A 230,686-nucleotide genomic window follows, 5' to 3' on the forward strand; every position below is an offset into this window, starting at 1 on the left:
GGACCAGCTTCCGCCACCCACCGGCCACGGCCGCGACTACGGCGCGGGATTCCTGGCACAGCAGTGGCTGGGCGTGAAGCGGCTGCTGCGCCTGCGCTGACCGGGAACGCCGTCGGCGTGGGATCTTTTCGGCCTGTGCTAGGCTCTGAAGGTTTTTCCGACCGCTTTCCTCTTTCCTGAATGAACGATATCTTCCGCTCGTTTGGCCGTGCCCTGATCAGCCAGCTGCATCCGCGCATGCTGATGCTGACGCTGGTGCCATTCGTCCTCGCCACCGTGCTCTGGGGCGGCCTGATCTGGTGGGGCTGGGACCCGATCATGGGCGGCGCGCGCGCCATCCTCGAAGGTTCCGTCTTCACGAGCTGGATCTACTCCGCGCTGGACTGGCTCGGCCTGCAGTCGCTGCGCACCGTGGTGGCGCCGCTGTTCGTGCTGACGATGGCCGTGCCGCTGGTCATTGCGTCGATGCTGATCTTCATCAGCCTGTTCTCGGTGCCGGCCGTGGTGAAACACCTGGATCGCAGCTACCCGGGGCTGCTCAAGGCGCGCGGCGGCAGCGTCGCCGGCAGCGTGTTCCAGGCGCTCGGCAACACCGTGGTGTTCCTGCTGCTGGTGCTCGTGACGATGCCGCTATGGCTGATTCCACCGTTCTTCGCGCTGATTCCGCCCGTGCTGTGGGGCTGGCTCACCTACCGTGTGATGACCTACGACGCCCTGGCCGAGCACGCCACGGCCGAGGAGCGCAAGACGCTGATGAAGCGCCATCGCACCTCGCTGCTGATGATCGGCGTGGCCGTGGGCCTGCTCGGCTCCGCGCCGACCTTGCTGTGGGTCTGGTCGGCTGTCATCATCTTCCTGTTTCCGGTGGTGCTGGCCGGCACACTGTGGCTGTACGTGCTGATCTTCATCTTCTCGGCGCTCTGGTTCGGCCATTTCTGCCTGCGGGCATTGGCCGAATTGCGCGCCGAGCGCGACGCCGCGGCACCCCCGCCGCCGCCAGCTACCGACGTGATCGACCTGGCGCCGGGCGACGTGCGCCGCATTGAACAATCCTGAGCGAGGAACACCATGGGTTTCGGTTTGATTGTCATCGGCGATGAGATCCTGTCCGGACGGCGCGAGGACAAGCATATGCGCCGGACCATCGAACTGCTGGGCGCACGCGGCCTGGCGCTGGACTGGGCCGAGTATGTGGGCGACGAGCGCGAGCGCATCACCGCCACGCTGCGCCGCACGCTGGCTGGGCCAGACGTGGTCTTCTGCACGGGCGGCATCGGCGCCACGCCGGATGACCACACGCGCCAGTGTGCGGCGGCCGCGCTGGGCGTGGAACTGGCGCTACACCCCGAGGCGCGTGAGCAGATTGCGCTGCGCATTGCCGAGACCGCCAACGGCGACCCGGTCAAGGCGGACCTGAACCTGCCCGAGAACCAGCATCGCTTCAAGATGGGCGAATTTCCGGTCGGGGCGCGCATCATCCCCAATAGCTATAACCGCATTCCGGGCTTCTCGGTCGCCGACCATCATTTCATGCCCGGCTTCCCGGTCATGGCGTGGCCGATGATGGAATGGGTGCTGGACCACTATTACGCTCACCTGTTCCACCTGGAAGTGGCGCAGTCACGCGCTTTCTATGTGTTCGAGGCGCCCGAGTCCACCCTGACGCCGCTGATGGAGCAGGTGGAGGCCGCATTCGCCGGCATCCGCGTATTCAGCCTGCCATCCGTGGGCGATGTGAGCCGGGGCGACCGCTTCGCGCGGCGCCACATCGACCTCGGGGTGAAGGGGCCGGCAGAACAGATCTCGCCGGCCTATGCGATGCTGCTCGAGGGCGTCCGCGCCATGGGGTACGAGATCGTCGAGCAGTAGAAACCCAGTCTGATGGGTGGCATGCGGGAACTCGTGCGAAGCGCCATTGATCAGCATCGGCGTCTTGTGCGGCTTCCTGGGCTGGCTAGTCAATATGGTAGGCATCGGGTCCATGGCAGTCCTCATTCTGCTGCCGGTGGTCCTGTTGTTCGTCATGTGGGCATACATGGCGATTCTGATCTTTGCCGTACCCTGGTTCGGGCACTACTGTCTCCAGGCGCTGGCTGACCTGCGCGCGGAGCGGGCGACCCCGCTCCCACACGCCATGGACGGGCGCTAGCTGACGGCTCCCCTTACGCCCCGTGCCACGGCAGGTTGCGCTTGCACCAGCCTTCCACGGTCTTGCGGTGGTATTCCTCGTCGCGGGCGCCTTCGAAGCCTTCCAGCACATCCATCGCATACGAATAGCCGGCCTCGGCCGCCAGCCGGGCCGCGTGCTTCGAGCGCGCGGCGCTGCGGCACAGGAACAGCACCGGCGCATCGGTCGGGACGCGAGCCTTGAGTTCCTCGATGAAATTCGGGTTTTGCTTGCCGCCGGGGTAGCTGTTCCATTCCACATGGGCGAATTGCTCGTCCGGCAGGTTCACGCCGCCTACCCAATCCAGTTCAGCCTGCGTGCGTACGTCCACGAGCACAGCCTTCGGGTCGGCCTGCAGCAGTTCATAGGCTTGCTGCGGGTCCAGCGCGCCGAAGTACGCAAGCTGGTTCTGTTGCTGGCGCGCGTGCGCCGCCTGGAGGAGGTCGTCTCGGGTAGTCATCTTCTGTGACGGAGTCAATAAGAGAAGCGGGAGAAAAGCGGGTTCGCTGTGCCGGGGCAACAGCGTTGCCCGGCATCTGGCGCGGCACTGGGATGTCGCCGCGTTCGGCGCTATTCTAGCGCGCAGCCACGGCCATCCCCGGAAAATCAGTGCTCGCGGCGCGCGCCCGTCTTCGGTGCGCATTTTGGTGCGACAGCACTAAAATAGTGCGTTTTCTTGCTTCATGCACCGTAATGGTGTTTGATGAAGTTGCTGCGTGGCGGTGCGCAAGTGGATCGTTAGCCGCGCCGGCACGGCCCGGTCGAGTTGTATGCAATCCGCGACCCCCGCCACGGTGCGGCGTGACCGATCACTGCACATTTTTCGGGATGGCGAGGGCAAATGAGGGCGTCGGTTGGCATGCTTTCTGCTAACATTCCTCGTCCCTTTTGGGGCGGTTCCCGCGAGGGTTTTCCGGGGCCGGACCCAACAATGGCTTTCCCAGACTCAGCCCGAATTTCCAGGAGATAGGCATGGCCCACAGCGTTGCAGATGTGATGAAGCTCGTGAAGGAAAACGACGTCAAGTTCGTCGATTTCCGTTTCACGGATACCAAAGGCAAGGAGCAACACGTGTCTGTGCCCGTGTCGCACTTCGACGAAGACAAGTTCGAGAGCGGCCACGCCTTCGACGGTTCCTCGATCGCCGGCTGGAAGGGTATCGAAGCTTCGGACATGCTGCTGATGCCGGATTCGAACACGGCCCACATCGACCCGTTCTACGAAGAACCGACGCTGGTGCTGACCTGCGACGTGATCGAGCCGTCGGACGGCAAGGGTTACGACCGCGATCCGCGTTCCATCGCGAAGCGCGCCGAAGCCTACCTGAAGAGCACCGGCCTGGGCGACACCGCCTTCTTCGGTCCGGAACCTGAATTCTTCATTTTCGACGGCGTGACCTGGAACGTCGACATGCAGGGTTGCTCGGTGAAGATCCATTCCGAGGAAGCCCCGTGGTCGTCGGGCAAGGAATTCGAGCACGGCAACAGCGGTCACCGTCCGGGCAAGAAGGGCGGCTACTTCCCGGTTGCCCCGATCGACACCTTCCAGGACATCCGTTCGGAAATGTGCCTGATCCTCGAATCGCTCGGCATTCCCGTTGAAGTCCACCACCACGAAGTGGCTGGCCAGGGCCAGAACGAAATCGGCACGCGTTTCAGCACGCTGGTACAGCGCGCCGACTGGACCCAGCTCCAGAAGTACGTGATCCAGAACGTGGCGCACACCTACGGCAAGACGGCGACGTTCATGCCGAAGCCGGTGGTGGGCGACAACGGTTCGGGCATGCACGTGCACCAATCCGTGTGGAAGGACGGCCAGAACCTGTTCGCAGGCAACGGCTACGCCGGCCTGTCGGAATTCGCGCTGTACTACATCGGCGGCATCATCAAGCACGCCCGCGCCCTGAACGCGCTGACCAACCCGGGCACGAACTCGTACAAGCGTTTGGTGCCGGGCTTCGAAGCCCCGGTCAAGCTGGCTTACTCGGCCCGCAACCGTTCGGCCTCGATCCGCATTCCGTACGTGGCGAACCCGAAGGGCCGCCGTATCGAAACGCGCTTCCCGGATCCGCTGATGAACCCGTACCTGGGCTTCTCGGCGCTGCTGATGGCCGGCCTGGACGGCGTGATGAACAAGATCCACCCGGGCGAAGCTGCCGACAAGAACCTGTACGACCTGCCGCCGGAAGAGGATGCAAAGATCCCGACCGTCTGCTCGAGCCTCGACCAGGCCCTGGAATACCTCGACAACGACCGTGAGTTCCTGACCCGCGGCGGTGTGTTCTCCAACTCCATGCTCGATGCCTACATCGAACTGAAGATGGAAGAAGTCACGCGTTTCCGCATGACGACGCACCCGATCGAGTTCGAGATGTACTACTCGCTGTAATCGCGTCCGGTTGCCAGGTTGTCACCGGGCAACAGTTGCACCAGGAAGGGGCGGCTTCGGCTGTCCCTTTTTGTTTTGCGGGCGGGTTGATCGCTAGAATGGGGCTCCTTTCCTAACCTTCATGCCGATGTTCATGAACGCGATGTCAAACAAGGTCATGCGCAGCCGCCAAGGCGGACTGTCGCACCAGGGTTCATACCGGATGACGCACCAGATCCGGGTGGGATTCCCCATTATGGTGATGGCCATGGCGCTGGGGCTTGGCGCCTGGAGCCGGCCCGCGCCGGCGCAGTCATCGGATGTCTATATGTGCAAGGGCCCGAACGGCGTGCCCGAGTACCGCAACGGCAATCCGGGCGGTAGCAAGGACTGCAGGAAGCTGAGCTTGCCTGACGTGATCACGGTGCCGGGCACGCGCACTGCCAGCTCGGGCGGCGGCAAGTCGGCCGCGCCAGCGGCGTCTCCTGCGGCCTTCCCGCGTGTGGACAGCGCTACGCAGAAGAACCGCGACGGCGAGCGCCGCGCGGTGCTGGAGCAGGAACTCCAGAGCGAGGAAGCCAAGCTGGCCGGGCTGCGCGCCGAGTACAACAACGGCGAGCCCGAGCGCCAGGGCAACGAGCGCAATTATCAGAAATATCTCGATCGCACGGCGCGCCTGCGTGACGACGTCGCGCGCAGCGAGGCCAACGCCGCCTCCCTGCGCCGTGAGCTATCGAACCTGAAGGAATAGTGAAATGGCCATGGGTCGCCTGATTCGCGGAGTGTCGCGCAAAGTCACCGGAGCAGACCGCAAGGCGGAAGCCGAGATCCTGCCGTTGGGCGACGCGGCGTTCCACCCCGGCCTGGACGTGGTGGCCAACCCGGTGCTGCTGGTGCGCCAGCCGGGGCTGCAGGTCGTCTACGCGAATCCGGCCGCCGAGGCCAGCTTTGCGCTGTCCCGCCGGGCGATGGTGGAGTTGACGCTGCCAGACCTCTTCGGCCAGATCGATGAGCTGGACAGCATGATCGAGACGGTGATCGCGCGGCAGGTCGACGTGCGGCGCCAGGACCTCGTGCTGCGCCCGCCGCTGCAGGAGCCGCTGCATGCCCACGTCGTGATCGGGGCGATCGAAGGTCATGCCAATACGGTCCTGGTTGAGATTCTTCTGAACGAGCAGAAGGTGCGCAGCGACCGCGAGGAGCGCATCCTCGACCTGACCTCGGCCAACAAGGAACTGATCCGCAACCTGGCCCACGAGATCAAGAATCCGCTCGGGGGCATCCGTGGCGCGGCCCAGTTGCTGGAGTTCGAGTTGCCCGAACGATCCCTGCGCGAGTACACGCAGGTCATCATCAAGGAGTCGGACCGCCTGCAAACGCTGGTGGACCGGCTGCTGGAGCCGCACCGGCACCCGCATATCGTCTCGGACCTCAATATCCACGAGGTCCTGGAGCGGGTGCGCTCGGTGGTGCTGGCCGAATTCCCGAACGGGCTGGAGATCGTGCGCGACTACGACGCGAGCCTGCCCGACCTGCGCGGCGACATGGAGCAACTGATCCAGGCCGTGCTGAACATCGTGCACAACGCTGCCCAGGCGCTGCACGAGCGCATCGCGCGTGGCGATGCCCAGATCGTATTGCGGACGCGGGTGGCGCGGCAGGTGACGATTGCCAAGCGATTGTTCAAGCTGGCATTGGACTTGCATGTCATCGATAACGGCCCGGGCATCCCCGAGGACATCCGCGAACGCATCTTCTATCCATTGGTATCGGGCAGGGACGGCGGCAGCGGACTCGGTCTCACACTCGCTCAAACCTTCGTGCAGCAGCACGAGGGCTTGATCGAATGCGAGAGCCGGCCGGGCTGTACCGACTTCCGTATCCTGCTGCCGCTGCACTGACACCCCACGCCTTCTGACCGGCCAGGATGTGCGAGCGGTGCGGGACCTGCCTGAGTGGGAATATGGCGGGACAACGGGAGACCACATGACACCGAGCAGACAAGCGACGCACATGAAGCCGATCTGGATAGTCGACGACGATCAATCAATCCGCTGGGTCCTCGAGAAGGCCCTTGCCCGTGAAAGCCTGCTCTCTCGCAGTTTTACCAATGTCCGCGACGTGCTCGCGGCGCTGGAGGATGACGAGCCACAGGTCCTGATTTCCGATATCCGCATGCCTGGCGGATCGGGCCTGGACCTGCTGCAGGCCATCAAGGCGCGGCACCCCGGCCTGCCGGTCATCGTGATGACCGCGTATTCCGATCTGGACAGCGCCGTGGCGGCCTTCCAGGGTGGCGCCTTCGAATACCTGGCCAAGCCATTCGATGTTGACAAGGCCGTCGAACTGATCCGGCGCGCGCTCGAAGAGAGCCTGCGCGAGGAGGAAATGGACGATCGGCTAGTCGACGCGCCCGAGATCCTCGGCCAGGCGCCGGCGATGCAGGACGTGTTCCGCGCCATCGGCCGCCTGTCGCAGTCGAACGTGACGGTGATGATTACCGGCGAGTCCGGTACCGGCAAGGAGCTCGTCGCCCGGGCCCTGCACAAGCACAGCCCGCGCGCCAACGGGCCATTTATCGCGCTCAACACGGCGGCGATTCCGAAGGACCTGCTGGAATCCGAGCTGTTCGGCCACGAGCGCGGCGCGTTCACGGGTGCGCAGACGATGCGGCGCGGCCGCTTCGAGCAAGCCGAGGGCGGCACGCTGTTCCTCGACGAAATCGGCGATATGCCATTCGATCTGCAAACGCGGCTGTTGCGCGTGCTGTCGGACGGCAACTTCTATCGCGTGGGTGGCCACAACCCGTTGCGCGCCAATGTGCGCGTGATCGCGGCCACGCACCAGAACCTCGAGACGCGCGTGAAGGAGGGGCTGTTCCGTGAGGACTTGTTCCACCGCCTGAACGTCATTCGTCTGCGGCTGCCGCCGCTGCGCGAGCGGCCCGAGGACATCACGCTGCTGGCGCGCCATTTCCTGCAGAAGAGTGCCAAGGAGCTTGGCGTGGAACCCAAGCGCATGTCCGACGAGGCGCTGGCCTACGTCAGCACGCTACCGTTCCCGGGCAACGTGAGACAGCTTGAGAACCTGTGCAACTGGCTGACCGTGATGGCGCCGGCGCAGACCATCGAAGTCAAGGATATGCCACGCGAGATGATCGGCACGTCCCAGGCGGAAAGTACCGGTTCGTCGATGCGCGCGCCGGGTGGCGAGCCGCGCATGGCGGGTGGCGACTATGACGCGATCGAGACGTCGGACTACGGCATGGGCACGCCGGCAGGCGAGGGCGACACGATGGTCGCCACACGTCCGCCGATGACCGCCACGGCGCCAGGCATGGCGTCCGCACCGGCCTTCGCAGGCAATGCGGTATCCGCGAGCTGGGAATCGCTGCTGGCCGGCGAGGCCAAGTCGATGCTGGAAGCCGGCCAACCCGAGGTCATGGATGTGCTGACGCGGCGCTTCGAGAAAGCTGTGCTCGAAGCCGCGCTGGGCGTCACACGCGGGCGTCGCGTGGAAGCGGCCACCCGGCTTGGGATTGGACGGAATACGATTACCCGCAAGTTGCAGGAGCTGGGATTCGATTGATGTCCCGCAGTTGAGACGTCTCTCTCCTCTCCCGCTGCGGGGAGGAGAGAAGCAAGAACAGTCTCAGCCGTTGCCGCGTACCGCCAACAGGCGCTCCGCCATCTCGGCGAAGCCTTCACCGCCGGCCGCCTCCGTGACGTAGGCCGGCGCCACCGGCAACTGATCCAGAATCTCCCGCACGTTCGCCACGCCCACCGACAACGGGAAGTGGCCGAACATCGCCGCGTCATTGGCCGAATCGCCAATGAACAGCCATTCGTCGCGCGCGGCGTCGACGTCATCCCCCAGCAGCTCCTGCACGCAAAGCCGGCTCATTGATAGCTTGTCATGGTCGCCGAACCAGCCGTTCACATGGATCGAGCTGACCGTGGCCGTCATGCCGGCCTCGCGCATCAGCGCGGCAATCCGGTCCACCGCCGGCTGGGGCAGGGGTGCCACGTCCTCGGCATGGTCGATGGCAAGATCCGCCGCGTGCCATGCCTGATCCGATGCCAGCGCGCAGCCCGGCACGTCCCGCAAGATCCGCTCGCCAAGTGCGTGGATCTTCTTAAGATTGCTGGCGCGTGTCTGCGCATCGTCGAGGAAGCGCGTGATCAGCTTGTTATCGCGCAAATGTGAGAAGAAGGCGCCATTTTCGCCGATGATGGCATCGACCGGCCAGAGCCGGACGAGGATCTCAGCCCACGCAATGCAGCGCCCTGTAACGGGTACGACATGTAGCCCGGCCCGGGCCAGCCGGTCCAGTGCGAGATAGGTGGGGGCGGGCAGTCGTCCATCGGTCGTCAGGGTGCCGTCGATGTCGGTCAGGATGCCGCGTACGCGGCGCAGGGCGGCGTCCGGCAAGGTGGCGAAGGGTTTCATCGTGCTCATGGGCGAGAATTGTACGCAAACGTCCCCCGGCGCGGCACAGCCGATTGTGTGACATCAATGTGTCGTCAAAATGCAGCAATATTCGCACCGCAAGGCGGGTTTGCCCGGTTTGCGGCGAGGTGCGACGGGCGTAACATGCCGCTGTCACAAAAAATGCATACAGTCGGTCGCTTTTTCGCGTTTCTTGCCCATTTGCCCGACTGATAACAGCCTCAGGAGAGAAGTCCATGTCCTTTCCACGCACCGCCTTGAAATTCGCTGCCGTCGCCGCCCTGGCCATGGCCGGCACCGCCCACGCCGCGGTGGAGATCCAGTGGTGGCACGCCATGCAGGGCGCGCTGAACGACAAGGTTAACGAGATCGCCAACAAGTTCAACGCGAGCCAGACCGAATACAAGATCGTGCCTGTTAACAAGGGCAACTACGACGAAACCATGGCGGCCGGCATCGCCGCGTTCCGCGCGGGCGGCGCGCCGGCGATCCTCCAGGTGTTCGAAGTGGGCACCGCCACGATGATGAGCGCCAAGGGCGCCATCAAGCCGGTATCCACGGTGATGAAGGACGCGGGAGAAAAGTTCGACCAGAAGGCCTACATCCCTGCCGTGGCCGGCTACTACACCTCGTCGAAGGGCGAGATGCTGTCGTTCCCGTTCAACAGCTCGACCACTGTCTTCTATTACAACAAGGACGCCTTCAAGAAGGCGGGCCTGTCCGAGCCGCCCAAGACCTGGCCCGAAGTGATGCAATATTCGGCCAAGTTGAAGGCATCGGGCACGAACTGCGCCTATACCACCGACTGGCAGGGCTGGGTACACCTGGAAAGCTTCTCGGCCTGGCATAACACGCTGTTCGCCTCGAAGAACAACGGCTTCGGCGGCACCGACGCCCGTCTGGTCTTCAACAGCCCGCTGCACGTGAAGCACATCAGCAATCTGCAGGAGATGGTGAAGAAGGGCTACTTCAGCTACGGCGGCCGCAAGGCGGAGTCGCAGGCCAAGTTCTTCAACGGCGAATGCGCGATGTTCACAGGCTCGTCGGCATCGCTGGCCAACATTCGCAAGAACGCCAAGTTCCAGTTCGGGGTGTCGCAACTGCCGTACTACCCGGACGTGCAGGGTGCCCCGCAGAACACGATCATCGGCGGCGCGTCGCTGTGGGTGATGGGCGGCAAGAAGGCCGAGGAATACAAGGGCGTGGCCAAGTTCTTCACGTTCCTGTCGCAGCCTGAGATCCAGTCCGACTGGCACCAGGCCACCGGCTACCTGCCGGTGACGATGGCGGCCTACGATCTGACCAAGAAATCGGGTTATTACGACAAGAACCCGGGTGCCGATGTGTCCGTGCAGCAAATGGTCGTGAAGACCACGGACAAGTCGCGCGGCGTGCGCCTGGGTAACCTGGTGCAGATCCGTACCGTGGTGGACGAGGAACTGGAAGCCGTCTGGGCCGGCAAGAAGGAGCCGAAGGCCGCGCTGGACACGGCGGTGGCCCGCGGCAACGACTTGCTTGAGCGCTTCCAGAAGACCGCGAAAGAGTAAGACAGGGGCGCCCGCGCGGCCTGGCCGGTATCACCGGTTCCGGCTGGCGGGCGCCAGACGTGCGGCAGGCGGGCGGCGGCGAAACCGTCGCCCGCTTGCGTTATAAAAAGGCTTGACGATGGAAAAACGCGTCGTTTTCCGGTCGCCGTGGCTGCCGTATCTGCTGGTATTGCCGCAGATCGCCATCACGATGATCTTCTTTTTCTGGCCGGCCGGCCAGGCGCTGTGGCAGTCGATGCTCCAGCAGGATGCCTTCGGCATCAATCTCGAATTCGTGGGGCTCGATAACTTCAGGACGCTGTGGGCAGACCCGCAGTATGTGGAGTCGTTCGAGGTCACGGCCATCTTCGCCATTGGCGTGACGGTGGTCGGCCTCTCGGTGGCGCTGCTGCTGGCCTACTTCGCCGACCGCGTGGTGCGCGTGGCCACCGGGTACAAGACGCTGCTGATCTGGCCGTATGCCGTAGCGCCGGCCGTGGCGGGTGTGCTCTGGATGTTCATGTTCAACCCGACGCTGGGCGTGGTGTCTTACGCGCTGCGCAAGGGCGGTGTGGACTGGAACTTCCTGCTTAATGGCAACCAGGCGCTGACGCTCGTGGTGCTGGCCGCGGCGTGGAAGCAGATCAGCTACAACTTCCTGTTCTTCCTGGCCGGGCTGCAAAGCATTCCGCGCTCGCTGATCGAGGCGGCCGCCATCGACGGGGCCGGGCCGTGGAAGCGCTTCTGGTCCATCATATTTCCGCTACTTTCGCCGACCACGTTCTTCCTGTTGGTCATCAACGTGGTCTACGCATTCTTCGATACCTTCGCCATCATCGATGCCGTGACACATGGCGGCCCGTTCAATTCGACGAACACGCTCGTCTACAAGGTGTTCCACGACGGCTTCCGCGGCATGGACATCGGCGGCTCGGCCGCGCAGTCGGTGGTACTGATGGTGATCGTCATTGCGCTGACCGTGGTGCAGTTCCGGTTCGTGGAACGCAAGGTCCAGTACTGACACGAAAGGCGCCCAAAAATGGTAGAACGTCGTCCAATTCTTGATGTCATCACCCACGTGGTGCTGATCCTCGGTATCGTCGTTGTGGCGTTTCCGGTGTACCTGACCTTCGTGGCGTCCACGCTGACGGCCGAACAGGTGCTCGATTCGCCCATGACGCTGATCCCCGGAAGCCACCTGATTGAGAACTTTCGCACCGTGCTGTTCCAGGGCGTGGGGGAGGCCGCATCGCCGGTCGCCACCATGATGAAGAACAGCCTGATCATGGCGCTGGGTATCGCGCTCGGGAAGATCGCGATCTCGATCATCTCGGCCTTCGCCATCGTTTATTTCCGATTTCCGCTGCGCAAGACCTTCTTCTGGCTGATCTTCATCACGCTGATGCTGCCTGTGGAAGTGCGGATCCTGCCGACCTACAAGGTGGTGTCGGACCTCGGCCTGCTGGACAGCTACTTCGGCCTGACCATTCCGATCATCGCATCGGCCACAGCCACGTTCCTGTTCCGCCAGTTCTTCCTGACGATTCCGGACGAGCTGGCCGAAGCTGCGCGCATCGATGGCGCCGGCCCGCTGCGTTTCTTCTGGGACGTGGTGCTGCCGCTTTCGCGCACCAGCATCGCGGCGCTGTTCGTCATCCAGTTCATCTATGGCTGGAACCAGTACCTGTGGCCGCTGCTGATTACTACGCAAAAATCGATGACCCCGGTGGTGGTTGGCGTGACGCAGATGATTTCGCGCTCGGGCGATGCCGCAACGGACTGGAATCTGGTGATGGCCACGGTGATGCTGGCGATGATCCCGCCCGCCGTGGTGGTGGTGCTGATGCAGAGGTGGTTCGTCAAGGGCCTGGTCGAAACGGAAAAGTAAGCGAAAAAATAAGCGAATTACGAGAAAGCCATGGCAAAACTGTCACTTCGCAACGTTCAGAAAACCTACGCCGGCGGCACGCAGGTCGTGCACGGCATCGACATGGAAATCGCCGATGGCGAGTTCATCGTCATCGTCGGCCCCTCGGGCTGCGGCAAGTCCACGCTGCTGCGCATGGTCGCCGGGCTGGAAACCATCACCGGTGGCGAGGTCCATATTGGCGACAAGGTGGTCAACAACCTCGAGCCGGCCGAGCGGGACATCGCGATGGTGTTCCAGAACTACGCGCTCTACCCGCATATGACCGTGTACGACAACATGGCCTATGGGCTGCGCATCCGCGGCATGTCCAAGGCCGAGATCGACCAGCGCGTGAAGCATGCGGCGGGCATTCTGGAGCTGGGTGCGCTGCTCGAACGCAAGCCGCGCGCGCTCTCGGGTGGCCAGCGCCAGCGCGTGGCGATGGGCCGCGCCATCGTGCGCGAGCCGGCCGTGTTCCTGTTCGACGAGCCGCTGTCCAACCTTGACGCCAAGCTGCGCGTGCAGATGCGGCTCGAGTTGAAGGACCTGCATCGCCGCCTGGGCACCACCAGCCTGTACGTCACCCACGATCAGGTCGAGGCCATGACGCTGGCCGACCGCATGATGGTGCTGAACGGCGGCCGCGTGGAGCAGATCGGCACGCCGCTCGAGGTTTACTCGCGTCCGGCCAGCACCTTCGTGGCCAGCTTTATCGGCTCGCCGCCGATGAACCTGGTGCCGGTGGTGCGCACCAACGCTGCCCAGGGCGAGGCGCAGATGCGTGTGGTGCCGAAGGCGAATGGTGCGGGCGAGGGGCAGGGCGCACCGGCCACGCTTGGCCATCTGCCGATGGGCCTGCACCTGCCCGAGCAGGCGCTGATGGGGCTGCGTCCCGAGCATATCGAGCCCTGCGCGGCCCATGACGCCATCGCCCACGTTGATGTGCGCGTGGTGGAGGCGCTGGGTGCCGACTCATTCGCCTATGGTTCGCTGGGTGGCCAGCCGATTGTGGTCCGGCTGGACAGCCACATGCCGGTGCGCGCCGGCGACCGGCTGCCGGTGACGGCTTCGGCCGATCATCTGCACTTCTTCGATGCGACGTCGGGCAAGCGTATCGAGGCGTTGGCATGAGTGCGCCAAGCGGCACTTTTCCTGTGATCGACGCGGCCAACTGGCCGTATCCGCGCCATATCGCGCACCGGGGCGCCGGCAAGCTCGCGCCCGAGAATACGCTGGCCGCGTTCCGGCACGGCGCGTCGTTCGGCTACCGGATGTTCGAGTTCGATGTGAAGTTGTCGGCCGACGGCAAGCTGGTGTTGATGCACGATGCGACGCTGGACCGCACCACGTCGGGCAAGGGCCGTGTCGATGCGCTGACGCTGGGCGAACTGGCCGCGCTGGACGCCGGCGGCTGGCACAGCCCGGCCTATGCCGGCGAACCGGTGCCGACGCTGGCAGCCATCGCCCGCTATACACGCGCCAATGGTTTCCACGTCAATATCGAGATCAAACCGGTGCCGGGTACCGAATGGCGCACGGGTGCTGCAGTGGCGATTGACGCACTTTCACTTTGGCAGGGCGCCGACGTGCCGCCGCTGCTTTCGTCGTTTTCCGAGGAGGCGCTCGACGCCGCGCGCCAGGTTGCGCCCGGCCTGCCGCGCGCGCTGCTGCTCGACAAGCTGCCCGCCGACTGGCCCGAGCGTCTGCGCCGGCTGGGCTGCGTGGCGCTCGACGCCAACCATCGCGAACTGGATGCAGCCGTCATCGCCCGCGCCCATGCGGAGGGTTTTCAAGTGTTGTGCTACACGGTGAACGACGAGTCCCGGGCCGCCGAGCTATTGTCCTGGGGGCTGGACGGACTGATCACGGACGCGGTCGATCGGATCGAGCCGGCCGGCTGACTGGCGTGGCGCCGATGTCTGCCGACAACGGTCATGATTTTGCATCACGAAAAGTCCCCACTGTCGTTGGGCAAACGTGCTATGCTTTTGCGAGTGAAGACTAAGGTCCTTCCCCGCACAACTTGCCCTTTCGGGCTGTCGGTGAGACCCAAGACAGACGGCACCTTTGCGGTGCCGTTCGTTCAAGGTAGCGCTGTCTGGCTCCCAAGAGTTGTTTGCAATCCGCTAACCGGTCAAGCCGTGTCGCGGAAGGTTGATGAACCCGCTTAACTCCGGCATTCCCGGAGAATAGTGAGCGCCCCATGATGCAGCAGTATCAGAGCAATTCGTACCTCTTCGGCGGCAACGCCCCCTATGTGGAAGAGCTGTACGAGGCCTATCTCCAGAATCCCAGCTCGGTTCCCGACAACTGGCGCGCGTATTTCGACGCGATGCAGAATGTCCCGGCTGTGGATGGTTCCAACTCCCGCGATATTCCCCACGCACCGATCGTCGCCTCGTTCGCCGAGCGCGCCAAGCAGGGCCCCATCAAGACCATCGTTGCCTCGGCCGATTCCGACATGGGCCGCAAGCGCGTTGCTGCGACCCAGCTGATCGCCGCCTACCGCAACATCGGTTCGCACTGGGCCGACCTCGATCCGCTGAAGCGCCAGGAGCGTCCGCCCCTGCCTGACCTGGATCCGGCGTTCTACGGTTTCTCCGAGGCCGACCTCGACATCGTCTTCAATGCCAGCAACACGTATTTCGGCAAGGAGTCGATGAGCTTGCGCGAGCTGCTCAACAACCTCCGCGAGACCTACTGCGGCACCATCGGCGCCGAGTTCATGTACGTGAGCGACCAGGCGCAGAAGCGCTGGTGGCAGGAGCGCCTGGAAACCACGCGTTCCAAGCCCGTGTTCACGCTGGAAAAGAAGAAGCACATCCTGGACCGCCTGACGGCGTCCGAGGGCCTTGAGCGCTTCCTCCACACCAAGTACGTCGGCCAGAAGCGCTTCTCGCTCGAAGGCGGCGAGAGTTTCATCGCCGCGATGGACGAGCTGATCCAGCACGCCGGTTCGAAGGGTGTGCAGGAAATCGTGATCGGCATGGCCCACCGTGGCCGTCTGAACGTGCTGGTCAACACGCTGGGCAAGATGCCGGCGGACCTGTTTGCCGAGTTCGAAGGCAAGCACGTCGATGACCTGCCTGCCGGCGACGTGAAGTACCACAAGGGCTTTTCGAGCGATGTCTCGACCGAAGGCGGCCCGGTTCACCTGTCGCTTGCGTTCAACCCGTCGCACCTGGAAATCGTCAACCCGGTGGTCGAGGGTTCGTCGAAGGCCCGCCAGGAACGCCGTGGCGAAGCCGGTCACAAGGAAGTCCTGCCGGTGCAGGTGCACGGCGACGCCGCCTTCGCTGGCCAGGGCGTGGTCATGGAGACGCTGAACCTGGCGCAGACCCGCGGCTACGGCACGGGCGGCACCATGCACATCGTCATCAACAACCAGATCGGCTTCACGACGTCTGACCCGCGCGACGCGCGTTCCACGCTGTATTGCACGGACGTGGTCAAGATGATCGAGGCCCCGGTGCTGCACGTGAACGGCGACGATCCCGAAGCCGTGGTGTACGCCATGCAGCTGGCCACCGACTTCCGCATGGAATTCAAGAAGGATGTCGTGGTTGACATCATCTGCTTCCGGAAGCTGGGCCACAACGAGCAGGACACGCCGGCTGTGACGCAGCCGCTGATGTACAAGAAGATCTCGCAACACCCGGGCACGCGCAAGCTGTACGCCGACAAGCTGGCCGCGCAGAACCTGGTGCCCGCCGACTTCGGCGACCAGCTGGTCAAGGAATACCGTGCCGCGATGGACGCGGGCAAGCACACGGTGGACCCGGTCCTGTCGAACTTCAAGAACAAGTTCGCCGTGGACTGGATGCCGTTCCTGAACCGCAAGTGGACCGACGCCGCCGACACCGCCGTGCCGGTGACCGAGCTGAAGCGCCTGGCCGAGCGGATCACGACGATCCCCGAGCACCTGAAGCTGCACCCGCTGGTGGAGAAGGTCATCAAGGACCGCGCCAACATGGGCCGTGGCGACCAGCCGCTGGACTGGGGCATGGGCGAGCACCTGGCGTTCGCATCGCTGGTGGCCTCGGGCTATCACGTGCGTATCACCGGCCAGGATGCCGGCCGTGGCACCTTCACGCACCGTCACTCGGTACTGCACGATCAGGCGCGTGAGCGCTGGGATGCCGGCAGCTACGTGCCGCTGCAGAACGTGTCCGAGAACCAGGCCCCGTTCACCGTGATCGACTCGGTGCTGTCCGAAGAAGCCGTGCTCGGCTTCGAATACGGCTACTCGACCGCGGAACCGAACGCGCTGGTGATCTGGGAAGCCCAGTTCGGCGACTTCGTGAACGGCGCCCAGGTGGTGATCGACCAGTTCATCTCGTCGGGTGAAGTGAAGTGGGGCCGCGCCTCGGGCCTGACGATGATGCTGCCGCACGGCTACGAAGGCCAGGGTCCGGAACACAGCTCGGCCCGTATCGAGCGTTTCCTGCAGCTTTGCGCGGACCACAACATGCAGGTTGTGCAGCCGACCACGCCGGCACAGATCTTCCACCTGCTGCGTCGCCAGATGATCCGTCTGTTCCGCAAGCCGCTGGTGATCATGACGCCGAAGTCGCTGCTGCGTAACAAGGATGCGGTGTCGCCGCTGTCCGACCTGGCCAAGGGTCACTTCGAGACGGTTATCCCCGATCACGAAGAACTGAACGCCAGCAAGGTCAAGCGCGTGATCATGTGCTCGGGCAAGGTCTACTACGACCTGGTCAACACCCGCAAGGAGCGCGGTGCCACCGACACGGCGATCATCCGCCTGGAACAGCTGTACCCGTTCCCGCACAAGGCCGTGGCCGCCGAGCTCAAGAAGTACCCGGGCGTGACCGAAATCCTGTGGTGCCAGGACGAGCCGCAGAACCAGGGTGCCTGGTTCTTCGTGCAGCACTACATCATGGAAAACATGACGGAAGGCCAGAAGCTCGGTTATGCCGGTCGTCCCGCCTCGGCTTCGCCGGCGGTGGGCTACTACGCAAAGCACAACGAGCAACAGAAGGCGCTGCTGGACGCTGCGTTCTCCAAGCTCAAGGGCTTTGTGCTGACCAAGTAATAAGACGGCCGGCCCGGTGCGCAGTGGTGCGCGCCGGGCTTCGGCCTGTTTGAACATACACGCATACATCGAGGAAAATTTCTCACCATGGCTATTGTTGACGTCAAGGTTCCGCAACTGTCTGAATCGGTCGCCGAAGCGACCATGCTGAACTGGAAGAAGAAGCCGGGCGAAGCCGTTGCCCAGGACGAGATCCTGATCGAGATCGAGACCGACAAGGTCGTGCTGGAAGTGCCGGCCCCCGCCGCCGGCGTGCTGTCGCAGATCATCAAGAACGACGGCGATACCGTCGTGGCCGATGAACTGATCGCCAAGATTGATACCGAAGCCACCGCTGGCGCCGCCGCTCCGGCAGCCGCCGCCCCGGCTCCGGCCGCTGCACCTGCCGCCGCCGCACCGGCACCGGCTGCCGCTACCGGCGCCAGCGGCATCGCCATGCCGTCGGCTGCCAAGCTGATGGCCGAAGGCGGCCTGTCCGCCGGCCAGGTTGCTGGCACCGGCAAGGATGGCCGCATCACCAAGGGTGACGTGCTGGCCGCCGGCTCGGCACCCGCACCGGCCGCCAAGGCCGCCCCGGCACCGGCTCCGGCCAAGCCGGCCCTGCAGCAGGTGTCCGCCCAGGTGGACTTCGCCGCGCTGGGCGACCGCCCGGAAGAACGCGTGCCGATGAGCCGCCTGCGCGCCCGTATCGCCGAGCGCCTGGTGCAGTCGCAGTCCACCAACGCCATCCTCACCACGTTCAACGAGGTGAACATGAAGCCGGTGATGGACCTGCGCAACAAGTACAAGGACCGCTTCGAGAAGGAACACGGCGTGAAGCTGGGCTTCATGTCGTTCTTCGTCAAGGCTGCCGTACACGCCCTGAAGAAGTACCCGATCATCAACGCCTCGGTGGATGGCAACGACATCGTCTACCACGGCTACTTCGACATCGGTATCGCAGTGGGTTCGCCGCGTGGCCTGGTGGTGCCGATTCTGCGCAACGCCGACCAGATGAGCCTGGCCGACATCGAGAAGAAGATCGCCGAGTTCGGCGCCAAGGCCCGTGACGGCAAGCTGTCGCTGGAAGAGCTGACGGGCGGGACGTTCTCGATCTCGAACGGCGGTACGTTCGGTTCGATGCTGTCGACGCCGATTATCAACCCGCCGCAATCGGCCATCCTGGGCGTGCATGCCACCAAGGACCGTGCCGTGGTGGAAGACGGCCAGATCGTGATTCGCCCGATGAACTACCTGGCCATGTCCTACGACCACCGGATCATCGATGGTCGCGAGGCCGTGCTGGGCCTGGTGGCGATGAAGGAAGCGCTGGAAGATCCGGCCCGCCTGCTGCTGGACCTGTAAGCGTCCGTCTCCTCCCTCTGAATTGAAGGACACCCGCTCCCCGCCGCCCGTTGAATCGGGCGGGTGGGAGCAGGCCGTCCAGAAGGAAACTCCATGAGCAAACAATTCGACGTGCTGGTGATCGGCGCCGGCCCCGGCGGCTACATCGCCGCCATCCGCGCAGCCCAGCTGGGCCTGAATGTGGCCTGCTGCGAAGGCAACGCCTATGACGATCCCAAGGGCGAGCCGCGCCTGGGCGGCACCTGCCTGAACGTGGGCTGCATCCCGTCCAAGGCCCTGCTGGCTTCCTCGGAAGAGTTCGAGAACGCCTCGCACCACCTGGCCGACCACGGCATCACCGTGGGTGATGTCAAGGTGGACGTGCCCAAGATGCTCAAGCGCAAGGACGACATCGTCGGCAAGATGACCAAGGGCATCGAGTTCCTGTTCCGCAAGAACAAGGTGACGCTGCTCAAGGGCTACGGCAAGTTCGCTGGCAAGGCTGCCGAGGGCTTCCAGGTGGAAGTGGCCGGTGAGGTCGTGACCGCGAAGCAGGTCATCATCGCTACCGGCTCGAAGGCCCGTCACCTGCCGGGCATCACCGTGGACAACAACCTCGTGAGCGATAACGAGGGCGCACTGAAGTTCCCGACCGTGCCGAAGAAGCTGGGCGTGATTGGCGCCGGCGTGATCGGCCTGGAACTGGGCTCGGTGTGGCGCCGCCTGGGTGCCGAAGTGACCGTGCTGGAAGCGCTGCCTGCGTTCCTGGGCGCTGCCGACGAAGGCGTGGCCAAGGAAGCGCAGAAGCTGCTGACCAAGCAGGGCCTGCAGTTCAGCCTCGGCGTGAAGGTCAACGAGGTCAAGACCGGCAAGGACAGCGTCACCGTCAGCTATGACGACAAGGACGGCAAGGCCCAGACGCTGGAAGTGGACCGCCTGATCGTGTCCGTCGGCCGCGTGCCGAACACCGACAACCTGAACCTGGAAGCGGTGGGCCTGGGCGTGGACGCGCGCGGCTTCATCGAAGTGGACGACCACTGCCAGACCAAGGTGCCGGGCCTGTGGGCCATCGGCGACGTGGTGCGTGGCCCGATGCTCGCCCACAAGGCGGAAGACGAAGGCGTGGCCGTGGCCGAGCGCATCGTCGGCCAGAAGCCGCACATCGACTTCAACACGGTTCCGTGGGTGATCTACACCTTCCCGGAAATCGCGTGGGTCGGCAAGACCGAGCAGCAGCTGAAGGCCGAAGGCCGCCAGTACAAGTCGGGCCAGTTCCCGTTCATGGCCAACGGTCGTGCGCTGGGCATGGGCGCCTCGGACGGCTTCGTCAAGATGCTGGCCGATGCCAAGACCGACGAGATCCTGGGCGTGCACATTGTGGCTGCCAACGCGTCGGACCTGATCGCCGAAGCCGTGGTGGCCATGGAGTTCAAGGCCGCCAGCGAAGATATCGGTCGCGTCTGCCATCCGCACCCGTCGATGTCCGAAGTCATGCGCGAAGCCGCGCTGGCCGTGGACAAGCGCCAGCTCAACATGTAAGGCTGATGCCTGCCATTGCGTGAGCTCCGGCGCGCCGCAACCAGCGGCGCGCCGTTTTCACTTGCAGCACCCGCGCATCTCGCGTCGGTTGCCCCCAGCGTGAACCCAGCATGAACGTCACCGAGTTTTACGAGAAAGAACTGCAGCAGCGCGGCTACCAGTCGGACGAGGCGCAACTGCGCGCCGTGGCACGGCTGCAGCAGTGCTACGACGAATGGGTGGCCTACAAGAACCGGCGCAACAACGCGCTGAAGAAGCTGCTGGTGCACCCCGAGGTGCCCAAGGGCGTCTATCTGTGGGGCGGGGTGGGGCGCGGCAAGTCATTCCTGATGGACAGCTTCTATTCCTGCGTGCCCGTGGTGCGCAAGACGCGGCTCCATTTCCACGAATTCATGCGCGAAGTGCATCGCCAGTTGGAGGAATTGCGAGGTCGGCCCGACCCCCTCGACGAGCTGGCCAAGCGCATCGCACGCAAATACCGGCTGATCTGCTTCGACGAGTTCCACGTCAGCGACGTGGCGGACGCCATGATGCTGCACCGCCTGCTGGACCAGATGTTCGCAAACGGCGTCCAGTTTGTGATGACGTCGAACTATCGCCCGGATCTGCTCTATCCGGATGGCCTGCACCGCGAACGGGTGCTGCCTGCGATCGACCTCCTCCAGGAGAAGCTCGATGTGCTCAACGTGGACGCAGGCATCGACTACCGCAAGCGCGCCCTGGAGCAGGTGGAGGCGTACCACACGCCGCTGAACCGGGAAGCCAGCGCGGCCCTGCGCGATGCCTTTGTGGGTATTGCCGGCACGGCGGACGAATCGCCGATCCTCCATATCGAGCACCGTGAACTCAAAGCGCTGCGCAAGGCGAATGGCGTGGTCTGGTTTGACTTCGCCACACTCTGCGGCGGCCCGCGCTCGCAAAACGACTATCTGGAACTGGCGTCGGAATTCCATACGGTGATCCTGTCCGATGTGCCGAAGATGACGCCGCGGATGTCGTCGGAGGCTCGCCGATTCACCTGGCTGATCGACGTGTTCTACGACCACAAGGTCAAGCTGCTGATGTCCGCCGAGGTGCCCGCCGACGAGTTGTATACCGAAGGCCAGATGGCCGGCGAGTTTCATCGCACGGTGTCGCGGATCATCGAAATGCAGTCGCGGGAGTACCTGGAGTCCGAGCGACGGACCATGGACACTTCGCTGACCTGACCCAAGCTGAAGCGGGCCGCGCGGGGGGAGCCGCAAGCTGTTGTCGGACAGGTACGAATCCGACCTATTTGATCTGTATCAAGGCGTATGGTGTGCGTGCTACCTACTATCCGTGGGTATTAAAAGCGCACCATGCCGTCCCCGTCCCTACCTACACCCTCACTCGTGCCGGCTGGTGGCCCCCCCGGGGCGCTGCCGGCGACCGCGGCAACGTTATCACCGCCATCCGCCGTCCGGCGCGGGTTTCCCGCGACGCCTCCGGCACCCACGATGGCGGGCGCTTCGCCATCCCGATCGAATTCCACGCACGTAGACGGCCATTGCTTTCACTGCGGCCAACTGCTGACGCCGGCTGAGCCGGCATTCATTGCCGATGTCGAAGGCAGCGCGCGCAGCTTCTGCTGCGGCGGCTGCCAGGCATTGGCGCAGACGCTCCACGCGGCGGGGTTCGGTCATTTGTATGGCGACACCTCGCGTTTCTCGCGGCCCCTTGACGCCACTGCGCGCCGGGAAGCCGAGCCGGTCTGGGCCGCCTACGATACGTCCGAGCTACGCCAGCAGTTCGTCCGCCCGCTTGGCGATGGCAAGGCCGAAGTCACCCTGGCGCCTGAAGGTATCCGCTGCGCGGCCTGCGCGTGGCTGATCGAGCAGCGCCTGGGCCAACTGCCGGGTGTGGAACTGGCGGTGGCCAACGTGGCAACGCGCCGCGTGGTGGTGCGCTGGCGCGAATCGCAACAATCCGTGTCTGCCTTGCTCGGCGCGCTGGCGGACATCGGCTATATGGCGTGGCCGTTCGAGGTGTCCCGCAGCGACCGCCAGGACCGCCGCGAGCGGCGCGGGCTGTTGATGCGGATGGCCGTGGCGATGCTCGGCATGATGCAGGTCATGATGTACGCGTGGCCGATCTACACGCATGAAGCCACGATCGATCCTGGCCAGCTGCAACTGATGCGCTGGGCCAGCTTCGCGCTGACGCTTCCAGTCGTTTTCTATTCCGCTTCCCCGATCTTTGCCGGCGCCTGGCGCAGCCTGCGGCAACGCGCGATGGGCATGGACGTGCCCGTGGCCATCGGCGTGGCCGCCGGCTTCCTGGCCAGCGCAGTTGCCACGGTGCGTGGCGTGGGAGAGGTGTACTTCGACTCCGTGACGATGTTCGTGGCGTTCCTGCTGCTGGCGCGATATCTGGAGCTGCGCGTGCGTCAGGCGTCCCGAAGCGGCGCCGAGATGCTGGCGCGTCAGTTGCCGGCCACGTGCGAGCGCCTGACCGAGGGGGGAACCGTCGAGCGTGTGCCAGTGGCTCGCCTTGGCGCTGGCGACCGCATCCGGGTCAAGGCCGGTGAAATCGTGCCCGTGGACGGTGTGGTGCTGGCAGGCATCAGTGAGCTCGACGAATCAATGCTGACCGGCGAGGCCCGCCCGGTGCGACGGAGTATCGGCGACGCCGTGCTCGCCGGGTGTTTCAACACGGCTAGCCCGCTCGAGGTGCGCGTGGGACGCATCGGCGCCAATACGCGACTGGCCGAGATCGTGGCGGTGCTGGATCGTGCCCTCGTGGAAAAGCCACGGCTGGCGCTACTGGCCGACCGCGTCGCGGGCTGGTTTGTCGGCGCGCTGCTTGCAATGGCGGCGGTAACCGGCGTCGTCTGGGCTGGCTGGATCGATCCATCGCGCGCGCTGTTGGTGACGGTGGCAGTGCTCGTGGTGAGCTGTCCTTGCGCCCTGTCGCTGGCTACCCCTGCAGCGCTGGCGGCGGCCGGAGCGTCGCTGTCGCGGCGCGGCGTGCTGCTGACGCGGTCTCACGCCATCGAAACCCTCGCACGCGTTACCGATATCGTGCTCGACAAGACGGGCACGCTGACCGAGGGACGCTTCGCAGTGGTACTGACAGAGGCCACCGGCCGCCTCGAAGCGGACGCCTGTCTGGCGATTGCCGCGGCGATGGAGCAGGGCGGGGAGCATCCGATAGCCCGGGCGTTCCGCGATGCCTGCGCGTCATCGTCCGGGCTGGTGCAGCCTTCAGTGGACGATTTGCACAACGCGCCGGGGCAGGGTGTCGAAGCCTTTATCGACGGGCGGCGCATGCGGCTTGGCCGGCGCGACTTCGCGGCTGCGCTGGCGCTGGAAGCTGGCGTCTGTGGCGTCTGGGTCGGCGATGACGCGGTCATCGGCGCCTCCGGCAACCCCCATCGCGGCGCCACCGAGGTCTGGTTAGGGGCTTCCGAGGGCCTGCTGGCGCGGTTTTGCCTGTCCGACGTCGCGCGTGCGCAGACCCCGGCGCTGCTCGACGCGCTCGATCTGCTTGGCGTCCGCACCCATCTGATATCTGGCGACAACGTCGAGGCGGTGCGCTGGTGGGCGGACTATTTCGGCATGGAAACTGCGCAGGGCGCCGTGACGCCCGAGGGCAAACGCGCTTATGTGGCCGCGCTGCAACGCGACGGCGCCGTGGTCCTGGCCGTGGGCGACGGCATCAATGATGCCCCAGTGCTGGCACAGGCGCAGGTCTCCATCGCGATCGGGAGCGGCGCGCCGCTGGCCCAGGCCGGCGCCGACGCGGTTCTCACGCATGGGGGCGTGGCCGAGATTGCCAGCGCCATTGCCGCAGCGCGCCGTACGCGCCGCGTGGTGCGCCAGAACCTCGGCTGGGCTTTCCTCTACAACATCGTGGCCATACCGCTGGCCGCCACCGGGCTGGTCACGGCCTGGATGGCAGGCATTGGCATGTCTGCATCGTCGCTGCTTGTCGTCGCCAATGCCTGGCGCCTGCTGCATGTACCTAATAAGACACTTGTGCCGCACCCGACATCACGCGAGGAGCGCTGACCATGGAAACCCTTTACCTGCTCGTGCCGATGAGCCTGGTGCTTGTGGCGCTGATCGCCGGCGCGCTCTGGTGGGCGCTTAACGCGGGGCAGTACGACGACCTTGACCGGCCCGGCGAAGCCATCCTGCTCGATAACGACAAGCCATGAATTGCAAGCTTTTTACGAGCCATGGTGGCGCGCGGCCGCAACAGTTCCTTTCGTTGAATTGCGACTTGACCGGGATCAACACGCGGGTGGCGGCGGCTTTCTAAAGTCACACCAACACTAGGGTTAAACGATCTTTACTTCTGTATTTGGGGGTCTGAATGGATGTCTCTACCGCGTCTCCACGCGTCGACACCTTTAACTACGGCGTCGTGCGGCAATTTGCCGTGATGACCGTGGTCTGGGGGATCGTCGGCATGGCCGTCGGCGTTCTACTGGCGGCGCAATTGATCTGGCCGGATCTTAATTTCAACACCCCGTGGCTGTCCTTCGGGCGCCTGAGGCCGCTGCACACCAACGCGGTGATCTTCGCCTTCGGCGGCAGCGCGCTGTTTGCCACGTCGTACTACGTCGTGCAGCGTACCTGCCAGGCGCGCCTGTTCTGCGGGCCGCTGGCGGCGTTCACGTTCTGGGGCTGGCAGATCGTCATCGTGGCGGCGGCCATCACGCTGCCGCTCGGTATCACGACTTCCAAGGAATATGCGGAACTCGAGTGGCCGATCGACATCCTGATCACCCTGGTCTGGGTCGCCTACGCGGTGGTGTTCTTCGGCACCATCATCAAGCGCAAGACGCGCCATATCTATGTGGCCAACTGGTTCTTCGGCGCGTACATCCTGACTATCGCCATCCTGCATATCGTGAACAACATCGAGATGCCGGCGTCGATGTGGAAGTCGTACTCCGCCTATGCGGGCGTGCAGGACGCGATGATCCAGTGGTGGTACGGCCATAACGCCGTGGGCTTCTTCCTGACCACCAGCTTCCTTGGGATGATGTACTACTTCATCCCGAAGCAGGCCGAGCGGCCGATCTACTCGTACCGGCTCTCCATTGTCCACTTCTGGGCATTGAACTTTACCTATATGTGGGCTGGCCCCCACCATCTGCAGTACACGTCGCTGCCGGACTGGGCGCAGTCGCTCGGCATGGTGTTCTCCCTGATCCTGCTCGCGCCGTCCTGGGGCGGGATGATCAACGGGATCATGACCATGTCCGGTGCCTGGCACAAGCTCCGCACGGACCCGATCCTCAAGTTCATGGTGGTGGCGCTGTCGTTCTACGGCATGGCCACGTTTGAAGGTTCGATGATGTCCATCAAGACCGTGAATTCGCTGTCGCACTACACGGACTGGACGATCGGCCATGTCCACTCGGGTGCGCTGGGCTGGGTCGCGATGATTTCGATCGGCTCGTTGTACTACCTGTTTCCGCGCCTGTTCGGGCAGAAGGAGATGTTCAGCGTCAAGCTGATCGAGTGGCACTTCTGGATTGCGACGATTGGCGTGGTGCTCTACATCGCCTCGATGTGGATCGCCGGCGTGATGGAAGGGCTGATGTGGCGCGCCACGCAGCCGGACGGCACGCTGACCTACGCATTCGTGGAGGCGGTCAAGGCGAAGTACCCGTTCTACCTGATCCGCCTGCTCGGTGGCCTGTGCTTCCTGACCGGCATGCTGGTCATGGCCTACAACGTGGTGCGTACGATTGTCGGCAAGCCCGCCACGGACGCGCCGATTCCGGTCAGCCTGCAGGCTTCCGCACATTGACCGCCGAGGATTGCTGAGATGTCACAAAAACAAGGATTCTTCACCCACGAAACGCTTGAGAAGAACGTCGGCTGGCTGATCATCGCCACGATCATCGTGGTGAGCATTGCGGGCCTGGTGCAGATTGTGCCGCTGTTCTTCCAGCATTCCACGACCAAGCCCGATGCGGGCATCGTGCCGTATTCGCCGCTGCGCCTGATGGGCCGCGACATCTATATCCGCGAGGGTTGCGTCGGCTGCCATTCGCAGCAGGTGCGCACGCTGCAGGCCGAGACCGAGCGCTATGGCCATTTCTCGACGGCCGGCGAGTCGGTGTATGACCATCCGTTCCTCTGGGGCTCCAAGCGTACCGGGCCGGATCTCGCCCGCGTGGGCGGGCGGTATTCGGATGACTGGCAGCGCATCCACCTGCGCAATCCGCGCGATGTGGTGCCGGAATCGGTGATGCCGTCGTACCCGTGGCTCGAGAAGGCTACGCTGCCGACTGATGATATCCAGGCGCGGATGCGCGCGCTGCAGCGACTGGGCGTGCCGTACACCGAGGAGCAAATCGCCCACGCCCCCGAGGAACTCGCCGGCAAGACCGAAGAGGACGCGATGGTGGCGTACCTGCAAGGCCTCGGCCTGAACCGCCGCAATGTGCGCGTGGACGCCACCACGGCGGCCACCGCCCCGAAGGAGTAAACGCCATGGCTATCCTGACTTCCGCTGCCACCGTGCTGTCGATGCTGGCTTTCCTCGCCATCTGCTGGTGGGCCTGGTCGACGCGTCGCCAGGCCGCCAACGAGGAGTCGGCCATGTTGCCTTTCGCGTTGCCTGACGAGACCACGATAACGACAAGCCGGAACCCACAGCCATGAGCGATTTCATTTCCGATTACTGGAGTTACTACATCACGGCCATCTCGCTGGTCGGCATCGCGTGGTGCGTGTGGCTGCTGTTCTCGCAGCGCCGGGTGCCCAAAAGCCAGGTTGTGACCGAGGATACCGGCCATGTCTGGGACGGTGACCTGCGCGAACTGAACAATCCGCTGCCGCGCTGGTGGATGTGGATGTTCCTGCTGGCCTGCATTTTCAGCCTGGGCTATCTGGTTCTGTATCCGGGCCTGGGTTCCTACGCAGGCGTGCTGGGCTTCTCCTCGCAGGGCGAACTGGCTGCGCATCGCCAGGCCGCCGAGAAGATTCAGAACGAGATCTACGGGAAGTACATGGCGATGGACGTCACGAAGGTCGCAGCCGACCCCGAGGCTCGCGAGATCGGCCAGCGCCTGTTCCTGAATTACTGCGCGCAGTGCCATGGCTCCGACGCGCGCGGCAGCCGCGGTTTCCCGAACCTGGCCGATAACGACTGGCTCTATGGCGGCGACCCTGACACGATCCGTCAGACGATCGCCAAGGGCCGCAACGGCATGATGCCGCCGTTCGCCGGTACCATCGACGCCAAACTCGCCGGGGACACGGCCCAGTATGTGCGCTCGCTTTCGGGCCTGGCGTCCGATCCGATCCGTGCGTCGCGGGGAGAAGGCACCTTCAAGACCACGTGCGCAGCCTGCCATGGGGCAAGCGGCAAGGGGAACCAGGCGCTTGGCGCGCCGAACCTGTCGGACAGCGTCTGGCTCTACGGCAGCTCGGAAAATGCCATCGTCGAGGCGATCCTGAAGGGCCACAACGGCCACATGCCCGCGCACGAGGAAATCCTGACGCCCGAGCGTATCCGCATGCTAACGGCCTATGTGTGGGGTCTCTCCAACACAGGAGCGGCCGGACAATGATCAACAGCCCCCGGGCAGGGCGGCAAGCCGCCTGCCGGGGCGCGAGGAACACCAGATGAACGCGCCCCCCAACGCTGCACAGCCCGTGGCGGACGACGCCGCCACGCCGGAGCCCTCACGGCCGGACAACAGCCCGCCATGGCGCCCGGCAGCCGCGCCTCGATCCGGGCAGCCTGCCCAGCCCGCCCAATCGGCTGAATCTTCTGAAGAGACGCTCTACGAGGTCCGGCGCAAGATCTATCCGCGCTCGGTCACGGGCGCCTTCTCGAGCTGGCGCGTCTGGCTCGTCATCCTCACCCAGCTGGTCTACTACGGCACGCCGTGGCTGCAATGGAACAACCGGCAGGCGGTGTTGTTCGACCTCGGCGCCCGCAAGTTCTATATCTTCGGCCTCGTGCTGTGGCCGCAGGACGTGATTTACCTCGCGGTCCTGCTCGTCATCTCGGCCCTGGCGCTGTTCCTGTTCACCGCCATTGCGGGCCGGCTATTCTGCGGCTACGCGTGCCCACAGACCGTCTACACCGAGATCTTCATGTGGATCGAGCGGCGCGTGGAAGGCGACCGCATCGCCCGCATCCGGCTGGACGGCGACCCGTGGAGCCTGCGCAAGCTGCGGCTCAAGGCGACCAAGCACGCGCTCTGGGTGGTGGTCGCCCTGTGGACCGGCTTCACCTTTGTCGGCTACTTTTCGCCGATCCGCGAGCTGGGCGGGCAGGTGGTTGATTTCTCGCTGGGGCCATGGCAGTCGTTCTGGATGCTGTTCTATGCGTTCGCCACCTGGGGCAACGCGGGTTTCATGCGCGAACAGGTGTGCAAGTACATGTGCCCGTACGCGCGCTTTCAGAGCGTGATGGTCGACCGCGATACCTTCGTGGTGACCTATGACGTAGGTCGTGGCGAGCCGCGCGGCAGCCGATCGCGCAAGACAGACCGGCAGGCCGCCGGCATTGGCGATTGTGTCAATTGCAGCATCTGTGTGCAGGTCTGCCCGACCGGGATCGACATCCGCGACGGATTGCAATACGAGTGCATCGGTTGCGGAGCTTGCATCGACGCCTGTAACCAGGTCATGGACAAGATGGCCTATCCGCGCGGCCTGATCCGCTACACCTCCGAGAACGCAATGCGCAAGAGCCTGTCGGCGGTGGCGGCGCGCAGGCGGCTGTTCCGCACGCGGACGATCATCTACGCGGTGATCTGGTCGGTGCTGGTGGGGGGCTTTATCGGGTCGCTGGCGATGCGCGCGCCGCTCAAGGTCGATGTCATTCGCGATCGTGGTGCCCTGGGCCGCGAGGTCGAAGGTCGATGGATCGAGAACGTGTACCGGCTGCAACTGATCAATACCACCGAGGCTCCGATGCGCGTCCGGGTGCAGGCGACGAGCGCGGCGCTGCAAGGGCTGACCATCGAGTACGACAAGTCGGCGGAAACACTGGCGCCCACGTCGAACCGCTTGTTGCCCGTGCGTATCCGTATCCCTATCGACGACGCGCCAGAGGGTACGCACAAGATCCGCATCACGGTCACGGGGGAGGGCGTGGACGATGCGCGGGAACGCGCGCAGATCCAGGAAGCGACCAGCTTCATCGTGCCGCGCGGCCTGTAGTGCGGGTCATCCAGGAAACTATCGACGCAAGGAGTAGGCAATGACAGCGCAACAAATCAAGCCGTGGTGGAAGGAACCGTGGCCGTGGTTGTTGATGAGTGGCCCGCTGCTGGCGATGATCGGCTGTGGCGTGACGATCTGGCTCGCCAATACCCACGCCGACGTGCCGGTGCGCAATGCTGCGCGGCATGGGCTGGTGGTGGAAAAGCTGGATGGGTCCGCCGCACGCGCCGACGCCCATGTCAATGACACGGCGAGGCGGCCATGAGACTGCGCTGGCTGATGTGGGTGATGTGGCCAGCGTTTCTGATCGGCGGCGTGGCCACGGCAACGGTGTTCTCGATTGTGGATCCCAGTGACCTGAACTTCTTCGGTCATCCGGTCGACGCGTCGCGCGAAGCGATCTACACCGTGGGATTCCTGTTGGCGTGGCTGTTCTGCGCCTTGTCGAGCGGCTTGACGCTCTACACCATGCCGACGCCGCTCAGCGATACCGATGAACTCGAGTAGCCCGCGCACCACCGCCGGCAAGGTGGCCTCAGCAGGATCGGTTGTAGATCTGCTTGATGCCGGCCATGTCGATGAGCTTGACGTGGCGCTGGCGGATCTGGATCAGGCCCGCCTCGGCAAAACGGGAGAACAGGCGGCTGACGGTCTCCAGTTTCAGGCCCAGATAGCTGCCGATCTCCTCGCGGCTCATGCGCAGCACGAACTCGCTAGACGAGTAGCCACGCGCCGACAGGCGCTCGGAAAGATTGACGAGGAACGCGGCGAGCCGCTCCTCGGCGCGCATCGAGCCCAGTGTCATCAGCATGACCTGGTCCTGCGAGATTTCCTTGCTCATCAAGCGCAGGAACTGGGTTTGCAGCGAGGGCAGGTCACCCGACAGCGCCTGCAGCTCGCTGAAGCGTACGACGCAGACTTCGGCGTCCTCGAGGGCCGTGGCATCGGAGGCATGCTGCATTTCGCCAAGGCCATCCAGGCCGACGATCTCGCCGGGCAGATGGAAGCCGGTGATCTGCGAGCGGCCATCCTCGAGCGTCACGTGCGTCTTGAGCGTGCCGAAGCGCACGGCATAGACGGCGGTAAGCGGATCGCCCATGCGATACAGCGTTTCGCCCTTGTGCACGCGCACGCGTTCCTGCACGAGCGTGTCCATCTTCAGGAGGTCCTGCTGCGACATGCCTACCGGCAGACAAAGCTGACCCATCCCGCACGTGGAGCAGCGGGGCGAGATCTCGGTGACGGGAATGGAGGTAAGCAATTGAGGGCTCTTGGTGATGCGCATTGCAGCAGGGGCGCGACAAGTCAATTTTACCGCGTGAAGTGACGCGGAAGCGAGGGACCGTTGCCATTTGGTGTGCTTTTCAGTGTTTTTATCGTTGCGTTGTTTGGTGGCGTCCACTGTGCCGCAATGTGCGGCGGCATAGCGATGGCCGCCGAGCAGCGCGCGGCAGTGCGCGTGCCAGTGACGATCCATCGCTCGCCGCGCGGCTGGCTTGTCGAACTACTGGCGATGCACGCCGGGCGCCTGACCACCTACGCATTGTTGGGGGCCGTCATGGGTGCCGTAGGCGCCACCGTATGGAAGCAGGACTATCTGCCCGTGCAGCGATGGCTCTATGGCGCAGGCGGGGCGATGCTGGTGACGTCGGGCTTTTGGCTGTTGCGTGGGCGCAGCATGCGCGCGGCGCGCCTGGAGGCGCTCGCGGTGCGCGTGGCCCAGGGGGTAGTGGGTCGCATGGGCGCGCTCGGTATCAGGCTGCCCGCCGGCCTCGCCCGACATACGCCGCTCATGAGGCGCTTCGGCTTGGGGCTCGCCTGGGGAATCGTGCCGTGCGGGATGGTCTATGGGGCACTCGCGATGGCGCTGCTGGCCGGCAATGCGGTGTCCGGCGCGCTGGTGCTGTTCGCCTTCGGGCTGGGAACGCTGCCAAACCTGCTGGCGATTTCGGGGCTTTCGGGGTATGTGCGCCATTTGTCGCGCCGGCCGGTGGTCCGGGCCGTGGCGGGGGTGCTGATCATCGGCTTCGGCATGGTGGGCGTGGCGCGGGCGGTCTGGCTGCCGGAGACCCTGGCGGCGCATGGGTTTTGCGTGGTGTTCTGAGGCAATTCCGAGCGGGGGGCAGCCCATCCGGGTTCGTGCCATTTGCCACGCCGGGCAGCGGGCGGGTTGCGGACGGGGCCGGGAATGCCATACAATCGCGAGAACCACGGTATCGCGCCATGTAATTCCCTGGCGTCGCCGGGCCGGCATCCCTGATCTGGGATGCGTGTCCATGGGTCCGAGGCAGCATTGGCTTGCCGGATCCGTCCCCACAGTTCATCCGGTTCAAAAGATCTGGTTTAAGAGGCCGGGCGGCCTTGTGGAGTGGTGGCGCAGGCGCAGGACGAAGCTTGTCCGGGCCGATATCCGTTTTTTCTTGCCGCCTTGGCAATCTGATTGTCCTGGCGAATGTCCGCTCCAAGGGGAAGGGTTCCGCCTGCGAGGGTAAAGGCGAGAGCGCGACGCAAGAGGTTCGACTCCCGGCGAAGCCAGCCGGATTCGGACGATCTCCTGCCGGAACGACCCGGCAAATCGATGCAAAAGAACGAAGTGCACCGCTTGGCTGCCTGGGCTGCGACAGGCTGCGAGTTGGCTGCGCAATGAGATGGCGGTGGCATCGGTACCGCTGTATCCGAAATCTCCAGTGCTCCGGGATTCGTCCGGGAGCAGGTGCAAAGACAGGCTGCACACAATCACATGAATACCCAAGAGGCGAAGATCGTCCTCGAGACCGCGCTGATTTGTGCGCAGGAGCCCCTGCGCGTCAACGATCTGCGCCGTCTTTTCGCCGACGATGTCGGCGCCGACACCATCCGCGTCCTGTTGGACGAATTGCGACAGGACTGGCAGCAACGCGGTGTGGAACTCGTGGCCCTGGCCAGCGGCTGGCGTTTCCAGAGCCGACCCGAGATGCGTGAGTTCCTCGACCGGCTCAACCCGGAAAAGCCGCCCAAGTATTCGCGCGCCGTGATGGAGACTCTTGCCATCATCGCCTATCGCCAGCCCGTAACGCGCGGCGATATCGAGGAAATCCGCGGCGTGACGGTCAGCACGGACGTGATCAAGAAGCTCGAGGATCGCAGCTGGATCGAGGTGATCGGCCACCGGGACGTGCCGGGGCGGCCCGCGCTCTACGCCACGACCAAGGCGTTTCTGGACGATCTGGGGCTGCGCACGCTGGATGAGCTGCCGCCGCTCGAGGATGCCCAGGCCCAGGTCCAGGCTGCCCTGCTGGACCAGCAGGCGATAGATTTTGAGGAAGTTGCCACGGCCAACCCGCCGGCTGGCGACGAAGAGGCCTTTGCCGAGCCCCAGTCCGTCGAGACCGCTACCGAGGTGGTGGAAGCGGAGGTCGTGGCCGCGGCGGAGGGCGACCATGGGGAGCCGGTGGAGACGGAAGCCCACGGCGCCAATACCGAACAGAACGACACGCCGCACCCGCAAGACAACAGCGTTGCGCAGTGGCCCGCCGATGGCGGCCAGGACGACGACGCGCCGCTGGCCCACGCCAACGGTTTCCACGTGGACACAGCTGCTTCCTCCCCGGAAGCGGCCGACGATTCGGTCCGGGACGGCAACGCGCCGCATCCTGCTGAGGACGACGAACGCGTGTCCAACTGAATAACACGCAACATCGATAGTGAATACTTTGTCTGATTCCGCTGAGCAAGACGTCCGGCAACCGGACGCGCCGGGCGATACCGGCGCTGCGCCCGACGCGGGCAATGGCACCGACGGCGCGCCGCGCCGCAAGGGCCTGCGCCGTGGCCTGCGCAATCTGGTGGCGTCGCGCCGCCAGTCCGCACAGGACCGCGAGGGTGGCCGTGCCGAGGGCGATGCCGCTACGCCGACGCAGGCCGACGCGCCGCCGCCCGCCGCCGCCGCACCGGCCGGCCGCGAGCCGCGTCCCCGTGGTCGCCGCAAGCCGGCAGCCGATCGCGATACCGGTGACGTCCGCGAACCGCGTGCCGAGGCGGGTGACGCCGACGGCCAGTCCGCGCAGCCGCACGGCGCCGGCGTGCGCAAGCGCCGCCAGCAGCCCCAGCGCAAGGCCGCGCTGGTCGATGGCGACAACAAGCCAGCAGCCCAGCAGCCCGGCCGGCGCGACAAGCGCGGTCAGGGTAGCCAAGGTGGCCAGGGTGGTCAGGGCCAGCGCAAGGGTCAGGCGGGTGCCGCAGGTGGCAAGCCTTCTGAGAAATCCGAGCACCGCCTTGGTGACAAGCCGGGCCGTGGCGCGAAGGGCGGCAAGCCGGCGGGCAAGCCTGCCGGCGGTGCCGAGGACGTCTTCAAGTTCGTGATCTCGGAACAATTCGATCAGGAAGAGATGGCGTTGCCGCGCACCAAGGCCAAGCCGGTGCGTGAACTGTCTGCCGACGATGATGCGCCCAAGCTGCACAAGGTGCTGGCCGAAGGCGGCCTCGGCTCGCGCCGCGAAATGGAACAGCTGATCCTCGAGGGTCGTGTCTCGGTGAACGGCCTGCCGGCCCACATCGGGCAGCGGATCCTGCCGACCGATCAGGTACGTGTGAACGGCAAGCTGATCCATCGCAAGGTGTCGTCCAAGCCGCCGCGCGTGCTGCTGTATCACAAGCCGTCAGGCGAAATCGTGAGCCAGAGCGATCCGGAAGGCCGTCCGACCGTGTTCGACAGCCTGCCGCGCATCAAGGCCGGCAAGTGGGTGGCGGTTGGCCGTCTCGACTTCAATACCGAAGGCCTGCTGATCTTCACGACCTCGGGCGACATCGCCAACCGGTTCATGCACCCGCGCTACGGCGTGGAGCGCGAATACGCGGTGCGCACGCTGGGCGAGCTGGCCGAGGCCGATCGCCAGGCGCTGCTGCACGGTATTCAGCTGGACGATGGCGAGGCGAACTTCCTGCGCATCGCCGATGGCGGTGGCGAAGGGGTGAACCAGTGGTATCACGTGGCGCTGACCGAAGGCCGCAACCGCGAGGTGCGCCGCATGTTCGAGGCCGTCGGCCTGACCGTGTCGCGCCTGATCCGTACGCGTTATGGCCAGTTCCTGCTGCCGCGCGGCCTCAAGCGTGGCCGCTGGCAGGAGCTGGACCCGACCGACGTGCGTGCGCTGATGGCCAATATCGGCCTGAAAGCCCCGGCGAAGGGCGAGCAGGGCGGCAAGGGCGCCACCAAGGTGGGCGGCCGCAAGGCACGCACCGAGGCGGCTATCGCGGGCATGCCGATGCACACCGGCATGGACGGTCTGCCGCGCTATGAGAAGGGTAGCGCGCGCGGTAACGGCGGTGCCGGCCGTGGTCAGCCGGATCCGATGCAGACCTCGATGGGCTACATCCCGACCGGCCCGGCGCCGCTGACGTCACACACCACCAAGTTCAGTGGTGGCGCGGCTGGTGGCCTGCGTGGCGGTGGTGCCGGTGGGCGCGGTGGCAATCGCGGCGGCCTCGGCGGCGGCGGTGGTTTGGGCGGTGGCGGCATGGGTGGCCAGCGCGGCCAGCAGCGTCGCGGCGGTGGCGAGGCCAACGGCAATGTGATGCCGAAGGCAACCAAGGGTGGCGGCAATGCCAGTGGCCCGCGTCGTCCGCGCGGTCGCGGCGGCAACCAGGGGGGCGGTCACCGCTAAGCCAGGCAGGCAGCATCCAGGCCGGGGCTCGCCCTGGCCTGGATGCTGCCCGCGGATCCCGTCAGGCTTTTGCCTTTTGGACATAATCCGCGTATAATCAAAGTCTATTCAAAAGTGTCATCCTTAGCGGGGATGGGCGAATGATGGGCATTGCGCCCATTTTTTTTTGGTTCGCCCGTTTTGTGCTTGTGGCCGCGACTGCGCCACGCCGGCGCCGGGGATGACGGGGCAGGCAAGGCAGCGGTTCGTTTCAGAACCTCGTTTCAGAACCTAGTTTCAGAACGGAAGTCGTTGTCCGGTGTCTGCCATGGTGTTGAAGGCCACTATTTCGGGAATACAGTGCATCTGGCAGATTTGATCGAAACCACCCTTAACGGCATGGGCTACGAGTTGGTTGAGCTTGAGCGTGCCCCGGCCGGACTGCTGCGTGTCTATATCGATCAGCCTGAAACCGGCATCGTCATTGAGGATTGCGAGAAGGTAAGCCGCCAGCTTACCCATGTGCTTACGGTCGAAAATGTCGACTACGAGCGCCTCGAGGTGTCCTCGCCCGGTCTGGACCGGCCGCTGAAGAAGCTGGCCGATTACGTCCGTTTTGCCGGCGTCGAGGCCAGGATCACGCTGCGCCTCCCGGTGAATGGCCAGAAGAATTTCGTCGGCATCATCCAGGCACCCACTGGCGATGCCGGAGCCGAGAAAATCGGCCTGGAATTCGAAGGACGCGACGGCCCGGCACTGCTGGAATTCGCCATATCCGACGTCGACAAGGCACGGCTCGTGCCAGTGATCGACTTCAAGGGAAATCAAAGAAAAGGGAACAAGCAATGAGCCGCGAAGTTCTGTTGCTCGTCGATGCGCTTGCGCGTGAAAAGAACGTCGACAAGGATGTGGTATTCGGTGCGCTCGAAGCAGCACTCGCTTCGGCCACCAAGAAACGCTTCGAGGAGGACGTGGATATCCGCGTCGCCATCGACCGTGAATCCGGTGAGCACGAAACGTTCCGCCGCTGGCTTGTCGTCCCCGACGAGCAGGGCCTGCAGGAGCCGGACAAGCAGATCCTGCTGTTCGAAGCCCGCGACCAGGATCCGGACATCCAGCTCGACGAGTTCGTCGAAGAGCAGATCGAGTCCGTGGAATTTGGCCGGATTGGCGCCCAGGCGGCTAAGCAGGTGATTTTGCAGCGTATCCGCGACGCCGAGCGCGAGCAGATCCTGAACGACTACCTGGATCGTGGCGAAAAGGTCATGACCGGCACGGTCAAGCGCGCCGACAAGAAGGGCCTGATCGTGGAATCGGGGCGCGTGGAAGCGCTGCTGGCCCGTGACCAGATCATTCCGAAGGAAAATCTCCGTACCGGTGACCGTGTGCGGGCGTATATCCTCAATGTGGACCGCGCCGCGCGCGGCCCGCAGATCGAACTGTCGCGTACGGCACCCGAGTTCCTGATCAAGCTGTTCGAGAACGAAGTGCCGGAAATGGAACAGGGCCTGCTCGAGATCAAGGCAGCCGCCCGCGACCCCGGCGTGCGCGCCAAGATCGCCGTGGTGGCCCATGACAAGCGCATCGACCCGATCGGCACCTGTGTCGGCGTGCGCGGTACCCGCGTGACGGCTGTGCGCAACGAGATCGGCGGCGAGGCCGTGGATATCGTGCTGTGGTCGGAAGACCCGGCGCAGTTCGTGATCGGTGCGCTGGCGCCGGCGCAGGTGCAGTCCATCGTGGTGGACGAGGAAAAGCACAGCATGGATGTGGTGGTGGATGAGGAAAACCTCGCCGTCGCCATTGGCCGCAGCGGCCAGAACGTACGCCTGGCGTCCGAGCTGACCGGCTGGCAGATCAACATCATGACGCAGGAAGAATCGGCGCAGAAGCAGGCCGAGGAAAGCGAAGTGGTACGCAAGCTGTTCATGGCCAAGCTGGACGTGGACGAAGAAGTGGCGGACATCCTGATCGAGGAAGGGTTCTCCACGCTGGAAGAAGTTGCCTACGTGCCCATCAGTGAAATGATGGAAATCGAGGCCTTCGATGAGGACACCGTCACCGAGCTGCGCAACCGCGCACGCGATGCGCTGCTGACGATGGAACTGGCCCGGGAAGAAAAGGTGGAAGAGGTGTCGCAGGACCTGCGCTCGCTCGACGGCCTGACCCCCGAGCTGATCGGCAAGCTGGCCGAAGGCAATATCCACACGCGTGACGACCTGGCCGAACTGGCCGTGGACGAACTGGTCGAGCTGGCCGGCGTGGCGGATGAGGAAGCCAAGGCGCTGATCATGAAAGCACGGGAACATTGGTTTAACTGAGGGACACGTACGGGGCCAGGGGCCCCGGCGCTTTCCGCATACGATTGTCCCGACGTAGAAACCGAGCATTGAAAGGGTTTGAATGGCAAGCACAACAGTTGCCCAACTGGCCGCAGAACTGAGCCGCAGCGCAGCTGCCCTGCTGGAACAATTGCAGGCAGCTGGGGTGGGCAAAGCGACGCCGGAAGACATCATCACCGAATCGGACAAGACCCGACTCCTTGATTATCTCAAGCGGTCGCACGGTCAGGCCGACGACAGCGCACGCAAGAAGATCACGCTGACCAAGCGCGAGACGTCCGAAATCCGTCAGGCCGATTCCACCGGCAAGACCCGTACCGTTCAGGTCGAGGTGCGCAAGAAGCGCGTCCTGATCAAGCGTGACGAGGCCGCCGGGGATGTACACGCCGATGGCGTGGACGCCGCCGAAGCGGCTGAAGCCGCCGCTGAACAGGCGCGCCGCGAGGAAGAGGAAAGCCGTCAGCAGGCCGAGGCGCTCGCGCGCCAGGAAGCCGAGCTGAAGGCACGCCAGGAAGCCGCCGAGCGCGAGGAAGCCGAGCGCCGTGCGCGCCAGGAAGCCCTCGAGGCCGAGCAGCGCCGCCAGGCCGAACTCCTAGCCCGCAAGGCCGAGGAAGAGGCTGCGGCTGCCCAGGCGGTGAACAACGCCGTCGAGGACGCCGCCGTGCGCAAGAAGGCCGAGGACGACCAGGCCCGCGTGGCTGCCGAGCGCGTGCAGGTGCAGAAGGATGCGGACGACGCGAAGGCCGCGGCCGACAAGGCCCGTGCCGAGCAGGACGCCGCCCGCCGCCGCCGCGAGGCTGCCGAGGCCGAGGCCCGTGCGATCCAGCAGATGCTGAACGCCCCGGCCCGCGTGCTGAAGGCGCCGTCGGAACGCAAGGCCGAGGAAAAGAAGGCCGAGCAGACCGGCACGCTGCACAAGCCGGTGAAGCCGGCCGGCGCGACGACCGAAGCCAAGAAGGACGAGAAGAAACCGGCCACGACCACCACCACGGCCACGACCACCGTCGACAAGAAGACCGGCAAGCCGGTCAAGACCGGTACGTGGCAGGACGAAGGCTCGCGCAAGAAGGGCAGCGGCCTGAAGACGCGCGGCGATACGTCGGGCGGCGTGGGTGGCTGGCGCGGTGGCCCGCGTGGCCGCGGCGGCAAGCAGCATGCCGACGACCGCAGCAACTTCCAGGCGCCGACCGAGCCGGTGGTGCGTGAAGTACACGTGCCGGAAACCATCTCGGTGGCCGACCTGGCGCACAAGATGTCCGTGAAGGCGTCCGAGGTCATCAAGCAGATGATGAAGCTCGGCCAGATGGTCACGATCAACCAGGTGCTGGACCAGGAAACCGCCATGATCGTGGTGGAAGAAATGGGCCACAAGGCGTTTGCCGCCAAGCTGGACGATCCGGAAGCGCTGCTGGTGGTGGATGGCGAAGACCATACCGACGCCGAACTGCTGCCGCGTCCGCCGGTGGTGACCGTGATGGGTCACGTCGACCACGGCAAGACCTCGCTGCTCGACTACATCCGCCGCACCAAGGTGGCTGCGGGCGAAGCTGGAGGCATTACGCAGCACATTGGTGCATACCACGTGGAAACCGAGCGTGGCGTGATCACCTTCCTGGACACCCCGGGTCACGAGGCCTTCACGGCCATGCGTGCCCGTGGCGCCAAGGCCACCGACATCGTGATCCTGGTGGTCGCGGCGGACGACGGCGTGATGCCGCAGACCAAGGAAGCGATTGCGCACGCCAAGGCTGCCGGCGTGCCCATCGTGGTGGCGATCAACAAGATCGACAAGCCCGAAGCCAACCCGGACCGCGTGAAGCAGGAACTGGTGGCCGAGCAGGTGTTGCCGGAAGAGTACGGCGGCGATTCGCCGTTCGTGCCGGTGTCCGCCAAGACCGGCCTGGGCATCGACGACCTGCTCGAGCAGGTGCTGCTGCAAGCCGAAGTGCTGGAGCTGACGGCCCCGGTGGACGCCCCGGCCAAGGGCCTGGTGGTGGAAGCCCAGCTGGACAAGGGCAAGGGCCCGATCGCGACGATCCTGGTCAGCAGCGGTACGCTCAAGCGTGGCGACGTGGTGCTCGCAGGCAGTGCCTACGGCCGCGTGCGCGCCATGCTTGACGAGAACGGCAAGCCGACGAAGGAAGCGGGTCCGTCGATCCCGGTGGAAATCCAGGGTCTGTCGGAAGTGCCGGCCGCTGGCGAGGAAGTGCTGGTGCTACCGGACGAGCGCAAGGCGCGTGAAATCGCCCTGTTCCGTCAGGGCAAGTTCCGCGACGTGAAGCTCGCCAAGCAGCAGGCCGCCAAGCTGGAAACGATGCTCGAGCAGATGAGCGAAGGCGAAGTGCAATCGCTGCCGCTGATCGTGAAGGCCGACGTGCAGGGTTCGCAGGAAGCACTGGTGCAGTCGCTGCAGAAGCTGTCGACGGAGGAAGTGCGCGTGCAGATCGTGCACGGCGGCGTGGGCGGCATCTCGGAGTCGGACGTCAACCTGGCTGTGGCCTCGAAGGCGGTCATCATCGGCTTCAACGTGCGGGCCGATGCCGGCGCGCGCAAGCTGGCCGAGCACAATGGCATCGACATCCGCTACTACAACATCATTTACGATGCGGTAGACGAGATCAAGGCGGCGATGTCCGGCATGCTGGCGCCGGAGAAGCGCGAGACGACGATCGGCCAGGTGGAAGTCCGCCAGGTCTTCCGTGTACCGAAGATTGGCGCCGTGGCCGGCTGTATGGTCACCGACGGCATGGTCAAGCGCAACTCGCTGGTGCGCGTGCTGCGCAACAACGTGGTGGTGCACACTGGCGAACTGGACTCGCTCAAGCGGTTCAAGGACGACGTCAAGGAAGTCAAGCAAGGCTTCGAGTGCGGTTTGTCGATCAAGAACTTCAACGACGTTCAGGAAGGCGACCAACTCGAGGTGTACGAAATCACCGAAGTGGCGCGTACGCTGTAAGGCGATACGCAAGACGGCAGGCTCCGGCCTGCCGTTTTCACTTTGGGCACAAGACAGGTTTGAATGGCCAAGAAAGGCAATATCTCCTCCCGCAATCTGCGGCTTTCCGACCAGATCCAGAAGGAACTGGCCGAGATGATCCAGCGCGAACTGCGCGACCCGCGCCTGGGCCTGGTCACGCTGCAATCGGTGGCGCTGACGCCGGACTACGCGCACGCCAAGGTCTACTTCACGGTGCTGGGCGCCGAGCCTGAGGTGGCCGCCGGTATCCTGCGCGAGAAGGCCGGTTACCTGCACTCGCTGCTGTTCAAGCGCCTGCACATTCACACCGTGCCGACGCTGCATTTCCATCACGACACGTCGGTGGAACATGCCATCGAGATGTCGAAGCTGATCAACGAAGCCAATTCGACGCGCGCCAAGGACGACGAGTAAGTCCGTCGCGCCGTTCCGCCTCTGTGACGCGCGCCGGACCCGCTCCGGCGCCGCGCTTCTCCCCCCGCCGCAATGACCGATTCCCCCGCAACCCGTCCGCCCCGGCTGCCACGCCGCGACGTGCACGGCGTGCTGCTGCTCGACAAGCCGCTGGGCCTGTCGTCCAACGACGCGCTGGTGCGCGCCAAGCGCCTGCTGCGCGCCAACAAAGCCGGCCACACGGGCACGCTGGACCCGCTGGCCACCGGCCTGCTGCCGCTGTGTTTCGGCGAGGCGACCAAGTTCTCCCAGGACCTGCTCGACGCCGACAAGACCTATGAGGCCGTGGTACGGCTAGGCATGACGACGACCACCGGCGATGCCGAGGGCGAAGTCGTTGCCGAACGCCCGGTCACCTGCGACCGCGCGGCACTGGATTTGGCTGTTTTACGATTTACAGGACCGATCGAACAGGTGCCGCCGATGTACTCGGCACTGAAGAAGGACGGCAAGCCGCTATATGAATACGCGCGCGCCGGGCAGACCATCGAACGCGCGGCGCGGGCGGTGACGATCCATGCAATCGAACTGCTCGACGTGGCCATCGACGCCAATCCGCCGCAATTCACGATGCGCGTACGTTGCAGCAAGGGCACCTACATCCGCACACTGGGCGAGGACATCGGCGAAGCGCTCGGCTGCGGCGGCCACCTGACCGCCTTGCGCCGCACGGCGGTGGGCGACCTCACACTCGACGGCGCGGTGACGCTGGAGCAGATCGACCAGCAATCCGACGATATCCGTCCGACCCTGCTTGCGCCCGTGGACGCCTTGCTGCAGCGCTGCGTGCCCGTGCAACTCGACGACGCCGCGATGGCGCGGTTCCTTCAGGGCCAGCGCATCGCCCTGCGCGACCTGCCCGAAGGCACCGCGCTGGAAGAGGAGACCCTGGCGCGCGTGTACGGCGGCGAGCCGTCCCGCCTGCTGGGTGTGGCCCGGATGCGAGAAGGCGCGCTGCGCCCGGAACGGCTCGTAAAGATCTGAAAACTGGGCGGGGAGCCTTAGACGATACGCCCGTGGACGTGTTGTATATTCACGCCGTGATGCCGTAGGCATCAGCGCGGCGAGCGGTCAGGGCCGCAATAAAAACAACAACTTGCGGGGTAGTCCATGTCATTCCGAACCTTCGGTGCCGCGCTGCGCGCACCGTATGCAGTTCTGTCGTCTGCCCGGTCGTGGCTGGCGATACTCTTTCTGGGTTGTGCGGCCCTGCTGTCGGGGTGTGTCACCGATGAAGACGACGGCAGTGTCCAGGCACCGGCCGGGCTGAGTTACACCATGACATCGGCGATCTACCAAGCCGGCCAGCCGATCGTCCCGAATCGGCCCAGCGTCAGCGGCGGCGCCGTGACGCGCTATACCGTGGTGCCGGCTTTGCCGGCGGGGCTGACGCTCGACGCGGCCAGCGGGGTGATTGCCGGTACGCCCACAGCAGTCAGCGCCGTAACAGTATACGTAGTGACCGCGGAGAACGCCGCCGGCAGCGCTACAGCCCGGGTGCAGATCGAGGTGCGCAACACTGAGGCGGCGCCTTCGGGGCTGGCTTACCGCGAGTCGGCCGTCATCTACACCGTCGGCACAGCCATCACGGCGAATACGGCCACCAGCGCCGGCGGCCCCATTTCCACGTTCCGCATCGCGCCGGCGCTGCCGGCCGGACTGGCATTCAATACCCAGACCGGCGCCATCACCGGCACGCCGACCGCCCTGGCGGCAGAGTCGAGCTATACCGTCACGGGCAGCAACGGGGCAGGCGAGACCACCACCGCATTGCGTATCGCCGTGCAGGCCGCCCCCGTGGCACCGGCCAGCCTCGCGTTCAGCACGCCCTCGGCCCGCTACGTTGTGGCGGAAGCCATCGTGCCCAACACCCCCGTGGTGACTGGCGGTGCGGTCACAGCATATGCAGTCAGCCCCCCTTTGCCGGTGGGCTTGAGCATGAATGCGCAAACCGGCGTGATTGCTGGCACGCCGGCGGTTTTGCAGTCGCAGGCGGTCTACACGGTCACGGCCCGCAATGTCGCAGGTAGCGCGCAGGCGCAGGTACGAATCTCGATCACGGCGCGGGGCAGCTAGGCTTCAGCTACACCCACGGTGTTCTCGGGAAGTGGCGGTAACGACACGCAGTCCGCCACGCAGGCCCCGGGCCCCCATGACCTATCCTTGACCCACCAGCCACGGATCAGCGGTGGGAGCCATGCGTTGCCTGATTTTTTGCGCGGTGCAGTGCCTGCTGGCCGTGACGTGGACGCTCTACGTGGCTTTCCTGCCGCAACTCGCCGCGCAGGTCGGCATCGGCAAGGCGCAGGTCGCGTGGATTCTGCTGATGGATCAGGCGATCTTCGTCATCGCCGACAGCGCCATGGGCATCGCCGCCGACCGCATGGCCAACGCCATGCACCGGCTGGGTGTCTGGATCCTGGCGATTTCGGTCGTCTCCGGCGTGGCCTTCGTGCTGCTGCCGGCGGCGACTTCGCCGGCGCTGCTGGTGGGGCTGACCGCGCTCTGGGCCGCCACCTCGTCCGCGTTGCGCGCGCCGCCGATGGTCATCATCGCGCGTCGCCTCGAACGCTCCGCCACGCCATTGCTGATTTCCTGGTCGATATTGGGCATCGGGCTGGCCGGGGCGCTGGCTCCGATGCTGACGGCTGCGCTGCGCCAGTCCTCGCCCCTGGTGCCGTTCGTGCTGGCGAGTGTCGGCCTGATGGTGGCGGTGGTCGCACTGCGCTGGATCGAGCTGCCGCCGCGCGAGGCTCCTCCGGCCCGCCGCATGCCGCCCGCGCCCATGCCGGCGCTGTGGATGTTCTTCGCCGCCACGTGGCTGCTGGCGTTCGGCTTCCAGATCCACACCGCGATCAATTCCGGCGCCACCTATCTCCGCTTCGCGCCGGCCACGGAACTGGTGCGCTACATGCCGGCCTTCTGGGTGGGCTTTGTCCTTGGCGTGTTGCTGCCGCAGGCGCCATGGCTGAAGCGCGTGCCGGCTGCCGTGCTGCTGCTGGCATCGGCCCTGTTGGGGGCGCTTACGCTGGTTGGCTTCGCCTCGGCCTCCACGCTCCCGGGCGTGTTGCTGGCGCAGGGCCTGGCGGGGGTGTTGTGGGCGATGGTCTTCGGCACGGTGGTCAATGCGGCGACCGATGCCGGCCATGTGGGGCGGGAAGGGCGCTTCGTCGGGCTGGTGTTCTCGCTCGCGGCCCTGGCGGCGTTGGCGCGCATCGCCATGCTGGCTGCCGGCGCCACCGCGCCGCTGGCGGGCTGGTTGCCCTGGCTGCCGGTGTTCGCCTGGGGGGGCGCCGCTGCGTTGCTGGCCGCGTTTGCGTGGCAGGGCGGCACGCGGATGGTGCCGCCCGTCAGCGCCGCATCGCCGCCGGAGCGTCGATAGCGGCGCGCGCTCAGTGGCGGGTCAATGCGCGCCGGCCGCTTCGGCCCCGCCGCCGCCCTGGCTGCGCTTGGTTAGCCAGACAAAGCCGATCAGCACGAAAAACAGCACGCCCGAGATCCAGAAGATGTCGTTGGCGCCCAGCATCGACGCCTGGAGCGAGATGTTCCGCTCCATCAGCCCGATGGCCTGCGCCTGCGTCATGCCCATCTGCATCAGGTGGTGCAGCTGCTCGGTGTAGGTGGCGCTGTAGGGGTTGATCTGCTCCACCAGCTGCGCGTGATGGAGCGCCGAGCGGTTTTCCCAGACCGTGGTCGAGATCGACGCCCCGATCGCCCCGAACGTGATCCGCACGAAGTTCGACAGCCCCGACGCCGCCGGAATCTTCTCGGGCGGCTGGCCGGACAGGATGATCGACGTCAGCGGAATGAAGAACAGCGCCATCGCCGCACCCTGGATCAGCGTGGGAATCATCAGCGTGCGCGTGTCCACCCCGGTGGTGAACCCGGCCCGCATGAAACTGACAATGCCGAAGGTGATGAACGCGCCCGTGGCCACCCAGCGCGCGTCCACCTTGGGCAGGATGCGCCCGATGATCGGCGACAGGATGATCGCAAAAATGCCCACCGGCGCCATGACGATGCCGGCGTCCGTGGCGGTGTAGCCGACGATGGTCTGCAGCCATAGCGGCAGGATCACCAGGTTGCCGAAGAACAGCCCGTACGCCACCGAGATGGCCACCACGCCGGCGGCGAAGTTGCGGCCCTTGAACAGGTGGATGTCCACCACCGGGTGCTTCTCGTAGTTTTCCCAGATCAGGAAGAACAGGAAACCCACCACGGCGATCACGGTCAGCGCCACGATCACGCTGGAGTGGAACCAGTCGAGCTCCTTGCCCTTGTCGAGCATCAGCTGCATCGAGCCGACCCAGATCACCAGCAGCGCCAGCCCGATGCGGTCGATCGGCAGGGTCTTGGTGGGCGTTTCACGCTCGCGGTAGATCGCCCAGGTAGCGTATGCGGCACCCAGGCCGACCGGGATATTGATGTAGAAGATCCACGGCCAGGTCATGTTGTCCGAGATCCAGCCGCCGAGCAGCGGCCCCATGATCGGCGCGACGAGCGTGGTCATGCCCCACAGCGCCAGCGCCATCGAACTCTTGGCCGGTGGATAGCTGGCCAGCAGCAGCGACTGGGAGAGCGGGATCATTGGCCCGGCTACCGCGCCCTGGAGGATCCGGGCGGCCAGCAGCGTCTCGAGGTTCGGCGCCACGCCGCACAGCCACGACGAGACCACGAATAGCAGGATCGACAGCACGAACAGCCGCACCGCGCCGAAGCGCGTGGTCAGCCAGCCGGTCAGCGGCACCGAGATGGCATTGGCCACTGCGAACGAGGTGATGACCCAGGTGCCCTGGTTGGGCGAGACGCCAAGGTCGCCCGAGATGGCCGGGATCGACACATTGGCGATCGACGAGTCGAGCACGTTCATGAACGTGGCCAGCGACAGCGCGATCGTGCCGATCACGAGCTTGCCGCCGGTGAGCGGCGGTGGTGCCGCGGTGGGCGCCTTGGCCGGTGCCGGTGCCGGCGAGGCGCCTGCGCCCGGCGTGGCGGTGGTGGAATTAGCCATGAGCGGTCAGCCGTGCGGAATCAGGGATACAGGGAATCCGGAAATCGGGGAATCAGACAATTACGTATTGGCCGGCTTGGCCACGGCCGCCGCGGCGCCCGCCTTGCCGGTCACGGCCGGGGCTGCCTGCGGCGCGGCCGAGGTGCGGCCACCGTTGTTCAGCGCGATGATCCGGGCGATCAGTTCGTCGGCGTCCTGCGCCACCTTGTCGTAGACATTGGTCTCGAGCGGCTTGGCGGCCGAGGCGCTGAGCATCGCGCCGCCTTCTTCCTTGCGCACGTCGACGGTGACGTTCATCGACAGGCCCACGCGCAGCGGATGGTCCTTCAGCTGCTGGGGATCCAGCGCGATGCGCACCGGCAGGCGCTGCACCACCTTGATCCAGTTGCCCGTGGCGTTCTGCGCCGGCAGCAGCGAGAACGCGGAGCCCGTGCCGGCCGAGAAGCCCGCCACGTGGCCCGTGTACTTGACCTTCGAGCCGTAGACATCGGCTTCCAGTTCCACCGGCTGGCCGATCCGCATATGCGTGATCTGCACTTCCTTGAAGTTGGCATCCACCCACACCTGGTCCAGCGGCACCACGGCCATCAGCGGCGTGCCAGGGCTCACGCGCTGGCCCACCTGCACCGAGCGCTTGGCCACGTAGCCGGTGACCGGCGCGGGCATCGTCGAGCGCGCGAAGGCGAGGTAGGCCGAACGCAGGTTCGCGGCGGCGCGCTGCACATTGGGATGTTTCTCAACCGTGGTCTGGTCGGTCAGCACCTTGTTCGAGGCGAGTTGCTCCTGCGCGGCCAGCAGCGCCGATTCGGCGGCCTTCAGCGCGGTCTGCGCATGAGCAATTTCTTCGTTCGACACCGCGCCCGAGCCGGCAATCGCCTGGCGGCGGCGCAGGTCGTCGCGCGCCTTGGCCACGTCGGCCTGGCGCATCGCCACGTTGGCGGAGAGCGAGCCGTTGTTCACATAGAGCGTGCGTACTTCGCGCACGGCCTGGGCGAGCTGGGCCTCCGCCTGTTCCATGGTCACCTGGGAGTCGGCGCGGTCGAGCTGGATCAGCGGCTGCCCGGCGGTGACGAGCTGCGTGTCGTCGGCGGTGATCGAGATCACCGTACCGCCCACCAGCGGCGTGACCTGCACCACGTTGCCCGCTACGTAGGCATCGTCGGTGTTCTCGAAATGGCGCGCGTAGACGCCCCAGTACAGGCCATAGCCAAGCCCGGCCACGACGACGGCGGCGGTCAGCGCCACCAGCAGGCGGCGGCGCTTGCCATTGTTGTCGGCGGACGGGACCGGGGTTTGTGGCGCGGCAGATTGGGGAGTGTTGCTCATGATGTCTGTCTTTTTGCGTAGTCTTTGACGGATTGTCGGGAGTCGGCGGGTGGGCGCTTGGTCAGCCCTGGGCGGCGCGCGGCGTTTGCGCGGTGTCGGGCGTTTCGCCCTGGTAGCCGCCGCCGAGCGCCTTCATCAGCCCCATCTGCAAATCGAGCCGCCGTGCCTGGAGGTCGGTGGCCAGCCGGCGCTGCTGGAGCACGTTGCTTTCAGCGTTGAGCACGGTCAGCTGCGTGCCGAGGCCGGCCTTGTAGCGCGTGGTGGCCAGCGCGTAGGCGTGCTCGGCCAGGTCCAGTGCCTCGCGCTGGGTCTTGATCTGGGTGTCCACGCTGCGGATGCTGGTCACGGTGTCGGCGGTTTCGCGCAGCGCATCGACCAGCGTCTGGTTGTAGTTCGCCACGGCGATGTCGTACTGCGCGTTCTTGCCCTTGAGGTTGGCGCGCAGCCGGCCGCCTTCGAACACCGGCAGCCGCACCGAGGGACCGATGCCGAAGGTGCGGCTGATGCCCATCAGCAGGTTCGACGGATCGAGCGAGGCCACGCCGGCGAACGCGGTCAGCGTCACGTCGGGCAGGAACTCCTTCTTCGCCACGCTGATGTCCTTGGATGCCGCCTCCACGCGCCAGCGCGCCGCCACCACATCCGGACGACGGCCGATCAGGCCGATGGTCAGGTCATCGGGCAGCAGCGGCGTGGCGTTGGCGAGCAGGGTGGGGCGGGCGATCTGCAGGCCGCGGTCCGGGCCCTTGCCCAGCAGCGCGGCAATCTGGTTGCGGGCGAGGGCGATTTCCTCTTCCACGCGTTGCAGGTCGGTCTGCGCGGCGGCCACGGTGCCGCGCGCCTGCGTGGTCTCGACCTGGGTATCGAGCCCGGCAGCCAGACGCTGGCGCGAGAGGTCGGTCAGGTCGCGGCGCTGGGCGATGGCGCGCTCGGCCACATCGCGCTGCGCATACAGCGCGGCCAGCCGGTTGTAGTTGCGGGCGATGGACGTGGTCAGGATCAGGCGTGCGGCCTGGCTCTCGGCTTCCATGGCGCGGTCGTCGGAGAGGGCGGCTTCCAGCGCATCGCGGTTCTTGCCCCAGAAATCGAGGTCCCACGACAGGCCCATCTGCAGGCGCGACTGGTTCTGCCAGGAGCCCGCCAGCGGCGTGCCTTCGAACAGGTCGGTTTCGGAGAATCGCTGGCGCACGATGCTGCCTTCGAAATCCACACTCGGGTACAGCGCACCGCGCGTGGCCTCGGCCAGCGCGCGCGATGCCGCCACGCGGCCCAGCGCGGCCTGCAGGCTAGGATTGTCCTTGACGGCCTCGTCGGCCAGCGCGCGGAGTTGCGCATCGTGGAACTGATCGACCCAGTCCTGCGACGGCCATTGGCCGTGATCGTTTGTAAAGGTCTGCGGCGACGCCAGCGCCTGCGCCTGCGGCTCGGCCAGATTTTGGGTGCTGCGCGAGTCACCCAGTGCCGCGCAGCCGGCCAGCACGGCCGCGGCCATGACCGTGAGGGCCAGGGCGCCCAGACGGCGGGGTGCGGAGGAGATCGGTGCGGAGGAGGAAACGGGTTGCATATCGATCTGACTTCTTCTTTAGACGTGTCGCCAGGACGGTGGCGCGTGGTGATCCGGAAAACGTGCGAAAGGGCGGATGTGCAGGGGATGGACTACCCGCCGTCGCGGTCCGTCCAGCAGGCGCCGATAGCCTGGCCGCCGCCGTTGTCGATGACCCGGTGCAGCATGCCGCGCAGTACGTCGATCTCCGCCTGGCTGAAGCCAACGAAATGACGTCGCATCACATTGCAGAAGACCGCGGGCAGCTTGGCGACGATTGCTTCGCCCTCCGCCGTGAGCGACAGGTCCACCACGCGACGATCATCGTCGCGCCGCGTGCGCACGATCAGTCCCCGCTTTTCAAGCCGGCTCAGCAGGCGGGTGATGGATCCGGCATCGGTATTCAGGCCACGCCCGAGGTCGGTCACCGTGCGGGCGCTCCCCGTCGACAACATCATCAGGCAGCTCGCCTGGGTATGTGTGATGTCAAGACCACTTACTTCCTGCTCGATCCCGAGGGAGAGCAGGTTCTTGGCCCGGGCCAGCAGGTAGCCCACGCTTGAGCCTGGTTCGTAGCTGGCCGGATCGAACAGGTCTGGCCCGGCCGAGGCGGGCGTGGAGGCAGGCGTGGAAGTGTTGTCAGGGGCACTCATTGTTTGTCGCTGCAATCATTGCTGTGGCAAATATATGCATGTGATCCACGATCCGCAAGAACGGAAATTCGTCATTGCAGGAATCGCAACGACGGCTAACATAGAAGGTCGATCCGCAGCAGAGCGTTTTGCGCCGCAGCATGCTAGAATGTCGGGTTAATTTTTCGAACGCTCCGCGTCAAGGGGACGCCGCAATGACCCGCGCCATCCGTAACATCGCCATCATCGCCCACGTCGATCATGGCAAGACCACCCTGGTCGACCAGCTCCTGCGCCAGGCAGGTACCTTCCGCGAAAACCAGCAAATGGTTGAGCGCGTGATGGACTCGAACGACCTGGAAAAGGAACGCGGGATCACGATCCTCGCGAAGAACTGTGCTGTCGAATACAACGGCACGCACATCAATATCGTGGACACTCCGGGCCACGCCGACTTTGGCGGTGAAGTGGAGCGCGTGCTGTCGATGGTCGACGGCGTGCTGCTGCTCGTCGATGCCGTGGAAGGCCCGATGCCGCAGACGCGTTTCGTGACGCGCAAGGCACTCGCACTCGGCCTGAAGCCGATCGTCGTGATCAACAAGATCGACCGTCCCGGCGCACGCCCTGACTGGGTGATCAACCAGACCTTCGACCTGTTCGACAAGCTCGGCGCCAACGACGAGCAGCTCGACTTCCCGGTGATCTACGCCTCGGGCCTGAACGGCTACGCTGGCCTGACCGAAGACGTGCGCGACGGCGACATGAAGCCGCTGTTCGAGACCGTGCTGACCAAGGTGCCGGTGCGTAACGACGACCCGGACGGTCCCCTGCAGATGCAGATCATCTCGCTCGACTACTCGAGCTACGTCGGCAAGATCGGCGTGGGCCGCATTTCGCGTGGCCGCGCCAAGTCGCTGCAGGACGTGGTGGTCAAGTTCGGCCCGGAAGGCAACCCGATCAAGGGTCGTATCAACCAGGTGCTGAAGTTCCGTGGCCTGGAGCGCGAAATCGTGCCCGAGGCGGAAGCCGGCGACATCGTGCTGATCAACGGTATCGAGGAACTGGGTATCGGCTGCACCGTGTGCGCGCCGGACGCCCAGGACGCCCTGCCGATGCTGAAGGTGGACGAGCCCACGCTGACCATGAACTTCTGCGTGAACACGTCGCCGCTGGCCGGCCGTGAAGGCAAGTTCGTGACCAGCCGCCAGCTGCGCGAACGCCTGGACCGCGAGCTGAAGTCGAACGTGGCCCTGCGCGTGGCCGAAACCGGCGACGACACGATTTTCGAAGTGTCGGGCCGTGGCGAACTGCACCTGACCATCCTGCTGGAAAACATGCGCCGCGAAGGCTACGAGCTGGCCGTGTCGCGTCCGCGCGTGGTGTTCAAGGAAATCGACGGCGTGAAGCATGAGCCGTACGAGCTGCTGACCGTGGACGTGGAAGACGGCCACCAGGGCAGCGTCATGGAAGAGCTGGGCCGCCGCAAGGGCGAACTGCTCGACATGGCATCGGACGGCAAGGGTCGTACCCGCCTGGAGTACCGCATTCCGGCGCGTGGCCTGATCGGCTTCCAGGGCGAGTTCCTGACGCTGACGCGCGGCACGGGCCTGATCAGCCACATTTTCGACGACTACGCACCGGTGCGCGAAGGCGGCCTGGGCGAGCGCCACAATGGCGTGCTGATCTCGCAGGACGACGGCGACGCCGTGGCCTACGCGCTGTGGAAGTTGCAGGATCGCGGCCGCATGTTCGTGAAGCCGGGCGATGCGCTGTACGAAGGCATGATCATCGGCATCCATAGCCGCGACAACGACCTCGTCGTGAACCCGATCAAGGGTAAGCAGCTGACCAACGTGCGCGCCTCGGGTACCGACGAAGCCGTGCGCCTGGTGCCGCCGATCCAGATGTCGCTGGAATACGCGGTGGAATTCATCGCCGACGACGAACTCGTGGAAATCACCCCCAAGAGCATTCGTCTGCGCAAGCGCCACCTGAAGGAGCACGAGCGCAAGCGTGCCTCGCGCGATACCGTGTAAAAACGGTTTGCCCCAGAAAAAACCGCGCCCTCGAGCGCGGTTTTTTCATGGTTCAACGTGTTTGGGGCTGCGCCACTCGGGCGGCTTCCAGAAGTAGCGCGGATCGCGCGCGTGCCAGGCATCCCGGAACATATCGCGCCATTCGTGGAAGGTGAGCGTCAGCGGGTTGTGCGTGCGAATTTGCCGCGTGATGCCGTACTCGGGAGCGGCCTCCTCGGGTACGAAGCTGCCAAACAGGCGATCCCAAACGGTCAGCACGCCCGCATAGTTGCGGTCGATATATTGTGGATTCTTCGCATGGTGCACCCGATGCACCGACGGCGTGTTGAGAACCATCTCAACCAGCGGCCAGCGTCGGCCCAGCCGGGTGTGGACGAAGAACTGGAACGCGAGGTTCAGGCCGACGGCCAGGATCACCCAATCTGGTGTAAATCCGATGAACGCGAGCGGAATCCAGAACAGCCACATGCCCGAGATCGGGTAGGTCAGGCTCTGCCGGAACGCTGTTGAGAAATTCATGCCTTCCGACGAGTGGTGCGCCACGTGCGAGGCCCACAGCCAGCGCACCCGATGGCTGGCCCGGTGGAACCAGTAATACAGAAAATCCTGTAGCAACAGCAGCAGCGCGAAGGACCACCACGTCTCCGGCACCGCGCGCAGGCCGTGCGCGTAGCACCAGGTGTAGACCGTGCGGATCAGCAGCCAGAGGAAGAAGGCATCCGACGCCTGGTGCATCAGCGCGAGGCTGGCGTTGGACAGCGTGTCCCGCCAGCTGTAGACAGCGGGGTCGCGGCGCGCCCAGTACCAGGCCTCCCAGCCGATGGTTAGCAGGAAGACCGGCGCGAAGGCCATCAGGATCAGGCCGGGATCGAATCCGGCGGGTTGGGGGGGCGTGGCGTGCATGGCGCAAGTGTGCACATTCTTAAGGTTTTTGCGTGGAGGGCTTCCTCCATACGCCGCCAGGTGCCGCATCGTACGCGTGCGGGTCGCCTATCGCACATCATCACAAATCTGCAACACAGACTATCCATCGCGATGCATCAAGGTTCGCGCGGGCGCGCCGTCATTGCGTGAGCGGCCAGGGAGGAGTGGCCGCTTTTCACGTTACGGAGAGTCGCCCCCATGTTTCGCAACACTACGATCGGAGCCCGGCTGTGGCTCCTCACGATTGTCACGAATTTGTTGCTGCTGATTGTCGGCGGCGTTGGTTGGTTGGGCATGTCGCGCAGCAACGATGCTACGCGCCAGGTCTATCAGCAGCAGCTTGCCGCTGCGACGTATCTGGCCGAAGCGCGGTCCAACCAGTTGCTGGTGCGCGTGCTGCTGGATCAGGCCGCTTTCGCCACCGACCCGGCCGACGCCAAGGCGCGCTCCGCCACGGCACAGGACTTCGCGCGCCAGTCCGACGCGGCCTGGAAGTCGTATCTTGAGATTCCTCGCAACGAGGAACAGACGCGTGCCACCGAGGCCGTATCGGCCCGCCGCCAGGCGCTGTTCGCGCAGGGTGTGGCGCCGATGATTGCCGCGCTCCACGCTGGCAACCGCGACGCGATGATGACGGCAGTCATGGACACGATTCCCAAGCTCGATATCCAGTTCACGGCCGTCAACACGGAACTGGGGCGCTTGCAGGTGGCAAGCGCCAAGGCCGTGTACGAAAGTTCTCAAGATCGTTACGGTCGGCTGTTGACGCTCTCGCTTGCCGTACTGGCTGTGGGGCTGGTGTTCAGCACCGTGGTGGCGTGGCGCCTGCGCGTTTCCATCGTCCGGCCGCTCGATGTGGCCATTGCTCGCTTCGCCCGCATCGCCGACGGCGACCTCGGCACCGCGCACCGGGACGATGCCGGCGTGATGGCTGACGAGCACGCCAGGAATGAGACGAGTCGCATGCTGGGGATGCTCGGCCGCATGCAGGCCCGGCTGCGCGAGATGGTGGGCGAGGTGCGCGGTGGCGCCGACTCGATCGCCGCCGCCAGCGCGCAGATCGCCAGCGGCAACGCCAATCTGTCGCAGCGCACCGAGCAGCAGGCCGCGTCGCTCGAGGAAACCGCTTCGAGCATGGAGCAACTGACCGGCACCGTGCGCCACAACGCCGATAGCGCGCGCGACGCCACCTCGCTGGCGACTAACGCCCAGACGCTGGCCGAGCGCGGCAGCGCGGCGGTTTCGCGCGTGGTGGACACCATGCGCGCCATCGACGCCGGCGCCAACAGGATCGTCGACATCATCGAGGTAATCGAGAAGATCGCATTCCAGACCAACATCCTGGCGCTCAATGCCGCCGTGGAAGCTGCCCGCGCCGGCGAGCACGGGCGCGGCTTTGCCGTCGTGGCGGGCGATGTTCGAGATTTGTCTCAGCGTTGCGCGGCGGCGTCTAAGGAGATCCGGGGGCTGATCGGCGCGTCGGTGTCCAGCGTGCGCGAGGGCACCTCCCTCGTGGACGGGGCGGGCAGGGCGATGCAGGACATCGTGGACGAAGTACGACGCGTGAGCGACATCATCGGTGGCATCAGCGCGGCATCGGACGAGCAGTCGCGCGGCATCGAGCAGGTGAACGTGGCGGTGTCCCATATGGACGGCATGACGCAGCAGAACGCGGCGCTGGTCGAGGAGGCTGCCGCCGCGGCGGCGTCGCTCCAGGATCAGGCGCAGCGGCTGACGGGTCTTATGGCCGCCTTCCGGATGGCCTGAGCCGAGTCCGTTGAGACGATTCTGAAAATCGAACAGTGCCCGGGCATGGTCATGTGGCTGGCGTAAAATCGCTGGCAACAAGAAAGGAGCAGAGACACATGACGGAGTCTGGATCGACGCAGGTAGTAGCGGAAGTGATGACCGAGGAGCGTGGCGGGGTGGCGTACCTGACGCTGAACCGCCCGCAGGCGCTGAACGCGCTCTCGCTGGAGATGATTCGCGCGATCACGGATGCGCTGACGCGCTGGGAGGCCGATCCGGCGGTGCATGCGGTGGTGGTGGCGGGCGCGGGCGGCAAGGCGTTCTGCGCCGGCGGCGACATCCGCTGGTTCCACAAGGCCTGGCACGCGCAGGACCCGCTGCTGGACCAGTTCTTCGTCGAGGAATACGCGCTCAACCGCCTGATTCACCGTTACACGAAGCCCTATATCGCGCTGATGGACGGCGTGGTCATGGGCGGTGGCATGGGCATCTCGCAAGGTGCCCGCCTGCGCATCGTCACGGATCGCACGAAGATGGCGATGCCCGAGACCAATATCGGCCTGTTCCCGGATGTGGGCGGCGGCTGGTTTCTCGCCCGCACGCCGGGCCGGCTGGGCGAGTACCTGGGGCTGACCGGCACGGTCATCCACGCCGCCGATGCGCTGTACGCGCGTCTGGCGGATGTCTACCTGCCCGCCAACGTGCTGGCCGAGATGGTGGCGGCGCTGCAGGCGGCCCGATTTACCAGCCCCGAGTCGGTGCTGGCCCATATCGCCAGGTTCACGGACCAGCACACGGCGGCTTGCGTGCCGGCCGACAGCAGCCTCGCGCGGCTGTCGGACCAGATCGACGCCACGTTCGCGGGCGCGACGGTGCCTGCCATCCTCGCGGCCGTCAGCGATGCCGAAGGCGACTGGGCTGCCCAGACCGCCGCGATGCTGCGCAGCCGTTCCCCGCTGATGCTGTGCGTGACGCTCGAGCAGATTCGCCGCGCGCGGTCGATGGCACTGGACGACGAACTACGCATGGAACTGGACATGATGTATCACGTGTTCCGCATTGGCGAGAAGGTGGAAGGCATCCGCGCGCTCGCCGTCGACAAGGACCACCAGCCGAAATGGCAGCCGGCGCGGCTCGACGACGTGAGCGCGGCGCGTGTGCGATCATTCTTCGACAGTCCGTGGCGGCGCGAGGAACATCCGCTGGCCAGTCTCGGTCGATAGACAACCCGAGCCGGGCGACATGCCTGGCAGGGTTTTCGCTGCTTCCGTTGCAATCCGTTGTACTTCAACCGTCAACAGTGAAAGGAAACCGTGATGAGCAATCCTCGTGATGTCGCCGTAGTGGTGGGAAGCCTGCGCAAGGAATCCCTGAACCTGAAACTGGCCAAGGCATTGGCGGCGCTGGCGCCGCCGCAGTTGAAACTGGATATCGTGGAGATCCGGCAGCTGCAGATGTACAACCAGGACGACGACGACAATCCGCCAGTCGAGTGGGTGGCGTTCCGCGATCGCATCCGCCGCGCGGATGCGGTGCTGTTTATCACGCCCGAGTACAACCGCTCGGTGCCCGGTGTGCTCAAGAACGCCATCGACGTGGGCTCGCGCCCATACGGGCAGAGCGCTTGGGACGGCAAACCAGGCGGCGTGATCAGCGCATCGCCGGGTGCCATCGGCGGTTTCGGCGCCAATCATCACCTGCGCCAGTCGCTGGTATTCCTCAATATCCCGGTGTTGCAACAGCCCGAGGCCTATATCAGCGGTGTCGACAAGCTGTTCGACGCGCAGGGCGGGATTGCGAACGAATCCACACGCGGTTTCCTGAGCAAATACCTCACGACGTTTGCCAGCTGGATCGACAAGAACGCCGCCCGTTGATCCAGGCGGGGACGGAGGGTCAGCCCAGTCCTACATAGCGAAGCGGGGCGGCTCCGACATCGCCGGCAGGTGCGTGTTTCTATAGTGGAATCAAGCCCACTACAGATACACAGGAGGAAAACCATGCCGTACATCGTCGCGTGGCTACTCGGCGTCCCGGCCTTCGTGCTGGTTCTGATCTGGCTGTTCATGCATTGATGCACCCGCATCACGAGCAACAGAAAATGGCGCTTTCGGGCGCCGTTTTCTGTTGCTCGGCCGCTGCGTGTGCTGCCGGCGCATCCCCTGTCGATGCCCCGCAAACCACGTATACTGCGGGTCTCCCGATGGCCGGGCTCCCCAGGCTCCATCCGCTATCCCAAGATCCGCATGACCGCAAATCCCCGCCGCATCTCTGTGGCCCCGATGATGGATTGGACTGACCGCCATTGCCGCACTTTTCACCGTGCGTTGAGCCGGCACACCTGGCTGTATACCGAGATGGTGACGACTGGCGCATTGCTCCATGGCGATGTGGCGCGGCACCTTGACTTCGACGCCGCCGAGCAGCCCGTGGCGCTGCAACTGGGCGGTAGCGAGCCCGCGGACCTTGCCCAGGCTGCAAAACTCGGCGAACAATGGGGCTACAAGGAAATCAACCTCAACTGCGGTTGCCCGTCGGAGCGCGTGCAGCGTGGTGCTTTTGGCGCTTGCCTGATGGCGGAGCCAACCCTGGTGGCAGATTGCGTCCACGCGATGCGCGATGCGGTGTCCATTCCGGTGACGGTCAAGCATCGGATCGGTATCGATACGATCGAACACTACGATTTTGTCCGCGATTTTGTCGGTACGATTGCCGATGCGGGGTGCGAGACGTTTATCGTTCATGCGCGCAACGCGATATTGAAGGGCCTGAGCCCGAAGGAAAATCGAGAAATCCCGCCGCTCCGTTATGAGGTTGCTTATCAGCTAAAACGCGAGTTTCCAAAGCTCGAGATTCTCATCAATGGCGGCGTCGTGACCTACGACGAGATCGCCGAGCACCTGCAACACGTGGACGGTGTGATGATTGGCCGCGAGGCGTATCACCAGCCGTATTTCCTTTCGGAAATGGATGCGCGGTTCTATGGCGCGAACGCGCCCATCCCCGCGCGGCAGGAGGTGGAATTGGCGATGCAGGACTATATCGGCGCTTTCGTGGAGCGGGGCGGCTACATGGGCGCCGTTACGCGGCACATGCTGGGCTTGCATCGTGGCATCCACGGTGGCCGGGGCTGGCGTCGTGTGCTGTCAGATGCACGCCGGATGCATGCCGCGCGTAGCCGCATGGCCGTGGATGCGCTCTTCGAGGAAGCACGCAGTCATTTGCGTCCGGACCTGCTTGAGGCGGCCTGATCGCCACAGCTGAATCGAGGGAAGACTCTAATTTCGAACGATCGTTCTATGCAGGGTGCCCGTGCGGGTGCGCGCAGCGGTGTATTGGGCGGTCGGTGGCGCTGAATCCCGCACCAGCAAAGGGATTCCCCTAATTCGCCGCTTGGCGGCCACCTTCTTACACTGTGCTTGCCCTCGAATACAGGGCTTTCTTCAACTGATTATTGGGCCCGCCGTGTGCGGGCTCTTTTTTTGTCCACCGCACTTGGGTTTGCCCGAATAGTGCTCACGATCTGGGCCAACTACATTGACTCTGCCTTCAGGGCATTGAGATCGCTAATTTAAGAGTCCGCTACGGCGGGCTCTTTTTTTTTGCCCTCGCATCTGTGCATCCCCAAAAAAAACAGGCGACTCTTGGTTACCAAGGCCGCCTGACGGGAATGTCGAGGGGGGTCAATGTCCCTCGCGAAAGAGTATCTATCAGCACCAATTGCGCCAGAACCCTGCGTTGGTGGGGCGCCCCGCGTTTTTCGTGCGGTAGTCGATGGACATTTTGAGTTGGCGAAATCGTGTTCGATGTTCCACGCTATAGAGAATCGCATGCTTGAAAGTAGGTAAGCGACGTTTTCGTCATGTTACGATGCCGTCAATGCCGCGACAGTCGGCATGTGGCCTGTGAATCCTGCGCAAGCGGGATTTCGGTGGGGGAAAAGCAAGTGGGCTGGCCGGTTGTCGGCGTCGCAGTGCGTGCACGAGCACGGGCCGGCGCGATAGATCGGAAGCGAGCCCTGAGGGGTAGCTCATGGTGGATGGGGAAGAGCCATTCGGCGAGGTCTTTGAGGATTTCCGCCTGATCTGGGTGGCCGAGCGCCTGCAGGACGGCAAATGGACTGCGCGGTATTGCTGGCATGCTGGCACGTCAGTGGAAGCTGGCAAGGCATTGCAGCGTGATGTGCTCAACGGCAAGTCCCGGCGACTGCTCGGTCTGTTTCCGAGCGAGGCCGAGACCGTTGCCGCGATCAAGGAGGCGGTGCTGCTGGAAGCGAAGTGGCACGGCAGTCGATAAGGCAGGTAGGAAGGTGAAATTTTTTTGTGCGGAATACTAGCCATCCTCTGAAGATCCTTGTAGAATCTTGGTTTTCGTTGAACGGCAACGCCGGATAGCGAAAGCGCCAGCGGCAAGCTGGCAAAACCTCTACGGTGGCTGTAGCTCAGTTGGTAGAGTCCAGGATTGTGATTCCTGTCGTCGTGGGTTCGAGTCCCATCAGCCACCCCAAATTGCTTAACAAAACGGCCACTTCTCAGTGGCCGTTTTGCTTTTCTACGCGCGTGTTGTCATGTCAGTTGGCCGGGCTTAGGGCGAAGTCCTTCCTTGCTTCCCCTCCGGAAAATTGTAGAGATGGGTGTTGTCCGGCGTCTCGCCGATCTTTGTGCCGAGCGGGTCAAAGACGGCGTGACGGCGGAACTTCTCGCTGTCCGATTTAGCGCTGGCCTTGGCCAGTTCAGCGGCTTGCAGATAGGGCATCGGTTCCTTGTCCTTCTCGATCTCCAGCAGCAGCGTCTGCTCGTTCACGCGCACGCTGAACCGGCCCAGGTTGTAGAACAGGTACATCGCATAAAGATTGTCGAAGTCGCGATAGGCGCCTTGTTCCCTGCGGAAATCGAGGGACAGGACGGAGGGAAAGCGGTTGGGCAGGTCCTTGAATGCCACTCGCTCCTCTTCACGAGGTTCCACATAGGTGGAGTTGCTGTACTTTTTGTACAGCACCACGTCCATACCGTAGCCGCGCTTGCCCCATTCCTTGATTAGCTTCATCGCCATCTCCGTGGGAATGTTTGCGGTCGCAGCTGCTACCACGCGCCGCCCGGACAGGACTTTGGGACTCTTTATCGCCAGATCCTTGTAGCCGGCACCGTACTTGAATGCGGCACCGATAGTCTTGGCGCAGTTCAGGCGCAAATAATCGTACTGGATCGTGCCGCTGTGATATTCGGTGCTCGTTGCCCGTCGATGGTAATCGTCATTGATGCGGCGGAAGTAATCGACCAGCGAGTGCTTTTCCTGAGTAGGCACGCCGAAGACTCGCACACCAATCACTGATCGCTTGTAAATCTCGCCATAGTCGAGGCCGAACATCGTCTTTTCCGCGATGGAGGAAGCGGTCTTGAACAGATATTCCTTCTTAGGGATGCCGGCCATCAGATCGGCGGTGTAAAAATCATTCTCGTGTTTGGGCGAGCGGTCGGCGTAGAAGTTTGCCGAATAGACGATGTCATCGCCTAGCGCGTCGTCACGGACACCCAGGGCGATGTGGCCAGCCGAACCGCCCTTTGATGTCCCGAAGCTGATCAGCAGCTCCAGGTCGTAGGGGGCTTCGTGAAGAAGGGCGGCAATTTGATCGATATTGGCAGGCTCGGGGCCGCCCTTGCTGCCGAATTCGGCAGCAAGCCCCGGCCCTGAAATCAGCGCAGTGATGACCAGGAGCCATGCCGCCAGCCTTGTCCTCATAGCTTTCCTTACGTAGCCAGCTAGTGCCCGTCGATTCTTCACCAAAAGAATAATCGCTGATCGGTTCATGTGCCGGAAAACCGTCGGGGCGTGTGTATCGTTGACGTTGTTCCCTGATCGTGTGTGCCAGCACACATAACGACAGGTTTTCGAGAATGATTTTCGCTACGCTTCACGACGGGCCAACTGGTCTAATCCATATCATCCAGGCAATCGCCTACACGAAGCGCGAGGTCATACTGTGGCGGAGCGAATTCGATTCAACCCTGATGTCGCACTGGCGGCATTCTCCGGTGTAATCCCGATGCCGACCTTGGCTGAAATAAATGCGGCCATCGATCGATCCTTCGGCGAACAGCCTGAGCGCGCCGAGCCATTCGCGATGGCCGAGTTATTGCGCCGCAATGAAGCCTTCCGCAAGCTTGAGCAGACGGTGTGCGCCGAGACCCGGGCCTTGGCCGCCACACTCTTGAAGAAGTCTTTGCGCTGGGAGGCATTCCACGTGATTCGTTGTGCCAGCACGTCAACGCGCAACGAGAGCCATTGCCGCCACTACGATTCGCATTTGCTGACGCTGCTGATTCCGTTGAAGCTCGCGCCCGATGGCGTTTGCAACGGCGATCTGCTGGTTTATCACCCGCCGCGCGTGGCGGTATCCACGGTCAGCAATGTCTTCTGCAAGCTTCGCCATGGCATTCAGCGCAATCTGCCGTTCCCGTTCAGAAAATGGCTGACACTTCGCGATCTGCGGCGTGGCCGCTGCAATCGCGTGCCGGTGGAGCCGGGTAGCGTCTATGTCTTCAACGGCTTTGTGCTCCAGCATGCCAATCTGGATGTGGAAGTTGGCGAGCGCCGGTCGTTACTGATTCACTATTACGATCCCGGCTATTCGGCGGGTTTGAGCGCGACTGTACGGCGCGTCCGCATGCTGTGGGATCGCCTGCGCAAGAACATGACAGGCATGTACCCAGGTTGATTAGCCCGACCCAGGTGGTGGAGCGAAAAAAAACCGGCACTCGGCGGGTCGACAAGTTCCGGTTTCGCGCATCGGCGCCAATGCGCCAGGACTACGGGTGCGCGCCATCGAGTGTAAAGCACCTTCCCCGCAGAATTAATCGTTCTCTTAATTTCACGTGGTGGGCTCGCAACTGCACAATTTACAATGATTTTGGCGGCGCGGATCCGCCGCTAGCGGCTTATGCGTCCAGCTTGCCGGGCATATCCGCAAGCTCCAGCATCCGGCAGATCGCGGCCATGCTGCCGACCATCGTGCGACGCTGGGCGCCCTGGTAGACGCGCACGCCCTTGGTCTGGCGGAACGGTACGGGCTTGACCGGGCGGCGGGAAGCAGTGTGGTTGACTTGTAGCATGGCGGCACCTCGAAGTTTGCGACAGCAGGAGTCCGCGCCCGTCGTCCGGGGAGAACGGGGCGGCGTTGGCAATGCAAATCTGGGGACCGGGACAGGCGGACGCCTGCCCAGTCTCGGAAATCAGAAGCCCGAGGAGCGGATCAGCCCAACGGCGATGCCTTCCAGGGAAAATTCCTCGCGGCCGGCCTGCACCACGATATTCTCGAAATCCGGGTTCTCGGCGATCAGCTCGATCATGTCGCCGCGCCGCTTCAGGCGCTTGACGGTCACGTCGTCGCCGATGCGTGCGACGACGATCTTGCCGTTGGCCGCTTCGCTGGCTTTCCTCACGGCCAGCAGGTCACCGTCGAGGATGCCGGCATCGCGCATGCTCAGGCCCCGCACGCGCAGTAGGTAATCAGGGCGATCGTCAAATACGGAGGCGTCCACCTGGTATTGACGGTCGATGTGTTCGGCGGCAAGGATCGGGCTGCCTGCGGCCACGCGGCCTACGAGCGGCAGCGTCAACTGCATCACGCCGGCCATCGGTAGTGAGAACTGGTCTGGCATCTCCGAATCGCTGCGTGCCACCTTGAGGCGGATGCCGCGCGATGCCCCTGGCGTCAGTTCGATCACACCCTTGCGGGCCAGCGCCCGCAGGTGTTCCTCGGCAGAGTTGGGCGAGGAGAAACCGAATTCCGACGCGATCTCCGCGCGGGTGGGCGGAATGCCGGTGTGCCGGATCGTGTTGCGGATCAGGTCGAAGATCTGCTGCTGCCGGGGTGTCAGGGTCGCCATGGGTCGCCGATCTCTCGTGCCGAAGCACTGTATGTTTAAACAGTATGCTGTGATTTTATACAGTATCGAGTGAAGTGCAAGCACAATTTGCAGTGACGATGTCGGGCATGCACGACACCCCGGCAGCGCCAGTGCGCCCGGCGGCACGGGTTTGCGAGAGGCGCGGCGTCCGGCGCGCCACAGTTACAATCGCCCGGACCCGCGCTCATTTCGCTCGATTTTCTCGCTATATGTCTACGTCATTGCCCCGTATCGTCGTGCTCGCCACCGGCGGCACCATCGCCGGCTCATCCGGCAGTTCCGCAAGCACTGCGCAGTACCGCGCGGCCACCGTGCCGGTCTCGTCACTCGTCCAGGCCGTGCCCGCGCTGGGCGAGGTGGCTCGTGTGGAGACGGAGCAGGTGGCCCAGATCGACAGCAAGGACATGGCCTTCAGCTTGTGGACGACGCTCGCCGCGCGCGTGGAGCACTGGATTGCGCAGCCCGATGTGGCGGGCGTGGTCATCACGCACGGCACCGACACGCTTGAAGAAACGGCGATGTTCCTGCACCTGACGCACCGGGGTTCGGTGCCGGTGGTGCTGACGGCGGCAATGCGCCCCTCCACGTCGCTCTCGGCCGATGGTCCGCTGAATTTGCTTGACGCGGTGCGCGTGGCGGCAAGCCCGGAAGCGCGCGGGCAGGGCGTGCTCGTGGTGCTGAACCAGGAGATTCATGCGGCGCGCGATGTCGCCAAGGGTCATACCTCGGCGGTGGATGCGTTCACGTCGCCGGCAGGCGGTCCGATCGGTTTCGTGCAGGATGCCTACGTGCGCTTCACGCGTGCGCTGGCCCCCAATGACGCGCCCGCGCTGCCCGTGCCCGCGGCGTGGCCGCTCGTCGAGATCGTGGCGAGCTATGCCCAGCCGGGCAGGGTGGCCGTGGATGCGATGGTCTCGGCCGGCGTGAAGGGGTTCGTGGTGGCAGCCACCGGCAATGGCTCGGTCCATGAGACGCTGGGCGACGCGCTGGCCGATGCGGCCGCACGGGGGGTGGCCGTGGTGCGAAGCTCGCGCACGGGCGCCGGCCATGTGGCGGGGCCGGCACGCCCGCGACCGACCTCGGGTGAATTCGCCTCCGCCGGAAATCTCAATCCCTACAAGTCGCGTGTGCTGCTGCTGCTGGCGCTGGCGGCGGATGCGTCGCTTGGCGCCGATCCGACTCGCCTGCAGGCCGTTTTCCGTCAATACTGAGGGATTCCCGGCGTGCGGCCGGGATGTCAGCTTGCGTGCTGGTCCGGAACCGGGCTATACTCGCGGGCTATTCAACCTTGCCACACCGGACATGGCGCCCGGGTGGCTACATCCAAAAGGAGCGTCAATGCGTCATTACGAAATCGTATTTATCGTCCATCCGGACCAAAGCGAACAAGTGCCGGCGATGATCGAGCGTTACAAGCAGCTCGTCACGTCGCAAAACGGCCAGGTTCACCGCGTGGAAGACTGGGGCCGCCGTCAGATGGCCTACATGATCCAGAAGCTGGCCAAGGCTCACTACGTTTGCCTGAACATCGAATGCGGCAAGGACACCCTGGCCGAACTCGAGCACGCCTTCAAGTTCAATGACGCCGTGTTGCGTCACCTGATCGTGCAGACCAAGAAGGCCGAGACCGCTCCTTCGCCGATGATGAAGGAAGTGCAGCGCGAAGAAGCCCGCAAGGCCGCGCAAACGACCACGGAAGGCCAGGCTGCCTGAATGCAGTCTGCGGTGCCAGTCGTGGCAGGCGAAATCCACCACGGCAGGCCAGGTAGCGAGAGCGGGGGAGCACAGCGGTGAACCAGTTAAGGCTGACCGCCACCCTCGCGGAGCGCGATGCGCTGCGCTACACCCCGGCCGGCGTGCCCGTCGTCAACTGCATCCTGCAGCATGTCGGCGAGGTCATGGAGGCGGAAACGCCCCGGCAGGTGGAATTCGCCATCGCGGCGATGGGGATTGGTCCCGTCGGCCAGCGTCTGGAGCGGTTACCGCTCGGCACGCTGCTCGACTGCGAAGGATTCCTCGCCCGCAGGCACCGCAACAGCAAGGCACTCGTCTTTCACATCACTGGATGTAAAGCATTCGTAAAGGATTGAATCATGGCATTCGTCAAACGTGACAACAAGAACAAGAAGCGCTTCCAGCAACAGAACCCGCTGTTCAAGCGCAAGCGCTTCTGCCGCTTCACCGTGGCTGGCGTGGAACAGATCGATTACAAGGATCTGGACACCCTGAAGGACTTCATCGGCGATAACGGCAAGATCACGCCGGCTCGTCTGACCGGTACCAAGGCTCACTATCAGCGTCAGCTGGATACGGCCATCAAGCGCGCCCGCTTCCTGGCGCTGATGCCGTACACCGACCTGCACAAGAACTGATAGTCCCAGGACCGCAAGGAGAAATACACGATGCAAGTCATTCTGCTGGAAAAAGTCATCAACCTGGGCAACCTGGGCGACATCGTTCGCGTGAAGGACGGTTACGCTCGTAACTTCCTGATCCCGTCGAAGAAGGCACGTCGCGCCACGCAAACCGCGATCGCCGAGTTCGAAGTGAAGCGCGCCGAGCTGGAGAAGGCCGCCGCCGAGAAGCTGGCCGCCGCCCAAGGCGAAGGCGAGAAGCTGAACGGTCTGACCCTCCAGATCACCCAGAAGTCGGGTGTGGACGGCCGCCTGTTTGGTTCGGTGACCAACGCCGACATCGCCGAAGCCCTGGAAACCCAAGGCTTCAAGGTCGAGAAGGCCCAAGTGCGTCTGCCGAACGGCCCGCTGAAGATCGTTGGCGACCACCCGGTCAGCGTTGCGCTGCACACCGACGTGGTGGTGGACGTGACCGTGTCCGTCCTGGGCGAGCACGTCTAAGCAGCACCGTATCGATGCGCCGGCCCCGGCCGGTGTGTCCGATGCACAAGAAGGCAGGAGCCGCGCTCCTGCCTTTTTTATTGCCGCCGCGCCCTTGGGTCGGGTCCGGCGCCGCTATAATCCCACCCCATGAATGCGCCTGCCGCCGATCCCCAACTAGACAGTCTCAAGGTTCCCCCGCACTCCATCGAGGCCGAGCAATCGGTACTCGGCGGTCTGCTGCTGGATAATGCCGCCTGGGACCGTATTGCCGACTTCCTCTCCGAATCGGACTTCTACCGCTTCGATCACCGCCTCATCTTCCAGGGCATTGCGCGCCTGATCTCCGCCACCAAGCCGGCGGACGTGATCACCGTGTATGAAATGCTCCAGGTTGCCGGCAAGGCCGAGGAGGTGGGTGGGCTGGCCTACCTGAACTCCCTGGCGCAGAACACGCCGAGCGCGGCCAATATCCGCCGCTACGCGGAAATCGTGCGCGAGCGCTCGGTGCTGCGCAAGCTGGTCACCGTGGCGGACGACATTGCCTCGGCCGCTTTCGCGCCGAAGGGCCGCGAGGTGCGCGAACTGCTTGATGAGGCAGAATCCAAGGTTTTTGCGATTGCCGAAGAGGGCTCGCGGGGCCAGAAAGGCTTCCAGGAAATCCAACCGCTGCTGACGCAGGTGGTGGAGCGGATCGATGAGTTGTACCACCGCGATACCGCCACTGACGTGACCGGCGTGCCCACAGGCTTCATCGACCTGGACAAAATGACCAGCGGCATGCAGGCCGGTGACCTGATCATCGTGGCGGGCCGTCCGTCGATGGGTAAGACGGCATTTTCGCTGAACATCGGCGAACATGTGGCCGTGGAGCAGGGTCTGCCCGTGGCCGTGTTCTCGATGGAAATGGCTGGCGTGCAGCTGGCCATGCGTATGCTGGGCTCGGTAGGCCGGCTGGACCAGCACCGGCTGCGTACCGGCCGCCTGCTGGACGAGGACTGGCCGCGCCTGACCCATGCCATCCAGCGCATGAATGACGCGCAGCTGTTTATCGACGAAACGCCGGCACTGAACCCGATGGAGCTGCGGGCGCGTTCGCGCCGCCTGGCGCGCCAGTGCGGGCAGCTCGGCCTGATCATCATCGATTACCTTCAGCTGATGTCCGGCTCCGGCGGCGGCGAGAACCGCGCAACCGAAATTTCGGAGATTTCCCGGTCGCTGAAGGGCCTCGCCAAGGAACTCAACTGCCCAGTGATCGCGCTGTCGCAGTTGAACCGAAGCCTGGAACAGCGTCCGAACAAGCGTCCGGTGATGTCCGACCTGCGTGAATCCGGTGCTATCGAGCAGGATGCCGATGTGATCCTGTTCATTTATCGAGACGAAGTCTACAACCCCGATTCGCAGGACAAGGGCACGTCGGAAATCATCATCGGCAAGCAGCGTAACGGCCCGATCGGCACCGTTCGGCTCACGTTCCTGGGTCAATTCACGAAGTTCGACAACTTCAGCGGTGGCCCGGCGTTCTTTGACAACGACACCTGATCCCATAAGGCGACCCCTGACCGGGCCGTAACCCTGTAAAATATTGCGCTTTGATGACAGCCGCCCAGCGCGGCTGTCGTGCAATCTGCGCCGGCGTGTGCCGGGCTCTCCTTTGCAACACAACCTGACGCGCCAGCGAGCGCGCCACAAGGACATTTCATGTTCGGCCGATTCATGCCCACCGAGGGCAAGTTCTTCGAATACTTCAACCAGCACGCCGATTGCGCGGTGACCGCCGCCCACGAGCTGGAAGCCCTCGTCAACGACCTGCCCAACGCCGAAGCCCATGCCCGGCGCGTGCAGGCCACCGAGAAGAAGGCAGACCGCATCACGCACGACACGATCGATCTGCTGCACAAGACCTTCATCACGCCGCTGGACCGCGACGAGATCCACAAACTCATCACGACCATGGATGACATCCTGGACCTGATGGAAGACGTGGCCGAGACGATCTCGCTCTACGACGTGACCAGCCTGACCGACGAGGCGCGCCGCCTGGCCACGATCTGCGTGCAGTGCTGCGACCAGGTGAAAATCGCTGTGGGGCTGCTCGAGGATATGGGCAATGCCAGCACGATCCTGAAGACCGCGCAGCAGATAGACCAGCTCGAGTCCGAGGCAGACCGCGTGATGCGCTCGGCCATGTCGAAGCTGTTCCGGGAAGAGACCGACGTGAAGCGCCTGATCAAGTTGAAGGCGATTTACGAGCAGTTGGAAACCATTACCGACAAGTGCGAGGACGTGGCCAACATCATCGAAGGCATCGTCCTGGAAAACGCCTGAGGCGCGCACTCGCATGCAAACCATTCAAATGAGCTTGTGGGTGATCGGCCTGCTGGTCGTGCTCGCATTGCTGTTCGACTTCATGAACGGCTTCCACGACGCGGCCAACTCGATCGCCACGGTAGTGTCCACGGGCGTGCTGAAGCCGCACCATGCAGTGGCGATGGCCGCCATGTGCAATGTGGTCGCGATCTTCGTGTTCCACCTGAAGGTGGCGGCCACCGTGGGCACGGGCACGATTGACGTCAACATCGTCGATCACTACGTCATCTTCGGCGCGCTGGTCGGCGCCATCGCGTGGAACGTCATCACGTGGTTCTACGGCATTCCGTCGTCGTCGTCGCACGCGCTGATCGGTGGCCTGGTCGGGGCTGCGGTGGCCAAGGCGGGTACCGGCGCTCTGGTGGGCAACGGCCTGATCAAGACCGTGGCCTTCATCCTGATTTCGCCGCTGCTCGGCTTCTTGCTGGGCTCGCTGATGATGGTGGTGGTGGGCTGGACGTTCTTCCGCACGCCGCCGTCCCGCGTGGACCGCTGGTTCCGCCGTCTGCAGCTGGTGTCGGCGTCGCTCTATAGCCTCGGCCACGGCGGCAATGACGCGCAGAAGACCATCGGTATCATCTGGATGCTGCTGATCGCGAGCGGCCATATCGCCACGGGGGCCTCGGGTCCGCCGACCTGGGTGATCGTGAGCTGCTACGTGGCCATCGGTATGGGCACGCTGTTCGGTGGCTGGCGCATCGTCCGGACCATGGGTCAGAAGATCACCAAGCTGAAGCCGGTTGGCGGCTTCTGCGCGGAGACTGGCGGGGCGATTACGCTGTTCATCGCCTCGGCGCTTGGCGTGCCGGTGTCGACCACGCACACGATTACCGGCGCCATCGTTGGCGTGGGTTCGGCGCAGAAGATGTCGGCCGTTCGCTGGGGTGTGGCGGGTAACATCGTCTGGGCGTGGGTGCTGACCATTCCGGCATCGGCGTTCATGGCCGCCATCGCATGGTGGATCGGGCGACAGATCCTCTGACCGGATCTCGCGGAAACAAGAAAGCCAGGCATCTCGCCTGGCTTTTTTGCGCCTTTTACTAGGCGACTATTGCCGCGCGAAGGCGGCGATGGGGTCGTCGTCTTCCTGCGCGGGCGCAGGGGCGGGCGAGGGGGCCTCCCGCGCGGGCGCCGGCATCATCGGCAAATTACTAGCTGCCACCACCCTGCGGGCGCCGTTGTAACGGGAGGCCCAGTAAGACTTGCCCATGTCCTCGAGCCGCACCGTGCCACCGGTGGCGGGCGCGTGGACGAAGCGGTTCTGGCCGACATAGATGCCCACGTGGGAATTGGCGCGTCCCGTGGTGTTGAAAAACACGAGGTCGCCGGAGGCCACCTGGCTGCGGTCCAGCGACGAGCCGCGCTGGCCCATCTGCTCGGTCGTACGCGGCAAGCTTACGTTGGCGGCGCGCTGCACCACATAGCGGACCAGGCCGCTGCAGTCGAAACCGGAATCGGGGGTGTTGCCACCGTAGCGGTAGGGCGTGCCGACCAGCGACATCGCCTGGATCGAGATTTCCTCAAGTCCGGCGCTCGGGTCGATCATTGGCTTGCCGGGCGCCCGGGGCACGGATGCGCCTTGCCGGGCCGGCGGTCCGCCAGCGCAGGCTGCCAGCAGCAGCGCGGCGGCGCTCACTGCGAGGGCCGCGGTGCGGGAGGCATCGAGAGAGAAAAGGCGAAGCTGGCGCTGCGGCATCCTTCTTTTTGTTTGGTTGCCGGGTCACGCGTCCGCCCGCGGTATAGCGCGGCTAGCGCATCGTTAAAGCATTACCAGCGAAGCTGGGCGTTGCGCGTGCCGGTGCTGATCTTCATGGACTTCGGCTGACCCTTGTAGGTCGCTTCGATATTGTAGCTGCCTTCGGGCGCACGTATCAGGCAGCGGGGGCCGCCAGCCTTGAAATTGGCCACCGGCTGGCCGTCACGTGTCAGCTTGACGTCAACTTCCGACAGATATTCGCCATTCGGGCCCTGCGTGAACAGGATGCCCATGTTGAAGTTCTTTTCCTGCTCGGTCAGTTTGGCGCGCTCGTCCTCGGCCACGCCGCCGCAGACGTAGCTGACGGGGCCCATGGTGCGGATGACCATTTCCTCGGCTGCCTGGGCCGGACGCCAGGTGGCGGCGATGACCAGCGAGGTGCCGATCAGCGTTGCCGCCAGGATGCGGCGTCGCCGCGTGGCGCGCGATTGGCGGGAAAACAGGGTCCGCGGATTGCCGGACAGGTAGGGATTGAACGATTGTGGCTTGTCCATCGACGCCTCCGTATCGACATGAACACCGGACGATCATAGCGCTGCCGCCGCACTTTGGCTGTCAGCCAAAGCCCGACGCGAGATGGCGATATGGCCGGGCATCCACATGGACGCCCGGCGCCGGGTAAAAAAAGGAGACGAACGCCGCCCGGCGGACAATGCCGGGCGGGCGGTACTTAAAGAACGTCCGCCGCGTGGTCGGCCAGGCGCGAGCGTTCGCCGCGTGCCAGCGTGACATGGCCGCTGTGGCTCCAGCCCTTGAAGCGGTCCACCACGTAGGTCAGGCCCGACGAGCCCTCGGTCAGGTACGGTGTGTCGATCTGCGCGATATTGCCCAGGCAGACGATCTTGGTGCCGGGGCCGGCGCGCGTGACCAGCGTCTTCATCTGCTTCGGCGTCAGGTTCTGAGCCTCGTCGATGATGACGAACTTGTTCACGAACGTGCGGCCGCGCATGAAATTCATGCTCTTGACCTTGATGCGCGAGCGGATCAGCTCCTGCGTGGCCGCGCGGCCCCAGTCGCCGGCGGAGTCATCGCTCTTCTGCAGGACTTCGAGGTTGTCGTCGAACGCGCCCATCCAGGGCTGCATTTTCTCTTCCTCGGTGCCCGGCAGGAAGCCAATGTCCTCGCCCACGGGCACGGTGGCGCGGGTGACGATGATCTCGTTGTAGAGCTTCTGGTCCAGCACCTGCTCCAGGCCAGACGCCAGCGCCAGCAGCGTCTTGCCGGTACCGGCCTGACCCAGCAGCGTGACGAAGTCGATGTCCGGGCTCATCAGCAGGTTCAGTGCGAAGTTCTGCTCGCGGTTGCGGGCCACCACGCTCCACACGTTGTTCTTGTTGTGGGTGTAGTCCTTCAGCGTCTGGAGCAGGGCGGTCTTGCCGTTGATTTCCTTGACCTGCGCGTACAGCGGCAGGCTGCCGTCCATCGGCTCCAGGTAGACGAACTGGTTGACCAGGAACGACGGCACCAGCGGCCCGGTCAGGCGGTAGAACATGGCGCCAGACTTCGGGTCCTGCCAGCTTTCCACGCCCTTGCCGTGCTTGGCCCAGAAGTCGTTGGGCAGCTGCATCACGCCCGCGTAGAGCAGGTCCTTGTCTTCCAGGACCTGGTCGTTGAAGTAGTCCTCGGCCGGCAGCCCCAGCGCGCGCGCCTTGATGCGCATGTTGATGTCTTTCGACACCAGCACGACCTGGCGCTCCGGGAACTGCTGCTGCAGCGCGCTGACCACGCCCAGGATCTGGTTGTCGGCCTTGCCCTGCGGCAGGCCCTCGGGCAGCTTGATCTCGTTCAGGCGGGTCTGGAAGAACAGCTTGCCCTGCGCGTCGCGGTTGCCGAGCGTGGACAGCGGCAGCCCGTCGTCGAGCACGCCGTCGGTGCCGGCGACCAGCGAGTCGAGCGTGCGGCTGACCATCCGCGCGTTGCGGGCGACTTCGCTCATGCCCTTCTTGTGGTTGTCCAACTCCTCGAGCGTCATCATCGGCAGATAGATGTCGTGCTCCTCGAAGCGGAACAGCGAGCTCGGGTCGTGCATCAGCACGTTGGTGTCCAGCACGAACAGCTTGCTGGGCCCCTCTGTCTTGCGGGCGCGGCGCGTGGGGCCGGCCGCCGGCTTGACCAGGCTCACGGCCGGCGCGGACGGGGCTGGCGCCGGGGTGTCGGGCGTGCGGGCGCGCGTGGTGCTGCCGGCGCGGCCGCGCGTGGCGGGCGCCTGGAGGTCGCCCGTGTCACCGTTCGGGCCTGACTCGAGCAATGCCTCGCGTTCGAGCGCCGGCACAGGTTTCTTAACCTGCGCGGCTTTGGCCTTGGGCAGTGAGACCGGTGCGAATTCGCTTGGGTCCAGCAGTTGGGCAGGCTTGGCGGGCATGGTAGGCAGCGGCATGCTTGGACATCCTTTCAGGGGGGCGGAAAAGGGCGGGCGGCGGCGCGAAGCGCGCGGCGGGGTGCACACCTTGGTGCATGCCGGGGCGCGACGGCCGCAAACAAAAAAGCCGCCATGCCTGTTGAACAGGTGTGGCGGCTTCTTCGCGGACCCCGGACACGGCAGGTCCGCTACCAGCCCGGGGACTTTCTCTCCTGGGCCGGAACGGTACAACAGCGTGGCAACTGGGATCTGAACGCATTACGGGCCAATGTATCCGAACGTTTTCGGTTTGGCAATGACCCTGCGGACGGAGTGTTGCGCGGTGTTGCAGCCGCGCCAGTGGCGCCTGGCGGACTAGATCTTGCGGATGAGTTCGAGGACTTCGTCCACGTGGTTCGGCACCTTGATGCCGCGCATCTCGTGCCGCAGGATGCCCTTGCCGTCGAGGATGAAAGTGCTGCGCTCGATCCCGCGCACTTCCTTGCCATACATCTTTTTCATCTTGATGACGTCGAACAGGCCGCAGAGCGCCTCGTCGGCGTCCGAGATCAGCTCGAAGGGCAGTTCGAGCTTGGTCTTGAAGTTCTCGTGAGACTTCAGGCTGTCGCGCGAGATGCCGAACACCACGGCGCCGGCCGCCTCGACCTCGGCGTACTGGTCGCGGAAGTTCATCGCTTCGGTGGTGCAGCCCGGCGTGTTGTCCTTCGGGTAGAAGTACAGGACCACGGTCTTGCCGCGCTGGCCGGCAAGATGGAACTCCCCGCCGGTAGCGGGGGCGCGGAAGTCCGGAACGGCCTGGTTGAGACTGACTGTCATGCTGGTGGCTCTCCTGGATGGCGGTGCATCATCGGTGATGGCGGCCCGTTTGTTGTGGGGGTGGACCCGGGCTTGTGCCATGGCGGGTGCAGTTTGGGGCAGTCGGCCAGACTTCAAGCGTGGCGTGCGCTCAACCTCGGCAGGTTGTCGGCCGATATTCGCACCAGGGAGCCGGCTCTAGGCCTCGTCGACCACCGGCTCCACCAGCAGGATCGCCGCCACCTTGCGGCCCTCGGCCATCAGGATATTGTAGGTGCGGCATGCGGCCTGGAGATCCATGGCGTCCACGCCGATGTGGCGGCGGGCCAGCGCGGCGGTCAGGCGCGGGTGAGGAAAACGCAGCTTGTTGCCGGTGCCCAGCAGTACCACCTCTGCCTGTTTATCGAGCAGGACGTCGAAATGGGCCGGTTCCAGGTCCTCGAAGCGGGCCACCGGCCACGGCTCGACCGGGCCTTCCGGCATCACCAGCACGGACTGGTCGTGGCGGACCAGGTTGATTTCGATATACCCGGGACCGTAGCTGGTCACGGTATTGAGATTGTTGGGTTTGTCGGCGTGGAGTTTCAAGTGGGGCTCGCGGTGGCAGGATCGTGCGCCCGGCGCGGGAAAGCGTCGCTGCAATGCAAGAATCCATGCCGAAGTCTGTCATAATCCGATAAATTATAGCTTTTGCCTCCCTGTCTGCCACGCGCCGGGCACATCACCGCGGATGCGCCGCCGTCCGCCCAGACTTGCCAGGACATTCCAGAAGATTCCGAAAATCCGCTGCCACGGAGACCGGCAGCCTGCCCTGACATCGCCAACACCGCCGTGAAACCCATCCAGAAATCGAACAAGCTCCAGAACGTTTGCTATGACATCCGCGGCCCGGTGCTGGAAAAGGCCCGGCAGATGGAGGAGGAAGGGCACAAGATCATCAAGCTGAACATCGGCAACCTGGCCGTGTTCGGTTTCGATGCCCCGGAGGAGATCCAGCAGGACATGATGCGCAACCTGCCCAATTCGGCGGGTTACTCGGATTCCAAGGGCATCTTCGCGGCGCGCAAGGCCATCATGCACTACACCCAGGAGAAGAAGATCCAGGGCGTGGGGCTGGACGACATCTACGTGGGCAACGGCGCCTCGGAGCTGATCGTGATGTCGATGAACGCGCTGCTCAACAGCGGCGACGAGGTCCTGGTGCCGGCGCCGGACTATCCGCTGTGGACCGCCGCCGTGAGCCTGTCCGGCGGCACCCCGGTGCACTATATCTGCGACGAGGCCGACGACTGGATGCCGGACCTCGACGATATCCGCAGGAAGATCACCCCGAACACCAAGGCGATCGTCGTCATCAACCCGAACAACCCCACCGGGGCGCTGTATTCGGACGAGCTGCTGCAGGAGATCGTCGCCATTGCGCGCCAGCACGGCCTGATCATCTTTGCCGACGAGATCTACGACAAGGTGCTGTACGACGGCCATTCGCATACCTCGATCGGCGCGCTGTCCACGGACGTGCTGACGGTGACCTTCAACGGCCTGTCGAAGAACTACCGCTCGTGCGGCTACCGCGCCGGCTGGATGGTGGTGTCGGGCGACAAGCGCCCGGCTCAGGACTATATCGAGGGCCTGAACATGCTGTCCTCGATGCGCCTGTGCGCCAACGTGCCGGGCCAGTGGGCCATCCAGACCGCGCTGGGCGGCTACCAGAGCATCAACGACCTGGTGGCCGAGGGCGGCCGGCTGCGCCGCCAGCGCGACCTGGCCTATGAACTGATCACCCAGATCCCCGGCGTGAGCTGCGTCAAGCCCAAGGCCGCGCTGTACCTGTTCCCGAAGCTCGACCTGTCGATGTACCCGATCCAGGACGACCAGGAATTCATCTACGAACTGCTGCAGGAATCGAAGGTGCTGCTGGTGCAGGGCACCGGCTTCAACTGGGGCGCGCCGGATCACTTCCGGATCGTGTTCCTGCCGCACGAGGAAGACCTGCGCGAGGCCGTGACCCGCGTCGGCCGTTTCCTCGAAACCTATCGAAAACGTCACGGCACGGCCTGAGCCGCCGCGGCGCCCCCGTTCATCCCGCATCAAGCAACCCAGAGTCAGACGTCCATGCAACCCATTAAAGTCGGCCTTCTCGGCATCGGTACCGTTGGTAGCGGCACGTTCAACGTGCTCAAGCGCAATCAGGAAGAAATTCGTCGCCGTGCAGGCCGCGGCATCGAGATTGCGATGGTGGCCGACCTCAATACCGAGCGCGCCCGGGAGCTGACCGGCGGCGAGGTGGAAGTCGTCAGCGATGCCAATGAGGTGGTCACCCGCCCCGAGATCGACATCGTGGTGGAGTTGATCGGCGGCTACGGCATTGCCCGCGAGCTGGTTCTGAAGGCCATCGAAAACGGCAAGCACGTGGTCACCGCCAACAAGGCGCTGCTGGCCGTGCATGGCAACGAGATCTTCGAGGCCGCGCGCCGCAAGGGCGTGATCGTGGCGTTCGAGGCTGCCGTGGCCGGTGGCATCCCCATCATCAAGGCGCTGCGCGAAGGCCTGACCGCGAACCGCATCCAGTGGATCGCCGGCATCATCAACGGCACGACGAACTTCATCCTGTCCGAAATGCGCGACAAGGGCCTGGACTTCGACGTGGTGCTCAAGGAAGCCCAGCAGCTGGGCTATGCCGAGGCCGACCCGACCTTCGACATCGAGGGCATCGACGCCGCCCACAAGGTCACGCTGATGAGCGCCATCGCCTTCGGCATGCCGGTGCAGTTCGACAAGGCCCACGTGGAAGGCATCACCAACCTGTCCGCCATCGACATCAAGTACGCCGAGGAACTGGGCTACCGCATCAAGCTGCTCGGCATCACGCGCCGCCGCGAAGAGGGTGTGGAGCTGCGCGTGCATCCCACGCTGGTGCCGGCGTCCCGCCTGATCGCCAATGTGGAAGGCGCGATGAACGCCGTGCTGGTGCAGGCCGACGCCGTGGGCACCACGCTGTACTACGGCAAGGGCGCCGGCGCCGAGCCGACCGCCTCGGCCGTGATTGCCGATCTGGTGGACGTGACGCGCCTGCATACGGCCGATCCGAACCATCGCGTGCCGCACCTGGCGTTCCAGCCGGACGAGCTGTCCAGCGTGCCGGTGCTGCCGATCGAGGAAGTCACCAGCTCCTACTACCTGCGCATGCGTGTGTCCGACGAGACCGGCGTGCTGGCCGAGATCACGCGCATCCTGGCCGAAGGCGGCATCAGCATCGACGCGATGCTCCAGAAGGAGTCGCGCCAGGGCGAGCCGCAGACCGACATCATCATCCTGACGCACCTCACGCGCGAGAAGCACGTGAACGCCGCCATCCGCGGCATCGAGTCGCTGCCGACGGTGCTGTCCGCCGTGACGCGCCTGCGCATGGAAGAACTGAACTAAGACGCCCTCGCTCATGCAATACCAATCGACGCGCGGCCATGACATGCCGCAATCGTTCTCCGAGATCCTGCTGGGCGGCCTGGCGCCGGACGGCGGGCTCTACCTGCCGAAGCAGTACCCGCAGGTTACGGCCGACGAACTGGAAGCCTGGCGCAAGCTGTCCTACGCCGACCTGGCGTTCGAGGTCCTCTCGCGCTTCTGCGACGACATCCCCGCCGACGACCTGCGCGCGCTGACGCGCAAGACCTACACCGCCGAGGTGTACTGCAACGCACGTCCGGGCGACAACACGGCGGACATTACCCCGCTGCGTACGCTGGGCGAGGAGGGCGGCACGCCGCTGCAACTGCTGGGCCTGTCGAACGGCCCGACGCTGGCCTTCAAGGACATGGCGATGCAGCTGCTCGGCAACCTGTTCGAGTACGCACTGCGCCGCGCCGGCCTGAAGCTGAACATCCTCGGGGCAACCTCCGGCGACACCGGCAGCGCGGCCGAGTACGCGATGCGCGGCAAGGATGGCATCCGCGTGTTCATGCTGAGCCCGCACCGCAAGATGAGCGCGTTCCAGACCGCGCAGATGTTCAGCCTGCAGGACCCGAACATCTTCAACCTGGCCATCGAAGGCGTGTTCGACGACGCCCAGGACATCGTCAAGGCGGTGTCGAACGACCACGCTTTCAAGGCGCGCCAGTCCATCGGCACGGTCAATTCGATCAACTGGGCGCGCGTGGTGGCCCAGGTGGTCTACTACTTCAAGGGCTGGCTGCTGGCCACCGATGGCCCCGGCCAGAAGGTGTCGTTCTGCGTGCCGTCGGGCAACTTCGGCAATGTCTGCGCCGGCCATATCGCGCGCATGATGGGCCTGCCGATCGACAAGCTCGTGGTTGCTACCAACGAGAACGACGTGCTGGACGAGTTTTTCCGCACCGGCACCTACCGCGTGCGGACCTCGGCGCAGACGTACCACACGTCGAGCCCGAGCATGGACATCTCCAAGGCCTCGAACTTCGAGCGCTTCGTGTTCGACCTGCTCGGCCAGGACGGCGACAAGCTCGCCGACCTGTTCCGCGACGTGGACACCAAGGGTGGTTTCGACCTCTCCGGCACGCCGGAATTCGACCGCATTCGCCAGTTCGGCTTTGTCTCGGGCCGCAGCACGCATGAGGACCGCCTGGCCACGATCCGCGACGTGCACGCGCGTTACGGCGTGACCATCGACACCCATACCGCCGATGGCGTGAAGGTGGCGCGTGAGTACCTGACGCCGGGCGTGCCGATGGTCGTGCTGGAAACGGCACTGCCGGCCAAGTTCGCCGACACGATCCGCGAGGCGCTGGGCCATGAGCCCGAGCGGCCCGCCGCGTTCGATGGCATCGAGGCGCTGCCGCAGCGTTTCGAGGTGATGCCGGCGGACGCCGCGCAGGTCAAGGCGTACATCGCCCGCCACACCGGGCTGTAAGCGACACCACCGCGGCGACCGACCGGCACTCAACTCGCTACAATCGGGTTTGCCGGGCCCGCTGCCACGGCCCCCAGGCTTCGCGCCGGGGGCTGTTTTTCATGGGCCAACCTGATTCCAGCCACGCTCACATGACTCAAGCCCCCACCCAAACTGCTGCGGCCAACCGTCCGCCGATGCTGACCATGGCCGAGGCGCTCGTGGCCCTGATGGCCGGCGTGCGTCCGCTGACGGCCACCGAGACCGTCGACACGCTCGACGCCAACGGCCGCGTGCTGGCCGCGCCCGTGACCAGCACGCTGCGCGTGCCGCCCGCCGACAATACCTCGATGGATGGCTACGTGATGCGCGCCGCCGACGTGCCCGCGCCGGGCACGCGCCTGCCGGTCTCGCAGCGGATTCCGGCCGGCCACGTGGGCACGGCGCTGGCCGCCGGCACTGCCGCGCGGATCTTCACGGGCGGCCTGATCCCGCCTGGCGCTGATGCCGTGGTCATGCAGGAGCAGTGCGTGGCCGATGGCGACGCGGTCGTCGTCAATCATGTGCCGGCTTCGGGCGAATGGATTCGCCGCGCAGGCGAGGACATCGAGGCCGGCGCGGAAATCCTGCCGGCCGGCACGCGGCTGACGCCGCAGGCGCTGGGACTGGCGGCCTCGGTGGGACAGGCGAGGCTGGACGTGGTGCGCCGCGTGCGCGTGGCCGTGTTCTTTACCGGCGACGAACTGGCGATGCCCGGCGAGCCGCTCAAGCCGGGCGCCATCTATAACTCCAACCGCTTCACGCTGCGCGGCCTGCTCGAAAACCTGGGCTGCGAAGTGTCCGACTTCGGCATCGTGCCGGACACGCTGGCCGCCACGCGTGACACCCTGCGCCGCGCCGCCGAAGGGTGTGATCTGATCATCACCTCGGGTGGCGTCTCGGTGGGTGAGGAAGACCATATCCGGCCGGCCGTGCAGGCCGAAGGGCGGCTGGACCTCTGGCAGATCGCCATCAAGCCCGGCAAGCCGCTGGCCTTCGGCCAGGTGGCGAATGGCTCGGACAGCCCGGCGCACTTCCTTGGCCTGCCCGGCAACCCGGTGTCGAGTTTCGTCACCTTCCTGCTGTTCGTGCGGCCGTTCATCCTGCGTCTGCAAGGCGTGGCCGATGTGACGCCGCGCCGCCTGCCGCTGCGTGCCGATTTCGATCTGGCGCGTGGCGACCGCCGCAACGAATTCCTGCGCGCGCGCCTCAACGACGCGGGCGGCCTCGACCTGTTCCCGAACCAGAGTTCGGGCGTGCTGACGTCTACGGTCTGGGGCGACGGGCTGATCGACAACCCGCCCAACCAGACCATTCGCCGCGGCGACACCGTGCAATTCATCCCGTTCGACGGCCTGCTGGGCTGACGCGCGGACCCAACCATCATGCAAATCGAACTCCGATACTTCGCCAGCGTGCGCGAGCAGGTGGGGCAGGGCGCCGAGCGCGCCGAGGTGCCCGCCAGCGTACGCACCGTGGGCGACCTGCGCGGCTGGCTGCGCGAGCGCGGCGGCCACTGGGCCGAGGCGCTGGCCGAGGGCCGCGCCCTGCGCATGGCCGTGGACCACGCCGTGGCCCGCGCCGACACCCCGCTGGCCGAGGGCTGCGAAGTGGCGTTCTTCCCGCCCGTGACCGGAGGCTGAGATGAGCGCACGCGTGCAGCACGACGATTTCGACCTCGGCGCGGAAGTGGCGGCGCTGCGGGCCAGCAATCCCGGCGTGGGCGCCGTGGCCAGCTTTATCGGCACCGTGCGCGATGTCACGCATGGTACGGCGGTCCGCACGATGGAGCTCGAGCACTATCCAGGCATGACCGAGAAGTCGCTGGAGCGCATCGAAGCCGCCGCGCGCGCGCGCTGGCCGCTGCTTGGCGTGACCATCGTCCATCGCGTGGGGCTGTTGCAGCCGCTGGACCAGATCGTGCTGGTGGCGGTGGCCTCCGCGCACCGGGGCGATGCCTTCGCCGCGTGCGAGTTCATCATGGACTACCTGAAGTCCGAGGCGCCGTTCTGGAAGAAGGAAGAAACGCCCGAGGGCGCGCGCTGGGTCGATGCGCGGGTCTCGGACGATGCGGCGCTGCGCCGCTGGGGCATCGAATCGTTCAACGCCGAATCATCGAGCAACACGTCGAACAACACGTCGAACAATAACAAGGAAGGCTGAATGGGTCCGCTTGGATTTGTGGCGGTGGGCGCCGGCGCCGCCGTGGGCGCCTGGCTGCGCTGGGGATTTTCCGTATGCTGGAACGCGGCCAACCCGGCGTTGCCGTACGGCACGCTGGCCGCCAACCTGGTGGGCGGCTATCTGGTCGGCATCGCCGTGGCGTTCTTCCAGTCGCACCCGGGCCTCTCGCCCGAATGGCGGCTGCTGGCCGTCACCGGCTTCCTCGGCGGCCTGACTACGTTTTCGACGTTCTCGAGCGAGGTGGTCGGCAACCTGATGGCCGGCGACTATCGCTGGGCGCTGGCCCACGTGGTGGTGCACCTGGGCGGCTCGCTGGTGCTCACGGCCCTCGGCATCTGGACCTGGCGCGCGCTCGCCTGAGCGTTTTCCCTTTTCCGTCAAGCACTTGGCCGGCCCGATGCCTGTGTACCGGGTCGCACATACAGGTTCCGGTAGTGGCGCTATAGCTGGCAGTCGACTGACTGCCGGCTCGCATCCCACCACCTGAACCGTCTACTATGTCCCGGGAGGGACGCATACGGCGCTCCGCCCGGGCGTGTTCCCCATCGCGCCCCGTCGCGCCTCATCGCCCCTCGTCGTATTGCATTTGCGGTTTGCAGTTTGCGGTTCGTTGGTCTTGTTTCTGTTTTACCGATCCGGCCCCGCCGGCATACATAACAGGAGACACCCCATGACGCACAGCCTTGCAACGCGCGCAGGAAAACTACTAGTCGATCCACGATGCCAGACCGCCATCGCCGCCGCCGTGGCGGTGCTGCTGATTGGCGCCTGCGGCGGCGGGGATGACAATAACAACGGCGGGGGCGGCGGCGGCCCCACGACGCAGAACCCGAACAACCGGCCGACTTTCGTGGTGGGCACCATCGGCGTGCAGAACTACGACGGCAATACCGACGACCTGCTGACTGCCGGACTCGGCAAGGACGGCCTGATCGCCACGGCCACCGCGCCGGTGCCGGCCGATCCCGCCGCGCCCACGGCGGCCGAGCTGCGCCGCATCGCCATCTTCAATAACTACCGCGCCATCGTCGATACCAACCCGCTGGGTGGCTACGGCTCGCTGTACGGGCCGAACGTGGATGCCCAGGGCAACGTCACGGCCAGCCAGGGCAAGGTGCCCGGTACCGAGTACATCGCCTTTGCCGACGATGGCACCGGCCAGCAGAACGTGACGGTCATGGCGCAGATCCCGACCAATTTCGACCCCGCCAATCCGTGCCTGATCTCGGCCACCTCGTCGGGCTCGCGCGGCATCTACGGCGGGATTTCGGTCGGCGAATGGGGCCTCAAGCGTGGCTGTGCCGTGGCCTACACCGACAAGGGCACCGGCGCGGCGCCGCACGACCTCGACTCGGACACCGTGCCGCTGATCAACGGCACCCGCCAGGCCCGTACCGGCGCCGGCAAGCTGGCCCAGTTCGCGGCGCAGCCGGGCGCGCAGACGCTGGCGGACTTCACCACCGCCAATCCGCATCGGCTGGCCTACAAGCATGCCCACTCGAAGCAGAATCCGGAAGCCAACTGGGGGCTGAACACGCTCCAGGCCATCGAGTTCGCCATGTGGGCGATCAACGATAAATTCGGCACCGTGGGGTCCGACGGGGTGCGGCAGGCCTCCATCGGCAAGGACAAGATCCTGGTGATCGCCTCGGCCGTCTCCAACGGCGGCGGCGCGGCCATCGCGGCAGCGGAGCAGGATACGAACGGCCTGATCGACGGCGTGGCCGTGGGCGAGCCGAACGTGAACATGCCCGCCGTGCCGGCCATTACCGTGAAGCGGGGCGGGGTGACGGTGGGGTCATCCGGGCGGCATCTGTATGACTACACCACCACGGCGAATCTGTTCTCGCTCTGCGCGGGCACGGCGTCGCTGCCGGCACCGTTCACCTCGGTGACGGTCATCCAGGGCGCCAATCGCTGCGGCTCGCTGGTCGGCAACGGGCTACTCACGGGCGCGTCGCTGACTGACCAGTCGACCGATGCCTTCACACGCCTGCACGCCGCCGGCTGGGAGCCAGAATCCGATGTGCTGCATGCATCGCTTTCATCGCTCGAAGTGGCCAGCTCGATCTCGGTGACGTACGCGAACTCCTACTCGCGTGCCAGCGTGACCGACAAGCTGTGCGACTACACCTTCGCCTCGCCGGGCGGCGCTACCGGCACCCCGGTGACCATCCCGCCAAACATATTGGCCCTGACGTTCTCCACCGGCAACGGCGTGCCGCCTAGCACCGGCGTGACGCTGATGAACGAGAAAGCCCAGGGTGGCCCCGCCCGCGACTTCCTTTCGATCAACAGTGTCGGCGGCGCACAGGACGCCAACCTGCCCGGCGCCAACTGCCTGCGCGACCTGCTGACCAACAGCGCAGCACTCCAGGCGGGCATCGGCCAGACCCTGCGCACCGGCAACCTGCGCGGCAAGCCGGCGATGATCGTGCATGGCCGCAGCGACGGCCTGCTGCCGGTCAACCACACCTCGCGGCCCTACCTGGGGCTGAACAAGGTGGCGGAAGGCACGGCCAGCAAGCTCTCTTATATAGAGGTGACCAACGGCCAGCATTTCGACGCCTTCATCGACGTGCTGCCCGGCTACGCCAACACCTTCATCCCGCTGCACGTGTACCTGAACCGGGCGCTTGACGCCGTGTACGCCAACCTCCGCAGCGGCACCGCGCTGCCGCCGTCGCAGGTGGTGCGCACCACGCCGCGCGGAGGCTCCGCCGCACCGGCACCCCAGATCCTGCCCTCGAACGTCCCCCCGATCGCCGCCACCCCGGCGGCGGGCGATGTGATTTCGGTGAGTGGATCGACGGTGAACGTGCCGAACTAGTCGGGCAGGTGCGTTAAACGCCACGTTTCCCGTCGAGAGACCCCACATCTCGACGGGAGCGTTCTGACCCCAGTCAGTTTGATGACCGCTTTCGAACAATTCCTATTGGGCCTGGCGCGCCCCTAAGCCAATCTCGATGCTCCTTTCACGAAGGAGCATCGAGTCATGATCGATTTGACGTTTAATCTCAACGACCGGCCCATGAGTCGGCTTCGGGCCGGCGTACTCGATGTGCCGGCATTCTCGGGACGAGATGGGGACATCAATAGTTATCTTGCCGCCTGTCGCAAGAACTCCGGTCCGATCACGCCTGGCACTTATTACGTGTTAGACCGGCCCTCCGGCGGGCGTTTGAGATGGTTTCGGGAGCAAAATCCGTTTTCGACCGACAGGCGCAGGTGGTTCGCCCTCTTCGCCGCGGATGGAAGAGTGGACGATGTCTCGCGATTCTGTGCCGAAGTGGAGCGCGGGGAGTTTCGCCTCCACCCTAACGGTTCGCAAGGCATCAGTGAAGGTTGCATTGCTGTCAACAGCCACACCGACTTTGACCGCCTGAGGGCTTTGCTCAAAGCATCGACTGTCGGCCGGATTCCCAACACGGATGTTGCCTGCTACGGCAGACTCACGGTCAAGAGGTCCACGCCGTGACGGCGGTCTTAAAGGCACTTGTCAAAGTCGTGTTGCTGGCCGCGTGGCTTGTGCTTTTTCCTCTGTACCTGACTGCCAAGTGGCTGGATTACTCGGAGGTCATTTCTATTCCTCCGTGGCTCGGACAGTGGTTGTTCGACCATTACCGGCGTTTCGATCCCGCTGAGGACGGATACAACTTCGAAGCGTTGTTGTATTGGCTTCCCTCGTTTGTGACGACGCTGGTGGTCACTGCGGTCGCCATATGGCTTTGGCGCCGCCGCTCGAAATCTGCCCGTCAGCCTTGAAATGTCAAGTCACAGCCCTATCTTTCCGAAGTAACGTGTCCGGGCCGGGCCACCCCGCGCAACAGGACACACTTTCCTAGAGAGAGAGGGATCCGAATGCGACTCGATAAATTCACCACCCGGTTCCAGGAGGCGCTTGCTGATGCGCAGAGCCTGGCGCTGGGGCATGACAACCAGTACATCGAACCGGTGCACCTGCTGCGCGCGCTGCTGGCGCAGAACGATGGCGCCGCGCGCACGCTGCTGGCGCGCGCCGGCGTGAACGTCAGCGGCCTGCAGACCGCGCTGGACGCCGCCATCAAGCGGCTGCCGCAGGTGCAGGGCACCAACGAGGTCCAGGTGGGCCGCGACCTCAACAACCTGCTCAACGCCACCGAGAAGGAAGCCATCAAGCGCAATGACCAGTTCATTGCCAGCGAGCTGTTCCTGCTCGCCGTGGCTGACGACAAGGGCGAGGGCGGTCGCATTGCGCGCGAGCATGGGCTGTCGCGCAAGTCGCTCGAGGCAGCCATCCAGGCCGTGCGGGGCGGCGACACGGTGCAGAGTGCCGATGCCGAATCGCAGCGCGAGGCGCTCAAGAAATACACCGTCGACCTGACCGAGCGCGCCCGTGCGGGCAAGCTCGACCCGGTGATCGGCCGTGACGACGAAATCCGCCGCTCCATCCAGATCCTGCAGCGCCGTACCAAGAACAATCCGGTGCTGATCGGCGAGCCGGGCGTGGGCAAGACCGCCATCGTCGAAGGGCTGGCCCAGCGCATCGTCAACGGCGAGGTGCCCGAGACGCTCAAGAACAAGCGCGTGCTGGTGCTCGACATGGCCGGTCTGCTGGCCGGCGCCAAGTATCGCGGCGAGTTCGAGGAACGGCTCAAGGCCGTGCTGAACGACGTGGCCAAGGACGAAGGCCAGACCATCGTCTTCATCGACGAAATCCACACCATGGTCGGCGCGGGCAAGGCCGAGGGCGCCATCGATGCCGGCAACATGCTCAAGCCGGCGCTGGCGCGCGGCGAGCTGCACTGCATCGGCGCGACCACGCTCAATGAGTACCGCAAGTACATCGAGAAGGACGCCGCACTGGAGCGCCGCTTCCAGAAGGTGCTGGTGGAAGAGCCGAGCGTGGAGGCGACCATCGCCATCCTGCGCGGCCTGCAGGAAAAGTACGAACTGCACCACGGCGTGGAGATCACCGACCCGGCCATCGTCGCGGCGGCGGAACTCTCGCACCGCTACATCACGGACCGCTTCCTGCCGGACAAGGCCATCGACCTGATCGACGAGGCCGGCGCGCGCATCAAGATGGAAATCGACTCCAAGCCGGAGGCGATGGACAAGCTCGAGCGCCGCACGATCCAGCTCAAGATCGAGCGCGAGGCCGTGAAGAAGGAGAGCGACGAGGCGTCGCGCAAGCGGCTGGAGCTGATCGAACAGGAAATCGAGCGGCTTGGGAAGGAATATGCCGACCTGGACGAGATCTGGCGCGCCGAGAAGGGCGCTGCCCAGGGCGCGGCTGCGCTGAAGGAAGAGATCGAGAAGATCAAGCTCGAGATCACCCGGCTGCAGCGCGAGGGCAAGCTGGACAAGGTGGCGGAGCTTCAGTACGGCAAGCTGCCGGAACTGGAAGGCAAGCTGCAGGCGGCGACCAAGGCCGAGGCCAGCGAGCAGAAGCAGCCGAACAAGCTGCTGCGCACGCAGGTGGGCGCCGAGGAAATCGCCGAGGTGGTCAGCCGCGCCACCGGAATTCCGGTCGCCAAGATGATGCAGGGCGAGCGCGACAAGCTGCTGAAGATGGAAGACCGGCTCCACGCCCGCGTAGTGGGCCAGGACGAGGCCGTGCGGCTGGTGTCCGACGCCATCCGCCGCTCGCGCGCCGGCCTGGCGGACGAGAACAAGCCCTATGGCTCGTTCCTGTTCCTGGGGCCGACCGGCGTGGGCAAGACCGAGCTGTGCAAGGCGCTGGCCGAGTTCCTGTTCGACTCGGAGGATCACCTGATCCGCATCGACATGAGCGAGTTCATGGAGAAGCACAGCGTGAGCCGGCTGATCGGCGCGCCCCCGGGCTACGTGGGCTACGAGGAGGGCGGCTACCTGACCGAGGCGGTGCGTCGCAAGCCGTACGCCGTGATCCTGCTCGATGAAGTGGAGAAGGCGCACCCGGACGTGTTCAACGTGCTGCTGCAGGTGCTGGACGATGGTCGCCTGACCGATGGCCAGGGCCGCACGGTCGATTTCAAGAACACGGTGATCGTGATGACCAGCAACCTGGGCTCGCACCTGATCCAGTCGATGTCCGGCGAGCCGCAGGACGTGGTGAAGGGCGCGGTCTGGCAGGAGGTGCGCACGCATTTCCGGCCCGAGTTCCTGAACCGGATCGACGAGGTGGTGGTGTTCCACTCGCTGGACCAGCAGCACATCGAGTCCATCGCCCGCATCCAGCTGCAACGGCTGCAGGCGCGTCTGGCACGCATGGACATGACGCTGGACGTGACCGAGGCGGCGCTGGAGAAGATTGCCAGCGCAGGCTACGACCCGGTGTTCGGCGCCCGGCCGCTGAAGCGCGCGATCCAGCAGCAGATCGAGAACCCGGTGGCCCGCGCCATCCTCGAAGGCAAGTTCGCCGCCAAGGACGTGGTGCCGGTGGACTACGAAGACGGCGCGTTCACATTTGGGAAGATGGTGGACTGAGCGGCTGGCTAATCTGCCGGTACAAGAAAACGGCCCGGAGGGGGATACCCTCCGGGCCGTTTTTCGCATCTAGTTGCCTTCTGGAGTTGCTCGCAGGAGCCTGCGGGAAAGGAGGGTGCGCATGTCGCGGCGCGTGTCGCAGACGATGTGGATGTACAGGACGTCAGCCCTGACCTCGTAGAGGATCCGGTTCATGCCCGAGATGACCTGTCGGTACTGCCGGAGGCCGAGGTCTGCCAGTTCGTCGGGGATGGCACCGCCTTCCGGAAAGGCCTGGATCGTGCGCACCGAGTCCTTGATGCCCTGCAAGGTTTCCTGCCAACTTGCCTTGCCGAAGCGCCGGACGATGTAGCGGCGCAGTTCGTGCAAATCCTCTTCTGCCGCTGCAAGGAAGACGGCCCTCACGCGTCGTCGTCCTTATCTAGGTCGGCGAAGACGTCCTCCACATCACGAAAACGCCCGCGCTCGATGTCGCGGGCGCCCATCGCCAGCAGCTTCAGCAGGGCGAGGGTTTCTTCCTGTTCCTCGAACGTGCGCACATCCATGACCACGAGCTTGGCCTCGCCGTTTTGGGTGATCAGCATCGGCTCGCGCGACGCCGAGATGTCCTTGACGATCTCGGCGGCGTGGCTCTTGAGGTAACTGATGGGTTTGACCTGGGTGGAGAATTTCACGGCTTGGCTCCCTCGGTCCATGGTGGATGGGGTCCAAATATAGACCAAATATGGTCTTGTCCGCAAGTCTCCCCGCCTGGAGTCAGCTTCCCCGCCACACCGGCGACCGCTTGGCCACGAACGCATCCACCCCTTCCCGGAAATCCTCGCTCCCATAGCATTGCCGGACCAGGTCGTCGGTGTTCGCCACGGCGGCCACGGTCTGGCGGCGCAGGGCTTCCTTGACCACGGTCTGGGTGACGGGGGCAAGGGCGCCGAGGCGGTCGCACAGGGCGGCCACTTCGGCCTCCAGCGCTTCAGGCGTGTGCACGCCTTCGAGGAATCCGCAGGCCAGGGCGGCGTCCGCGTCGAGGATCTGGGCCAGCAACAGCATGCGGCGCACCGGTTGCAGGCCCCAGGCGGCGCGCAGCCGGGTGAGGTTCAGCGCCGACAGCGTGTTGCCAAGCGTGCGGGCGATCGGCACGCCGAAGCGGGCCTTGGGCGTGGCGAGGCGGAAGTCGCAGGCCGTGGCGATGGCGAGCCCGCCGCCGACCGCCCAGCCTTCGATCACCGCCACGGTAGGCATCGGCAGCTGCTCGACCAGCCGGATGCCTTCGTCGATGCGTGACTCGTAATCCACGCCATCGTCGCCACTGGAAAACTGCTGGAACTGGGCGATGTCGGTGCCGGCCACGAAGGCCTCGCCGCCGGCGCCGCGCAGCACCACCACGCGGGCGCCGGCCGTGCCCTGCGCGGCCAGCGTGCGGCAGTGCCCGGCCAACTGCTCGTACATCGCCCAGGTCATCGCGTTGCGCGCGGCGGGGCGGTCGAAGGTGAGCGTGGCGATGCCGCCCGCCACCGTCAGCGTGACCTGCCCCTCCGGGGAGGGCAGCGGGGCGCTCATGATCCGAACGCGCCGGCCGTCGCCAGCGACTCTTGTTTGTCCTGCGAGAGGCCCAGCTCGGCCAGGATTTCCGCGGTGTGCTGGCCCAGCAGCGGCGGCGGGCGCCGCACCTGCTGGGGCGTGCCGCCCATCTTCACCGCGAAGCCGATATTGGGCACCTTGCCCTCGATCGGATGGTCGATCTCGATGCGCATCTGGCGATGCTTGCCGTGCTCGCTGTCGAACGCTTGCGGGTAGGTCAGGATCGGCCCGGCCGGGATGCCCACGGCGAGCAGCCGCTCGATCCATTCATCGCAACTCGCCTTGGCGAAGCTCTGCTCCAGCTCGGCGATCAGCGCCGGCCGGTTGGCCAGCCGCAGCGACACGCTGGCGAAGCGCTCGTCCTTGAGCAGGTCATGCCGGTCCAGCGTCTGGCACAGCAACTGCCACAGCTTCTGGTTGGTGGCGCCCATCACGAAGTAGCCGTCGGCGGCCTTCATGGCCTGGTAGGGCGCGCTCATGCGGTTGGCCGTGCCCAGCGGCTCGGGCTCGCGCCCCGTGCCCCAGTACTCGCAGGTGTCCCACACCGAGAACGCCAGCGCGGAGTCGAACAGCGACGCATCCACGTACTGCCCCTTGCCCGTCTGCTTGGCGCCGATATAGGCCGCCAGCATGCCGTAAGTGGCGAAAAGCGCACAGCCGATATCGGCGACCGGCACGCCAGCCTTCACGGGCGCGCCGCCGGGGTAGCCGGTCACGCTCATCACGCCCGACATGGCCTGCGCCATCAGGTCGAAGCCCGGCCGGTTGGCCCACGGCCCGCTCTGGCCGAAGCCCGAAATGCTCACGTACACCAGCTTCGGATTGATCTTGGCCAGCGTCTCATAGTCGATGCCAAGCCGCTTCATCACGCCGGGCCGGTAGTTCTCGACCAGGATGTCGGCGGTTTCCGCCAGCCGGTAGAGCACCTCGCGGCCGGAATCGGTCTTGAGGTCCAGCGTGACGCTGCGCTTGTTCCGGTTCATGTTAAGGAAGCCCATGCTGTCCGGCCCCTTCATCTTGAAACCCATGGCGCCGCGCGTCTGGTCGCCGCCATCGGGCGGTTCGATCTTGATCACGTCGGCGCCGAGGTCGGCCAGCAGCATGCAGGCGTAGGGGCCGGCCATGACCTGGCTCACGTCGAGCACACGCACGCCGGCCAGCGGCAGGGGGGTGGCAGGCGCCGCGGCGCCAGCTTGGCTGAGATCTGTCATCGGGTGAATCCTGAATTCGTGGAGAGGGGGGCGAGGGTGGCGCGCGCGGGCGCGCCGTCTCGCAGCCATCAGCTTTCGGCTTTCACGCCGGCGTCCTTCACGACCTTGGCCCACTTGGTGGACTCGGACGCGATAAAGGCGCCGAACTGCTGGCTCGAGCCGCCGGAATCTTCGGCGCCGAAGCTCTTGAGCCGCTCGGCCACATCGGGCATGAGCAGCACGCGGTTGACGTCGTCGTTCATGCGCTGCACCAGCGCCGGGGACATCCCCTTCGGCCCGACCAGGCCGTACCACGACGCTGCGTCCAGCCCGGGAAAGCCCGATTCCGCCAGCGTCGGCACATTGGGATGGCTGGCCGCGCGCTTGAGCCGGGTCTGGGCGATGGCGATGACCTTGCCCTGCTGGATGAAGGGCGTGGCGGCGGTCATGGTGTCGAACGCGTAGTCGATCTGGCCGCCGATCAGGTCCGCCACGAGCGGGCCGGAGCCTTTGTAGGGCACATGCACCACATCGAGCTTGGCCTGCAGCCGGAACATTTCCAGCGCCAGATGCTGGGCCGAACCGATGCCGGACGAGCCGAACGAGATCTGCCCCGGCTTCTGGCGGCACAGCGCGACGATATCCTTCACCGTACGCACCTTCTGCTCGGGACGGCAGGTCAGCATGTTGGGGGTGACACCGACCATCGAAATCGGCGTGAAGTCGGCGCGCGGGTCGTACTTGACGTCCAGCAGCGCCGGGCCGATGGCATGGCTGTTGACGTGCGCCATCAGCAGCGTGGTGCCGTCAGGTGGCTGTTTCGCCACATAAGCCGCGGCAATCGCCCCGGTGGCGCCGGGTTTGTTCTCCACCAGCACGCTGGTGTTCCACATCGCGCCGAGCTTCTGGCCGATGACCCGCGCCAGCACGTCGGTGCCGCCGCCCGGGGCGAAGCCCACCACGATGCGCACCGGGCCGGCCACATCGGCCGCCCGCGCCAGGCTGGGCATCAGGCCCGGCACGGCCAGTCCGGCCACGGCTCCGAGTAGGAATTGTCTGCGCTGCATTGCCTGTCTCCATCCGTGATTGTTATGGAGCCATCATCCGCAATGCGCCCGGCGCGGGCTATCGCTATTTGGGGGATTCTGGTTACGCGTTTTGCGCAAGCACCTTGAGCACGCCCTGCGCCGCCGAGGACAGCGCGTCCGCCGGGCGATGGCACAGCACGAACTGCCGCTGCGCCCAGGGGGCGTCGATGGGCAGGCGCACGAAGCGGCTGCCGCCCGCCACCTCGCCCGCAACGGCCTCCGGCATCACGCCGCAACCCAGGTTCTGCGCCACCAGCGCGGCGATGCTGTCGAAGCCGCCCACGCGCATGCGCATGCGCAGCACCCGCCCGGCTTCCTCGGCCAGCCGTTCCAGCCCGAGCGAGATGGCCGAGCCTTCGCCCAGCACGATCAGGTCGCAGTCGAGCACATCGTCCGAGGTCACCTGGGCGTGCCCGGCCAGCGCATGGTCGCGCGCCACCACCAGCACCAGCCGGTCATGCCGGTAGGGCGCGGTCGGCAGGTCGATCATGCCGAGGCTGCCTTCGTAGATGCCGATATCCACGGTGCCGCGCCGCAGCGACTGCTGCACCTCGAGGCTGTTCATCTCCTGGAGGTCGATGCGCACGCCCGGGCAGGCGGCGGCACAGCGCTGGATATCGAAAGGCAGGAACTGGATCACGGCGGATTTCGGCGCAGCAATGCGCACCACGCCAAGATCGCCGCCGATAAAGGAGGCCGCATCGTCCTGCATGCGCTGCACGGTGTGGGTGATGCCGCGCGCGTGGGCCAGCAGGGCGCGGCCGGCTTCGGTCAGCGCCATGCCGTGGGGCAGGCGTTCGAACAGCGCCACGCCCAGCTGGGCCTCCAGTTCGAGGACGCGGCGCGAGGCTGCGGCCGGGGCCAGGTGCAGCCGCTCGGCGCCACGCGTGATGCCGCCGAGTTCGGCCACGGCGATGAACAGCTGGACGGTCGTGAGATCGAAATGCAGCCGGGGGCTGCGCAAGGGCAGGGGGGACGTCACGATGGGCGGCGTTGATGGACAGCCTGCAATTGTCCGCGCGTGGGGCGGCGCCGGCCATTGCGGATTTCCCGCCCAAACCGTACCGGATTACCCCAGCCTATGCCGGCTTTGATATGGGTCAATCCCGGAGTGGCGTGCGCTGGATAAGATGGCATCCGTCATGGAGATGCGGGGGCGCTCTTCATGACTTGTCTACCCGTTTCCGGAAATGGAAACTTGGCCCGCGATGCTTCTCCGGCTTCGCGGGCTTTCTTTTTTGGGCGCCGCCCGGCGCCTTTCGGGCGGATATGTGCATATTCCTGCCCGTTCTTATGCGGATTTCGTGCTTGGATCGGCGAAACCATTCGTTCCGTTCAGAAGACCCCGTCGGTAGTCTCTAACCCTGACAGAAGCCCGGAAGCCATCCGGGCCGGTTTCCACGCCATTGACACCTGACGGGAGCAAGACAAGATGATTCGCAAGCTGGCCATCGGCCTCGCCGTACTCTCCGCACTCGGCGCCGCCCAGACCGCCTCGGCCACCAATCTGCTGAACGTATCGTATGACCCCACGCGCGAGCTGTACGTGGATGTGAACGCGGCCTTCGCCAAGGCCTGGAAGGCGCAGGGTGGCGATGCCGTGACGATTCGCCAGTCGCACGGCGGTTCGGGCAAGCAGGCCCGCTCCGTGATCGACGGGCTGGACGCCGACGTGGTCACCCTCGCCCTCGGCTACGACATCGACGCCATCGCCGAAAAGGGCTGGATCAAGCCGGACTGGCAGAAGCGCCTGCCGCACAACGCCTCGCCGTACACCTCGACCATCGTGTTCCTGGTGCGCAAGGGCAATCCCAAGCAGATCAAGGACTGGGGCGACCTGGTCAAGCCGGGCGTGCAGGTGATCACCCCGAACCCGAAGACCTCGGGCGGTGCGCGCTGGAACTACCTGGCCGCGTGGGGCTATGCGCTGCGCCAGCCGGGCGGCAATGACGCCAAGGCCCGCGATTTCGTCTCGGCGCTGCTCAAGAACGTGCCGGTGCTCGACTCGGGCGCGCGCGGGGCCACCACTACGTTCGTGGAACGCGGCCTGGGCGACGTGCTGATCGCCTGGGAGAACGAGGCCATCCTGGCCATCAAGGAACTGGGTCCGGACAAGTTCGATATCGTCGCGCCGTCGGTCTCGATCCTGGCCGAGCCACCCGTAGCCGTGGTGGACAAGGTGGTGGACAAGAAGGGCACCCGCAAGGCGGCCGAAGCCTACCTCCAATTCCTCTACACCGACGAGGGCCAGGAAATCGCCGCCAAGAACTACTACCGGCCAATTTCCGAGAAGGTGGCGGCCAAGTACGCGGCCAACTTCCCGAAGGTGAAGCTGTTCACGATCGACGAGGTATTTGGCGGCTGGCAAAAGGCCCAGAAGACGCACTTCGCCGATGGCGGGTCGTTCGACCAGGTCTACCAGCCGGGCCGGAAGTAAATCCGCAACGGGGCGGTGCCATCGCGCGTGCCGCCCCGGCCCATCAGGAAGATCCATCAGGAAGACCCACCAAGGAGCGCCCGATGTCTGCCAGCCCGATCCGCATCGCCCGCCGGCGATGTCCCGCCTGACCTGAATCCCCCGCGCCGCGCCTGACGCGCGCGCATTCCCGGAAGACCGCTTGCCCGATGCCGCTGTTCGCCAGCCGGCAGGGAGGCCTGTCGCCCGTGGCCCGTCGCTTTCAGATTTCTCTCATAGACAGATCCAGGACAACTCGCATGACATCGCCCATTGCTCGCTCCCTCTCTAAACGCCGCCGCCTGTTGACGGGCGCGCTGGTCCTCGCCACCGGCCTGGCCTACGGGCTGCTGGCCGCGCCGGTACAGGCCCAGTCGCAGACCGTGAACCCGAAGCTGCTGCGCATTGGCTATCAGAAGTACGGCACGCTGACGCTGCTCAAGGCGCGCGGCACGCTTGAGAAACGTCTTGCGCCGCAGGGCATTACGGTCAAGTGGACCGAGTTCCCGGCCGGCCCGCAGCTGCTGGAGGGGCTCAACGTGGGCGCCGTCGATTTCGGCACCGTGGGCGAGGCCCCGCCGATCTTCGCGCAGGCCGCCGGCGCGCAACTGGCCTACATCGGCAATGAGCCGCCCGCGCCGACCGCCGAGGCCATCGTGGTGCCAAAGGGCTCCGCGCTGAAGTCCGTGGCGGACCTGCGCGGCAAGCGCGTGGCGCTGAACAAGGGTTCGAACGTGCACTACCTGCTGGTGAAGCAGCTGGAGGCGGCCGGCGTGGCCTACAGCGAGATCCAGCCGGTCTACCTGCCGCCCGCCGATGCGCGGGCCGCCTTCGAGCGCGGCGCGGTGGACGCCTGGGTGATCTGGGACCCGTTCCTGGCCGCCGCCGAGAAGCAACTGGGCGCGCGCGTGCTGATCGACGGACGCAGCGCGGATGGCAAGAACGTGGTCAGCAATCACCAGTTCTACCTGGCCTCGCGCCCCTACGCGCAGGCCAAGCCGGACGTGGTGAGCACGATCCTCGACGAACTCGCGCAACTGGGCCAATGGGCCGGGAAGCATCCGAAGGACGCCAGCACGGTGCTGGTGAAGGAAACCGGCCTCGACGCCACCGTGCTCGACCTCGCCGTTTCAAGGTTTTCCTATGGCGCCAAGCCGGTCACGCCCGCCGTGCTGGCCGAGCAGCAGCGCATTGCCGATGCCTTCCACACGCTCAAGCTGATTCCCAAGCCGATCCAGGTGGCCGATGCCGCCTGGACCCCGCCGGCCGGCAAGGCGCCGACCCAGCAGGCCCAGCGCTGAACCCCGCTGATCCCCTGATCCCCCCATATCTAGACAAATTACGAGGCCCGACATGCAACTGTTTTGGTTCATCCCCACCCATGGCGACAGCCGCTACCTGGGCACGTCCGAAGGCGCGCGCGAGGTCAGCTTCGACTATCTGAAGCAGATTGCCGTCGCCGCCGATACGCTCGGCTATGAAGGCGTGCTGATTCCCACCGGCCGTTCCTGCGAAGACCCGTGGGTGGCGGCGTCCGCGCTGTCCGCCGTGACGCGCCAGCTCAAGTTCCTGGTGGCGGTGCGGCCCGGGCTGATGACGCCGACGCTGGCCGCGCGCATGGCGGCAACGTTCGACCGGCTCTCCGGCGGGCGGCTGCTGGTGAACCTGGTCACCGGTGGCGACGTGGCGGAGCTGGAGGGCGATGGCCTGTTCCTCGACCATGCGGCGCGCTACGAGGCGTCGGCGGAGTTCATCCGCATCTGGCGTGACGTGCTGGCCGCCAGCCATGACAGCGGCCAGATCGACTTCAGCGGCAAGCACCTGACCGTGAAGGGCGCCCGGGTGCTGTACCCGCCCGTGCAGCGCCCGCATCCGCCGGTGTACTTTGGCGGGTCGTCCGAGGCCGCGCACGAGCTGGCGGGCGAGCAGGTCGATACCTACCTGACCTGGGGCGAGCCGCCGGCAGATGTGGCAAAGAAGCTGGCCGATGTGCGCGCCCGCGCGGCGAAGCATGGCCGCACGGTGAGGTTCGGCATCCGTCTGCACGTAATCGTGCGCGAGACCGACGATGCCGCCTGGGCCGCCGCCGAAGACCTGATCAGCCGGCTCGACGACGAGACCGTGGCGCGCGCGCAGGCCGTGTTCGCCAGGATGGATTCGGAAGGGCAGCGCCGCATGGCTGCGCTCCACGCGGGCGGGGCCGAGCGCACGCGCGAGGCGCTTGAGATTAGTCCCAACCTGTGGGCCGGTGTGGGGCTGGTGCGTGGCGGTGCCGGCACGGCGCTGGTGGGCGATCCGCAGACCGTGGCGGCGCGCATCGAGGAATACGCGGCGCTGGGCATCGACACCTTCGTGCTGTCCGGCTACCCGCACCTCGAAGAAGCGTACCGCTTTGCCGAGCTGGTGTTCCCGCTGCTGCCGCGCACCGTGCGGGAGAAGCTGCCGGGGCAGGTGCTGTCCGGGCCGTTCGGCGAAGTGATGGCCACCGGCATCGTGCCGCGTGCGTCGCAGAGCTAGCGCGGGGGAGGGTCTCAAGATGTCTCAGATGTCTCAATCGAAACGCATTTCCGTGCCGACCATCAACGCGCAGGCCATCGCCCCGTGGATCGTGCCGGTGCTGCTGATTGGCGTGTGGCAGGCGGCGTCGCAACTGGGCTGGCTGTCCAACCGCGTGCTGCCGGCGCCGCTGGCCGTGGTGGAGGCCGCGTGGACGCTGGCCGCCTCCGGCGAGCTGTGGCGCCATGTCTGGGTCAGCACCTGGCGTGCGGTGGTGGGGCTGGCCGTGGGCGGCGGGCTGGGCCTCGCGCTCGGGCTGCTGACCGGCACCTTCCGCACCGCCGCCACGCTGCTCGACAGCACGCTCCAGATGGTGCGCAACATCCCCACGCTGGCGCTGATTCCGCTGGTGATCCTCTGGTTTGGCATCGACGAGACCGCCAAGCTGTTCCTGGTGGCGCTGGGCGTGTTCTTCCCGGTGTACCTGAACACGTATCACGGCATCCGCGCGGTGGACCCGGGGCTGGTGGAGATGGCGCGCAGCTACGGCTTGTCCGGCTGGCGGCTGTACCGCGAGGTGATCCTGCCCGGCGCGCTGCCGAACATCCTGGTGGGCGTGCGGTTCTCGCTCGGCCTGATGTGGGTGATTCTGATCGTTGCCGAGACGATCTCTGCGCAGTCAGGTATCGGCTATATGACGATGAACGCGCGCGAATTCCTGCAGACCGATGTGGTGCTGGTGGGCATCCTGCTCTACGCGCTGCTCGGCAAGCTGGCGGATGTGCTGTCGCGCGCGCTGGAGCGCTTCTGGCTGCGCTGGCATCCGGGCTACCAGTCCGCCTGACCTGAAAACGACATGAACAAGGAGTCGACGATGCATACCCATCCGGTGGAACAGGCGGCGCTGGCCTACCTTGACGCGGGGCTGGCCGCCCGTGCCCCGACGCGGCCGGCGACGCGCGATACCCGCGATACGCGCGATACCCGACCTTCCGGGGGGGTGTCCCTGCGCGTGGAGCAGGTGGTCAAGCGCTACAACGGCCGGGAGGTGCTGCACGGCATTGACCTCCAGGCGCAGCCAGGCGAGTTCGTGGCGATCGTCGGACGCAGCGGCTGCGGCAAGAGCACGCTGCTGCGGCTGGTGGCGGGGCTGGAGGCAGCCGATGGCGGCGCCGTGAACATCGACAGGAGCGAGGCCCCCCACGCCCGTGGGGGCCGGGCGGTGCGCGAGGATATCCGCGTGATGTTCCAGGACGCGCGGCTGCTGCCGTGGAAGCGTGTGCTGGACAACGTGGCGCTGGGCCTGCCGCGCACGCGCCGCGACGACGCGGCCAACGTGCTGGCCCAGGTGGGGCTGGCCGAGCGTGCCGGCGAATGGCCCGCGCGGCTCTCCGGCGGCCAGCGGCAGCGCGTGGCACTGGCGCGGGCGCTGGTCCACCATCCGCGCCTGCTGTTGCTCGATGAGCCGCTCGGCGCGCTGGACGCGCTCACGCGCATCGAGATGCAGGGGCTGATCGAATCGCTGTGGCGCCGGCTCGGCTTCACGGCGCTGCTGGTCACGCACGATGTGTCCGAGGCGATTGCCCTGGCCGACCGCGTGGTGCTGATCGAGGACGGCCGCATCGCGCTGGACCAGCGCGTGGACCTGCCCCGGCCCCGCCAGCGCGGCGCGGCGGCGTTCGCGGAACTGGAGGCGGCGGTGCTCGACCGCGTGATGCGGAAGGCGGACCCGGCCGCGGAGACCCCCACGGAAGTATCGACCTCGCAGAATCTTCATGCCCCGTTGGCGGAGGAGCTTCTATGATGATCCATCAGGCCATCCACGCACCGGCGTTGCCGGCGGAGTTGCCATGACCCTTTCGACGCAAGCCCTGTCTTCGTCGGCCAGCCCGCTGGCCACCTATCTCGACACCCTGCCGCGTGTGCCGGTGCCGGGGCGCGAGCTGTGGCGCGACGCCCGGGGGCAGGTGCAGGGCCAGTATTTCAACTGCTCGCTGACCAGCGCGTTCGAGCCGCTGGTGACGCTGGCGGCGCGCGAGGTGGTGGCCCACGAGGGCTCCATCCGCACCTATGCCGAGGACGGCGTGGGGCTGGCGGCGTGGAAGCTGTTCGCGATGGCGGCGGACGATGCCTCGCTGGTCTCGCTGGACCGCCTGTCGCGGCTGGTGCACGCCATCAACTACTTCGCGGCCGATGGTTCCCATCAGCTTGTCTTGAATGTTCACAACCGGCTGCTCGCCGCCGTGGCGGACGACCACGGCGCGGCGTTCCGGCGCGCGCTGGAGTCGCTGGGGCTGCCGATCGATCGTTTCGTGATCCAGGTGCCGGCCAGCGCCAATGACGACCTGCCGCTGCTGCTGCACGTGGTGGGCAACTACCGGCGCAATGGCTTCAAGGTGAGCCTGCAGGCATCGGACCCGGCCGAGGCCGGCGCGCTGATGGCGCACGCGCTGCCGGACTGGCTCAAGCTGGACATGCGCCGCACCTGGACGGACCGCCAGCTGGCCGGCCTGCGTGCGAGCGCCGATACCGCCGGCGTGACGCTGATCGGCCGGCGCGTGCAGGACGACGTGGCCGTGGCGCGGCTGCAGGACGCGGGCATCGCGCTGGGGCAGGGCGTGGCCGTGGCCGGGGAGCCGGTGTCGGCACGTCACTTGCATGCATCGGATCATCCATCGAACCCCGCGCAAAGGGAGCCCGCATGACAGCATCGATCGCTTCGTTGTCCGCTTTGTTGTCGGATAGCACGGCCGCGCCGCGCCTGGCGGTGCCGCGCGGCTTGCAGATCCTGACCGTGCCCGGGCTCCATGGCAGTGGGCCGGCCCACTGGCAGAGCCGCTGGGAAGCGAAGTTTCCGGACTGGCAGCGAATCGACCAGCACGACTGGGGGCGCCCCAGCCTGCCGCTCTGGGCGGAGCGGGTCTCGGAAGGCATCTCCCGAGCCCAGCGCGTGGCGCCGCGCGGGGCGGTGCTTGTGGCGCACAGTTTTGGATGCCTGGCCACGCTGCGCCAGGCCGTGCTGGACCCGGCCGGCGTGGCCGGCGTGCTGCTGGTGGCGCCGGCCGATCCGGACAAGTTCGGCGTGGCGCCGCTGCTGCCGACCTCCCGGCTGCCGTTTCCGACCATTCTCGTGGCCAGCCGCAACGATCCGTGGATGCACCAGCGCACCGCCTTCAGCTGGGGCACGCTCTGGGGCAGCGAGCTGGTCGATGCCGGCCCCCTCGGCCATATCAATGCCGATTCCGGGCTGGGCGAGTGGCCAGAAGGGCAGGCCCTACTCGCCACTTTGCTGCAAAGAATTGAGTCCGATGGACGGATTTTGGCTTCAGGTGACGGTTCGGACACCTGGGAGGCCTCTGCCGAGGTCAGTCCGACCGTCCCTTATATCTAAAACGATTAAAGAAATACGTAAAGATTCGTTCTGTTTATAAGGGCGCATCTGCAAAATTTGTCTCGTACCCCGGCGCCTTATGCGCCGGCTTCATAAAGACGAGACGACATGCCCCCATCGATCACCCTGGCGGCCCCTGCGCCCACCGACGCGCCGCGCCGGCCGGCCCGCTCCGGCACGCAACGGTTTACCGTGCTGCCCGGCTTCGGCCTGTCCCTGGGTTTCACCATCTTCTATCTGACGCTGATCGTCCTGATCCCGCTGTCGGCCACGTTCCTGAAGACTTTCACGATGACGTGGGACGCGTTCTGGACCACGGTGACCGCGCCGCGCGTGGTGGCGTCTTATCAGTTGAGCTTCGGCGCGTCGCTGGTGGCAGCCATCATCAATACCGTGTTCGGGCTGGTGGTGGCGTGGGTGCTGGTGCGTTACCGCTTTCCGGGCAAGCGCCTGATCGACGCGCTGGTGGACCTGCCTTTCGCGCTGCCCACCGCCGTGGCCGGTATTGCGTTGACGGCGCTGTTCGCGGGCAATGGCTGGATCGGCAAGTACCTGGAGCCCCTCGGCATCAAGGTGGCGTTTACGCCGCTTGGTGTGGTGGTGGCGCTGACCTTTATCGGCCTGCCTTTCGTCGTGCGCACGGTGCAGCCGGTGCTGGAAGACGTGGAGCGCGAGCTTGAGGAGGCCGCCGCCAGCCTGGGCGCCTCGCGGCTCCAGACCTTCTGGCGCGTGATCCTGCCGGCCATCCTGCCGGCGCTGCTGACCGGCTTCGCGCTGTCGTTCGCCCGGGCCACGGGCGAGTACGGCTCGGTGGTGTTCATCTCCGGCAACATGCCGATGGTGTCCGAGATTGCCCCGCTGATGATCTATTCGAAGCTGGAGCAGTACGACTACGCCGGCGCCACTGCCGTGGCGGTGGTGATGCTGGTGATCTCGTTCGGGCTGCTGCTGTTGATCAACCTGTTGCAGGCGTGGACGCGCCGTTCCCAGTCGGGCCGCCGCGCTGCGGCGCTGCCTGATGGTCCCCACCACGGCAATCCGGAGGCGAACTGACATGGCCGGCGCAATTTCCCGACTCGGCGCGTCGCAAGGGGCCAACCCCGGCGCCCCGCATCGCCACGACGCCACCGGCGAAGCCCCGTGGGTACGGTACACGCTGATCACGGTGGCGGTGCTGTTCCTCGGCCTGTTCCTGTTTATCCCGCTGGCCTCGGTGTTCTATGAGGCGCTGAAGAAGGGCGTCGATACCTACTTCGCCGCGCTGGTGGAGCCGGACGCCGTCTCGGCGATCCAGCTCACGCTGCTGGTGGCCGCCATCGCCGTGCCGCTCAACGTGGTGTTCGGCGTGGCCGCCGCCTGGGCCATCGCCAAGTTCGAATTCCGGGGCAAGCAGCTGCTGACCACGCTGATCGACCTGCCGTTCTCGGTCTCGCCGGTGATCTCGGGCCTGATCTACGTGCTGATGTTTGGCGCGCAGGGCTGGTTCGGCCCGTGGCTGGAGGCGCACGACATCAAGATCATGTTCGCGGTGCCGGGCATCGTGCTGGCGACGATCTTCGTCACCTTCCCGTTCGTGGCGCGCGAGCTGATTCCGCTGATGCAGGCCCAGGGCAGCGAGGAGGAGGAGGCCGCCATCGTGCTGGGCGCGTCCGGTTGGCAGACCTTCCGGCACATCACGCTGCCGAACATCCGCTGGGGCCTGCTGTATGGCGTGATCCTGTGCAATGCGCGGGCGATGGGCGAGTTCGGCGCGGTGTCGGTGGTCTCGGGCCATATCCGCGGCCTGACCAACACCATGCCGCTGCACGTGGAAATTCTTTACAACGAGTACAACTTCGCGGCCGCGTTCGCGGTGGCGTCGCTGCTGACGCTGCTGGCGCTGGTCACGCTGGGCATCAAGACGCTGGTGGAAATTCGCGCCGGCAAGGAACATCAGGACGAGGGCGCGAGCCGCCCCGCGCCGACACTGCAAGGGCAGCCATCATGAGCATTCAGGTCAGGAACGTACAGAAGCATTTCGGCGATTTCGTCGCGCTGGACAACGTCTCGCTCGACTTCGACGAAGGCGAGCTGACCGCGCTGCTGGGCCCCTCGGGCTGCGGCAAGACCACGCTGCTGCGCATCATCGCCGGCCTGGAGCGCGCCGATGCTGGCCAGGTGGTGCTGGGCGGGCAGGACGCCTCCGCGCAGCACGTACGCCAGCGCAATGTCGGCTTCGTGTTCCAGCATTACGCGCTGTTCAAGCATATGAGCGTGTTCGAGAACGTGGCCTTCGGCCTGCGCGTGAAGCCGCGCGCCGAGCGGCCCTCGGAAGCGAAGATCCGCGAGAAGGTGAAGTCGCTGCTGGAACTGGTGCAGCTCGACTGGCTGGCCGACCGCTATCCGGCGCAACTCTCGGGCGGGCAGCGCCAGCGCATTGCGCTGGCCCGCGCGCTGGCCGTTGAGCCGCGCGTGCTGCTGCTCGACGAACCGTTCGGCGCGCTGGACGCCAAGGTGCGCAAGGAACTGCGCCGCTGGCTGCGCCGCCTGCACGATGAACTGCACGTGACCAGCGTATTCGTCACGCACGACCAGGAAGAGGCGCTGGAAGTGGCCGACCAGGTGGTGCTGATGAACCACGGCCGCGTGGAGCAGTCCGGCACGCCCGAGGCGGTCTACAACCATCCGGCCACGCCGTTCGTGTTCGGCTTCCTCGGCAATGTGAACCTGTTCCATGGCTGGCTGGAAGTGGGCGATACCGGCGGGCTGCTGCATACCGGCGAGGCGATTCTGCCCGTGGTGGGCAGCGGCCACGAGACCGCCGGCGACGCGGTGGCCTACGTCCGTCCGCATGACCTGGACGTGGAGCGCTACGCGCCGGGCACCGATGGCATCGCCGTCACGCTGCGCCGCGCGCTGACGCTGGGGCCGGTGGCCCAGCTGGAACTGGAGCGCGAGGACAACCAGGACGTGATCGAGGTGGCGCTGCCGCTCGAACGCTTCCGACACGCGGGGTTCCGGGAGGGCGAGTTGCTGGCGGTGCGTCCGCGCCAGTTGCGCGTCTTCACGGCCGGCACCCGTAACTGATCCGCCCCCAACAAACAGAGCAGACCCAGGAGCGCCCCCATGAACTTCCAGCAACTGAGATCGATCCGCGAGGCGGTGCGCCGTCAGTTCAACCTGACGGAAGTGGCCAATGCGCTCTATACGTCACAACCAGGCGTGTCGCGCCAGATCCGCGAACTCGAGGAAGAACTCGGCGTGGAGATCTTCGAACGCTACGGCAAGCGCCTCACCGGGCTGACCGAGCCGGGCCGCGAGATCGTCCGCATCGTCGAACGGCTATTGCTCGAAGCCGAGAACCTGCGCCAGGCCGGCGACGAGTTCGCGGGCCGCCATACCGGCCGCCTGACGGTGGCTACCACGCACACGCAGGCACGCTACGCGCTGCCGAAGGTGGTGCAGAGCTTCCGGCGTGAATACCCCCACGTGACGTTGGCGCTGCAGGAAGCGTCGCCGTCCCATATCGTCGAATTGCTGCTGACGGGGCAGGCCGACATCGGCATCGCCACGGAGGCCGTGGCCAACGAGGCCGGGCTGACCTCGTTCGAGGCCTACAGCTGGCAGCACGTGCTGGTGGTCTCGCCCGAGCATCCGCTGACGCGGCTGCCCGAGCCGACGCTGGAGGACATCGCCAATTTCCCGATCATCACCTACGACGCCGGCTTTACCGGGCGCCGCAAGATCGACGGGGCGTTTGCCGAGGCCGGTCTCCAGCCGGAAATCGTGCTGACGGCGATGGATGCCGACGTGATCAAGACTTACGCCGAACTGGACCTGGGCGTGGGGATCATCGCCTCGATGGCCTACGACGCCCGCAAGGACGCCGGCCTGGTGCGGATCTCCGCCGACCATCTGTTCGAGCCGAACACGACCAGCGTGGCCGTGCGGCGGGGCGCGTACCTGCGCGGCTACGCGCACGCGTTCATCAATATGTTCGCGCCGCATCTGTCGCGCGATACGGTGTCCACGGCGCTGGCCGAGAGCGCCAACCGCCCGGCGCTGGCCGCCTGATCCTGCGCGGACGGCTTTCAAACGGCCGTTCGCGGGGGGTTGCCCGCGGCAGATCCTTGCCCGATCCCGCCTTCCGGTCGTCCCAGCCGGTCGTCCCGGCGCACACTTCGCGCCGTGTGCCGCCGTTTCGTCGCACGGTGCTTCCTTCCTCGCCGCGTCCGGCGTAAAGTGCCCTCACGCAGACCGCCTTTTAAGCAAATTGCGATAACAGGCGGATGCATGCTGCAGTGCATCATCAGAATGCCACGCGGCCACTGCCGTGAATCTACGAGGAGGGAAGACCATGCGGCAAATCCATGATGCCGGGGATGGGTGCGTCGGCCCCGCGAGCGGCCGCCCATGAAGCGCTGCCTCTCCACCGCGCTGCCATCGCGGCTGAATATCCTTGGCCGCGACTTGCTGTTCGTGCTCTGCATGAACACGGTGATCGCCGTCAGCCTGAATTACGGCTTCCAGACGGGCGGTACCTTCGCGCACAACTTTCTCTATAGCCAGCTGATCGGCCTGTCGATCTGGATCTTTATCGACGTGCCGCGCGTGCTGATCTGGTGGAACGACCGCCCGCGCCGCTGGCCGTTCATGTGCCTGGCCGTGGTGGCCGTGCCGCTGGGCGTGGTGCTCGGCAGCTGGGCCACGCGCGAGCTGCTGGGGCTGCCGATCAAGTCGCAGGCGGAGGCGGGCGACATGCTGCGCATGTGCCTGGTGGTGGGCATGCTGGCATCGGCGAGCATGATCTATTTCTACTGGTCGCGCGAGAAGCTGGCCTACCTGGAGCGCCAGGCCGCGCTGGACGCGCTCCAGCGCGAGGAATCCGAAAAGCAGCTCGTGCGCGCCCAGTTGATGGCGCTGCAGGCGCAGATCGAACCCCATTTCCTGTTCAACTCGCTGGCCAACCTCGATGGCTTGATCGCCACCGATCCGCGCGCGGCGCGGCAGTTACTGCAACGGCTGATCGGCTTCCTGCGCATGTCGCTGCAACACACGCGGGCGGAGCAGTGCACGCTGAAGCAGGAGTTCGAGCTGCTGCGCAGCTATCTCGATATCCAGGGCATGCGCTTTGGCGCGCGGCTCGCATTCCAGATTGATTTGCCGCCGGCGCTGGCCGAGGCCGAGATTCCGCCGATGCTGATCCAGCCGCTGGTGGAGAACGCGGTGACGCATGGCATCGAGCCGTGTATGAATGGCGGAAAGATCACATTGTCTGCCCGGGATGCCGGCGACGGCAGCGTGCAGGTCATCATCGCCGATACCGGCGTGGGCTTCTGCCAGGGCCACAGCAAGGGCTCGGGCATGGGCCTGACCCATGTGCGCGAGCGCCTGGCGCGGATCTTCGGTGCCACGGCCAGCATGCAGATGGAAGAAAACACCCCGCGCGGCGTGGTGGTGCGGGTGACGCTGCCGCTGGTGCGGCGGACCGATCCCACGCTCGCACCCGTGCGCGCCCCCGCGCATGGCGGTGCACCGGCCATGGCCACGCCTGCCGTGTCCAGCTCCTGATTCCCTTCTGCCTCCCCGAGTCCGACCCCGACCTCGACCTCGACCCCATGAGTCCGACCCTGCTGATCGCTGACGACGAAGTGCTGCTGGCCCGCGTGCTGGCGTCCGAACTGGCCGGCCTCTGGCCCGAGGCCAATATCGTCGCCGTGGTCCATGACGGCGTGGCGGCGCTCGATGCCGCCCGCGAACATCGGCCCGACGTGGCCTTCCTGGACATCCGCATGCCCGGCATGAGCGGCATGGACGTGGCGCGCGAACTGATCGAGTTCGACGACCCGCCGCTGGTGGTCTTCGTCACCGCCTATGACCAGTTCGCGCTGGAAGCCTTCGAGCGCGCCGCCGTGGACTACGTGCTGAAGCCGGTGCAGCGCGAGCGGCTGGAGGCCACGGTGTGCCGGCTCAAGGCGCGCATGGAGGCCCGGGACAGCAGCCACGAGACCCACGACGTGGGCGCGATGGTCGATGCGGACAAGCTCGCGCAGCTGCTGCACCGGCTCGAGTCGCTCGAAAACCAGACCCCCGCGCGTTCCGCTGGGCAGTATTTGCGCTTCATCAAGGCGCTGGTGGGGCAGGAGGTCCGCATCATTCCCGTGGACGAAGTGGTCTACCTCGAAGCCACCGACAAGTACGTGAACGTGGTCTCCACCAGCGGCGAGGCGCTGATCCGCACCAGCCTGCGCGAGCTGGCGCAGCAATTGGACCCGGACCGCTTCTGGCAGATTCATCGCGGCACGGTGGTCAATATCGACTGCGTGGCGAGCGCGATCACCCAGTCGCTGGGCCGGCTCTCGCTGCGCCTGCGCGACCGCGAGGAAGTGCTGCCGGTGGCGCGGCAGTACGCCCACCTGTTCAAGCAGATGTAGGGCGGCACGCCGCCGCAATCCGCCATATTTCCTCTACCATGGCCGCTTTGCGACTGGCCATTTTCCTGAGGAGACGTTTCGATGCCCCGCGTTTTCGTCTACGGCACGCTGCGTGCCGGCGAGGTCAACGACCTGAACCGCGCCGCCACGCGCCACGGCATTGCCGCGCCAACGCTGATCGGCACGGGCGTGCTGGCGGGCCGGCTGTATGACTTCGGCACCTATCCCGGCCTTGTGCCGGACGCGGCGGCCGGGCCGGTCACCGGCGATCTCTACGACATCCCCGACGCGCTGCTGCCCGTGCTCGACGAAATCGAGGAAGTCTACCCGGGGCAGGCCACGCTGTTCCTGCGCGAATCCTGCATCGTGGACTGCAACGGCGCCCCCATCGAATGCCTGCTGTATCCGGTGGCCGACGCCGCCGTGGCCGGGCTCGCCCGCATCGACAGCGGCGACTGGGTGGCCTACCGCAAGGCGCGTGACGGCGTGGTGGCCTGATCCGCGAATTTGTCCCGCTTTTGTCACGTTTCAAACAGCGCCGCACGGCTCGCGGCGCTGCAGCGTTCGGCGTAGCATGGATCGACGATGACAGCACCGGCTGTCATCGCGCCATCCCCGGAGCCTGCCGCCGATGCCAGCCAGCCATCCCCTTCATATAGATAGAGAGATAGAGCGAGACGGGCCGCAGCCGTATCCCTATCCGCATCCGGCCTGCCGCTTCCACGTCCAGTCCGGCACCGTGCGCCTGGCCGCCACGGCGTGGGGCGATCCTGCCAGGCCGGTGGTGGTGCTGGTGCACGGCTACCCGGACAACAGCCACGTCTGGCAAGGCGTGGCGCAGGCGCTGGCCGACCGCTTCCATGTGATTGCGTACGACGTGCGCGGCGCGGGTGGCTCAGACGTGCCGCCGCGCGTGGACGACTACCGGCTGGAGCGCCTTGCCGACGATTTCATCGCGGTCATCGACGCCGTGGCGCCAGATCGGCGCGTGCATCTGGTTGGCCATGACTGGGGATCGATCCAGGGCTGGGAATTCGTGACCGACCCGCGCCTGCACGGGCGCATCGCGTCGTTCACCTCGTGCTCGGGGCCGTGCCTCGACCATGCCGCCAGCGCGCTGCGCACGCCGGGGCGGCGCACCTGGGCGCAGCGGCGCGCCACGCTGCGGCAGGCGCTGGCCTCCTGGTACATCGTCTTCTTCCATATTCCCAAGCTGCCCGAGTGGCACTGGCGCCTCTGGCTCGGGCGCGGCTGGACGCACTGGCTGCGCCATACCGAGGGGCTGTTCGCGCCGCCCAATCCTACGCAGACCGCCGATGGCATCCAGGGCCTGCGGCTCTACCGTGCCAACTTCCGCGCCCGGCTGCGCGCCCCGCGCGAGCGCCGCGCCCACGCACCGGTGCAGGTCATCGTGCCGACGCTGGACCGCTACGTGCGTCCCGCACTCACCGAGAACCTCGGCAAATGGGTGGCCGACCTCTGGCGCCGGCAGGTGGAGGCCCACCACTGGCTGCCGCTGGCACAGCCCCGCCGCATGGCGACGATGGTCAGCGAATTTGTCGACCATCTGGAAGGGGCGCCGGCGTCGCCAGACCTCGCAAAAGCGCGAGTGTCGTCCTCGGCTGCCAATATTTCATGATGTGGAAAGCTGTTTTGGTGCGCAAAAATACATGGGTGCGCGGCACAACGGTCATTTCTCATCATGGAAGATTGCTTGCCGCATCGTGAAATTTATTTTGCAACGTATTGATTGATAAGGAATAAAAATCTCTGCCTGACGATGATTGAGCGCTTGTTGCGACGCGGGAAGCTTCCCTACACTCTTATATAAGACACATGACCTGAGACGCCAAAAACCGGCGACGCAGGGTGTCACAAGATCCGAAGCCAAGTACCCGAATTTTCGCCAACTACCATCTGTCATCAGGAGAGTGAACATGACTTCCCGCCAACAACAAATCGACGCCCTGCAAAAAGACTGGGACACCAACCCCCGCTGGAAGGGCATTCAACGTCACTACACGGCCGAAGACGTGGTGCGCCTGCGCGGCTCGGTCCAGATCGAGCATACGCTGGCCCGCCGTGGCGCCGAGAAGCTCTGGCACCTGCTGAACACCGAGCCGTTCGTCAACACGCTCGGCGCGCTGACCGGCAATCAGGCCATGCAGCAGGTGAAGGCCGGCCTGAAGGCGATCTACCTGTCCGGCTGGCAAGTGGCTGGCGACGCCAACCTGGCCGGCGAAATGTACCCGGACCAGTCGCTGTACCCGGCCAACTCGGTGCCGATGGTGGTCAAGCGCATCAACAACACCTTCCAGCGCGCCGACCAGATCCAGTGGAGCGAAGGCAAGGGTGATACCGACTTCTTCGCGCCGATCGTGGCCGATGCCGAAGCCGGTTTCGGCGGCGTGCTGAACGCGTTCGAACTGATGAAGTCGATGATCGACGCGGGCGCCGCCGGCGTTCACTTCGAAGACCAGCTCGCCTCGGTGAAGAAGTGCGGCCACATGGGTGGCAAGGTGCTGGTGCCGACGCGTGAAGCCGTGGCCAAGCTGACGGCCGCGCGCCTGGCTGCCGACGTTTCGGGCACCCCGACGCTGGTGATCGCCCGGACCGACGCCGAAGCCGCCGACCTGCTGACCTCGGACGTGGACGAGCGCGACCAGCCGTTCCTGACCGGCGAGCGTACCGTGGAAGGTTTCTATCGCACCAAGCCCGGCATCGAGCAGTCCATCGCCCGTGCGCTGGCCTATGCCGAAGTGGCTGACCTGGTGTGGTGCGAAACCGGCAAGCCGGACCTGGAGTTCGCCAAGAAGTTTGCCGAGGCCGTCCACGCCAAGTTCCCGGGCAAGATGCTGGCCTACAACTGCTCGCCGTCGTTCAACTGGAAGAAGAACCTCGACGACGCCACGATCGCCAAGTTCCAGAAGGAGCTGGGCGCGATGGGCTACAAGTTCCAGTTCATCACGCTGGCCGGCTTCCACTCGCTCAACTACTCGATGTTCAACCTGGCCCACGGCTACGCCCGCAACCAGATGAGCGCGTTCGTGGAACTGCAGGAGAACGAGTTCGCCGCGGCCGAGAAGGGCTTCACTGCCGTCAAGCACCAGCGCGAAGTGGGCACCGGTTACTTCGACGCCGTGACGCAGGCCATCGAAGGCGGCCAGTCGTCAACGACCGCGCTGAAGGGCTCGACCGAAGACGAGCAGTTCTTCGACAAGAAGGTGGCCTGATTCCCGGCTAGTCGTCGATAGGCGATAAAACGCCGCGCCGTCCGGTAGGGGACGGCGCGGCGTTTTTCATTGGCGACGGGGTAGGGCTGCCGGACTAGGGCTGCGCCGGGATGCTGAATTCCTCGATCTCCAGCAGCGGCTGGAGGATGTGGCCCCATTCCTTGTCCACGTAGCCACGCAGCTTGCCATCGGTCAGATAGTTGGCCACGGCGCCGAGCGCCAGCGAATTGTCGAGGTAGAGCGCGCAGTTGGACACAATGCCGGTCTGCACGTCGACACTGTCCATCAGCCCATAGGTCGGGTGGTCCAGTGCGGGGAAGTTGGTGATCAGCTTGCGCATGGCGTCCATCACGGCCTCGGGCTCGTATTCGATCAGCGACAACACGGAATAGGGCGATACCACCGGGCCGGCACGGGTGGATTCACGCTGCCCCACCGGGCGGTAGCCGCCCGCCACGGACAGCGGCGGCGCGCCGTACTCGGTGTACCCGCCCGTGGCCGGAATGGTGGCGGGCGAGAAGCCCCAGTAGCCGAACTGGTCGAGCCCGTACTGGATCTGCGCCTTGGCCATGTTCGGATGCGAACGTGCCCAGCTGTTGGTACCCCATTTCTGCTCGTTGATCATGATTGGCACGGCAAATGTCTCGAATACGGAGCCGCCCCAGGTCGGGATGAAGGACTGCCCCCCGAAGCTGCGCGAGGCCTCGTAGACGCGCACGCCTTCATAGGTGCGGTACTTCGACTGGTCGATGCTGCGCTCGGCCCATTCCGGCACGCGGTCGAGGTGGAAGTACTGGCTGCGCGGCACATTGCCCAGCGCAATCGCCGCATAGCTGATCAGCCGCGTCTCGCTCATCAGGTCATAGGTGCTCCCCGAGTTCTGCTGCGTGGCGGGGTTGTAGTTGATGTAGAACTGCTGCTTCGTCGGGTGCAGCATGGTGTCGAAGCGCATCTGGGCGAGGATGGCGCCCGCCTGCGCGGCGAGTTCCGGGAAGGCCTGCTTGGCCATGGCCAGGCCGGTGGCCACCCAGGCATTCTCGATGACGCCCACGTCGCCGTCCGGCACGCCCGTGGTGCTGTTGAGCGAGCCGAGGAACAATCCGCCCGGCGCGCCCTTGTCCCTGGCCTGCTGCTGCAGCACGGCGATGGCGGGCAGCATGCGCGCCATGCGCTGGCTGGCGTCTTCCGGTGCAATCAGGCCAAGGTCCCGCGCGGCCACCAGGTTCGAGATATACGACGCAAGCTCGCCGATGAACATCCAGTTGACCGCGTTCATCTTGTTCTCGGCATTGACGCAGGCCTTGTTCGACGGGAACGCTGGCTTGGTCTCCATCGCCTCGATGGACTTCCACAGCGACTTCGCATAGATGCGCGCTTCGGCCTTCAGGGCCGCCTGCGGGTCGGGCAGCACGGGGACATCGGGCGCGACTTCAGCAGGCGGGTCCCCGGCAGGTGTCGGGCCTGGGGCCGGTGTCGGGGCTGGGGTGGGGGTTGGCTGGGGCGCTGGGGCAGGCACCGGCGCGGCGCCGGGATCCACCTGCGCCGGGGTGCCCGGTTGGGCCGGCGGGGCCACTGGCTCGTCGCTCCCGCCGCCTCCGCAGGCGACCAACAAGGCGCTGAGGCCGATGCAGATGGCCCGGCGGGCCAGTGGGTGTGCGGATGAGGCAAATGTCATGATGCGCTCCGAGCGAGAATGTTCTGATGAACCATTCTCGTCCGCGACAGCGATCACGATAATCGTAGTTCGTCCATTTCTTGGCCCTGATTTTCAGGCCTGCGCCGGAATGCTGAATTCCTCGATCTCCAGCAGGGGCTGCAGTGCATGGCCCCATTCCTTGTCCACGTAGCCGCGCAGCTTGCCATCGGTCAGGTAGTTGGTCACGGCGCCCAGCGCCCAACCCACGTTGCCGGCAAGCAGGCACTTGGAGACGGTGCCGTTTTCCACGTCGACACTGTCCATCAGGCCGTATTGCGGGTGGTTCAGCGTGGGGAAGTTGTCGAGCAGCTTCTTCATGTTGGCCATCACCGCCTCAGGCTCCTCCTCGATCAGCAGCAGCACCGAGTAGAGCGACACCACGGGGCCGGCACGGGAGGCCGTGTGTTGCCCGCGGGGGTTGTAGCCCGAGCCGCCCAGCGAAGCCGGCGGCGTGCCGTACTCCGTGTACCCGGCGGTGGCCGGCACGGAAGCGGGCGAGAAGCCCCAGTAGCCAAAGGTGTCGAGGCCGTACTTGATCTGCGTCTTGGCCATGTTCGGATGCGAGCGTCCCCAGCTGTTGGGGCCCCATCTGGATTCGGAAATGACCACGGGCACCGCGAATGATTCGAACACAGAGCCGCCGTTGGTGGGCATGAAATGCAGGCCGCCATAGGAGCGGGTGCCTTCATACACCCGCACGCCCTCGTAGGTGCGGAATTTTGCCGGGTCCGGGGAGCGCTCGCTCCAGCTCGGCACGCGGGCGATACTGAAATACTGGCTGCGCGGCACGGTGCCGAGGGCGATGCCCGCATAGGCCAGCAGCCGTGTCTCGCCGAGCAGGCCGTAGGTCATCCCCGAAAATGTCTGCGTCTTGGGGTTGAAGGAGATTTCGTATTGCTGCTTTTGCGGGTGCACCATGGTCTCGAAGCGCATCTGGCCGAGGATGGCGCCAGCCTGCGCGGCGAGTGCGGGGTACGCCTGCTTGGCCATGGCAAGGCTGACCGCCAGCCAGGCGTTCTCGATCGACCCCACATCGCCACCCGGCACGGCCGTCCGGTTGTCCGTGGTGCCATGGAACAGGCCGCCGGGCGCGCCATTGCGCCGGGCTGTCTCTTGCAGGACGGCGAGGGAACTCAGATGTCGCGCCACGCGCCGCTGCGCTTCGGCGGCGTCCAGCAGGCCGAGATCGCGCGCGGCGGTCACATTCCAGATGAACTGGCCGAGGTTGCCGGTGAACACCCAGCCAACCGGGCTGGCCACGCCCTGGGCATTCATGCAGGACTTGTTGACCGGCAGCGCGCGGCCCGGGTCCAGCGTTTCAGCGGACTTCCACAGGGCTTCGGCGTATACGCGCGCCTGCGCTTTCAGTACCGATTCCCGCGTGATCACTTCGGTCTCGATGGGCGGCTCCGGATCTGGAATGGGCGGTATCGGCTGCGGCTCGGTCGGGACGACGGGAGTCTCGGGTGTCTCGGGTGTCTCGGGCGTGGGGTCCTGCGGCGGGTCCGGCGGCGCCGGCATGGGCGGGACGCCGGGCGGGAGCGGGGCGGGGCCCGCCTCCGGCTGGGTCACGGAGATGTCCGTGCCAGCGGGCTCCGAATCGTCACCGCCGCCACCACAGGCGGCCAGCAACGCACTTACGCCAATACAGACCGCGCGGCGGGTCCACAGCCGGACGCAAAGCTCGAGTGCCATCATGCTCTTCCCGTTGGAGATAAATGATGGGATTCTCGTCAACGGCAGGGGTCACGAATACCGCAGTTCGTCCAATTCCTGGCGCCAATTTGGATAATTCTGGTGTGATTGCGACATGATCTTGACGCATGAAGCAACAAGGCCGCGCAGGTTGCCGTGCGCGGCCTTGTTGTGTGCTGGACGCGGCGGGGTGCCGCCTCTCAGCGTGTCATCGGTAGACGATGACCGGGATGTCGGTGTGGGTCAGGACTTTTTGCGTTTCGCTGCCGAGCAGCAGGCCGGACAGCCCGCGCCGGCCGTGCGAGGCCATGAAGATCACGTCGCAGCCATGGCGTTCCGCCGCGTCGATGATGCCGAGGTAGGGCACCGCGAAGGTCGTCATGTCGGCGTCGAAGGGCAGGCCATCGGCCACGGCGGCGGTCTCGATCTCCTTCAGGTAGAGCCGCGCCTGGTTCTCGATCCGGTCCCGGAAGGCTTGCGGGGCCTCCACGACAATCTCGCTAAACGGCGTGTAGGGGTATTCCTCCAGACAGACATAAGCGGTGACCCGGGCGCCAATCGCCTTGGCCAGCTCCAGGCCGCCATTGATGGCCTTTTTGGAGAGTTCCGACCCGTCGGTGGGCAACAGGATGTGCTTGAACATGCCATACCTCCCTTCACGAATTAACGATTTCACGATAAGGCGGGGCAGGCCAGACGGCGCCTGTCTGATTCGATTGTAGTCAGTGTGAAGCAGCCGCCATTGCGGAATATCAAGGTTTTCCGTGGGTGAAACCACCTATGCCACGGCGGCGGATGCCTCGGCGGCGGCGCTGGTCGGCGCCTGCTCGGCGCGGCGCCAGTAGGCCGGGTTGCCGTAGGTGTGCTTCAGATGGTCGATGAACAGCCGCACACGCAGCGGCAGGTGCTTGCGCTGGGGAAACACCGCGTGGATGCCGATGGGGGGTGCCTGGAAGTCGTCGAGCACGGTGACGAGCCGGCCGCTGGCGATTTCCTGGCCCACTTCCCACCAGGACCGCCACGCCAGGCCATGGCCTTCGAGGCACCAGGCGTGCAGCACGGCGCCGTCGGTGCATTCCATATTGCCGCCCACCTTGACGGTGACCGCACGCCCGTCCTGCTGGAACACCCAGCCGCGCTGCACGTTGGCGCTGGCCCCGAAGGCCAGGCAATTGTGGCGCGACAGGTCCTCGGGCAGCTTCGGCGTGCCGGCGCGGGCCAGATAGCCGGGGGCAGCCACCACCACACGGCGGTTTTCCGCCAGGCGGATCGAAACCAGGCTGGAGTCCGGCAGGTCGCCGAGGCGGATGGCGCAGTCGAAGCCCTCGTTGACGAGATCGACCACCCGGTCGGAGAGGTCGAGCGTGAGCGTCACGTCCGGGTGCGATTCGATGAACAGCGGCACCACTGGCGCCACGTGCTTGCGGCCGAAGCCGGCCGGGGCGGTCACGCGCAGGTGGCCGCTGGCCTTGACGCCGCCGGCGGACACGCTGGCCTCGGCGTTGTGGAGGTCGTTGAGGATGCGCTGGCAGTCCTCGAGAAAGGCGGAGCCTTCGAACGTCAGCGTGATTTTGCGCGTGGTGCGTACCAGCAACTTTACGCCGAGCCGTTCTTCCAGCGCATCGATGCGGCGCCCGATGATCGCCGGCGCCACGCCCTCGGCGGCGGCGGCAGCAGAGAGGCTGCCACGTGACGCGACCGACACAAAAGTCTCCAATTGCTTGAAATGATCCACGAAAGCTCGCCGGTTAATACACAGTCTTGTGCGGATCGGCCAAGATTAGTTGCCAAAAAGTAAAAGATCAAGTGACCCGGTGCGACTTTGCCGCACTGCAACGACTGACTACAATCGGATGCATTCAACGGTGTACAGGCCCATTCAGTCCCTCCATGAACAAGATCCGCGCGGTGGTGTTCGATGCCTACGGCACGCTGTTCGACGTGTATTCGGTCACGGCGCGCGCGGAGCAGCTGTTTCCCGGCAAGGGGGAGGCCCTGGCGCTGTTGTGGCGCGAACGCCAGATCGACTACACCCGGCTGCGCACCATGGCCGCGCCCGACGGCGCCCTCTACAAGCCGTTCTGGGCCCTGACCGTGGATGCGCTGCGCTACGCCGCCGAGCGCCTCGGGATGAAGCTGGACGAGGCCACCGAGGCGCAGTTGCTCAAGGAGTACGCCTGCCTCTCGGCCTTCCCCGAGAACCTCGGCGCGCTCAAGCGGCTGCGCCGGGCGGGGCTGCCGCTGGGCATCCTGTCGAATGGCAACCCCGAGATGCTCGACATCTCGGTCAAGAGCGCGGGCATGCATGGGTTGTTCGACCATGTGCTGTCGGTGGATGCGGTGCGCCAGTACAAGACCGCGCCGGCCGCCTACGCGCTGGGGCCGCAGGCTTTCGACCTGCCCGCCGGGGACATCGTGTTCGTGTCCTCGAACGGCTGGGACGCGTGCGGCGCCACCTGGTATGGCTACAAGACTTTCTGGATCAACCGTGCCGGCCACCCGGCGGAGCGCCTGGACGTGGCGCCCACCGGCACCGGGCACGACATGAACGACCTGCTGGCCTTCCTCGCCGCCTCCGGCGTCGCGGTCTGACGGACGGGTCCACCCGACAACACACCATCGCACACACAGGAGAAGACTGATGGCTATCACGCTGCCCGCGGGCATGAAGATTACCGGCGACATCCTGCCGGCCTACGAAGACATCCTCACGCCGGAAGCCCTGGCCCTGGTAGACAAGCTGCATCGCGCCTTCGAGCCGCGCCGCCAGGAACTGCTGGCCGCCCGCGTCGCGCGCGCCAAGCGCCTGGACGCCGGCGAGATCCCCGACTTCCTGCCGGAGACCAAGAGCGTCCGCGAGGGCGAATGGAAGGTGGCACCGGTGCCGCAGGCGCTGGAATGCCGTCGCGTGGAGATCACCGGTCCGGTGGAAGCCAAGATGGTCATCAACGCCTTCAACTCGGGCGCTGACAGCTACATGACGGACTTCGAGGACTCCAACACCCCGAACTGGCACAACCAGATGCAGGGCCAGGTGAACCTGAAGGCCGCCGTGCGCCGCACGCTGACGCTGGATTCCAACGGCAAGCACTACAAGCTCAACGACAAGATCGCCACGCTGCAGGTGCGCCCGCGCGGCTGGCACCTGGATGAAAAGCACGTCACCATCGACGGCAAGCGCATCTCGGGCGGCATCTTCGACTTCGCGCTGTTCCTGTTCCATAACGCCCGCGAGCAGATCGCACGCGGCGCCGGCCCGTTCTTCTACCTGCCGAAGATGGAAAGCCACCTGGAGGCCCGCCTCTGGAACGACATCTTCGTGATGGCGCAGAAGGAGATCGGCCTGCCGCAGGGCACGGTCAAGGCCACGGTGCTGATCGAGACCATCCTGGCCGCGTTCGAGATGGAAGAAATCCTCTATGAACTGCGCGACCACAGCGCTGGCCTGAACGCCGGCCGCTGGGACTACATCTTCTCGTGCATCAAGAAGTTCAAGGTGGACAAGGACTTCTGCCTGGCAGACCGCGCCAAGGTGACGATGACCGCGCCGTTCATGCGCGCCTACGCGCTGCTGCTGCTGAAGACCTGCCACAAGCGCGGCGCGCCCGCGATTGGCGGCATGAGCGCCCTGATCCCGATCAAGAACGATCCGGAAAAGAACGCGATTGCCATGGAAGGCATCATCAGCGACAAGCGCCGCGACGCCACCGATGGCTACGACGGCGGCTGGGTGGCCCACCCGGGTCTGGTCGAGCCGGCGATGAAGGAATTCGTGGCGGTGCTCGGCGACAAGCCGAACCAGTTCGAGAAGCAGCGTCCGGACGTGAACGTGAAGGGCGCCGACCTGCTCGATTTCAAGCCCGAGGCCCCGATCACCGAGCACGGCCTGCGCATGAACATCAACGTGGGCATCCATTACCTGGGCGCCTGGCTGGCCGGCAACGGCTGCGTGCCGATCCACAACCTGATGGAAGACGCCGCCACGGCCGAGATCTCGCGCTCGCAGGTCTGGCAATGGATCCGCTCGCCGAAGGGCAAGCTGGAAGATGGCCGCAAGGTGACCGCCGAACTGGTGCGCGCGCTGATTCCGGAAGAGCTGGCCAAGGTGAAGACGCTCGTGGGTGGCGATACCAGCACTTACGACCGTGCCGCGCAGATCTTCGAGGAAATGTCGACGTCGGAAGACTTCGCCGAATTCCTGACGCTGCCGCTGTACGAGGAAGTCTGAGCTTTTTCAGGCTTGCCATGAAAAACCCCACGGTTCGCGCCGTGGGGTTTTTTGTTTGTGGCTGGGGTTGGCCACGGGGTTGGCCAGGCCGGGAAGGTCAGGGGCTGGCCACCGCGCCGTAGCCCTGGCCCCGCCATTCGATGAAGCAGAGACCATGGCCGAACGGGTCCGACAGGCGGGCCTGCCGGCCCCAGTCGAAATCCTGCGGCCAGTCCTCGATCTCGGCGCCGGCGCCGAGCGCGCGCTCGATGGCGGCTTCAAGGTCTTCCACCACGAAGTCCAGGTGCACCGGGGTCCAGTGCCGCGCGTAGTCGCGCCGCGCATCGGCCCGCGCCGTGGCCACCGTGCCGGCCTCCTTGGCCAGCAGATAGATCGGCGCGCAGGCGCCGTGCATTTCCGCCACGCTGTTGTCGAACAGCCGGCGGCCCAGCCGCAATCCCAGTCCTGCTTCGTAGAAGCCGATGCCGTGTTCGAGGTCATCGACGTCGATATTGATCAGCAACTCCATGCCAGCCTCCTGCTTTGTGAGCGTTCTCGGGCGTGGCGGCGGCCAGTGTGCTTTTCGCTCCTGTCCGCTCCTGATGGCTGATGGCTGTTGATGGCTCCTGATGGTTCCTGACGCCTTCTGACGCCCTCTGACGCCTTCCTTGCCCGGGCCAGCATTGTGCGCCGGCGCTCCTGACAAGAGCTGTCAGGAGTGATGCCGCCGGGACAGGATCATCGATGCGCTGCATGGCGGCTATGAGATGACTCTGAAAATGAAAGCGCGGACCGGCGCGGCGCCCAAGGAGCCTTCATAATATGGACATTCAACGAGATTGGAGAGTCAAGTTGCGTTTTGAACACCTGGTGGAGATCAATGACCCAGGCAATCCCACGCTGGAGCCGCTGACCGCCGAACAGCTGTGGCAGGGCCTGGTGCTGCGGGCCGAGTCGCCCGAGCTGTTCGTCCTGGGGCTGGAGCGCGCCGAGGTACTGGCGCGGGGCGATGGCTGGCTGGACCGCGTGCTGCATTTCGGCCAGGCGACGATACAGGACCGCGTGGTATTCGAGCCACGCCGTGCAGTGCGCTACGAGACCGCGGCCACGGCCGAGCATGCCGGCGGCACGCTGTCGATGAGCATCGAGACCCCCGCGCCGGGCGCGCTGCTAGTGCGTTTCATCTATGAAACGACCCTGCCCGACACGGATGCCAGCGGCGACGACCGCTATTCGGAGATCGTCAAGTCGGCGTACCACGAGGCAGACCTCGACACGGTGCGCAAGATCCGGGAGATCGCTCACAGCGGGCGGCTCGGGTGACGGGCGCCCAGCCGGCCGGCGGGCCGACGCGCGCCGTACTGCGCGCCCGCTACGGCGAGCGCCTGCGCTGGCTGATCCTGGTCACGCTGATGCTGGGCACGATGTCGTCCATCGTGTCATCTACCATCGTCAACGTGGCCGTGCCGGACCTGAGCCGGCATTTCCACCTGGGCCAGGAGCGCGCGCAGTGGGTGGCGGCCAGTTTCATGATCGCCATGACGCTGTCGATGCTGCTCACGCCGTGGCTGCTGAACCGATTCGGGCTGCGCCGGACCTTCGTCGGCAGCCTGTTGCTGCTGGGCGCGGGCGGGCTGATCGGCGGGTTTTCGCCCACCTTCGGCGTGATGCTGGCCATGCGCGTGGCCGAGGGCATCGCGGCCGGCATCATGCAGCCGCTGCCCAATATCTTCATCCTGCGCGTGTTCGAGGAACGCGAGCAGGGCAAGGCGCTGAGCCTGTTCGGGTTTGGCGTGGTGCTGGCGCCGGCCATCGGCCCCAGTGTGGGCGGCTTCCTGGTGGAGACCTTCGGCTGGCGCTCGATCTTCTTCGTGGTGGTGCCGCTGACGCTCATCGGCCTGTGGATGGCACGCCGCTACATGGCCGTGGACTCCGCGATGATCGGCGAACGCAAGGCACTGGACTGGCGCGGACTGGCGCTGGCCGGCGTGGCCACGGTGACGCTGCTCAACGGTCTCGTGGAGATGCGCGAGAACGTGCCGGCCGGACTGGCGCTGGCCGGGCTGGGCGTCTTGCTGCTGGCGGGTTTCGTGGTCTGGCAGTTGCGCGCGCCCGAGCCGTTGATGGATATGCGGCTCTACAGCTACCGCCAGTTCTCGGCCGGGGCTGTGGTGGCGTTCATCTATGGCGCCGGGCTGTTCGGTTCCACGTACCTGCTGCCCGTCTACATGCAGATGGCGCTGGCCTATACGCCGTCGCAGGCTGGCATCGTGCTGATGCCGGCCGGGATCGTGCTGGCGGTGACGATCGCGGTGGCGGGGCGGCTGACCAATTACATCCTGCCGCACCGGCAGGTGTCGTTCGGGTTGGCCCTGCTGGCGGCGTCGTTCCTGCTGATGGCCACCGGGTCGATGGCGACGCCTTACTTGCTGCTGGTGCTCTATGCGGTAATCGGGCGGATCGGGCTTGGCTCTATCCTGCCGTCGCTGACACTTGGGTCGATGCGTGGGGTCGATTTCTCGCTGATCGCCCAGGGGTCGAGCTGCATCAACTTCCTGCGGCAGCTTGGCGGGGCGATCGGGGTGAGTCTGGCCGGGGTGGGGCTGCAGTGGCGGCTGGCGGAGCACGGCGCGGTGCTCGGGCCGGGTGGCGATCCGGTCGCCCGGATCGCGGCATTCGATGAAACCTTCCTGGCCGTGGGCGTGGTGATTGCCACGGCGATCCTGGCCGCGTGGCGCATCCGGCCGAAGCCGCTGCCGGCCGGCGCAGGGGTCTAGGGCTAGGGCGGGGACTTAGCTGGCGGTGCCGGCCAGCAGTTCGCCGACCAGTTCGACGTACTTCTGCTTGGCGTCGTCCTGGCTGGTGCCCTTGAGGGCTTCCCAGGCTTCGAACTTGTAGCGGCCGACGAAATCGGTCATGCCGGGCTTGTCGCCGTGGGCGTCGCCCTCGGCACCCTGCTTGTAGAGCGCGTAGAGGCGCAGCAGCGTCATATTGTTAGGACGCTCGCTCAGGGTCTTGACGTCGATTTGGGCCTGGTCGAAGCGGGCCTGCAGGTCGCTCATGGTGTCTCCGGGTAATCAGTGGGCGTAGAAGTGCGATGATAGCCGCCGCACCGCGCCGTTTGCGGCGGAAAAAACCGAAGAAGCCTTCGGTCAGCGCGTGGCGGCACGGTCTGCCGGCGCACGGTGCCGGCGTGCCTGCCAATTCAGCTTTGGCCGCGCTCCGGATACAATCGCGCCATGTCCTGGATTCTTGCTGTCGAGACCTCTACCGAGTGGTGCTCCGTCGCACTGGGGCGCGCCGCCACCGACGGCGCCCTCGAGTGTTTCTCCCGCCATGAGCATACGGGCGCGCGGTCGTCTGCGCGCGTGCTGCCGGCCGTGGCCGAAGTGCTGGCCGAGGCCGGCATCACGCTGGCCGACTGTGCCGCCATCGCGTTTGGCGCCGGCCCCGGCTCGTTCACCGGCCTGCGTACCGCCTGCGGCGTGGCGCAAGGGCTCGCCTTCGGCGCCGATCTCCCCGTGATTCCCATCAATGTGCTGACGATGTGCGCCGAAAGCGTCCGATCCGGCACTTCGCCGTTGCCAGCGGACACGCGCGTGCTGGTGGCGCTAGACGCCCGCATGGACGAGACCTATGCCGCCACGTTCCGCTGGGACGCCGCCGCGATGGAATGGTCGATGGAGACCCCGGTGCAGGTGGGGCCGCCCGAAACCGTGGCGCAGCCCGATGGGGCATTCTGGCTCGCCGGCAATGGATCGACAGTGTTTGGCGAACGGCTCCAGGTGGCCGCGCAGGCCAGCCGCGTGATGCCCGAGGCCATGCCCGACGCCCGCGCCGCCGTGGCCATCGGCCTCCGAGCACTGGCGCGTGGCGAGACCATCGACGCCGCCGACGCCATGCCGATCTATGTGCGCGACAAGGTCGCCCACACCATCGTCGAGCGCGAGGCGATTGCCGCCGAGAAAGCTGAAAAAGCCGCCAAGGCCGCGAATGCTGCCGCAGGGGAGGCCGCGTGAGCGCCGCGCTGCTGCCCGAGTCGCCCCAATGGCCGGCCGTGCCGGTCATGCCCGAGCTTGGCGATGGCTGGAGGCTCGGCCGCATGACTGCGCTGGACCTGCACGCCGTGGCCGATATCGAGCTGCGCGCCTACAGCCATCCCTGGACGCGCGGCAATTTTGAGAATTCCCTGAAATCGGGCCATGTCGGCCTGACGCTCCGTGATCCAGCCAATACGCTCGTCGGCTACGCCGTGCTGATGCCGGTGGTCGACGAAATGCACCTGCTCAATATCACCGTGGACCCGCGCCGGCAGCGGCAGGGCCATGGCCGGCTGCTGCTGGCCGTGGCGCTGGCCACCGCCCATGCCCACAACCTCGGCACGATGCTGCTGGAAGTGCGCCCGTCCAATGTGGGCGCGCTGGCGCTGTACGAGGAAGCCGGGTTTGCCGAGATCGGCCGCCGCAAGGGCTACTATCCGGCCACGGCCAACGGGCGCGAGGATGCGCTTGTGCTGCGCCGGGCCTGGCACGATGGCAAGGAGTCCGCATGAATCGCCGCGCGCAGTTCCTCGAAGTGCTCGGTATCCCGGCGGAATGGGTGCCGCGCCGCTTGGCCGAGGCGTCCGTAGAGGTTGAAACCAAGGTCGAGGTCGCCACGGTAGCTGTGGCCGAAGTCGAAGTCGAAGTAGCGATGCCCGCCCCGGCCGCGCCGCCGCGCTCCGTGGTGATCGAAGCCCTGTCGCCGCAACCCGCCGTGCAGGATGAGGCCGCTCTGGCCCGGGACGCCGCCATCGCCGCCATGGACTGGGCCGCGCTGGAAGCCGCCGTGGCCCAGTGCACCGCCTGCGGCCTGAGCGACTCCCGCACCAACACGGTCCTCGGCGTGGGTGACCGCCGCGCTGAATGGATGCTCGTGGGCGAGGCCCCGGGCGAGAACGAAGACCTGCAGGGTGAGCCGTTCGTCGGCCAGGCCGGCAAGCTGCTCGACAACATGCTTGGCGCGCTGGGCCTGGCGCGCGACCGTAATGTCTTTATCGCCAATGTGCTGAAGTGCCGCCCGCCCGGCAACCGCAATCCGGAGCCGGAGGAGGTGGCGCACTGCGAGCCGTTCCTGCGCCGGCAGATCGCGCTGATCCGGCCGAAGGTGATCGTGGTGCTGGGGCGCTTTGCGGCGCAGTCGCTGCTGCGCTCCACCACGCCCATCGGCAAGCTGCGCGGCACCGTGCACCAGTATGAGGGGATTCCCGTGGTGGTGACCTATCACCCGGCCTACCTGCTGCGCACGCTGACCGACAAGGCGCGCGCATGGGAAGACCTGTGTCTGGCCCGCGAGGTACACGACCGTGCGGGAGCTGAAGCCTGATCCCGCGCAGGCCATCCGCCCGGGCGGGCCGGTAGCAGCCGGCGCCGACGGGCCCGAGCCCCTGTGGCGCACCGCCGCGTCCCAGCGCGTGCGCGATCTGGCGTGGTGCTCGCTCTCGCCGCCGCTGCTCTCGCACCTGCCGGCCGGCTACGGCGCTGGCGCCGCGCTGGCCCACTGGCCGCCCGGCGCGCAGGCCGCGTGGCAGCGCTGGCTGGAGCGCGCCGACCCCGCCACACTCCCGGAAACCATCGCCGAATTGAGCGGCCACCCGGACCCCACCGGCAACCGCAGCCTGCGTCTGGGGCGTCATGCCGAGCGGCTGCTCCATTTCGCGCTGCACCGGGCCGAGGGGATTGAACTTGTCGCCGCCAATGTGCCGATCCGGCGCGCCAATGGCCATGGCATCCAGACGCTGGGCGAACTGGACGTGATCTGGCGCGACCCGGCCAGCGCGCAGACCGTGCACTGGGAAATGGCGGCCAAGTTCTACCTGATGGTGGATGGGCAGCCGGGAACGCCGCCCGACCGCCGCAACTTCGTCGGCCCCAATCTCGTCGATCGGCTAGGAGACAAGCTCGACCACATCGTCAGTCGGCAGCTGCCGCTGGGCCGCGCGGCCGAAGCGCAGGCGGTGCTGACCCATCCCATCGACCGCAGCGAGGTCTATCTGCTGGGCTGGCTGTTCTATCACGATGGCCGCCTGCCGGCCGGGCTTGACGCGCTGGGCATCGCGCCCGATCACCTGCATGGCTGGTGGTCCACGCTGGACGACTGGGCCGCGCGCGCGCAGGCCCATCCGGCCGCGGCCAACACGCGCTGGTGCCGGCTGCCGCGCGCGGACTGGCTCTCGGGCGCCCGGGTGCCCGAGGCGCAGACCGAGAGCGCCGCCGTGCTGCACACAGCGCTGGCGCAACGCTTTGCCGATCCGCACCAGGCGCATAGCTGGCGGCGCGAAGCCCCGGTGATGGTCTGCGAACTGGCGCCCGCCGGGCCCGATCAACCCGGCATCTGGCAGGAGCGCTCGCGCGGCTTCGTGGTGCCGCCGGGCTGGCAGGCGCGCGCCGTCGAGCGGGCCACTATCGACAGATCCCCTCCCGCCGCCGGCTCCCGCTAATCCATTCCGGCTGCCGCACCGCGCCGCGATACTTCCCTCACGCTGTATCGGAACGTTCGCCCTGGACGTTGCGACGATGGGGGATGGAAGATGCCGGACATCGAGAAAGTCAAGACACTCCACTGGCTCACGGACCCCGAGTGGTTCCGCAAGGCTGGGCTCGAAAAGGGCGTCGGTCATGACCGACAGCACCTCGGCGTGATCCTGGCGGCGGGCGGCGAGCTGACCATCAGCCAGATCGACATGGATTTCACGGGCGAGCTGACGCTGCGCCTGCTCAACAACGACGGCCGCACCGAGCGGGTGTTCAAATTTGGCGAAATGCCACTTACGATCACAGCGCAAACCGTCTCGGTGCCGTTCATCGATACCCCGTACCCCGGCGGTGGCACGCCGCCCACAGTCTGGTACACCTGTTCGCCGACCAGCAAGACGCTCCCGGTGTTCGAAGCCGGCGGGGCGGAATCCTCATTTTTTGCGAAGTGGGACCAACAGGCGGCCGAATTCGCGCTGATCCAGTCACGCTATGTCCGGATGCTGGTGCCCCAGGTCGACAAGGCCACGCTCCGGACCCAGCCGGGCGGCCTCGCTGCGCTGACCGCGTATTACGACAACGTGGTTTCCACGTTCAACGCGTTGTGCGGGGTGGCATTCGATCCCGAACTTGCCACGGACCTCAACATCCGAAACCTGTTCTTCATCAAGGCGGATGCGGGGGGCAGCGGCGGCGCCTACTACGGCCCCCTGTGGGCCGCATCGACCGGAGTGTCGATGGCGGCGGACTGGTTCGCCAGCCTGCGCACCAACTGGATCCCGCTGGAAACGCTGGGCCACGCCTACCTCGGCACCTTCATGGCGGCCGGTTCGGTCAGCTTTCTCGAGGTCTGGAACAAGCTTTATGCGGCCAGCTGGCAGGACATCACGCTGGGCGCCGAGGTGCACACCGATGGCTGGCTCTACCAGGGCGAGGCGGCTCTGTTCAGCGGTGTCATTGACCGGATCACGACCGGCACGCCGCTGCAGGATTGGAGTGTGCGCGAGAAGCTCTATTTCCTGATGCTGCTCAAGTACAAGGCGGGCAACACGGCGTTTGCCAGCTTCAACCGGCAGTACCGGACCTATGCCAACGCGCTGCCGTTGCCGCCGATCGCGCCGCCCGTGATCGACATGATGGCCGAGGTCTATGCCGCCGACGCCGGGGTGGATGTGGCGCCATTCATCGGCATGGTGGGCGCCAGGATGGCGTCGGTGCGGGCGGTGCTCAATATGTTCAGCGACGCGCGGGCGTCCTATCCGCTCTACGCGCTGGTCAGCGAGGCCAGCCTGGTCCAGGCGCAGGAGACGCTCCATGCCACGTCGCCGCTGCAACTGGTGGACTCGGTGGAGCTGCACCGCACCGGCCTGCGCGGCAGCGTGACCGTGCAATTTGCCATCGATGAGTTCGTGCAGATCTACGGCGAACCGCTGTTCGTGATGGAAGGGCCGAGGGAGGTGGCCTCGCTATACGTGGTAGACACCGGGATGACCTTTGCCGACATGCCTGTCGGCGCGTACTCGCTGCGCCTGCCCACCGGAAAAAGTCGTAAATATTCGATAGATCCCTACTACCTGATCGTCAAGGAGGGGGCGAGCACGCAGACGCTGGCGTATGCCTACAAGCAGGGGTCCGCCATCGTCACCCAGACCTTCCTGCTGTTGGGGGCGGATAACGGCCTGTACGGCACGATCCGCGTGGACGCGCCCACACGCCGGATCACCGTGGATCTCATGAGCAACCCCAATACCGCGTTCATGGATACGGTCTACATCGGCGTCACGATCCGGACGGCCGATGGCGATCCGGTCTATCAGCGGGACTTTCACGGCAACCACCCAGCCCCGGAGCATGCGGACATTCCGTTCGAGATCGGCTATCGGATCGAGGTGCGCCATGAGGAGCCATCGCGGCTGCGGGTGCTGCCGGCCGCCCCGGGACTGATTCGGCCGCAGGCGACCAACGACTTCGTGATCACGGCGCACGGGCTCGAGAACCCGCAGGCGATGAACAGTCCGGTGGCGGACCTGTCGTTGCGCATTGCGGAAGCGGCGGCACTGGTGCGGGAGCGCCTGCCGATTGCCGCGGCGCCCTATGCCACGGTCAAGGACGATATCTACCTGGCCGTGATGGCGCTGCCGGAGCCGGAGCGCGCCCAGGCCGTGGCCGAGTACGCCGACGTGATGTCCCTGCAGAACGCCGGGCCGGGCACCAATATCGGCAACAACTTCTTCGTCTCGCTGAAGGGCCTCGGCACCTGGACGTTCTTCACCATGACGATCGATCTGGTGCGTTTCGAGGTGCGCTTCCAGGTCAACGGCGGCAAGCCGCACAGTTATTTTGCGAACACTTATGCCTACGTCAGCTTTCGTGAACCGGGCGGCCAAGAGCTGTTCTCCTATGACTTCATCGGCAACGTGTCGTCGACCGGCATGGTCCACACGTTCCCGCTGTCCCGGTACGGTGGCGAGCAGTACTACTCGTTCAAGGAGGAGCTGGGGACTCGCTACGCCATCGAGAACCGGATGCAGGGCGTCACGTGGTACGGCTTGGCCAGCATGACCCTGGACCTGCCCGGCAACGGCGTGGTGATGACCGCCGCGGCATCGGAAATTTCCGAAACGCCATCCGTGCAGGGCAACATGTTCAGCTGGAATCTGCTCGGTAATGCGGATCAGCCGGTCGCCACGCTCGAACTGGACCTGGTGATCAATGCGCTGAGAGTGACGCTGCAGGCTGCAGTGCCGAATCCTGGCATGTCGGCGGTCTACATCAGCATCGGGGTGACAGACCGCTACGGCGATGCGGTCTATGCCATCGCCATGCCCGGGAATGTGCTGGTGGAGGCCGATGCTCACACCTTCCCCCTGCAAAAGGGCTATACGGTCACGGTCTTCCACCAGGACCCCACGCGCTCGGTATTGATCAACACGGAGACGCAGACGCGGACCACCGTGGCGGCCACGGCGCACTACCAGACCATGGCGCGCGGGCTGCGGGCAGTGGCCTGACGAGCGGCCGAGTCTGATTGCATCCTTTCCGAGGTATCCAAGATGGCGGAAATCCTAAAATCGAAGTCCGTGTACACGCTCCAGGATCCGGTATGGATTCGCAACGCGGGGCAGCCGAAAGGGCTCGATCACGACAAGCAGGCGCTGGGCATCATCCTGGCGCCCGGCGCCACGCTGCGGCTTCGGAAGATATCGCCTGACTTCACTGCTTCGATACAGGTGGTCTGTGTCGGCGACGGTACGGCCCCGGCGCAGTCGGTGTCGGTAGGGGACGCGTGGGTCAGTGTCACGGCCGGCGCGGCGCTCGTCCCATTCGTCTCAACGCCCTATGAGGCGGGCGCCCCGGTGATCGAGTTTGCCTACCCTTCGACGAGCAAAGTGCTGCCGGTGTTCCTGGCGGGCAATGCCGAGGCGCCTTTCTTCGCCACCTGGGACGTGCAGGATGCCGAATTCGGCCTGATCGAGGGCGATTATCTGCGCATGCTGGTGCCTGCGCGGGACAAGGCCGCGCTCCGGGCATATCCCGGCGGCCTGGCTGCGCTGGGGGCCTACTATCAGGACCTGCTGACCGCTTTCAATGCCCTGCTGGGGGTGTCATTCCATCCCGAGCGCCCCACCGATCTCAACGTCAGGAACCGCTACTTCCTGGCGGCCGATGCCGCGGCGGCTGACACCGAGCCCGCCTACTATGGCCTGGGGATGGCGGCCACGACGTCGTCGTCGGTCGCCCCGGTCTGGCTCGACAGCCTGCCGACCAGCTGGACTGCGCCCCAAACCATCGCCGGCGGCTATCAGCGCCAATTCTCCGCGACCAATGTCGCCGACCCGAATTCCGTATGGGGCAAGGCTTTTGCGGCCAGCTGGCAGGACTTCCTGATGGGCGCCGACGTCTACACCCAGGGATGGCTCTACCAGGACGCGCCGGCATTCTTCGCGAGCGTGATGGCGCTGCTCCGCAATGGCACGCGCTATGAGTCCTGGGATGTCCGGGCAAAGGTCTATCTGGTGATGCTGCTGAAATACAAGGCCGGGGATGGCGCCATCACCCGGACCAATCGGCTGGATCGCGTCCATATGAACACGCCGCCGCTGCCGGCAGTACGGCCCCCCGGGTTCGATGAAATGGCCGCCGCCTGCGCCGAATGGTGGGATGTGGACATTGCGCCATTTCTCACGCTGGCTCGCGCGCCGGTGACCCCGCTACGCGCCATGCTCAACGTGTTCAGCCACGCCCGCGCCGTCTATCCGCTCAGCGAACTGGTGACGGCGCAGACGCTGCCGACGGTGCAGTCCGCGCTGCATCTCGATTCGCCGCTGCGCCTGGTCGATACGGTAGAGCTGCAGGGTACCGGCGTCACCGGCAGCCTTACCCTGCGGTTCGTGATCGACGAATTCAAGCAGATCTACGGCGAGCCGCTGGTCCTGATGGAAGGCGCCCGGGAGGTGCTCCACATTCCGGTCAGCGCGTCGGAGATGATCCTCGAAAACCTGCCAATTGGCGCTTATACGATTCGGCCGCCGACCGGGAAGAACCGCAAATACCTGGTAGATGCCGATTACCTGATCGTCAAGGAGGGGGAGGCCAGCCAGTCGCTGACGTATACCTTCAAGCGGGGGTCGGGCACGATCAGCCAGACGCTGGTGCTGCTCAGTACCGACTACGGGGTGAGTGGCACGATTCGCGTCGACTTCACGACCATGCAGGTGCGCATCGATGTCAAGGCTGAACCGCTGTCTGCCATGATGACTGGGGCTTACGCCACGATCGGGGTGAAGAACGGCGCGGGAGGCAGCATCTATACCCGCGCGATCAGCGCTCGGGAGGCGGCGCCGATTCACGACGCCGTGCCCTTCGAGATCGGTTATCGGCTAGAGGTGTACGTGGAATATCCCAGCCTGCTGGCCGTAGAGCCTCCCACGCCGGGGCTGCTCCCGTCGCAAGAGAGTCACGTGCTGACGATCACGGCGCTGGGCCTGCAGAACGCGGCGGCCAGCAACAATCCCGAAGCGGACCTGCTGGCGCGCATCGCCGCCGGGGCGACCATCGTGCGCGAGCGCCTGCCGATGGCCCATGCACCCTATGCCCAGATGAAGGACGACCTCTACCTGGCCGTCATGGCGCTGCCATCTCTGGCCCGCAACGTGGCGCGGCGCGAGTATATGGACGTCATGTCCCCGTTCAACTTCGAGCCGGGCGACCACGTTGGCAACCTCTTCACCCTCACGATGAAGGGCTATTACAGCGACATATTCTTCATCGCGACCGTCGACCTGCAGGCGCATGAAATACGCTTCGAAGTCATTGCGACCAAGCCGCACGTCTATTTTTCGGACACGTACGGTTATGTCAGTTTCAGCGATGTGTACGGCAATGAAGTCTTCTCATATGACTTTATCGGCACATTGAAGGCGACCGGCATGTCTGTGACGTTTTCGCTGTCACCGGATGGCGGCGAGCAATATTACTCGTTCAAGGAGGAGGCAAGCTTGGCCCGCTATCCCATCGAAAACGTGATGCAGCAGCAGGTCACGAGCGCGGTAACGAACATGGTGGCCGAGGTGCTTGTCGATGGCCTCATCACCTATGCGTCGGCATCCGAGATCGCGGTGGTGCCGACCGTGCGCGGGAACATGTTCCTGTGGTCACTGTTCGACGGTGCCGGCAATCCGGTGGCGACGCTGAACCTCAGCCTGGTCTTCAATACGCTGACGGTTTCCGTTTCCGCCGGGACGCACCAAGGGGGATTGCGCGTCAGCGTGCATGTGGAGGACAAGTATCAGCAGGTGGTCTACGACCTGGATGTCCACGGGGGCACGCCCGTGGCCCAGGCGATTTCCACCTTTTCGTTGCAGAAGGGCTATACGGTCACGGTGTTCCACAACGATCCGGCCCGTTCCCAACTGGTCAATACGGAAACTGGGGTACGGACGGTGGTCGGCGAGACCGCGCGCTATCAGACCATGGCCCGTGGCCTGAAGGCTCTGCCGACATGAAAAACGCCCCGCCGGCTCAGGCCGGCGGGGCGTCTTCCTGCCCGCGCGGGTCAGTGGTGCTTGTCCTCGCCGATCATCGCCAGCGAGTTGTGCATCTTCACATTGTGCTTGTGCAGACGCATGACCAGCAGCATGGTGGCCGAGATGAACAGGCCCAGCGCCACGATCACGAAGCCGATTGGCACGTTCAGCTTGATCAGCAGCGCGTAGAGGCACAGCATCAGCAGAACTGAAACATTTTCGTTGAAGTTCTGCACGGCGATCGAGTGCCCGGCGGACAGCAGCACGTGCCCGCGATGCTGGAGCAGCGCATTCATCGGCACCACGAAGTAGCCCGACATGGCCCCGACGATCATCAGGAACACATAGGCGATGGCCATGTAGAGCGGCATGGGATAACCCAGCACGTTCAGCATCACGTCCGGCATGGCGTCCTTGGTGTAGAAGGCCATGATCATGACGGTGATGCCCATCGCCACGCCGAACGGCAGCACCGACAGCGAGCGGCGCAGCGGGATCCGGGCGGCGGCCATGATCGCGCCCACCGCCACACCCACCGCCACCACGGCCTGGAGCAGGGCGCCCTGGGACAGGTTCAGCCCCAGTGACTTCTCCGCCCACTTGAGCACGATGAACTGCAATGTGGCGCCTACGCCCCAGAACAGCGTGGTCACGGCGAGCGAGATCTGGCCCAGCTTGTCGCGCCACAGCGCAATGAAGCAGTCGCCGAACTCGGCAATCAGCTTCACCGGGTTCTTTTCCTGTTGCGGGTAGCGCGCGCCGGTTTCCGGGATGAACACGTTGAACACCGACGCCACGACGTAGAAGAACATGATCACCACCATGGCCGCCTCGGCCGGGGTGTTGATGCCGGTGTCCACGTAGGGGATGTCGAAGCGGAGCAGAATGTCCGAGATATGGACCGAGATCAGCGCGCCGCCCACCACGGTGCCGAGGATGATCGAACTCACCGTGAGCCCCTCGATCCAGCCGTTGGCCATCACCAGCTTCTCGGGCGGCAGCAGTTCGGTCAGGATGCCGTACTTGGCCGGCGAGTAGGCGGCGGCGCCGAAGCCCACCACGCCGTAGGCCAGCAGCGGGTGCAGGCCGAACATCATGATCGCGCAGCCAACTATCTTGATGGCATTGGTGATCAGCATGACCTCGCCCTTGGGCATGGAGTCCGCGAAGGCCCCCACAAAGGCCGCCAGCACCACATAGGACAGCACGAAGAACAGCTTCAGCAGCGGGGTCATCCACTGCGGGGAATGCAATTCGGTGAGAAGGGCGATGGCGGCGATGAGTAGCGCATTGTCGGCCAGCGACGAAAAGAACTGCGCGGCCATGATCGTGTAGAAACCCTTCTTCATACCTTCGACTTTGTCTCCATCGCGGACGCCCGGTGCGGCGGGCAGGGGCACGCCGACCGGCAACATCGCGGCTTGCAGGGAACCTGGCGCGACGGCCTTGTCAAAGTGGGGCGGTTGCGCAACTTTCGCGCGCCTTTCGGCTTGCCTGACCGTCATTGACATATTGCTTCTCTTTTAAAACATGGCCGGAGCGTCCGGCTTTATATCACGAAACCACGACATTTCAGCACTCCGGCGGACCCGCGTTTTGACAGGAACCCGCCCTGCGGATTCCCTGAACCGGGCGCCGGTTGTGTTCAAATATCGCCTGCGCGATGTTGCCCCGCATGTGCCGGCCACTCCGTATTCCAGCGCACTTTCGCGCCACGCGCGTGACGGTGCCGGCACAGTGTATGCAACATCAACGCCCGATTGCAGCGGGTTGCCGTCCGGGTCTTCCCTGATCCGGTGCATGCCGGGACGCAACCTGCACCCATAGCCAGACCATGCCAAGACCCATACACGCAGTCATCCACCAGCCCGCGCTGGCCAACAACCTCGACGTGGTGCGCCGCTACGCGCCCCAGTCCCGCATCTGGGCGGTGGTCAAGGCCAACGCCTACGGCCACGGCATCCGGCGCGCCTTTGCAGGCATGCGCGGCACTGACGGCTTCGGCCTGCTCGACCTCAACGAGGCCGTGCTGCTGCGCGACCTCGGCTGGCAGGGCCCGATCCTGTTGCTAGAGGGATTCTTCCAACCGCAGGATGTTCCCCTGCTGGAGCAATATCGCCTTACCACGGCCATTCATTGCGACGAGCAGTTGCGCATGCTCGAGGTGGCCCGGCCCCGGGGGCCGCTGGCGATTCAGCTCAAGCTCAATACCGGCATGAACCGGCTCGGCTTCCGGCCGGAGGCCTATCGCGCCGCCTGGGAGCGCGCGCGGGGGCTGTCCTGCGTGGGCAGTATCGTGCACATGACGCACTTCTCGGATGCCGACAGCGCGCGCGGCATCGCGCACCAGATCGAGGCTTTCGACACCGCCACGGCCAACCTGCCGGGCGAAGCCAGCCTGTCCAACTCGGCCGCTGTGCTCTGGCACCCGCAGGCGCACCGCGCCTGGGTGCGGCCGGGGGTGATCCTGTACGGCGCCTCGCCCACGGGCATAGCGGCGGATATCGCCGATACCGGCCTCCAGCCGGCCATGTCGCTGCACAGCGAGCTGATCGCCGTCCAGGACCTGCAGCCGGGCGATACGGTGGGCTATGGGTCGATGTTCACGGCAGACCGCCCGATGCGCATCGGCATCGTGGCCTGCGGCTATGCCGACGGCTACCCGCGCCACGCGGCGGGCTGGGGCGAGCGCCCCGCGCCGGTGCTGGTGGATGGCACGCGCACCACGCTGGTCGGCCGGGTGTCGATGGATATGGTCTGCGTGGACCTTACCCCCTGCCCGAAGGCCCGCGTCGGCTCGCCGGTCACGCTGTGGGGCCAGGGCCTGCCGATCGACGAGGTGGCGGCGGCCAGCGGCACGGTCGGCTACGAGTTGATGTGCGCGCTGGCGATGCGCGTGCCCTGCACGGTGGCCACGCTGACCACGGCCGACGCCACGGCCTGACCTTTCGCCTGACCCCAGCCTGACCCCAGCCCTGACCTTTTCCCGAACCAAGGACGCCGTTTGGCCAAGACCAAGACTGTCTATTCCTGCACCGAGTGCGGCGGTACCACGCCGCGCTGGGCCGGCCAGTGCCCGCAGTGCAACGCCTGGAACACGCTCGTGGAATCCGTGGCGGATTCCGGTTCCAGCGCCGCGCGGCGCTTCCAGCCGCTGGCCAACTCGGCCGTGGTGCGCAAGCTGTCCGAGATCGATGCGGCCGATGTGCCGCGCTTCACCACCGGCATCGACGAGTTCGACCGCGTGCTCGGCGGCGGGCTGGTCTCGGGCGGCGTGGTGCTGATCGGCGGCGACCCCGGCATCGGCAAGTCCACGCTGCTGCTCCAGACGCTGGCCAATCTGGCCGGCCAGCGGCGCGTGCTCTATGTGAGCGGCGAGGAATCCGGCGCCCAGATCGCGCTGCGTGCCCAGCGGCTGGGCGTGGATGCCCCGGCGCTGGGCCTGCTGCCGGAGATCCAGCTCGAGAAAATCCAGGCCACGCTCGAGGCGGAGCAGCCCGAAGTGGCCGTGATCGACTCGATCCAGACCCTGTATTCGGAGGCGCTGACCTCGGCGCCCGGCTCGGTGGCGCAGGTGCGCGAGTGCGCGGCGCAACTGACGCGCATCGCCAAAAGCACCGGCATCACCATCATCCTGGTCGGCCATGTGACCAAGGAAGGCAGCCTGGCCGGGCCGCGCGTGCTGGAACATATCGTCGATACGGTGCTGTACTTCGAAGGGGACACCCATTCGTCGCACCGGCTGATCCGCGCGTTCAAGAACCGCTTCGGCGCGGTCAATGAGCTGGGTGTTTTCGCGATGACCGAGCGCGGCTTGCGCGGCATCAGCAACCCGTCGGCGCTGTTCCTCTCGCAGCACGAGGAATCGGTGGCGGGTTCGTGCGTGCTGGTTACGCAGGAGGGCACCCGGCCGCTGCTGGTGGAGGTGCAGGCGCTGGTCGATACCGCCAACGTGCCCAATCCGCGCCGGCTGGCGGTGGGGCTGGAGCAGAACCGGCTGGCGATGCTGCTGGCAGTGCTGCACCGGCACGCGGGCATTGCGTGCTTCGATCAGGACGTGTTCCTGAACGCCGTGGGCGGGGTCAAGATCACCGAACCGGCCGCCGATCTGGCGGTATTGCTGTCGATCCATTCGTCGATGCGCAACAAGCCGCTGCCGCGCGGGCTGGTGGTGTTCGGCGAAGTGGGGCTGGCGGGCGAGATCCGCCCGAGCCCGCGCGGGCAGGAGCGGCTCAAGGAGGCCGCCAAGCTCGGCTTCACGATGGCGGTGATCCCCAAGGCCAACGCGCCGAAGCAGAAGATCGAGGGCATCGAGGTGATCGCCGTGGACCGCCTCGAACAAGCCATTGACCGCGTGCGGCACCTGGACTGACGGATAACGGGGGGAGCATGGCGGACGCAACGGACACGCTCGACGGCAGCGCCAGCCTGGCCAAGGCCAAGCGCTCCCAGGCCGCCTATCAGGCGCTGCGCGACGACATCTTCGCTTTCCGCCTGCTGCCGGGAGACCGCTTTACCGAGAACGACGTGGCGGAGCGGCTGGGCATTTCCCGCACGCCAGTGCGCGAGGCGCTGCACCGCCTGCAGGGCGATGGCCTCGTGCGCGGCTACTACCGCAATGGCTGGGAAGTGGTGCCGCTGGACCTGGCCCGTTTCGAGGCGCTCTACGAACTGCGTACCCTGCTGGAGACCCACGCGGTCACGCGGCTGTGCCGGCCCGAGGCTCCGCACCGGGCGGCCCTGGCGGCGCTGGTGCGGCAGCTTGGTGCGATCTGGCGCGTGCCGGTCGCCCGGCGCCTTGCCGATGGCAACGCCGTGGCGCAGCTGGACGAGGCCTTCCACCTTGCCATCGTCGAGGCGGCCGGCAACCCCGAGTCGGCGGCGGTCCATCAGCAGGTGACTGACCGCATCCGCATCATCCGCCGGCTCGACTTCGCCTTCGGCACGCGGATTTCGCTGACTTACGATGAACATTCGGCCATTCTCGACGCCCTGGAAGCCGCCGATGGCGGCCGCGCCGTGGCGCTGCTCTCCAACCATATCGAAGATGGCCGCGCCGAAGTGAGCCGGCTGACCACCGAGCGGCTCGAGCAAGCACGCACCAGCCTTGTGCGCCCCGCGCCCGCCCGGACCCCGAACGCACCCGTCCGGCGCAGGCGCTTCGGCTGATTCCCGCCTTTCCTATTCCGCTTTCCACGTGAGCATTTTCCCGCCAGCCCCGTGCTGACGCGGGCTTGAGACGTTTCTTATTAGGCGAGCGTGCCCGGGCGCACGTGGTGGCACGCCTATTGCGATCCTTCTGCGCAGGAAATTTATGTATACATAAATCGCAGGAGTCGCGGAGCGTGGCATTTCATCTCAATCCGATCCGGGGAAGCCGGGGCATGGCCGTGGCGCCGCACGCGCTGGCGTCGCAGAGCGCGCTGGCCGTGCTGCGCGAGGGCGGCAACGCCGTCGAGGCGATGGTCGCGGCCGCCGCCACCATCGCCGTGGTCTATCCCCATATGAATAGCATCGGCGGCGACAGCTTCTGGCTGGTCTCCCGGCCCGGCGAGGCGCCGCGCGCGCTCGACGCCTGCGGCGCGGCGGCGGGCGATGCCACCATCGCGCGCTATCGGGAGGCCGGCTTCCAGGCCATTCCCACGCGTGGCGGCATGGCGGCCAACACCGTGGCTGGCACGGTGTCCGGCTGGCAGGCGGCGCTGGCCTGGTCGCGCGACGCGCTGGGCGGGTGCCTGCCGCTCTCGCGGCTGCTGGCGGATGCCATCGACTATGCCCGCGTGGGCGTGCCGGTCACGCAGAGCCAGTCCGCCTGCGTGGCCGCCAAGGCCGCCGAGCTGGCCGATGTGCCGGGCTTCGCCGAGACTTTTCTGATCGACGGACGCGCCCCGGCGGCGGGCACGCGCTTCCGCCATCCGCGCCTGGCCGCCACGCTGGAGCAGCTGGCGCGGGCCGGGCTCGATGACTTCTATCAGGGCGACCTGGCCCGGATGCTGGCCCGCGAACTCGGCAACGCGGGCAGCCCGCTGACCCTGGCCGATCTGCGCGCGCACCGCGCCACGTGGAAGGCGCCGCTGGCGCTGGCCCATTCGCGCGGCACGGTCTACAACATGCCGCCGCCCACGCAGGGGCTGGTGTCGCTGCTGATCCTCGGCCAGCTGGACCGCCTGCTGGAGGCGGGCATGGACCCGCTCGGCCCGGACTTCGTCCATGCCTGCGTGGAGGCCACCAAGCAGGCGTTCCACGTGCGCGACCGCCATATCACCGATCCCGCCTATATGGAGATCGATCCGCAGGACCTGCTGGCGCCGCCGTGGCTCGACGCCGCCGCCGCGCGCATCCGCCCGGACGCGGTGCTGCCGTGGGGGCAGGGCATGGGGCCGGCGGACACGGTCTGGATGGGCGTGGTCGATGGCAGCGGCGTGGCCGTGAGCTTTATCCAGAGCATCTATCACGAGTTCGGCAGCGGCATCGTGCTGCCCGGCACCGGCGTGAACTGGCAGAACCGGGGATGCAGCTTTTCGCTCGATCCGGCCGCCCGCAACCCGCTGATGCCGGGGCGCAAGCCGTTCCACACGCTCAACCCGGCCATGGCGCGCCTGAACGATGGGCGCACGCTGGTCTACGGGAATATGGGCGGCGACGGCCAGCCGCAGTCGCAGAGTGCGGTGTTCTCGCGGATCGTCCATTTCGGCATGAACCCGCAGGCCGCCATCGACGCGCCGCGCTGGCTGCTCGGCCGCACCTGGGGCCAGACCAGCGACACCCTCAAGCTCGAATCGCGCTTCCCCGACGCCACGCAGCAGGCGCTGCACCGCCTGGGCCACGACGTGGAGGTGCTGGGGCCGTACGACGAAACCATGGGCCACGCCGGCGCCATCGTGCTGCAGGCCGATGGCCTCTACCAGGGCGGCAGCGATCCGCGCAGCGATGGCGGGGTGGCGGCCTGGTAGGGCCGGCATCGAATTTTCCTGAGTTCCAACCTGCGCGAGCCCGCCATGACGACGATGACGAAAGCGTGGCCGCGTGTCTTCCTCGAAGTTCCTGTCTCAAGGAGTGGTGCAAATGCGTACCGTTGCTGATAACGCGGCCCTCGGCGTGCCGCAGGCCATGCCGCTGGCGCGCACGCGCTGGCTGCAACTGTTGCTGGGTCTCGTCTGCATGATGGCGATTTCCAGTCCGCAGTATGTCTGGACCCTGTTTACCAAGCCGCTGGCGGCCAAGCTGGGGGTGCCGCTCTCGGAGTTGCAGGTCACGTTCTCGCTGCTGATTGTGCTGCAGACGTTCTTCTCGCCGTTCCAGGGCGCGATGATCGAGCGCTTCGGGCCGCGCCGGCTGATCGCGGCCGGCACGGTGCTGGCCGGGCTGTCGTGGGTGCTGGCCGCCTCGGCCCAGAGCGTGGGCATGCTGTACCTGACCTATGGCGTGGTCGGCGGCCTGGGCACGGGCATCGTCTATATCGGCGTGGTGGGGCAGATGGTGCGCTGGTTCCCGGACCGGCGCGGGTTTGCCGTCGGCATGGTCGCGGCCGGCTACGGCATGGGCGCCATCGTCACCACGTTCCCCATCGCGTCGGCGCTGGCAGGCAAGGGGCTGGAGACCACGCTGTGGCAGTTCGGCCTGATCTTCGCGGTGATCGGCTTCCTGGCCTCGCAGGGGCTGCGCGCCCCGGCGCCGGGCGAGCAGCTGCCGGTGCGCGCGTCGTACACGCCCTCCAACGTGGCGGATGTGCCGACCCGTCAGATGCTCAAGATGCCTTTGTTCTGGCTGCTGTTCCTGATGATGACGATGATGTCCACGTCGGGGCTGATGGTCACCTCGCAGATGGCCGCCTTCGCCAAGGACTTCGGGGTGTCCAACGCGGTGGTCTTCGGCATGGCCGCGCTGCCGCTGGCGCTGACCATCGACCGGCTCACCAACGGGCTGACGCGACCGATGTTCGGCTGGATTTCCGACCGCTGGGGTCGTGAAAATACGATGTGCTTCGCCTTCGCGCTGGAGGCCGTGGCGATGACGCTGTGGCTGCTCACGCGCGAGAACGCGGTGCTGTTCGTGCTGCTCTCGGGCGTGGTGTTCCTGGGCTGGGGCGAGATCTTCTCGCTGTTCCCGTCCACGCTGACCGATACCTTCGGCACCAAATTCGCCACCACCAACTACGGCTGGCTCTATATCTCGCAGGGTATCGGCTCGATCTTCGGCGGCCCGCTGGCGGCGCTGATGCACGAGCGCATGGGCAGCTGGATGCCGGTATTCGGCGTAGCCATCACGCTGGATATCATCACGGCGGCGCTCGCCATCGCGGTGCTCAAGCCGTGGCGCCGGCGGTATCTGGCGGGGGCTTCGGCAGCCTAGGCGGCGTGACTGCGGGCGCTGCGGCAATCCGCCGCGGCGGATTGACGTGGGATTGACGTGGGATTGACGTGGGATTGACGTGGCACTGGCAACGGCGGACGGAAAATGGGTAATAATTCGGCTCGACGCCTCTTCCGTCCCGGACCCCCCATGCAAGCCAATTCCCGTGCCTATTTCCTGCTGATCGCCGTGCTCTCGTTCGCGATGCTCGGCGCCGCGCTCTACTTCCAGTATGTGGAGGGCTACCAGCCGTGCCCGCTCTGCATCATGCAGCGCTTCGCCTTTGTCGGCATCGGCTTGTTCTCCCTGCTGGCGGCGCTGGCCCAGAACACGCGCACGCTGTGGCAGGGGCTGGGCATGCTGTCGGGCGTAGCCGGGATCGCGGTGGCGGGGTATCACGTCTCGCTGCTGCTGAACCCGAAGTCCTCGTGCGGCATCGATCCGCTGGAAAACTGGGTCAACCAGCTGCCCACCGCACGCCTGCTGCCCCAGGTGTTCTTCTCGGACGGCCTGTGCACCGCGCCGCTGCCCCCGCTGTTCGGCATCTCGATCCCCGGCTGGTCACTGATCTGGCTGGTGATCCTGACGCTGACGCTGGCGGTGGGGCTGATCCGGCGGGAGAAGAATTACCGGTGAGACGCCGGTGAGAGCAACGAAACACGCCACCCGGAAGGGTGGCGTTTTTATTGGCAGATCTCAGGCCAGGGGCCAGAACCATATTGTCTTGGCATCCCAGAAACAAGTTGAGCCACATGCCTGATAGGCGCCGGTAACGATATCGATGTGGCCGCCCCGACCGCTCATGTAATCCGGAATATTCCAGAACGCTATAACGCCTCGCCGGTTTCCTATTGAACGCAAGGCGTCATCGCGCGGGAAGATTTCTGGTGGCCCCAGGTATTGGCGTTCGGCAAGCATTCTTGCCAGTTTTGCCTGGCCAGGCTCAATGAGCTTCCCCTTGTACTTGCCTTTCTTGATGGCGATCCTGCCGTTAAGGGTGAATCCACATTTGATGAGTGCCAGACTTACGCGGATGGCGCAGGTATTGTTGTATTCGGGTTTGGGGATAAGGTCTTCCCAGCCGATTTCTGCGAAAAGCTGCTCCTTTATGACGGTCTTTCTGCTTTGATAGTGGGATTGCACGGCCATGAACGTTGGTTTCATCGCGCCTTCCCGCTAGAAGGGCAGGGGAATTTTCGCTGGAGCGCGCTAGTGACAAGCGGCGCAGCGTTGCCCCGCCGGTGCTCGGGGCGAACATCCCTGATTTCGCCAACAACGTAAGAGTCGATTTCGCCGCGCTGCACCTTGCCAGTGTTACACCACGCTTGTCCCTCCCCTGCATCGGCGGCGCCGGCGAGATAGCCGTCAAGATACGATTGATCGCGTAGCGTGAATAACTCAGTTCCGGTTTTGCCGTAGCGCTCCACCAACTGTTCGCCGGTCAGGCGTGGTGGAATCGGGCCGGCTGCCAAACAGGTGCTGGCAGACCAGGACAGTATGGCGAAGAGAGGGATCTTCCGCATGAGCTTCCTTTCGATGTTCCGAATCCAGGATGGAAACGGTCGTCGAAGGGTGTAGCGATGGGGAAGACCGGAGGCTGACAGGGATCAAGTGGGGAGCAATATCGCCAATTTCCGAGCCGTCACGCGATCTGTTCGATCTGCTCCTGCAGTTCCAGCCAGCGCTCCTCCAGCTGTTCCAGTTCGCTGGTGACTTCGCCCTGGCGCTTCAGCATTTCCATCAGCCTGGCCTTGTTGGCTTCGGCGTAGCTGGTCTCGTCGGCCATGAAGGCGTCGATGGCGGTCTTGTCGGTCTGGAGCGCGGCCATGCGCTTTTCGACTTTTTCCAGTTCCTTGGTCAGCGGCTTGCGCAGGACGGAGAGGCGCTGGCGCTCGTCGGCTTCGGCGCGGCGCTGGTCCTTGCGGTTGACGTTGGCGCCGGCGTCCGCCGCGGCTTCGGAGGCATGCACCGCCGTGGCGGCGTTGCGCTTGGCGGCGGCCTGCTGGAGCAGCCAGTCGCGGTAGTCGTCCAGGTCGCCGTCGAACGGGCGGATGGTGCCGTCCGCCACCAGCATGAACTGGTCGGAGGTGGCGCGCAGCAGGTGCCGGTCGTGGGAGACCAGGATCAGCGTGCCTTCGAACTGGGCCAGCGCCATGGTCAGGGCCTCGCGGGTGTCGAGGTCCAGGTGGTTGGTCGGCTCGTCCAGCAGCAGGAAGTTGGGCTTCTGCCAGACGATCAGCGACAGGGCCAGCCGGGCCTTTTCGCCGCCCGAGAAGGGTTCGATCGGCGCGGTGGCCATGTCGCCCCGGAAGTTGAAGCTGCCCAGGAAGTCGCGCAATTCCTGCTCGCGCACGTCCGGCGCCAGCCGCGCCAGATGCTGGAGCGGGGAATCATGGTCGCGCAGCGTTTCCAGCTGATGCTGGGCGAAATAGCCGATCACCAGCCCCTTGCCCAGCCGCAGCGTGCCGTTCATCGGCGCCTGCGTGCCGGCCAGCGTCTTGACCAGCGTGGACTTGCCCTGGCCGTTGGCGCCAAGCAGGCCGATGCGCTGGCCGTTCTGGATCGACATCGCCAGGTTGTGCAGGATGGTCACGGGCGGCTCGGCCTCGGCGTAGCCGCAATCCACCCCTTCGAGCACCATCATCGGGTTCGGCGCCGAATCGGGCTCGCGGAACTCGAAGGCGAAGCCGGCCGCCACGTGCACCGGCGCCAGCCGCTCCATCTTCTCGAGCGCCTTGACGCGGCTCTGCGCCTGGCGCGCCTTGGTGGCCTTGGCCTTGAAGCGGTTGATGAACGATTCCAGATGCGCGATTTCCTTCTGCTGGCGCGCGTAGGCCGACTGCTGCAGGGCCATCTGCTGGAGTCGCAGGGTCTCGAACTGCGTGTAATTGCCGCCGTAACGGCGCAACTGCTGGTTCTCGATATGGACGGTGACGTTGCAGATCGCGTCGAGGAACTCGCGATCGTGGGAAATCATCACCAGCGTGCCCGGGTAGCGCGCCAGCCAGTCTTCCAGCCAGACGATGGCGTCCAGATCCAGGTGGTTGGTCGGTTCGTCGAGCAGCAGCAGGTCGGACGGGCACATCAGCGCCTGGGCCAGGTTCAGGCGCATGCGCCAGCCGCCCGAGAACGACGCCACGGGCTGCGACACCTGTGGCAGCGTGAAGCCCAGCCCCAGCAGCAGGGCCTCGGCACGGGCCGGCGCGGTGTAGCCGTCGGCATCGGCGAAGGCGGCGTGGGCCTCGCCCTCGGCGCTCCCGTCGCCACTGGCCTGGGCGGCGGCGATGCGCGCTTCGATCTCGCGCAGCCGGGTGTCGCCATCGATCACATAGTCCACAGCCGAGCGGTCTACCGCCGGGGTTTCCTGCGCCACGTGCGCGATACGCCACTGCGCGGGCACGAAGACATCGCCGCCATCCGGGTGCAGCTCGCCCCGCAGCATGCCGAACAGCGTGGACTTGCCGCTGCCGTTGGCGCCGACAAGGCCGACGCGCTCGCCCGGGTTGAGCGTCACGCTGGTGTGGTCGAACAGCACCTTGGTGCCGCGCTGGAGGACTAGCTGGTCGATTCGGATCACGAGGACTGGGAGATAAGGCGAAGGACGCGCCCGGAGGCGGGCAGGCCGGCATTGTAGCGCGCCGGGTGGCCGGTCTCGCTGGCGCCGGCCGGCCCCGCGGCCCATGTCCGTATCCATGTATTCAGGGATTTCCCCTAATTCGTCACTTCCCAGTTCTCCTGGTACGGGGTTTGCGTGTAAATTTATTTACATAGACCGCCGCACCGGGAAAGTGCCTTTTCATCAAAGGACTTTCCGGGATGGTGCGCGCGGCGCCCTGAACCGGTTCTTTCCCCCAGACATGTCCGAAGGCCAGTCGATTTCCGAACGCATCGCCCGCAGCTTGCCCACGCTGACGCCCGCGCACCAGCGCATGGCGCAGTACGTGCTGGACAACCTGTTCCGCGCGGCGACCATGCGCATCGACGAATTCGCGACGGCTGTGAATGTGTCCGTGGCCACGGCCAACCGCTTTGCCCGGGCGCTCGGCTTCGAAGGCTATCCGCAGTTCCGCGCCGAACTCGTGCGCGGCTTCGAGGCCACGCTGGCCCCGGTGGAGCGCCTGCGCGACGAACTGGCCCGCCCGACCACGGTGGCCGAGGTCTTCGCCGCCGCGCTGGACGACGGCGCGCGCAACCTCGAAGCCACGCGCCGCGCGCTCGATGCCGAGGCCTGCGAGCGGGCCGTCGATGCCATCCTCGCCGCCGAGCGCGTCTATGTGATGGGCTTTGGCGCAAGCGGCTTCCTGGCCGGGCTGCTCCAGCACGGGCTGGAGATGCACTGCCGCATGGTGACGTCGGTGTCGACGGTGGGCGGCGCGTCGCACGCGGCGCGGCAACTGTTCAAGCTCCAGCCGCAAGACCTGGTCATCGCCATCGCATTTCCGCGATACGTGACGGACAGCATGGTGCTGGCCAAGCGCGTGAAGGCCCATCGCGGCAGGCTGCTGGCGCTGACGGATGGCCCGACCTCGCCGCTGGCGCCGCTGGCAGACATCGCGCTGTATGCCAACGCCGGCAATCGTCTTTCCGCTAATTCCGACGCCACGGTGCTCGCGCTGATCGAGGCGCTGTGCGGTGCCGTGGCCTATCGTTCGGCGCGCTCCGTCAAGGCGGCCGCCGAGATGACCGAATTCCTGCTGCCCTGGCTCTATGACGCACCCGGTGCGGGCCAGCGCGAGCGGGGCGCCTCGAAATCTTCCGAATCTACTGAGTGAAAGCTGTCATGACCCAGGCTGTCATTGCCATCCACGGTGGCGCCGGCACGATTACCCGTGCCGCCATGGATGCCAACCGTGAACGCGAATACACCGCCGCGCTGGAGCAGGTGCTGCTGGCCGGCCAACGTGTGCTGGCCGAGGGCGGCAGCGCGCTCGACGCCGTGACCGAAGCGGTGCGCCTGCTCGAGGACTGCCCGCTGTTCAATGCCGGCAAGGGCGCCGTGCTGACCCACGCCGGGACGTTCGAGCTGGACGCCGCCGTGATGGACGGCGCCACGCGCAACGCCGGCGCCGTGGCCTGCGTGACGCGCGTGCGCAACCCGGTGCTGGCCGCGCGGGCCGTGCTGGAGCACAGCGAACACGTGCTGTTCGCCGCCGACGGCGCCGAGGCGTTTGCCGAGGCGCAGGGGCTCGAACTGGTCGCCCCGGACTATTACTTCACGCAGGCCCGCCACGACCAGTGGCAGCGCGCCCAGGCGAGCACCGGCATGGCCTTGCTCGACCATGATGCGGCCGCGCTGGCAGCGAAGGCGGCCCAGGCCGGTACGGACCCGATCGACCCGGACAAGAAATTCGGCACGGTGGGCGCGGTGGCCTGCGACGCCCAGGGCAACCTGGCTGCCGCCACCTCCACCGGCGGCGTGACCAACAAGCAGGTGGGCCGCGTGGGCGATACGCCCGTGTTCGGCGCCGGCTGCTATGCCGATGACGTGGCGGCCGTGTCCGCCACCGGCACTGGCGAGATGTTCATCCGCACCGTGGCCGCGCACGATGTGTCCGCGCAGATGCGCTACGCCGGGCTGTCGCTGGAAGAATCGGCGCGCCGCGTGGTGATGGAGAAGCTGGTCGCCATCGAGGGCCGGGGCGGCCTGATTGCCGTGGATCGGCAGGGCAACGTCACGCTCCCGTTCAACACCGAGGGCATGTACCGCGGCGTGGCGCGCGTGGGCGAGCCCGTCAGCGTGTTGATCTACGGTTGACCGTCGTCATGCCGCAGCATCGCAAAGTCGAAGACATTCGCAGCAATTCGTAGTCACTACACAGTAGATCGCAGCAATCGCAGCACACCGGACAAGTCGCATGGCCAACACCTCTACGCATCGAAACCTCGTACTTCCGCCTGAACGCGTCGTCGCGGTGGACAACCTTTCCGTCCGCTTCGCCACCTCGGAGCGGACCGTCGAGGCCGTGCGCAACCTCTCTTTCCACGTCGATCGCGGCGAGACGCTGGCCGTGGTGGGCGAGTCCGGCTCGGGCAAGTCGGTCACGTCGCTGGCGCTGATGCGGCTGGTGGAGCATGGCGGCGGCAAGATCGCCAACGGCAGCATGCTGCTGCGGCGGCGCGGCGGCGAGGTGCTCGACCTGGCCCGCGCGCCAGATGCCGCCCTGCGTTCCGTGCGCGGCGCGGACGTGGCGATGATCTTCCAGGAGCCGATGACCTCGCTGAACCCGGTATTCCCGGTGGGCGAGCAGATCGCCGAATCGATCCGGCTGCATCAGGGCAAGAACAAGGCTGCCGCGCGTGCCGAGGCGCTGCGCATGCTCGAACTCGTACGCATCCCTGAAGCGCGCCGCGTGCTGGACCGCTTCCCGCACCAGCTTTCCGGCGGCATGCGCCAGCGCGTGATGATCGCCATGGCGCTGTCGTGCAAGCCGGCGCTGCTGATTGCCGATGAGCCGACCACGGCGCTGGACGTGACCATCCAGGCCGAAATCCTGCAACTGATCCGCAACCTCCAGGCCGAGATGGACATGGGCGTGGTCTTCATCACCCATGACATGGGCGTGGTGGCCGAGGTGGCCGACCGCGTGCTGGTGATGTATCGGGGCGAGAAGGTCGAGGAGGGCACCTCCGACGAGGTTTTCCACGCGCCGGCCCACCCGTACACGCGCGCGCTGCTTTCCGCCGTGCCGAAGCTCGGGGCGATGACTGGCAAGGACCTGCCGGCCAAGTTCCCGCTGGTGCAGGTGAACGACGTGGCCGCGCCCGAGGCCGAGGTGCCGCAGGACACCGTCCATGCCGGCGCCGAGCCGATCCTGCGCGTGCGCGACCTGGTCACCCGCTTCGACGTGCCAGGCGGCCTGTTTGGCCGGGTCACGCGCCGGGTGCACGCGGTGGAGCAGGTCAGCTTCGACCTGTACCCTGGCGAGACGCTGGCGCTGGTGGGCGAATCGGGCTGCGGCAAGTCCACGACGGGCCGCTCGCTGCTGCGTCTGGTGGATGCCCAGAGCGGCACGATCGAGTTCGCTGGCCAGAACATCAGCCAGATGCAGGGCCCGGCGCTGCAGGCGCTGCGCCGCAATATCCAGTTCATCTTCCAGGACCCGTTCGCCTCGCTCGATCCGCGCGTGCCGGTGGGTTACTCGATCATGGAGCCGCTGCTGGTGCACAAGGTGGCCAGCGGCCGCGAAGCCGAAGCCCGCGTGGCGTGGCTGCTCGAAAAGGTGGGCCTGACGCCCGCCCACGCCTCGCGTTATCCGCACGAGTTCTCGGGCGGCCAACGCCAGCGCATCTGTATTGCACGGGCGCTGGCGCTGAACCCCAAGGTGGTGGTGGCCGATGAATCGGTGTCCGCCCTCGATGTGTCGATTCAGGCACAAATCGTCAACCTGATGCTCGACCTCCAGCGCGAGCTGGGCGTCGCCTTCCTGTTCATCTCCCACGACATGGCCGTGGTGGAGCGGGTGAGCCACCGCGTGGCCGTGATGTACCTGGGCCAGATCGTCGAGATTGGCCCGCGCCGCGCGATTTTCGAGAATCCGCAGCACCCGTATACGAAGAAGCTGATGTCGGCGGTGCCGATTGCCGATCCGGCGCGCCGTCATGTGAAGCGCGAGCCGCTTTCCGATGAAATCCCCAGCCCGATCCGTGCAGTGGGCGACGAGCCGGTGGTGCAGCCACTGGTGGCGGTGGCCGGCAGCGGCGCGCACGGGCACTACGTGGCCCGGCACCCGGTTGGCGGCGCGTATTGAGTCTTGATTATTGAGTCTTGAGTCTTGTCATCACGCAGTACCGATGATTTTTTCCAACAGGAGAAGAGAAATATGTCTACCCGTATGGTTTCGCCGCGCCTGATCGCCGGCGCCGTGGCGATGAGCGCGATTGGCGCGATGGGCATGCTGGGCGCGACCCCGGCGTTCGCGGCCAAGGACGCCGTGATGGCCGTGTACTCGACGTTCACCACGCTCGATCCGTACGATGCCAACGACACGCTGTCGCAGGCAGCCGTGAAGTCGTTCTACCAGGGCCTGTTCGGCTTCGACAAGGACCTGAAGCTGGTCAACGTGCTGGCTGACAGCTACGACGTGACCAAGGACGGCCTGGTCTACACGATCAAGCTCAAGAAGGGCATCAAGTTCCACGACGGCACCACCTTCGACGCCACCGCCGTCAAGGCCAACCTGGACCGCGTGACCGATCCGGCCAACAAGCTCAAGCGCTACACGCTGTTCAACCGCGTGGCCAAGACCGAGGTGGTGGACCCGGCCACGGTCAAGATCACGCTGAAGGAGCAGTTCTCGCCGTTCATCAACGTGCTGGCCCACCCGTCGGCCGTGATGATCAGCCCGACCGCGCTGAAGAAGTACGGCAAGGAAATCGCCTTCCACCCGGTTGGCACGGGCCCGTTCGAGTTCGTCGAATGGAAGCAGACCGACTACCTGAAGGGCAAGAAGTTTGCCGGCTACTGGAAGACGGGCTATCCGAAGATCGACACCATCACCTGGAAGCCGGTGGTGGACAACAACACCCGCTCGGCCGTGATGCAGACCGGCGAGGCGGACTTCGCGTTCAGCATTCCGTTCGAGCAGGCCGCCGTGCTGAAGGCCAGCCCGAAGGTGGACCTGATCGACGGTCCGTCGATCATCCAGCGCTACGTGTCGTTCAACACCCAGGTCAAGCCGTTCAACGACCCGAAGGTGCGCCAGGCCATCAACTACGCCATCAACAAGGACGCGCTGGCCAAGGTGGCCTTCGCCGGCTACGCCGTGCCGGCCCAGGGTGTGGTGCCGCCGGGCGTGGACTTCGCCGAGAAGCTGGGCCCGTGGCCGTATGACCCGGCCAAGGCCCGCGAGCTGCTGAAGGAAGCCGGCTACCCGAACGGCTTCGAGACCACGCTGTGGTCGGCCTACAACCACACCACCGCCCAGAAGGTGATCCAGTTCGTGCAGCAGCAGCTGCAACAGGTGGGCATCAAGGCGCAGGTGCAGGCCCTGGAAGCCGGCCAGCGCGTGGAGCGCGTGGAGTCGGTGCAGAAGCCCGAGGACGCCGGCGTGCGCCTGTACTACGTGGGCTGGTCGTCGTCGACGGGCGAGTCGGACTGGGCGCTGCGCCCGCTGCTGGCCTCGGAATCGATGCCGCCGAAGCTGCTGAACACGGCGTACTACAAGAACGACCAGGTCGATGCGGACATCGCCGGCGCGCTGCGCACGACGGACCGCGCCGAGAAGGCCAGGCTGTACAAGGACGCCCAGGAACGGATCTGGAAGGATGCCCCGTGGGCGTTCCTGATCACGGAGAAGGTGCTGTTCGCGCGTTCCAAGCGCCTGAGCGGCGCCTACGTGATGCCTGACGGCTCGTTCAACTTCGACGAGATCGACATCAAGCAGTAAGCGTTTTGCGCCCCTCTCCCGCTTGCGGGGGAGGGGCGCAAATATAAAGACGGCGCCACCAAGCGCCGCCGAAGTGGTAGCTGTAGTCGCGGTAAGCAGTCCTTACAGTCGTACGCAGTAAGCCGTGTTGGCCGCCCGCCCGAGATGCGGGGGCATGGGCGGGTGGCCCGCGGTCTCAATTCCTGGTAGCCAGATGCTGAATTACTTCCTCAAACGATTCCTGGGCGTGATCCCGACACTGCTGCTCGTGGCAGTGCTGGTGTTCCTGTTCGTCCACATGCTGCCCGGTGACCCGGCGCGGCTGGCCGCCGGCCCGGAGGCCGACATGGCCACCGTCGAGCTGGTGCGCAAGGACCTGGGGCTGGATCGCCCGATGCCCGAGCAGTTCGTGCGCTTCTTCACCAACGCGCTGCAGGGGGAATTCGGCACCTCGCTGCGCACCAAGCGCCCGGTCTCCGAGGAGATTGGCGAGCGCTTCCTGCCCACGCTGTACCTGACGCTCTCGTCGATGGTCTGGGCAGTCATCTTCGGCATGGCCATCGGCATCGGCTCGGCCGTGTGGCGCAATAAATGGCCGGACCGGCTCGGCATGACGCTGGCGGTGTCGGGCATCTCGTTCCCGGCCTTCGCGCTCGGCATGCTGCTGATGGAGGTCTTCTCGGTGCAACTGGGCTGGCTGCCGTCGATTGGCGCCGATAGCTGGAAGCACTACATCCTGCCTTCCCTGACGCTGGGCGCCGCCGTGGCCGCCGTGATGGCGCGCTTCACGCGGGCCTCGTTCATCGAGGTGCTGCAGGAGGATTTCGTGCGTACCGCCCGCGCCAAGGGCGTGCGCGAGACCGTGGTGGTCATCAAGCACACGCTGCGCAACGCGATGATCCCGGTCGTGACGATGATGGGCCTGCAGTTCGGCTTCCTGCTGGGCGGCTCCATCCTGGTCGAGAAGGTGTTCAACTGGCCCGGCCTGGGCCGCCTGCTGGTGGACGCCGTGGAAATGCGCGACTACCCGGTCATCCAGGCCGAGGTGCTGCTGTTCTCGCTCGAATTCATCCTGATCAACCTGGTGGTGGACATGCTCTACACCGTGATCAATCCCACCATCCGCTACAAGTAAGAGGCCGGCATGACTGAGCTTTCCACGCCCGCCGCGGCAGCATCCCCGATTACCGCCCCGGAGGCCGTCCGCACGCCCTGGACCGAGTTCTGGCGCAAGTTCCGCAAGCAGCACCTGGCCCTGGTGGCCGGCGCCTTCGTGCTGATGCTGGTGGTGATTGCGGTGCTGGCGCCGTACATCGTCCCCTACGACCCCGAGAACTTCTTCGACTATGACGCGCTGAACGCCGGCCCGTCCGCCGCCCACTGGATGGGGGTGGACTCGCTCGGCCGCGACATCTTCAGCCGCATCCTCGCCGGCACGCGCATCTCGCTGGCGGCCGGCTTCTTCTCGGTCATCATCGGCGCCATCGTCGGCACCGTGCTGGGCCTGCTGGCGGGCTACTACGAGGGCTGGTGGGACCGCATCGTGACCCGGCTGTCGGACGTGCTGTTCGCGTTCCCCGGCATCCTGCTGGCCATCGGCATCGTGGCCATCCTCGGCAACGGCATGACCAACGTGATCTTCGCCGTGGCCGTGTTCAGCGTGCCGGCGTTCGCGCGGCTGGTACGCGGCAACACGCTGATGCTCAAGGGGCTGACCTATGTGGAGGCGGCCAGGAGTATCGGGGCGTCCGACTGGACCATCCTGATGCGGCACATCCTGCCGGGTACGGTGTCGTCCATCGTGGTGTATTTCTCGATGCGGATCGGCACGTCGATCATCACGGCCGCCGGGCTGTCCTTCCTGGGCCTCGGCGCCCAGCCGCCCACCCCGGAATGGGGCGCGATGCTCAACGAGGCGCGCGCCGACATGGTCACCGCGCCGCACGTGGCCATCTTCCCGAGCCTGGCCATCTTCCTGACCGTGCTGGCGTTCAACCTGCTCGGCGACGGGCTGCGCGACGCGCTCGATCCGAAGATCGACCGCCGGTGACACCCGCATGACCGCCAACGCGCCCCCCGTGGTCGGCAACCTGCCGGCCGGCTCCCGCAACGCGATCACCGATGTGCCGGGCGTGAGCGTCGGTCATCGCACGCTGGCGGATGGCGCCTGCCAGACCGGCGTGACGGTGATCCGCCCGCACGCCGGCAACGTCTACACCCACAAGGTGCCGGCGGCGGCCGTGGTGCTCAATGGCTTCGGCAAGAGCATCGGGCTGGTGCAGGTGGAGGAGCTGGGCGTACTGGAGACGCCCATCGCACTGACCAACACGTTCGGTGTGGGGACCGTGGCGCAGGCGCAGATCCGCGCGGCGATTGCGGAGAACCCCGAAATCGGGCGCGGCTGGCCCACGGTCAATCCGCTCGTTTTCGAATGCAATGACGGCTACCTGAACGATATCCAGGCGATGGCGGTGCAGGAAGCCGACTACGCCGAGGCGCTGGCGGCTGCCGGGGCCGAGGTGGCGCAGGGCGCCGTGGGCGCCGGGCGCGGGATGTCGTCCTTTGGCGTGAAGGGCGGCATCGGCACGGCGTCACGCATGGCCGGCGGTTACACCGTCGGCGCGCTGGTGCTATCGAACTTCGGCACGGCCGAGTCGCTGATCTATGCGGGCGAAGCCGTGGGCGGCAGGCTGGCGGAGCGTCTGGCCCAAGAGAAAGGCCCGGAGAAGGGCTCGATCATCATGGTCGTGGCCACCGATGCGCCGCTCGACGCCCGGCAGCTGCGGCGCCTGGCGCTGCGCGCCGGCACGGGCCTCGCGCGTACCGGGTCGGTCTTCGGCCATGGCTCCGGCGACATCGCGCTGGCCTTTTCCACAGCCTACACCGTGCCCCATCTGGCCGATATGCCGATGCCCGCCGTGCCGATGGTCCACGAAGCGCGGCTCGACCCGCTGTTCCGGGCCGCCGCCGACAGCGTGGAGCAGGCCATCGTCCATGCCCTCTGGCACGCCCAGCCGGTGACGGGCCGCGACGGCCACCATCGCGCGGCGTTGCGCGAGTTGCTGCCGGACCTCTCCGAGACCTGATATGAAGATCCTGATTTCCGCCGACATCGAAGGCGTGGCGGGCGTATTCCACGCCGAGCAGACGCGCGCCGGCAACGGCGAATACGAGCGCGCGCGCGCCTGGATGACGGCCGAGGCCAACGCAGCCGTGCAGGGCGCATTCGCGGGCGGCGCCACCGAGGTGCTGGTCAACGACTCGCACGGCGGCTTCCGCAACCTGCTGCCGGACCAGATCGACCCGCGCGCGCAACTGGTGCTCGGCAAGCCGCGCTACCTGAGCATGATGGCCGGCGTGGAGCACGACTGCGACGGCGTGTTCATGATCGGCTATCACAGCCGCGCGCAGGGCCGGGGCGTGCTGGCGCACACCATCAACAGCAGCGCCTTCGCGCGGGTCTGGTTCAACGGGCTGGAACTGGGCGAGGCAGGCATCTATGCCGCGCTGGCTGGCGAGTTCGACGTGCCCGTGCTGCTGGCCAGCGGTGACGATGTGTTCATCGCCGAAACCCAGCCGCTGATGCCCTGGGTGCGCTACGTGCAGACCAAGACGGCCGGCGGGCAGGGCAGCGGCACCACGCTGTCACCGGCGGCCGCGCGCGATGCCATCGCCCACGCGGCGGAGGCCGTGACGCGCAATGCCATCGCCCATCCCGAGGCCCGCTGCCTGGAACTGGCCGGCCCGGTCAACTGCCGGCTGCAAACCATGTCCTCCGCCTACGCCGACCTGTTCTGCCAGTGGCCGGCCTTCGAGCGCGTGGACGGCGTGACGCTGGCCTTCACGGCGCCCACCGTGCAGGCCGCCGTGCGCATGCTGAACTGCTGCTCGGCCATGGCCTTCATGCTGAAGTAGCGATAAATGGTGGCGGCGGGGCGCGCGGTGCGACAATAGCGCCCGTTCCCCGGATTTACCCCTCGTCACCATGAAGCAGGCCCCGCCCGGCGGCTGGATTCCCGTTCGCAAGGATTTTGTCGATCCCGCCGCCACACGCTGCCACGCGCGTGGCGCCAAGGGCGGCCGCCACCACGGCTTTCCCGAGGGCCACGCCTATATCCTGCGTGGGCCGGATGGCCACGAATACCCCTTCGGCGCCGACTGCGCCCGCGCCGCGCTAGCCGAGCCGGCATGGCTCGACCAGGTGCCCGACTACACCGAGCGCGACGCCGTGCCGCGCCTCCCCGATTTCACCGACGTGCCCCCGCTGCGCCGCAGCCGCAAGGCCACCGCCGCCGAGCTGGAACTGGCCCGCCGCAACGCCGCCACGCGCTACGTGGTGCTGCGCATGGAGAAGGTGGCCGCCGTGCCGCGCGTACAGCCAACGGTACGCTTCCCGGCGCTGGAAGACCTCTACCAGCAGATCGCACAGGGCGGGGCGCTCTCCAGCGCGCAGGTGACCCGCGTGCTGGCCATCGAACGCAGCGCCGCCACGCCAGCCAAGCTCCGCATGCTGAACCTGCTCGACGTCTACACCGCGCACGTGAAGCTGGAACGCCTGATCGCCGCCTCGAACAACCTCGACAACATCCGCTTCCTGCGCAGCCTCCACGACTGGCTGGCGCGCCACCTTGTGCTCTCCACGGCGCAACTCGACGCCGCCGGCATTGTCATGCATCCCCACGCGTTCCGGTCCGCCTGGCCGAACGCGGGTGGGGAGGGGGAGTTGTTCTAGGGCGCGCAGGCGTGGTCCTGCAAATCCCACGATTGAGGGGGGGACCTCCCTCGTCAGTGGGGGAGGCTTGGGGCGTCGGCTCGGACACCTTGCGACGGGCTGCAATACCCCGCATCGACAGTTAACGGCATGCTGCGCAGTATCTTTAACCTCATGTCCTGATGTAACTGGCTTGGGGTGTGGGATACCGGGTATACGCGCATCGCCGTGCGCAGTGCGGCCTGAATTTAATCTCGCTTATTTCTCCCTTAAAAATTCCGAAACTGCATCAAATTGCAACGTTGCAGCCCGCCCACGCAGCGGGCATTTTTGGCCGATCGGCTATTTGAGGCAGATCCTGCCTTTGTTATCTTCCGGCCCCGAAAGCCGCTGTGCTCGTCAAACGTGCGGCGCAGGATAAGAAAGAAGGGAGTAGGTCGTTGTATCGAGTACGGGGGGTTCTTGCCCGGCTGCCGCGTGGGGCCGCCGGATGGGTCACGGGGCTGAGCCAGTTCGCGCTGGCCGCGCATTGCCTGGCCGCCGGCGTTGTGCCGGACGGTGGCACTGCCACCACAGCCGTCACGGGCGCCGATGGCCGTATCACGGTTGGCGTGGCTGGCGCCGTGGGCGGCGTCTCCACGAATACCTATCGCGAATTCAACGTGCCGCGTGCCGGGGTCGATCTCGACAACTCGGCCGCGCGCGCACGCACCATCCTCAACCAGGTCACCGGCACCAATCCGTCCCTGCTGGAGGGCCAGCTCAGCGTGCTGGGCCCCCGCGCCAACGTGGTGATCGCCAATCCCAACGGCATCAGCGTCAACGGCATGGTGGTGCGGAACATGGGCAACCTGGCGCTGACCACGGGACAGGTCACGTTCAACGATTTCACGGTCAATGGGCAGTTGCAGCGCAACCTTGTGCTGAACACGCGTCAGGGCGCCATCGACATTGGCCCCGGCGGGCTGTCCGGCACGCTGCTGAACCTGGAGCTGATCGCCAAGCAGCTGCGTATCGCCGGCAAGGTGGAGAACCTGTATGCCGATGCGAACGCACGCGTCCGCGCGGTGGTGGGTGACAGCCATGCCGAGATCGACGCCAGCGTTTCCCCCACTGACAACCTCTCGCCCTGGATTGCCTACAGCGCACCGTCCGCCACGCCGGCCAATGGCATCGCGCTCGACATCACGGCTGCCGGCAGCCTGATGGCGGGCCGCATCGAACTGATGGTGACGGACCAGGGCGCTGGCGTACGGCACGCCGGTGCGGCTTACGCAACCGCCGGCGACTTCGTGGTGTCGGGCAGCGGCGACCTGCGGCTGGCATCGGGCCGCATCGAGGCCCATCGCGATGTGGTGGTGGCCAGCGGCGGCTTGCGGGGTACGGGAACCGTGGCGGCGGGGCGGCACGTGTCGGTGGCCTCGGATCGTGTGGAGTTGGCCAACGCTGCGATCCAGGCCGGCACCAAGGGCGCCGGGGACATCGTGATTGGCGCCAGCGGTCAGGTCCATACCGAGCCGGTACGGCTGGCCGATACGACGCTCGATGCCAGCGGCGGCATCGGCCTCTTTGACGCCGGCACGGTCATGCAGTTGACCGGCACGCGTGCCACGGCGGGCGGGCACCTGATCGTCGGCGCCCGTGACGCGGCACTCGATGGCGCGGTGCTGACATCCTTGGGCGGTGCCGCCAACATCGACGCCACCGGGCATTTCGCCCTGCGCGACAGCGACGTCCTGGCCGCCACCGACATCAGGCTGCACGCCGGATCGATCGGGCTTGAGTCGGCGACGCGCCAGTCCACCGCCGTCGCGCGCGGCGGTGGCGTGCTCGTGCAGGCCGATGGCGACTTGGTCAACCTTGGCGCGCTGGTGCAGGGCCAGACGCGCATCCAGGACGCGGATGCGTCACTCGGCGCAGTCACGGTGTTGACTGGAGGCTCGCTCCGCAACGAATCGACGCCAGATTCCCTCGGCATCCTGTTCGGCGTCAACGACGACGTCGTGGTGCGCGCCGGCGGCGACGTCATCAACCGCCGTGCGCGGATGCTGTCCAACGCCCGGCTTGAAGTGACCGCTGCCGGCGACCTCGTCAACGAAATCACCAAGACCGATGGCGCCAGCGCCGAGCAGCCCGTCATCGGCGCATCCTCCGGGCGGCGCTGGCTGGTGCTGTCGAAGCGCAGCAATACCTTCGATATCGACTACGGGGCGGTAGAGCGCCCGAGCCAGGCCGCCTACCTGCTTTCCGAGACCGGCACCACGCTGAGTGGGCGCAATGTGATCAATACCGGGGGCAACATCTACGCCAACAACGGTTCGATCGTCGTCAAGGCGGCCGATACGTTCCGGACCGAAGGCGTCACCAGCGGCGCCGCGCACCTCTCGCGCACGTGCATGATCGTGTGCCGGACTTCGGCCTCCTCGACGACAACCGTCAGCGGCGGCCTGCTGTCCGCCGGCGGCGATATCGACATCACGGCGGGCCGCGTGGCCGAGAATATTGGCGGGCGCGTGCTAGCGGTGGGCAACCTCTCGGTCAACGCGCCGGTAACTTATGCCACGGGCGTTACCGGCTACACGGCGATCGCCCAGGACCGCGGTTTCAAGGTGTTCTTCGGCGACACCTGGGCGCGGCTGTATGCCATGGACGTGGGTGGGAGCTGGATGGCCACGGGCCGCACGCGCCTGAGCGGCGACGCCGTGATCGATGGCGGCAGCCTGGACGGCGAGGTGACGGTGGCCGGGAACACCACAGTGGTGCGTCCCAGGCAGCAGGACCCGGTCAGCATCGAAAGCCATGTGGGGTTGACGTCATGGGCATGGCGATGAGCACCCGGCACGTAGTGGCATGGGCGGCTGCCTGGACGGCCGGCACGGCAGCCTGGGCGCAGGCGCTGCCGCCGGGCCCCATCGTTCCGGAAGACCCCGCCCAGCGCCTGCTGCGGGAGCAGCGCCAGCGCGACCTGGAGCGCGAGGCCACGCAGCCGCCGGCCCGCATCGACAGTGGCGCCGTGGTGGCGCCCGACGCGCGCGTGGAAGACGTGGCGGAGACCTCCGCCACCTTCGACATTGCACGGATCGACGTGGTGGGCAACACGGTGCTGTCCGATGCCGAAGTCGCAGCCATTACGGCGCCATTCGTCGGCCGGGCACTTGGTACCAATCGGATCAACCTGCTGCTGCGCCGCTTTACCGAGGCGTTCGTGGCACGCGGTTTCATCACCACGCGCGCCTACCTTGGCGAGCAGAACCTCGCCAGCGGCGTGCTGGTGGTGACCGTCGTGACGGGGAAGGTGGAAGCCCTCCAGCTCAACGGCCGCACGCTCCGGCCCGGCAGCGCGCCGCTGTTCGATGCGGTGGGTGGCGGCTGGGTGACGGATGCCGGCACGGCCTGGCAGTTTCCGGGGTCGGGCGACACCCTGCGCCTGCCCGATCTGGAGCAGGGCGTAGACCAGCTCAACCGCCTGCGCCGCAATCGCGCGGAAATGCAGATCCTGCCGGGCCAGACCCCGGGCGGGTCGGTCGTGGCGCTGACGAATCCGCCCGGCGACCGCTTCCGCTTCAACGCCGGCGTGGACAACTATGGCAGCCGCAGCACGGGCATCGCCCGCACGCGGCTTGGCATGGATGCGGACAACGCGCTGGGGCTGCAGGAATCGTTCTCGGCCAGCTATGTCGGCACCACCGACACCAATGCCGCCGTGGCTTCGGCGGCGCTGCCATTCGGCTACAACACGTTCAGCTACACGGCATCGCTGTCGGAGTACCAGAACACCATCGGCGATACGGCGCTGCTCTACGGCCGCAGTATCGGCCATACCTTTGGCTGGAACCGCGTGATCACGCGCGGGCAGACCGGCCGGCAGGCGCTCGACTTGACCCTGACGTGGCGCAAGAGCGAGCGCGATATCAACAACCTGCAACTCGATCCGCAGCGGCTGACCGTGCTGCGCGCCGGCTGGAACGGCCTGTGGCGCTTTGCCGCCAATGGCATGCAGGGCTACGTGACCGCCGACGCTGGGTACTCGCGTGGCCTGACATCGCTGCACGCCACGCGCGATCCGTCCGATATCCGCCAAGACGAGGCGCACGCCCAGTTCAACAAGCTCGACGCCAGCTCCACGCTGCAATTGCCGCTCCCGCCGGTAGCCGGCGGCGCGGTGCTGGCGTGGCGCGCCCAGCTCACGGGCCAATGGACCAACGTCGCGCTGTTCGGCTCGGAGCAAATCTACGCCGGGGGCATGAGCACCGTGCGCGGCTTCCGGGAAGGCGTGATTGCCGGGGATCGCGGCGCCTATCTGCGCAACGAGCTGGCCTGGGCCAATGCGCCCGTCGTGGCCGGCATCCGCATCGAACCCTATCTCTTTCTCGACGGCGGCGAGGCCCAGTACGTGGCCACCCGCCAGTGGCAGGCCGTGGCTGGCGCCGGGGCAGGCGTCCGCCTGTCGGCCCAGTGGGCCGGCCAGACGCTGAGCGGCGAACTGCTGGCCGGCGCGCCACTGGCCCAACCCGCGAACCTCGGCCCCAAGCGGACCGTCTTGCTGGCCACGCTGAACTGGATCTACTAGGAACCCAAACCATGCAACCGATTCTCTCCCGCCTCGCTGCCGGCGCTGTCCTGGCACTCGGCCTTCATGTTGCCTACGCCGCAACGGTCAATGGCGTGACGATCTCCGGCGCCGCCATCGTCGAGGCAGCAAAGGCGGCTGGCCTGCCAGACACGCCTCAGTCGCGCGAGGTGATCAAGCAGCAATTGATCGCGCGCGAGCTGTTCCGGCAGGAAGCCAGCAAGGACAAGGCGCTGGAAGGCCGCCCCGAGGTGCAGACGCAACTGCGGGAGGCCCGCAACCAGATCTTGACGCAGGCATGGTTGAAGGACCGGATCAAGCCTGAGCCGGTGACGGACGCGCAGGTACGCGGGCGGTACGACGCCATCGTGGCGTCGCTGGGCGCCATGGAGTACAAGGCGCGCGTGATCGAGCTTGCCGATGACGCGGCGGCCGACAAGGCGCTGGCCCGGATCAAGGCCGGCGAGGACTTCGCCAAGGTCGCCCAGGACATGAGCCTGGCGCCCACCCGCGCCAGCGGCGGGGCGCTGGACTGGGTCAGCTTCAAGGTGCCCGCGCAGGAAGGCCGTACGCAAAGCCTGCCGCTGCCGCTTGCCGAAGCCATTTCCACGCTCCCGGCGGGCGGGGTGAGCCCGAGCCCGGTCACCTGGAACGCCCGCCGCTACCTCGTCAAGGTGGACGCCTTGCGTCCGACGCAGGTGCCGTCGTATGACGCGGCGGCACCGGGCATCCGGCAGGCCCTGCAGGCGCAGGCGCTCGAACGCGCCACGGTGGCCCTGGTCACCAGCCTGCTGACCAAGGCAAAGATCACCCAGTGACCTGCCGCCATCGTCAGTAATCCCCGTCCTTGCCGCCCCCTGGAAGAACTCGTAGGAACGCCATGCAACGCGACCGCTCGGCCACGCCGTCCGTCCACGCCCTGAACATTCACGCCCCGACCGCCCCGACCGCCGCGACCTTCCCGACGGATACGCGGGAGCCAGCTTCGCTGGCCGAGCGGGGCCGGCGCAGCCTGCTTGCACGGGCGGTGGCGGCGACGGTGGCCGTCACGTTGTGGCTTGGGCCGGTGCAGATCACCCTGCAGCAAGCGCGGCAGGCGGCGGGCGCGCTGGCTGCGGGGGCGACGGACGTCGATGCGCTGGCCGTGCACGGCGGCGCCGTGCGGCAGGGGGTGTTGCGCTGGGCGGTGTCGAAGCTGCCGGTGTTGCTGCGCTTCGGGCCAGCAGAGGCGCTGGCCGCGCCGATTACCGATCCGAACGCGCCGGTACGCTTCACGCCGTCGATTTCGGTGACCACGGGGCCGGGGGCGCCCGATGGCGGTGTGCCGGTCGTCGGCATCACCACGCCGAACGCGCAGGGCATCTCGCTGAACCAGTATCGGACGTTCGTGGTCGATCCCATCGGCCTGATCCTGAACAACAGCGCAACCGGCGGCGGCGCTTTCCTGGGCGGGCAGGTCGCCGGCAATGCCAACCTGGCTGCGTCAGGGCCGGCGCGGCTGATCGTCAACCAGGTCACCAGCAGCGCGCCGGCGCAAATCAACGGCACCGTGGAGATCTTCGGCGCAGCGGCGGGCCTCGTGATTGCCGCGCCCGGAGGCGTCTACACCAATGGCGCGGGGTTCACCAACACCAGCCAGGTGACGCTGACCACCGGCACGCCGCAATGGCTGTCGGCCGCCGGCACCGCCACGAGCTTCGACACCGCCGCCACGGCGGGCTTCCTGGTGGAAGGCGGCAGGATCCAGATCGGCAATCCCAACCCGGGCAGCGCTGCCACGGGCATCGAGGGCACGGTCGGCAACATCAGCCTGATTGGCGAGTCGATCGGCATTGACGCCGCGCTGAACGCGGGCAAGCAGATCAACGTGGTGGCCGGCCGCCAGCTGGTGACGCCGCTGGGCGATGGCTTTGCCACTGCCGCAGCCGGGGCAAACAACGCCGCGTCCAATACCAGCGCGAGCAACGGGCTGGCCATCGACGCCACAGCGTTCGGTGCGATGAACGCCGGCCAGATCCGGATCATCAGCACGGCGGCGGGCGTGGGTGTGCGTGCCGATGGCAACCTGGCGGCATCGGCCGGCAATCTGACCATCGACTCGGCTGGCAATCTCAAAGTAGGCAGCACCTATGCCAAGCAGGCGGCGGCGCTCAACGCGGGCGGCGCGATCGTGGCGTCGGGCAACGGCCAGGCAGAGGCGGGCTACACGGCTCAGGCGGGTGGGGATGTCACGCTGGGCGGTACGCTGGAGTCGGGTCGGGCGCTGACCGTCACGGCTGGCGGCGCGATCAACGGGGCCGGCGGCGTGAAGGCGGCGGAGGCGGTGACGCTGGATGCCGCTGCCAGCGTGGACGTTGGCGGCGCCGTCAATGGCGCCACCGTGCTCGTCAAGGCGGCGGGGCAGGACGGGCGCGGCGATATTCGGCTCGGCGGCGACGTGACGTCGCCGGGCGCGATCCGGTTGCAGGCGGCACGCGACACCCTGATCGACGGCAACGCGGTGTCGGCCGGAGACCTCGACCTGGCATCGCAACGCAACCTGACGATTCGCGGCGCGGCCGGCAGTACGGCGGGCAACGTCGCGCTGACGGGCGTCACCGGGAGCGTAACCACCAGCGGCAACGTGGTGTCGCCGGGCACGCTGACGGTGACGGCTGGCACAGACGCCGTGCTGGGCGGGCAGGTGCTGTCTACCGGTGCGCTGAACGTGACGGCGCAGAACGGCAGTATCAGCACGAGCGGGGAGATCGGCAGCAACGCGGGCCTGACGCTGACCGCTTCCCGTGATGTCACCGTGGGCGGCCGGGCACAAAGTGCCGGCGACACCCGCATCCGCGCGACGCAAGGCAATGTGGCGATCCAGGGTGCCCTGACCAGCGATGGCGCGGCGGACATCGGCGCCGGCGGGAGCGCCATGGTGGCGGGCAGCCTGTCCAGCGGTGGCAATACGACGCTGACGGCTGCGGGCGGATCAGCGACGGTCAGCGGCGCGCTGACCAGCCTCGGCAACGCCACGGTGAGCGGCGCGCAGGACGTGACCATGTCGGGCAGCACGCTTGTGGGCGGCAACCTCGGCGTGGCGGCGGGCGGCTCGGCGAATGTGAGCGATCTGACGTGGATTGGCGGTGACGCCACGCTGCGCGGCAATGACGTGACGATCGGCGCGGCGGCCACCGGCAACGGCAACGCGGTGAACGGCAAGCTGGACGCTGCCGCCACGCGCGCGCTGACCCTGTCCGGGAACAGTACAGGTACGAACGTCTCGTTGAGCGGGGCAACCATCGTCAACCAGGGTGTCACCGCTGCGGTACAGGCCCTGAGTGTGGGAGGCGGCACCGTCATCAATGCCGGCACGATGGCCGGCAACACGGCCGCGTTCAACGTCGGCAACCTGACGAACCGGGGCACCATCGGCGGCCAGACCGTGGACGCCACGGTGACGGGGGCGCTCGACAACGCGTACGGGCTGATTGCCGGTGCGCAGCGCCTCGACGTGACCGCCGGCACCCTGGCCGCGAACCAGGGCGGCACGCTGTTCGCGGGGGACCTGACCGGCCAGAGCCCGCTGACGGGCAATCTCGGCTTCACGGTATTGGGTGGCAACGGCAGCTTCAATAACGCGAGCGGCCAGATCCTGGCGGGCAACAACCTGACGGTCAACGCGCTGAACCAGGTCTTCGACCCATCGGCAACGAGCACCGGCAGCCTCAACGCCAACGGCACGCTGACGCTGGGCGCGCTGGCCATCAACAACACCGGCACCTGGACCGTGCCGGGCGGCAGCGTGGTGCTCAATGCCAGCCAGGGCATCACCAACAGCGGCACGATCCAGAAGGCTGGCGACCTGTCATTGGCAACTGGCGGTACGTTGACCAACACGGGGCAGATTGTCGGTGGCAGCAACGTTTCGCTGTCGGCTGGCAATTTGTCCAATACCGGCACGATGCATGCCAACGGCAACCTCGCGCTGGACGGCAACGTCACCAACCGTGGCGTGGCGGAGGCGCTGGGTGACATCGTCGTCACGGGTTCGAACTACGACAACACGGGCGCGAAGACCCAGGCCAATCGCGACGTGAAGATCGACATTGGCGGCACGGTGTCGAACACCGGTGGCGTGCTCGGCGCGAACCGCGACATGCATATCGCTGCCGGGGCGGTCGTCAATGACCGGACCGGGCCGGTGGATGCCGGCAGCACGACCGGCAAGGTGACGAACGACGCGCTGCTGGACGCGACGGTGATCGGCAGCTATCGGCCGTGGGTGGGTGGCGAGGGCAATTGCGAGGGCTGCTCCGATTCCGGGCCGAAGCCAGGTAATCCGCTGGATATCCGCATTGGAGATGTCACGCGCAATCCCGATGGCATGACGGTATCGCCTGTCATCGGCTATGTGCCGTTCTACAACGGTGGCGAGGGCGGCATCGTCTATTTGCCGATGTGGCACCTGGGACCGAACGAGCCCGGAACGGGTAACCCGGTCGTGGCGCTTCCGACGGTCGACCGCACCATCATCAGCCAGACGGACGGCGTGGCCGGCCAGATCATCAGCCGGGGCAAGCTCGAGATTGCCGCCTCAACGCTTTCCAACAAGGGCGGTGCCATCTCCGCAGGCAGCGACCTGACGCTGAACGTGGGCCTACTCGACAACGGCCGCTCCGCCACGCTGGTGAACAGCGTGACCGACCGCGTGAACGCGGGCGAACTGAGCGCGTTCCTGGCGCAGTTGGTGCAGTTGGGCGCCAACGTCGACGGGACGATGCCGGACACGACGCAGATGATGTTCGGCACCCCGGCACCCGGATGCCAGGGCGACAGCTGTAGCGCGCCACCGCTGACCGCATCGCCGATGAACGTGGGGGTTGCGGCAGATAACTCGGCCGTCAGCGCTCCCACCCAGTCATCGACCATCTACCAGCTTGGCAAGGCTGGCCAGATCACCTCGGGGGGCAATCTCGCCCTGACTGGCACCGGTGACCTGACCAATGCCGGGGACATGGCGGCGGCGGGCAAGGTGACCATCACCACGCCCGGCACGTTCACCAACCAGGGTGTCCATGACATCCAGGTGAGCACCCGCCAGGGGTGCGTGCCCGGTGCCGATTGCCCGGACGACAGCGCGCCGACCGTCCAGTCCGTCACGTGGCAGCAGACGCCCAGCACGGTGGCGGCGGGCCAGACGCTGGCCATCAACGCGGCGAACGTGAGGAACCTGAGCGGCACGCTCGCCGCGCAGGGCAACGTGGACATCACGGCGGGCGGCACGGTCACGAACCAAGCCGGCGCCATCCAGTCGCTGTCGGGCGATGTCTCGATTACGGCGGCGTCGCTGGTCAATACCTCGCTCGACCCGGTGCAACTGCGCAAGAGCTACGGCGGCCAGAATCCGTCGTACGCGGGCGGCTGCAACCCCGGCGGCACCCATGGGAACAGCCAGTGCTCAGCAATGGAGGACGCGGCCGCAGGGCCGGCGGCGGTCATCAGCGGTGCGCGCGATGTCTTCATTCAGGGCGGGAGCGTCAACAACCACGGCGCGCTGATCAGCGGCGGCCGCAATGTCAGCGTGCAAGCCACCGGCGGCGTGGACAACACGGCCATCGCGCTCAATGCGGACTGGGTTGGTCGCTGGCAGGAAGACCGCAGCGGCGGCGACCGCTGGCACGATACCGGCGGCCGGGCCGCCATCGGCAACATTGCCTCGGGCATTCAGGCCGGCAATGCGCTGTCCGTGAATTCGGGCGGCCAGATCGTCAATACCGGCAACCTGATGGGCGCGGCGGTGGACATCACCGGTGCCGCGATGGTCAACGGCATCACCAGCCCGAACCAGCCGACGCCCCCGGCTGCCCCGCCAACACAGGTCATTTCACTCGGCCCGCCGCCGGTGCCGGCCGGCTCGCTGCCGGCCGCGACGCCCACGGCGGACCCGACCGAACCGTGGCAATTCACCCCGGTCATCGTGGCGACGCCTGCCGCGCCCACGGCGGGTGGGCCGGCCACCGTTGACTGGCACTTCAACGCCAAGCCCGACGGCACGCCGCTGACAGCGCCGACGAACACCGGCGGCCGTGCCCAATACGTCAACCCGAACCCAGCGACGGGCGTGCTGGCCGGCGTGACGCCGGATAGCCTGCTGGGCCAGTTGCCGCCGGAACTGCGGTCGGGCAACGTCACGTTCTACTACGACCCGTACACCGAATCGCAGAAGTTGAATCAGGCCGCCTTGCAGCAGACGGGGCAGGACAGCTTCGTCAGCGGGCTGGCATGGGACAGCCAGAACAATCTCTCGGTCGATGACCAGGAGAAGCTGGCGCTGTACAAGAACGCGGCGGACTACGCCAAAGAGCACAGCATAGCGCTGGGCACGGCGCTGACTGACGAACAGGTGCACGCGCTGGACAAGCCGATGCTCTGGTACGTGGAGCAGGCCGTCCCGGACCCGCGCTGCACGGTGGCGAGTACGGCCTGCGGCAGCGTGAACGCGCTGGTGCCGCAGGTCTATCTGCCGGACGGCTACGTCCAGGCGCTGGCGACGCCCAACGGCGGCGCGATCAGAGGGCAGAACGTCAGCCTGGACATCGACGGACAACTGCGTAACAGCGGCCAGATCACGGCCGGGGACCTGCTGCAGGTGAAGGCGGGCAGCCTGGACCTGAGCCCGAACGTGGTGGACATCGGCACGAATGCGTACAAGGCGCAGGGCGGCTGGAATGTGGTGACGGGCACGGTGGTGCAGCCGGGCGGGTTCCTGTCGGCGATGCGCATGGACATCGACGCCGGCACGATCCACGCAGTGAACGACGCCTTCCGCATCACCCGTGCCGACGGCACCGTGGACGAGGAAGCCAGCGCGGCGCTGGTGGCGCAATTGAAGGAGAGCCTCGGGCTGAACTACACCGAGGACACGCTCCAGGACGACATCCACACCCGGTATATCAAGGAAAAGAAGGGCTTCGGCATCATCGGCCAGATCGTGGCGATGGTGGCTGCGGTGGCGATTTCGATTGTTACGGCGGGTGCGGGGGCGGTTGTTGTCACAGCGGCATTTGGTGCGACGTTTGCCGGTTCCGTGATGGGCGTCGCGCTATCGGCGGCGATCTCCGGCTTGGTTGCCGGTACGTTGTCCAGCATGGTGACGCAGGTCATTACCACGGGCTCGCTCAACCTCGGCGCCGCGCTGAAAGCAGGCGCGGTATCCGGCCTAACGGCCGGCCTGACCCAAGGCGCGATGGGAGCTTTGGACCTCAGCTCTCCCGGGGTGACAAGCTTTGGCGACAATATTGCCAAGGGCGACTGGACCGCTGTGCAGGCGAACTTGGGGAGTTATGTCGAAGCAAGCGTAGTCCGCTCGGCGATCAGCGCGGGCGTGAACACCGTGGCCTATGGCGGAAGCTTTGGGCAGGCGTTTGTTGGCGGGTTGGTAAAGGATGCAGCGGCAGTTGGCGCCAACGCGATGGGGGTGAGTGCGCCGGGTATCGGCATGCCGGGCTCGGACCCGTCGACGATCCTGACCAATGTATTGGGACATGCGCTGGTGGGCTGCGCTGCGCAGAGCTTGAGCGGTGGGGATTGTGCGGGAGGGGCGATCGGCGGGGCGGCGAGTGCTATTGCGGCCCCATTGATTCGGGACGAGGTCTACGCGGGAAGCAATGTCGTCAACTACAGCGATGACAAGGTTCGGCAGGCTATTACGGTTGGGCTTGCGACGCTGATTGGAGGAGCGACTGGCGCGCTGTTGGGCGCCGATGTCACCTCTGCCGGGATGGCAGCGCAAAATGAGGCGCTGAACAATGCGACGAGCGGCAGCCGAAAGCCCGGCACGCCGGACGAGATTCGCAAGTTCCTCGACAAGGAGCGGGCAGCATTTGGGCAGGCTCGATCAGTTCAAGGAACGGCTGGCGCTGAGGTGTTGGCGCCGAGCCCGTTGGTTCTCGGTGGCTATCGCGGTGGAAACGGCATTCCCCCTGGACTGAATGGTTTAGCCAATCCTGGAGCTATACGATTTACGCAAAATAGCATTGGATCTGCTTTCTCAGATGGTACGACCCTGCAGTCGACTATCGGAAAGCTGCAGTCCGGCATAATTTCTCCAACCGATCTACCGCCGATTCGGGTGTTTGAAAGAAACGGTATGATTTATACTTTAGATAATAGACGGCTCTTTGTAACGTCGCAGGCGGGTACATCGGTTAATATCAAGCCAGCAACTGCGCAAGAGGTAAATAAGGAAGGTCGGAAGTTCACAACGACCAATGACGGATGCATAGTTTGTATTCGTGGTAAATAAAATAGAGATAATTATGGCTGCTCTATCAGTAAATGGTGTGCATACAAAAGGCGATTTTTCTGATTTCGTCAGGGCGCTCGTCCTTGATTTGGAAGAAAATCCGGGCGATTGGGAGAACGTGTCACTGCAGTCATTCTTAGTTGCTATGGCGGCATGGGTTGATGATATGGACCAGTATTATGTAAATACAGGGCAAGTGGTCCCGGCCTCGCCGAATTGGAAGACATTCGCCGAAATATTGTGTGCGGCAAAGAATTACGAATAAGACTAGCAAGTTGCTTTTTTACGGGGAGGTAACAAAATGAGATTTCTTTGTGCCAAGTTTGCATTGATGGCGTCGCTCGGCCTCGCTGCATGCGCCCCAATGATCCCCGCATCTCCTGCGCACCTTGTGCTCTCGCAGCCGAGCACAGCAACTAACCGCATCCAGTTCCAATCCGAGGTCTCCATAAAACTGGACACCGGCTACACCCGCACCCTACGCGACAAATCCATTTGGTCCCGCATCGGCCAAGTCCCTCAGGGCGACGTCTACCGCCCAGTCGGCACCGTTTTCACCATCGAAGGCCGCCAGGTCCACGAAGCGTATCTGGTCGTCAAGGACCGTCAACTAGTCGGGTTTTATCTTCCCGGGGAAGATCAATATTCCCCGCTTTCCACCGCAGTACCCTTAACATTTGGAGAAGTTGAATGAAACGAGTCGTTCGCCTCGCGCTGACCGGTATGGCCTTGTCGTTCCTGATGGCCGGCTGCGCTTCTGGCGTGAAGCATTCGGAAATGGCGTCTTCCATCCCATCGCTCAAATCGGGCGAGGGTCGCGTGTATTTCCTGCGCTCGGCGTCGATGTTTGGAGCTGCGGTCCAGCCCGATCTCCGCCTGAATAACGAAGTGGTGGGTGAATCGAAGCCGGGCGGCTTCTTCTTTGTAGATCGTCCTGCTGGCAAATACGTCGCCTCGGCCGCCACTGAGACGGAGAAGACCCTCAGCTTTGTGCTCGATTCCGGGGAAACCAAGTATGTGCGCAGCTCGCCGTCGATGGGCCTGATGGTGGGTCGCGTGGTGCTGGAACTGGAAACGCCGGAAAAGGCAAAAGAAGATCTCGCTTCGCTGAGCTATACGGGCGACCAGGTCAAGACGGCTGCGAAGTAATAGGAAGTGTTGGGAGGGAGGCTCCGGCACCCTCCAAGCTGAGGCGTTGCGCCCTTAGCTGATTGGCTTATCAGGTCTACCTGCCGGACGGCTACGTCCAGGCGCTGGCGACGCCCAACGGCGGCGCGATCAGAGGGCAGAACGTCAGCCTGGACATCGACGGACAACTGCGTAACAGCGGCCAGATCACGGCCGGGGACCTGCTCCAGGTGAAGGCGGGCAGCCTGGACCTGAGCCCGAACGTGGTGGACATCGGCACGAATGCGTACAAGGCGCAGGGCGGCTGGAATGTGGTGACGGGCACGGTGGTGCAGCCGGGCGGGTTCCTGTCGGCGATGCGCATGGACATCGACGCCGGCATGATCCACGCGGTGAACGACGCCTTCCGCATCACCCGTGCCGACGGCACCGTGGACGAGGAAGCCAGCGCGGCACTGGTGGCGCAACTGAAGGAGAGCCTCGGGCTGAACTACACCGAGGACACGCTCCAGGACGACATCCACATCCGGTTTATCAAGGAAAAGAAGGGCTTCGGCATCATCGGCCAGATCGTGGCGATGGTGGCTGCGGTGGCGATTTCGATTGTTACGGCGGGTGCGGGGGCGGCGCTGATGGGCGTAGCCATGGCCCAGATGACGATCGCCCAGGCAATGATTGCCGTGGCCATCGATGCAGCCATCTCGGCCACGCTGTCGAGCATGGTGACCCAGGTCATCACAACCGGTTCGTTGAACATCGGCGCGGCGCTGAAGGCGGGCGTTGTGTCTGGCATGACAGCTGGGGCGACCCGAGGCATTACAGCGGGATTTAACCTCGGTGACACCGGTATTGGTAGCTTTGGCGACAATCTTGCCCAAGGTAATTGGGCGGCGATGCAGGATAGTGTCGTCAATTACATGGAGGCAACCGTAGTCCGCTCAGCGGTCAGTGCTGGCGTGAATACGATTGCTTATGGCGGGAGTTTTGGGCAGGCGTTTACGGGTGGGCTGGTAAGGGATGCGGCGGCGCTCGGGGCCAACGGCATTGGTGTGAATGCACCGGGCATTGGCATGCCGGGCTCGGATCCGTCGACGATCCTGACCAACGTATTGGGACATGCGCTGGTGGGGTGTGCTGCGCAAAGCCTGAGCGGTGGGGACTGTGCTGGTGGCGCGATTGGCGGGGCGGCTAGTGCTATTGCGGCGCCGTTGATTCGGGATGTTGTCTATGCCGATAGCCCAGTACTCAACTACAGTGACGACAAAATTCGGCTGGCGGTTACCGTCGGTCTGGCAACGCTTGTAGGCGGGGCTGCGGGCGCGCTTCTGGGTGCTGACGTCAATTCGGCAGGGTTGGCGGCACAGAATGAAGCGATCAATAACGCTACGAGTCGATATCAGAACGTTAAGGATCCTCGTTTTCAGGCCAATGTAAAGGCGTTGGGCGCGTGTGTCGATCCGGTGTCCTGCCGCTCCAACGCCGCCTTCCTGGAGGCGCAAGTCGGAGTGCTGAGCGATGCAAAGATCGCAGCCATGTGCGGTGGCAATGCAGATTGTGTATCTGCACGGCAGGAGGAGCGAGGTCTGTATCAGCAGGCGTATGGGGAGGCACTGGCGCACCAAGACACCAACGTTGCGGCTCGGGATTTCTTGATCCGTGCGAACAATACGCAGAGTAAAGGCTATACCGCCACACAGATCGACAACGCACTGCTGCGATTCCAGCTTGGTACAAGCGACCCGACGAATCCTATTGATGCTTTCGTTGCCAAATCTATTCTTGGCAATGTTGCCCTTTTTGGAGCGATTAAAGGTGTCACCGGGGTGGACTCGGATGGAGGTGGTAGTTCCCGTGGGCCAAGACCAACAGCCGCAGGCCGAGTGCCGTCCGAAGCGGATCTTGTAAATCTGGCCAGCCAGCAACGTACCCAACATATTCTTTTGGGAGATGCCACTGGTGGTGGACATTTATGGCCGGGGGCTCCCGGGAAGACTGCCTTTCCGTCCGTATGGACAGAAAGCCAAATCATGCACAATGTATCGGATCTCGCGACGGATCCGACAGCGAAATGGACCCAACTCACAGGTAAGGCGGGGGCTGACTACACCTCAAAAGGCGCCCCTGTCCGGTGGGCTGTGGAAGGCGTGCGGGACGGGGTGCAGGTTCGTGTCATCGTGGAACCTCGCGGTGAGGGAATCATTACAGCATACCCAAAGCAATGAGGCCGAAATGAGTAAGCATTCAAACGCAGAGTCGATTATTGCAACAGTACTGAACGAGGTGGCATCAGCTTTTCCTGACGACACGCCGAAGAATGTTCGGGAGCTACTCGATCATGGCGAGCCTGGAGTTGCGCTAGAGGTTTTATATGCGCAGTTGATCGAATATCAGATTGAGTTTTCACCTGATTTAAAATCTCGCATGCGGACGGCTGCTGACCTTATGGGAATGTCCATAGCTAATCTGGACGGAGCAAGTGAATAGCCTAGGTGTTGGGGGAATCTCGGGAGGTCTTCTACACGCCGGATCATTATCCAGCTTTCATCCTCTGAAAGGGTTGCCTGGATAACCGAGAGACATTAAGTTCTGTGTCCCGGCTTTGGGAATTCCATGAGCTTGCATTCGTGTATGCCAAGATATCAAGGTTTGCCTCGGAACGGACGGATCACCGCTACACTCTATCCGGTGAGCAAATCCACAAGTGCGCCTAGCATCCAGTTTAGTCGGCCGAGTGGACGCAATAGTCAGATGAAGATCAGGTTTTGACCTATGAATCAGCATAGAAATACATTTGCCGATTACATGGCTACGCTGCGGTTTATCGCCCACAGCGTCCGTATCCACGGTATGTCGCGTGGAAGATTGAGTGAGAGTGATGGCGACGGACGATTCCTCGCATTCTTCTCACGAGCTTTTTTGCGCGAGCGCCGATGGGCCGTAATACCGCTGTGGGAGGGAGATCTCCGGTCGTTGCAAACGGAAAGGGGAGAGCAGATTGAACTGTTGGCAAGACTTCGCGTGTTCTGTATGCAAAACCAAAGTAACGTTCTGAACGTCGCGGCGCTCGAAAAGGCTGAGTGGGAGTATGCGCCCGACTTCTCAGCCGTCACAGTAGCTACCCGGAAGCTCGATTTAGCCGTTGATAATCCAAATCAACTATTTGAGACAACGCCCAACAATTTGCCATATTGGGGTTCAACTTTCCTTTGGCCGGACAACGAGCGCTTCATGGTCTATACGGACGGTGACAATGTCTCGTTCATCGCGGGAGATGGAGTTGAGATCGAAGATTTGCTTGGCGTTTCGTATGCCTACTGCGCTGAACGGTTCGTCTCTTCGAATATCGCGAACCAGACGCAACCGGATCTGATCAACGCCTTCCTCACATTTTGCGCAGAATTTGAGTAACCAAGAACGAAGGTTGATGTGTCAATTGTGCTCGATTCCGGGGAAACCAAGTACGTGCGCAGCTCGCCGTCGATGGGCTTGATGGTGGGTCGCGTGGTACTGGAACTGAAGACGCCGGAAAAAGCAAAGGAAGATCTCGCGTCGCTGAGCTATACGGGCGATCAGGTCAAGACGGCTGCGAAGTAATCAGAAGTTGGGAGGGGCGCTCCGGCACCCCTTCAAGTTGAGGCATTGCCCTTCAGCTGACTGATTCATCCGGTCTATCTGCCGGACGGCTACGTCCAGGCGCTGGCGACGCCCAACGGCGGCACGATCAGCGGGCAGAACGTCAGCCTGGACATCGACGGACAACTGCGTAACAGCGGCCAGATCACGGCCGGGGACCTGCTCCAGGTGAAGGCGGGCAGCCTGGACCTGAGCCCGAACGTGGTGGACATCGGCACGAATGCGTACAAGGCGCAGGGCGGCTGGAACGTGGTGACCGGCACGGTGGTGCAGCCGGGCGGCTTCCTGTCGGCGATGCGCATGGACATCGACGCCGGCACGATCCACGCGGTGAACGACGCCTTCCGCATCACCCGTGCCGACGGCACCGTGGACGAGGAAGCCAGCGCGGCGCTGGTGGCGCAACTGAAGGAGAGCCTCGGGCTGAACTACACCGAGGACACGCTCCAGGACGACATCCACACCCGCTTTATCAAGGAAAAGAAGGGCTTCGGCATCATCGGCCAGATCGTGGCGATGGTCGCGGCGGTGGCGATTTCGATTGTTACGGCGGGGGCGGGGGCGGTTGTTGTCACAGCGGCGTTTGGTGCGACGTTTGCCGGTTCCGTGATGGGCGTTGCGCTATCGGCGGCGATCTCCGGCTTGGTTGCCGGTACGTTGTCCAGCATGGTGACGCAGGTCATTACCACGGGCTCGCTCAACCTCGGCGCCGCGCTGAAAGCAGGCGCGGTATCCGGCCTAACGGCCGGCCTGACCCAAGGCGCGATGGGAGCTTTGGACCTCAGCTCTCCCGGGGTGACAAGCTTTGGCGACAATATTGCCAAGGGCGACTGGACCGCTGTGCAGGCGAACTTGGGGAGTTATGTCGAAGCAAGCGTAGTCCGCTCGGCGATCAGCGCGGGCGTGAACACCGTGGCCTATGGCGGAAGCTTTGGGCAGGCGTTCGTGGGTGGGCTGGTAAGGGATGCGGCAGCAGTTGGGGCCAACGCCGTGGGAGTAAGCGCGCCGGGCATTGGCATGCCGGGCTCGGACTCCTCGACGATCCTGACCAATGTATTGGGACATGCGCTGGTGGGTTGCGCTGCGCAAAGCCTGACGGGTGGTGATTGCGCAGGAGGCGCGATTGGTGGCGCGGCGAGTGCTATTGCGGCGCCGTTGATTCGGGACGAGGTCTACGCGGACAGCAATGTCATCAACTACAGCGATGACAAGGTTCGGCAGGCTATTACGGTTGGGCTTGCGACGCTGATTGGAGGAGCAACTGGCGCGCTGTTGGGCGCCGATGTTACCTCCGCCGGGATGGCGGCGCAGAATGAGGCGCTGAACAATGCGACGAGCGGGAGCAAAAAGACTGGCACGCCGGACGAGATTCGGAAGTTCCTCGACAAGGAGCGGGCAGCATTTGGGCAGACGCGCTCCACTACTGGTAACGGTCTGGCCGATGCACCGGTGGTCTCGCCGAGTCCACTGGTACTCGGCGGGGCTCGCAGCCCGGTGCCGGTCTACAATGCCCAAGGCGCGGCAAGAGCGGCGGCGAATAGTGGAAACTGGTCGGATGGCTCGTTAAGCCAAACAATACAGAATATTGCGGGATCGAATGCGCAAGTCACATACACCACATCTGGAAAAACCGTCTATACGAATCCGTCTACCGGTGCGTCCGTGGTTTATGATAACGCCGGTAATTATTTCCGCGTTCAAAGTTCAACGGGACAATATTTAGATAAGAGCGGGAGCCAAATCCCCAACAACGTTCCATTGGTTGGAAATGGAAAGACGACGCAAACGGGTGTCCCTTCGGGGGTGAGAAATGGATTGACGCATTTCAAAAATGATGATGCGCGTAAATAACTGGAGACGATTTCGATGAAAATGCAAGAATCGACGTTTTCGGTCGCTGCAGGTGCGGGAAGTGAATCGGAGCCAAATGCTGATTCATTTCGGCTCTCCGGGTTGTCGTCAGAGTGGTTATTTTCCTCTGGTTTTTGGCAAGATCTCAATGTGGAAATAGGGACAATATTCGATCAATTTGAGGAAGATGAGGTCGATTCATCGGTTACAGAGAAGGTTGCGAATTATCTATGGAAAAGGATTGATATGTTGATTGTGAATCCAATTTATAAAATAGAATTCGTACGTGGTTGGACCTCCTCAAATGAGCCTCTGATCGAAGCTGTTGAGCGGGACAAACTAATTTTTGAATTAAAAGGGCTTCATACTTTCCTTGTGGCATCTTTAGTAAGGGCTCAACGGGTACTATTTTCCCTCTGATCAGCGATTATATTTGTCGCCGTACTGATGGCAGTATTGCGGTGTTTTTTATGCCAGAGTGATGAATCTTTCCCGCAGGGGGCGGAGGGGTCGAAAAGGGTCTTTCGGCCTAACGTTTCAGGGAACCCAAAGTGATGATGCAGACCCTCAGCTTTGTGCTCGTTTCTGGGGAAACGAAGTCGTACGCAGTTCGCCGTCGATGGGCCTGATGGTCGGTCGCGTCGTGCTGGAATTGGAAACGCCGGAAAAAGCAAAAGAGGATCTCGCGTCGCTGAGCTATACCGGCGATCAGGTCAAGCCAGCCGCCAAGTAATAAGAAGTGTTGGAGGAGACGTCCCGTCCCGGACGTTCCCCCAAACAACAACATCACACGCTCGAAGAAGCGTTGCCGACAACTGGTTACGAGAGTCGCCCCCAGTTATCGACATACAGGACTACAAATGCAGTGGAATCAGGGTCGAACAAAATTCGCAATGGCTGCCGCGGCCTTTGCATTGGCAGCATGCGGTGGCGATGGTGACAACAGCACCAACGTCGAGCACACCGCACCGACGCCGCAGGCCTCGGACCCGAATATCCTTGGCGCGGAATGTCTTCCGGCGCCCGTCGCGGGTACCAAACGCCATATCTCTGCATCGTGGATTTTGCCCGTGGAAGTGGATGTGGTGGATGTCGCGGCTCTTGGCACAGCGACATTCGATGCCGGCGATTTTCCCGCCGTGGAGGTCAAAAACAGCGCCAACGTGTTCTTTGGCGATGGCGAGCAGCGCCACACCGTCTACCTTCACGCACAAACGCCGCTGCTCCCGGCAGGCGCCATTACCTATGCAGCTGCAGGCTCCGGCGCGGCGGACAAACGGTATCGATTCGAATATTCGTCGATCACGTTGTCGGATCTGCTCGCCAACAACATCATCGCGAAAGTAGACCCCTCAGGCGGGGCCGTCGTTTGGGACAATGCCCGCCGCGCTCGGGTGAAAATGACTACGCCGGCGCTCGTGGGGCTGACAATAGGACAATCGAAAACCTACACGATGTTCAAGCAGCGGGGCGGTGCGCCTGGCCAATACCTGTCAACTGCGGGAGGCGCGGTAATCGAATTGACGTTTACATATCAAGGGCGAGAGAACGTCGCCGCGCCGGATGGCACCTATGCCAATGCCTGTAAGGTGGCCGTCGATGTCAAGAATATCGAATATGACTGGCGCAATGGCGGTAATGCGGTGATCGGCACGCCATACCGCAGCACCGTGTGGCTGGCACCGGGTGTTGGGCCTGTCCGTGTCGGTCTGACGGATGTTGTCGGGGGGCTCCCCGTCATCGATCTGTTCATGCCGGCCGCGCGCTAAGCGCTTGCCCGGCTGTTTGTGCGTGCCAGCCCCCAAACTGGCACGCCCCGCCAAAATGACGTTAAATGAACTCGTTCCCACTCCGGCCCAGGCCCCACCGCCATGCCTGCCAGCGCCAGCCCCATCGCCCGCTGTTTTGCCCTGAGTTACGCGGAAGCCAGACAGAAATTCCTCACCGCAGCGCGCCAGGCCGGCGCCACGCTGACTGAATTCCCCCATCCCACCGAAACCGGTAGCGAAGGCGAGGTACTCGCCATCGATGTTGCGTGGATCGGCGCCGTCGATGCTTCGCGCGTATTAATGATCACTTCTGGCACGCACGGCGCCGAAGGGTTTTGTGGATCTGGTGCGCAGGTGGCATTGCTGGGCGATACCGCGCTCCACGCGGAGTGCCGTCAGGCCGGCTTCGCGCTGTTGTTGGTCCATGCGGTGAATCCGTACGGGTTTTCGCACCTGCGGCGGGTGAATGAGGATAACGTCGATCTGAATCGCAATTTCATGGATTTCGATCAACCCCTGCCGACGAACGCGCCGTATGCGGAGGTGGCGCCGTTGTTGCTGCCAGCGCACTGGCCGGCGTCGGATGCGGATCAGGCCGCGCTGATGAAGATTGCGGCCGAGCGCGGCATGGGGTGGTATCAGGCAGCGGTCAGTGCCGGGCAGTATCACGATCCGGGCGGGCTCTTTTTCGGCGGGCAGAAGCCGACCTGGAGCAACTACACGCTGCGGCGCATTCTGGCGCGCTTTGGCACGGACCGGCAGGCGCTGCGTTGGATCGACATCCACACCGGTCTTGGCCCGTGGGGCTATGGCGAGCCGATCTACATGGGGCCGGACGAGCCCGCGCAAATCGCCAAGGCCCGCGAGATCTGGGGGCCGTGTGTGACGTCGATCTACGACGGCTCGTCGACGTCGGCCAACCTCACGGGGTTGGCGTGGCAGGCGGTGCCGCAGACGCTGGGCACCATCGACTATGCGGGCATCGCGCTCGAATTCGGCACGCTGCCGCTGGCGGAGGTCCTCGATGCGCTGCGGGGCGACCACTGGCTCCACCGCCACCCGGAGGCCGACGAAAACCAGCGCGCGCTGATCAAGCATGCGGTCTGGCGGGCGTTTTATGGGGATGCCGATGACTGGCGCGACGGCGTGGTCGCGCAGGTGCTGGAGGCGGTGCGGAAGGGCGTGGGGATCGCCTAGCGGTGCATCGGCAAGCTACGCCTGCGCGCCGCTCTGTTCCACGAGCCAATTCCGGAACGAGCGTGCCGCCGCCGGTTCCACGCGGTCGCGCGGCCAGACCGCGTAGTAGCCGCCGCCCAGCGAGGCGCTTGCATCGCAGGCCCGCACCAGCACGCCAGAATCCAGGCAGTTGTCGATCATGTGCCGCCAGCCGAGCACGATGCCCTGGCCCTCGATGGCCATCTGCACGAGCACCGGATAGGCGTTGACCACCAGTTCATGTTCGATGCGCGGATCGCGCAGGCCATTGCGGGTAAGCCACGTCGGCCATGACATCCACTGCCGCTGGGCGTCCTCCAGCACCAGAAGCGTCTCCTTCGGCAGGTCAGCCACGGCCAGCTTGCGGCCGCGCAGGTAGCTGGGCGCGCACACGGGGAAGACCTCCTCGTCGTAGAGCCGCCGCGCGGCCAGGCCGCTCGGGGCACCTTCGCGCAGGTAGTAGAGGGCGATATCGAAGTCCGTGCCGGCCAGCGAGGCCAGGCTGTCGTTGACGATGAGTCGCACGCGGTAGTCGTGATGCTGCGCGCGGAACGCGGCGAGCCGGGGCGCCAGCCACAGCACCGCCACGCCGGACGAGCAGGCCACCGACAGCTCGACGTGCCCCTTGCGCTTCATCACGTCTTCCGTGGCCTCGGCGCAGGCCACCAGCAGGCGCTGCACCTGCTCTGCGTACTGCTGGCCGGCCACGGTCAGCCGCAGCGCGCGTGGTTCGCGCACGAACAGCTTCTTGCCGAGAAAGCGCTCGAGTTGCGCCACCTGGCGGCTGATGGCGCTTTGGGTGAGATGGAGTTCAGTGGCCGCGCGCGTGAAGCTGCCGTGGCGCATGGTCGATTCGAAGGCGACCAGGCAGGGCAGGGGCGGCAGGGGTGTGATGCGCATGGGGGAACGAAAACATGGCGGCAGGAGCCGCCATGATAAGTCCCACGCCGGGCGGCGACACGTTTTACCGTTCGCCACCCGAGTCTTGCACTAGCGAGGTGCCTGATGCACCCGGCCGGCCTGCATGACGAGCCCGATGCGGGCATCGGGGCCGGCCAGCACGCCGATATCGGTGAGCGGGTCGCCATCGACGGCGATCAGGTCGGCCAGCGCGCCGGCGCGTACCGTGCCGAGTTCCCCGTCGCGCTGGAGGATGGCAGCGGCGATGGAGGTAGCCGAGCGAATCGCCTCGAGGTTGCCGAGCAGTTCCGCGCGGATGCGGAATTCCTCGGACTGGTACTGGTGCATTTCCCCGAGCAGGTCAGAGCCGAAGCCCATCTGCACGCCGGCTTCGGCGTAGATGGCCAGCGAATCGCGTCCGGCCTGGCGCACGGTCTCGATCTTGGCGACCGAGTCGGCGGGCAGGCCGAGGCGTGCGCCGTCGCGCGCCAGTGCGTCGTAGGTGATCAGGGTGGGTACGACAAAGGCGCCGTGATCGCGCATCACGCGGGCGGCGGCGGCATCGACAAGGTTGCCGTGCTCGATGGTCCGCACGCCGCAGCGCACGGCGCGGGTGATGGCGCGGCCCGTGTAGGCGTGAGCCATCACGTAGGTCTGGGCGGCCTCGGCCTCGGCCACGATGGCGCGGATCTCGTCCTCGCTGTACTGCGTGTTGCCGATGGGGTCCGTCGGCGACGCCACGCCGCCCGATGCCATGATCTTGATCTGCGTGGCACCCTTCTGGATTTCCTCGCGCACGGCCAGGCGCACGGCATCGACCCCATCCGCCACGCGGGCGATGGCCCCGGCACGGAACGCGCACGAGCAGGGCTCGAGCGTGTCCGAGCGCGGCCGGAAGTCGCCATGGCCGCCGGTCTGCGAGAGCGCCTTGCCGGACGGGAAGATGCGCGGACCCGGAATCAGCCCGGTGGCCACGGCCTGCGAGAGGCCCCAGTCCGCCCCGCCGGCATCGCGCACGGTGGTGAAGCCGCGCTCCAGCATGCCCCGCATGATCGGCATGGCGCGGAAGGCCACCAGCACGTTGGGCTGCACCGCGTTCACGCCCAGGTTGGCCAGCGAGGCCAGCACATGCACGTGGCAGTCGATCAGGCCCGGCATCACGGTCTTGCCGGTCACGTCGATCACAGTGGCCTGCGGCGCGTGGATGGGCGTGGCCGAGACCTCGACGATCCGTTCACCGTCGATCAGGACATCATGGCGCGGCAGCGTCGTGCCGCGTGCGGGGTCGAGGACGTTGCCGCCCTGGAGCAGGATTTGAGTCATGAGGCTGTAGCGGAAAGACTTCCGTTCAATGCTTGCGAAGATAGGCGGGCTCGCGAACCAGACGCGTGCCGACGAAGCTGATGGCGGCGGCAATCATCACGTAGAAGGCCGGTGCCATGGTGCTGCCCGTGGTGGCGATCAGCCACGTGATGAAGAACGAGGCGAAGCCGCCGAAGATCGTCACGGCCATGTTGTAGGCCACCGAAAGTCCCGTGGACAGCACCTTGGCCGGGAACAGTTCCGCGAAGGCGGCCAGGATCGGGCCGGTATAGGTGGCAATCAGCACACCAAACACCACCTGGAACACCAGCAGCGAGGCCAGCCCCGGGGCATGGTTGATGTAGGCGAACATCGGCCAGGCCAGCACGAAGATCAGCGCGGCGGCGCCGGAGAGCAGCCCACGGCGGCCGATGCGGTCCGCCAGCAGGCCGACGATGGGCGCGAACACCATGATCGCCAGGCCCCCGGCCATGCCGGCGACAAAGCCGGTGGATTGCGGCACCTTGAGCACCTTCACGGCGTAGGTCGGCATGTAGAACAGCAGCACGTAGGTGCAGACCGTCCACAGGATCACCATCGAGAAGCTGGCGGCGGTCTGGCGCGGGTAGTCGCGCAGCACCTCGGTCAGCGGCGAGTCGGTCTTGTCGGTGGTCTCGCGGAAGGTGGGCGTCTCATCCAGATGATGGCGGATGTAGTAGCCCACCGGGCCAATCACCATGCCGAGCAGGAACGGCAGGCGCCAGCCCCAGCTATTGAGGGCCTCGGTGCTCAGGGAAGCCGTGACGAAGGTGCCCACGGCGGCGCCGAGCAGCACGGCCACGCCGATGCTGGCCTGGATCCAGCTCGAATAATAGGCGCGCTGGTTCTCCGGCGCGTATTCGGTCAGGAAGGCGGTGGCGCCGCCCATCTCGCCGCCGGCGGAGAAGCCCTGCATGAGCCGGGCCACCACGATCAGCAGCGGCGCAAACAGGCCGATCTGGTCATAGGTGGGGGCGATGCCGATCAGCGTGGTGCCCAGCGCCATCAGCAGGATGGTCAGCGAGAGCGCGGCCTTGCGGCCCACGCGGTCGGCGTAGACGCCGAGGATGATGCCGCCCACGGGGCGCATGAAGAAGCCCACGCCGAACGTGGCCACGGCCAGCAGCAGTGACGACAGGTCGTCACCGGTGGGGAAGAACAGCTTGGCGATGATCACCGCGAAGAAGCTGTACACCGTGAAATCGAACCATTCGAGCCCGTTGCCGATCACCGTGGCGATGATGGCGCGGCGTCGCTGGCTGGCGGCGACGCGGGGTTGGTCGGCCGCATAGGCGGGGGCGCTGGCTTGCATGTCTCTCTCTCCCTTTCTGGCAGTTGAGGCCGATGTTAGGGGCGCCACGATGACGCGAGAAACGAAATCTGCGCATGCGGCCATGACGTCAGCGCATGCATGGGCTGTGCCAGCCCCCTGCCAGCCGCTACCGATACGACAGCACCAGCCCCTGTATCAGCTGCGTCCAGCCTTCCAGCATCACGAACAGCAGCAGCTTGAACGGCACCGAGATGGTGGTCGGGGCGATCATCGACATGCCCAGCGCCAGCAGGATGGCGGCGACGATCAGGTCCACTACGACGAACACAAGATAGACCACGAAGCCGATCTGGAACGCGCGCGTGAGTTCGGAGAGCGTGAAGCTCGGGATCAGCACCATCATGTCGTCCGGCTTGAGGTCCTCGGCGCGACCCTCGGGCCAGATCCGCTTGGCCGATTGGACGAAGAAGGTGCGGTTGCGTTCCTCGGTGTGCTTCACCAGGAACGCCTTCAGCGGCCCGCTTACGGCGTCGTAGACCACCACCACGTCCCCCACGTTGAACGCGGCGTTGGACTCGGCGCGGCGCTTCATGGCGTCGAACGCGTCGGAGCCGATCGGCGCCATGATGTAGGCGGTCAGGATGATGGCGATGCCGTTCAGCACCATGTTGGGCGGCACCTGTTGCAGCCCCAGCGCGGCGCGCAGCAACCCGAACACGATCACGAGCTTGGTGTAGCTGGTCACCATCAGTGCCACGAACGGCGCCACGCCAAAGGCGAGGATGACGGTGAGGATCAGTACCGGATTGTAGAGGCCGTTGTTCATGCGTCGCCTGCCGCGAAGGTCGCCACGCGCACGCCGAGCCGGTTGCCCACGGCGATCAGGGTGCCGGTGCCGATGCGGTTGCCGTTCACCACGATGCGTACCTCGCTCTGCTTGAGTGGCTGGGGCAGCTCGAACACGTAGCCCGGCTTCACGGCGCGCAGTTCGGCCAGTGGCACCGCCACGTCGCCCACCTCGAAGCGCAGTTCCACTTCCAGGCCGTCCAGATGCGAAAGCGTCGCCTGCGCCGCATCGGGATGCGGGATGTCGGCCGGCGTGCCGGGCTCGCCAGCAGCGCGCTGTCCTTCGGGATGTGTGTCTTCCATATGGGCTCCATGGAGGAAGGTGATGTCGTCCAGTGCCGTCACGCGGCGGCCTTCGGCCACGGCGGTCCACGCCATGCCGCGCTGGCCCGTGGCGCAGCGCACCACCAGTGCGCCCGCCTGTGACTGCCAGCGCTCGATGCTGACGATGTCGCCCGGCTCGATGCCGCGCATGTCGCCCACCGTGATCGTGGTGGTGCCGATGCGCACGGCAAGCGGAGCCGGCAGGGCCGCCAGCCACGGTGCGGACCGCGCGGGCGGCGCGGCTGGCAATGCCGCCAGCCGTTCGGGCGATTCGAACTGAAGCACCGCGCGCAGCGGTGCGGCGCCGGGCCGCGTCAGTTCCACGCCGAGCGCGGCGAGGTTCGACGGCCACGCGGCAGGCGCCGGATGCCACGCCAGTGGGTCCGGTTGCACCGCCGCGACGGCAGCGGCCACATCGGCACAGGCGTCCGCCATGATCGCGTGGCGCAGCAGCACGGGTAGCGCCTCGGCGGCGCCCGGCACGCCCAGCAGGAACCGTTCGCTCGCCACGTCCAGGCAGATGCGCCCGTGGCGCGTGCCGAGCGTGAAGGCATAGCCCTGCGCCCACCGCGCGGCGATGGCGCCGTCCGGCGGCACAAAGCGGGCGCGCCAGTCGTGGCCGGCCAGCCGCAGCGGCACGGGCGCGGCGCGGCAGGTCAGCCAGTTCATCAGGCGCGCGGTGTCGGCCTCCACATGAGGCAGGTCTGGCGCGGTATCCAGCGTGGCCACGTTCGATGGCATGTCGCGGTGCGGTCGGTCCCGGTTGATGGATGGAGGGTGTCCCTCGATTCGGGCCAACAATACGCAGCCGGGTGCAGCCGCGTCCACTACGAGCCCTTGTAGGCCCCCAACTGTGCGCATGCGCCATTGCCTAGGCAGCCCCGCCGTGGCGCGGTTGGGCGCGAAATGGCGCGGCGTGTGCGCCATGCGCTACGAATCCTCGGTACTGGTCGCGCCCGGAGGTGGCCCATACACTGCGGCAACTGTCGAAACTCCGCTCAACCTGGCTGATTCATGGCGAAATTCCCGGCAAAACTTCCGGCATTCCCACGTGGTGGTCCGGGGCCCGCTTCACCGGGGCTCCAGCAGATGGCCGCCGTGGCGTCGCGCCAGTCGGACCTCGCGCTGACGCTGCTGCTGTTCGCCGTGATCGCGCTGTTCGTGCTGCCGCTGCCCACGTTCCTGCTCGACTTCCTGCTCACGATCAACCTGGGCATGAGCCTGACGCTGCTGATCGTGGCCACCTATATTCCGTCCGCGCTGTCGCTGTCCACGTTCCCGTCGCTGCTGCTGTTCACCACGCTGTTCCGGCTGTCGCTCAATATCGCCTCGACCAAGCTGATCCTGCTGCACGCCAATGCAGGCCACATCATCGACACCTTCGGCAAGCTCATCGTCGGCAACAATGTGGTGGTGGGCGGCGTGGTGTTCCTGATCATCGCCATCGTGCAGTTCATCGTCATCGCCAAGGGCTCGGAGCGCGTGGCGGAAGTGGGGGCGCGGTTCGCGCTGGACGCCATGCCGGGCAAGCAGATGAGCATCGACGCCGACGTGCGTGCCGGCACCATCTCGGCCGCCCAGGCGCAGGACCGCCGCCGTGGGCTGGAGCAGGAATGCCAGCTGCATGGCGCGATGGATGGCGCGATGAAGTTCGTCAAGGGCGACGCCATCGCCGGCGTGGTGATCGCGCTGGTCAACATCCTGGCCGGCGTCTGCATCGGCACGCTGATGCACGACATGAGCATCGGCGACGCACTGCAGCGCTACGCCATCCTGACCATCGGCGACGGCATGGTGTCGCAGATCCCGTCGCTGCTGGTCTCCATTGCGGCCGGCGTGGTCATCACGCGGGTCTCCTCGGACGAGGACCGCACCCGCTCGCTGAACCTGGGCAACGTGATTGGCCGGCAACTGCTGGGCCAGCCGAAGGCGCTGGTGGTGTCGGGGCTGGCCATCGCCGTGTTCCTGGTGGTGCCGGGCTTCCCCAAGTGGACCTTCGGGATCATGGCCATCGTGGTGGCCGGCGGCGGCTACCTGCTGATGCGCCGCGCCGCGCGCAGCACCGGCACGGTTACGTGGATCGAGATGGGCGATGCGGAGGTGGGCGCGGACGCCAATGCCGCTGCCGTGGCCCCGGCGCTGGCGCTGGAGCTGGACGACGCCCTGCGCGGCAGCATCGACCTGCGCCAGTTCGAGCAGCGCATGACCACCACCAAGGGCGAGGTGGAGGCGGACCTCGGCATGGTGTTCCCCCGTCTGCGGATCGCGCATCGCCCGCTGGCCGAGCGCGACGCCTACGCCATCCGCGTGCAGGACGTGGTGGCGTCGGCCGGCGTGCTGCGCCCCGGCAAGCGGCTGCTGGAGCCCGGCGCGCGGGCCCGTATCGACCAAGGCGAGGCCGAAGTCGGCGTGCCCTTCGGCCCGTTCCCCGAGGTGGTATGGATTCCCGCGCCCGCCGGCGACACGCCGCCGCCTGAGGGCGTACGCACGCTGTCCTGTGAGGAAGTGCTGGCCGTGCACGTCGGCGCCATGATCAAGCAGCATGCGGCGCCGCTGCTCGGCATCCAGGACGTGCAGGCGATGATCCACGTGGTGCAGGCCGATGCGCCGGACCTGGTCATGGAACTGGCCCGGGTGGTGCCGTTGCAGCGCATCACCGACGTGCTGCGCCGCCTGCTGCAGGAAGGCGTGCCCATCCGCAACCTGCGCACGATCTTCGAAAGCCTGGTGACCTGGGCGCCGAAAGAGACCGACGCCATCGCGCTGACCGAACTGGTGCGCGTGGACCTGGGCCGGCTGATCACCAGCCGCCACGTGGGCCCGGCACGGTCGATCGATGCCGTGCTGTTCGAACCGGCGCTTGAAGCGCGCGTGCAGGGCGCCATTGAGCGCGCGGCGCGCGGCAACCTGTTGCTGCTGAGCCACGACGTGACGCGCGACATCCGCGAGCAACTGCGCGTGCTGCTCGAGAAAGCCGGCGCCGCACGTGTGGTGGTGGTGGTCGGCACGGATGTGCGGCGCTATATCAAACGGCTGATCGAGCCCGTGGCGCCACGTATCGCCGTGCTGTCGTACCAGGAGGTCGACGAAGACGTGACGCTGGTGCCGGTGGGCTGGATCCAGAACCCGGCGAGCGAATAAGAGCCGCCCGCCATGACTGCCGACACCATCCTCGACATCACCCGCCAGGCGCTGCTGGTGGTGCTGTGGGTCACGCTGCCCGTGGTGCTGATCGGCACCGTGGTGGCGCTGGTGGTAGCCGTGCTGCAGGCCGTCACCCAGATCCAGGACCAGAGCATCGGCACCTCCACGCGGCTGATTGCCGTGCTGGTGTCGCTGGTGCTGCTGGGCGGCTGGCTGGGCGGCGAGGTGCTGCGCTTTGCGCAGCGCGCGCTGCAAACGATGCTGACGTTTCTCTGAAGTGCCGCTCCGCAACCTTCCACAAGAACCGAAAGAGACCGAGCCGACATGACGCCGCACCCTGGGGAGCACCGAAACAAGATCCAGCGCACCTGCATGGCGCTGCTGCTGGGCCTGTGCCTGCTGGCCACGGCGGGGAGGGCGGGCGCGGCTGACCTGCGCTGGTCCGGCAAGCCGTTCGCGGCCACCGCCAGCGACAAGCGGCTGCCGGACTTCCTGCGCGAGCTGGCCGCCTCGCAGGGGACCACGGCCGTGATCGACCCGAAGGTGGAGGGCACCATCAGCGGCAAGTTCACCGAATCCGCCCAGCACGTGCTGCGCAGTGTCTGTGCGATGTTCGGGCTGACGTACTACTACGACGGCTCGCTGCTCTATATCGACGTGGCCAGCGAGGCGCGCAACGAGGTGATTCCGATTGCGCGCGGCGCGGGCACGCGGCTGCGCGAGTCGCTCGTACGGATGCAGGTGCCCGATGCGCGCTACCCGATCACGATCAACGACGCCGAAGGCACGCTGATGGTCTCCGGGCCCAAGCGCTATGTGGAGACGGTGCGCGCCGCCGTGCGCGCCGTGGACGACCGTTCCATCGCCGACGACCGCGCCGAGGTGCAGCTGTTCCCGCTCAAGTATTCCTGGGCGTCTGACTTCCGCATCAACCGCTCGGGCAAGGAGATGACCGTGCCCGGCGTGGTCAGCGTGCTGCGCAATCTCTATGGGCGCAATCGCGGCTCGCTGGCGAATTCGAACCCCAGCCTGGGCACCAGCCGTGGTGCCACGCGCATGGCCAAGCTGCGCACCGGCGACAGCGGCGGCATGAGCATCCCCTCCGCCGATCCGGGCCAGGTGCTGGACAGCATGGGCGGCAACGGCATGATTGCCGCCGATGTGCAGGGCAACACCTGGGGCAGCGGCCAGCTACCGCAGTTCCAGGCCGATACCCGGCTCAACGCCGTGCTCGTGCGCGACACGCCCGACCACATGGCCCAGTACCGCCGCTTGATCGAATCGCTGGATGTGAAGCCGCGGCTGGTCGAGATCGAGGTGACGATCATGGATATCAGCCAGGAAGACCTGGACAGCCTTGGCGTGGACTGGCGCCTGCACACGCGGCACGTGGATCTGCAGATCGGCGGCGGCAATAACAACTCGCCGCTGACCTTCGGCAACCTGACCTCGGAGGCTGGCACCACGGCGGCGTCAGCGGCTTCCGGCCTCCAGTTCACGGGCGCCATCGGCAACGACGTCACGCGCTTCCTGCTCACGCGCGTCAAGGCGCTGGCGGACCGGGGCCAGGCGAACTTCGTCGCGCGGCCCAAGGTGCTGACGCTGGACAACACCGAAGCCGCGCTGGAGAACCTGCAGGAGTTCTACGTACGGGTGGATGGCTTCCAGGATGCCGGCCTGTTCAACGTGACTGCCGGCACGGCGGTGCGCGTGACGCCGCTGGTCGTCGATGAAAGCCAGAGCCGCGCGGTGATGCTGACCATCGACATTGCCGACGGCAACCTGTCCGGCGAAACCGTGGACCGTATCCCGGTGGTGCGGCGCCGCTCGATCACCACACAGGCGATGGTGGAGGAGGGCAAGAGCCTGCTGATCGCCGGGTATACCACCGAGGAGCGCATCAATGCCTCGTCCGGGGTGCCGCTGCTGCAGGACGTGCCGATCATCGGCAACCTGTTCAAGTACCAGGAGAAGCGCCAGAACAATATGGAGCGCTTCTACCTGCTCACGCCGCGCCTCGTGGTACCGGGGATGAGCTAAATGGCCGACATCATGCATGAGGGCAACTCGGGCTGGTCGCTCCGGTTCCTCGGGGGCGATGTCTACGGCCGGCTGGTCACGCTGCGGCGCGGCGAGAACGTGCTGGGCGCCGCCGGCGAGGTGGACATCAGCGTGCCCGGCGCCGATGTACAGCCGCGCCATCTGGTGCTCAACGTGGGCGACGTGGCGGTCTCGGCCGAGCGTGTGGGCGACGCCGCCGTGGAGATCAACGGGCGTCCCACCACGCAGCGCGTGTTTGCGCTGGCCGGCGGGGACATCCTGACCATCGGCTCGCTCGATGTGGAACTGCTGCGCGCGCAGCCGGCGGCGACGGAAGCCACTGACACCCTGTTCGCGTGGGCCGAGTCTGGCCGCCGCGCCGAGCGGCAGGCGGACGGGCAGGGCGAGGGCGAAGCGGCCCGCCGCCATGGGCGTGCCCTGATGGCGGCGCTGGGCCTGGCGGCGACGGTGCTGCTGGTGGGCGCTGGCTGGGCCGCAGCCACACTCACGCAGCGCGGCGCCCCGGTGCCCGGCGCGCAGGTGGACCCGGCGGCGGTGCGCAAGACCGTGGCGGCGTTTCCCGAGCTGGAGGTGGTCTCGCAGCCCAACGGCACGGTCGCCGTGCGCGGCTTCGTGAATTCGCGCGTGGACCGCCAGCGCGTGGCGCAGGCGCTGGCGCCCTATGGCCGCGCGGTGCAGCAGCAACTGCGCTCCGCCGACGATCTGATCGAGCACATCCAGCGCTATCTGGACGAACCCGGCGTGGGTATCGCCTATCAGGGGCAGGGCCGCGTGCTGCTCAGTGGCACGGCAGACCCGTCTGCCGGGCGCGACAAGGTCAAGCGGCTGACCGAAGACCTGCATCCGGGCGTGCTGGTCACGGACCGCATCGATTACCGCGAAACGGCGGACAACCGGCGCCGGCAGGTGCGCGACGGGCAGATGGAGAACTGGCAGGGCGTGTTTCCGGCGCGCGTGGTCAGCATCACCGAGGACGGCGAGGGCAAGCGCTCGGTGCAGCTGGCCAACGGCAGCCGGTATTTCGAAGGGGCGGTGCTCAAGAACGGCGCCGAAATCGAACGAATCGACGCGGATGGCGTGGTGCTGCGCGACAGCCCGGTGCCCGCGCCGCCGCAACGCAAGTGATTTGCATCACGCGATGCAGATGCCGCCGGCCTTTGGGGGCCTGGCGGAAGGTCGTCAACCCACCAAGGAGCAAACCATGGCAAATGAAGTGGACCTGAACGCCAAGATGAACGAGATCCAGCAGAAGGCGCAGGAGTTCTCCGTGAACATCCTGAATCTGCAGGACACGCTGACGCGCCAGAACGCCGTTGTCAGCAGCGAGATGGCACACAACACGCAGAAAGCGAACCTGATCCAGGGCGCCATGCAGGATGTGAAGCAGACCTCGCGCACGAACTGACGTTCGCAATGCTGTCTGTTGTCTTCCTCTCCCGGGGGCGGGGGAGGAAGACATCAACCGCCACACACACGGGAGAACCACCATGGATCCCACCACGATTGCCGCCACCGGGGCCGTAGCGGGCGCCGGAGGCAACGCTGGGCCCGGCTCGGACGCCGCCACGCTGGCCGCGCATCAGGCGCCGCCTGCCGCGCCAACGCACGCCAGTCAGGCCAACCCCGCCGACGCCCTGACCTTCTCCGACATGGTGCGCGGCGGCCAGGCGGCCGACGGCTCGCGCGGCGCCCACGCGGCGCAGGCCGCCAGCGACCCGTCGTCCACCACGCTCGGCAACGCCATCCGCTCCAGCTACGTGTCCGCCGGCGAGGAAGCCGCGCGGCAGGCCGCCCGGCTGGAGGAAATGCGCGCGGGCATGTTCGCCGCCATCCACACCGGCAGCACCTCCGACGTGGTCTACCAGGCCATGATGCTCCAGACCCAGTCGCTCGAGCTGTTCTCGTCGATTCACGTCACGTCGAGCATCGGCAGTGCCGGCACCAACCTGTTCAACAGCCTGCTGAAGAACCAGCAATGACCGCACCCCTTTCCCGTTGGATGTGCCGCGCGCGGCTGGCGCTGCCGCTGCTTGCCGCGCTGGCGCTGGCCGGCTGCAAGGTGGACCTGTACGCCTCCCTCAACGAGAACGAGGCCAACCAGATCCTGGCCGCGCTGACCGCCGATGGGCTCGATGCCGAGAAGGCGCGCGCCGGCGATTCGGGCGGCGGCAACCAGGGCGGCAACCAGGGCGGCAACTGGAGAGTGCGTGTGGAGGAGTCGCAGCTGCCCGCCGCGCTGGAAATCCTGCGCAGCGAGGGGCTGCCCGGCGAGCGCTTCGCGTCACTGGGGCAGGTGTTCCAGAAGCAGGGGCTGGTGGCCACGCCTACCGAGGAGCGCATGCGCTATATCTATGCGCTCTCCCAGGAACTGTCCGAAACCCTGCGCAATATCGATGGCGTGGTCACCGCACGCGTGCACGTGGTGATTCCAGCCACCGATCCGCTCTCCGACAAGATCCGCCCCTCGTCGGCGGCGGTCTTCATCAAGCATCGGCCGGATGTGGACCTGCGGCTGCTGGTGCCGACCGTCAAGGACATGGTGGCGCACAGCATCGAGGGGGTGACGCATGACAGCGTGTCCCTGTCGCTGGTGGAGGCGCGGCCGTTCACGCCCGTCGCCCATGCAGCGGCGGTGCCCGGGGCGTTTCCGGTGGGCCGCTTCGCGTTGATCGCGCTGATGGTGGTGCTCGCCGCAGCGCTGATTGCCGCCGGGGCGCTCGCCTGGAAGCGGGGCGGGCTGCGCTGGCCGCCGCGCGCGCCGTCGCGGGGCCTGTCATGAGTCTGCCCGCCGCCGCGCTGCCCACGGCGCTGGCGCCGGCGTCGCCGGCCCTGCCGGACGCCGCGCTGGCCCGGGCCGTGGCGGCGCTGCTGCAACAGCCGCTGGCGCAGCTGCATCCGAGCTGGCTGCCTGCCGACTGGCCGCTCGCGTGGCGCCGGCCCGCGCGCTTTGGTGACGCGGCGGCGGACGTGCTGGCCGCACTGTTGGGTCTCGCTGCCGATGCCGTGGCCCGGGACACCCTCGTGCGCGCGCTGACCGGTGAGGGCGACGTCCGCGCCGATGTGCTCCCCCGCATCGTCCTGATGGACCGCCCCGCCTTGCGCCTGCTGGCGCTCTGGGTGGGGCTGGCCGTGCACAAGCCCGGCTTTGCCAGCGAGCGCCGCATCGTGCCGGCGCCGCTCGCCAATATCGAATCGATTGCCGGCTCGCTGATCGGCCAGTTGCCGCGCGCCATGCGCCGCGTGGCCCGGCGTATCGACGCGCAGGCCGTAGCCTTCCTGCTCAAGCGCGTGCCGGACCTCAGCGAGCTGCCGATGAACCTCGCCCCGCTGCGCGCGCGCCCATCCGGCGCGGGCCGCGTGATGGCCGAGCGCGGCTACCGGCTGCTGTGCGGCCTGATGGCCGGCTACGGCGCCCCGCTGCGGCAGGCGCTGATGCGCAAGTTCCCGCGCCGGCTGGCGGCCCTGCCGCCCGTGGCGCTGACCCGCGCGCAGGCCGCGCAGTTGCGCGAACTGCTGCTGCTCAACCTGATTCCCGAACGGTTCCCGGCATGGCACTGGCTTTTCTGATCACGAGCGAGAACCTGCAGCTGCTGTCCGAGCGCAAGGTGCTCAAGGAGGCCGAGTACGCGGCGCTGATGGATGCCGCCGAGGTCATCGAGTCCGCCCGGCGCGAGGCGCTGCACATCAGCACCGAGGCCCAGCGCGAGGCCGAGCAGCGGCGCCAGCATGGCTACCGCGACGGCTGGGCCCGCGCGCAGGCCGACCACGCGGCGGCTCAGGTCAGCGCGGCGGCCGAGGCCGAGCGGCAGCTGACCGGCATGCGCCGCACCATGGCCGAGATCGTCATGAAAGCCGTGCAGCAGATTGCGGGCGAGCTGGACCCGGACATCATCCTCGAGGTGGCGTTGCAGCGCGTGGAGGCGCTGGTGCGTGCCGAGCCGTTCATCACCATCCAGATTCCGCTCGGACGCGAGCAGACCGTGCGCGGGCTGCTCGACCAGCTAGCCGAGACGCTCGACTGGCCGCGCCGCGCCAACGTGGTGGTGGAAGGGAGCCTGGAGGCCGATGCCTGCCGCATCCTGACCCCGTCCGGCACGATGGAAGTGGGCCTGCAGGCCCAGCTGGAGGCGTTCGCGCGGCGCCTCCAGGCCAGCTGACGGAGACGATCATGGCGACCGAACTGCCCGCCGCCGACATCCAGGCCGCGCTCCAGCATGCCGCCGCCGACCTGGGCCGCGCCTTCGACCATTTCACGCCGGTGGCGATGCGTGGCCGCGTCAGCAAGGCCGTGGGCATGCTGATCCACGCCACCGGCATCCAGGCGCATGTCGGCGAGATCTGCCACCTGGTCACGCCCGGCGAGGCGCCCTTGCTGGCGGAGGTGGTCGGCTTCATGCAGCAGACGGCGGTGCTGACGCCGCTGGGGCGCACCACCGGCATTTCCGCGCTGACCGAGGTAGTGCCGGCGATGCACGGGCCGCAATGCCCGGCCGGCGCCGCGCTGCTTGGCCGCGTGCTGGATGCGCTGGGCGAGCCGATCGACGCCCGCGGCCCGCTGGTCGGCGTGACGCGCGTGCCCATCGACAACGAGCCGCCCGATCCGCTCACGCGGCGCCTGATCCGCGAGCCGCTGGCCACCGGTGTGCGCGCCATCGACGGCCTGCTGACGCTGGGTGAAGGCCAGCGCGTGGGCATCTTCGCGCCGCCGGGCGTGGGCAAGAGCACGCTGCTCGGCATGCTGGCGCGGGGTTCGGCGGCCGAGGTGAATGTGGTGGCGCTGGTGGGCGAGCGGGGCCGGGAGGTGCGCGAGTTCATCGAGTACAGCCTGGGGCCGGAGGGCATGGCGCGCACGGTGCTGGTGGTGTCCACGTCGGACCGTTCGCCGATGGAGCGCGTGCGCTGCGCCTACACCGCCACCGCCATTGCCGAGCACTTCCGCGACCAGGGCAAGCGCGTGCTGCTGCTGGTGGACTCCCTGACGCGGCTGGCCCGCGCGCAGCGCGAGATCGGGCTGGCCGGCGGCGAACCGCCCACGCGGCGCAGCTATCCGCCTTCGGTGTTCTCGATGCTGCCGCAACTGCTGGAGCGTGCCGGCACCGGCGTGCAGGGGTCGATTACCGCGGCGTATACGGTGCTGACCGAAGGCGAGGACGACAGCGACCCGATTGCGGAGGAGGTCCGCTCGATCCTCGACGGCCATATCGTGCTGTCGCGCAAGCTCGCCAGCGCGGGCCAGTATCCGCCCATCGACATCCTGCAGTCGGTCAGCCGCGTGATGCCGCAGGTGGCGGCCGGCCCGCATCAGCAGGACGCGCTGCGCCTGCGCCAGCTGCTGGCCAAGTTCCAGGACATGGAGCTGCTGCTGCAAATCGGCGAATACCGGCCCGGCGCCGATGCCGTGGCCGACGTGGCGGTGGGCGCCATCGGCGCGATCCGCGCCTACCTGACCCAGCCGGCGATCCGGCTCGACACCTTTGCCGGCGCGCTCGCCAAGTTGGCGCAGGCCATCCGGCAGGAAGCGAAACCATGAGCCATGATCCGCGACTCGCCCAGCTGGAATCGGTGCGCCAGCGTCGCCACGAGGACGCCACGCGCGTGATGCAGCAGCACCGTGCCTGGGTAATGGAAGGACTGCGCGATGCCGAAACCGCCCAGCAGGCCGTCAATGGCGCGCTGACCGAGCGCGCCGCGTTCATCGCGCGCCTGCGCGATGGCGCTACGCAGGGCGGGGTGTCGGTGTCCGGGCTGCTCGACGCGCAGGGCTGGCAGGCCGCCTTCGACGCCCGCATCGCGCGCGCCAACACGCGGCTGGCAGAGGCGCTGGACGAGGTGCAACGGCGCCGCACCGTATTCGAGGAAAGCCGCCAGGCGCTGCTGCGCGCCCATGGGCGGCTGGTGGGCGCGCGCGAACTGGTGGCACGGGCCCGCGCCGACGCCCGCGCGGGGCTGGAGCGCCGCGACGACGAGGCGGTGGATGAGGCCGCTGTGCGAGGCTGGCATCGCGCCGATCACGCGGGTCATGCGGACGGGGCGGCGTAGCGCATGCAGGGCTCGACGATCGATCCGACATGGCTGTTTCATTGGGGGCGCGAGGTGGTCATGCCCATCGTGCTGGTCATGCCGCGCCTGCTCACGGCGTTCACCGTGCTGCCGTTCCTGTCGCACCAGGCCGTGCCCGGCGTGGCGCGCAACGGCATCGTGCTGGCCATCGCGCTGTTCGTCTCGCCCGGCGCGCGGGTGGACCTGGACCATATCGCCAACGGCCTGTGGCTGCTGCTGATCTTCAAGGAGGCGTTCATCGGCCTGCTGCTGGGCATGGCCTTCGGCCTGTTCTTCGTGGCGCTGCAGATGGTGGGCGAGCTGATCGACTTCCAGACCGGCTCCGGCAACGCCACCTTCTTCGACCCAGTGACCCAGCAGGAAGACGGGCCGATGGAGAACCTGCTATCCCACCTCGGCATCGCGCTGTTTGCCTCGTTCGGCGGCTTTTTCGCCATGACGGGGGTGATCATCGAATCGTTCGCGTTCTGGCCGGTGATGTCGTTCGGGCCTGAGCTGTCGCTGTCGTCGATCGGCTTTGCCGGCGCGTACGCGGGCACGCTGTTCTCGTGGGTGGTGAAGCTGGCCGCGCCGATCCTGCTGCTGCTCGTGATCGTGGAGCTGGGCTTCGCGCTGATCGCGCGCTTCGTGCCGCAGTTCGACGTATTCCAGTTCGCCCAGCCGGTGAAGATTACCGTGGCGTTCCTGATGCTGGTGCTGATGCTGGCGGTGATGGTGGACACGCTGCAGGGCTTCCTGCGGCCCGACAATACCCTGATCGACCTGCTGCGCAAGGGCATGGGCGCAGTGGGAGGCGCAGGAGGCGCGGCAGGAGGAGGCGGCCCATGAGCCAGGACGGCGAGAAGAACCTCGAGGCCACACGCCGCAAGCTGGACGAGGCGCGCAAGCGCGGCGAGGTGCCGCGCAGCACGGACGTGACGTCCTCGGTGGTGTTCCTCGGCGTGCTGGCCGTGCTGTGGGTGCTGGGCCGCTACTTCATACGGCTGTTTCAGGCGCTCTGGCATAGCGCGATGGGCGCCGTGCCGCAGCATCTGCAGGATCAGCAGATGCTGGTGCTTGGCGAGGCCAGCGCACGTTTCCTGCTGATGGGCGTGCTGCCGGTGGCGGCCGTGGCGCTGGTGTGCGGCATCCTCGGCGCCTTCGTGCAGGTGGGGCCCCTGGTGGCATTCGAGCAGATCAAGCCGAACATGGCGCGGCTGAATCCCGCCGAAGGTTTGAAACGGATGTTCGCCGTGAAGAACCTGGTCAACCTCGCCAAGATCGTGCTCAAGATCGCCTTGCTGGGCGGGCTGGTCTATATCCTCGCGCTCGGCGCCATCGAGGACGGCGTGCGCTCGGGCCACGCCCGGCCGGCTGAAATCCTGGTACTGGTGGCCTACATCCTGCTGCGCATGTGCTGCTGGGCCGCGCTGATCTACCTGATCATGGCCGTGGTGGACTACGTGCACGAGCGCTACCAGTTCATGAAGCAGCAGCGCATGAGCGTGGAGGAGTACCGGCGCGAGCACAAGGACACGCAGGGCGACCCGATCATGGCCGGGCGGCGCCGCGCGGCCTTCTTCGAGGCGGCGTTCTTCGGGGTGGGCGAGCGCGTGCGCGTCTCTACGGCGGTGGTGTACTCCACGCAATACGCGGTGGCGCTGCGCTACGACGGCCCGGGCACGCTGCCGCGCGTGCTGGCCAAGGGCGGCGGCCACGTGGCCGCGCGCATCCGGCAGGCGGCGGCCGATTACCTGATTCCCTCGGCGTTCGATTCCGACCTCGCGCAGCGGCTCTATATGAGCGTGCCGCTGGACCGTCCGATCGATCGCGCGCTTTATACGCGCGTGGCAGACCTCATGCGCTGGGCCACGGGCGAGGAGTAGGGGGGCTCGGGAGGCGCAGGTCCCGGGCGCCCTCAGCCCGCCAGCGCGGCGGCGCGATGATCGGTGATGATGGCCGGCGCGGCGTCACCAGTGGCCGGATGCCCCGGCAACGGCGCGGCGGGGCGCAGCAGCGTGGCGGCGGCCGCGAGCTGCACGCGGTTGCGCACGCCGAAGTGGCTGCGCAGGCGGCGCATGTGGTAATCCACGTTGAAGATCGACATATCCATGCGGCGCGCGATCTCCTTGTCGGAGAGGCCCTGCGCCAGGCAGGCGAGGATGTCGCGCTGCACGTCCGACAAGCCCTCCTTGGGCCGGCCCGCCGTGGGGATCTCGGCATGGCAGGTCAGGAACTCATGCAGGCCCAGGCCCACGGTCAGCGCCTGCCCCAGCACCGTGTCGCCAATCCAGCGGCGGCTCTCGATGCCCGACATGAAGCTGATGATGACGATGTCGCTGGTGCCCGGCATCGGCAGGTTCAGGAAGACCCCGCTGCGGATGCCGGCATCGCGCAGGTCGTCCAGGAAACGGCGCAGGCGTAGCGGCGGAATGCCGCCGGGCGGGGTGTGTTCGAGGTCGTCGGCGTCCCACACCATCGGCAGGCCAAACATGCCGGGCTGCGGATTGCGCGGGTCGATCTCGAAATAGCGCTCGCGGAAATAGCGGTCGCGCCAGCCGGGGGCCGTATAGGTGTCGAAGAACGTGCGCGGCTGGATGTGCCCGCCCACGTTGGCGGCGGTGCCGTAGCCGAGGTAGTCGAAGCCGATCGCGTGGATCGCGGCCTGCATGACCGTGCTGCGGCCCTCGTACGTGCCTTCGCCGGCCAGCGCCGAGACCAGCCCCGGCGAGCCGCCCTGGCGGGGCCGCGCGCGTACCGGCACGATCTGGCGTTCGCCATAGAAGCGGATGCCGTGGTGCGCCATGGCCGGGCTGGTGGGGCTTGCCATGGCGGGCGCCGCGCGGCGCGCGCGCAGCGTGCTTGCGGTATCCAGTGCGGACGCCCCCGCGTCCATGCCGGATACAACTTCTACTGCTCTGGTCATAAGGCCTCCGTGCGTATGCCTGCCTGCCGAGCCGTCTGGCTCCAACATGCTGCTGACCCGGATCCCGTCGGAAACCGTTGCTGCACCTTGCTGCGCGGGCTCATGGGCCCGCGCTGTCGATGTTTTGGTGTTCTGGTGTTCTAGTGTGGTGCTGGCTGGGTGCGGGCCATGAAGGCGCGGCCCGTATGGAGCCCGTTTGGACCTGATGGTGAACGCTGCGCGGCCGTTCGATCTTATGATTCTGGGCGGCGGGCGTGGCGTGGGTGCAAGCGTACGCCAGACGGCACCGATGCCGCAAGCGCCGTGGTGTCATCGCCACTTTCCCTGTCCGGGCCATGGTTTTGTGCGCCGCGTCTTGCATCTCAGGCCTCCAGCTGCTTGCCGCGCGTCTCGGGCAGCGTCAGCGCCGCCAGGATCAGCACGCCGTAGGCCGCCGCGGCAAAGATGCCGATGGCGTGGCCCAGCGTCATCTGCTGGCTCACCTGCCCGATCAGGAACGGGAAGAACGCGCCGATGGCCCGGCCCACGTTGTAGCAGAAGCCCTGGCCGGAGCCGCGCACCCGCGTGGGGAACAGCTCGGTCAGGAACGCCCCCATGCCGGCGAAGATGCCCGAGGCGAAGAAGCCGAGCGGGAAGCCCAGCAGCAGCATCACCGTGTCGTTGACCGGGATGTGCGTGTAGGCCAGCGCGATGGCCATCGAACCGATGGCGAACAGGATGAAGTTGCGCTTGCGGCCGATGCGGTCGGTCAGGTAGGCACTGGTCACGTAGCCGATATAGGAGCCGACGATCACCATCGCCAGGTAGCCGCCCGTGCCGAGCACGGTCAGGCCGCGCTCGGTCTTCAGGAAGGTGGGCAGCCAGGTGGTGATGGCGTAGTAGCCGCCCTGGGCGCCGGTGGTCAGCAGCGCGGCGCGCAGCGTGACGGACAGCAGCTTCGGGGAAAAAATCTCGGCGAAGGAGGCGCGCTCCTGGTCCTGCCGGGCCTCCCGGGCCTTGTGCTCGGTGTAGACCTCGGGCTCCTTGACCATGCGGCGCAGCACAATCACGAACACGGCCGGCAGCAGGCCGATCAGGAACAGCGCGCGCCATGCGGTTTCGGCCGGCAGCAGCGAGAACACCAGCGCGTAGAGCAGGGCGGAGAGCCCCCAGCCGATGGCCCAGCCCGCCTGCACCATGCCCACGGCCTTGCCGCGGTCCCGCGCGCGGATCGCCTCGCCAATCAGCACGGCGCCGGCCGTCCATTCGCCGCCGAAGCCGAAGCCCATCAGCGCGCGGGCAATCAGCAGTTGCTCATAGTTCTGCGCCAGTCCGCACAGGAAGGTGAAGAAGGCGAACCAGAGGATGGTCAGCTGCAGCGTGCGCACGCGCCCGATGCGGTCCGACAGGATGCCGGCCACCCAGCCGCCGGCGGCGGAGGTCAGCAGCGTGGCGGTGCCGATGAAGCCGGCGTCCGCGCGGGAGATGCCCCAGGTAGCGATCAGCGTGGGGATCACGAAGCTCAGGAACTGCGTGTCCATGGCGTCCAGCGCGTAGCCCACCTTGCAGCTCCAGAAGGTGCGGCGCTCGTTGGGGGTAATGTCGCGATACCAGGAAAAGAAGCCGCGCGATGGCTCGGCGTGCGGGGTGGTGTCAGCTTGCGTGGGGGTGTCGATACGGCCGATCTGCGATTCCATGCCTTTCCTCTTCGTGGTCTTGTCGTGGTCTCTTGCCTGGGCTTTGCCGATGGGTTCTTCTTGTTCTTGTCATGCATTCTTGAAACCGCGCCTCCCTCGCGTCCAACTAGTTTTTCGGGCGAGGGCCGATAAGAAAAATTGAAGCCTGTGCTGAAAGGCAGCTAACTCGGGGGATTGCGGCGGAGCGCCCGCGCTGCGGTTCGGGGTTTTCCCTGATCGTGCCGATGCCCCACTTTCGCGGGGGAAGGCGTAAGCATACGGCGCGCCAGCCGCGTCACTTCCTACGGAGATCCGTAGGCGAGGGTTTCCTACGAGTGCTCGGTAGTGGTCGCGCGCGCACGTCGCCGGTAGGCTTGCGGCAATCTCATTGCACGCCCAATCCGAATCTTCCATGCTCCCCAACCATTCGCTTCGATCCCTGCTCGTGGTCCTGCTGCTTGGCGCTGCCGGTGCCGCGCACGCCCAACTGGTGCCCGTGGAGCGCTCGGTGGCGATCAACGCCGACGCCGACCTGGTGTGGCAGCAGGCCGGCGGCTACTGCGCACTGGCGAAATGGGACGGCGAATTCAAACGTTGCGACGTAGTGCTCGGCAGTGGCGCGCCCGGCACGGTCCGGCGCATGGTCTACAAGGCGGGCGGGCTGCCGGCCGTGGACATCCTGACCGACAAGGGGCCCTACGCCTACAGCTACCGCAAGCTCTCCGGCCATACGCGCGGGCGCCTGCAGGCCAAGCCGGGGCTCGATGCCGGCACCACGATCCTGACGTGGCAGGTGTGGCTGGACCCCTTCGCGCTGCCCGATGGCGCGGGGTCGGAGTATCCGCAGGCGCTTGGCGATTCGATGCAGGCTGCGCTGGGAAACCTGAAGGCGCGTGCGGAGGAGGTGGCGCTGGAAGCGGCGAAGGATGCAGCAAGCGAGGCGGCGAGAGCAGAGGCAGCCCCTGTGGCAGTCTCCCCGGCGGCAGAGCGTTTGGGGGGCGATTGATGGCGCCCGGCCTCCATCGCGCGCACGAATCCTGCTTGCCCCACGCGCCATGAACCTGCGTTTCCTCGAAACCTTCGTCTGGGTCGCGCGTCTGCGCAGCTTCCGGCTGACCGCCGAAAAGCTGTTCAGCACGCAGGCGTCCATTTCCAGCCGCATTGCCGTGCTGGAGGAAGACCTCGGCGTGAAGCTGTTCCTGCGCGATTCGCGCGGCGTGACGCTGACGCCCGAGGGCCAGCGCGTGCTGGAGTACGCCGAGAAGATGGTGAACACGATGCACCATCTGCGCCAATCGCTGGACCGCTCGCGCACCATCGCGGGGCGGGTGCGCATCGGCGCGATGGACTCGGTCATCCATACCTGGCTCTCCACCGTAGTCAAGCGCGCCATGCAGGCCTATCCGCAGCTTGAGATCGAGCTGACTGCCGATGCCGCGCTCAACCTCTGTGACCAACTGCAGAAGGGCTACCTCGACGTGATCTTCCAGACCGACCTGCTGCGGCTGGAGACCGTCCGCAACATCGAGCTGGCGCGCTACCCCATCCGCTGGATCGTGGCGAAGGGCAGCGCCTATGACCGCCCGTACCCCTCGCTGGAGGCGCTGGGCGCCGAGCGCGTGATTACCTTCGTCAAGAATTCCCGGCCGCACCAGGACATCCTGAGCCTGTTCCACCTGAACGGCGTGACCTCGCCGCGCATCAACTGCGTCAACTCGGTGGCGGCCATGACGCGGCTGATTGGCGATGGCTTCGGCATTGGCGCGGTGCCACCGGCGCTAGTGCGGCAGGCGCTGGCCGACGGCACGCTGGCCGTGGTGCAGGTGGACAACCACCCGCCGGCGCTGGACATCGTGGCCTCGTGGCGCATCGGCGCCGGGCTGGAAGTCAACGAGTCGATCGTTGAGATTGCCACGCAGGTGGTGGCCGATTTCTGCCTCGAAGTGGGCGACGACATGGCCATGGCGGTCTCGCCGGTGCTGGCCGCCAGCCTGCCCGAAACCTCCCACGCAGGCTCGTAGTCATCGGATTTCTTTATCGCGCGCCACCCGAAAGATTTGTTGGACGCGATGCGGCACCGGCCACCAGAATCGGTTTCGACTTCACCCGATTCCCACGCCGCAGCCATGAACCAGCCTCTCCAGCACGCCGCCTCGATCCTGCCCGACGACCCCGCCGCATTGCGCCGCATCATTCGCGAGGGCCGCTACCGTGGCCACACCAGCGGCCTGGCGCGGGGCTACGTGCAGGCCAATATCGTGATCCTGACGCGCGACTGGGCCTATGACTTCCTCCAGTTCTGCGCGCTGAACCGCAAGTCCTGCCCGGTGATCGACGTGACCGATCCGGGCGACCCGGTCTTCCGGAACCTGGGCGTGGATGTCGATATCCGCACCGATGTGCCGATGTACCGCGTCTATCGCCACGGCACCGAGTACCACGAGACCGCCAGCATCGCCGAGTTGTGGCGTGACGACTTCGTGGCCTTCGCCATCGGTTGCTCGTTCTCGTTCGAGCATGCGCTGCTGGCCGCCAACGTGCCGCTCAAGCACATCAACCTGGGCCGCAACGTGGCGATGTTCCGCACCGATATCGAGACCCGGCCGGCCGGGCGGCTCTCCGGCAAGCTGGTGGTGTCCATGCGCCCGTTGTCTGCCGCCGACGCGATTCTGGCCACCGAGATCACCGCGCGCTACCCGGACGTGCACGGGGCGCCGGTGCATATCGGCGACCCGTCGCTGATCGGCATCGAGGACATCGAATCCCCCGACTATGGCGATGCCGTGCCGCTGGACGCCCACGAGATCCCGGTGTTCTGGGCCTGCGGCGTCACCCCGCAGGCCGTGATCCGCGAGGCGCGCCCGGAAATCTGCATCACGCACGCGCCGGGCTGCATGCTGGTGACCGATCTCGACAACAACCGGCTGTAGCGCCCAGGGCTGCTCCAGTCAGCCCTACGAGTTCTCATAGTGTCGCGCGCGTGCCTGCGCGCGCAAAATCTGCGGCACCGTCTGACCTGCCGGCCGCCGCGCCCCGCGTGGCTTGCCGGCATCCACGTGGAGACAAGCGACATGCTGGATTTCATGGATGCGATCCGGGCCGCAGCAGCGGCCGCCGCCCGTGCCGCCGCCGAGGCCGCCGAGCGCGCCCGCGAAGCTGCGGAGCGCGCCGCGCGCGAGGCCCAGGAGCAGGCCCAGCGCCGCGCCCAGCAGGAAGCCACCGCCCGCGCCCAGCAGCCGCAGCAGCCCGAGACGCCCAAGCAGCCGGCCAAGACCGAGCAGACCGAGAAGCCCCAGCAGACCCCGCAGGTGACCAACGCGGTCTACACCGGCAACGAGCCGCTCACGTTGACGCTGGCCAGTGCCCCGAAGACGGATAAGCCCGCCGCGCCGTCGCCCGACCCGGCCGAAACCAAGCGCAAGCAGGAAGAGGACGATGCCAAGGCGCACACCGACCGCTGGCAGAAGGACGCCAAGGGCGCTTACGACGATACCGTCGACAAGCTGAACGGCGGCCCGATGACCGACGCCAGGTGGAAGCCGCTGGGCGAGAAGTACGGCACCGTGCTGGGCGGCGTGCAGAACGAGCTGCGCGTGGCGGCCAATCATGCGGCCCAGACCGGGCGGGACGAGACGGCCGCCGTCGACGCCAAGCTCAAGGAAATCACCAAGCGCTATGACGACCCGGCGCTCAAGGCCAACCTTGAGGACGCCAGGAAGGATTACCTGAAGACCGAGCCCAACCAGGCCGCGCGCGACACCGGCGCGGCCCGCTTCAAGCTGGTGCTGGCGCAGGACAAGGCCGAAGCCACCGGCAAGACCCTCCAGCAGGAGACCGCCGCCTACAACAAGATCCCCGGCGGTATCCGCCGGGCCGAGGCGAGCCTCGACGACGACCTGCAAACCGCCCGCGCCAACGACACCGCGGCGCAGCAGGAACTCCAAAAGGCCAGCGATGACTTCACCGCCGCCCTGCAGAAGGAAATCGACACCTCGGCGGTCAATCGCTACCAGCATGATTCGGATGAGGGCCTGAAGACGGTCCAGAACGACAAGACGCCGAACCGCTACGAGCGGCAGGAAGGCATGTCGATCTATACGACCGCCGTCAACGACGCGAAGGCGCAGCGCGCGGCGCTGGACAAGGGGCAGGGCGTCAAGGTGCCCGAGCGCTTCCGCGAGCAGGCCGTGGCCGATGTCAAGCAGCGCTACGGCGCCAGCCCGGACCTCGGCAAGGTCATCGACCTCGCCAATGCCAAGGGGCAGCTCAAGGGCGAGATGGCCAACCTCGTGCCGACCAACGACTTCGAGCGCGGGCTGGCCAAGACCGACCCGACCACGCTGGCGCTGGCCCGCATGGAGGGCCTGACGCTCGATCCCTATTCGAAGACCGACCCCAACTCGGTCCTCACGCGCGACCTGCCCGCCGACGAGCGGGCGATGATGAAGGACAACCCGGCCGGCTACGTCCTCTACAAGTCGCTCGATGCGGACAGCCTTCGCCCCGACCCCAACGCCCCGGCCGGCGACCCGGCCACCCAGAAGTACAACCAGGGCGTGCAGCAATACGGCGGCCAGTTGTTGTTCTACACGGCGCAGCAGCTGACCGACGCGGCCAAGGCCAAGGCAAAAACGCCGGAAGCGAAGGCCACCGCCACCACCCCGGCGCTGGACCATATGCGCGTGCTGCTCCAGGCCTCGACCGAGCAGCGCGTGGAAACCATGACCACCAGCATCGCCAGGCAGCTGGATGCCGGCGACGTCAAGGGCGCGCTGGCCACCCGCAAGGCTGGCGTGGACGCCGCGCAGTCACCCGACGAGCGCGCGCAGTACGTGGCCGTGCACAACAACCGCTTCGACAGCGACCTGTTCAAGTCGCAGATCAACGCGGCGATGGACAAGAACCTCAAGAACAAGACCCACGACGACGAGGGCCGCCCGATCCAGGGCCAGCAGGAGATGTACGCCGACAAGGTGGGCCAGTACCTGCAGGAGACCGCGCCGAGCCTGATTCCCGAGGACGCGGACACGCTGCTGGAGACCGTCCGCGCCGAGTACAAGAACGACTGGACCGCGCGCAACGACAGCACCGGCGCCGGCTACAACGACTGGGACGACTTCTACCACGGGCTGGCCGCCGTGGTGGACAAGGCCGATGCCAACTACTACGCCACCACCGAAGGCGCCAAGCCGGGCTCCGGCCCCGCCGCCCAGCGCACCGCCACGTGGCTGACCGACCGCGACAATGACGTCAGCCTGCTGATGATGAGCAATCAGGCTGGAGGCTCCCGCCAGGGCCGCATCTACGGTGGCGCCGAGGATGCCGCCGCGCAGGGCTACACCGGGCTCTCCCTGGCCTTCGAGCAGGCGCTGAAGTCCAGCAAGGACGCGCCGCCGATGTCGGACTACTACGTCCAGAAGGCCACGGCACGCGGCAACGAGAAGTACGGCGAGAGCGCCGAGGCCAAAGAGCAGAACAAGATGTTCGATCTCGACAAGGACGAGATCCTGCGCCAGTCGTTCGACGACATGGCCCTGCAGAAACAGGACCTGAAGGCCAAGGTCGGTGACGACGCCGCGCTCGACAAGGCCATCCAGCTGGCCATGCCCAACGCGACGCCCCAGACCATCAAGGACGTCAAGGCGGAGATCCGCGCCAACGCCGGCAATGACGCGACGGCCTCCGCCATCCCGATCTTCGTGACGCAGCCGGGCAGCGCGGCGTACCAGAGCGCGGTGTTCGAGTTCAAGGGCCGCGAGGGCAACACCCTGTGGGTGGATGACAGCGGTTCCGTCTACGGCAAGGACGGCGCCGACCCGAAGCGCGATTTCCAGGAGAACAACCTCCTGGCCGACAAGGGCACCGTCTACATCGCCGACCGCAACCTCGATCTCGGCCGCGATGGCCACGTCAGCTACGAGGCGATGGACGCCCATATCGTGACCGGCACGGAGAAGGTCATGGGCTGGGTCAACCTCGGCGTGGCGGCGGTCGGCGCCGTGGCGGGCGGGGTGGTCATGGTGGCGTCGGGCGGCACGCTGACGCCGCTGGTGGCGGTGGCCTGGGGCGGCATGATCGGCAGCATGGGCTATGGCATCGGCACCTCGTGGCACGAGCTGGACAACATCGCCGATCATGGCCGCTCGATCAACCCGTTCAAGAGCCAGGAGGCAATGTCCCAGTGGCTGAACGTGGGCGGCTCGGTGGCCGGCATCGGCGGCATGGGCTTTGCCAAGTTCGGCTCGCTGGCGGCCAATGCCGGCATGCGCGTGGCGGCGGGCGGCGGCACGGTGCGGGAGATGGCCGGCCAAACGCTGATGCAATCGGCGTCGCGCTTCGGCACCACCAGCCGCGTGCTCAACGGCACCGCGTTCGGCATCGGCGGCGTGCAGACGGCACAGCAGGCCATGGCATTCGCCCAGCACGGCAAGGACATGAGCGTCAGCGAGGTGGTGCAGAACAGCGCCATGCTGCTGATGGGCGCCACGCAGATGATGCCGGCGGCGATCCAGAAGCGCGTGGGCGAGTCCGTGCGCGATACCTACCAGCGCACGCGCGCCCGCACGCCGCTGGACGACGCCGCCAACAGCCCAGCCAACCGCGCCGCGAACGGCGAGGCCGCCGGCGTGCTGCGGGACGGCGACACGGACGGTGCCACCGCGCCGCGCACCTCGCGTGATGCGGCCAACCCGGGCGGCGGGCGCCCACGCCTGCACGACGATGTGCCGCAGCCGGGCCAGCGCACCGGCGGGCGCGATGGCGAGGCCGGACGGCCCTCGACGTCGAACCGCGCGCGTGCGCCGGGAGAGCCGACCGCGCCGGCCGCCGGGCGATCGACCAGCACCCCTGACGGCGCCACCACGCGCGCGCCGGCCACGTCGCCGGACGCCCAGCAGGTGGCCTCGCGCTGGCAGGCTTTCCGCGCGCGCGGCACGCTGGTGCAGGACCGCGTGATCACCAATATGATGGACCGCGCGCTGGCGCGGGCCCAGGAGCGCTATCTGTCCGAGGCGAGCAGCCGGCGGCGCGAGAGCGCCGATGCCGCCGAGCGGCGATCCGAGAGCGCCGCGTCCGAGCGCCGGCGCATCTTCCATGGCCCGGCCCTGCGGCGGGGCCGGGGCGATGCGGAAGGCGCCGCGCCCGCCCAGCGGCGCACCATCCGCCATGGCCCGCCCGAGGCGGCGGCGGCGCGTACTGCGGACGAGGCCGATGCCCCGGCGCACGCGCTGCGCCAGAACGCGATCTCCCTGCTCGACAACGTGCTCTGGATCGACGGCCGCATGGAGCAGATCGGCGTGCCGTACGGCGCCGAGCTGGCCGCCCGCGCGCTGGCGGACCTCGACCGCGTGATGATCGTCACCGCTCCGCTGACCGCGCACGGCCATGCCGAAACCAACGGCGTGATCGGCGCGGCCTCGCTCGGGGCGTATCTGACCTCGCTCGGCAAGGAAGTCGTTTATGTGGCGGATCGAGCGCATAGCCGCGCGCTGCGGAAGATGCTGCGCAATGACCTCGACCAGCCCAACGCGCGCGTGGAAACCTTCCGCGCCAAGGACCATCTGGCTGCCACGCTGCAATCCAAGGCGCTGCTGGCGATGCACCGGCCAGAGGCCGTCATCGCCGTGGAAGTGGCTGGCCGCAACCTGAACAACGAGTACCGCCTCCAGACCGGGGAGGCCGTGGCCGGCGGGCCCCGTGTGGACCAGCTGCTGGTGGATGCCCGGGACATGAAGGGCGTGCTCACGGTGGCCGTGGGCGACCACGGCAACGAGGCCGGCATGCGCCCGCTGCGCGAGCGCATCACGCGGGCGATGCCGCCCGAGGACGTCCACGCCGAACTCTGGTCCGACGTGAGCGCGGATTACGTGGTCACCGGCATGAACTCGAACCTGGCCGCGCAGGCCATCGGTTTCGCGCTCCAGCGCTACCACGGCGAAGGCAAGATGCCGGACATCCAGCAGATTGGCGACATGCTGGAGACCATGGCCAGCTTCAGCGCGCGTGACGGCGTGACCCACGAGGTGGGCGCCACCAGCGTGCGCGGCATGGACAAGTCGGTGCAGCTGGGCGTCTACGAGCTGCTCGGCAAGGCGGCGGAGAGCCTGCCGGAGGGGCTCGACTTCGTGAAGCTGTTCGACGGCATCCAGCGCCGCTTCCTGCCGAAGGATGTCGATGCGGAGGCCGCCGGCATCCGCGTGGAGGACGATGTCATCGTCGTCACCGCGTTCGATTCGAGCAACGGCGGCCTGCTGGCCGCCCAGAACCTCGCCCGGCACATCTACGCGCTGACCGGCAAGGCGGTGCAGGTGGAGGCGGTGACCGACCACGCGGCGGGTACCTACGGCGGCCGCACGCCCGAAGACCTGGCCGAGAAGGTCCACGCCGGCCTGCAGGCCGTGCAGAAGCTGATGGGCGACGTCAACCTGGCCGCCTGCAACACCGCCTGCCTGGCGCTGGCCACGGTGCTGGCGCGCATGCACGGCTTCGAGATGGTGAACCTGATCCAGCAGACCGTGCCGCAGATCGTGGAGATGGGCGGCGCGCGGCCCGTGGTGGTGGCCACGCCCGGCACGGTGGGCGGTCACGCCTACCTGAACGGCGTGCGCGAGGCCAGCGGCGGCCGGCGCACCGTGGAGGAAATCCCCGCCACGGAGTGGGCCGGCGCGGTCAACAACCTGATGCACCTGGACGATGGCGCGCAGCTGGCCCAGCTCAAGCAGTGGATTGCCGACTACATCAACCTGGACCGCATTCCGGCCGATACCACCTCGGTCTGGTTCTGCTGCACGCACTATCCGGCGCTGGAGCCGCTGGTGCGCCAGCAACTGGACGCTATCGGCATGCCTCACGTGAAGCTGATCGACCCGATGCAGTTCCAGGCGCGCAAGGCCGTGGACGTGCTGATCGACAAGGGCCTGCTGCACGCCACGGACCTGCTCGACACCCCGCTGGACCCGATGCAGGTGCCCGACAGCAAGACGCTGCCGACCATGGTGGTCACCTCCGGGCAGCCCTCGGCGGTGTCCCGGCTGGCGCACGCGATGGGCGGCCGCAACGACATCCGCGTGTTCAAGTCGCCGTTCGGGGAGGCTGCCGATGTGTCCGGGGTGCGCGCGCTGGTGGACGCCGGCCGCCACCTGGCCCCGGTGGACCGGGTCAGCTTCAGCTATATCGGGCGGGGTCTGCGCGAGTTCTATATGCCGGACGGCGCCCAGCGCGCGGCTGCCGCGCTGGAAAGTGGCGAGAACATCATGCTGCTGACCGGCTTCTCGGTCGCCAAGGGCATGCCCGAGACCGATGGGCCGCCGGGCACGGCCGAACTGGGCCGGGCGCTGCGCCTGCGCGGCAAGCAGGTGACGTACGTGGTGGATTCGGCCAACAAGCCGATCCTCGAAGCCATCCTGCGCGAGATGGGCGAGCCGACCGACAACATCAAGGTCTTCGACGTGCCCGTGGGCGAGGCCAAGGCGCCGGCCCGGGCGCTGCTGGAAGCCGTGGGGCCGGACCGCGTGATGGCGATCGAACTGCCGTCACGCAGCGCGGATGGCACCAAGAACAACATGCGCGGGCTCGAAATCGACGATTTCAACCCGGCCATCGACGAGATCCTGATCCAGGCCAACGCGCGCGAGGGCGTGGAGACGCTGGGCATTGGCGATGGCGGCAACGAGGTGGGCATGGGCGGGCTCAAGGGCCTGATCCCGAAGGGCTGGAACGGCAAGCAGATCGCGGCCGAGATCACGGCGGACCATGTGGTGACGGCCAGCGTGTCCAACTGGGGCGCGTATGCGCTGTCGGCGTTGCTGCTCAAGCGCGGCAACATGATCGAGCGGTTCCAGACGCCGGATGAACTGCGGCGCGTGCTGCAGGCGGCCGCGGATGCCGGCGCCGTGGATGGCGTCTCGCGCGAGCGCGTGCCGACGGTGGACGGCTTCTCGACCGACGTGCATGCCGCCATCGTCCAGCTCTACCGCCACGCGGCCACGGGCGAACTGCCTGCCGGCCCCGGCGCGGCGCCGTTTTCCTGGTTCGGCGGCCCGGGCGCGGTGCGCAGGCCGGTGGCGGAGGCGGCCAATGCGGTGATCCACCATGGCGGGCGTATGCCGGCCGGGGGGCATCCTCAAGGACAAGGCGGACAAGGCTGGCAAGCCGGGCAAGGCGGCCCGCGGCCGCGCGCCGTGGCCACGCGCCGTACGGACGCCGCGCCGGTGCGCGACGGCAGCTGGTCCTTGCGCGACGAGACTGTCGACGCAGGCGCCATGGCGGCGACGATCGACGGCGTGCACGCCTCGGGCGGGCGGCTGGCCGGGGTGCACTACGTGGTGCTGCCGGCGGCTGGCGGCGACGTGACCGTGCGCAGCGGCCTGCCGGAGTCCTCGCATGATTCGCTCCAGCAGGCGCTGGCCAGCGCCGACGAGGCCGTGCAGGCTGGCCAGCCGGTGCAGGTGGCCGTGGTGTCGCAACGCGGCTTCCAGGGCCGGATCGACGACGGCAACCTGATCGGCACGATTCCGGTGATGCTGAGCGGTCGTACCACGCGCGCCGGCAACCTGGCGCTGAACCAGCGTTACGGGGGCGAGATCCGCATCGCCTTGCCCGAGGACTTCCGCGCCGGCGCGCCGCTGGTGCGCCGCGAGGGCGGGCGGCGCGTGGACCATCTGGGCCAGCTGGCACAGTTCCCGCGCGGGCCGGCCCATCTGGATCTGGCGCAGGAGGCGGGGCAGGTCACCTTCGATGGCGCGGCGGTGGGCATTTCCGTGCCGCGCGTGCCGGGCTACTTTACGGTGCGGGCCGAAGGCGTGTTCGGCGGCGTGGAGATGAACGCGAGCGGCTCGGGGCCGTCGCGGGTGGCGGATGCCGCCACCCTCATCGACCGCATCCGCGCGCATCCCGACTACCAGGAAGGCATGCCCGTGCTGCTCTACGACTGCTACGGGCAGGACGGCGTGGTCTCGCTGGCGCAGGAGGTGGCCAATGGGCTGGGTGCCAACGTCTATGGCCCGGATGGCGCGCTCAATATCGATGCGTTCTTCGCGCCGGGCAGCGACCTTGCGCACGGCGCCCGGCTGGGCGTGGCGGCGGACCGGACCACGATGGCGCAGTCCGGCGCGGACCTCCACGTAGTGAACGGCGGCCGCTTCTTCGGCGCCCGGCCGGGGCTGCCCATCGTGGGGGTCACCCACGGCGGGAAGACGGCGGCGGCTGCTGCGGCGGCGCCGGTGCCCGACGCGGCCACGCCGGCAGGCTGGCGGCAGACGCCGGCACGCTGGAGCGAGGTGGCGGTTGGCGACAAGCCGCACCGCGTGAACGCACCCGGCGACCATACCGTGGTGGTCGGAGCGATCCATCCCCAGGGCGGCCTGCGTGGCGAGGACGGCCAGCCCATCGGCGCGCACGAATTCGCGCTCCGCATGGCCGACGAGTGGCAGTCCGGGCAGCCGATCGTGCTCGCGCTCGACGGCGCCCACCTGCCGCAGGGCCGCGTCTTCACGGAGCAGGTGGCGAACGTGATGCAGGCGGAGGTGCTGGCGCCCGAGTTCGCGCTGCAACGCGGCGCGGATGCCAACGGCAAGCCTGCCATCGACCTGGCGCAGCCCGGCGGCAACTGGCGGCGCGTGCAGCCCCAGCCGGACCCGTACGCGAACCATCGTTTCGATGTGAATGCGCGCGGGGTGGTTTACCTGCGCCATCCGGGCGGCGGGCGGGAGCGCGTGGACCTGGCCACCTATCTGGGGCCGCGGCTCGGGGGTGGCGGCGCCAAGACCGTGTTCGCGCTGGGCCGCGACAAGGCCGTGGGTATCGCCAATGACGAGATGACCGGCTTCATGGTGCAGGGCGAGCGCGAGGCGCTGCGCACGGCCGCCGGGCTTGGCTTCAACACGCTGAAGACCTTCGGCCCCGACGAGATGACGGTCTCCGGCCGGCCCGCCGTGGTCTACGAGCGCTACGCGGCCAGCTCCCGCGACCTGTTTGGCGACAAGGCCATGCACGGGGTGCCCGATCCGCGCACCGGGCTGCTCAACGGCAAGTCCCTGCGCGACCTCGACCATATCCTGGACACCATGGCGGACCGCCATGTCTACCTCGGCGACGTCGAGTTCAGCATCCACACGGACGGCACCGTCAAGGTCGCTGACCTCACGAACGTGGAGCTGAAGGTCGACGCCACGCAGGGCAGCGCCCATGCCGACATCGTCGCCCGCATGCGTGACGTGGCGCGTGCCAACGAGGCCGCCGGGCAGGGCGGTGCGGCCCAGCGGCGCACCATCAGCCATGATGGCGCCCCGAAGGCCGGCGAGAATGGCCCGCGCCCATGGAAGATGGCCAAGACGATGACGGTGTCCACGGTGGGCACCTTCGCGCTCGGCACGCTGGCTGGCGTGGCGACGTCCGCGGCGCACGTGAACCCGGTGCTCAGCAGCGCGACCTGCTTTATCTACCGGGGCAGCGTGGCAGCGGGCCGGACCCTGCACACCCTGCGGATCAACGCGCGGGCGGCGGACCCCACGCCGGCCAATATCACCTATCTGCGCAGCCGGCTGCACGGCCGTTCCGCCGATGCGTGGGGCATCCACGCCAAGGACCAGGACACGTTCAAGACCGCCGTGGACACTCTGGAGGCCCACACCCACGGGGCGAAGAAAGACGCTCCGGACCGCGCCACGCAGATCCAGGACGCGCAGGCGACCATCAAGACCGTCGGCACCAAGCTGCTGAACCCCGATACCGTGCCGGGCCGGCTCAACGACACGGCGCAGATCGGCACGCTGGCGGTCAACAACAGCAACACGGCGATCTGGTTCATGCAGCACCATCTGCCGGCCGACAACCCGCTGACCTACAGTAACGCGGCGTTCCTGGCATCGAACACGGTGCTGAGCACGCTGAACATCGGCACGCGGCTGGGGCATCACCTCGGCGGCAAACCCACGGTGCTGCTGTCTGCCCAGATGCGCAAGTTCGTGATGAACGGGTACGCGCTCGGCACGATTCCGCTGGCCGTGGCCGATGCCATGAACACGCCGGGCGTGGTGGGCATGATCGAGGCGGCCGGCATTACCGTGTTCGGCGTGGGCGCGCACCTGCAGTCGCGCGTGGACCGGAACGCGGTGGTGGGCGAGAAGAACCGGCTGGCGCTGGCGCAGGACCCCAAGACCGGGCTGCTGCCGGCCCAGGGCTGGGCGGAGGGGAAGTGGAATGTCTTCGGCCGGGCCATGCCGCGCGGGCTGGTGCTGCTGGGGGCGGGCGTCATCGTCAACTTCGTCGCCAAGATTGCCGTGGAGCTGAGCAAGGATGACGACAAGGACCGGACGCTGGCGCCGGGTGGGACGCCGACCGTGACGCCGACCGTGACGCCTGGCTCCACCCCGGACGCCTCGCCGTCGCCGTCGCCCTCGGGCACGCAGCCACCCGTCGAGACGCCGCCGGGCAAGACCCAGCCGGAGATGCCGCCGAGGACCCGGCCCACGGCGCCGGAGACCGTGCGCGTGCAGCCGTACCGGCGCGGCAACGAGGCCGTCTCGACGCTCTGGGGCATCTCCCGCGCGCACCTGGACACGCTGCTCTCCGACGAACAGAAGGCCGAGGCGCGCGAGCAGGCCCTGCCGCCGGACACCCAGGTGGCCGACTTCGCGCTCCGCGAATTGATCAATCTCAATCCGAAGTACAAGCTGGCGGAGAACCCCGGGCATATCGAGCCGGGCTGGGAGTTCGACGTGACCCGTTAGGGTGAGGAGGAGGCGAGGGATGTGGCGGGTGGCGACGACGTTACAATGCCGCTTCCCTTCGCCCCTTTACGCCCCCTCCGCCCCCTCATGTCCGTCGATCCGGTCGTCATCCTCATTGCCCTCGGCGCCGCCGTTGCCGGTTTCGTCCAGGGCCTGTCCGGGTTCGCGTTCGGCATGGTCGCCATGTCGTTCTGGGCGTGGGGCGTGGATCCGCGCATGGCGTCGGCCATGTCGGTGTTCGGCGCGCTCACCGGGCAGCTGCTGGCCGCGTTCACGGTGCGCCGCAAGTTCCATCTGGCGACCGTGCTGCCGTTCCTGATCGGCGGGGCCGTCGGCATCCCGATCGGGGTGTCGATCCTGCCCAAGCTCGACATCCATCTGTTCAAGCTCTGCCTTGGCATCATCCTGGTGATCTGGTGCCCGATCATGCTGTTTTCGTCCAGGCTGCCGCCCATCCGCCACGGCGGACGGCTGGCTGACGCGGTGGTCGGCGGGATCGGCGGCATTCTGGGTGGTATCGGCGGGTTCACGGGCATCGCGCCCACGCTCTGGTGCACGCTGCGCGGCTTCGACAAGGACACCCAGCGCGTGGTGATCCAGAACTTCAACCTCGGCGCCTTGATGGTGACGATGGCCGTCTACATCGGTACCGGCATCGTCACCCGGGACATGCTGCCGATGTTCGCCATCGTCGCGCCCGCCATGCTGATTCCCACGCTGCTCGGTACGCGGGTCTATGTGGGGATCAGCGACATCATGTTCCGCCGCATCGTGCTGACGCTTCTCACGGGCTCGGGCGTGGCCATGCTGGCGTCGTCGGTGCCCCACCTCCTCACCCGCTGACTGGCCGGCGCTGGCGCGCCGCAGCATTTCCGCGCGGCCCCGGCGGCGGGGTGGCAGTTGCTACACGCATGCGCCGTTTTTACCGGTTGCCCTGCGGAAAATGCATCTCCCCGGGCGTGTCTCCTTCATTTGGCAAGCCATTGAAATCATTGGGGAAAATCGGCAGACTCCGGCGGCCGGCCGGGTATTTGACGATGCGGGCCCCGCAATTGCTACTAAGCTGGTCTGGGGGCTGCCCGCGCCCGGGCGGCCTGACGTTCCATCTGTGAGGAGATCACGATGAAAACGAAGTTGTTAATACCCTCCCTGGTGGCGGCAGGCATGCTGGCCGCACCATTCGCGATGGCGCAGCAGGGCCAGGGCCAGATGCCCGGCCAGACCCAGCCATCCGGCCCGACGCCCATGCCCGCACCGGGCCAGGCCGGTGCGATGCCACCTTCAGCCACGCCGATGCCACCTGCCCAGCAGGGCAAGCAGCCACGCGGCACCGCGCCGGCATCGAAGAGCCAGGGCATGTCCTCGGATTCGATGAGCAGCAGCCCCGGCCGTACCGGCTCGCAGCCGATGGGCGCGCAGTCGCCCTACGCGCCGCAGAAGTGGAACAAGGGTGACCGGCTGCCGACGGAATTCCGAGACCGCCAGTACGTGATCGACAAGTACAAGGACTACAACCTGCCCGCACCGCGCAAGGGCCATCACTGGGTCGGCGTGGGTGCCGATTACTACCAGGTGTCGTCCAACGGGACGATCTACTCGGTGGGGCCGGGAGGCTGAGTGGCCTGCTAACTAATAAACAGCTAATTAGTAAACAGCAGGGCAACGGGCACGTCGGCGTGCCCGTTTTTTATGGCGCGACAGGATCGGACTCGTCCGAAAAGAACACGTCCTTGACGGCGGCCTCGATGGCGTCGAACGCGGCCGGCTGCACGCGCAGGGCCAGTTGCTTGCGCCAGCGGTTGGACACGCGCCCCTTCTCGCGGAAGCAGCTCGAAACCAGCGTGGCGAGGTCCGCATTGCGGATGTCGAACTGCGCATCCACGCGCCTGGCCACTTCGTCGTAGCCGATCAGGAAGCGCGTTTCGGCCTCCAGGTCGTGCTCCAGGGCTTCCCGGACCATGCGCACGCCGAATTCCACGCACGCCGTGGCATCCCAGTAGCGATAGGGCGTGGCCCCGGCGCTGGTCTCGCAATCGAACTGTTGATCGCCCAGCACCCGCACCCGCCAGAGCGCGCGCACCGGCTTGGAGAAGCTCTCCAGCGCGGCGAGGTAGTCGGCCTCATGCCGCTTGATGGCCACCGAGACCGGCAGCAGGAAGCCCTTGGCCATCTTGCCCGAGCGGCACAGCGCGTGGTGGATCAGGAAGCGCGATAGCCGTCCGTTGCCGTCCATGAACGGGTGGATGAAGACGAACCAGAACGACACCACGCTCGCCACGATCAGCGGGTCCACGTTGGCCGGCGGCTGGTTGGCGAAGTCTTCCAGGGCGTGCATCAGGCCGGGCACGTCGTCCGGCACCGGCGGCACGTAGGTGACGGACGCCGGCCCGTTGCCGCCCCGGCGCAGCCAGTTCTGTTCGGTGCGGTACTGCATCGCCTGGTCGAACGGGTTGGAGATGACGTCGTTCTGGAGCTCGGTCAGGTATTCCTCGCTCAACGGGCGCCTTTCATGCGCGTGGCGCAGCAGCTGGACGAAGCGTTCGGACTTGTCCTGCGTGGCGCTCTCCCGCTCGATTTCGAACGAACTGTCGGTCTCGCTCAGGTAGGCCCAGTGCAGCGCGCGGTCCAGGATGTCCGGGCCGACCGAGGCGATAAAGGCGTCCATGCGCGCGAAGACGTCCATGTCAAGGATCGACTGGATCGTCTCGGTGCGGCGCACGGTGACGCAGTAGTCCAGCTCGCCCAGCCCGTTGAAGCGCACACGCCAGCGCGGATGGAGCTTGCCCGGCGCGGCGGTGTAGTAGCGCGCCGGGTCGAACAGATTGACGTAGGGCACCTTGTCGGAGAGGGTGGGCGTGAGCGTGTTGCCGGTGAAGTGCTCCCACAGCATGGCCGCGATGCGCGCGAAGCGGCTGGTGGGGTGCAGGTCCAGCTCGGCCTGCATTTCCGCCTGCGGCACCTGGGGCAGCGCCTGGGACAGGATGGCGAGGTCCACGCCCTCGTGCTTGATGGCGAACAGCGTATGGGCCAGGAGCGGAGCGTCGTCGGGCGGCGCCACCTTGCGCGGGAACAGGATGGCATCCGGCATTTCGAGGATGCGCGTCGTGGCGCCCGAGCGTGCCTCCCGGATGACGGGCACCGAGGGCGCTTTGAGCTGATTCCGGACCCACGCATAGCCAACCTGCCGCATATGATGCACGCCATCCCCTCAAATGTGATCGATGAGACCCAACAAAATTCGCGCTAAACGCACAAATTTTATATTTGGAGGTCAGGTTGTCTACTTTTTTTTAGGGAGGGCGCGAAAAACGTAGATAAGCGGTCGTTTCGCGGCCCGGCCGCCCACCAAATTCGCGCTGAACGAACCGAATTTATATTTCGGCCGCATTTTCCACACAAAATTTTAGGGCGGCGAGGGATTTCAGCCAGGAAGTGCGTCGTAAGTCACCAAAAACACCTGCTCGTCGCCGGCGCTGACCGGGAGCCAGATGATGTCCAGGTCGGGGAAGGCCGCCTCGACGTTCGCCTGCTCGTTGCCGATCTCCACCACCAGCACGCCGCCCGGATTGAGCCGCTGCTTCGCGCCGGCGATGATCCGGCGCACGACGTCCATGCCATCGTCGCCCCCGGCCAGCGCGATGCGCGGTTCGGCCAGGTACTCCGGCGGCAGGTCGCGCATCGACTGCTCGTTGACGTACGGCGGATTGGTCAGGATGACATCGTAGGTGGCGCCGGACGGCAGCGGCGCGTACAGATCGCCTTCATATAGCGCGATGCGCTCGCCCATCTTGTAGTCGGCCACGTTGCGGCGCGCCACGGCCAGGGCGTCGGGGGAGATATCCACGGCGTCGATCCGGACGTTTGGCCAGACATGCGCGGCGATGATCGGCAGGCAGCCCGAGCCGGTGCAGAGTTCCAGCGCGGTGGTGATGCCGTCGGTCTCGCCCAGCCACGGCTCCAGGCCTTCCTGGAGCAATTCGCCGATAAAGCTGCGCGGCACGATCACGCGGGAGTCCACGTAGAAGCGCAGGCCATGCATGAACGCCTCGTGCGTGATGTAGGCGGCCGGCACGCGCTCGGTCACGCGGCGCTCGATCACGTCGAGCACGGCTTGCACTTCCTCGGGCAGCAGGCGGGCGTCCAGGAACGGGTCGAGCGTGTCGAGCGGCAGGTTCAGCGTATGCAGCACCAGGTAGGCCGCTTCATCGTAGGCATTGGCGCTGCCGTGGCCGAAGGACAGCTTGGTGGCGGTGAAGCGCGAGACCGCCAGGCGCAGCAGGTCGCGGACGGTTTGCAGGGGGGAGGAGGCCATGGGAGACACCACAATAAGGATAAGAAAAGGGGCCGCCAGGGCCCCCGTCGTCGCGGCCGGTCAGGCGATCAGCCGTTCCAGCACGCCGCGGTAGACATTCTTCAACGGCTCGATGAAGCGCACTTCCACATGTTCGTCGATCTTGTGGATGCTCGCGTTGGGCGGGCCGAACTCGATCACCTGCGGGCAGATCTTGGCGATAAAGCGCCCGTCGGACGTGCCGCCAGTCGTCGACAGCTCGGTCTTGACGCCCATCTCGGCCGCGATGGCGGCGCTCAGCGCGTCGGACAGGTCGCCGCGCGGGGTCAGGAACGGTTCGCCGCCCAGTGTCCAGTCGAGCGTGTACTCAAGCCCGTGCTGGTCGAGGATGGCATGCACGCGGGCCTTCAGGCCGTCCGGCGTGCTCGCCGTGGAGAAGCGGAAATTGAAGTCGATGGTCACGTGGCCCGGAATCACGTTGGTCGCGCCGGTGCCGCCGTGGATGTTCGACATCTGCCAGGTGGTGGGCGGGAAGTACTCGTTGCCCTGGTCCCAGGTCTCGCCCACCAGCGCGGCCAGCGCCGGCGCGGCCAGGTGGATCGGGTTACGGGCCAGGTGCGGATAGGCGATATGCCCCTGCACGCCCTTGACCGTGAGCTTGCCGGACAGCGAGCCGCGCCGGCCGTTCTTGACCATGTCGCCGAGGGTGTCCACCGAGGTCGGCTCGCCAATCACGCAGTAGTCCAGCCGCTCGCCGCGCGCCTTGAGGGCCTCCACCACCTTCACCGTGCCGTCATGCGCGGGGCCTTCCTCGTCGCTGGTGATCAGGAAGGCGATGGAGCCGGCGTGGGCCGGATGCTTGGCCACGAATTCCTCCACGGCGACCACGAAGCCGGCGATGGAGGTCTTCATGTCCGCCGCGCCCCGGCCGTAGAGCTTGCCGTCGCGGTGGGTGGGCTGGAACGGGTCCGACTGCCACTGGTCCACCGGGCCGGTAGGCACCACGTCGGTATGGCCGGCGAAGGCCAGCAGCTTGCCTGCCGTGCCCGCCGTGCCGCGCTTCACCGCCCACAGGTTGGTCACGCGGAAGTCGTCCGGGCCGCTGACGAGGTTTTCGCATACGAAGCCGAGGGCCTTCAGGCGGGATTCCAGCACGGCCTGGCAGCCTTCGTCAGCGGGCGTGACGGAGCGGCGGCGGATCAGGTCTTCGGTCAGGGCGAGGGTGGGGTTCATGTTGCGGTGGCGGCAGGAAAATTCAGAAAAGTGCGGCGTAGCCGTCGGCGGAAAACCCCACGCTGACCTGGCCGTTGCGGTCCAGCACGGGCCGCTTGATCAGGGACGGGCTGGTTTGCATCAGCGCGATGGCGCCGGTATCGGACTCGGCACTGGCCTTGTCCGCGTCGGACAGCGCGCGGTAGGTGGTGCCCTTCTTGTTCAGCAGCGTAGCCAGCGGCACGTGCTTGAGCCAGGCGCGCAGCAGCTTTTCGTCCACGCCTTGCTTCTTGAAGTCGTGGAACGTATACGGCACGCCGTTCGTGTCGAGCCAGGTGCGTGCCTTCTTGACGGTGTCGCAGTTCGGAATGCCGTAGAGCAGGACAGTCATGGTGATTATCGGAACAGCAGGTTGAGGGCGATGACCAGCCCGCCCAGGCCCAGCGCCACGCCGGTCATGGCCACGGCGGTCATCAGCCGCAGGCGGCGGTCCAGCCGGGCGGCTTCCTTGCGCAGCGCCTCGATGGTGATGGCGTGCTGCTCGGCCAGCAGCTTCACGGCCTCGGCCTGCTGCATGGCGGCCATCTCCAGCTCGGCGATGCGGGCAGCGGGGTCGCGCGGCTCCATCGTGCCGCCGATGTCCGGCTCGTCCTTGCGGCGGCCCTTCTTGATCTTCTCGATGGTCTTGTTGGCCTGGTCGAGGATGGTAGGGAGCAGGGAGAGCACGGTGCTGACAGTGGCGGGGTCTAGGGCCATGAGTCGCTTGCGGAGGGAAGGCATGGGCGAATCGGTTCGCCGCCGGCCACCCTCGACGAGGATGGCCGGCGGCGTTGCGGCGGCTTGCGTGGATCAGTCGCCGCGCAGCAGATCGTTCAGGCTGGTCTTGGCGCGGGTTTGCGCGTCCACCTTCTTCACGATCACGGCGCAGTACAGGCTGTACTTGCCATCCTTGGACGGCAGGTTGCCGGCCACCACCACCGAACCGGCCGGCACGCGGCCATAGTGGATCTCGCCGGTTTCGCGGTCATAGATCTTGGTCGACTGGCCCAGGTACACGCCCATCGAGATCACCGAGTTCTCTTCCACGATCACGCCTTCCACCACTTCCGAGCGCGCGCCGATGAAGCAGTTGTCCTCGATGATCACCGGGTTGGCCTGCAGCGGCTCCAGCACGCCACCGATGCCCACGCCGCCCGACAGGTGGACGTTCTTGCCGATCTGCGCGCACGAACCCACGGTGGCCCAGGTATCGACCATCGTGCCTTCATCCACATAGGCGCCGATGTTCACGTACGACGGCATCAGCACGGCGTTCTTGGCGATGAACGAACCACGGCGGGCCACGGCGGGCGGCACCACGCGGAAGCCGGCGCGGGCGAAGTCGTCGCCGGTCCAGTTGGCGAACTTGGTCGGCACCTTGTCGTAGAACTGCGCAAAACCGCCAGCGGCCATCGGCGCGTTGTCTTCCAGGCGGAACGAGAGCAGCACGGCCTTCTTGATCCACTGGTTGACGACCCATTCCTTGCCTTGCTTTTCGGCCACGCGCAGGGCGCCGGCGTCCAGCTGGGAGATCACGTTGGCCACCGCCTCGCGGATGTCGTTCGGGGCGGACTTGGGCGACAGGCTGGCGCGGTCTTCCCACGCCTGGTCGATCAGGGCTTGCAGTGCTTGCGTCATGGTCGTTTCTTTAGTGGTGATGGTTCAGGTGATTGTTCAGGTAATAACCTTGGTCCGCCGGGAAGGGGTCAGCGCCCGCCCAGCGACTTGCAGAATTCGACGATCCGGCGCGCGCCTTCCACGCACTCGTCCGGCGTGGCCACCAGGGCCATCCGCACGCGGTTCCTGCCCGGGTTCACGCCATGGGCGTCACGCGCCAGGTAGCTGCCGGGCAGCACGGCCACGTTCTGTTCGGCTAGCAGGCGCACGGCGAAGTCCGTATCGGACAGACCGGTGCGCGAGACATCGGCCCAGAGATAGAACGCGGCATCGGGAAGTGATACATCGAGCACTTCCGCCAGCATCGGCGTGACGGCGCTGAATTTCTTCACATAGGCCGCGCGGTTCTCGCGCACATGGGCCTCGTCGTTCCACGCGGCCACGCTGGCCGCCTGCACGGCAGGGTTCATGGCCGCGCCGTGGTAGGTACGGTATAGCAGGAATTTCTTGAGAATTGCCGGGTCGCCGGCCACGAAGCCCGAGCGCAGGCCCGGCACGTTGGAGCGCTTGGAGAGGCTCGAAAACATCACCAGCCGCTCGAAGCCGCGGCCCAGCTTATGGGCGGCTTCCAGCGCGCCCAGCGGCGGGTTGGCTTCGTCGAAATAGATCTCGGAATAGCACTCATCCGAGGCGATCACGAAGCCGTGGCGATCGGACAACTCGAACAGCTGCTTCCAGTCCGCCAGCGACATCACGGCGCCGGTGGGATTGCCGGGCGAGCAGACGTACAGCAACTGCACGTCCTGCCAGGTCTCGGCGCCGATCTGGTCGAACGCGGGCGCGAAGTTGCGCGCCGGGTCGCTGTTGGCGAATACCGGCCGGGCGCCGGCCAGCAGCGTGGCGCCTTCGTAGATCTGGTAGAACGGGTTCGGGCACAGCACCAGCGGGTTGGGGCGGCTGGCGTCCACCACGGTCTGGGCGAAGGCGAACAGCGCCTCGCGCGAGCCCGTCACGGGCAGGACTTCAGTGGCGGCGTCAACCTTCGGCAGGCCGTAGCGGCGCTCCAGCCAGCCGGCGATGCCCTGGCGCAGCGCGTCGGTGCCGGCGGTGCTCGGGTAGCTGGCCAGTCCGGCCAGCGACGCGGTCATCGCCTGCTTGATGAATTCGGGAGTCGGATGCTTGGGCTCGCCAATGCCGAAGCTGATGGCCGGCTTGTCGGCGGGTTTGACGTCCGCCACCAGCACGCGCAGTTTCTCGAAAGGATAGGTCTGGAGCAGGTCGAGGCGCGGATTCACGGTGGCAGGCAGGCGGGGCGGTTGAAACCCGGCATTATAAAGGAATGCCGCCGCCGCCCCGCGTGCCGGCTTCGCTTAATAAAGCATCACCCGCGAGACCGCGGCCACCAGCGGGCGGCGGATGAATCGCTCCAGCCCGGCGTGCAGGTGCAGCGGACGCAACAGCATCTTGACGGTCATCTCGAGCGGCAGGTTCCTGCGCACCACGGCGCTGCACTGGGAGTTCAGCGCGCGCACGTCCTGCTCCGGCACGTCTTCCTGGTTGCGCTCCACCCGCAGCACGTTGCGCAGCGCGATCTCGGCATCCTCGTTCTTGATTTCGAGCAAACGCCGCGCCAGCGCGCCCAGCACCCGGGCGCGCCCGATCCGCTCCTGGCCGTTCAAGGCATTGAAATAACGGAAGAAATGCTTGTAGTGGCGCACCTCGTCGTTGGCGATGCGGCGGGTCAGGTCGCGCAGCACCGGCTCGTCGCTGGCCTGCTCCAGGGCACGGTAGTAGGTGGCCGTGCCGGTTTCCACCACGCAGCGCGCGGCCATCTCCAGCGCGTGCGATCGCTCGAAATTGTCGATCGAGCAGGTCTGGCTGTATTCGTCGAAGAAGCGCTGGTAGCCGCGCGGCCAGTCGAATTCCGGCCAGACGTGCTCCACGTAGCGGCGCAGCGCGAAACCGTGCTGCAATTCCTCGGATTCCCAGTGCCGGGCGAGCCACGTGGCGGCCTCCGGCACATGGGCGTAGTAGATGGCGAGGTTGCCCGCGTAGGTGTCGGAGCCGCTTTCGATAAAGGATGCCGCGGCGAGCAGATAGAACAGCGTGCGGTTGTTGCGCACCTTCTCCGCGTCGATGGACGCGTAGTCGATGTCGGACACGGACCAGGGCAGGTCGTCCCGTTCCGGGGTCGCTGGGGTTGCGGTCATGCACGGATCTCCAGGCAAATCGCGACCTGCAGGCGGCGTGTGACGGCCGGATGACGGTCGAGCGGCGGGGAGGGCGCTTCTTTCCGGAGGGGCTCCGGGGTCACGCCGGCATTCCAAGAGACTAGCACTAACCCTAGGAAGTTTCCGCTGGATTTGTCGCGCGGGCGTCGCATCACGGTGTTGCGGGCACGCAGCGTGCACCTCGAAACCGCTTGCATGAATAGACGCAACTCGCGGAAAAGCAAGGATTTTCTGGGTCGGGAATGAGGCGTCGGAAACGGTGCCCATCGGGCGATAAAGCGGCCGGACGAACGGTCCGCGATGGTATGATTACCGCCAATCTATCGGGCCCCAATGGGTCGCATGAGACGTTGACGTCACGTCACGTCGAGCGCCTCCGGGACAGCCCGGCTTTTCCAACATTCGTAACGCCCAAACCACACGACAACCGTGCGACTGTCCTCGATCAAGCTGGCGGGCTTCAAGTCCTTCGTCGATCCCACCAATTTTCAAGTGCCCGGCCAACTGGTCGGCATCGTCGGTCCCAACGGCTGCGGCAAATCCAACATCATCGACGCCGTGCGTTGGGTGCTGGGTGAGTCACGCGCGTCCGAACTGCGTGGCGAATCCATGCAGGACGTGATCTTCAACGGTTCCACCGCGCGCAAGCAGGCCGGGCGCGCCAGCGTGGAACTGGTCTTCGACAACGCCGAAGGCCGCGCCGCCGGCCAGTGGAGCCAGTACGCCGAAGTGGCCGTCAAGCGCGTGCTGACCCGCGACGGCACCTCCTCGTACTACATCAACAACCAGCCGGTGCGCCGGCGCGACATCCAGGACATCTTCCTGGGCACCGGCCTGGGGCCGCGCGCCTACGCCATCATCGGGCAGGGCATGATCTCGCGCATCATCGAGGCCAAGCCCGATGACATGCGGATTTTCCTGGAAGAGGCCGCCGGCGTCTCCAAGTACAAGGAACGCCGCCGCGAGACCGAAAACCGCCTGGGCGACACGCGCGAGAACCTGACCCGCGTGGAAGACATCCTGCGCGAACTCGGCGCCAACCTCGACAAGCTCGAAGGCCAGGCCGAGGTAGCCCAGCGCTTCAAGACCCTGCAGGCCGACGGCGAGGAAAAGCAGCAACTGCTGTGGCTGCTGCGCAAGCGCGAGGCCCAGGCCGAGCAGGAGCGCCATGCGCGCGCCATCGAGCAGGCCCAGATCGACCTGGAAGCCCAGACCGCCCAGCTACGCCATGTGGAAGCCGAGCTGGAGACGATGCGCGCGGCGCACTACGCCGCGTCGGACGGCATGCACGCCGCCCAGGGCGCGCTGTACGAGGCCAACTCCGAGGTCAGCAAGCTCGAGGCCGAGATCCGCTATGTGGTGGAGTCGCGCAACCGCGTGCAGGCGCAGATTGCCGCCCTGACCACCCAGCGCGAGCAATGGCAGGGCAAGGCCGAGCAGGCCACCGAGGAACTGGCCCAGGCCGAGGAAAACCTGGCCCTGTCCGAGGCCCGCACCATCGAGGCGCAGGACGCCGTGGCGCAGAAGTCCGACGAACTGCCGACGCTGGAAGGCCAGTGGCGCGACGCCCAGCAACTGCTGAACGAGCAGCGCGCCGGCATCATGCAGGCCGAGCAGACGCTGAAGCTCGAGGCCGCCCAGCAGCGCAGCGCCGACCAGATGCTCCAGCAGCTGGAGCAGCGCAAGGAACGCCTGTCGCTGGAAGACAAGGGGCTCGACCGCCCCGACGAGACCCGGCTGGAAGAACAACGCGGCGAGCTGGCCGAGCAGGAAGCGATGCTCGAGGAAGCCCAGGCCGTGCTGATGGACAGCGAGGACCGCGTGCCGCGCCTGGACGCCGAGCGCCGCAGCGCGCAGGAGCGCGTGCAGAGCGAAGCCGCCGCCATCGCCGCGCTGGAAGCCCGCCTGTCCGCGCTGCGCCAGTTGCAGGAAAACGTGCAGACCGAGGGCAAGGTCCAGCCGTGGCTGGAGCGCCATGGCCTGGCCGAGCTGCCGCGCCTGTGGAAGAAGGTGCATATCGAGCCGGGCTGGGAAAACGCGCTCGAATCCGTGCTGCGCGAGAAGTTGGCCGCACTGGAAGTGTCCAATCTGGACTGGGTCAAGGCCTTCCTGTCCGATGCGCCGCCCGCCAAGCTCGCGTTCTACTCGCCGCCGTCCGCTGCGCGGCCCGTGGAGGCGCCCGCCGGGCTGCGCCCGCTGATGTCGCTGGTGCAGATCACCGAGCCGGGCATCCGCGCCGTCATGCAGGACTGGCTGGCCGACATCTACACCGCCACCGACATGGCGCAGGCACTGGCCGGGCGCGGCACGCTGCCGGAAGGCGCGCAGTTCGTCGTTGCCGAAGGCCACCTGGTGGGCCGCAACGCGATCCAGATCTACGCCGCCGATTCCGAGCAGGCCGGCATGCTGGCCCGCGAACAGGAAATCGAAAACCTGCAGAAGCAGGCGCGCGCGCAGATGCTGCTGTCCGACGAGGCCAAGACCCAGGCCGTGCGCGCGGAGTCGGCCTACACCCAGGCCAGCCAGGCGCTGGCCGAGGCCCGCACCCGCGCTGAGCAGGCCACGCGGCGCGTGCACACGTTGCAGATGGACGTGCTCAAGCTGTCGCAGGCGATGGAGCGTTTCTCCGCCCGGAGCGGCCAGATCCGCGAGGAACTGGCGGAGATCGAGGCCCAGATCGAGGAACAGCGCGCCGTGCGTGCCGAGTCCGAGGCGACCTTCGAGCAGCACGACACCCAGCTGGCCGAGATGCAGGCGGCCCACGAAGACCACCAGATGGCCTTCGAGGCGCTGGACGGCAAGCTGACCGGCGCGCGCCAGCAGTTGCGCGATTTCGAACGGGCCGCGCAGGAGGCGGTGTTCGCCGAGCGCAACCTGTCCGGCCGCATCGACGAACTGCGCCGCAACATCCAGATGGCGGCGGACCAGTCCGAGCGCATCGCCGAATCGCTGGAAAACGCACGCGTCGAACTCGAAACCATCAACGAGCAGACCGCCCACACCGGCCTGCAAGAGGCGCTGGAAGTGCGCGCCGAGAAGGAAGAGAAGCTGTCGGCGGCGCGCATCGAGCTGGATGCGCTGTCGGCACAGCTGCGCCAGTTCGACGAACAGCGCCTGGCCGCCGAGCGCAGCCTGCAGCCGCTGCGCGACCGCATCACCGAGTTGCAGCTCAAGGAGCAGGCCGCGCGCCTGAACCAGGAGCAGTTCACCGAGCAGCTGACGACCGCACAGGTCGACGAGGTGGCGCTGGCCGAGAAGCTGACCGGCGACCTGAAGCCGTCCTACCTGCAAGGCGAAGTCACGCGCATCAACAACGCGATCAACGCGCTGGGCCCGGTCAACATGGCCGCGCTCGATGAACTGTCCGCCGCGCGCGAGCGCAAGACCTTCCTCGACGCCCAGTCGGCCGACCTGAACGACGCCATCAACACGCTCGAGGACGCCATTGCCAAGATCGACCAGGAAACGCGCGCGCTGCTGCAAGGCACCTTCGACCAGGTCAACCATCATTTCGGCGAGCTGTTCCCGCAGCTGTTCGGTGGCGGCCAGGCGCGCCTGATCATGACCGGCGAGGAAATCCTCGATGCCGGCGTGCAGGTGATGGCCCAGCCACCGGGCAAGAAGAACTCGACGATTCACCTGCTTTCCGGCGGCGAGAAGGCGCTGACCGCGATTGCGCTGGTGTTCGCGATGTTCCAGCTGAACCCGGCGCCGTTCTGCCTGCTGGACGAGGTGGACGCGCCGCTTGACGATGCCAATACCGAGCGCTACGCCAACATGGTGGCGCGCATGTCCGACAAGACCCAGTTCGTGTTTATTTCTCACAACAAGATTGCGATGGAGATGGCCCATCAGCTGATCGGCGTGACCATGCAGGAGCAAGGCGTGTCGCGGATCGTGGCGGTGGATATGGATGCAGCAGTGTCTATGGCGGAGGCCGCTTGAGATGGAACTGCAAAACGCTCTGATCATCGCGGGTGTCATCCTGTTGCTGTTGCTGGTGGCGTACAACCGCTGGCAGATCCACAAGGCGCGCCGCGTGCGGCCGCTGATGCCCGAAGACGACCTGCCGCCCATGCGCGAGCCGGTGGTGGGCAAGACCGTGCATCCCGAGACGGCTGCCAAGCTGCAGGAACTGCCGCCCGAGCACATTACGCGGCGCGAGCCCACGCTGGGCGAGGCCGGCAAAGTGGCCAGGCCCGAGGTGAAGCCGGCCGCCCGCCAGGAATCGAACCACGACGCCGAGGTGGCCGAGGTGGCCACGGCCGCCGCACATGCAGCCGCCGGTTCGGCGGATGCCGACGAGATCGTCGCCGACGAAGTGGCCGTGGCGGCATCGCCGGCCATGGTGCCGGCTGCCAGCCGGGACGAGCAAGCCGACGAGGACGGCGCTCAGGCCCAGACCACCACCATGGCGGCGCGGGCCCCGAAGCCCGCCACCCCGGCGGCCGCCCCCGCTGCGATGGACGGCCAGCCGGCGCAGGCCGTGATCGACCCGCTGATCGACTGCATTGTGCCGATGCACCTCGAACGCAAGGCGTCTGGCGACCGCATCCTGCCGCTGACGGGCCGGCTGCGCCGCGCCGGCACCAAGCAGGTCCATATCGAGGGTCTGCGTGCCGAAGCCAACGCCTGGGAGCCGGTAACCGCCGGCCACCAGTACGAGGACATCCAGGTCGCCGTGCAACTGGCCAACCGCAGCGGCCCGCTGAACGCGCTGGAGTTCTCCGAGTTCGTCAACGCCGTGGAGGCGCTGGCCGAGGCGCTCGATGCGTCGGCGGACCTCCCTGACATGACCGAGACCGTCGCCAACGCCCGGGAACTGGACGGCTTTGCCGCCGGCGCCGATGTGCAACTGGGCGTGAACGTGATTTCCGATGGCGCGCCCTGGTCGGCGGCCTATGTGCAGACCGTGGCCACGCAGGACGGGCTGGTGCTGTCCCGCGACGGCACGCGCTTCATCCGCTATGAACCGGGCGCCGATGGCGTGCAGAAGCCGCTGTTCACGCTCCAGTTCGGCGACACGAACTTCCTGCGCGACGACCTGACCGTCAACGCCGGACGCCAGATCACGCTGCTGCTGGACGTGCCGCAGGCCGCGCAGGCGGTCAAGCCGTTCAAGACCGTGTGCGAGTACGGCTACAGCCTGGCCCAGCGCATGGGCGCCCAGCTTGTGGACGACAACATGCGGCCGCTGACCGAGGCATCGTTCGTGGCGATCTTCGCCCAACTCGAAAAGCTGTACGAGAAGCTCGAGGCGCGCGGCATGCCCGCCGGCTCATCGGCGGCCCAGCGCCTGTTCAGCCTGTAAGGAAGCCTGCCATGACCGCCAAGACTCAAGGCGCGCAGGCTCCGGCCTCCGCGCCCGCCGGTGCGTTGCCGGCCGATGCCGCCGCTACCGCGCGCGTGCAATGGCTGCGCGATGAACTCGAACGCCACGCCTACCAGTACTACGTGCTCGATGATCCGTCGATTCCGGACGCCGAGTACGACGCGCTGTTCAGCGAACTCCAGGCGCTGGAGACCGAGCATCCCGACCTGCTGACCGACGATTCGCCCACCCAGCGCGTGGGCGGCGCGCCGTTGTCCGCGTTCGATTCCGTGCGGCATCGCGTGCCGATGCTGTCGCTGAACAATGGCTTCGCCGACGAAGATGTCGTCAATTTCGACCGCCGCTGCGCCCAGGGGCTGGGCCGGACCGCCGCGCCCGCGCCAGCTGACGGCCACGACCTGTTCAGCGCCGCCGAGGCGACCGATCAGGCCGTGGAATACGCCTGCGAACTGAAGTTCGACGGCCTGGCGATGTCGCTGCGCTACGAGGACGGCAGGCTCGTGCAGGCCGCCACGCGCGGCGACGGCGAGACCGGCGAGGACGTGACCGCCAACGTGCGGACCATCAAGGCGATTCCGCTGAAGCTGCGCGGCAAGGCGCCGGCCGTGCTGGAAGTGCGCGGCGAGGTCTTCATGTACCGCGCCGAGTTCGACAAGCTCAATGAACGCCAGGCCGAGGCCGGCGAGAAGACCTTCGTCAATCCGCGCAACGCCGCCGCCGGCAGCCTGCGGCAGCTGGACCCGCGCATCACCGCCAAGCGGCCGCTGTCCTTCTTCGCCTACGGGATTGGCGAGTTGCAGGGCGCGGACCGTCCCGCCACCCACAGCGTGATGCTCGACGGCTTTGCCGGGCTGGGCCTGCCGGTCTGCGCCGAGCGCCAGGTGGTGCAGGGTGCGCAGGGCCTGCTGGCCTTCTATCGCGATATTGGGGCGCGCCGCGACCAGTTGCCGTACGACATCGACGGCGTGGTCTACAAGGTCAACGCCATTGCCGAGCAGCAGCAGCTTGGCTTCGTCTCGCGCGCGCCGCGCTTTGCGCTGGCGCACAAGTTCCCGGCGCAGGAGATGACCACGACCGTCGAGGACATCGAGGTGCAGGTGGGCCGCACCGGCGCCATTACGCCCGTGGCGCGGCTCGCGCCGGTGTTCGTGGGCGGCGTGACCGTGACCAACGCCACGCTCCACAACGAGGACGAGATCCGCCGCAAGGATGTGCATATCGGCGATACGGTGATCGTGCGCCGTGCCGGCGACGTGATTCCGGAGGTGGTGGCCGTGGTGCTGGAGCGGCGCCCGGCCGACGCGCGCGCGTTTGTCATGCCGACCACCTGCCCGGTGTGCGGCTCGCACGTGGAGCGCCTGGAGGACGAGGCCATCGCCCGCTGTACGGGTGGCCTGATCTGCGCCGCGCAGCGCAAGCAGGCCCTGCTGCACTTTGCCCAGCGCCGCGCAATGGACATCGAGGGCCTGGGCGACAAGGTGGTGGAGCAACTGGTCGACCAGGGCATCGTCCGCACGCCGGCGGATCTCTTCAAGCTTGGCGTGGCGAAGCTGGCCGCGCTGGACCGGATGGCCGACAAGTCGGCCACGAACCTCGTGGCGGCCATCGACAAGTCGCGCAGCACCACGCTGAACCGCTTTATCTTCGCGCTGGGCATCCGCCACGTGGGCGAGGCGACGGCCAAGGATATTGCCAAGCACTTTGGCAAGCTGGACAACCTGCTGGCCGCCGACGAGGCCGCTTTGCTGGAAGTCAACGACGTCGGGCCGGTGGTGGCGCAGTCGATCGCCAACTTCCTGGGCGAGCCGCACAATGTGGAGGTGGTCGAGCAGCTGCGCGCCGCCGGCGTACACTGGCCGGAGAGCGAGCCCGCCGCCCGCGCGCCGCTGCCGCTGGCCGGCAAGACCTTCGTGCTGACCGGCACGCTGCCGACGCTCTCGCGTGAGGACGCAAAGGAGCGACTGGAAGCGGCCGGCGCCAAGGTGGCTGGCTCGGTGTCGAAGAAGACCGACTACGTGGTGGCCGGTGCCGAGGCGGGCAGCAAGCTTGAGAAGGCGCAGGCGCTTGGCGTGGCGGTGATCGACGAGGATGGCATGCTGGCGTTGCTGGCGGACGCCACGGGCGCACAACCGGAGGACGCGCAATGATCCGTGACATTCTGAAGATGGGAGATCCGCGCCTGACGCAGGTGGCGCGGCCCGTGACCGCGTTCAACACGCCCGAGCTGCGCGTGCTGATCGACGATATGTTCGACACCATGGAACACGCAAACGGCGCCGGCCTGGCCGCGCCGCAGATCGGCGTGGACCTGCAGGTGGTGATCTTCGGCTTCGACAGCAATCCGCGCTACCCGGACGCGCCGATGGTGCCGAAGACGGTGCTGATCAATCCGGTGCTGGAACCGCTCTCCGACGAGATGGAAGAGGGCTGGGAAGGGTGCCTGTCGGTGCCGGGGCTGCGTGGCGTGGTGCCGCGCCATGCCCGGTTGAAGTATTCGGGATTCGACCCGATGGGGAACCGGATCGAGCGGGTGGCCGATGGCTTCCATGCCCGCGTGGTGCAGCACGAGTGCGACCACCTGATCGGCGTGCTGTACCCGATGCGGGTGAAGGACTTCACGCGCTTCGGCTTCACCGAGGTGCTGTTCCCGGACCTGCCGGCGAACTACGACGACTGAGGCGGCGGCCTCCCTCACCGCTTGCCGGCGAGGGAGGCACCACCTGGCGTCAGAACTTCTCGAACGCGCCCAGGAAGCGCCACTGGCCCGGCGGCAGATCGCCCAGCACCACGCGGCCCATGCGCACGCGCTTCAGGCCCACCACGCGCAGTCCCACCTGCTCGCACATGCGGCGAATCTGGCGCTTGCGGCCTTCGCGCAGCACAAAGCGCAGCTGCTCCTCGTTCTGCCAGCTCACCTTGGCCGGCTTGAGCGGCACGCCATCGAGCGACAGGCCGTGACGCAGCCGCTCGATCTCATCCGCCGGGAACACGGCGCTGATATTGCGCTCGACCGGACCTTCCGGCGATTCCCAGACCACGCGCACCAGGTATTCCTTCTCCACATTCGAGTCGTCGCCGATCAGCGCCCGCGCTATACGGCCGTCCTGCGTCAGCACCAGCAGGCCGGTGGAGTCGATATCGAGACGGCCAGCCGGCGCGAGGTTCTTGCGTTGCCACGGCTGGAAGCGCTTGCGGGTGGGGTCCTCGGCCCACTGGTTCTCGGGCGCGAACAGCACGGCGGCAGGCTCGTAGCCGTCCTCGGCCTGGCCTGAGACGTAGCCGACGGGCTTGTTGATCAGCACGGTCACCCGCTCGCCCTGTTCGGAGCGGGCGGCCTGCAGGATCTCTATCTCGGCGTCGGGGCGGACGCGCGAACCCAGTTCGGTCACGGCCTTGCCGTCTACCAGCACCCAGCCACGCGGGATCCACTCGTCCGCCTCGCGGCGCGAGCAGAGGCCCAGTTCGGACATGCGCTTTGACAGGCGGATGAGACCGTCGTCATTGGCCTCCGCCTGCTGCCGGACCGGCTCGCGTGCCTCGGCGCGCGGTGCCGGACGTTCGGTACGGACCGGACGCGCACGGTCGGCGGTGTCGCTGAAGCGGCGGGCCGGCGCGGCAGGGCGGCGCGTGTCATCGCCACCGGCACCACGCTGCGACGGACGGCGTTCGTCATCGCCATAACGGCGTGGCGGGCGGGCTTCGTCGTCACCGAAACGGCGCGGACGCGGGGCGCCGCGGTCGTCATTGCCGAAGCTGCGCTGGGGCGGACGGCGGTCATCGCCGCCGAGGCCGCGTTGCGGGGGACGACGGTCGTCGCCACCGAAGCCACCGCGTTGCGGCGGACGGCGCTCATCATCGCCATAACGGCGCGGCGGGCGGGCTTCGTCGTCACCGAAACGGCGGGGACGCGGCGCGCCACGATCGTCATTGCCGAAGCCGCGCTGGGGCGGGCGACGGTCGTCGCTGTTGAAACCGCGCTGCGGGGGACGACGGTCGTCGCCGCCGAAGCCACCGCGTTGCGGCGGACGGCGTTCGTCGTCGCCATAACGGCGTGGCGGGCGGGCTTCGTCGTCACCGAAACGGCGGGGACGCGGCGCGCCGCGATCGTCATTGCCGAAGCTGCGCTGGGGCGGTCGGCGGTCATCGCCGCTGAAGCCGCGTTGCGGGGGACGACGATCGTCGCCGCTGAAACCACGCTGCGGCGGGCGGCGCTCGTCATCGCCATACCGGCGCGGCGGGCGGGCTTCGTCATCACCGAAACGGCGTGGACGGGGCGGACGGTCGTCGCCGCCGGCGCCACGCTGGGGCGGACGGCGGTCATCGCCGCTGAAACCACGCTGGGGCGGGCGGCGCTCGTCGTCGCCATAGCGGCGCGGCGGCCGATCGCCCTCGGGGCGCGGACGGGCCGGGCGCGCCGGGCGCTCTCCACGATCAGCCCGATCAGGCCGCGCGGCACCCTCGGCCGGGGCGGCCTTGCGCTTGTTGCGCTCGCCGGCGCGTTCCCGCGCCTCCTTGATGCCCGTCACCACGTCCTGCACGCGCTTGCGGTTCAGATCGGAGACGCGCACCGGGCGCGTGGGCTTGCGCGGCGCGTCCGAGGTGGACGTGGCGGTCTTGATGCCCAGCGTCTTGCGGCCGGGCGTTTTGCTGTCTGTCATATCGTTGCGTTTGCCCGACCCGCGTTGCCATCAGATGGCTAGCGCGTCGAGCAAATCCTGTTCAAGCTGAATCTGCAATCGGTTGTCGGCGGCAAGGCGGCTGCCATCGACCAGGAACACGTCTTCGACGCGCTCCCCCAGGGTGTTGATGCGCGCCGAATGCACGGACACGCGATGTTTGGCCAGTACGCGGGCAATCGCGTAGAGCAGGCCGGTTCGGTCGTTGGCGGACAGGGACAGCAGGTAGAACTGCCCGCGCTCGTCAGCCCGCAAATCCACGCGCGGCTTGATCGGGAAGCTGCGCGACTGGCGCGACAGCCGGCCCTGTGCCGGATCGGGCAGCGGGCACTCCAGCCGCAGCCGTTCCGCCAGTTCGTGTTCGACCAAAGCGAGGATGTCGCGGTAGTCGCCCGCCAGGCCGGGGTCGGTCACCTGGAAGGTGTCCAGCGCGTAGCCGTGGCGCGTGGTGTGGATCTTGGCGTCCTGAATCGAGAACGCCTTGCGTTCGAAGTAGCCGCAGATGCGCGCGAAGAGGTCCGGCTGGTCCTTGACGTAGACGGCCACCTGCAGGCCCTCGCCAGCCGGCGAGATGCGCGCCTTGACCACCGCCGTGTCGCTATCCACCTTGTTGAACAGGTGGCGCGTGAGCCAGGCGATGTCACGCGCGTCGTGGCGCAGGAAGAACGAGACGTCGAGTTTGTCCCAGAGCGGCTTGGCCAGTTCGGGGTCGAACGCCTTGAGCCGCAGCTGGGCGATGGTGTCGTCGCGGCGCTGGGCCCAGAGCGAGTGCGGGTCGAGCTGCGCGCCGCCGAGCACGCGCAGCGTGATGCGGTACAGGTCTTCGAGCAGCTTGCCCTTCCAGGCATTCCACACCTTGGGGCTGGTGCCGCGGATATCGGCCACGGTCAGCAGGTAGAGCGCGGTCAGGTAGCGCTCGTTGCCCACCACGCCGGCGAAGGCCTTGACCACGTCCGGATCGGTCAGGTCCTGCTTCTGCGCCACGTGGCTCATGGTCAGGTGATGCTCCACGAGCCAGGCGATCAGGTCAGTGTCCTCGCGCGAAATGCCGTGCTGCTTGCAGAAGCGGCGCGCATCGACCGTGCCGAGCTTGGAGTGATCGCCGCCCCGGCCCTTGGCAATGTCATGGAACAGCGCGGCCACCCAGAGTACCCATGGACGGTCGAAGCTGGCCATCAGTTGGCTGCAGAACGGGAACTCGTGCGTGTGCTCGACGATGGCGAAGCGGCGGATATTGCGCACCACCATCAGGATGTGCTGGTCCACGGTGTAGACGTGGAACAGGTCGTGCTGCATCTGGCCGACGATGCGCCGGAAATTGATCAGGTAGCGGCCCAGCACGCTGGTCTGGTTCATCAGGCGCAGCGCGTGGGTGATGCCCTGCGGTTCCTGCATGATGGCCAGGAACAGGCGGCGGTTCTCGGGATCGTTGCGCCAGCTCGCGTCCATGACCGTGCGCGCGTTATAGAGCCCGCGCAGCGTACGCGGGGAGATGCCTTTCACGCCTGGCGTGCGCTCGTAGAGCAGGAAGGTCTCCAGGATCGCGTGCGGGTCGCGCTCGTACAGGTCGTCGCTGGTGATTTCCAGCATGCCCTGGCGTTCCACGAAGCGGTCGTTGATCACGCGTGTGACCTTGGATTCGCTTGGGAACAGCATCGCCTCGATATTGAGCAGCAGCACGCTGTTGAGCTGCGTCACCGCCTTGGCGGCCCAGTAGAAGCGGCGCATCAGCTGTTCGCTGGCGCGCTTGTGGGTGGTCTGCCGATAGCCGAAGGACTCGGCCAGCGCGGTTTGCAGGTCGAACACCAGCACGTCCTGCCGGCGGCCGGCCAGCAGGTGCAGCCGCGCGCGGATCGTGCGCAGCAGGCGCTCGTTGCGCGTGAGTTCCTGCGCCTCGCGCTCGGTCAGCAGGCCGCGCTCGAACAATTCCTTCCAGCTGTCGCCAAGGCCCGCCGCCTGCGTCATCCACAGGATCACCTGCAAGTCGCGCAGGCCGCCCGGGCTTTCCTTGCAGTTGGGCTCCAGCGCGTACGGCGTGTCCTGGTACTTGGCGTGGCGCTGGCGCATCTCCAGCAGCTTGGCCTGGAAGAAGTCGGCGGCGTCGAGGTCCGCCAGATAGCGCCGGTGCATGTCGGCGAACAGCGCTTTGTTGCCGATCAGCAGGCGCGCCTCGAGCAGTGAAGTGCGGATGGTGATGTCCGCCGCCGCCTCGCGCAGGCAGTCGTCGACGGTACGCACCGACGAGCCGATCTCGAGTCCCAGGTCCCAGCACAGGCCGATAAAGCGCTCCAGCTTGCCCGCCATCTCCGCGTCCGGCTCGGCCGGCAGCAGGAGCAGTACATCCACGTCGGAGTGCGGGAACAGCTCGCCACGGCCATAGCCGCCCACCGCTACCAGTGCGGCGCTGGCGGGCAACTCCAGGCCGGTCCAGGCGTCGATCAGCGCGGCATCCACGGCGCGGCGCAGCCGTGTGACCAGCGGATTGACCTGGTTGTGCGCGTCGAATTCGGCGAAGAGCGCTTGCTTGTCGGCGCGCAGCTTGTCGCGGATGCGCTGGCAAAGCAGGAGTTCCGGCGTGGTGTCCATGGTGGAGGCGGTGTGGGTCGCGGGCACGGCTGGAAGTAGAAAGGGCGCCGCGGTCGGCGCCCTGGCGGTCAACGCGGCGTCAGGCCGCGACGGGTTCGGTAATGAAGGCCGGCGGCACCGGCGAGCCGGCCGATAGCGTCAGCACCTCGTAGCCGGTGTCCGTCACCAGCACGGTGTGCTCCCACTGGGCGGACAGGCTGCGGTCACGCGTCTTCACGGTCCACTGGTCGGGCATGGTGCGGATGTCGCGCTTGCCGGCGTTGATCATCGGCTCCACCGTGAAGATCATGCCGGTCTTGATCTCGGTGCCCGTGTTGGGGCGGCCATAGTGCAGCACCTGCGGGTCCGAGTGGAACACCTTGCCAATGCCGTGGCCGCAGTACTCGCGCACCACGCTGTAGCCGGCGGCTTCGGCGTGCACCTGGATGGCATGGCCGATATCGCCCAGGCGTGCGCCATTGCGCACTTGCTGGATACCCTTCCACATGCATTCATAGGTGACCTGCGCCAGGCGCTTGGCCAGGATCGAGCCCTCGCCCACGATGAACATGCGGCTGGTGTCGCCGTAATAGCCTTCCTTCGTGATCACGGTGATGTCGAGGTTCACCGCGTCGCCGCTCTTGAGCACGCGGTCGCCCGGAATGCCGTGGCAGATCACGTCGTTGACGGACGTGCAGATCGCGCCGGGGAAGGGCGGATAGCCCGGCGGCGCGTAGTTCAGCGGCGCCGGCACGGTGCCTTGCACGTCACGCATGTAGGCGTGGCAAAGCTTGTCGAGTTCGCCCGTGGTCACTCCGGGGACGATATGGGGCGTGATGTAGTCGAGGACCTCGGAGGCAAGGCGGCAAGCCACGCGCATTTGGGCGATGTCTTCGGCGGTATTCAGGTGGATGCTCATGCTGCTTCGCCAGAAATAAGTGACGGCGGGGCCGCGGGCCACGCCGGTAATCGATTCGCAAAGTGGGATTATCGCACCATCGCGCCCCGAAAGCAGGGATTTGGCGGCGCGCCGGCCAAGAATTGGCGGGGTGGCGGGCGTGCGGGGGGACAACCGGGGGCTTGAGCCCGACGTCATTTTGTTGCTACAATCGCTGGCTGACTTGCTGCTGGCTCATGCCAGTGGCGGGTAAGGAAGCAAATCTTATTGGTAAATCGCTGGTCCGCCCATCCGGGGTGTTCCTTTTCAGGAATGTCGGGGCGGACTTCAGACCTAACCCTATTGGAGCACCTCTCATGTCCGTGACCATGCGCGAAATGCTGGAAGCCGGTTGCCACTTTGGCCACCAAACCCGCTTCTGGAACCCGAAGATGGCCCCCTTCATCTTCGGTCATCGCAACAAGATCCACATTATCAACCTCGAAAAGACCCTGCCGATGTTCCAGGACGCGATGAAGTACGTGCGTCAACTGGCAGCAAACCGCGGCAGCGTGCTTTTCGTGGGTACCAAGCGTCAATCGCGCGAAATCCTGGCTGAAGAAGCTGGCCGCGCTGGCATGCCCTACGTCGACGCCCGCTGGCTCGGCGGCATGCTGACGAACTTCAAGACCGTCAAGATCTCGATCAAGCGCCTGAAGGACATGGAAGCCGCCAAGGAAGCCGGCGCGCTGGACACCATGAGCAAGAAGGAAGCGCTGATGTTCGAGCGCGAGATGGCCAAGCTGGAAAAGTCCATCGGCGGCATCAAGGACATGGGCGGCGTGCCTGACGCCATCTTCGTGGTGGACGTGGGCTACCACAAGATCGCCGTGACGGAAGCCAACAAGCTGGGCATCCCCGTGATCGGCGTGGTGGACACGAACCACTCGCCGGAAGGCATCGATTACGTGATTCCGGGTAACGACGACTCGAGCAAGGCTGTGGCCCTGTACGTGCGCGGCGTGGCCGACGCCATCCTGGAAGGCCGCGCCAATGCGGTTCAGGAAGTGGTGG

The 230,686-nt window shown here is 66.2% G+C and carries 192 protein-coding genes and 1 tRNA gene (2 of these 193 cut by a window edge); 143 read left to right on the top strand and 50 right to left on the bottom strand.

From position 1 onward, the window contains the following. The 4 genes from SB751_RS10260 to SB751_RS10275 all read left to right on the top strand — a co-directional run. A protein-coding gene (locus SB751_RS10260) for a sterol desaturase family protein (protein WP_144200830.1) crosses the window boundary here: on the top strand, positions 1 to 100 show its 3' end. It extends 893 nt beyond the left edge of the window; 100 of the gene's 993 nt are visible here — the last part of the coding sequence; the start codon falls outside the window, past its left edge; the stop codon is at positions 98 to 100. 80 nt (positions 101 to 180) lie between these two features. Further along, a complete protein-coding gene (locus tag SB751_RS10265) occupies positions 181 to 1,056 on the top strand; it encodes an EI24 domain-containing protein (RefSeq protein ID WP_144200828.1) in 876 nt (291 codons plus the stop codon). Between the two features lie 12 nt (positions 1,057 to 1,068). Next, a complete protein-coding gene (locus SB751_RS10270; protein ID WP_144200826.1) occupies positions 1,069 to 1,869 on the top strand; it encodes a competence/damage-inducible protein A in 801 nt (266 codons plus the stop codon). Between the two features lie 112 nt (positions 1,870 to 1,981). After that, positions 1,982 to 2,149: a hypothetical protein gene (locus SB751_RS10275; RefSeq protein WP_186296937.1), complete on the top strand. Its 168-nt coding sequence runs from the start codon at positions 1,982 to 1,984 to the stop codon at positions 2,147 to 2,149. A gap of 13 nt (positions 2,150 to 2,162) precedes the next feature. Here the strand turns inward: SB751_RS10275 and SB751_RS10280 are convergent, their stop codons facing one another. Continuing rightward, positions 2,163 to 2,627 carry a rhodanese-like domain-containing protein gene (locus SB751_RS10280; protein WP_144200824.1) on the bottom strand — a complete coding sequence of 155 codons (465 nt, stop codon included), beginning with the start codon at positions 2,625 to 2,627 and terminating at the stop codon, positions 2,163 to 2,165. A gap of 512 nt (positions 2,628 to 3,139) precedes the next feature. Here SB751_RS10280 and SB751_RS10285 point away from each other — a divergent pair. The 4 genes from SB751_RS10285 to ntrC all read left to right on the top strand — a co-directional run bounded on the left by SB751_RS10285 (position 3,140) and on the right by ntrC (position 8,122). Then, a complete protein-coding gene (locus SB751_RS10285) occupies positions 3,140 to 4,555 on the top strand; it encodes a 3-hydroxylaminophenol mutase (protein ID WP_144200822.1) in 1,416 nt (471 codons plus the stop codon). Positions 4,556 to 4,757: 202 nt separating this feature from the next. Next, complete coding sequence (locus tag SB751_RS10290; protein ID WP_410748058.1) at positions 4,758 to 5,285, top strand: DUF4124 domain-containing protein; 528 nt, start codon at positions 4,758 to 4,760, stop codon at positions 5,283 to 5,285. A 10-nt stretch (positions 5,286 to 5,295) separates the two neighbouring features. Further along, positions 5,296 to 6,435, top strand: coding sequence for a nitrogen regulation protein NR(II) (gene glnL / locus SB751_RS10295; protein WP_144200820.1), 1,140 nt, complete (start codon positions 5,296 to 5,298; stop codon positions 6,433 to 6,435). Between the two features lie 112 nt (positions 6,436 to 6,547). After that, positions 6,548 to 8,122 carry a nitrogen regulation protein NR(I) gene (gene ntrC, locus SB751_RS10300; RefSeq protein ID WP_144200818.1) on the top strand — a complete coding sequence of 525 codons (1,575 nt, stop codon included), beginning with the start codon at positions 6,548 to 6,550 and terminating at the stop codon, positions 8,120 to 8,122. A gap of 63 nt (positions 8,123 to 8,185) precedes the next feature. Here the strand turns inward: ntrC and SB751_RS10305 are convergent, their stop codons facing one another. Continuing rightward, positions 8,186 to 8,983, bottom strand: coding sequence for an HAD-IIB family hydrolase (locus SB751_RS10305; protein WP_409558940.1), 798 nt, complete (start codon positions 8,981 to 8,983; stop codon positions 8,186 to 8,188). A 236-nt stretch (positions 8,984 to 9,219) separates the two neighbouring features. Between SB751_RS10305 and ugpB the strand changes: the two genes are divergently transcribed. The 18 genes from ugpB to SB751_RS10395 all read left to right on the top strand — a co-directional run bounded on the left by ugpB (position 9,220) and on the right by SB751_RS10395 (position 30,010). Continuing rightward, complete coding sequence (gene ugpB, locus SB751_RS10310; RefSeq protein ID WP_144200816.1) at positions 9,220 to 10,530, top strand: sn-glycerol-3-phosphate ABC transporter substrate-binding protein UgpB; 1,311 nt, start codon at positions 9,220 to 9,222, stop codon at positions 10,528 to 10,530. A 118-nt stretch (positions 10,531 to 10,648) separates the two neighbouring features. Next, the gene (ugpA, locus tag SB751_RS10315) at positions 10,649 to 11,530 is read left to right on the top strand and encodes a sn-glycerol-3-phosphate ABC transporter permease UgpA (protein ID WP_144200813.1); all 882 of its coding nucleotides are present in this window, start codon (positions 10,649 to 10,651) and stop codon (positions 11,528 to 11,530) included. A gap of 18 nt (positions 11,531 to 11,548) precedes the next feature. Next, complete coding sequence (gene ugpE, locus SB751_RS10320) at positions 11,549 to 12,397, top strand: sn-glycerol-3-phosphate ABC transporter permease UgpE (RefSeq protein ID WP_144200811.1); 849 nt, start codon at positions 11,549 to 11,551, stop codon at positions 12,395 to 12,397. Between the two features lie 30 nt (positions 12,398 to 12,427). Next, on the top strand, positions 12,428 to 13,549 hold the full coding sequence (locus SB751_RS10325) for a sn-glycerol-3-phosphate import ATP-binding protein UgpC (protein ID WP_211943901.1): 1,122 nt from the start codon (positions 12,428 to 12,430) through the stop codon (positions 13,547 to 13,549). Continuing rightward, positions 13,546 to 14,319 (top strand): glycerophosphodiester phosphodiesterase, encoded by a 774-nt coding sequence (gene ugpQ, locus SB751_RS10330; RefSeq protein ID WP_144200807.1) that lies wholly within the window; start codon positions 13,546 to 13,548, stop codon positions 14,317 to 14,319. The genes SB751_RS10325 and ugpQ overlap by 4 nt, the downstream gene beginning before the upstream one ends. A gap of 302 nt (positions 14,320 to 14,621) precedes the next feature. Further along, positions 14,622 to 17,474, top strand: coding sequence for a 2-oxoglutarate dehydrogenase E1 component (locus SB751_RS10335; protein ID WP_211943903.1), 2,853 nt, complete (start codon positions 14,622 to 14,624; stop codon positions 17,472 to 17,474). 87 nt (positions 17,475 to 17,561) lie between these two features. Further along, the gene (odhB, locus tag SB751_RS10340; RefSeq protein WP_092289624.1) at positions 17,562 to 18,818 is read left to right on the top strand and encodes a 2-oxoglutarate dehydrogenase complex dihydrolipoyllysine-residue succinyltransferase; all 1,257 of its coding nucleotides are present in this window, start codon (positions 17,562 to 17,564) and stop codon (positions 18,816 to 18,818) included. A gap of 93 nt (positions 18,819 to 18,911) precedes the next feature. Then, positions 18,912 to 20,336, top strand: coding sequence for a dihydrolipoyl dehydrogenase (lpdA, locus tag SB751_RS10345; protein WP_144200801.1), 1,425 nt, complete (start codon positions 18,912 to 18,914; stop codon positions 20,334 to 20,336). 110 nt (positions 20,337 to 20,446) lie between these two features. Next, complete coding sequence (zapE, locus tag SB751_RS10350; RefSeq protein WP_144200799.1) at positions 20,447 to 21,544, top strand: cell division protein ZapE; 1,098 nt, start codon at positions 20,447 to 20,449, stop codon at positions 21,542 to 21,544. Positions 21,545 to 21,814: 270 nt separating this feature from the next. Then, positions 21,815 to 24,367 (top strand): heavy metal translocating P-type ATPase, encoded by a 2,553-nt coding sequence (locus tag SB751_RS10355; RefSeq protein WP_410748010.1) that lies wholly within the window; start codon positions 21,815 to 21,817, stop codon positions 24,365 to 24,367. Between the two features lie 2 nt (positions 24,368 to 24,369). Further along, complete coding sequence (gene ccoS / locus SB751_RS10360) at positions 24,370 to 24,516, top strand: cbb3-type cytochrome oxidase assembly protein CcoS (RefSeq protein WP_092289615.1); 147 nt, start codon at positions 24,370 to 24,372, stop codon at positions 24,514 to 24,516. 158 nt (positions 24,517 to 24,674) lie between these two features. Beyond that, a complete protein-coding gene (ccoN, locus tag SB751_RS10365; protein WP_144200796.1) occupies positions 24,675 to 26,123 on the top strand; it encodes a cytochrome-c oxidase, cbb3-type subunit I in 1,449 nt (482 codons plus the stop codon). An 18-nt stretch (positions 26,124 to 26,141) separates the two neighbouring features. Further along, positions 26,142 to 26,807, top strand: a complete 666-nt coding sequence (gene ccoO, locus SB751_RS10370; RefSeq protein ID WP_144200794.1) for a cytochrome-c oxidase, cbb3-type subunit II — start codon at positions 26,142 to 26,144, stop codon at positions 26,805 to 26,807. Positions 26,808 to 26,812: 5 nt separating this feature from the next. Continuing rightward, positions 26,813 to 26,983, top strand: coding sequence for a cbb3-type cytochrome oxidase subunit 3 (locus tag SB751_RS10375; protein ID WP_144200792.1), 171 nt, complete (start codon positions 26,813 to 26,815; stop codon positions 26,981 to 26,983). Then, the gene (ccoP, locus tag SB751_RS10380) at positions 26,980 to 27,894 is read left to right on the top strand and encodes a cytochrome-c oxidase, cbb3-type subunit III (RefSeq protein WP_144200790.1); all 915 of its coding nucleotides are present in this window, start codon (positions 26,980 to 26,982) and stop codon (positions 27,892 to 27,894) included. The genes SB751_RS10375 and ccoP overlap by 4 nt, the downstream gene beginning before the upstream one ends. Before the next feature lie 55 nt (positions 27,895 to 27,949). Beyond that, positions 27,950 to 29,500: a cytochrome c oxidase accessory protein CcoG gene (gene ccoG / locus SB751_RS10385; protein WP_313819091.1), complete on the top strand. Its 1,551-nt coding sequence runs from the start codon at positions 27,950 to 27,952 to the stop codon at positions 29,498 to 29,500. Positions 29,501 to 29,540: 40 nt separating this feature from the next. Further along, positions 29,541 to 29,768, top strand: coding sequence for a hypothetical protein (locus SB751_RS10390; RefSeq protein WP_250024576.1), 228 nt, complete (start codon positions 29,541 to 29,543; stop codon positions 29,766 to 29,768). Continuing rightward, on the top strand, positions 29,765 to 30,010 hold the full coding sequence (locus SB751_RS10395) for a hypothetical protein (RefSeq protein ID WP_144200784.1): 246 nt from the start codon (positions 29,765 to 29,767) through the stop codon (positions 30,008 to 30,010). Before SB751_RS10390 ends, SB751_RS10395 begins: the two co-directional genes overlap by 4 nt. A 28-nt stretch (positions 30,011 to 30,038) precedes the next feature. Here SB751_RS10395 and fnr read toward each other — a convergent pair whose 3' ends face one another. Beyond that, positions 30,039 to 30,764 carry a fumarate/nitrate reduction transcriptional regulator Fnr gene (gene fnr, locus SB751_RS10400; protein WP_144200782.1) on the bottom strand — a complete coding sequence of 242 codons (726 nt, stop codon included), beginning with the start codon at positions 30,762 to 30,764 and terminating at the stop codon, positions 30,039 to 30,041. Between the two features lie 84 nt (positions 30,765 to 30,848). Here fnr and SB751_RS10405 point away from each other — a divergent pair, with 84 nt between their 5' ends. The 10 genes from SB751_RS10405 (at position 30,849) to SB751_RS10450 (ending at position 44,278) form a co-directional block, all read left to right on the top strand. Beyond that, the gene (locus SB751_RS10405) at positions 30,849 to 31,607 is read left to right on the top strand and encodes a sulfite exporter TauE/SafE family protein (RefSeq protein ID WP_144200780.1); all 759 of its coding nucleotides are present in this window, start codon (positions 30,849 to 30,851) and stop codon (positions 31,605 to 31,607) included. 636 nt (positions 31,608 to 32,243) lie between these two features. Continuing rightward, positions 32,244 to 33,167 (top strand): SMC-Scp complex subunit ScpB, encoded by a 924-nt coding sequence (gene scpB, locus SB751_RS10410; RefSeq protein ID WP_144200778.1) that lies wholly within the window; start codon positions 32,244 to 32,246, stop codon positions 33,165 to 33,167. 28 nt (positions 33,168 to 33,195) lie between these two features. Beyond that, the gene (gene rluB, locus SB751_RS10415) at positions 33,196 to 35,145 is read left to right on the top strand and encodes a 23S rRNA pseudouridine(2605) synthase RluB (protein ID WP_410748011.1); all 1,950 of its coding nucleotides are present in this window, start codon (positions 33,196 to 33,198) and stop codon (positions 35,143 to 35,145) included. Positions 35,146 to 35,484: 339 nt separating this feature from the next. Continuing rightward, a complete protein-coding gene (gene rimP, locus SB751_RS10420; RefSeq protein ID WP_144200913.1) occupies positions 35,485 to 35,973 on the top strand; it encodes a ribosome maturation factor RimP in 489 nt (162 codons plus the stop codon). Further along, the gene (gene nusA, locus SB751_RS10425) at positions 35,970 to 37,445 is read left to right on the top strand and encodes a transcription termination factor NusA (protein ID WP_144200774.1); all 1,476 of its coding nucleotides are present in this window, start codon (positions 35,970 to 35,972) and stop codon (positions 37,443 to 37,445) included. Before rimP ends, nusA begins: the two co-directional genes overlap by 4 nt. An 82-nt stretch (positions 37,446 to 37,527) precedes the next feature. Continuing rightward, a complete protein-coding gene (gene infB, locus SB751_RS10430) occupies positions 37,528 to 40,422 on the top strand; it encodes a translation initiation factor IF-2 (protein WP_144200772.1) in 2,895 nt (964 codons plus the stop codon). A gap of 63 nt (positions 40,423 to 40,485) precedes the next feature. Then, a complete protein-coding gene (rbfA, locus tag SB751_RS10435; RefSeq protein ID WP_092289589.1) occupies positions 40,486 to 40,857 on the top strand; it encodes a 30S ribosome-binding factor RbfA in 372 nt (123 codons plus the stop codon). Positions 40,858 to 40,929: 72 nt separating this feature from the next. After that, positions 40,930 to 41,880 carry a tRNA pseudouridine(55) synthase TruB gene (gene truB, locus SB751_RS10440; RefSeq protein ID WP_144200770.1) on the top strand — a complete coding sequence of 317 codons (951 nt, stop codon included), beginning with the start codon at positions 40,930 to 40,932 and terminating at the stop codon, positions 41,878 to 41,880. 294 nt (positions 41,881 to 42,174) lie between these two features. Then, a complete protein-coding gene (locus tag SB751_RS10445; protein WP_250024573.1) occupies positions 42,175 to 42,972 on the top strand; it encodes a putative Ig domain-containing protein in 798 nt (265 codons plus the stop codon). A gap of 121 nt (positions 42,973 to 43,093) precedes the next feature. Next, on the top strand, positions 43,094 to 44,278 hold the full coding sequence (locus SB751_RS10450) for an MFS transporter (RefSeq protein ID WP_144200766.1): 1,185 nt from the start codon (positions 43,094 to 43,096) through the stop codon (positions 44,276 to 44,278). 21 nt (positions 44,279 to 44,299) lie between these two features. On the opposite strand, the gene SB751_RS10455 is transcribed toward SB751_RS10450, so the two are convergent. The 4 genes from SB751_RS10455 to SB751_RS10470 form a co-directional block, all read right to left on the bottom strand. Beyond that, complete coding sequence (locus tag SB751_RS10455) at positions 44,300 to 45,907, bottom strand: DHA2 family efflux MFS transporter permease subunit (RefSeq protein ID WP_244844994.1); 1,608 nt, start codon at positions 45,905 to 45,907, stop codon at positions 44,300 to 44,302. 60 nt (positions 45,908 to 45,967) lie between these two features. Then, positions 45,968 to 47,233 carry an HlyD family efflux transporter periplasmic adaptor subunit gene (locus tag SB751_RS10460; RefSeq protein ID WP_410748012.1) on the bottom strand — a complete coding sequence of 422 codons (1,266 nt, stop codon included), beginning with the start codon at positions 47,231 to 47,233 and terminating at the stop codon, positions 45,968 to 45,970. Positions 47,234 to 47,294: 61 nt separating this feature from the next. Next, complete coding sequence (locus tag SB751_RS10465) at positions 47,295 to 48,797, bottom strand: efflux transporter outer membrane subunit (protein WP_144200760.1); 1,503 nt, start codon at positions 48,795 to 48,797, stop codon at positions 47,295 to 47,297. A 92-nt stretch (positions 48,798 to 48,889) separates the two neighbouring features. Then, complete coding sequence (locus tag SB751_RS10470; RefSeq protein ID WP_144200758.1) at positions 48,890 to 49,429, bottom strand: MarR family winged helix-turn-helix transcriptional regulator; 540 nt, start codon at positions 49,427 to 49,429, stop codon at positions 48,890 to 48,892. A gap of 194 nt (positions 49,430 to 49,623) precedes the next feature. Between SB751_RS10470 and typA the strand changes: the two genes are divergently transcribed. After that, a complete protein-coding gene (gene typA, locus SB751_RS10475; protein WP_144200756.1) occupies positions 49,624 to 51,444 on the top strand; it encodes a translational GTPase TypA in 1,821 nt (606 codons plus the stop codon). 45 nt (positions 51,445 to 51,489) lie between these two features. On the opposite strand, the gene SB751_RS10480 is transcribed toward typA, so the two are convergent. Continuing rightward, a complete protein-coding gene (locus tag SB751_RS10480; protein WP_144200754.1) occupies positions 51,490 to 52,347 on the bottom strand; it encodes a sterol desaturase family protein in 858 nt (285 codons plus the stop codon). Between the two features lie 219 nt (positions 52,348 to 52,566). Here SB751_RS10480 and SB751_RS10485 point away from each other — a divergent pair, with 219 nt between their 5' ends. The 6 genes from SB751_RS10485 (at position 52,567) to SB751_RS10510 (ending at position 58,623) form a co-directional block, all read left to right on the top strand. Next, a complete protein-coding gene (locus tag SB751_RS10485) occupies positions 52,567 to 54,135 on the top strand; it encodes a methyl-accepting chemotaxis protein (protein WP_250024570.1) in 1,569 nt (522 codons plus the stop codon). Between the two features lie 98 nt (positions 54,136 to 54,233). After that, entirely contained in the window at positions 54,234 to 55,340 is a 1,107-nt protein-coding gene (locus SB751_RS10490; protein WP_313819290.1) for an enoyl-CoA hydratase/isomerase family protein, read from the top strand. Positions 55,341 to 55,433: 93 nt separating this feature from the next. Beyond that, positions 55,434 to 55,994 (top strand): NADPH-dependent FMN reductase, encoded by a 561-nt coding sequence (locus SB751_RS10495; protein WP_144200748.1) that lies wholly within the window; start codon positions 55,434 to 55,436, stop codon positions 55,992 to 55,994. A gap of 369 nt (positions 55,995 to 56,363) precedes the next feature. Continuing rightward, complete coding sequence (gene dusA, locus SB751_RS10500; RefSeq protein WP_410748013.1) at positions 56,364 to 57,368, top strand: tRNA dihydrouridine(20/20a) synthase DusA; 1,005 nt, start codon at positions 56,364 to 56,366, stop codon at positions 57,366 to 57,368. Positions 57,369 to 58,149: 781 nt separating this feature from the next. Continuing rightward, the gene (locus tag SB751_RS10505) at positions 58,150 to 58,413 is read left to right on the top strand and encodes a hypothetical protein (RefSeq protein WP_369823365.1); all 264 of its coding nucleotides are present in this window, start codon (positions 58,150 to 58,152) and stop codon (positions 58,411 to 58,413) included. Positions 58,414 to 58,547: 134 nt separating this feature from the next. After that, positions 58,548 to 58,623: transfer RNA gene (locus tag SB751_RS10510), tRNA-His, on the top strand. 78 nt (positions 58,624 to 58,701) lie between these two features. Here the strand turns inward: SB751_RS10510 and SB751_RS10515 are convergent. After that, entirely contained in the window at positions 58,702 to 59,856 is a 1,155-nt protein-coding gene (locus SB751_RS10515) for a hypothetical protein (protein ID WP_410748014.1), read from the bottom strand. Between the two features lie 304 nt (positions 59,857 to 60,160). Between SB751_RS10515 and SB751_RS10520 the strand changes: the two genes are divergently transcribed. Beyond that, positions 60,161 to 60,832, top strand: coding sequence for a hypothetical protein (locus SB751_RS10520; protein ID WP_244844996.1), 672 nt, complete (start codon positions 60,161 to 60,163; stop codon positions 60,830 to 60,832). A 220-nt stretch (positions 60,833 to 61,052) separates the two neighbouring features. Here the strand turns inward: SB751_RS10520 and SB751_RS10525 are convergent, their stop codons facing one another. Together SB751_RS10525 and lexA are read right to left on the bottom strand one after the other, a co-directional pair. Then, positions 61,053 to 61,226 (bottom strand): hypothetical protein, encoded by a 174-nt coding sequence (locus SB751_RS10525; protein ID WP_186296933.1) that lies wholly within the window; start codon positions 61,224 to 61,226, stop codon positions 61,053 to 61,055. A 120-nt stretch (positions 61,227 to 61,346) separates the two neighbouring features. Further along, a complete protein-coding gene (gene lexA / locus SB751_RS10530) occupies positions 61,347 to 62,003 on the bottom strand; it encodes a transcriptional repressor LexA (RefSeq protein ID WP_144200710.1) in 657 nt (218 codons plus the stop codon). Positions 62,004 to 62,110: 107 nt separating this feature from the next. Here lexA and SB751_RS10535 point away from each other — a divergent pair, with 107 nt between their 5' ends. The 8 genes from SB751_RS10535 to SB751_RS10570 all read left to right on the top strand — a co-directional run bounded on the left by SB751_RS10535 (position 62,111) and on the right by SB751_RS10570 (position 68,210). Beyond that, positions 62,111 to 63,235, top strand: coding sequence for an asparaginase (locus SB751_RS10535; RefSeq protein WP_410748015.1), 1,125 nt, complete (start codon positions 62,111 to 62,113; stop codon positions 63,233 to 63,235). Positions 63,236 to 63,362: 127 nt separating this feature from the next. Further along, a complete protein-coding gene (gene rpsF / locus SB751_RS10540) occupies positions 63,363 to 63,737 on the top strand; it encodes a 30S ribosomal protein S6 (RefSeq protein ID WP_061958219.1) in 375 nt (124 codons plus the stop codon). A 77-nt stretch (positions 63,738 to 63,814) separates the two neighbouring features. Next, the gene (priB, locus tag SB751_RS10545; RefSeq protein ID WP_144200708.1) at positions 63,815 to 64,114 is read left to right on the top strand and encodes a primosomal replication protein N; all 300 of its coding nucleotides are present in this window, start codon (positions 63,815 to 63,817) and stop codon (positions 64,112 to 64,114) included. Positions 64,115 to 64,117: 3 nt separating this feature from the next. Beyond that, complete coding sequence (rpsR, locus tag SB751_RS10550; protein WP_006163606.1) at positions 64,118 to 64,396, top strand: 30S ribosomal protein S18; 279 nt, start codon at positions 64,118 to 64,120, stop codon at positions 64,394 to 64,396. A gap of 30 nt (positions 64,397 to 64,426) precedes the next feature. Next, positions 64,427 to 64,879 (top strand): 50S ribosomal protein L9, encoded by a 453-nt coding sequence (gene rplI / locus SB751_RS10555; RefSeq protein ID WP_144200706.1) that lies wholly within the window; start codon positions 64,427 to 64,429, stop codon positions 64,877 to 64,879. A 129-nt stretch (positions 64,880 to 65,008) separates the two neighbouring features. Beyond that, positions 65,009 to 66,400: a replicative DNA helicase gene (locus SB751_RS10560; protein ID WP_144200704.1), complete on the top strand. Its 1,392-nt coding sequence runs from the start codon at positions 65,009 to 65,011 to the stop codon at positions 66,398 to 66,400. Between the two features lie 159 nt (positions 66,401 to 66,559). Continuing rightward, complete coding sequence (locus tag SB751_RS10565) at positions 66,560 to 67,186, top strand: DUF47 domain-containing protein (RefSeq protein ID WP_092289447.1); 627 nt, start codon at positions 66,560 to 66,562, stop codon at positions 67,184 to 67,186. Between the two features lie 13 nt (positions 67,187 to 67,199). Beyond that, positions 67,200 to 68,210, top strand: coding sequence for an inorganic phosphate transporter (locus SB751_RS10570; RefSeq protein WP_144200702.1), 1,011 nt, complete (start codon positions 67,200 to 67,202; stop codon positions 68,208 to 68,210). A gap of 66 nt (positions 68,211 to 68,276) precedes the next feature. Here SB751_RS10570 and SB751_RS10575 read toward each other — a convergent pair whose 3' ends face one another. The 5 genes from SB751_RS10575 to SB751_RS10595 form a co-directional block, all read right to left on the bottom strand. Next, positions 68,277 to 68,924, bottom strand: a complete 648-nt coding sequence (locus SB751_RS10575) for a C40 family peptidase (protein WP_410748016.1) — start codon at positions 68,922 to 68,924, stop codon at positions 68,277 to 68,279. A gap of 71 nt (positions 68,925 to 68,995) precedes the next feature. Next, positions 68,996 to 69,478, bottom strand: coding sequence for a hypothetical protein (locus tag SB751_RS10580; protein WP_144200698.1), 483 nt, complete (start codon positions 69,476 to 69,478; stop codon positions 68,996 to 68,998). Positions 69,479 to 69,654: 176 nt separating this feature from the next. Next, positions 69,655 to 71,361: a PhoH family protein gene (locus tag SB751_RS10585; RefSeq protein WP_410748017.1), complete on the bottom strand. Its 1,707-nt coding sequence runs from the start codon at positions 71,359 to 71,361 to the stop codon at positions 69,655 to 69,657. Between the two features lie 336 nt (positions 71,362 to 71,697). Beyond that, positions 71,698 to 72,159, bottom strand: coding sequence for a peroxiredoxin (locus SB751_RS10590; protein ID WP_144200694.1), 462 nt, complete (start codon positions 72,157 to 72,159; stop codon positions 71,698 to 71,700). Positions 72,160 to 72,336: 177 nt separating this feature from the next. Further along, positions 72,337 to 72,726: an Mth938-like domain-containing protein gene (locus SB751_RS10595; RefSeq protein WP_144200692.1), complete on the bottom strand. Its 390-nt coding sequence runs from the start codon at positions 72,724 to 72,726 to the stop codon at positions 72,337 to 72,339. A gap of 243 nt (positions 72,727 to 72,969) precedes the next feature. On the opposite strand from SB751_RS10595, the gene SB751_RS10600 reads away from it, so the two are divergent. From SB751_RS10600 to clpB, 11 genes are all read left to right on the top strand, one after another. Next, positions 72,970 to 74,199 (top strand): pyridoxal phosphate-dependent aminotransferase, encoded by a 1,230-nt coding sequence (locus SB751_RS10600; protein ID WP_144200690.1) that lies wholly within the window; start codon positions 72,970 to 72,972, stop codon positions 74,197 to 74,199. A gap of 54 nt (positions 74,200 to 74,253) precedes the next feature. Continuing rightward, positions 74,254 to 75,564 carry a homoserine dehydrogenase gene (locus SB751_RS10605; RefSeq protein ID WP_092289434.1) on the top strand — a complete coding sequence of 437 codons (1,311 nt, stop codon included), beginning with the start codon at positions 74,254 to 74,256 and terminating at the stop codon, positions 75,562 to 75,564. A gap of 13 nt (positions 75,565 to 75,577) precedes the next feature. Next, positions 75,578 to 77,023: a threonine synthase gene (gene thrC, locus SB751_RS10610; protein WP_144200688.1), complete on the top strand. Its 1,446-nt coding sequence runs from the start codon at positions 75,578 to 75,580 to the stop codon at positions 77,021 to 77,023. 176 nt (positions 77,024 to 77,199) lie between these two features. After that, positions 77,200 to 78,408, top strand: a complete 1,209-nt coding sequence (glp, locus tag SB751_RS10615) for a gephyrin-like molybdotransferase Glp (RefSeq protein WP_144200907.1) — start codon at positions 77,200 to 77,202, stop codon at positions 78,406 to 78,408. Positions 78,409 to 78,426: 18 nt separating this feature from the next. After that, complete coding sequence (gene moaD, locus SB751_RS10620; RefSeq protein ID WP_144200686.1) at positions 78,427 to 78,684, top strand: molybdopterin converting factor subunit 1; 258 nt, start codon at positions 78,427 to 78,429, stop codon at positions 78,682 to 78,684. 1 nt (position 78,685) lies between these two features. Beyond that, positions 78,686 to 79,204: a molybdenum cofactor biosynthesis protein MoaE gene (locus tag SB751_RS10625; protein WP_211943151.1), complete on the top strand. Its 519-nt coding sequence runs from the start codon at positions 78,686 to 78,688 to the stop codon at positions 79,202 to 79,204. Continuing rightward, entirely contained in the window at positions 79,205 to 79,585 is a 381-nt protein-coding gene (gene crcB / locus SB751_RS10630; protein ID WP_144200682.1) for a fluoride efflux transporter CrcB, read from the top strand. A 310-nt stretch (positions 79,586 to 79,895) separates the two neighbouring features. Then, positions 79,896 to 82,055, top strand: coding sequence for a 3-hydroxybutyrate oligomer hydrolase family protein (locus tag SB751_RS10635; protein ID WP_410748019.1), 2,160 nt, complete (start codon positions 79,896 to 79,898; stop codon positions 82,053 to 82,055). Positions 82,056 to 82,220: 165 nt separating this feature from the next. Then, positions 82,221 to 82,703 carry a DUF2778 domain-containing protein gene (locus tag SB751_RS10640; RefSeq protein ID WP_144200678.1) on the top strand — a complete coding sequence of 161 codons (483 nt, stop codon included), beginning with the start codon at positions 82,221 to 82,223 and terminating at the stop codon, positions 82,701 to 82,703. Further along, a complete protein-coding gene (locus tag SB751_RS10645; protein ID WP_144200676.1) occupies positions 82,700 to 82,990 on the top strand; it encodes a hypothetical protein in 291 nt (96 codons plus the stop codon). Before SB751_RS10640 ends, SB751_RS10645 begins: the two co-directional genes overlap by 4 nt. Before the next feature lie 96 nt (positions 82,991 to 83,086). Next, positions 83,087 to 85,675, top strand: coding sequence for an ATP-dependent chaperone ClpB (gene clpB, locus SB751_RS10650; protein WP_144200674.1), 2,589 nt, complete (start codon positions 83,087 to 83,089; stop codon positions 85,673 to 85,675). Positions 85,676 to 85,744: 69 nt separating this feature from the next. Here clpB and SB751_RS10655 read toward each other — a convergent pair whose 3' ends face one another. From SB751_RS10655 to SB751_RS10680, 6 genes are all read right to left on the bottom strand, one after another. After that, positions 85,745 to 86,080, bottom strand: a complete 336-nt coding sequence (locus tag SB751_RS10655; RefSeq protein WP_144200672.1) for a type II toxin-antitoxin system RelE/ParE family toxin — start codon at positions 86,078 to 86,080, stop codon at positions 85,745 to 85,747. Next, positions 86,077 to 86,349, bottom strand: coding sequence for a type II toxin-antitoxin system Phd/YefM family antitoxin (locus tag SB751_RS10660; protein WP_092289416.1), 273 nt, complete (start codon positions 86,347 to 86,349; stop codon positions 86,077 to 86,079). The genes SB751_RS10655 and SB751_RS10660 overlap by 4 nt, the downstream gene beginning before the upstream one ends. 82 nt (positions 86,350 to 86,431) lie before the next feature. Further along, positions 86,432 to 87,232 carry an enoyl-CoA hydratase/isomerase family protein gene (locus SB751_RS10665; RefSeq protein ID WP_211943147.1) on the bottom strand — a complete coding sequence of 267 codons (801 nt, stop codon included), beginning with the start codon at positions 87,230 to 87,232 and terminating at the stop codon, positions 86,432 to 86,434. Then, the gene (locus SB751_RS10670; RefSeq protein WP_144200667.1) at positions 87,229 to 88,464 is read right to left on the bottom strand and encodes a CaiB/BaiF CoA transferase family protein; all 1,236 of its coding nucleotides are present in this window, start codon (positions 88,462 to 88,464) and stop codon (positions 87,229 to 87,231) included. Before SB751_RS10670 ends, SB751_RS10665 begins: the two co-directional genes overlap by 4 nt. Positions 88,465 to 88,532: 68 nt before the next feature. Further along, a complete protein-coding gene (locus tag SB751_RS10675) occupies positions 88,533 to 89,510 on the bottom strand; it encodes a Bug family tripartite tricarboxylate transporter substrate binding protein (RefSeq protein WP_211943146.1) in 978 nt (325 codons plus the stop codon). Positions 89,511 to 89,592: 82 nt separating this feature from the next. Then, positions 89,593 to 90,513 (bottom strand): LysR family transcriptional regulator, encoded by a 921-nt coding sequence (locus tag SB751_RS10680; RefSeq protein ID WP_211943145.1) that lies wholly within the window; start codon positions 90,511 to 90,513, stop codon positions 89,593 to 89,595. Positions 90,514 to 90,963: 450 nt separating this feature from the next. Here SB751_RS10680 and SB751_RS10685 point away from each other — a divergent pair, with 450 nt between their 5' ends. The 16 genes from SB751_RS10685 to aceA all read left to right on the top strand — a co-directional run bounded on the left by SB751_RS10685 (position 90,964) and on the right by aceA (position 107,519). Further along, complete coding sequence (locus tag SB751_RS10685) at positions 90,964 to 91,968, top strand: sulfate ABC transporter substrate-binding protein (protein WP_144200661.1); 1,005 nt, start codon at positions 90,964 to 90,966, stop codon at positions 91,966 to 91,968. 278 nt (positions 91,969 to 92,246) lie between these two features. Further along, positions 92,247 to 93,287 carry a sulfonate ABC transporter substrate-binding protein gene (locus tag SB751_RS10690; protein ID WP_410748020.1) on the top strand — a complete coding sequence of 347 codons (1,041 nt, stop codon included), beginning with the start codon at positions 92,247 to 92,249 and terminating at the stop codon, positions 93,285 to 93,287. Positions 93,288 to 93,339: 52 nt separating this feature from the next. Continuing rightward, complete coding sequence (gene ssuD / locus SB751_RS10695; RefSeq protein ID WP_211943144.1) at positions 93,340 to 94,503, top strand: FMNH2-dependent alkanesulfonate monooxygenase; 1,164 nt, start codon at positions 93,340 to 93,342, stop codon at positions 94,501 to 94,503. Positions 94,504 to 94,531: 28 nt separating this feature from the next. Next, positions 94,532 to 95,326 carry an aliphatic sulfonate ABC transporter permease SsuC gene (ssuC, locus tag SB751_RS10700; protein WP_144200655.1) on the top strand — a complete coding sequence of 265 codons (795 nt, stop codon included), beginning with the start codon at positions 94,532 to 94,534 and terminating at the stop codon, positions 95,324 to 95,326. A 30-nt stretch (positions 95,327 to 95,356) separates the two neighbouring features. Continuing rightward, positions 95,357 to 96,286, top strand: a complete 930-nt coding sequence (locus tag SB751_RS10705; RefSeq protein WP_211943156.1) for an ATP-binding cassette domain-containing protein — start codon at positions 95,357 to 95,359, stop codon at positions 96,284 to 96,286. Between the two features lie 46 nt (positions 96,287 to 96,332). After that, a complete protein-coding gene (locus tag SB751_RS10710; RefSeq protein ID WP_144200653.1) occupies positions 96,333 to 97,187 on the top strand; it encodes an EAL domain-containing protein in 855 nt (284 codons plus the stop codon). Continuing rightward, a complete protein-coding gene (locus SB751_RS10715) occupies positions 97,184 to 97,873 on the top strand; it encodes an RBBP9/YdeN family alpha/beta hydrolase (RefSeq protein WP_144200651.1) in 690 nt (229 codons plus the stop codon). Before SB751_RS10710 ends, SB751_RS10715 begins: the two co-directional genes overlap by 4 nt. A 108-nt stretch (positions 97,874 to 97,981) precedes the next feature. Further along, on the top strand, positions 97,982 to 98,926 hold the full coding sequence (cysT, locus tag SB751_RS10720) for a sulfate ABC transporter permease subunit CysT (protein WP_144200649.1): 945 nt from the start codon (positions 97,982 to 97,984) through the stop codon (positions 98,924 to 98,926). A 1-nt stretch (position 98,927) separates the two neighbouring features. Next, the gene (gene cysW / locus SB751_RS10725) at positions 98,928 to 99,860 is read left to right on the top strand and encodes a sulfate ABC transporter permease subunit CysW (RefSeq protein ID WP_211943143.1); all 933 of its coding nucleotides are present in this window, start codon (positions 98,928 to 98,930) and stop codon (positions 99,858 to 99,860) included. After that, on the top strand, positions 99,857 to 100,939 hold the full coding sequence (locus SB751_RS10730) for a sulfate/molybdate ABC transporter ATP-binding protein (protein ID WP_410748021.1): 1,083 nt from the start codon (positions 99,857 to 99,859) through the stop codon (positions 100,937 to 100,939). The genes cysW and SB751_RS10730 overlap by 4 nt, the downstream gene beginning before the upstream one ends. A gap of 39 nt (positions 100,940 to 100,978) precedes the next feature. Beyond that, complete coding sequence (locus tag SB751_RS10735; protein WP_144200634.1) at positions 100,979 to 101,926, top strand: CysB family HTH-type transcriptional regulator; 948 nt, start codon at positions 100,979 to 100,981, stop codon at positions 101,924 to 101,926. Positions 101,927 to 102,265: 339 nt separating this feature from the next. Next, complete coding sequence (locus SB751_RS10740; protein WP_144200632.1) at positions 102,266 to 103,423, top strand: sensor histidine kinase; 1,158 nt, start codon at positions 102,266 to 102,268, stop codon at positions 103,421 to 103,423. A 47-nt stretch (positions 103,424 to 103,470) separates the two neighbouring features. After that, positions 103,471 to 104,286, top strand: a complete 816-nt coding sequence (locus tag SB751_RS10745; protein ID WP_144200630.1) for a LytR/AlgR family response regulator transcription factor — start codon at positions 103,471 to 103,473, stop codon at positions 104,284 to 104,286. 81 nt (positions 104,287 to 104,367) lie between these two features. After that, entirely contained in the window at positions 104,368 to 104,784 is a 417-nt protein-coding gene (locus tag SB751_RS10750) for a gamma-glutamylcyclotransferase (RefSeq protein WP_144200628.1), read from the top strand. A 133-nt stretch (positions 104,785 to 104,917) separates the two neighbouring features. Continuing rightward, complete coding sequence (locus SB751_RS10755) at positions 104,918 to 105,925, top strand: alpha/beta fold hydrolase (protein ID WP_211943142.1); 1,008 nt, start codon at positions 104,918 to 104,920, stop codon at positions 105,923 to 105,925. Between the two features lie 298 nt (positions 105,926 to 106,223). Further along, complete coding sequence (gene aceA, locus SB751_RS10760) at positions 106,224 to 107,519, top strand: isocitrate lyase (protein ID WP_144200624.1); 1,296 nt, start codon at positions 106,224 to 106,226, stop codon at positions 107,517 to 107,519. A 94-nt stretch (positions 107,520 to 107,613) separates the two neighbouring features. Here aceA and SB751_RS10765 read toward each other — a convergent pair whose 3' ends face one another. The 4 genes from SB751_RS10765 to SB751_RS10780 form a co-directional block, all read right to left on the bottom strand. Further along, positions 107,614 to 108,930, bottom strand: a complete 1,317-nt coding sequence (locus tag SB751_RS10765; protein ID WP_244844696.1) for a glucoamylase family protein — start codon at positions 108,928 to 108,930, stop codon at positions 107,614 to 107,616. Between the two features lie 357 nt (positions 108,931 to 109,287). After that, a complete protein-coding gene (locus tag SB751_RS10770) occupies positions 109,288 to 110,913 on the bottom strand; it encodes a DUF3131 domain-containing protein (RefSeq protein ID WP_244844695.1) in 1,626 nt (541 codons plus the stop codon). Between the two features lie 205 nt (positions 110,914 to 111,118). Next, positions 111,119 to 111,553 carry a universal stress protein gene (locus SB751_RS10775; RefSeq protein WP_092289374.1) on the bottom strand — a complete coding sequence of 145 codons (435 nt, stop codon included), beginning with the start codon at positions 111,551 to 111,553 and terminating at the stop codon, positions 111,119 to 111,121. A gap of 135 nt (positions 111,554 to 111,688) precedes the next feature. Continuing rightward, positions 111,689 to 112,645 (bottom strand): LysR family transcriptional regulator, encoded by a 957-nt coding sequence (locus SB751_RS10780; RefSeq protein WP_144200620.1) that lies wholly within the window; start codon positions 112,643 to 112,645, stop codon positions 111,689 to 111,691. A gap of 155 nt (positions 112,646 to 112,800) precedes the next feature. On the opposite strand from SB751_RS10780, the gene SB751_RS10785 reads away from it, so the two are divergent. Both SB751_RS10785 and aceB read left to right on the top strand, forming a co-directional pair. Then, complete coding sequence (locus SB751_RS10785) at positions 112,801 to 113,502, top strand: haloacid dehalogenase type II (RefSeq protein ID WP_144200618.1); 702 nt, start codon at positions 112,801 to 112,803, stop codon at positions 113,500 to 113,502. A gap of 49 nt (positions 113,503 to 113,551) precedes the next feature. Next, entirely contained in the window at positions 113,552 to 115,138 is a 1,587-nt protein-coding gene (gene aceB, locus SB751_RS10790) for a malate synthase A (protein ID WP_144200616.1), read from the top strand. Between the two features lie 97 nt (positions 115,139 to 115,235). On the opposite strand, the gene SB751_RS10795 is transcribed toward aceB, so the two are convergent. Then, positions 115,236 to 115,646, bottom strand: coding sequence for a VOC family protein (locus SB751_RS10795; protein WP_144200614.1), 411 nt, complete (start codon positions 115,644 to 115,646; stop codon positions 115,236 to 115,238). Positions 115,647 to 115,969: 323 nt separating this feature from the next. Here SB751_RS10795 and SB751_RS10800 point away from each other — a divergent pair, with 323 nt between their 5' ends. After that, a complete protein-coding gene (locus SB751_RS10800; protein ID WP_144200612.1) occupies positions 115,970 to 116,440 on the top strand; it encodes an SRPBCC family protein in 471 nt (156 codons plus the stop codon). Next, complete coding sequence (locus tag SB751_RS10805; protein ID WP_144200610.1) at positions 116,437 to 117,894, top strand: DHA2 family efflux MFS transporter permease subunit; 1,458 nt, start codon at positions 116,437 to 116,439, stop codon at positions 117,892 to 117,894. The genes SB751_RS10800 and SB751_RS10805 overlap by 4 nt, the downstream gene beginning before the upstream one ends. Before the next feature lie 15 nt (positions 117,895 to 117,909). On the opposite strand, the gene SB751_RS10810 is transcribed toward SB751_RS10805, so the two are convergent. Further along, positions 117,910 to 118,179 (bottom strand): acyl-CoA-binding protein, encoded by a 270-nt coding sequence (locus tag SB751_RS10810; RefSeq protein WP_144200608.1) that lies wholly within the window; start codon positions 118,177 to 118,179, stop codon positions 117,910 to 117,912. 177 nt (positions 118,180 to 118,356) lie between these two features. Here SB751_RS10810 and tsaB point away from each other — a divergent pair, with 177 nt between their 5' ends. The 6 genes from tsaB (at position 118,357) to SB751_RS10840 (ending at position 127,634) form a co-directional block, all read left to right on the top strand. Beyond that, a complete protein-coding gene (gene tsaB / locus SB751_RS10815) occupies positions 118,357 to 119,136 on the top strand; it encodes a tRNA (adenosine(37)-N6)-threonylcarbamoyltransferase complex dimerization subunit type 1 TsaB (protein WP_410748022.1) in 780 nt (259 codons plus the stop codon). Next, the gene (rimI, locus tag SB751_RS10820) at positions 119,133 to 119,669 is read left to right on the top strand and encodes a ribosomal protein S18-alanine N-acetyltransferase (protein ID WP_377731793.1); all 537 of its coding nucleotides are present in this window, start codon (positions 119,133 to 119,135) and stop codon (positions 119,667 to 119,669) included. The genes tsaB and rimI overlap by 4 nt, the downstream gene beginning before the upstream one ends. Then, a complete protein-coding gene (locus tag SB751_RS10825) occupies positions 119,666 to 120,481 on the top strand; it encodes a uracil-DNA glycosylase family protein (RefSeq protein WP_144200604.1) in 816 nt (271 codons plus the stop codon). Before rimI ends, SB751_RS10825 begins: the two co-directional genes overlap by 4 nt. Next, positions 120,462 to 121,595 carry a DUF1853 family protein gene (locus SB751_RS10830; RefSeq protein ID WP_211943141.1) on the top strand — a complete coding sequence of 378 codons (1,134 nt, stop codon included), beginning with the start codon at positions 120,462 to 120,464 and terminating at the stop codon, positions 121,593 to 121,595. Before SB751_RS10825 ends, SB751_RS10830 begins: the two co-directional genes overlap by 20 nt. A gap of 90 nt (positions 121,596 to 121,685) precedes the next feature. After that, a complete protein-coding gene (locus tag SB751_RS10835; protein ID WP_410748023.1) occupies positions 121,686 to 124,640 on the top strand; it encodes a putative mucin/carbohydrate-binding domain-containing protein in 2,955 nt (984 codons plus the stop codon). Between the two features lie 42 nt (positions 124,641 to 124,682). Then, a complete protein-coding gene (locus SB751_RS10840; protein ID WP_410748024.1) occupies positions 124,683 to 127,634 on the top strand; it encodes a putative mucin/carbohydrate-binding domain-containing protein in 2,952 nt (983 codons plus the stop codon). A 50-nt stretch (positions 127,635 to 127,684) separates the two neighbouring features. Here the strand turns inward: SB751_RS10840 and lplT are convergent, their stop codons facing one another. Further along, on the bottom strand, positions 127,685 to 129,004 hold the full coding sequence (gene lplT, locus SB751_RS10845; protein WP_410748025.1) for a lysophospholipid transporter LplT: 1,320 nt from the start codon (positions 129,002 to 129,004) through the stop codon (positions 127,685 to 127,687). Between the two features lie 485 nt (positions 129,005 to 129,489). On the opposite strand from lplT, the gene alr reads away from it, so the two are divergent. The 6 genes from alr to SB751_RS10875 all read left to right on the top strand — a co-directional run bounded on the left by alr (position 129,490) and on the right by SB751_RS10875 (position 136,643). After that, positions 129,490 to 130,599, top strand: coding sequence for an alanine racemase (gene alr, locus SB751_RS10850; protein WP_144200594.1), 1,110 nt, complete (start codon positions 129,490 to 129,492; stop codon positions 130,597 to 130,599). A gap of 60 nt (positions 130,600 to 130,659) precedes the next feature. After that, positions 130,660 to 132,027 (top strand): DNA repair protein RadA, encoded by a 1,368-nt coding sequence (gene radA, locus SB751_RS10855; RefSeq protein WP_144200592.1) that lies wholly within the window; start codon positions 130,660 to 130,662, stop codon positions 132,025 to 132,027. A gap of 17 nt (positions 132,028 to 132,044) precedes the next feature. Next, positions 132,045 to 132,824, top strand: a complete 780-nt coding sequence (locus SB751_RS10860) for a GntR family transcriptional regulator (protein WP_144200590.1) — start codon at positions 132,045 to 132,047, stop codon at positions 132,822 to 132,824. A gap of 215 nt (positions 132,825 to 133,039) precedes the next feature. Beyond that, the gene (locus SB751_RS10865) at positions 133,040 to 134,608 is read left to right on the top strand and encodes a gamma-glutamyltransferase family protein (protein WP_144200899.1); all 1,569 of its coding nucleotides are present in this window, start codon (positions 133,040 to 133,042) and stop codon (positions 134,606 to 134,608) included. A gap of 112 nt (positions 134,609 to 134,720) precedes the next feature. After that, positions 134,721 to 136,007, top strand: a complete 1,287-nt coding sequence (gene oxlT / locus SB751_RS10870) for an oxalate/formate MFS antiporter (RefSeq protein WP_377731794.1) — start codon at positions 134,721 to 134,723, stop codon at positions 136,005 to 136,007. 150 nt (positions 136,008 to 136,157) lie between these two features. Beyond that, complete coding sequence (locus SB751_RS10875; RefSeq protein WP_149135809.1) at positions 136,158 to 136,643, top strand: disulfide bond formation protein B; 486 nt, start codon at positions 136,158 to 136,160, stop codon at positions 136,641 to 136,643. 60 nt (positions 136,644 to 136,703) lie between these two features. Here the strand turns inward: SB751_RS10875 and SB751_RS10880 are convergent, their stop codons facing one another. From SB751_RS10880 to SB751_RS10890, 3 genes are all read right to left on the bottom strand, one after another. Continuing rightward, the gene (locus SB751_RS10880) at positions 136,704 to 137,171 is read right to left on the bottom strand and encodes a T6SS effector amidase Tae4 family protein (RefSeq protein WP_144203502.1); all 468 of its coding nucleotides are present in this window, start codon (positions 137,169 to 137,171) and stop codon (positions 136,704 to 136,706) included. Further along, the gene (locus SB751_RS10885; protein ID WP_144203500.1) at positions 137,168 to 137,530 is read right to left on the bottom strand and encodes a Rap1a/Tai family immunity protein; all 363 of its coding nucleotides are present in this window, start codon (positions 137,528 to 137,530) and stop codon (positions 137,168 to 137,170) included. The genes SB751_RS10880 and SB751_RS10885 overlap by 4 nt, the downstream gene beginning before the upstream one ends. 119 nt (positions 137,531 to 137,649) lie before the next feature. Beyond that, the gene (locus SB751_RS10890; RefSeq protein WP_211943139.1) at positions 137,650 to 139,584 is read right to left on the bottom strand and encodes an ATP-binding cassette domain-containing protein; all 1,935 of its coding nucleotides are present in this window, start codon (positions 139,582 to 139,584) and stop codon (positions 137,650 to 137,652) included. 280 nt (positions 139,585 to 139,864) lie between these two features. Here SB751_RS10890 and SB751_RS10895 point away from each other — a divergent pair, with 280 nt between their 5' ends. From SB751_RS10895 to SB751_RS11010, 24 genes are all read left to right on the top strand, one after another. Further along, a complete protein-coding gene (locus SB751_RS10895) occupies positions 139,865 to 140,779 on the top strand; it encodes a MurR/RpiR family transcriptional regulator (protein ID WP_144203496.1) in 915 nt (304 codons plus the stop codon). A gap of 8 nt (positions 140,780 to 140,787) precedes the next feature. After that, positions 140,788 to 141,762: an isoaspartyl peptidase/L-asparaginase family protein gene (locus SB751_RS10900; RefSeq protein WP_144203494.1), complete on the top strand. Its 975-nt coding sequence runs from the start codon at positions 140,788 to 140,790 to the stop codon at positions 141,760 to 141,762. Positions 141,763 to 141,862: 100 nt separating this feature from the next. Continuing rightward, positions 141,863 to 143,755, top strand: coding sequence for a dipeptide ABC transporter ATP-binding protein (locus tag SB751_RS10905; RefSeq protein WP_144203492.1), 1,893 nt, complete (start codon positions 141,863 to 141,865; stop codon positions 143,753 to 143,755). A gap of 72 nt (positions 143,756 to 143,827) precedes the next feature. Continuing rightward, positions 143,828 to 145,393 (top strand): glutathione ABC transporter substrate-binding protein GsiB, encoded by a 1,566-nt coding sequence (gsiB, locus tag SB751_RS10910; protein ID WP_144203490.1) that lies wholly within the window; start codon positions 143,828 to 143,830, stop codon positions 145,391 to 145,393. A 193-nt stretch (positions 145,394 to 145,586) separates the two neighbouring features. Continuing rightward, positions 145,587 to 146,507, top strand: coding sequence for a glutathione ABC transporter permease GsiC (gene gsiC, locus SB751_RS10915; RefSeq protein WP_092289330.1), 921 nt, complete (start codon positions 145,587 to 145,589; stop codon positions 146,505 to 146,507). A gap of 9 nt (positions 146,508 to 146,516) precedes the next feature. Then, a complete protein-coding gene (gene gsiD / locus SB751_RS10920) occupies positions 146,517 to 147,422 on the top strand; it encodes a glutathione ABC transporter permease GsiD (RefSeq protein WP_144203488.1) in 906 nt (301 codons plus the stop codon). Between the two features lie 7 nt (positions 147,423 to 147,429). Continuing rightward, positions 147,430 to 148,458, top strand: a complete 1,029-nt coding sequence (locus SB751_RS10925) for a P1 family peptidase (RefSeq protein ID WP_144203486.1) — start codon at positions 147,430 to 147,432, stop codon at positions 148,456 to 148,458. Between the two features lies 1 nt (position 148,459). Next, complete coding sequence (locus SB751_RS10930) at positions 148,460 to 149,287, top strand: M55 family metallopeptidase (protein WP_144203483.1); 828 nt, start codon at positions 148,460 to 148,462, stop codon at positions 149,285 to 149,287. Between the two features lie 70 nt (positions 149,288 to 149,357). After that, positions 149,358 to 150,104 (top strand): hypothetical protein, encoded by a 747-nt coding sequence (locus SB751_RS10935; protein ID WP_410748026.1) that lies wholly within the window; start codon positions 149,358 to 149,360, stop codon positions 150,102 to 150,104. A gap of 419 nt (positions 150,105 to 150,523) precedes the next feature. Then, positions 150,524 to 152,914 carry a filamentous hemagglutinin N-terminal domain-containing protein gene (locus SB751_RS10940; protein ID WP_410748027.1) on the top strand — a complete coding sequence of 797 codons (2,391 nt, stop codon included), beginning with the start codon at positions 150,524 to 150,526 and terminating at the stop codon, positions 152,912 to 152,914. Further along, the gene (locus SB751_RS10945) at positions 152,899 to 154,653 is read left to right on the top strand and encodes a ShlB/FhaC/HecB family hemolysin secretion/activation protein (protein ID WP_410748028.1); all 1,755 of its coding nucleotides are present in this window, start codon (positions 152,899 to 152,901) and stop codon (positions 154,651 to 154,653) included. Before SB751_RS10940 ends, SB751_RS10945 begins: the two co-directional genes overlap by 16 nt. An 11-nt stretch (positions 154,654 to 154,664) precedes the next feature. After that, complete coding sequence (locus SB751_RS10950) at positions 154,665 to 155,471, top strand: peptidyl-prolyl cis-trans isomerase (RefSeq protein ID WP_410748029.1); 807 nt, start codon at positions 154,665 to 154,667, stop codon at positions 155,469 to 155,471. 62 nt (positions 155,472 to 155,533) lie between these two features. After that, positions 155,534 to 162,940 carry a filamentous hemagglutinin N-terminal domain-containing protein gene (locus tag SB751_RS10955; protein ID WP_410748030.1) on the top strand — a complete coding sequence of 2,469 codons (7,407 nt, stop codon included), beginning with the start codon at positions 155,534 to 155,536 and terminating at the stop codon, positions 162,938 to 162,940. A gap of 13 nt (positions 162,941 to 162,953) precedes the next feature. Then, a complete protein-coding gene (locus tag SB751_RS10960) occupies positions 162,954 to 163,205 on the top strand; it encodes a hypothetical protein (protein ID WP_149135821.1) in 252 nt (83 codons plus the stop codon). A gap of 36 nt (positions 163,206 to 163,241) precedes the next feature. Further along, complete coding sequence (locus tag SB751_RS10965) at positions 163,242 to 163,634, top strand: hypothetical protein (RefSeq protein WP_410748031.1); 393 nt, start codon at positions 163,242 to 163,244, stop codon at positions 163,632 to 163,634. Next, positions 163,631 to 164,089, top strand: a complete 459-nt coding sequence (locus SB751_RS10970; RefSeq protein ID WP_410748032.1) for a DUF2846 domain-containing protein — start codon at positions 163,631 to 163,633, stop codon at positions 164,087 to 164,089. The genes SB751_RS10965 and SB751_RS10970 overlap by 4 nt, the downstream gene beginning before the upstream one ends. A 62-nt stretch (positions 164,090 to 164,151) precedes the next feature. Then, a complete protein-coding gene (locus SB751_RS10975) occupies positions 164,152 to 166,290 on the top strand; it encodes a DUF637 domain-containing protein (protein WP_410748033.1) in 2,139 nt (712 codons plus the stop codon). A 7-nt stretch (positions 166,291 to 166,297) separates the two neighbouring features. Further along, the gene (locus SB751_RS10980) at positions 166,298 to 166,552 is read left to right on the top strand and encodes a MafI family immunity protein (protein ID WP_410748034.1); all 255 of its coding nucleotides are present in this window, start codon (positions 166,298 to 166,300) and stop codon (positions 166,550 to 166,552) included. Between the two features lie 318 nt (positions 166,553 to 166,870). Next, positions 166,871 to 167,476, top strand: coding sequence for a hypothetical protein (locus tag SB751_RS10985; protein WP_410748035.1), 606 nt, complete (start codon positions 166,871 to 166,873; stop codon positions 167,474 to 167,476). Between the two features lie 18 nt (positions 167,477 to 167,494). Next, complete coding sequence (locus tag SB751_RS10990; protein ID WP_369823548.1) at positions 167,495 to 167,662, top strand: hypothetical protein; 168 nt, start codon at positions 167,495 to 167,497, stop codon at positions 167,660 to 167,662. 207 nt (positions 167,663 to 167,869) lie between these two features. Next, complete coding sequence (locus SB751_RS10995; protein ID WP_410748036.1) at positions 167,870 to 169,552, top strand: DUF637 domain-containing protein; 1,683 nt, start codon at positions 167,870 to 167,872, stop codon at positions 169,550 to 169,552. 15 nt (positions 169,553 to 169,567) lie between these two features. Then, positions 169,568 to 169,972, top strand: a complete 405-nt coding sequence (locus SB751_RS11000) for a hypothetical protein (protein ID WP_144203476.1) — start codon at positions 169,568 to 169,570, stop codon at positions 169,970 to 169,972. A 440-nt stretch (positions 169,973 to 170,412) separates the two neighbouring features. Beyond that, a complete protein-coding gene (locus SB751_RS11005; protein ID WP_410748037.1) occupies positions 170,413 to 171,321 on the top strand; it encodes a hypothetical protein in 909 nt (302 codons plus the stop codon). Between the two features lie 102 nt (positions 171,322 to 171,423). Beyond that, entirely contained in the window at positions 171,424 to 172,518 is a 1,095-nt protein-coding gene (locus SB751_RS11010) for a M14 family metallopeptidase (protein ID WP_410748038.1), read from the top strand. Positions 172,519 to 172,533: 15 nt separating this feature from the next. Here the strand turns inward: SB751_RS11010 and SB751_RS11015 are convergent, their stop codons facing one another. From SB751_RS11015 to sctQ, 5 genes are all read right to left on the bottom strand, one after another. Then, the gene (locus SB751_RS11015) at positions 172,534 to 173,436 is read right to left on the bottom strand and encodes a LysR substrate-binding domain-containing protein (RefSeq protein ID WP_410748039.1); all 903 of its coding nucleotides are present in this window, start codon (positions 173,434 to 173,436) and stop codon (positions 172,534 to 172,536) included. 90 nt (positions 173,437 to 173,526) lie between these two features. Next, positions 173,527 to 174,759, bottom strand: coding sequence for an amidohydrolase family protein (locus SB751_RS11020; protein ID WP_410748040.1), 1,233 nt, complete (start codon positions 174,757 to 174,759; stop codon positions 173,527 to 173,529). A 25-nt stretch (positions 174,760 to 174,784) separates the two neighbouring features. Continuing rightward, on the bottom strand, positions 174,785 to 176,089 hold the full coding sequence (locus tag SB751_RS11025) for an MFS transporter (RefSeq protein ID WP_410748041.1): 1,305 nt from the start codon (positions 176,087 to 176,089) through the stop codon (positions 174,785 to 174,787). A 127-nt stretch (positions 176,090 to 176,216) separates the two neighbouring features. Beyond that, the gene (gene sctR, locus SB751_RS11030) at positions 176,217 to 176,876 is read right to left on the bottom strand and encodes a type III secretion system export apparatus subunit SctR (RefSeq protein WP_144194996.1); all 660 of its coding nucleotides are present in this window, start codon (positions 176,874 to 176,876) and stop codon (positions 176,217 to 176,219) included. After that, positions 176,873 to 177,961 (bottom strand): type III secretion system cytoplasmic ring protein SctQ, encoded by a 1,089-nt coding sequence (sctQ, locus tag SB751_RS11035; RefSeq protein ID WP_410748042.1) that lies wholly within the window; start codon positions 177,959 to 177,961, stop codon positions 176,873 to 176,875. Before sctQ ends, sctR begins: the two co-directional genes overlap by 4 nt. A gap of 273 nt (positions 177,962 to 178,234) precedes the next feature. Between sctQ and sctV the strand changes: the two genes are divergently transcribed. From sctV to SB751_RS11100, 13 genes are all read left to right on the top strand, one after another. Then, a complete protein-coding gene (sctV, locus tag SB751_RS11040) occupies positions 178,235 to 180,361 on the top strand; it encodes a type III secretion system export apparatus subunit SctV (RefSeq protein WP_410748043.1) in 2,127 nt (708 codons plus the stop codon). A gap of 12 nt (positions 180,362 to 180,373) precedes the next feature. Then, the gene (gene sctS / locus SB751_RS11045; RefSeq protein WP_144195002.1) at positions 180,374 to 180,640 is read left to right on the top strand and encodes a type III secretion system export apparatus subunit SctS; all 267 of its coding nucleotides are present in this window, start codon (positions 180,374 to 180,376) and stop codon (positions 180,638 to 180,640) included. Between the two features lie 48 nt (positions 180,641 to 180,688). Beyond that, positions 180,689 to 182,404: a type III secretion system outer membrane ring subunit SctC gene (gene sctC, locus SB751_RS11050; RefSeq protein ID WP_144195004.1), complete on the top strand. Its 1,716-nt coding sequence runs from the start codon at positions 180,689 to 180,691 to the stop codon at positions 182,402 to 182,404. Next, on the top strand, positions 182,405 to 183,550 hold the full coding sequence (locus SB751_RS11055; protein WP_144195006.1) for a BON domain-containing protein: 1,146 nt from the start codon (positions 182,405 to 182,407) through the stop codon (positions 183,548 to 183,550). 76 nt (positions 183,551 to 183,626) lie between these two features. Then, positions 183,627 to 183,830, top strand: a complete 204-nt coding sequence (locus SB751_RS11060) for a hypothetical protein (protein ID WP_092297932.1) — start codon at positions 183,627 to 183,629, stop codon at positions 183,828 to 183,830. 82 nt (positions 183,831 to 183,912) lie between these two features. Beyond that, positions 183,913 to 184,404 (top strand): hypothetical protein, encoded by a 492-nt coding sequence (locus tag SB751_RS11065; protein ID WP_410748044.1) that lies wholly within the window; start codon positions 183,913 to 183,915, stop codon positions 184,402 to 184,404. Continuing rightward, complete coding sequence (gene sctJ, locus SB751_RS11070) at positions 184,401 to 185,204, top strand: type III secretion system inner membrane ring lipoprotein SctJ (protein ID WP_410748045.1); 804 nt, start codon at positions 184,401 to 184,403, stop codon at positions 185,202 to 185,204. The genes SB751_RS11065 and sctJ overlap by 4 nt, the downstream gene beginning before the upstream one ends. After that, on the top strand, positions 185,201 to 185,992 hold the full coding sequence (locus tag SB751_RS11075; RefSeq protein WP_410748046.1) for a type III secretion system protein SctK: 792 nt from the start codon (positions 185,201 to 185,203) through the stop codon (positions 185,990 to 185,992). The genes sctJ and SB751_RS11075 overlap by 4 nt, the downstream gene beginning before the upstream one ends. Beyond that, complete coding sequence (locus SB751_RS11080; RefSeq protein ID WP_092297535.1) at positions 185,974 to 186,582, top strand: type III secretion protein; 609 nt, start codon at positions 185,974 to 185,976, stop codon at positions 186,580 to 186,582. Before SB751_RS11075 ends, SB751_RS11080 begins: the two co-directional genes overlap by 19 nt. A gap of 11 nt (positions 186,583 to 186,593) precedes the next feature. Continuing rightward, positions 186,594 to 187,955, top strand: coding sequence for a FliI/YscN family ATPase (locus tag SB751_RS11085; RefSeq protein WP_144195012.1), 1,362 nt, complete (start codon positions 186,594 to 186,596; stop codon positions 187,953 to 187,955). Continuing rightward, the gene (locus tag SB751_RS11090; protein ID WP_211944234.1) at positions 187,952 to 188,464 is read left to right on the top strand and encodes a flagellar FliJ family protein; all 513 of its coding nucleotides are present in this window, start codon (positions 187,952 to 187,954) and stop codon (positions 188,462 to 188,464) included. The genes SB751_RS11085 and SB751_RS11090 overlap by 4 nt, the downstream gene beginning before the upstream one ends. Before the next feature lie 3 nt (positions 188,465 to 188,467). Beyond that, entirely contained in the window at positions 188,468 to 189,313 is an 846-nt protein-coding gene (sctT, locus tag SB751_RS11095) for a type III secretion system export apparatus subunit SctT (protein WP_144195016.1), read from the top strand. Further along, positions 189,310 to 190,350, top strand: coding sequence for an EscU/YscU/HrcU family type III secretion system export apparatus switch protein (locus SB751_RS11100; RefSeq protein ID WP_144195018.1), 1,041 nt, complete (start codon positions 189,310 to 189,312; stop codon positions 190,348 to 190,350). Before sctT ends, SB751_RS11100 begins: the two co-directional genes overlap by 4 nt. A 32-nt stretch (positions 190,351 to 190,382) precedes the next feature. Here the strand turns inward: SB751_RS11100 and SB751_RS11105 are convergent, their stop codons facing one another. Together SB751_RS11105 and SB751_RS11110 are read right to left on the bottom strand one after the other, a co-directional pair. Then, positions 190,383 to 191,390, bottom strand: coding sequence for a helix-turn-helix transcriptional regulator (locus SB751_RS11105; RefSeq protein ID WP_144195020.1), 1,008 nt, complete (start codon positions 191,388 to 191,390; stop codon positions 190,383 to 190,385). Between the two features lie 362 nt (positions 191,391 to 191,752). Beyond that, positions 191,753 to 193,066, bottom strand: a complete 1,314-nt coding sequence (locus SB751_RS11110) for an MFS transporter (protein WP_186296726.1) — start codon at positions 193,064 to 193,066, stop codon at positions 191,753 to 191,755. 391 nt (positions 193,067 to 193,457) lie between these two features. On the opposite strand from SB751_RS11110, the gene SB751_RS11115 reads away from it, so the two are divergent. The 6 genes from SB751_RS11115 (at position 193,458) to SB751_RS11140 (ending at position 208,389) form a co-directional block, all read left to right on the top strand. After that, positions 193,458 to 194,051, top strand: coding sequence for an SRPBCC family protein (locus SB751_RS11115; RefSeq protein ID WP_144195022.1), 594 nt, complete (start codon positions 193,458 to 193,460; stop codon positions 194,049 to 194,051). A gap of 49 nt (positions 194,052 to 194,100) precedes the next feature. After that, positions 194,101 to 195,066, top strand: coding sequence for a LysR family transcriptional regulator (locus SB751_RS11120; RefSeq protein ID WP_144195024.1), 966 nt, complete (start codon positions 194,101 to 194,103; stop codon positions 195,064 to 195,066). A 105-nt stretch (positions 195,067 to 195,171) separates the two neighbouring features. Beyond that, complete coding sequence (locus SB751_RS11125) at positions 195,172 to 195,975, top strand: putative hydro-lyase (RefSeq protein WP_144195026.1); 804 nt, start codon at positions 195,172 to 195,174, stop codon at positions 195,973 to 195,975. Positions 195,976 to 196,116: 141 nt separating this feature from the next. Further along, positions 196,117 to 206,772 (top strand): LWXIA domain-containing protein, encoded by a 10,656-nt coding sequence (locus tag SB751_RS11130; protein ID WP_410748047.1) that lies wholly within the window; start codon positions 196,117 to 196,119, stop codon positions 206,770 to 206,772. A gap of 87 nt (positions 206,773 to 206,859) precedes the next feature. Next, positions 206,860 to 207,615, top strand: a complete 756-nt coding sequence (locus SB751_RS11135) for a sulfite exporter TauE/SafE family protein (RefSeq protein WP_144195030.1) — start codon at positions 206,860 to 206,862, stop codon at positions 207,613 to 207,615. Positions 207,616 to 207,894: 279 nt separating this feature from the next. Continuing rightward, positions 207,895 to 208,389 (top strand): RcnB family protein, encoded by a 495-nt coding sequence (locus SB751_RS11140; protein ID WP_244844659.1) that lies wholly within the window; start codon positions 207,895 to 207,897, stop codon positions 208,387 to 208,389. Positions 208,390 to 208,459: 70 nt separating this feature from the next. Here the strand turns inward: SB751_RS11140 and SB751_RS11145 are convergent, their stop codons facing one another. The 8 genes from SB751_RS11145 to SB751_RS11180 all read right to left on the bottom strand — a co-directional run bounded on the left by SB751_RS11145 (position 208,460) and on the right by SB751_RS11180 (position 216,141). After that, positions 208,460 to 209,911 carry a Fic family protein gene (locus tag SB751_RS11145; RefSeq protein ID WP_244844658.1) on the bottom strand — a complete coding sequence of 484 codons (1,452 nt, stop codon included), beginning with the start codon at positions 209,909 to 209,911 and terminating at the stop codon, positions 208,460 to 208,462. A gap of 282 nt (positions 209,912 to 210,193) precedes the next feature. Further along, entirely contained in the window at positions 210,194 to 211,084 is an 891-nt protein-coding gene (gene prmB, locus SB751_RS11150; protein WP_144195032.1) for a 50S ribosomal protein L3 N(5)-glutamine methyltransferase, read from the bottom strand. A 60-nt stretch (positions 211,085 to 211,144) separates the two neighbouring features. Further along, positions 211,145 to 212,296 carry a succinyl-diaminopimelate desuccinylase gene (gene dapE, locus SB751_RS11155; protein ID WP_410748048.1) on the bottom strand — a complete coding sequence of 384 codons (1,152 nt, stop codon included), beginning with the start codon at positions 212,294 to 212,296 and terminating at the stop codon, positions 211,145 to 211,147. Positions 212,297 to 212,318: 22 nt separating this feature from the next. Then, positions 212,319 to 212,666 carry an arsenate reductase gene (locus SB751_RS11160; RefSeq protein ID WP_211943080.1) on the bottom strand — a complete coding sequence of 116 codons (348 nt, stop codon included), beginning with the start codon at positions 212,664 to 212,666 and terminating at the stop codon, positions 212,319 to 212,321. 5 nt (positions 212,667 to 212,671) lie between these two features. Then, positions 212,672 to 213,031 (bottom strand): hypothetical protein, encoded by a 360-nt coding sequence (locus tag SB751_RS11165; RefSeq protein ID WP_244844656.1) that lies wholly within the window; start codon positions 213,029 to 213,031, stop codon positions 212,672 to 212,674. A gap of 93 nt (positions 213,032 to 213,124) precedes the next feature. After that, on the bottom strand, positions 213,125 to 213,952 hold the full coding sequence (gene dapD / locus SB751_RS11170; RefSeq protein WP_092297582.1) for a 2,3,4,5-tetrahydropyridine-2,6-dicarboxylate N-succinyltransferase: 828 nt from the start codon (positions 213,950 to 213,952) through the stop codon (positions 213,125 to 213,127). 68 nt (positions 213,953 to 214,020) lie between these two features. Continuing rightward, positions 214,021 to 215,226: a succinyldiaminopimelate transaminase gene (dapC, locus tag SB751_RS11175; protein ID WP_410748049.1), complete on the bottom strand. Its 1,206-nt coding sequence runs from the start codon at positions 215,224 to 215,226 to the stop codon at positions 214,021 to 214,023. A gap of 75 nt (positions 215,227 to 215,301) precedes the next feature. Continuing rightward, positions 215,302 to 216,141, bottom strand: a complete 840-nt coding sequence (locus tag SB751_RS11180; protein ID WP_144195042.1) for a ferritin-like domain-containing protein — start codon at positions 216,139 to 216,141, stop codon at positions 215,302 to 215,304. 450 nt (positions 216,142 to 216,591) lie between these two features. Between SB751_RS11180 and smc the strand changes: the two genes are divergently transcribed. From smc to def, 4 genes are read left to right on the top strand one after another with little or no spacing between them, the layout of a single operon-like run. After that, the gene (smc, locus tag SB751_RS11185; RefSeq protein ID WP_144195045.1) at positions 216,592 to 220,107 is read left to right on the top strand and encodes a chromosome segregation protein SMC; all 3,516 of its coding nucleotides are present in this window, start codon (positions 216,592 to 216,594) and stop codon (positions 220,105 to 220,107) included. A 1-nt stretch (position 220,108) separates the two neighbouring features. Then, complete coding sequence (locus tag SB751_RS11190; RefSeq protein WP_211943078.1) at positions 220,109 to 221,473, top strand: cell division protein ZipA C-terminal FtsZ-binding domain-containing protein; 1,365 nt, start codon at positions 220,109 to 220,111, stop codon at positions 221,471 to 221,473. An 11-nt stretch (positions 221,474 to 221,484) separates the two neighbouring features. Beyond that, positions 221,485 to 223,641 (top strand): NAD-dependent DNA ligase LigA, encoded by a 2,157-nt coding sequence (ligA, locus tag SB751_RS11195; RefSeq protein ID WP_410748050.1) that lies wholly within the window; start codon positions 221,485 to 221,487, stop codon positions 223,639 to 223,641. Next, the gene (gene def / locus SB751_RS11200) at positions 223,638 to 224,171 is read left to right on the top strand and encodes a peptide deformylase (protein WP_144195051.1); all 534 of its coding nucleotides are present in this window, start codon (positions 223,638 to 223,640) and stop codon (positions 224,169 to 224,171) included. Before ligA ends, def begins: the two co-directional genes overlap by 4 nt. Before the next feature lie 49 nt (positions 224,172 to 224,220). On the opposite strand, the gene SB751_RS11205 is transcribed toward def, so the two are convergent. From SB751_RS11205 to map, 3 genes are all read right to left on the bottom strand, one after another. Then, positions 224,221 to 226,152 carry a pseudouridine synthase gene (locus tag SB751_RS11205; RefSeq protein ID WP_410748051.1) on the bottom strand — a complete coding sequence of 644 codons (1,932 nt, stop codon included), beginning with the start codon at positions 226,150 to 226,152 and terminating at the stop codon, positions 224,221 to 224,223. A 30-nt stretch (positions 226,153 to 226,182) separates the two neighbouring features. Next, positions 226,183 to 228,756, bottom strand: coding sequence for a [protein-PII] uridylyltransferase (locus SB751_RS11210; protein WP_144196206.1), 2,574 nt, complete (start codon positions 228,754 to 228,756; stop codon positions 226,183 to 226,185). Between the two features lie 79 nt (positions 228,757 to 228,835). Then, a complete protein-coding gene (map, locus tag SB751_RS11215) occupies positions 228,836 to 229,654 on the bottom strand; it encodes a type I methionyl aminopeptidase (protein WP_144195054.1) in 819 nt (272 codons plus the stop codon). Between the two features lie 335 nt (positions 229,655 to 229,989). Here map and rpsB point away from each other — a divergent pair, with 335 nt between their 5' ends. Further along, a protein-coding gene (gene rpsB / locus SB751_RS11220; protein WP_144195056.1) for a 30S ribosomal protein S2 crosses the window boundary here: on the top strand, positions 229,990 to 230,686 show its 5' portion. 47 nt of this gene lie beyond the right edge of the window; only the first 697 of its 744 coding nucleotides appear in the window; it begins with the start codon at positions 229,990 to 229,992; the stop codon falls past the right edge of the window.

Origin of the sequence: Cupriavidus sp. SIMBA_020 (assembly GCF_046535395.1) — a bacterium.
Taxonomy (GTDB): Bacteria; Pseudomonadota; Gammaproteobacteria; order Burkholderiales; family Burkholderiaceae; genus Cupriavidus; species Cupriavidus campinensis.

Coding starts and splice junctions, on each gene's coding strand:
- SB751_RS10670 (WP_144200667.1), bottom strand. CDS start 88,464: ATGACAGATCTCAGCCAAGCTGGCGCCGCGGCGCCTGCCACCCCCCTG.
- ccoS (WP_092289615.1), top strand. CDS start 24,370: ATGGAAACCCTTTACCTGCTCGTGCCGATGAGCCTGGTGCTTGTGGCG.
- SB751_RS10895 (WP_144203496.1), top strand. CDS start 139,865: ATGTCCGAAGGCCAGTCGATTTCCGAACGCATCGCCCGCAGCTTGCCC.
- oxlT (WP_377731794.1), top strand. CDS start 134,721: ATGCGTACCGTTGCTGATAACGCGGCCCTCGGCGTGCCGCAGGCCATG.
- SB751_RS10635 (WP_410748019.1), top strand. CDS start 79,896: ATGACGCACAGCCTTGCAACGCGCGCAGGAAAACTACTAGTCGATCCA.
- SB751_RS10285 (WP_144200822.1), top strand. CDS start 3,140: ATGGCCCACAGCGTTGCAGATGTGATGAAGCTCGTGAAGGAAAACGAC.
- SB751_RS10950 (WP_410748029.1), top strand. CDS start 154,665: ATGCAACCGATTCTCTCCCGCCTCGCTGCCGGCGCTGTCCTGGCACTC.
- SB751_RS10325 (WP_211943901.1), top strand. CDS start 12,428: ATGGCAAAACTGTCACTTCGCAACGTTCAGAAAACCTACGCCGGCGGC.
- SB751_RS10770 (WP_244844695.1), bottom strand. CDS start 110,913: ATGATGGCACTCGAGCTTTGCGTCCGGCTGTGGACCCGCCGCGCGGTC.
- SB751_RS10390 (WP_250024576.1), top strand. CDS start 29,541: ATGACAGCGCAACAAATCAAGCCGTGGTGGAAGGAACCGTGGCCGTGG.
- SB751_RS10755 (WP_211943142.1), top strand. CDS start 104,918: ATGCCAGCCAGCCATCCCCTTCATATAGATAGAGAGATAGAGCGAGAC.
- SB751_RS10795 (WP_144200614.1), bottom strand. CDS start 115,646: ATGGAGTTGCTGATCAATATCGACGTCGATGACCTCGAACACGGCATC.
- SB751_RS10865 (WP_144200899.1), top strand. CDS start 133,040: ATGGCCGTGGCGCCGCACGCGCTGGCGTCGCAGAGCGCGCTGGCCGTG.
- SB751_RS10705 (WP_211943156.1), top strand. CDS start 95,357: ATGCATACCCATCCGGTGGAACAGGCGGCGCTGGCCTACCTTGACGCG.
- SB751_RS11105 (WP_144195020.1), bottom strand. CDS start 191,390: ATGACCAGAGCAGTAGAAGTTGTATCCGGCATGGACGCGGGGGCGTCC.
- glp (WP_144200907.1), top strand. CDS start 77,200: ATGCTGACCATGGCCGAGGCGCTCGTGGCCCTGATGGCCGGCGTGCGT.
- SB751_RS11135 (WP_144195030.1), top strand. CDS start 206,860: ATGTCCGTCGATCCGGTCGTCATCCTCATTGCCCTCGGCGCCGCCGTT.
- SB751_RS10280 (WP_144200824.1), bottom strand. CDS start 2,627: ATGACTACCCGAGACGACCTCCTCCAGGCGGCGCACGCGCGCCAGCAA.
- SB751_RS10970 (WP_410748032.1), top strand. CDS start 163,631: ATGAAACGAGTCGTTCGCCTCGCGCTGACCGGTATGGCCTTGTCGTTC.
- SB751_RS10730 (WP_410748021.1), top strand. CDS start 99,857: ATGAGCATTCAGGTCAGGAACGTACAGAAGCATTTCGGCGATTTCGTC.
- SB751_RS10750 (WP_144200628.1), top strand. CDS start 104,368: ATGCCCCGCGTTTTCGTCTACGGCACGCTGCGTGCCGGCGAGGTCAAC.
- crcB (WP_144200682.1), top strand. CDS start 79,205: ATGGGTCCGCTTGGATTTGTGGCGGTGGGCGCCGGCGCCGCCGTGGGC.
- rpsF (WP_061958219.1), top strand. CDS start 63,363: ATGCGTCATTACGAAATCGTATTTATCGTCCATCCGGACCAAAGCGAA.
- SB751_RS10470 (WP_144200758.1), bottom strand. CDS start 49,429: ATGAGTGCCCCTGACAACACTTCCACGCCTGCCTCCACGCCCGCCTCG.
- SB751_RS10675 (WP_211943146.1), bottom strand. CDS start 89,510: ATGCAGCGCAGACAATTCCTACTCGGAGCCGTGGCCGGACTGGCCGTG.
- rplI (WP_144200706.1), top strand. CDS start 64,427: ATGCAAGTCATTCTGCTGGAAAAAGTCATCAACCTGGGCAACCTGGGC.
- SB751_RS10465 (WP_144200760.1), bottom strand. CDS start 48,797: ATGCAACCCGTTTCCTCCTCCGCACCGATCTCCTCCGCACCCCGCCGT.
- SB751_RS10955 (WP_410748030.1), top strand. CDS start 155,534: ATGCAACGCGACCGCTCGGCCACGCCGTCCGTCCACGCCCTGAACATT.
- cysT (WP_144200649.1), top strand. CDS start 97,982: ATGCCCCCATCGATCACCCTGGCGGCCCCTGCGCCCACCGACGCGCCG.
- ntrC (WP_144200818.1), top strand. CDS start 6,548: ATGAAGCCGATCTGGATAGTCGACGACGATCAATCAATCCGCTGGGTC.
- SB751_RS10580 (WP_144200698.1), bottom strand. CDS start 69,478: ATGGACAAGCCACAATCGTTCAATCCCTACCTGTCCGGCAATCCGCGG.
- truB (WP_144200770.1), top strand. CDS start 40,930: ATGACCGATTCCCCCGCAACCCGTCCGCCCCGGCTGCCACGCCGCGAC.
- SB751_RS10740 (WP_144200632.1), top strand. CDS start 102,266: ATGAAGCGCTGCCTCTCCACCGCGCTGCCATCGCGGCTGAATATCCTT.
- SB751_RS10715 (WP_144200651.1), top strand. CDS start 97,184: ATGACAGCATCGATCGCTTCGTTGTCCGCTTTGTTGTCGGATAGCACG.
- SB751_RS10775 (WP_092289374.1), bottom strand. CDS start 111,553: ATGTTCAAGCACATCCTGTTGCCCACCGACGGGTCGGAACTCTCCAAA.
- ssuD (WP_211943144.1), top strand. CDS start 93,340: ATGCAACTGTTTTGGTTCATCCCCACCCATGGCGACAGCCGCTACCTG.
- SB751_RS10875 (WP_149135809.1), top strand. CDS start 136,158: ATGCAAGCCAATTCCCGTGCCTATTTCCTGCTGATCGCCGTGCTCTCG.
- scpB (WP_144200778.1), top strand. CDS start 32,244: ATGAATACCCAAGAGGCGAAGATCGTCCTCGAGACCGCGCTGATTTGT.
- SB751_RS10490 (WP_313819290.1), top strand. CDS start 54,234: ATGACGGAGTCTGGATCGACGCAGGTAGTAGCGGAAGTGATGACCGAG.
- SB751_RS11125 (WP_144195026.1), top strand. CDS start 195,172: ATGAACCAGCCTCTCCAGCACGCCGCCTCGATCCTGCCCGACGACCCC.
- SB751_RS10505 (WP_369823365.1), top strand. CDS start 58,150: ATGGTGGATGGGGAAGAGCCATTCGGCGAGGTCTTTGAGGATTTCCGC.
- SB751_RS10460 (WP_410748012.1), bottom strand. CDS start 47,233: ATGAGCAACACTCCCCAATCTGCCGCGCCACAAACCCCGGTCCCGTCC.
- ssuC (WP_144200655.1), top strand. CDS start 94,532: ATGTCTCAATCGAAACGCATTTCCGTGCCGACCATCAACGCGCAGGCC.
- SB751_RS11025 (WP_410748041.1), bottom strand. CDS start 176,089: ATGCAAGCCAGCGCCCCCGCCTATGCGGCCGACCAACCCCGCGTCGCC.
- SB751_RS11090 (WP_211944234.1), top strand. CDS start 187,952: ATGAGCCATGATCCGCGACTCGCCCAGCTGGAATCGGTGCGCCAGCGT.
- SB751_RS10860 (WP_144200590.1), top strand. CDS start 132,045: ATGGCGGACGCAACGGACACGCTCGACGGCAGCGCCAGCCTGGCCAAG.
- tsaB (WP_410748022.1), top strand. CDS start 118,357: ATGTCCTGGATTCTTGCTGTCGAGACCTCTACCGAGTGGTGCTCCGTC.
- SB751_RS10965 (WP_410748031.1), top strand. CDS start 163,242: ATGAGATTTCTTTGTGCCAAGTTTGCATTGATGGCGTCGCTCGGCCTC.
- SB751_RS10905 (WP_144203492.1), top strand. CDS start 141,863: ATGGCCAACACCTCTACGCATCGAAACCTCGTACTTCCGCCTGAACGC.
- thrC (WP_144200688.1), top strand. CDS start 75,578: ATGCAATACCAATCGACGCGCGGCCATGACATGCCGCAATCGTTCTCC.
- lplT (WP_410748025.1), bottom strand. CDS start 129,004: ATGAAGAAGGGTTTCTACACGATCATGGCCGCGCAGTTCTTTTCGTCG.
- ligA (WP_410748050.1), top strand. CDS start 221,485: ATGACCGCCAAGACTCAAGGCGCGCAGGCTCCGGCCTCCGCGCCCGCC.
- lexA (WP_144200710.1), bottom strand. CDS start 62,003: ATGGCGACCCTGACACCCCGGCAGCAGCAGATCTTCGACCTGATCCGC.
- dapE (WP_410748048.1), bottom strand. CDS start 212,296: ATGAACCCCACCCTCGCCCTGACCGAAGACCTGATCCGCCGCCGCTCC.
- sctV (WP_410748043.1), top strand. CDS start 178,235: ATGGCGAAATTCCCGGCAAAACTTCCGGCATTCCCACGTGGTGGTCCG.
- typA (WP_144200756.1), top strand. CDS start 49,624: ATGACCCGCGCCATCCGTAACATCGCCATCATCGCCCACGTCGATCAT.
- SB751_RS10395 (WP_144200784.1), top strand. CDS start 29,765: ATGAGACTGCGCTGGCTGATGTGGGTGATGTGGCCAGCGTTTCTGATC.
- SB751_RS10445 (WP_250024573.1), top strand. CDS start 42,175: ATGACATCGGCGATCTACCAAGCCGGCCAGCCGATCGTCCCGAATCGG.
- SB751_RS10945 (WP_410748028.1), top strand. CDS start 152,899: ATGGGCATGGCGATGAGCACCCGGCACGTAGTGGCATGGGCGGCTGCC.
- SB751_RS10785 (WP_144200618.1), top strand. CDS start 112,801: ATGAACAAGATCCGCGCGGTGGTGTTCGATGCCTACGGCACGCTGTTC.
- aceA (WP_144200624.1), top strand. CDS start 106,224: ATGACTTCCCGCCAACAACAAATCGACGCCCTGCAAAAAGACTGGGAC.
- dusA (WP_410748013.1), top strand. CDS start 56,364: ATGACCGCAAATCCCCGCCGCATCTCTGTGGCCCCGATGATGGATTGG.
- SB751_RS11115 (WP_144195022.1), top strand. CDS start 193,458: ATGCTCCCCAACCATTCGCTTCGATCCCTGCTCGTGGTCCTGCTGCTT.
- gsiD (WP_144203488.1), top strand. CDS start 146,517: ATGACTGAGCTTTCCACGCCCGCCGCGGCAGCATCCCCGATTACCGCC.
- SB751_RS11205 (WP_410748051.1), bottom strand. CDS start 226,152: ATGACAGACAGCAAAACGCCCGGCCGCAAGACGCTGGGCATCAAGACC.
- alr (WP_144200594.1), top strand. CDS start 129,490: ATGCCAAGACCCATACACGCAGTCATCCACCAGCCCGCGCTGGCCAAC.
- clpB (WP_144200674.1), top strand. CDS start 83,087: ATGCGACTCGATAAATTCACCACCCGGTTCCAGGAGGCGCTTGCTGAT.
- SB751_RS10745 (WP_144200630.1), top strand. CDS start 103,471: ATGAGTCCGACCCTGCTGATCGCTGACGACGAAGTGCTGCTGGCCCGC.
- ccoG (WP_313819091.1), top strand. CDS start 27,950: ATGAACGCGCCCCCCAACGCTGCACAGCCCGTGGCGGACGACGCCGCC.
- SB751_RS11075 (WP_410748046.1), top strand. CDS start 185,201: ATGAGTCTGCCCGCCGCCGCGCTGCCCACGGCGCTGGCGCCGGCGTCG.
- dapD (WP_092297582.1), bottom strand. CDS start 213,952: ATGACGCAAGCACTGCAAGCCCTGATCGACCAGGCGTGGGAAGACCGC.
- SB751_RS10560 (WP_144200704.1), top strand. CDS start 65,009: ATGAATGCGCCTGCCGCCGATCCCCAACTAGACAGTCTCAAGGTTCCC.
- SB751_RS11180 (WP_144195042.1), bottom strand. CDS start 216,141: ATGACCGCAACCCCAGCGACCCCGGAACGGGACGACCTGCCCTGGTCC.
- gsiB (WP_144203490.1), top strand. CDS start 143,828: ATGTCTACCCGTATGGTTTCGCCGCGCCTGATCGCCGGCGCCGTGGCG.
- ccoN (WP_144200796.1), top strand. CDS start 24,675: ATGGATGTCTCTACCGCGTCTCCACGCGTCGACACCTTTAACTACGGC.
- SB751_RS10585 (WP_410748017.1), bottom strand. CDS start 71,361: ATGCCGCTGCCTACCATGCCCGCCAAGCCTGCCCAACTGCTGGACCCA.
- sctC (WP_144195004.1), top strand. CDS start 180,689: ATGACGCCGCACCCTGGGGAGCACCGAAACAAGATCCAGCGCACCTGC.
- SB751_RS10450 (WP_144200766.1), top strand. CDS start 43,094: ATGCGTTGCCTGATTTTTTGCGCGGTGCAGTGCCTGCTGGCCGTGACG.
- SB751_RS11165 (WP_244844656.1), bottom strand. CDS start 213,031: ATGGCCCTAGACCCCGCCACTGTCAGCACCGTGCTCTCCCTGCTCCCT.
- SB751_RS10565 (WP_092289447.1), top strand. CDS start 66,560: ATGTTCGGCCGATTCATGCCCACCGAGGGCAAGTTCTTCGAATACTTC.
- odhB (WP_092289624.1), top strand. CDS start 17,562: ATGGCTATTGTTGACGTCAAGGTTCCGCAACTGTCTGAATCGGTCGCC.
- SB751_RS10690 (WP_410748020.1), top strand. CDS start 92,247: ATGACATCGCCCATTGCTCGCTCCCTCTCTAAACGCCGCCGCCTGTTG.
- SB751_RS10885 (WP_144203500.1), bottom strand. CDS start 137,530: ATGCGGAAGATCCCTCTCTTCGCCATACTGTCCTGGTCTGCCAGCACC.
- SB751_RS11120 (WP_144195024.1), top strand. CDS start 194,101: ATGAACCTGCGTTTCCTCGAAACCTTCGTCTGGGTCGCGCGTCTGCGC.
- SB751_RS10355 (WP_410748010.1), top strand. CDS start 21,815: ATGGCGGGCGCTTCGCCATCCCGATCGAATTCCACGCACGTAGACGGC.
- SB751_RS10375 (WP_144200792.1), top strand. CDS start 26,813: ATGGCTATCCTGACTTCCGCTGCCACCGTGCTGTCGATGCTGGCTTTC.
- SB751_RS10535 (WP_410748015.1), top strand. CDS start 62,111: ATGCACGACACCCCGGCAGCGCCAGTGCGCCCGGCGGCACGGGTTTGC.
- aceB (WP_144200616.1), top strand. CDS start 113,552: ATGGCTATCACGCTGCCCGCGGGCATGAAGATTACCGGCGACATCCTG.
- SB751_RS10825 (WP_144200604.1), top strand. CDS start 119,666: ATGAATCGCCGCGCGCAGTTCCTCGAAGTGCTCGGTATCCCGGCGGAA.
- SB751_RS10590 (WP_144200694.1), bottom strand. CDS start 72,159: ATGACAGTCAGTCTCAACCAGGCCGTTCCGGACTTCCGCGCCCCCGCT.
- SB751_RS11010 (WP_410748038.1), top strand. CDS start 171,424: ATGCCTGCCAGCGCCAGCCCCATCGCCCGCTGTTTTGCCCTGAGTTAC.
- SB751_RS11065 (WP_410748044.1), top strand. CDS start 183,913: ATGGATCCCACCACGATTGCCGCCACCGGGGCCGTAGCGGGCGCCGGA.
- SB751_RS11140 (WP_244844659.1), top strand. CDS start 207,895: ATGAAAACGAAGTTGTTAATACCCTCCCTGGTGGCGGCAGGCATGCTG.
- SB751_RS10900 (WP_144203494.1), top strand. CDS start 140,788: ATGACCCAGGCTGTCATTGCCATCCACGGTGGCGCCGGCACGATTACC.
- rbfA (WP_092289589.1), top strand. CDS start 40,486: ATGGCCAAGAAAGGCAATATCTCCTCCCGCAATCTGCGGCTTTCCGAC.
- SB751_RS11085 (WP_144195012.1), top strand. CDS start 186,594: ATGGCGACCGAACTGCCCGCCGCCGACATCCAGGCCGCGCTCCAGCAT.
- SB751_RS10925 (WP_144203486.1), top strand. CDS start 147,430: ATGACCGCCAACGCGCCCCCCGTGGTCGGCAACCTGCCGGCCGGCTCC.
- ccoO (WP_144200794.1), top strand. CDS start 26,142: ATGTCACAAAAACAAGGATTCTTCACCCACGAAACGCTTGAGAAGAAC.
- SB751_RS11110 (WP_186296726.1), bottom strand. CDS start 193,066: ATGGAATCGCAGATCGGCCGTATCGACACCCCCACGCAAGCTGACACC.
- SB751_RS10625 (WP_211943151.1), top strand. CDS start 78,686: ATGAGCGCACGCGTGCAGCACGACGATTTCGACCTCGGCGCGGAAGTG.
- moaD (WP_144200686.1), top strand. CDS start 78,427: ATGCAAATCGAACTCCGATACTTCGCCAGCGTGCGCGAGCAGGTGGGG.
- SB751_RS10570 (WP_144200702.1), top strand. CDS start 67,200: ATGCAAACCATTCAAATGAGCTTGTGGGTGATCGGCCTGCTGGTCGTG.
- SB751_RS11210 (WP_144196206.1), bottom strand. CDS start 228,756: ATGGACACCACGCCGGAACTCCTGCTTTGCCAGCGCATCCGCGACAAG.
- ugpB (WP_144200816.1), top strand. CDS start 9,220: ATGTCCTTTCCACGCACCGCCTTGAAATTCGCTGCCGTCGCCGCCCTG.
- sctR (WP_144194996.1), bottom strand. CDS start 176,876: ATGAACAACGGCCTCTACAATCCGGTACTGATCCTCACCGTCATCCTC.
- SB751_RS10980 (WP_410748034.1), top strand. CDS start 166,298: ATGAGTAAGCATTCAAACGCAGAGTCGATTATTGCAACAGTACTGAAC.
- SB751_RS11000 (WP_144203476.1), top strand. CDS start 169,568: ATGAAAATGCAAGAATCGACGTTTTCGGTCGCTGCAGGTGCGGGAAGT.
- SB751_RS10640 (WP_144200678.1), top strand. CDS start 82,221: ATGATCGATTTGACGTTTAATCTCAACGACCGGCCCATGAGTCGGCTT.
- map (WP_144195054.1), bottom strand. CDS start 229,654: ATGAGCATCCACCTGAATACCGCCGAAGACATCGCCCAAATGCGCGTG.
- def (WP_144195051.1), top strand. CDS start 223,638: ATGATCCGTGACATTCTGAAGATGGGAGATCCGCGCCTGACGCAGGTG.
- cysW (WP_211943143.1), top strand. CDS start 98,928: ATGGCCGGCGCAATTTCCCGACTCGGCGCGTCGCAAGGGGCCAACCCC.
- SB751_RS11015 (WP_410748039.1), bottom strand. CDS start 173,436: ATGCGCATCACACCCCTGCCGCCCCTGCCCTGCCTGGTCGCCTTCGAA.
- SB751_RS11130 (WP_410748047.1), top strand. CDS start 196,117: ATGCTGGATTTCATGGATGCGATCCGGGCCGCAGCAGCGGCCGCCGCC.
- SB751_RS10710 (WP_144200653.1), top strand. CDS start 96,333: ATGACCCTTTCGACGCAAGCCCTGTCTTCGTCGGCCAGCCCGCTGGCC.
- SB751_RS10665 (WP_211943147.1), bottom strand. CDS start 87,232: ATGAGCGCCCCGCTGCCCTCCCCGGAGGGGCAGGTCACGCTGACGGTG.
- sctQ (WP_410748042.1), bottom strand. CDS start 177,961: ATGCCATCGAACGTGGCCACGCTGGATACCGCGCCAGACCTGCCTCAT.
- gsiC (WP_092289330.1), top strand. CDS start 145,587: ATGCTGAATTACTTCCTCAAACGATTCCTGGGCGTGATCCCGACACTG.
- SB751_RS10735 (WP_144200634.1), top strand. CDS start 100,979: ATGAACTTCCAGCAACTGAGATCGATCCGCGAGGCGGTGCGCCGTCAG.
- SB751_RS10275 (WP_186296937.1), top strand. CDS start 1,982: ATGGCAGTCCTCATTCTGCTGCCGGTGGTCCTGTTGTTCGTCATGTGG.
- SB751_RS10840 (WP_410748024.1), top strand. CDS start 124,683: ATGGCGGAAATCCTAAAATCGAAGTCCGTGTACACGCTCCAGGATCCG.
- ugpE (WP_144200811.1), top strand. CDS start 11,549: ATGGTAGAACGTCGTCCAATTCTTGATGTCATCACCCACGTGGTGCTG.
- SB751_RS10265 (WP_144200828.1), top strand. CDS start 181: ATGAACGATATCTTCCGCTCGTTTGGCCGTGCCCTGATCAGCCAGCTG.
- SB751_RS10485 (WP_250024570.1), top strand. CDS start 52,567: ATGTTTCGCAACACTACGATCGGAGCCCGGCTGTGGCTCCTCACGATT.
- sctT (WP_144195016.1), top strand. CDS start 188,468: ATGCAGGGCTCGACGATCGATCCGACATGGCTGTTTCATTGGGGGCGC.
- sctJ (WP_410748045.1), top strand. CDS start 184,401: ATGACCGCACCCCTTTCCCGTTGGATGTGCCGCGCGCGGCTGGCGCTG.
- SB751_RS10985 (WP_410748035.1), top strand. CDS start 166,871: ATGGCTACGCTGCGGTTTATCGCCCACAGCGTCCGTATCCACGGTATG.
- SB751_RS10935 (WP_410748026.1), top strand. CDS start 149,358: ATGAAGCAGGCCCCGCCCGGCGGCTGGATTCCCGTTCGCAAGGATTTT.
- SB751_RS10685 (WP_144200661.1), top strand. CDS start 90,964: ATGATTCGCAAGCTGGCCATCGGCCTCGCCGTACTCTCCGCACTCGGC.
- SB751_RS10335 (WP_211943903.1), top strand. CDS start 14,622: ATGATGCAGCAGTATCAGAGCAATTCGTACCTCTTCGGCGGCAACGCC.
- zapE (WP_144200799.1), top strand. CDS start 20,447: ATGAACGTCACCGAGTTTTACGAGAAAGAACTGCAGCAGCGCGGCTAC.
- SB751_RS10605 (WP_092289434.1), top strand. CDS start 74,254: ATGCAACCCATTAAAGTCGGCCTTCTCGGCATCGGTACCGTTGGTAGC.
- SB751_RS10290 (WP_410748058.1), top strand. CDS start 4,758: ATGACGCACCAGATCCGGGTGGGATTCCCCATTATGGTGATGGCCATG.
- ccoP (WP_144200790.1), top strand. CDS start 26,980: ATGAGCGATTTCATTTCCGATTACTGGAGTTACTACATCACGGCCATC.
- nusA (WP_144200774.1), top strand. CDS start 35,970: ATGAGCCGCGAAGTTCTGTTGCTCGTCGATGCGCTTGCGCGTGAAAAG.
- SB751_RS10880 (WP_144203502.1), bottom strand. CDS start 137,171: ATGAAACCAACGTTCATGGCCGTGCAATCCCACTATCAAAGCAGAAAG.
- rpsR (WP_006163606.1), top strand. CDS start 64,118: ATGGCATTCGTCAAACGTGACAACAAGAACAAGAAGCGCTTCCAGCAA.
- SB751_RS11080 (WP_092297535.1), top strand. CDS start 185,974: ATGGCACTGGCTTTTCTGATCACGAGCGAGAACCTGCAGCTGCTGTCC.
- SB751_RS10480 (WP_144200754.1), bottom strand. CDS start 52,347: ATGCACGCCACGCCCCCCCAACCCGCCGGATTCGATCCCGGCCTGATC.
- prmB (WP_144195032.1), bottom strand. CDS start 211,084: ATGGCCTCCTCCCCCCTGCAAACCGTCCGCGACCTGCTGCGCCTGGCG.
- SB751_RS10930 (WP_144203483.1), top strand. CDS start 148,460: ATGAAGATCCTGATTTCCGCCGACATCGAAGGCGTGGCGGGCGTATTC.
- SB751_RS10495 (WP_144200748.1), top strand. CDS start 55,434: ATGAGCAATCCTCGTGATGTCGCCGTAGTGGTGGGAAGCCTGCGCAAG.
- SB751_RS10810 (WP_144200608.1), bottom strand. CDS start 118,179: ATGAGCGACCTGCAGGCCCGCTTCGACCAGGCCCAAATCGACGTCAAG.
- SB751_RS10960 (WP_149135821.1), top strand. CDS start 162,954: ATGGCTGCTCTATCAGTAAATGGTGTGCATACAAAAGGCGATTTTTCT.
- SB751_RS10520 (WP_244844996.1), top strand. CDS start 60,161: ATGCCGACCTTGGCTGAAATAAATGCGGCCATCGATCGATCCTTCGGC.
- SB751_RS10835 (WP_410748023.1), top strand. CDS start 121,686: ATGCCGGACATCGAGAAAGTCAAGACACTCCACTGGCTCACGGACCCC.
- SB751_RS11190 (WP_211943078.1), top strand. CDS start 220,109: ATGGAACTGCAAAACGCTCTGATCATCGCGGGTGTCATCCTGTTGCTG.
- SB751_RS10575 (WP_410748016.1), bottom strand. CDS start 68,924: ATGCCGCAGCGCCAGCTTCGCCTTTTCTCTCTCGATGCCTCCCGCACC.
- SB751_RS10305 (WP_409558940.1), bottom strand. CDS start 8,983: ATGAAACCCTTCGCCACCTTGCCGGACGCCGCCCTGCGCCGCGTACGC.
- SB751_RS10455 (WP_244844994.1), bottom strand. CDS start 45,907: ATGGCTAATTCCACCACCGCCACGCCGGGCGCAGGCGCCTCGCCGGCA.
- glnL (WP_144200820.1), top strand. CDS start 5,296: ATGGGTCGCCTGATTCGCGGAGTGTCGCGCAAAGTCACCGGAGCAGAC.
- SB751_RS11055 (WP_144195006.1), top strand. CDS start 182,405: ATGGCCGACATCATGCATGAGGGCAACTCGGGCTGGTCGCTCCGGTTC.
- SB751_RS10515 (WP_410748014.1), bottom strand. CDS start 59,856: ATGAGGACAAGGCTGGCGGCATGGCTCCTGGTCATCACTGCGCTGATT.
- ugpQ (WP_144200807.1), top strand. CDS start 13,546: ATGAGTGCGCCAAGCGGCACTTTTCCTGTGATCGACGCGGCCAACTGG.
- SB751_RS11005 (WP_410748037.1), top strand. CDS start 170,413: ATGCAGTGGAATCAGGGTCGAACAAAATTCGCAATGGCTGCCGCGGCC.
- ugpA (WP_144200813.1), top strand. CDS start 10,649: ATGGAAAAACGCGTCGTTTTCCGGTCGCCGTGGCTGCCGTATCTGCTG.
- SB751_RS11060 (WP_092297932.1), top strand. CDS start 183,627: ATGGCAAATGAAGTGGACCTGAACGCCAAGATGAACGAGATCCAGCAG.
- sctS (WP_144195002.1), top strand. CDS start 180,374: ATGACTGCCGACACCATCCTCGACATCACCCGCCAGGCGCTGCTGGTG.
- SB751_RS10525 (WP_186296933.1), bottom strand. CDS start 61,226: ATGCTACAAGTCAACCACACTGCTTCCCGCCGCCCGGTCAAGCCCGTA.
- SB751_RS11100 (WP_144195018.1), top strand. CDS start 189,310: ATGAGCCAGGACGGCGAGAAGAACCTCGAGGCCACACGCCGCAAGCTG.
- lpdA (WP_144200801.1), top strand. CDS start 18,912: ATGAGCAAACAATTCGACGTGCTGGTGATCGGCGCCGGCCCCGGCGGC.
- SB751_RS11160 (WP_211943080.1), bottom strand. CDS start 212,666: ATGACTGTCCTGCTCTACGGCATTCCGAACTGCGACACCGTCAAGAAG.
- SB751_RS11020 (WP_410748040.1), bottom strand. CDS start 174,759: ATGACTCAAATCCTGCTCCAGGGCGGCAACGTCCTCGACCCCGCACGC.
- SB751_RS10270 (WP_144200826.1), top strand. CDS start 1,069: ATGGGTTTCGGTTTGATTGTCATCGGCGATGAGATCCTGTCCGGACGG.
- infB (WP_144200772.1), top strand. CDS start 37,528: ATGGCAAGCACAACAGTTGCCCAACTGGCCGCAGAACTGAGCCGCAGC.